The following is a 223,255-nucleotide window of genomic DNA, read 5'->3' as shown; positions in this document are numbered from 1 at the left end:
CATGGCCCTGTTCGACCTCCCCCTCGATGAGCTCCGCGGCTACCGCAGTGTCTCCGCCGAGCCCGAGGGCTTCGACGCCTTCTGGGCCAAGACCCTCCACCAGGCGCGCGAACACGAGCTGGGCGCCCGCTTCGAACCGGTCGAGACGCAGCTGAGGAACGTCGAGGTGTTCGACGTGACGTTCGCCGGTTTCGGCGGCCACCCCGTCAAGGGGTGGCTGACCCTGCCGGCCGGGACAGAGGCGCCGATCGCCACGGTCGTCGAATTCGTGGGGTACGGCGGCGGACGGGGTCTGCCGCACACGCATCTGCTGTGGGCGTCGGCGGGCTACGCGCACTTCGTGATGGACACCCGCGGGCAGGCGAGCGCCTGGGGTGGGGGCGACACCCCGGACCCGGTGGGCAGCGCGCCCGCGTACCCCGGCTTCATGACCCGTGGGATCGAGGACCCGGAGAGCTACTACTACCGGCGGGTGTACACGGACGCTGTCCGCGCCGTGGAGGCGGCCCGTGCCCACCCGCTGACCGACGCGGACCGCACGGCCGTCGTCGGCGCGAGCCAGGGCGGCGGCCTCAGCATCGCCGTGGGCGGTCTGGTCCCCGATCTCGCGGCGGTCGCGCCGGACGTGCCGTTCCTGTGCGACTTCCCGCGCGGGACGACGCTCACGGACCGCGACCCGTACCGGGAGATCGGCCACTACCTGAAGACGCACCGCGGGCGCACCGAGCGGGTGATGCGCACGCTGTCGTACTTCGACGGGGTGCACTTCGCCGCGCGCGGCCGGGCGCCCGCGCTGTTCTCGGCGGGCCTGGAGGACCAGACCTGCCCGCCCTCGACCGTCTTCGCCGCCTTCAACGCGTGGGCGCACGAGGACAAGACGATCGAGGTGTACGACTTCAACGACCATGAGGGCGGTGGCCCGTACCAGGAGGCGGTCAAGCTGAGCTGGCTGCCCGCGTATCTCTGAAAGGCCGTCAGAACGCCTTCGGAACAGAGGTGTTCAGCCCGCCGAGCCCCGCGGTACGACCGTGGCCAGGACGGCGGGCAGGGGGTACCAGTCCGCGGAGACGACGCTGGCGTGCTGCCGGGCAAGCAAGTTGACGCGGTCCAGGGCCTGGGCCGGGGTGGGGTTGGTGCCGTCGATCGCCGGGGCCACGTTCTGGGCGTCGGTCATGACGACCAGGTAGTGCCGGTCGTCGTACCAGGCGGGGTCGATCGTGCCGTTGGTGTAGGTGGCGGCGTCGCCGTCGAAGATGACGAACCAGGGGCGGATCGTCGTGTCCGCGTAGCGCGTGCGCGGGTCGCCCGCCGCCGCGCCGTGCACAGCGGGGAAGGCCGAGGCCTCCCGCAGGCGTCCGGCGGCGGCCAGGTCGCGCAGATGCGTGGCGTACTCGCGGTCCGTCCACAGCGAGTCCGCGGGGTTGCCCTCCTCGACGGTGCCGGGAATCAGCTCGACGACGAACTTTCCGGCCAGCGAGGCGCGCGCGGGCCAGCCGTCGGCGCGTACGGCCGAGTCCAGGTCGGTGTGGGAGCCGACGACGTCGGCGGGGCGCAGCAGGGCGTCGCCGAGCTTCGAGGTGAGCAGGGCGTCCAACTGGGCGGGGCCACGGCCGAGGTTGGCCGCGAATCCGTCCTTCATCTCGACCTTCAGCTGGATCGGCCGGTGGCCCGGGTGGGCGTCGTGCCAGGCCTTGAGGTCGGCGAGGCAGCCGCCGAGGTCACGGTTGCGCGACTTGGTGCGCAGCTCGGCCGCGTTGGCCGCGTTCGCGCAGTTGTTGTCGTTGCCGAGGGGGTTGCTGTGCGAGACGCGCCAGGAGGCGCCGAACACATTGGTCCACACGTCGAGTTCGAGCATGCCCGCGCCGGAGTCCAACGCGTCGGCGAAGTACGGGTACTTGGCCTTCTCGTAGGCGTTGTGGACGCCCACCCAAGTGCCGGCCGAGTAGCTCGGGTCCGCGGCGGTCGCCCGGGGGCCCGTGGCGACCGCGAGCACTCCCGCCGTCGCCACCGCCAGTCCGGTACGCGCCAACGCCGTCATATGTCTGTGCATGTCCCCTGCCTCCTGCGCCCTCGGCGGTCAACCGACGTGCAGCGTAGGGGCGTTGGGTGACATGCGGAAGATCGTGCGGTGAAGCGACGGAGCACGGACGTGTTCCAAGGCTTCCCTCCGGACGGATGGGTTCCCGCGGGTTCCCTCCAGTCCGACCAGTCGGTACGTTCGGGTCGGCCGGCGCGCCGCCCGCGCTCCGGTGTCCCGACGGACGACGGAGGTCCCATGTCCGCACACGCGCCGCACGTTCAAGGCCACTGCGACACACGCTTCTCGGCGGTCCGGATGGCCTTCGAGGAGAACTTCCGCGACCGCCAGGAGCTCGGCGCCGCGGTGACCGTCGTGCACGACGGCGAGCCGGTGGTGGACCTGTGGGGCGGCTGGGCCGACGCGGCCCGCACGCGGCCCTGGGAGCGCGAGACGCTGGTGAACGTGTGGTCGACGTCGAAGGGACCGACGGCGCTCTGCGCGCACATCCTGGCCGACCGTGGGCTCCTGGACTTCGACGCCCCGGTCGCCGCGTACTGGCCGGAGTTCGCGGCGGCGGGCAAGGAGTCGGTCCTGGTGCGGCATCTGCTGTCGCACCGGGCGGGTCTGTCCGGGCTGCGCGAGCCGCACACCCTGGCGCAGCTCTGCGACTGGGAGCTGACCGTCGGGCGGCTCGCCGCGCAGGAGCCGTGGTGGGAGCCGGGGAGCCGGTCCGGCTATCACGCGCTGACGTACGGTTTCCTGGTCGGCGAGGTGGTGCGCCGCGTCTCGGGGCTGCTGCCGGGCGCGTTCCTGGAGCGGGAGGTGACCGGGCCGCTCGGCATCGACTTCACGATCGGGCTGCCGGAGAAGGAGGCGGTCCGGGCGGCCGAGCTGGTGCATCCGCCGGCCTCGACGACCGGCGAACGGGCAGCGGTGTTCGCCCAGTTGACGCCCGCGGCCCTGGCCGCGCTCACCAATCCGCTCGTCGGCGCCGCCGAGGCCAACACCGCGCAGTGGCGGGCCGCGGAGATCCCGGCCGCGAACGGCCACGGCACGGCACGCGCGATCGCCGCCCTGTACGGGATCTTCGCGCGGCACGGGAGGCACGGCTCTCAGCAGGTGCTCTCCCCCGGGGCCGCCGAGCGGGTGCGCGAGGGACAGGGCCGCTGCCGTGACCTGGTGCTGGGCGCCGGCTTCGCGCACGAGACGGAGATCGGGCTCGGATTGTGGCTCAGCGGACCCAACGGCTCGTACGGGCCCAACCCGATGGCTTTCGGACATGACGGTTTCGGTGGCTCCTGCGGCCTCGCCGACCCGGAGGCGGGTGTCTCCCTCGGATACGTCATGAACCGCATGGGCCCGCACATCGCCGACGACCCAAGGAAGACGGCACTCGTCGACGCCCTGTACAGCGCGCTCTGAACAGAGTCGCGCCGCAGGACGGGCGCGGGCTGAAATCGGCCGAACTCCGCGGCAGCTCTTCCCTAGTGGTTTAGACCAATGTTAGATGTGGTCGCGCAATGAGCCCGCACGGCTACGCCTTGTCACCAACAGGAGGCGCGGACATGGCCCGCACCACCCCCGCACCCGAACACGAGCCCCGCTACTGGCACATCGCCACCCAACTGCTGGGCGAACTCAAGGAAGGGATCATTCCGCCCGGCGCGCGCCTGCCGGGCGAACGGCAGCTGGCCGCACGCTTCGACGTGAGCCGCGAGACCGTCCGCCAGGCGCTGCAGATGCTGCGCCGCAGCGGCCTGGTCGCCACGGACAAGCGCGGCAGCCACGCGACACTGCCCGGGACCGCGGCCGAGCACATCCCCTCGCTCGACTTCCCCGTCGGGGCGCACACCACCGAGCCCTGTGCCATGCACCGGACCAGCGTGACCTGGGAGACTCCCCCGCCCGAGCACGCCGAGGCGCTCGGGCTCTCCCCCCAGCGGCCGACACTGGTCCACCGCTACGAGTCGGCCACGGCGGACGGGACCGGGCTGCGTACGGCCGTGACGTCCTTCTCCGCCGTCGCCGTGGCCGAGGTCGAGGAGCTGGCCCGCTATCGCGACCGGGCCGACGGCGAGGCCTCGGCCCAGCTGGGGCGTGCGTACGACTGGATGCGCAAGGCCGGACTGACCCTGCACCACCGGGACTCCATCACCCAGCTCCCCCGCTCGGTGCGGGTGACCCGGCAGGTGCGCGACCAGTACGACCGGCCGCTGGAGATCACGGACCTCGTGGTGGACGCCCAACAGGATGCCCTGGTCTACGAGTTCACGCTGCCTGCGGCGGTGTAGCCGTGCTTACGTGGTCACGCGACCGACGGCCGGGGCGGGCATCAGGAGCCGACCGCAACCCCGGAGGCGGTGTCCGTGCCGTCCGGGGGCCGGCGATCCAGGACGACGCGGGCCTGGCGGGCGACGGCGAGCAGTCGGCCGTCGGCCGACCACACGGCGCTGTCGTCCACCGCCCACCCGCTCCCGGCCTGCTCGGTACGCATCCGCACCAGGGCCCAGCCGTCCGGCACGCCGTTCGCGAGCGCGTCGGTGAAGTGGACGGTCAGCTCGGCGGTCGGCACGGGGAGCGGTGTACGCAGGCACGCGTAGAGGGCGGGCGGGAGGATGTCGGTGAGGGTCACGACGGTGGCGGCGTCCAGGGCACGGTCGTCCAGGCACCGTACCCAGGCGACGAGTTCGGCCCTCGCCCCGCCGGCGAGCGGCAGGTCCTCCGTTGCCGGCCGTATCTCCACCTGCTTGCCGAAGGGCGCCAATCCGACCGGCATGTCGAGCAGTTGGCAGTCCTCCGGGTCCGGGACGGCGGGGGCCGGGAGTCCGTCGTACGCCGGTCCGGTGCGGGCCGGGCCGAAGACCGCCGAGCCGGCGAGGGCCGGCCTCCCGTCCTGGTGGCCGCTGAACGCGACGGTCGAGGCGCGGCGGCCGGTCCTGGCCGCGGTCACGGCGAGGTGCAGCGGCCGGGCGTCCACCGGGGCCAGGAAATGGGTGGTCAGGGCACGGACCGGGTGGTCTCCACCGGCGATCAGGTCGCGTACGGCAGTGAGGGTCACCGCGGCGGTGTGCCCTCCGTGCGCACCCTCCCACGACCACCACAGGGGGTCGATCCGGGTCACGGTGTCCCTCTTGGCGGGCGTGCCGCCGGGTGAAGCCCTCATCGCCGTCCTCGCTCTATGGGTCTTGGAGAGAGTCGTTGATCTGCATAGTTTGAAAAGTAGACTCACCATAACCGGGCGAGTTGGAAAAGCAAACCCTTAAAAGATGATGGCAGGCCGGTAAAAGATGATGGCAGGCCGGCGAGCGTTACGGCGAATGTGACGGTGAGCCGTCCGAGGACGGGTTGAAGTACGGACTGGGCGGCCCCCGGGGTGGACGGGCCCGGGGGCGAACAAGCGCTTGCGCATGCCCCGTTCAGGCGGGTGCCGCGCCGCCCTCCCGTGTGGCGACGACCAGCCGGCAGCGCGGACTGCCGTCGCGCCTGCGCCCGAATTCGGGCAGTTCCCGCAGTTCCACGGTGAACCCGGCCCGTCGCAGCTCCCGCCGCACGTCACCGAGGCGGAAGGCGCGGTAGTACATGACGAACGGCGGCCGCCACACGGCGTTGCGCACCCGCATCGCCGTGTCGAAGGCCAATAGGGCCCAGTACCAGGGGGAACTCGGCGGCGCCGGGGCCACGACCGGGAAAGCGAAGCGTCCGCCGGGCCGCAGCACGGAGTGGACCTGTCCGAAGAGGCCCGGAAGTTCCCGCGGCAGGAAGTGCCCGAACGCGCCGAAGCTCACCACCACGTCGAAGACGGACCCGAACGGCAGGGCACGCGCGTCGCCACGCACCCACGAGACACGCGGCACCTGGGTCTCACCCAGCCGCGGCCCGCCGGACGTTGCCCCGACGCGCCCCCGCCCCACCGTCAGCATTCCCGCGCTGATGTCGACCCCGGTGACGCTCTGCGTGCACAGCTCCCGCAGCACCTCCATGCCCGCGCCGGTGCCGCAGCACAGGTCGAGCCCGTGGCCGAAGGGTCCGACCGGGCCCAGTGCCCGCGCCACCGCGTCGAGGATCGCGTCCGGTGTGCGGAACGGGGTGTGGTCGAACTTCGGCGCCAGCAGGTCGTAGCCGTGCTCGACGGACGACAGCGCCTGAACGGCCAGTTCGCGGAGGGTGGGTCCGTGCGGAGTGAACATCATGGGCAGCTTACGGGCACGGAGCGCACCGCCGCCGTGGGCCGCCCGGCTCCCGGTCCGGGCGCCGGGCACGGAGCGCACCGCCGCCGTGGGCCGCCCCGCGGGGCCGGCTCCCGGTCCGGGCGAGAGGCACGGAGCGCACCGCCGCCGTGAGCCGCCCCGCGTGGCCGGCTCCCGGTCCGGGCGAGAGGCACGGCCGACGGGAAGCCGGCCCCGCGATCACCAGTACGCCGTCCTCCCGGTCCCCAGGCCGAGCCCACACGCGGGTGGCCTAAGGTCGCGTGCATGACTTCGTTCCGTCCCGCCCCGGGCTGGCTGGCCGACGCCATCTTCTACCAGATCTATCCGCAGTCCTTCGCCGACTCGAACGGCGACGGCATCGGCGACTTCAACGGGATCGCCGAGCGCCTCGACCACCTCGCGTGGCTGGGCGTCAACACCGTCTGGCTGAACCCCTGCTTCGTCTCCCCGTTCCGCGATGCCGGGTACGACGTCGCGGACTATCTGCATGTCGCCCCCCGCTACGGCTCCCAGGACGATCTCGCCGAACTCGTCGCGCAGGCGGGCCGTCGCGGCATCCGCGTCCTGCTGGACCTCGTCGCCGGTCACACCTCCGACCAGCACCCCTGGTTCACCGCCGCCGTGAACGACCCGGACGACGACCGCTACATCTGGGCACCCGAGGGCCGTCCCGAGGGCTTCGTCAGCTCGCCCGGCAGCCGTCCGGGCGCGTATCTGCCGAACTTCTTCGACTCCCAGCCCGCGCTCAACTTCGGTTACGCACGGACGAATCCGGCCGAGCCGTGGCGCCGGCCGGTCGACGCCCCGGGTCCGCGCGCCAACCGCGCGGCCCTGCGCTCGGTCATGGACCATTGGCTGAGTCTCGGCCTGGCCGGTTTCCGCGTCGACATGGCGGCGTCGCTCGTCAAGGACGACCCCGACCGGACCGAAACGGCGGGCATCTGGACGGAGTTGCGCCACTGGCTGGACGGCGCGCACCCGGGCGCCGTACTGCTCTCCGAGTGGGGCGACCCCGAGGTGTCCGTCCCGGCGGGCTTCCACACGGACTTCTTCCTCCAGTTCGGCGGGACCACGGACGGTCTGCCGCTGCGCTCGCTGTGGAGCAACGGCGAGGGCACGGTCAATGACACCTGGGATCCCCTCGACTGCTTCTTCGACGCGAGCGGCAAGGGCTCCCCTCGCCCCTTCGTGGAGGCCTGGCAGCGTGCCTCCGAGGCCCTCGGCAGCACCGGGTTCATCTCCCTGCCGACCGCCAACCACGACTTCTCCCGCCTCAACTGCGGTCCCCGTACCGCCGATCAGCTCCCCGTGGCCTTCGCCTTCCAGCTGACCTGGCCGACGCTCCCGGCGATCTACTACGGCGACGAGATCGGCATGCGGTACCTCCCGGGCCTGCCCGACAAGGAGGGCAGTGTCCTCGGCCCCCGCTACAACCGCGCGGGCTCGCGCACCCCGATGCAGTGGGACGACGGACCGAACGCCGGTTTCTCCACCGCCCCCGCCGACCACCTCTACCTGCCGGTCGACCCGTCCCCGGACCGCCCGACCGTGGCCGCCCAACACGCCGACGACACCTCGCTCCTGCATCTCGTACGCCGTCTGATCGCGCTCCGCACCAGCTCGCCGGAACTCGGCTCCGCCGGCTCGGTGGAGGTGCTCCACGCCGGATACCCGCTGGTGTACATCCGGGGCGGGCGCTATCTGGTCGTCGTCAACCCGCAGCAGAACCAGGTGAGTTACGCGTACGACGACACGCGCGACGCCCGGGCCCTGGAGACGTCCGGCGTACGCATCGCGAGGGGAACGATCACGGCGGACGGATTCGCGTACGGGATCTTCGACCTCGGCGCCCGGTGATCGCGGGCCCCACGAGGCCGTGAAGCTCCCGGACGCCGCCGAAAGCGGGTCGTTGCGGCCTGCGCAGCAGGAACAGTGCACCGGCCGCCCCCGCACTCAACCCCCGAGGCGGAGACCGGCCAGCCAAGCCTCCGGGACGACGGGCGGGTCGGTCCGCGGCACGTCCAACGCGCGGGTCGCGTCGGACGCGGCGGCGACCGGCTGCCTGCGGCGCGCCGGCAACAGCGCGAGCGCCTTCCTGATGCCGGAAGTGCTGCGGACGGTGACGGTGACGGTCATGGGGATCTCCGGTGTCGCGGGGCGGGCGCTCGCACCCCGTGGTGTGTCACCCCGGGGCAGGTCGCCCCATGGATGGCGCACCCATGGATGGCGGCACCCATGGATGGCGGCACCCATGGATGGCGTCACCCGTGGATGGCGTCACCCCACCGACGAACCGCACCTACGCGGATCGACACTCCGCGAGCCGTTTCTCCAGGAACCGGCGTTCCGCCTCGTTCTCCACCAGCTCCAGCGCCCTGCCGTACGCCTCCGCCGCCTCCCCCATGCGTCCCGTCCGGCGCAGCAGGTCGGCGCGGGTGGCGGGCAGCAGGTGGTATCCCTCAAGCTCGCCCGCCTCCTCCAGCTCGGCGACGAGCGCCAGGCCGGTCTCCGGGTCCTCCGCCATGCCCACGGCCACGGCACGGTTCAGCCGCACCACGGCGGACGGTACGAAACGGGCCAACTCGCCGTACAGGGCCGCGATGTCGGCCCAGTCGGTGTCCTGCGCCGTGGCGGCTGTGGTGTGACAGGCCGCGATGGCCGCCTGGATCTGGTACGGGCCGGGGCGACCGCGCCGCAGGGCGGTTTCGAGCAGGGTCGCGCCCTCGTCGACCGCGGCCCGGTCCCAGGCGGTGCGGTCCTGGTCCTCCAGCGTCACCAGCTCGCCCGCCGCGTCGACGCGCGTGCCGCGCCGGGCGTCGTGCAGCAGCAGAAGGGCCAGCAGGCCCAGCACCTCGGGCTCGTCGGGCATGAGCCGGGCGAGCACGCGGGCGAGGCGGACGGCCTCGGCGCACAGGTTCGTGCGCAGCAGATCGGCGCCGGACGTGGCGGCGTACCCCTCGTTGAAGAGGAGGTAGACCACGCCGAGCACGCCCGTGGTGCGCTCGGGCAGCAGATGCGCGGGCGGTACGCGATACGGGATGCCCGCGTTGCGGATCTTCCGTTTGGCCCGCACGAGACGCTGCGCCATCGTCGCCTCGGGGACGAGGAAGGCGCGGGCGATCTCGGGGGTGGTCAGGCCCGCGAGCGTACGGAGCGTCAGCGCCACCCGGGCTTCGATGGGCAGCGCGGGATGGCAGCAGGTGAAGATCAGCCGCAGCCGGTCGTCGTGCACACCGGAGTCGTCCTCCGGGCCGGGCCCCTCGTGCCGCGCCAGCACGGCAACCTCCCGCAGCTTCTGCGCCCCCACCGCCTCCCGGCGCAGTACGTCCAGGGCACGGTGGCGGGCGGTCGTGGTCAGCCAGGCGCCGGGGCGGCGCGGCACGCCGTCGCGCCGCCACCGGTCCAGTGCCTGGGTGAAGGCGTCCTGCGCGCACTCCTCGGCGAGGTCCCAGTCGCCGGTCACCCGGATCAGGGTGGCGACGACTTGACCCCATTCCTCGCGGAAGGCGGCCGCGACCGCCTCCTCGACGTCGTTCACTCCCAGACCGGCCGCACCTCCACCGAACCGCCGCCCAGCGCGGCGGGGTGTCGCGAGGCGAGCGCGATGGCCTCGTCGAGGTCCGCGACCTCGATGAAGTCGATCCCCGCGACATACTCCTTGGACTCCACGAACGGCCCGTCGCTCAGCAGCACTTCATCGCCCTGCACGCGGACGGTGGTGGCGTCGGTGGACGGCCGCAGCCGCGCACCACCCGTCACGATGCCGCCGCGGCGGACCTCTTCGACGTACGAGGTGAAGCGGGGGTCCTCGGCGATCTCCTCGGGGCTGAGCTCCTCGCCGCCGACCGGTGTGCAGATGAACAGCGCGTACTTCATGACGGGTCCTCCTCGACTCCGGCGTCGAACGGAACGGACGTGTGCTGGTGGACGATCTTCCACCGGTCGCCGGCGGCGCGGTAACCGGTGGTCGACCGCACCACGGTGTCCAGCGGCTCCCCGTCGGTGAGCGTGCCACGCACGCGGACGAGGGCGTGACTGAACGCGACGCTCTCGTCGACCCGGACCCGGAATTCGAGCACCTCCCGGTCCACGGGTCCCGTCAGGGTCGACAGCCACCACTCGTGGGCGGTGCGCAGGGCGTCGGTCCCGCTCTGCGGCAGGCCGCTCATGGGGTGGAACACCTCGGCGTCGGCCGCGTAGCAGGCGATCAGCCGGTCGACGTCGCGTTCCCGGTGGGCGGCCGTGAGCTCGGCGTCGATCCGGCGGATCTCCCCCTCGGCGTCCTCGTCCTCCCAGAACGCGCGCACCTCCATGGCACCGATGGCGGCCACGGGATGCTCGGCGGCGACCTTCACGGCCTCCTCCAGGCTGTCGCAGTCGAGGATGTCGTACCCGGCGACGTACTCCTTGGTCTCCGCGAACGGCCCGTCCGTGCGCAGCACTTCACCGCCGCGGACCCGTACGGTGACCGCCTCGGCGGGGAGCTGGAGCCGGTGGCCGTGCAGCCGCACACCGCGCTGGGCGCCGTGCTCCTCGACCCAGGGTTCGACGGGTGCCATGCCGGAGGCGTCGGCCGTGTCGTCGCCGCAGACCAGCAGCATGTACTTCATGGTTCCTCCAGGTGCTCATGAGGTCCTGACACCCCACCGACGAACGGGCCGGCGCCGAATCGACACCCTTCCACTTTCTCCCGGCGAACGTCCCGCCGCCTGCGCCCCGGCGGATCCCGGGACACGGCGTGGCCAAGGGGGAATACGGCACCACACGGCTGCGTTGACGGGTACACCGGGTCAGGTTCGTGACACGCCGAACGCGCCCCGTACTCGGCCACGGAACGCGGCGTCCCCGCCGCGATACCCTGTGCTACAGTGCGATCAGCACTTGTGTACGCCCCGTCTTGGGCGCCGGTGCTGAATTCCTTTCATTTCGCTGCGTCGCCCGTCCGATCCGGACCTGCGCACCAGCTTCTCCGCACCACCTCTCGAGCACGGCCATGGACGGTTCCCTCCGTCCGCCGTACGCGAGGTGCTGTCTCCTCGCCGCGTGGAGGCGTGAGCACGCCGCCTCACCGGCCATCCCCCTCCCTCTCATGGCCTCACGACCTCATGAAAACGTCCTCGAAAGGACCTCCCATGACCACCACACTCGAACACCCCCCTGTACAGCGGCAGCTGCCGGCCCACGCCTCCGGTGTCCTCGACATCGCGCACAACGGGCAGGGGTACCTGCGCGACGCGGGCTGCCTGCCCACACCGGCCGACGTCCAGGTCTCCGCCGCGCTGATCCGCCGTCACGGCCTGCGCAAGGGCGACCTCGTCGAAGGCGTCCGCGGCGGGCCCCGCGCTCCGCTCACCGAAGTGGAGCGGATCAACGGCCGGGCTCCCGAAGAGCTGCGCCGGCGCCGCCACTTCCGCGATCTCACCCCGCTGCACCCGCGCGAGCCGCTCCGGCTCGAACACCCGGCGAGCGGTCTGGCCGGACGCCTCGTCGACCTGGTCGCCCCCGTCGGCAAGGGTCAGCGCGGTCTGATCGTGGCCCCGCCCAAGACCGGCAAGACGGTACTGCTCCAGCAGCTCGCCGCGGCCGTCGCGGGCAATCACCCCGAGGCGCATCTGATGGTGCTGCTGCTCGACGAACGGCCCGAAGAGGTGACCGACATGCGGCGCTCCGTGCGCGGCGAGGTCTTCGCCTCGACCTTCGACAAGACGCCCCAGCAGCACATCGCGCTCGCCGAACTCGTCGTGGAGCGCGCCAAGCGGCTCGTCGAGATGGGCCAGGACGTCGTCATCCTCCTGGACTCCCTCACCCGGCTGTGCCGGGCGCACAACAACGCGGCCGCCGCCGGTGGCCGCACCCTCAGCGGCGGCGTCGACGCGGCCGCGCTGCAAGGCCCCAAGCGCCTCTTCGGCGCCGCGCGCCTGGCCGAGGAGGGCGGCTCACTCACCATCCTCGCCACCGCTCTGGTGGAGACCGGCTCCCGCGCCGACGACTTCTTCTTCGAGGAGCTCAAGGGCACCGGCAACATGGAACTGCGACTGGACCGGACGCTCGCGTCCAGGCGTGTCTTCCCGGCCGTCGACATCATCCCGTCCGGCACCCGCCGCGAGGAACTCCTGCTGCCCGCCGCCGAGTTGACCGCCATACGCGGTCTGCGGCGCGCCCTGCAGACGCGGGACGGCCAGGCGAACCTCGAAACCCTTCTGGAGCGGTTGCGGGCCACCCCGAACAACGCGGTCTTCCTGCGCCAGGTCCAGCCCACGCTCCCCGCCGCCTGACGTCCCGCGTGCGGCATCCGGGTGCTGCATTCCGCCGCGCGGCCCGGGCAGCCCGCTGTACGGCGCACGCGTTCCTACGTTTGCGGTATGACCATCGGATTCTCATCCCGCGCCGCTGTCTCGTGCTCCGTCGCCTGCGCGGTCGGCGCCCTGGCCCTCGCCCCGAACCCGGCCCTCGCCGACACCGGAACAGGCCCGGGCACGCCGGGACCCACGGCCTCGCGGCCACTCACGCTGTACGGCCCAGGAACACAGGTGCGGCCACGGGCCGGTGCACCGGCGGTCCCCGACGTCTCCGCGCTGTCCTGGGTGGTGGCGGACGCCGGGACCGGTGAGGTGCTCGCCGCCCGGGACGCCCACCGCCCGCTGCCGCCCGCGAGCACCCTCAAGACCCTGTTCGCCCTCACCGTGCTGCCCGCACTGCCCGGCAGCGTCAAGCACACCGTCACGGAGCAGGAGCTGGAGGGGATCGGCGACGGCAGCAGCCGCGTCGGCGTCACCGAGGGCCACACGTATCGCGTCGACGACCTGTGGCGCGGTGTCTTCCTGAACTCCGGAAACGACGCCGTGCACGTCCTGGCCGCGATGAACGGCGGCTGGCGGGCCACCGCCGCCCGGATGCAGACCAAGGCCCGCTCCCTCGGCGCGCTGGACACCCACGTCGTCTCTCCCGACGGCTACGACACCCCCGGCCAGGTCTCCTCCGCGTACGACCTGGCCGTCTTCGGACGGGCGGGGCTGCGCAACCCGGACTTCGCCCGCTACTGCGCCACCGCCGAGGCGACCTTCCCCGGGGACGGCTGGGCGTACGAGATCCAGAACACCAACCGGCTGCTGACGGGCGCGGACGGCGTCGACCCGTACCCGGGCCTGATCGGGGTCAAGAACGGCTACACCAGCGGCGCGGGCAACACGCTCGTGGCCGCCGCCCGCCGTGGCGCACGCACCCTCGTCGTCACGGTGATGAACCCTCAGGCGGGCGGCGCGTTCACCGTGTACGAGGAGGCGCGCGAGCTGCTCGACTGGGGCTTCGCGGCCGCCGGCCGGGTCTCCCCGGTCGGCTCGCTCCTGCCCCCGCGGACCGTAGCCGCCGACGCGCTCCCGTCCGCCGGGACCGCGGCACACACCGGGCCCGCCTCGCTGTCCGCCGTCTCCGGTGACCAGGGCGGCGCCGGCTGGCCGGAGACGGGCGTGATCGTCGGCGCGGCCGGCGTGGGCGCCGGGGCGGTGGCACTCGCCCTGCGGCTCAAGAACGGCCGTATCACGCGGTCCTGACCCACCGGCAGCCAGATCAGCAGGCCGAGGGTGATCCACACGTAGGTGTTGCTGCCGAGGAATCCGCCGATGCCGGACGCGTCGTCGACCCACAGCCACACCACGCTGCTGCACAGGACCGCGTACAGCGCGCCCGCGGTCCGCAGCAGCCGCCGCCGCACCAGTACGGCGAGGGACGGCAGCAGCCAGACGAGGTGGTGCACCCAGGTGACCGGGCTGACCAGGCAGGCGGCGAGTCCGGTCAGCGCGAACGCGGCCGGCCAGTCCCCGGCGGCGACGGCCCGGCGTACCCGCCCTGCCCAGACGCACAGCACCAGGCCGGCGGCCAGCTCCCAGGCCGTCCGGCTCGGGTCCCCCGGGGCCGCGAGGCGGGCCAGCACGCCCTGCACCGACTGGTTGGAGACGTAGGCGAGACGGCCCACGCGAGTGGTGTCCCAGAGCGCGTCCGTCCAGTAGAAGCGCGAGTCGTCCGGCGCCGCCCAGGCAGCGACGGCGGTGGCCGCCAGGGCGACCGCGGTCGCCACCCCGGCCGCGCGGCGGCGGCCGGCCAGCAGCAGGAGGCCGATGAACAGCGCGGGCGTCAGCTTGACGGCCGCGGCGAGGCCGATCCCGACACCGGCCCAGCGGCCACGGCCGGTGGCGAGCAGCCAACCGTCGCCGAGGACCAGGGCGAGCAGCAGCAGGTTCACCTGGCCGAAGCTGAGGGTGTCGCGGACCGGTTCGAGCAGGGCCAGCAGACAGCACGCCAGAGCCCAGGCGAACCAGCGGTGACGGCGGAGTTCCGCACCGGCCAGGAGCCACAGCACGACCGCTGCCGCCGCGAGGTTGAGCAGCAGTCCCACGGCGATCGCGGTCCGCAGCCCGACCAGCGCCATCGGCAGCATGCTGACGGCGGCGAACGGCGGATAGGTGAAGCCGTACGTCGTCCCCGGCACCCGGTAGTCGTAGATCCGTCCGCCGTGGTGGACCCACAGGTCGACGGTCCCGTAGTAGACGCGCAGGTCGAACCAGTTGCGCAGCAGCGGCACGGTGGCGGTGAACGCCCCGACGGCGAGGGCGAGTCCGAGGATCAGGGTCAGCCGTCCGCGGTCGGTTCCGGGCAGGCTCACGCGGTCCGCCCGAGTGCGGGCGCCTGCGCGGCCTGGTGGGCCTGCCACAGTACGACCATCGCGAGCACTCCCCCGGACACGGCGAGGACGACCTGTTCGACGTCCGGTGGGCCGCCCCCGGGCAGCACGCCGAGCGCGAGCACCGCGCTGACGGCCGCGACCCGCCGGCGCACCGGGCCTGCGGGCGCCGCCGCGGCGATGAGGAACAGCCCCCACAGCGCGTACCAGGGCCTGATCGCCGGACCGAGCACGGCCACGGCCGCCAGGCTCAGCCCCAGCGCGTACAAAGGTCCCGGCCTCAGCCGCAGCCAGATGAAGAGGACCACGAGCGCGGTGGCCGCCAGCCCGGCCGCGTGCCACAGCGTCGGCGCGAGGGGCGCGAGACCGCTGCCCAGGTTCCGCAGCAGCGTGCCGGTGCCGCGACCGAGCACGCTGGTGGGCGACCAGTTGTGCGGGGACACCGGTGTCTTCAGGGCGCCGATCCAGCCGTATCCCGTGCCGGTCAGCGCCGTGGCCGCGACGGTGGTCGCGAGCGCGACCGCCGCGGTCGTCAGAGCCGCTTTCGCGGTGCCGTGGTGTCCGCGCAGCGCGACGATCGCCGGCAGTCCGAGGACAGCGGGTGCCTTGACGAGGGCGGCGAGCGTGACGAGGACGGCGGCCAGGACGGGCCACCGGCCGCACGCGGCCACCAGACCGACGCCGAGCAGGCCCAGCATGAGGGCGTCGTTGTGCGCCCCCGCCACCAGGTGCAGCAGCACAAGGGGGTTGAGGGCGCCGAGCCACAGGGCCGCTGCCGGGTCGGCGCCGCTGTGCCGGGCCAGCCGGGGCAGCGCCGCAGCCATCAGGGCCACCCCCAGCAGCGCCACCAGACGCAGACCGAGCAGCCCGGCGGGTATCTCGCCGTGGGTCAGGGCCGACAGCGCGGACGCCACGGCGAGGAAGACCGGGCCGTACGGTGTCGCGGTGTGCCGCCAGACCGGTGCCACCTCGTCGGCGAGCGGTCCGCCGAGCTGCGCGGGCCCGTGCGTGTACACGTCCATGTGGGCGTCGACCATGGCGCCCTGGGCGAGGTAGCTGTAGACGTCCCGGCTGAAGAGCGGCGGTGCGAGCAGCAGCGGCGCGGCCCAGACGGCGAGGACGGTCACCAGGGCGCGTGGAGTCGGCGGCTCGGGCCGGCGCAGGACGGTGCCCAGCAGCGCCCACGCGGCGATCAGCAGGACGACGCCGAAGTACACGCCGACCAGGCCGAGCGCGGCCTGCCCGGAGTCGGGCGCGACCAGGTCCCGGACCGACAGCGCGCCGGCCGTCTCACCGCCCGCCGCGAGGAAGGCGGTACCGGCCAGACCGAGCGTCCGGCAGCGGTGGAGATCGACGGGGAAAGCCATGGCCAGCACCCGGGAAGCGTGTCAACGTCGGGTGGCCGGAAGGCGACGCACCGCCCTCCGGGCGGGGGCACGCGTATGACAGCCAGTGATCGATGCGCGGGCCGGCGGTGTCCGGCTCGCCGCGACCCCCTGGGGGTGAGGGCCCGTTGGCCGGGCGTTCAGAACACCGACACACCCGTCAGCGTGGTGAACCGGTCCAGCGCCGCCACGCCCGCCACCGAGTTGCCGCGCTCGTCGAGGCCGGGGCTCCACACGCACAGCGTGCAGCGGCCGGGTACGACCGCGATGATGCCGCCGCCGACACCGCTCTTGCCGGGCAGCCCGACGCGGTACGCGAACTCGCCCGCGGCGTCGTACGTCCCGCAGGTCAGCATGACCGCGTTGACCTGCTTGGCCTGACTCTGGCTGAGCAGCCGGGAACCGTCGGCCCGCAGGCCGTGCCGGGCCAGGAAGCCGGTGGCGAGCGCGAGATCGGCGCAGGACGCTTCGATCGAGCACTGCCGGAAGTACTGGTCCAGCAGCACCGGCACCGGGTTGTCGATGTTGCCGTACGACGCCATGAAATGGCCGAGGGCGGCGTTGCGGTCGCCGTGCAGGGCCTCCGAGGCGGCGACGTCCTTGTCGAAGGTGAGGTCCCCGTTGCCGCTCTCGGCGCGCAGGAACTCCAGCAGGCTGCCCGCCGCGTCGCCGGTCTGCGTCTGCAGCCGGTCGGTGACGACGAGCGCGCCCGCGTTGATGAACGGGTTGCGCGGGATGCCGTTCTCGTACTCCAGCTGCACCAGGGAGTTGAAGGGGTTGCCCGAGGGCTCGCGGCCGACGTGTTCCCACAGTTCGTCGCCCTCGCGGGCCAGGTCGAGGGCCAGAGTGAAGACCTTGGTGATGGACTGGGTGGAGAACGGCTGCCGCCAGTCCCCCACCCCGTACACCGTGCCGTCGAGCTCCGCGACGGCCATCCCGAAGCGGCGCGGGTCACAGGCGGCCAGCGCCGGGATGTAGTCGGCGGGCCGCCCGCTTCCGGGGGTGCGCTCGATCTCGCCGGCGATGCGCTCCAGGACCGGCTGGAAGGTGGGGGACGACAGAGACGCGGACATGATCACCATTGTGCAGCCCGGACGGGCCGTGCGCCCCTCCGCGCCGGGACCGCAGGACGGGGACACGACTCCCCCGCCACGGGGCGACGACCCCGGCGGGCAACTGCCAACCCCAGGACGCCTTGCAGGCCTTGCCGCTCGCCTTGGCCGCTCGCCTTGGCCGGTCGCCTTGGCCGCTCGCCTGGGGCTCAGCAGTCCGCGGAGTGCATGAGCGGGTCCAGGGCGCGGACCGGCCGGATGCTCCCCACCACCGCGCCGCCACCGAGCAGCGGCGCGCCGGCGAACTCGGCGAGGGCCGCCGGGTCGACGCCGGCGCGCGCCAGGGCCGCCGCGGTCACCGGGACGCGCGCCCGGTCCGCCCCGTCGGCGATCTTCACGGCGACGGCCCGGCCGTCCGGCAGCGCCGCGACCTGCACGCCTTCGAAGCCGTCCTTGGTGAGCAGCCCGGGCACGGCCCGCATCAGCGCGGCGGCGTCGCGGCCCGAGCCGGACGCCATCTCGGCGTGCTCGCGCATCGCGTCGGCCACCCGCGCCTCGGGAGTGCCCGGCGGGGCGGTGACGATACGGACCGCGGCGCGCGCGAGACCGTGCAGGGAGACGGCGAAGAGGGGCGCGCCGCAGCCGTCGACGGTCACCCGGGCGACCGCCTGCCCGGTGAGATCCTCGACGATCTCCGCGATGGCCTGCTGGAGGGGGTGCGCCGGGTCGAGGTAGTCGTCGAGGGACCAGTCGTTCAGGCGGGCGGTCATCAGCATGGCCGCGTGCTTGCCCGAGCAGTTCTGGGCGAGCCGGGAGGGCAGCCGTGCCTCACGCACCCAGCGCTCCCGTACGACCGGGTCGAAGGGCAGGTCGGCGACGTTGCGCAGATCGTCCTCCGTGAGGCCGGCGAGCTCCAGGATCCGCCGGGTGCCGGCCAGATGCCGTTCCTCGCCGGAGTGACTGGCCGCGGCGAGCGACAGCAGTTCGCCGTCCAGGGGCAGCCCGGCCCGGAGCATCGCGACGGCCTGTACGGGCTTGAGCGCGGAGCGCGGGAAGAAGGCCGCCTCGATGTCACCGAGTTGCAGCTCCACGCTCCCGTCGGCGGCCAGCACCACCACGGACCCGTAGTGGATGCCCTCGGTCAGACCGCCTCGCACGAGGTGGGCCACCGGCGCGTGCAGGGGTTCACGGACCACGGGGGCCGCCGCCACCGAACCGGCGTACGTCACCGGGCCGCCGTACGTGATCGACTGGTTCACGCGTCCACTCCGTCGCGTATCGCGGTGCCCGGGACACGTACCGAAAACCGGCCGAGGAGGGGGGTTGTGGGGGCGAGGGGCGCGCCCTCGCACAGGAACTGCTCGCTCATGCCTGGGATCCGCCTTTCGCGGTTGGGTCCGTGCGCTCGGAGCGCAGGATGGAGGTGAGGGTGGTCTCGACGCGGTCGAGGTGATGCGACATGGCAGCCACCGCGTCCTGCTCGGATCCGTCGACGAGCGCCTCGACGATCGCGCGGTGCTCCCGGTTGGACTGCTCGCGGCGGCCGCCGAGTTCGTTCAGGAAGGCCGACTGGCGGGCGAGGGCGTCCCGGATCTCCTCGATGACCCGGCGGAAGACCGGGTTCTGGGAGGCCTCGGCGACGGCGATGTGGAAGACCGTGTCCATCGCGACCCAGGCGGTGGTGTCGGTCTCCCGTTCCATCCGGTCCAGGAGATGGACGAGGTGGTCGAGGTTCTCCGGGGTCCGGCGCACCGCCGCGTATCCGGCGACCGGGATCTCGACATGGCGGCGCACCTCGAGGAGGTCGCCGGCCGCGTAGTCGCCGAAGGTGGGTTCGTCGACGGCGTCGGCCACCACGAACGTGCCCTTGCCGGTACGGGACACCGTCAGGCCCATCACCTGCAGAGCCCGCAGCGCCTCGCGCAGCACCGGCCGGCTCACCTCCAGACGGCGGCAGAGCTCGGCCTCGGAGGGCAGCTTGTCGCCGACGGCGTACTCGCCGCGCTCGATGGCCGCGCGGAGGTGGGTGAGCACCGCTTCCATGGCGCTGACGCGCCGCGGCACCGCGCCACTTGTCTGGCTGTCTGACAGGTTCACCTTGGCGATACTCCGGGGAACACGACGGAGCTGTCAAACGGCGGACACACGGGAGCCGGTGTCCCGACGGACACCGGCTCCTCGCGGCGCGGGCCCGCAGGCCCGGTTCAGCTCACAGCACGCCCGCGCCGAGCAGGCCGAACAGCGCCACTCCGATGATGATCCGGTAGATCACGAAGGCGTTGAAGGAGTGCTTGGCGACGAACTTCAGCAGCCAGGCGATGGACCCGTACGCGACGACGAAGGAGACGAGGGTGCCGACCGCGAGCGGAGCGGCGCCGACGCCCGTGCCCAGGGCGTCCTTGAGCTCGTACAGGCCGGCGCCGGTCAGGGCCGGGATGCCGAGGAAGAAGGAGAGCCGGGTGGCCGCGACCCGGTCCAGGTCGAGGATGAGCGCGGTCGACATCGTGGCGCCGGAACGCGAGAAGCCCGGGAAGAGCAGGGCGAGGATCTGCGAGCTGCCGACCAGCATCGCGTCCTTGAAGGACGTGTCGTCCTCGCCGCGCTTGTGCCGGCCCATCTGGTCGGCCGCCCACATCACACCGCTGCCGATGATCAGCGAGGCCGCCACCACCCACAGCGAGGCGAGCGGCCCTTCGATGAGCGGCTTGGCGGCGAGGCCCACGATCACGATCGGGATGGTCGCGTAGATGACCCACCAGGCGAACTTGTAGTCGTGGTTCTGGCGCTGCTCGCGGTCGCGCAGTCCGCGCCCCCAGGCCGAGACGATCCGCACGATGTCCTTGAAGAAGTACACGAGCACGGCGGCGATCGCGCCGACCTGGATGACCGCCGAGAACCCGACGACCGCGTTGTCGTCGACGGGGATCCCCATCAGACCTTCGGTGATCTTGAGGTGGCCGGTCGAGGAGACGGGGAGGAATTCGGTCACGCCCTCGACGGCTCCGAGGACGACGGCCTGACCGACGTTGATGACGCTCATGGGATCCAGTTCTTCTCAGGGAGGCAGTGCGGCGGGCACAGTCTTACTACACGGACATGGCCGTCCATGGCCAAACGCGGGGCAGCCCGGGCCCTAGGCCCAGCAGGCCTCGGCGACCGCCACCCCGGCGAACGCGGCGCCCAGTCCCGCCACCACGCTCGCGACGACGTTGGCGGCCGCGTAGACCCGGGCGCCGTCCTCGGCCAGCCGCAGGGTCTCGTAGGAGAAGGTCGAGTACGTGGTCAGCGCCCCGCACAGGCCGGTGCCCAGCAACAGCTGGAGGTGCGAGGCGGCGGCGCCCGCGGCGGCCGCGCCGGTCAGCAGGCCGAGGATCAGACAGCCCACGACGTTCACGACGAAGGTGCCCCAGGGGAAGACCGAATCATGCCTGACCTGCACCGCGCGGTCCGTCAGATAGCGCAGCGGGGCACCGACCGCGGCACCCGCGACGACGAGCAGCCAGTTCACAACGAGCTCTTACCTTCCCGGTCCGTTTCGCCGGACTCATCCCCTCGTCCCGCGTACCGGATGACCTCGCACTCGTCGAGGATCACCAGGCCTTCGGTGACGAGCTCGTCGAGCTGCGGCAGGAAGGCGCGTACGCGGTCCTCGGTGTCCACGATCACGACGGCGACCGGCAGGTCCTCGCTCAGCGAGAGCAGCCGGGAGGTGTGGATCAGCGAGGAGGCGCCGTACCCCTCGATCCCGCGGAAGACGCTCGCTCCGGCGAGGCCGGCGGCCAGGGCACGGTGCACGATCTCCGTGTAGAGCGGCTTGCGGTGCCAGGTGTCGTCCTCGCCGATGAGGATCGTCACGCGCAGGGCGTCGCCGGTCAGCCTTGTCATCGCCGCCTCCGTACCAGGGTCCGCCGGGTCGCCGTCGCCGCGAGCCATACCGCCGCGAGCGCCGCGCACAGGGTCGCGGCGAGGTAGGCGAGCGCCGTCCTGGGACGGCCCGCCCCGACAAGTCGCTGGATGTCGACGGCGTACGTGGAGAAGGTGGTGAAGCCGCCGAGCACCCCGGTGCCGAAGAACGGGCGCACCAGCCGGTGGGCCAGCCACCCGTCCGTGATCACGACCATGAAGACGCCGATCACCGCGCAGCCGACGACGTTGACCCCGAAGGTGGTCCAGGGGAAGCCATCGGCGCGCGAGGGCCACAGGAGCGATGCCCCGTACCGGGCGGTGGCGCCGAGTGCGCCGCCGAGCGCGACCGCGGCGACGGCCGGGCCCTGGCCGTGCCACGCGTGCGGCCGCCGGGCCGGTGCCCGTGCCGGGGCGCCCGGACCCGTGGGCTCGTCCACCCTCTCGGGCTGCGGGACTGTCATGTGCGTGCATCTCCGGCAAGATCGCGACCGGTTCACAGCGTAACGCCGGGGGTCCTCGCCGCGCACTCGGTCAGCGGGCGGCGGCGGGCGCCCGGGCGTCCGCACGGCCTGGGCGACCTCGGGACGATGCGTCGGCACCCTGGCCGTAGGGCGGACGATGCGTCCGTGCCCCGGCCGTGGGCGCCGTCACCAGCCCTTCTCGAACAGCTGCTTGACCTCGGCGATGCGGTATTCGTCGCGACGGTAGACCGTGCACCCTGCGGCGCGCCCGGCGCGCAGCAGGCCCATTCTCGCGAGCAGTTCGAGATGTGCGCTCGCCGCCGGCACGCTCAGCCCGAGCGCGGTCGCGACGGTGGCCGCGCTGACGCCCTCCGTGGCGAGGTCGGCACAGCTCTGCGGAGGGAAGTGAGCGACGGGATCCTTCAGCCGCTCCAGGATGTCCAGGCGTGTCCCGCCGACCGGCAACTTCAGCATCTCGTCCCCCTCGGTTTCCGCACCGAACGCGACTGCCCAAGGACCCGGCCGCTCGGCAGCCGGGCCGTCACACGGGTTCAGCGGTGACTGAACCACGACATGGCCGGAAGGGCCCTGTCGTCATAGCCGAACAGCGCCTGTTCTCCCAGCCGTTGGCGGAGGCGCAGTCCGCCGGGTCCCAGCCGGTGCCTGCGCCCGCCGTCCAGGTGGCCCCCAGTGGAAGACACCGATCCCGCGGCCGTTCGGCACGGCTTCGACGATGTTCCTCACGTCCCGGAGCCGGGCGGACTGCCCGGCCGACGAGGCCGCGTACCCGGCGACCAGCTCACCGGTTGTGTCGATGATGTTGGTCAGGGAGCCCTCGGTGGCCGGACGGGACGGGTGGGCCGTCTCTGCCACGAGGACTGGTGTGCCGTGACGGGACGCCGCGTCGTCCAGGGTGGTCTGGAAGCCGGCGAACGAGCCGTGCCAGTCACCGTAGTACGACTGGCCGATCGCGTCGAAGGTCACACCGTGCGCCACCGCGTTGTCGAGCCATCAACGGATGCCCACGAGGTCGCCACCCTGCGCCGGGCGCAGCGCCACGACGGTCGACGGGGAGACCGTCTTCGCCGCGCCGTAACCGGTGAATGCGGCGCTCCCGCGTCACGCGAGCCCGGGCCCTCCCGGCCGGCGGCGACCGGACCGCGACCGAAAGGCGCCCGAAAGGCGCCCGGACCGCGACCGGTCAGGATCGGAGAAGCCATGCGGCATCCCCCCGGCCTAACGTGAAGGGGCCGGCGAGAACCCGTCGGCGCGAGACCCGTTCACTCGCATCAACGCCCAGCACCGAGGAGTCGCCATGACCGCCGGCCTGAAGACCATCATCTACCCCGTCAAGGACATCGCCCGGGCAAAGGCCCTGTTCACCGCCTTGCTGGGCATCGAGCCCTATGCGGATGAGGCGTACTACGTCGGCTTCAAGGACGCCGGACAGGACGTCGGCCTGGACCCCAACGGCCACGCCAAGGGGATGACGGGCCCGGTCCCCTACTGGCACGTCTCCGACATCAAGAGCACTCTCGCGGGGCTCCTCGCCGCCGGCGCGGAGCCGCTGCAGGAGGTCCAGGACGTCGGCGGCGGCAGGCTGATCGCCTCGGTCAAGGATGCCGACGGCAACCTCATCGGGATCCTCCAGGACGCGCCTTCGGAGTAGGTGCGCGCACCGAGGCTCGGCGCGGCTTCGCGGGCGCGTCCGCAGGTGCCGCTCCGGGACCGGCGAGATGCATGCACCCGCACTAGTTGCACCCTCAATGATTGGCCTGATCTCTGTTACCGTGCATATATGGCAGCCAAGACCAGCGGAGCCCGGCTCGAAGAGCAGTGGCGGGACATCCTGTCGGTGCACGCGCGCACGATGTGCGAGATCGACCGTGCCCTGCATCCGCACGGCCTCGGCGCCAGCGACTTCGAGGTACTGGACATCCTCGCCGCGGGCAACGCCGCGGCCGCGGTCGAGCAGTGCCGGGTGCAGAACATCGCCGACCGGGTCCACCTGAGCCAGAGCGCCCTGTCGCGCCTCATCGGGCGACTGGAGAAGGAGGGCCTGGTCGAGCGCACGCTCTGCCAGGAGGACCGGCGCGGAGTGTGGGTCGCCCTCACCGCCAAGGGCCGCGACCTGCACGCCGAGGTGCTCCCGCTGCAGCGGGATGTGCTGGCCCGCATGCTGAAGGGCTGACGCTTCGCGGGACGTTCGCGGTGGGCCACGGCTCGGAGATCCACAGTACGGACAGGCGCGGTGTGCCACGGCTCGAAGATCCACAGTACGGACAGGCGCGGTGTGCCACGGCTCGAAGATCCGCAGGGCACCGCGGTGCGGACAGCCGCGATGTGTCACGCACGGGCCGGCCGGCGCCGGCCAGTGCCGACCTGACAGCACACCTAGACCGCGAACTCCGCGCCGTCCGGAAGGACTTCCACCCCTGTCCCGGTCACCTGGGCGCGGGCCGGTGAGTCCGGGTCCAGCAGCGGGTTGGTGTTGTTCAGGTGGGTGTAGATCCGCCGTGGGCCGGGATGGCGGGCCAGGGCGGCGAGGCTGCCGTGCGGTCCAGAGACGGGCAGGTGGCCCATGGCGGACTGCCCGTGCGGTGACCTGACCGCCGTGCCCATCTCGTCGGGCGTATGGAACGTGCCGTCGAGCAGCGCACAGTCCGCCGTGGCGAGAAGCCCGTCGAGCACGGGCGTCCAGGCCGCCACACAGGGCGCGTAGACGAGCACTCCGCCGGTGGCGAGATCCTCGACGCGGTACGCCGTCACCCATCGGTCGTCCGCGGCCGGTGGTGCGGTAGCGGCGGTAGCGGCGGTAGCGGCGGTAGCGGCGGTAGCGGCGGTAGCGGCGGTAGCGGCAACGTACTTCGGAACCTTCGCCCCGAGGGGATGGGCGCTGACCGCCAGGCCCCCGGAGAGCACGAGGCCGCCCTCGGCCAGGCTGTCGGCCCAGTCCCAGCAGGCGTAGCGGTCGAGCATGGCGCGCAGCGGGGCCAGCGTCTCCAGGACCGGCGGCGCCGCATGGATCCGCAGGCCCGGGCCGCCGCGCAGGATCGTCAGGCCCATGACGTGGTCGGCCTCGGCATCGGTCAGCAGCACACCCCGGACGGGGGTCTCCCTGGGGCCGGGTCCGGGCGCGAGCGCCTCCGTGGTGACCAGCTGCGTTCGGATGTCGGGTGAGGCGTTGAGCAGCCACCAGTCGCGGGAGTTCCCGCTGACGGCGACGCACTCCTGCGTGCGCGCGGGCAGTTTGCCGGCGCGGGCCGCGGCGCAGAGCGCGCAGACGCAGTTCCACTGAGGGAAGCCGCCGCCCGCGGCCGTACCCAGCAGGACGACTCTCACGGCAACCCCACCCTCCACGTCGGACGCACCGAAGGTGATGTTCCCCTCGGGGCGGGCTCGACTACGTGGTGGCAGGGGGCAGTTCCGGACGACCTTCGCCGGGTCTGCGGTCGGCAGGCCGCCGGGGCGGGACCGGGGTCGTCGGAAAGTCGCGCGGACCGGTCCACAGCGCCGGCACGGCGTCCCCGCGGCGGCACAACGCGTACCCGATGGCCTCGTAGTTGACCCGCCAGCCATGGAAGTGCGGCCATGCCTGGCGCGTGGCCCGTTCCGCGGGGAAGCCCGAGGCCACAACCATCGCCACCGCCGCGTCGAACTCGGTGTAGGTCAGCCGGATCGGTCCGTCCGGGTCCGGGTCCGGGTCGAAGTCGAGGCGCAGCGCCCTGGCGATGTCGCGCAGGGCGGTGAAGCCGGCGCGCAGCACCAGGCGCGCGTCGGGCGGGGCGCTCCGCGGGGCGAGGGCCAGCTGCATGGCGGCGGCGTCCATGACGGCGAGCAGGCCGACGATCCAGCTGCGGTACGGACGCGGTGAACGGAACGTCAGCAGGATCGGGTACGCGGAGTGGCTCTCGCCGAGGTCCGAGGCGAGCCGCTCCCAGGCGCGGTACAGCGCAGGCAGCGCGGTCTCGGCGTCGACCAGCCACTGCCTGGCCAGGATCTCCGGCCCCCAGGCGGGTTCACCGGCGCGCGACTGGAGCAGGGTCACCTCCAGCTCGCGGCGGTTGTAGGCCGCGTACAGCGTGGGCAGATACGCGATCTGCAGGGCGATCACCACCGGGCCCGTGACCGCCGCCATGAAGTCCACGACGGACAGGTGCAGTCGGTCGCCGCTGGCGAAACCAAGGGTGAACAGGCTCGAACCGGCCTCGCGCAGGGAGTTGGTCCACGTCAGCGCCGAAATGGCGTGCAGCAGCAGGCCGAATCCGAGCAGGGCACCGCCCAGCCAGGTGGCCAGCATGCCGCTCAGCATCAGCGGGGCCAGCCAGGTCTGCGCGCGGTCCTGGGCGTCGTAACCGCCGCGCCACGCGAACAGCCGCAGCAGCCGGCGCAGCACCCGCCACCAGCTGTTGACCAGCCTGGAGTACAGGCCGCGGGGCACCACCAGGGTGCGCAGGATGCTGCCGAGGATCAGCGCCTGGAGCAGTCCGCCGGCCACGCCGGAGATCCATTTCATGCGGGTCATTGTCACCGCCGGCCGGCGGTCACCCGCGGGGCCTCGCCGCCGCTGCGGCGCTCCCCGCACCGGCCGAGGCCGCGCGTCCCACCTCACGCAGAAGCCGTACGCCCGCACACGCGGCCCGTGCGGCCCGTCCCGGCGCGACCACCGGCCGGCCGTCGGCGCGAACCACAAGCGGGACCCCTGACCCCGAGGACCTGTCCGGCGCCGCGAGCCGGCGCCTCGTTCAGCGCAGCAGGTCCCGTACGGCGTCGAAGGCGGCCTCCACGGTGGCCGGATCCGCGCCCGGGCGGGCCAGCGCGCTCATGGGGATCGGGGTGACCGCCGGCAGCCCGCCGTACGGGGTGAGCCCGTCGGGGGCCGCGCCGACCGCGGCGAGCAGGGCCACTCCCTGTCCGGTGCGGGCGATGTCGAGGACGCCCGCCAGATACCCGGCGTCACCCACGACCGTGGACGCCACCCCGTTCGCGGCGAGCGTGGCGATGGCCCGGCGGCGGATCGCGCACGGGTCCTCGATGGCGACCAGCGGCACCGGAGCGGGGGCGGCGGGCGGCGCCCAGCCGGGTGTGGCGTGCCAGGTCAGCGGCAGCCCGCCGACCGGGGTCCCCTCGGTCGCGGCCGCCTCGGTGACGTAGACCGCGACGTCGACACTGCCGCGCTCGACCGCCTCGACGAGCCGCGCCGAGCGGTCGATGCGGAAACGCACCCGGCAGCCGGGGCGTACCTCCTGCACGGCCGCGGTGAGCCGGGGCAGGAACTGGTCGGCGGCGTGTTCGGTGGAGCCGACGGTCACGATGTCGCCGTCCACGTCCAGCAGGGCCCGTACCGCCTCGTCGTGGACGGCGAGGATCCGGCGGGCCTGTTCCACGAGCAGACGTCCGTCGGGGGTGAACCGGGTGCTCCGGCCATCCCGTTCCACGATCGCGCGCCCGAGGGTCTTCTCCAGTCTGCGGACGTGCTGGCTCACCGCGGACTGGCTCAGGGTGAGGGCGCGGGCCGCGCGATGGAAGCCGCCGCAGTCGGCTATCGCGGTCAGGCTGCGCAGGGCCACGATGTCGAGGACAGGTTGGGGCATACGGCGACCGTAGCAAGACCCTGAGCTGGCATCGATCACGATCCCTGATCGATTTCGATGCAGAATCGTCGTTGGACGCCGTCCGCCGTGGCCGGTCATGATGAACGCATGCTGCACACGACCGCATTCGCTGCCTTTCTGACGCAGCGCCGAGTCATCGACTTCGGCGTGGCGAGCAGCGCGCGCTGTCGTTGACCTGCTGATCCGGTCCGCCCCTCCGCCCGAGGCCCGAGCGGTCCCGGTGGCGCCGAGTGGCCGGCCGGGCCCTTGCCGGCGCACATGACGCGTGCCCTCCGCGCACCCCACATGTGACCGCCACACCTCTCTCCTCTCGCCCGGACCGCGCTTCGGCCGCCGACCCACCGTGTGACGACGGTTCCGACCCGCAGGCCCGCACCCCCGCATGCCCGCCCCCCCGCATGGGAGTCGCCCCCTCATGTCCGCATCCCCGTCCTCCCCGTCCGCCCCTCCCACTCTCCACTCGTGGAACGAACCCGACGGCCTTGCCGCGCGCGGCACGCTGATCGTGCTGGCCGGGCGGGGGGAATACGGTGGCGTGTACGAACGGTTCGGCCGCCGGCTCGCCTTCGACGCCTACCGCGTACGGGCCCTCGGCGACCCGACCGCCGACCCCGCCGTCCTCGACCGGGCGGCCAAGCTCCTCGCGGACGAGTCGCTGCCCGGCCCCAAGGTGGTCGTCGGCTCGGACACGGGGGCGCTGTACGCCGCCCGTCTGGCCGCCGAACAGCCGACGGGCATCGACGCACTGATCCTCGCCGGACTGCCCACCTCCCCCTGGACGTCCGGGAGTTGGGAGGAGGAGCGGGCCGCGCGAACCGCCTGCCCCACCCACCAGGGCCGGCTCACCGACGACCCGCACTTCCGGCGCGGCGCGCTGGACGAACCCGCCGATCCACCGGAGCTCCGCCTCGATCTCGTCCGCGTCCCGGTCCTCGCGCTGCACGGCGCGGACGACACCATCAGCCCGCTCGACCGGGCACTGAGCTCGTACGAAGGGTTCCCCGAGGTGCGGACGGTGACCTTCAACGGCGGCCGCCACGACGTACTGAACGACGCGCTGCACCGTACGGCCGCTGCCACGGTGGTCCTCTTCCTGGAACGGCTGCGTCTCTCCGCCGACCTGCCGGTCATCGCCGAGGGCCTGGCATGAGCGCGCGCGTGACGACGACGGCCGCCGAGCTCGGCAGCCTGCTGCGGTCCGCGGCACCGCCGGTGGTGCTCGACGTGCGCTGGGCGCTGGGTGACCCGCACGGCCGTGACCACTACGCGGCCGGGCACATCCCGGGTGCGGTGTACGTCGACCTGGACACCGAACTGGCCGCGCCGGCCGACCGCGAGGGCGGCCGCCATCCGCTGCCGGACCTCGCCGATCTGCAGGACGCGGCCCGGCGATGGGGCGTGCGGGCGGGGCGGGCGGTCGTGGTGTACGACGACTCGGGGAACACGGCCGCCGCCCGCGCCTGGTGGCTGCTGCGCCACGCCGGTGTGCCCGAAGTGACGCTCATGGACGGCGCGTTGGGTGCCTGGCGGGCGGCCGGGCTGCCGCTGGAGTCCGGCGCGCCCGCCGATCCGCCGGCCGGTGACGTCGTCCTGCGTCCGGGCGGGCTGCCGGTCACGGACGCGGACGGAGCCGCCGAACTGGCCGCGAGCGGGCTGCTGTTGGACGCCAGGGCCGCCGAGCGGTACCGCGGCGAGGTGGAGCCGGTCGACCCGCGCGCGGGCCACATCCCGGGCGCGGTCTCCGCGCCGACCGGCGAGAACCTCGCGGCGGACGGGACCTTCCTCCCGCCCGACGTGCTGCGCAAGAGGTTCGAAGGCAAGGGCGCGAGTGAGGCCGGCCGGATCGGTGTCTACTGCGGCTCCGGCGTCACCGCCGCCCACCAGATCGCCGCACTGGCCCTCGCCGGGTACGAGGCAGTCCTCTTCCCCGGCTCCTGGTCCGCATGGTCCGCCGACCCCGCACGCCCCGCCGCGACCGGCCCGCTGCCGTCCTGAGGCGACGCGAGAGGAACCCCCATCATGACGACAGAACCGATCGGCGCGACCGCCACGGCGCCGCCGGACGACGGCGGCACGACACCCCGGGCCGACGTCCCCCTCACGAAGACCGCTCCGGCGCCCCGCGTCACCATCCGGGGCACCACCCGGGCCACCCGCCGCTGCACACTCCCCCGCTCCGTCCGCCGCACGGCCGGCCCCGTCGGCCTCGTCCTCCTGTGGTTCCTGACCTCGGCCACCGGGGTGCTCCCCGAGTCCGTGCTCGCCTCCCCCATGGACGTCGTACGCCAAGCCGTCGACCTCACACGGGACGGTGAACTCCCCGGCGCCATCGCCGCGTCGGGGCGCCGGGCCGCCACCGGGTTCCTCATCGGGGCGTCGGTCGCGCTGACCCTGTCCCTGCTGGCCGGGCTGTTCCGGCTCGGCGAGGACATCATCGACTCCTCGATGGGCATGTTCCGGGCGATTCCGTGGGTGGGTCTGATCCCCCTGTTCATCGTCTGGTTCGGCATCGAGGAGACGCCGAAGATCGCGCTGGTCGCCGTCGGCGTGACCTATCCGCTGTACTTCAACATCTACGGCGGCATCCGCTCCACGGACGCCCAACTCATCGAAGCCGCACGGATGATGGGGCTCGGCCGACTGGGCCTGATCCGCTATGTGATCCTGCCGAGCGCGCTGCCCGGGGCCCTGGTGGGCCTGCGGTACGCACTGTCCACCGCCTGGCTCGCCCTCGTCTTCGCCGAGCAGATCAACGCGGACGCCGGGCTCGGCTATCTGATGAGCAACGCCCAGCAGTACTTCCGCACGGACGTCATCGTGCTCTGCCTCGCCGTGTACGCCCTGCTCGGTCTGGCCTGCGACTTCGCCGTACGGATCCTCTCGCGTCGCCTGCTGACCTGGCGGGCCTCCTTCGAAGGCGAGGCCTGAGCATGAGTCCCACCACTCTGGCGAACAGTGTCGAGATCCGTGGGCTCTCCCGCGCCTTCGACGGCCACACCGTTCTGCACGACCTCGATCTCGACATCCGCAAGGGCGAGTTCGTGGCCCTCCTCGGCCACAGCGGCTGCGGCAAGTCGACGCTGCTGCGGATCCTCGCGGGGCTCGACGACGAGATCGGCGGCGAGGTCACCGTGCCGGCGCGGCGCAGCGCCGCGTTCCAGTCGCCCCGGCTGCTGCCCTGGCTCAAGGTGTGGCGCAATGTCGTCCTCGGGCTGCCGGGCCGCCCCGACCGGGCGCTCGCCCGGCGGGCCCTGGACGAGGTCGGCATTGCGGAGCGGGCCACCGTCTGGCCGAAGACGCTCTCCGGCGGCCAGGCGCAGCGGGTGTCGCTGGCCCGCGCCCTCGTCCGGGAGCCCGAACTGCTGCTGCTCGACGAGCCGTTCGGCGCCCTGGACGCGCTGACCCGGGGCAGGGTGCAGCAGCTGGTCGCCGAGCTGTGGCAGCGGCACGGCTGCGCGATCCTCCTGGTCACGCATGACGTGGAGGAGGCGCTGCTGCTCGCCGACCGCGTGCTGGTGATGGACGAGGGCCGCATCGCCCACGACCTCACCGTCGGTCTGCCCCGGCCCCGTGATCTGACCGCACCCGAATTCGTCAGCCTGCGCGCCCGCCTCCTGGGCTGGCTCGGCGTCACCTCCACCCTGGAAGGGAACCCCTCGTGATACGCAGACTCGCAGCGGCCACGCTGAGCCTGGCCGCCGTGCTGGCGCTGACCGGCTGCGGCGCCGACTCCGCCGCCGACACGGCGGGCGGCCGGGACGGGGTGACCCTCACCATCGGCGACCAGGCCAAGACGCTGCAGACCATCGTCGCCGCCTCCGACGCCCTCAAGGGTGCCAAGTACAAGGTGAAATGGGCCGAGTTCGAGGGTGCGGCCCCGCTCTACCAGGCCGTGCAGGCGGGCGCCGCCGACACCGCGTACTCCGCCGACCTGCCCGCCCTCCAGGCCCTCAGCGGCGGGGTGAAGTTCAAGAACGTGGCCGCGCTCAAGAACGACGGACATCACACGGCGATCATCGTCCGCAAGGACTCCTCGGTGAGGAGCGTCAAGGATCTCAAGGGCAAGAAGGTCGTGGTGTCCTCCGCCAAGGGCAGCATCGCCGAGTACCTGCTCGCCAACGTCCTTCAGCAGAACGGCCTCAAGTACTCCGACGTGAAGGTGCAGTACCTGCTTCCCACGGACGCGCAGGAAGGTCGAGGTCTGGGCGACCTTCGGGGTCTATCAGGCCGTGGGTCTGCAACAGGGCGGACGGCTCCTGGTCGACGGTGCGAACGGACGCATCAGCGGGTACGGCTTCATCGGCGCCTCCGAGAAGGCGCTCGCGAACCCGGCGAAGAAGACCGCGCTCGGCGACTTCCTCGAGCGGCTCGGCACGGCCCTGAAGTGGACCGACACGCATCAGGACGCGTACGCCGACGCCATCGAGAAGCGCAACGGCGCCGACCCCGCAGTCGCCAAAACCCTTGCCTCGGCGGCCTACAGCCGCCTCCTGCCGATCACCTCCGAGGTGAACACGAAGGTGCAGGGCGTGGCCGATCTGATGCACGGCATCGGCGTACTCGAACCGAATGTCGACGTGGCGAAGTCCGCCGACACGTCCGTCCTCAAGTGACCTGAGAAAGCCAGGAGACCGCCATGCCCGTCGAGTTCATCAGTGCCGTGCACACCGCCGCCGGATCGTCCGGCCCGGCGGCCAGTGCCCGCACCGGCTTCGACCCCGACTACGTACGCCGCTACGCCCGCGCCCTGGACGACGGCGGCTTCGACCACACGCTGGTCGCGTACCACTCGGCGTCCCCCGACGCCCTTCAGCTCGCCCAGTTCGTCGCCACGCACACCGAGCGCATCCGCCCGATCCTGGCGCACCGGCCGGGCGTCATCTTCCCGACCCACGCGGCCCGCGCCTTCGCGACGCTCGACCGGATCAGCAACGGCCGGCTGGCCGTGCACATCATCTCCGGGGGCAGCGACGAGGAGCAGCGGCGGGAGGGCGACTACCTCAACAAGGCCGAGCGCTACGAGCGTTCGGACGAGTACATCCAGATCCTGCGGAAGGTGTGGGCGGCGGACGGGCCGGTCTCGCACGAGGGCCCGCACTACCGGTTCGAGGGGTACCACTCCGACGTACGGCCGGTGAACGGTCTGGTCCCTGTCTCGGTGGGCGGGTCCTCGCAGGACGCGTACCGGGTGGGCGGGCAGCAGGGCGACATCTTCGGGCTGTGGGGTGAGCCGCTGAAGGAGACGGCCGAGCAGATCGCCGCGGTCAACGCGGTCGCGGACGCGGCCGGGCGACCGCACCCCCGCATCTGGGTGTCGTTCCGGCCGATCATCGCGCCCACCGAGGAACTGGCCTGGGAGAAGGCCCACCGCACCCTCGGCGCGCTGAAGGACCAGGTGGCGAGCACCGGGCAGCTGCGCCACTACCGGACGACCGGGCGCCCGGCCAACGTCGGCTCGCAGCGGCTCCTCGACATCGCCGAACGCGGCGAGGTCCACGACCGCTGCCTGTGGACGGCCCCGGCGGTCGCCACGAACGCCGCGGGTGCGTCGACCGCACTGGTCGGCACCCCGGAGACCGTCGCGGCGGCACTCCTCGACTACGTCGACATCGGCTGCGACCTGCTGTCGATCCGCGGCTACGACCCGCTCAACGACGCCATCGACTACGCCCGTCACGTCCTGCCGCTGGTCCGTCAGGAACTCGCCCACCGCGCCGCGACCACCCAGGCCGCCTGACCCCCTCACCTCTCATGGAGATTCCGTGTTGCGTCACACCCTGCGCTCGACCGCCGCCGCCCTGGCCCTTCTGCTGCCGTTCGCGGCGGCCTGCGGGACCGAGGCGAAGGCCGAATCCTCGTCCGGTCTGTCCTCCGTGACCCTGAAGGTCGGCGCCACCGGCTGGAAACAGGAGGAGGCCGTCCTGAAGTTCGCCCACCTCGACGACACCCCGTACCAGGTCAAGTGGAGCCAGTTCCAAGGCGGTGACCAGCAGCTCCAGGCCATCCGGGCGGGCGCTCTCGATCTCGCGTCCTCCAGCGAGATCCCGCCCGTCTTCGCGGCGGCCGACGGCAAGCCCAACTTCAAGGTCGTCGCCGTCTACCAGGGTTCGACACTCAATCAGGAGGTCGTCGTCCCCAAGGGCTCCGAGGTGACCGGCATCGCCGGCCTGAAGGGCAAGAAGGTCGGCTACGTCCAGAACACCACCGCCCACTACTTCCTGTACGAGCTGCTGAAGCAGGCGGGCCTGAAGTGGTCCGACATCGATGCCAAGCCGCTGCTGCCCAACGACGGACTGGCCGCCCTGAACGGCGGCAGCATCGACGCCTTCGCCTCGTACGGCACCTCGATCATCACCGCCCACCAGCAGGGCGCCGTCACGATCGGCTCCGGCAAGGACATCCTGTCCGGCAACTTCCTCTGGTCGGCGCGCGACAGCGTCCTGGACAGCCCCGGCCGGACGGCGGCCGCGGCCGATCTGATCGCCCGGATCAGCAAGGCGTACGCGTACGTCCGTGACGGCCACGAGAGCGCGTTCGCCAAGGTGATCTCGGAGGCCACCCACCAGCCCCTGGCCCAGGCGGAGAAGGACCTGCGCGACGGACAGGCACAGCGCCCCACGAAGGCCAGGACGGTCGACGACGACGCCATCGCCTCGCAGCAGAAGGTCGCCGACGCCTTTACCCGACTCGGCGCGCTCACGAAGCACCTGGACGTCAAGTCCTTCTGGAGCCGCAAGCTGAACTCCGATCTGGGGAAGGACCTGTGACCGCCGAGCTCCGGCTTGACGAGAGTGCCGTGGCCTCCGGCGTCATCGCGCGCCTCGCCGAACTGGCCCCCGAGTACGACCGGTCGGCCGCCTTTCCCGCCGACTCCCTGCGAGCCGTCCACGAGGCGGGACTGCTCACCGCCACCATCGGCGAGCAATACGGCGGCGGGGGCGCCGGCGTCGCGGGCACCGCACGCATCCTGCACACCCTCGGGCAGGGCGACCCCTCCGTCGCGCTGATCACGGCGATGACGCTCAACACACACGCCCGGCAGGCAGTCCGGCCGCACTGGCCCGACGAGGTGTACGCGCGTGTGCTCAAGGAGTCCGTGGAGCGGCCCGTTCTCATCAACCACGCGCGCGTGGAGCCCGATCTGGGCTCCCCGGCGCGTGGCGGGCTGCCCGCCACGCTCGCCCGGCGCACCGCCGACGGCTGGTCGCTGAGCGGCCGGAAGCGGTTCGTCACCGGGGCCGACGGGCTCGACTGGTTCCTGGTGTGGGCCACCACCGACGAGCCGGAGCCCCGCGTCGGCACCTTCCTGGTCCCGGGCCACTCCCCCGGCATCCGGATCACCGACCGCTGGGACCAGCTGGGACTGCGTGCCAGCGGCAGCCACGACGTGGCCTTCCACGACGTGGAGATACCGTACGAACACGTCGTCGGCCTGGGCCCGCACGGGCCGGCCTCCGAGCAGGACAACCGGGCGAGCGCCGCCCTCCATCTCCCGCTCGCCGCCCTCTACTTGGGCGTGGCACGGGCGGCGCAGGCCTTCTTCCACACCTTCGCGCGCACCCGCGTGCCCGCCAACCTCGGTCATCCGGTGGCCCGTACGGAACGCTTCCGGCGGACCGCGGGGGAGATCGAGGTGCTGCTCGCCGGCGCCGAACAGCTGGTGTTCGGCGGTGCCGCCCGGGTCGACGCGGACGACTCGTCGTACACGCCCGAACAGGCCCTCGGCGCCCGGGTCCTGGCCGACCGGCACGGTGTACGGGCCGTGGAGCTGGCCGTACGGCTGCTCGGCAACCCGGGCCTGGCCCGTGGCAATCCCCTGGAGCGGCACTTCCGCGACATCCAGTGCGCGCCGGTGCACGCACCCCAGGAGGACATCTCCCTGCTCGCGATCGGAACGAAGGCGCTGAACCCGTGACCGCACCCGCCACCACCGCGTCCGCCCAGCTGCTGGGCCTGCTCGCCCGTGATCTCGCGCCCGACCGGCTGACCACGGACCCGGCCGTGCTGGCCGCGCACGCCACCGACCGCTCCAGGACGCGTCCTGAGGGCAGCCCGCTCGCCGTGGTTCACGCCCGGCGGGCCGAGGACGTGACCGTCACCCTCCGCCATGCGCACGCGCTGCGGGTTCCGGTCGTCCCGCGCGGTGCGGGCACGGGCCTGTCGGGCGGGGCGACGGCGGGTGAGGGAGCGCTCGTCCTCGACCTGTCCGGGATGAACCGCATCCTCGAACTGTCCGCGGACGATCAGCTGGCGGTCGTCGAACCCGGTGTGATCACCGCCGAGTTGGACCGGGCGGCCGGCACGCACGGTCTGCGCTACGCCCCCGATCCGGCGAGCGCCGCGATCTCCACGATCGGCGGGAACATCGCGACCAACGCGGGTGGCCTGCGCTGCGCGAAGTACGGCGTCACCCGGGACAGTGTGCTGGGTCTTGAGGCGGTGCTCGCGGACGGCACGGTCGTGCGCACCGGCCGCCGTACGGTCAAGGGGGTCACCGGTTACGACCTCACCGCCCTGCTCACCGGCTCCGAGGGCACCCTCGCCGTCATCACCTCGGCGACCCTGCGGCTGCGGCCGATCCCGGTGGCGACGGCCACGCTGGCGGCGTACTTCACCTCGTTCGAGGCGGCCGCGGAGGCGTCGTACGCGATCGGGCGGGCGGGGGTCGAGCCGGCGCTCGCGGAGCTGGTGGACGGTCCGGTGCTGCACGCCATCGACCCGGCGCTGCGGGAGCGCGGCGCGGCTCTCCTGCTGGTGCAGTGCGACGGCGCGGGGGCGGTCACGGAGGCGGAGACGGTCGCCCGGCTGCTGGCACCGCTCGCCACGACCGTCGAGACCACCGCGGACCCGGTGGAGGCGGAGTCCCTGCTCGCCGCCCGGCGCCTCGCGCTGCCCGCGCTGGAACGGCTGGGCCGGCCGCTCATCGAGGACATCGCGGTGCCGCGTTCCCGGCTCGCGGAGGCGGTCCGGAGCATTCGCGCCATTTCCCTGCGGCATAACGTGCCGGTCTTCACCATCGCGCACGCGGCCGACGGGAACCTCCACCCGATCATCGTCGTCGACCCGGCGCTGCCCGGCCTCCCGGACGCGGCCTGGGAGGCGGCGGGCGAGATCTTCGCGCTGGCGCTGCGGCTCGGCGGCACCCTCACGGGGGAACACGGCGTCGGGGTGCTGAAGCGGCAATGGGTGGCGGACGAACTGGGGCCCGCGGCCCACGCGTTGCAGCGCCGGCTCAAGGACGCGTTCGATCCACTGGGGATCCTGAACCCCGGCAAGAGCCTCTAGGGGGGTGGCCCACGTGGGGCGGCCCCGATCCGGAACCGCGGCTGCGTTTTCCGGACAGGGGCCGCGTTCATCAGTGCGACGAGGACGCGACCGCGTCCTATTTTGTTGATCACGGCGGTCAACGGGCCGTCGCAGGGGGATGAGCGGAGTCGGCGCCGTTCATCCCCTGCGTTCTCCGGCCGCGGACGGGTGAGCGGGGCTGGGGCCTCCTGGGCCCGGCCGCTCCCCTCCGCCGTGGCGGCCGGGCCCGACGGCACGCGGCGGTTACGCCTGCGGCCGGGCCAGCAGGGTGCGGACGCCTTCGGAGGTGAGCGTCAGACCGTGCGGTGAGCTGGCGTCGATGGTGAGCGACAGCTCGCCGGTGGGCCACTGGGAGGCCAGCGCCCCGAGCGGCACCAGCCGGTAGCGCGAGACGAAGGGCAGCAGCCCGGCCATCTCCAGTTCCGAGGTGAAGACCGGGACGACCTGCTCCCCGCCCGGCTGGTCCAGGACGGGCAGCGCGACGGCCGTGGGGTCGGCGGTGTCCTCCTCCGCGGCGTCGTCGGGCACGGGGACGAGCACATCGCTGTCGGCCAGCGTGTCCAGCGCCACCACGTCCTCGGTGTTCTGCGCGAGCGTGTTGAGCGCCTCCTGAGCAGGCGTCGCCGGCACTGGGGTGCCGTTCCCGTTCAGGGGCGCGGTGTGGTCGTTCGAGGGTGTGTCCATGGCTGATTCCCAGGTAGTGCGGACGGGCCGTCCGGGACAAGATCCGTCCCGGGCGCAACCCTCGTCGCGTACCCGGACCCGGCCGGGCCATTCATGCCCGCACCCGCCGCTGACCACGACCGCCGCCCACCGGCCCGTCGGACGCCCCGTGTCACCCGGCGGCGCTCTCGTCCGCCGATGCCCTCACCCGTCGCGATCCGCACCACGCGGGTGCGGTGCCGTCGGCTGCAACCGCGGCTGCCCGTCGTCGTGCTGGGCCAGCAGTGAGAGGAGGTCACCCACGGTCAGCCCGGACTCGGCGGGGTGCCGCAGGATGGTGCCCGCTTCGATGCGGTACTGATTGGAGCGTCCTTGCCGGGTATGGGTGAGATACCCGTCCTGCTCCAGATCGGAAATGATCTTCTGGACCGCGCGCTCGGTGAGCCTGCACCGGGCAGCGATGTCGCGGATACGAGTCTCGTGATCGGCGGCGATCGCGGCCAGCACGCGGGCGTGGTTGGTGAGGAACGTCCATCCGGTGTGTGTCTCAGGTACTGCGCCCATGGGCTCAGCATACGACGTGGCATTCACGCATACAAAAGGGTGAAAGAAATTTCATGTATCACTTGACGTAGGAAGCGGGAGTGACTGAGCCTGGTCGGGCCGGGACAGGCTGGATGTCCAAGGAGCGGCTGCCATGTCCGAACGTATGGTTTTCTCGCAGGTCAGGAACGGGGACGAGCCCTGCGCTGCGTCGACGATCCCGTCCACGAGACGTCGGCCGCTGTCGTTGCAGGCCGAGTCGTACCCGGCCGGTGACCGCGTGCTCGTGGTGGTGTCGGGCGACATCGACCTGGACACCGACCAGGTGCTCCTGCGTGCCCTGCGCGACGCCCTGGCCCGCTCCGTCAGTGGCGTCGACCTGGATCTGAGCGGCGTCGACTTCTGCGACTGTTCCGGTCTCAACATCCTGTTGTGCATGCGCCGGCGCGCGCTGGAGGAGGGCCGGACCATCGCCGTACGGGCCGTGAGCGCCCCGGTCGACCGGCTGCTCACGGTCACCGGGACACGGTCACTGTTCGCCGGCGCGGACGACGCCGGCGCGGAGAGCCCCGATCCGGGTCCTGGCCCGGCGGACAGCACGGCGTGGGAGGACCCCCTGCCCGACGACGCCGAGCACGATCTGCGCGTCGAACTCGTTCAACTGCGCCGGGCGATGCGGACGCGGCCGGCCATCGACCTGGCGCGCGGCGTCCTGATGGCCTCGTTCGGTCTGAGCCCCGAGGACGCCTGGCACGTCCTGGTCACGCTGTCCCAGCGCACCAACACGAAACTGCACCACGTGGCCCAGGCTCTGGTGGACACCGTCCGCGGCGAACCGCTGGACGAACCGGTGCAGCGGCAGCTGGCCGCAGCGGTCGCCCGCCACAGGACACCTCCGCCGACGCCCCCGCCGGCCTCCTCCGCACAGGCCTGAGCTCTCCGCGCCTCGCGGCGGCGGAGAGCTCAACGGGGCTGCCCTGCCGAACCCCGTACGGTTCGGGTCCCCACCCTCGCCCGGCCCATGCGGCCGGGTCCGGACAGCGGCTCAGGTGCTGCCGGGGCCGCCACTGCCGAAGGAGCCGCTGGATCCGGATTCCCACCGGGGGCGCGGCTGGTCCTCGGCGGTCTTGCTGCCGGCGGCGTGCATGTTGTTCGGCCTCAGCCGCTCGCCCTCCTGGCCGGCCTGGGGAACCTCGTCCGGCTCCCGCGCCTCCCGGGTCTCGTAGACCGCGCCCGACTGCGGCAGCGTGGGCTGCTCGGCCGGCGTGGGCGGTCCCGGCTCCCGGCGCCGCACCTTGATGCCGAACCTGACGGCCCAAATCAGCGCACCGGCGATAATGAGGCCGCCGACAAAGGCGATAATCACGCCCACCGCCGCGCCCGACGCAGCCAATTCGTATCCTGTCGCATTCATGGCTGCCGGGTACCCCGCAGAAAACAAGTAATCCCTCCCGTTTCACCGCGGAAGCGGCCTCCGGTTTCCCGGCCGTCCGCCCGGTCCGCGCCGCGTTCGCGGGCCCGTTCCCTGCGCGTTCGTGGCCCCGCCCCTAGGCGTTCGCGGGCCCGTTCCCTGCCGCGTTGCGCCTGGGTGGGCGTCCGCGAGCTGCTCGCCGCCACCTGCGACCAGCCCTTTCTTCCGGACCAGGGTGCGCCGAATTGCGCACGCCGCGAAGTCCGCGCAAAATCCCCGCCCGGGGCCGCCCTTTCCGGCCTCAAAGCCTTCCGGCACCGCACCCCAAGGCCTTCCGGAAGTGAATGGGCCGCTCACCACGAAACGGCACGACTCGACAGGATGATCCGTATGGCGGCAGGCTGGAACCATGCCTGCGGTGCCGATCGTCGTGCACCGGCCGCTCGCCACCGGCGGCCGCCCTGTGGTCGTACGCAGCGAGATAGCCGGCCTCGCGCACTCCGACCAGGACGTCGTGGACTTCATCCGGCGGGCCGGTCTGGCGTTCGGCGAGGACGTCCTCGACGACCCGGTGTGGGTGGAGTGGAGGGGCGGCCGTGCGCATGAGTACGGGGCCGGCTGAGCGACAGCGCCCGGACCGCGGGGCTCGGAACCGCGGCCAGCCTCGTCGCGGTGGGGCGGTTCGATCGCCGGTACGGCGGCTACACCTCGGTGAGGTCCCGCCGTTCGGCTGCGGAACGGCGGCTACGGCCGGTCGAGATCCCGCCGTTCGACCGCGGAACGGCGGCTACGCGTCGTCGAGATCCCGCCATTCGACTGCGGAACGGCGGCTACGCCCGGTCGAGATCCCGCCGTTCGACCGCGGAACGGCGGCTACGCGTCGTCGAGATCCCGCCGTTCGAGCGGCCGGGTCGCGGGGCCCTGGACGATGTGGCCGTCCGGGTCGAAGCGGGAGCCATGACAGGGGCACTCCCAGGTCCGCTCCGCCCGGTTGAAGGCGACCAGACAGCCCAGGTGCGTACAGCGCGCGGAGACGGCGTGCAGCTCTCCGCTGTCGTCGCGGTGGACGGCACAGCGATGTCCGCCGACCCGGACCACCGCGCCGTCTCCGGGAGCGATGTCGTCCACGGAACCGGCCGGCACCGACGGCAGCCGGTCGCCGACGAAGTGCCGGGCGACGTGGGCCTGGTGCTTGAGGAAGGCCGGCGCCTCACGCACGGCGCTGAGCACCCGCCGCGGGTCGTACAGCTCGCTCCACGGCGACTTCTCCCCGGCGATCAGGGTCGACAGGAGCCGGCCCGCCATGATTCCGCCGCTGAGCCCCCAGCCGCCGAAGCCCGTCGCCACGTAGGCGTGACGGCTCCCCGGATGCAGCGGCCCGATGAGCGGCACGGAGTCGGTGGAGTCGTTGTCCTGCGTGGCCCAGCGGTGCGTGAAGGTGAGCTCACCGAAGTGGTCGGTGGCCCAGCCGGCGAGCCGTCCGAACCTCTCCTCCACATCGGCGGTGCCCGGTGCGAAGTGCTCGCCGGTGACGATCAGCAGCCGCTGTCCGTCCGTGAGCGGGGCGGTGCGCAGCGAACGGGTGCGCTGCTCGGTCGTGATGAACATGCCGTGCGGGTCCTGAGCTGCCGGAATCGGTGCGGCCAGGACGAGTTCGCGGCGCGGGGAGAGCCGGGTGAAGAGAAGCGCCCGGTCGAAGATCGGGTAGTGCGTGGCGACGACGACGTCCTTGGCGGTCACCGTCGCCCCCGACTCGGTCTCCAGACGGCAGGGCTCGCCCTCCTTCAGACCGACGACCCGGGTGTTCTCGTGGATCTGGGCACCGCGGCCGCGCAGGTCGTCGGCGAGCGCCAGCAGGTATTTGCGCGGATGGAACTGCACCTGCTCCGTGACGCGGACCGCGCCCGCGACGGGGAACGGCAGCCCTGTCTCGGTCACGTACTCGGCGGGCAGCCCGGCCTCACGGGCGGCCTCGGCCTCCGCCTTCAGCTCCGCGACGCCCTCGGGCTCCTGGGCGAAGGTGTAGGCCGCCGTGTCCTCCCAGTCGCAGTCGATGCCCAGCTCGTCCACGACGGCGGCGGCGTGCCGGATCGCCTCCGTCTGGGAGCGCGCGTACAGCTTGGCGGCCTCGCCTCCGCGGGTACGCCGCAGACGTGCGTAGATCAGGGTGTGCAGGGCGCTGAGCTTGGCGGTGGTGTGCCCGGTGACACCGGCGGCGATCCGGTCGGCTTCCAGCACCGCCACGCTACGGCCGCCGCGGGCCAGTTCCCAGGCGGTGCTCAAGCCCGCGATGCCGGCGCCGATCACGGCGACGTCCACCGTGATGTCGGCGTCCAGCGTCGGCTGAGGCTCTCCCGGCGGCGCCGTCTCGATCCAGTACGACCTCTGCTCACCCGTGTCCATGTTCATGGGCCCCGAGTTCCCCGGCCGGGTCCACCGAAGCGCCCCGGCACCCGGAAGGGTCAGCGGGCGGCGGACATGGCGCTCGGCGGGGTGACGGTGGGGGTCGAACCGGGGCCGGCTCGGCGGACGGGGGGCTCAGCGCTCGGCGGGCTGCCCGGCATGCGGTGGGGCGGAGGCCGCCGGGGTGAAGGCGGCTTCGGGATCCGCGATGCGCAGGAGGGCGGCCAGGAGCCTTCTGGTGTTCAGGAGGAGGCCTCCGACCAGGGGCATGAGCGTGCGGTGCTCGGCACAGACGGCGGTCAGGCGGCGGTGCGCCGCGGAGGCGCGGGCCAGCGCGCTCCGTCGTTCCGACGCCGGTTCGTGCCGGCCGTCCGCAGACGTCCCGACCCCCGGCGTCGCATGCTCCGGCGTCACGCGCCCGGCCGATCCCCCGCTCGCCCCATCCACCGTCCGGCGCCCGTGTTCGACGGGCCCGCGCGCGTGAGACCTGTCCGCCTCGGGCCGGCACGCGTCGCCCGCCGCCCGGAGCAGCGCGGCCAGGGCGTCCGTTGCGTCGGAGGGCAGTTCGAGGTGCCGGGGCGCCTCGGCCAGCGTCCGCACGGTCGTCGCGATGTGCTCGGTGACCTGGTCCCAGGCGAAGTCCCACGCGACAGCGGGTGGCGTGGGCGCCGAGCGGCGCAGCCGGCGGCCGGGATTCGCCCGGTAGCTCTCGTCCGACCAGCGGCGCGCCTCTCGCAGGTCGGTCACCACGTCCGTGAGCCGCTGGGCCCTGTCGTGCCAGCCGTGCCCCTGCTCCTCGCGATGTCCGGCCGCCAGCCCGTCGGCGACGTCGTGCAACAACTCGGCCGATGCGTCCGGGAGTTGAGCACGCAACTGGCTCACCCGACGGGCATGGACCGGCGGGAGGACGAGGGCGTTGACACCGATGCCGATGACGGCGCCGAGCAGGGTCTCCAGGAACCGGTGGGCGATGTCGGCGCCGCTGTAGGAGCCGTAGGCGAGGACGAACAGCGCGGCGGTCGGCGCGGACAGACCATGGGTGCCGAAGCGGGCGTAGTTGCCGAGCAGCACGGTGAGCGGCAGGGCCAGCGCCATCGCGGCCATCTCGTTGTGGGTCAGCACGCCCGCCGCGGCGGCGAGCAGCGTGCCCACGACGACCACGACGAACTGCTGCAGCGCGGACAGCAGAGAGCGGTAGACGGTGCTCTGTACGAGAAAGAGCGCCGTCCAGGGTGCCATCAGCGCCATCGGTGCGTGCCACCACCAGCCGGCCACCGCCCAGGCGAGCAGCGCCGCTCCCGCCGCCTTGAGGGACTGCACCGCGGTGTCGCGCTCGGGTCCCGGCACGGTGACGGCACGGCGGACCGAGCCCCAGACCGCCCCGGCTTCCCAGGCCAGTGCGCGCAGCACGGCGCGTGCATCCGTCCTCGACGTCCGTCCCACCGCGGTCCCGCGTTCTCCCGTCATCACCTTTGTGGAACCCTCTTGCCCCTCGTCATCACCTTCGTGGAACCTCTTGCCCCTCTTGCCGCTCTTGCCTTCTTGGATTTCCCTCCCGGGACCTCGGGTCCCGGGAGGCCGCGATCCGGACAGGTATCACCCCGGCCGGGCGGTCGTCGCGTCTGTGCGGGTCAGTCGTCGCCCCGGACGATGTTCCACTCCGGCTCGGTCAGGGCCTGCCGGGCGTCTCCGTCGGCCGTCGCTGGGACGCAGGTGCGAACGGCGCTCGCGCGTCGGCGGCGCGCCTTCGACCAGCCCGTCTCCGGGCGACGCAAAGTGATCTCTTTTCTGACGTCCGCGGTCACGGCGTTTCATCTTCTTTCTGGATCCGGTCCGCTACGGGATCCGGCTCGCTGTCGTCTGCTGCGGCATTCAGGTACGGGGCCCGAGTCCCCTGCTCCCCTGCCCCGAAACCGAACGGGTGTGCCGGGTGAAGCGATCACCGCCGGCGCGGCACCACGGCGTACGTCCGTTTCGCCCGGGTCCATGGGGTACTCGGCCGCCACACCGCAAAGACGCCCTACGTGTCCGAAAGGATCACCCTGCTCCTGGGCGAGCACCGTGCGCGGGGGCGGTTCCGGAGCGGGTCCCGATCGTGGCACCCGGTGAGACCAGAACGGCAGTGCGACCAACGATGAACAGCAACAGAACCCTCCCGAGCAACGTTCTTTCCAGTCAGTCGGTCTTCGGCGCACCGTGCTGGGTCAGCCTCACCGCGCGGGACCTACGGGTGACCCAGGACTTCTACCGGGCCGTTCTGGGCTGGCAGTGGCGTTCGGTCAAGCTGGGTGACCAGTTCAAGGTCGCGCACGTGGACGGCGTACCGGTCGCGGGGGTGGCCGCGGTCGCCTCCATGTGGCAGATCGCCTCCGCCTGGACTCCGTATTTCGCGGTGGCCAGCGCGGACGAGGCCGTGGCCCGCGTCCAGGAACGCGGCGGTACGACGGCTGTGGGGCCGATCTCCTTCCCGCCCGGCCGGGCCGCCCTGCTCGCCGACCGCGACGGCGCGGTCTTCGGCATCTGGGAGGGGAAGCTCGTCACCGGCTGGGAGGACTGGCGGCAGGCGGCCCCCGCGTTCGTACGACTGCACACGCGCAACGCCTTCGACGCCGCGATCTTCTACGGCGAGGTCCTGGACTGGGCGTCCGAACGCGCCGGCTGCTGCGAGGTCCACTACGAAGAGAACGAGGTCGTCCTGCGCAGCGGGGGCGATGTCGTGGCCCGGATCCACTCCGGCGTGCTGGAGGCGGCCCCCGACCCCACGCTCCGGCCCCACTGGCAGATCCATTTCGCCGTCTCCGACGTGGAGGCCTGCGCCCGGGCCGCCCGCGCCCACGGCGGCGCCGCCGTGCAGGGCGGCCTGGGATCCTCCGAGGCGATCATCTCCGATCCCGACGGCGCGCGCTTCACGGTGACGGCCATCCCCTGAGACCGGGCTGAGCGACAGGGCGGGCACCGGCCTGGTGAGCCGGTGCCCGCCTTCGCGATTCAGGAAGCGCCGCGCCTGCCGGACGGTGACGCGACCGATCGGGGTGGCGCCGGGGCGGAACACGTCCGCCCCGGCGCAGTCCGCTACGGCGCGTCCGCGAACGTCCACACGGCATGGGCCCCCGGGCCGACGACGAGGGTCGAGCGGCCGATCCGCTCCTCGTGGCGGCTCACGGACCGGTTGAGGGAGAGCTCGATCTGCCGCAGGCCGACCTGGTCGCTCGCGACGGCGTCGAAACGGATCGTGGTGCCGCCCCGCTGCGCCACGACGCCCCCGCCCGCCACGGGCAGGACGACGAATCCGCCGGACCGCAGCAGAGGGACGGTGGCGGCGAGGTCGCGCGCGGTGACCGCGAGGCGGATGGACCTCACGTCGCGCATCAGATGACTGCTGTAGTCGTCGGAGAGGTAGCGCTCGCGGCCGACGTCACCGGGGTACCCGGCGGGCTCGGTCTTGCCGCGCGGGTCGGCGAAGTACTCCGGCCGGTACTCCATACCCCAGGCTCCGAAGGAGTCGTACTGCTCGGTGGTGAGCACGGCGTCGAACCACGGGACCGGGACGCCGTCGCCGAAGTCGCGTGTCTGCTGGAAGTCGACCGGGTTGGCGACCCCTTGGTCGCGCAACCGCTGGATCACCGTGTCCAGGTCACCGGCGCGTTCCACCGAGAGTCCCATCCCCGTGGAGCCGAAGGCGGCGTCCTGGCCGGGCAGATCGCCCACCCCGAACAGTTCGAGATAGGTCTCGCGACCATAGAGATATCGACCCGTCCAGGTCGTGCCGCCGGAACCGGTCGTGGTGCGGACCTGGAAGTTGGCGAACTCCCGCAGATAGCCGGAGTGCTCGATGGCGTCGGCGGTCTCCCGGTCGAGGACTCCGTAGGCGTGGTTGTAGAAGAGCAACTGCCGGCTGGGCAGCGGTGGAGCGTCGTCGGCCGTCGCCGCACTCGCACCGCCTTCGATCGCCCCGGTGAGGGCGGCCGTGAGGGCCACCGTCACAACCATGATCATCCGCAACATTCGGCGCAGAAGCATGCGGGCGATCGTAGGCCGCAGACAATCGCGTCCGCTGTCGATTCAAATGAGCTGGAAGCGTCGCATCGCATGAGGTGTGAGCGCCGCATCGCACGAGGTGGAAGCGCCGCATCGCGTGAGGTGTGAGCGCCGCATCGCACGAGGTGGAAGCGCCGCAGCGATTCGGCCGGCGCCTTCCCGCGCAGACATGGGCGCTGCACGCACACTCTGCCCCCGAAGTATGTTGTTCCACCACATGTGCGCCTGACCAGGGTGTTCCTACCGTGTGCCGACACGTACACGTTCCGTGTGCCCGCGCGGACACGTCCCGTGGGCCGACCCGTACACGTCCCCACCGACCTCCTGGAAGTGGTCCACATGGCCTCCGCAGCCTCCGCTCCCCCAACGCCCGCCCGTCTCAAGCGCATTGTCGCGGCGAGCCTCATCGGTACCACGATCGAGTGGTACGACTTCTTCCTCTACGGCTCGGCCGCCGCGCTCGTCTTCAACAAGCTGTTCTTTCCGGGCTCCGACCCGCTCGTCGGCACGCTGCTGTCCTTTCTGACCTACGCGGTGGGATTCGCGGCCCGTCCGCTGGGCGCCCTCGTCTTCGGGCACTACGGCGACCGGCTCGGCCGCAAGAAGCTGCTGGTCCTGAGCCTGCTGTTGATGGGAGGAGCGACGTTCGCGATCGGCCTGCTGCCCACGCACGCGACCGTCGGCTCGGCGGCACCCGTCCTGCTGACCACTCTGCGCCTGGTGCAGGGCTTCGCGCTCGGCGGCGAGTGGGGCGGTGCCGTCCTGCTGGTGTCCGAGCACGGGGACGCCAAGCGGCGCGGGTTCTGGGCGTCGTGGCCGCAGACGGGGGCGCCGGCCGGACAGCTCCTGGCCACCGGGGTGCTCTCGCTGCTGACCGCCACCCTGTCGGACGCCGCCTTCACCTCCTGGGGCTGGCGCGTCCCGTTCCTGCTCTCCGGCGTGCTCGTGATCGTCGGTTTGTGGATACGTCTTTCTGTCGATGAATCCCCGGTCTTCAAGCAGGCGTTGGCCCAGGCCGAGGCCCGCAGGACGGTGCGGGAGACGACCGCCTCGACGGCGCCCGAGGCCGAGGAGATGCCCCTGGTCTCCGTACTGCGCCACCACTGGCGGGACGTGCTCGTCGCGATGGGCGCCCGCATGGCCGAGAACATCAGCTACTACGTGATCACCGCGTTCATCCTCGTGTACGCCACCACGTCCGCGGGTGTCTCCAAGCAGACGGCACTCAACGCCGTACTCATCGCGTCCGCCGTGCACTTCGCCGTCATCCCGGCCTGGGGCGCGCTCTCGGACCGCGTCGGCCGCCGGCCCGTCTATCTCCTGGGAGCGGCCGGGGTGGGCCTGTGGATGTTCCCCTTCTTCCGGCTCATCGACACCGGCGGGTTCGGGAACCTCATCCTCGCGGTGACCGTCGGTCTGGTGCTGCACGGGGCGATGTACGCGCCCCAGGCCGCCTTCTTCTCCGAGATGTTCGCGACGCGGATGCGCTACTCGGGTGCCTCCATCGGCGCCCAGTTCGCCTCCGTGGCGGCCGGCGCGCCCGCCCCGCTCATCGCCACCGCCCTGCTGGCCGACTACGACAGCTCGGCGCCGATCGCCCTGTACGTGATCGGGGCGGCCGTGGTGACACTGATCGCGGTGGGGGTCGCGAGGGAGACCCGGCACCGGGATCTGGCCGACGTGGAGGCGTCCCCCGCCGCCTCCGGTTCCGGCTCCGAGCCCGGCTCCGGCTCCGAGCCCGCGGACGCTCCGACCGCGGACGCGCGCCCTGTCTGATCCCGGGCCTGTGCGCCACCTGATCGCGGGGGTATGTATCGCTGATCACGGGGGTGTGTACCGCCTGATCACGGGCGTGCGTGCCGCAACAGGCGGTCCGCACGCCCCGCCCCGCCCCGGTCCATCCCGGAGCGGTACGTCGTGAACCGGCCCTCGTACGCGCCGTCGCGCGGTCGCCCGGGGGGTGGGGGGTGGGGGCAACTACGGCGTGCCGGACGACAACCGGTGCAGCCGCAGGGCGAGTTGGATCTCCAGCGCCCGGCCGGGGCTCTGCCAGTCCTCCCCCAGCAGCCGCCCCACCCGCTCCAGCCGCTGCGCGACCGTGTTCACGTGCACGTGCAACTCGTCCTTCGTGCGCGCCGGGCTCATACCGGATGCGAAGTACGCGTCGACCGTGCGCAGGAGGTCGGTGCCGCGCCGCTCGTCGTACGCCACCACCTCCCCGATGGTGCGCTCGACGAAGGCGGCGATGTCACGGTCGCCGGCCAACAGCAGCCCCAGGAAGCCGAAGTCCTCGGCGGCGGCGCCGTCCCCGGCGCGGCCGAGCAGGCGCAGGGCTTCGAGGCAGCGCTGCGCCTCGACGTACGCCGATGCCACGGCGTCGGGACGGGACGCGAGGTTCTCGACGGGAGCGGAGGCGCCGACGGTCACCGCCTCGTGGACGGCCGTGCCCAGATGCCCGGCGGTCCGGCGGGCCAGGTGCGTCGCGGTGTCTCCGGCGGCGAGGGGCAGCAGCAGGACCGTGCCGCCGTCACGGGCGGCGGCCAGTCCCTGCCGGGTGCCGGCCAGATGGGACGCCGCGGACCACAGACGTCTGCGGGCGGCGGCCTCCTGGTCGGCGTCGGCCGCCTCGCCGTCGAGACGGGCGGCGAGCACCACGTGTGTGGCGTCAAGGTCGGCGCCCAGCAGGCCGGCGCGCTCGCGCAGCAGGCGCGGGTCGCGGTCCCTGGCGTCGAGCAGATCGTCCAACAGCTCGCCCCGCACCCGCTGTTCGGCCTCCGCGGCCGAGCGTCTGGCGAGCAACAGCAGCGAGGTGACCATCGCAGCCCGCTCCAGGGTGCGCTGATCGACGGGGTCGAGGCAGGGGTGACCGCGCAGCACCAGCGCACCGAGCAGCTCGCCGCCGGCCGCCACGGCGGCGACCCAGTCGTCGCCGTGCCGCACGGCATGACCCTCGGACTGGGATGCCTTCAAGGCCGCGTCGGGGGTGGCGGCCGCCTCGGCGAACTCCACTGTGCCGGCGAGGACTTCGGATACCGCCGCGGCCACGTCGTGGACGCCGCCGCCGCGCAGCACGAGCTCGGCGAGCCGGTCGTGGACGTCCGAGGCGCGCTCGATCACCGCGCTGCGGTCCTGGATGATCTCGTTGGCCCGGCCCAGGCGGTCGAGCGCGGAGCGGGTCTCGGTGAGCAGGTTCGCGGTGTCGATGGCGGCCGCTGCGAGAGCGGCGAAAGAGCCGAGAAGGGCGATCTGTTCCCGCTCGAAGACCCGCGCGCGACGGTCGGCGGCGAACAGCACCCCGATGACCTGGGGCCCGATCATGAGCGGCACGCCCAGAATCGCGACCAGGCCCTCGTCCCGTACACCCGAGTCGATGGCGTGGGTGTGCTGGAAACGGTCGTCCTTGAAGTAGTCGTCGGTGACATAGGGACGGGCGGTCTGCGCGACGAGCCCGCCCAGCCCCTCCCCCATACCGAGCCGCAGCTGCTGGAAGCGCGCGGCGACCGAGCCCTCGGTGACCCGCATATGGGTGTCGCCCCTGGCCGGGTCGTTCAGACTGAGATAGGCGACGTCGGTGCCCAGCAGGGACCGGGCGCGCTGGACGATCGCCTGCAGTACGGCGTCGAGGTCACGCAGTCCCGCCAGGTCGTGCGCGGTCTCGAAGAGCGCGGACAGCTCCGCCTCGCGGCGCCTTCGCCCCTCCATCTCCGAGCGCACGCGCAGCGCCAGCGCCTTCGCCTCTTCGAGCGCGGCGACGCGCTCGGCCGGCCGCCCTTCGGCCCGGGCGAGCAGGACGGGCTGCTCATACGCGTCGGCGGACGCGCCTCTGGCCAGCAGCTCCAGGAACGGCGCCTCGGCGCCGTCGGTGAAGCGCTCGGCGGACTGCGCTTGATCGCGGGACATGCTCACAGGATTACCTGTCGGCGGGCCGGCACCGCCAGCCCTGTGGACAACTCGGGATCGGGCGGCCGCCGGCCCTGTGGACAACGTGCGAGCCGGTCCATCAGTGGGCGGTCCAGCCGCCGTCCAGCGCCAGCGATGTACCGGTGACGAAGGACGCCTGCGGGCTGCACAGATAGGCCACCGCCTCGGCGACCTCCGCCGGTTCGATGAGCCGCTTGACCGCACTGTCCCGGAGCATGATCTCGGCCAGCACGCGTTCCTCGGGGATGCCGTGCGCCCGGGCCTGGTCGGCGAGCTGCTTCTCGACCAGGGGGGTGCGCACATAGGCGGGGTTCACACAGTTCGAGGTGACTCCATGGGGCGCGCCCTCCAGGGCAGCGGTCTTGGACAGCCCCTCGAGACCGTGTTTCGCGGCCACATACGCCGACTTGAACGCCGAGGCTCGCAGCCCATGGACGGAGGACACATTGACGATGCGGCCCCACCCCTGTCCGTACATGTGCGGCAAGGCTCCGCGGATGAGCCGGAACGGCGCCTCGAGCATCACGGTCAGCACGGTGTGGAAGACGTCGGGCGGGAACTCCTGCAAGGGACGCACCAGTTGCAGGCCCGCGTTGTTGACGAGGACGTCGGTGCCCGCGGCGGCGAGCTCCGCGGCGTCCAGGTCGGTCAGGTCGAGGACGTGCGCCTCGACCGTGCCGGCCAGTCCCTGCGCTTCCTCGCCGAGGGTGTCCAGGCCCGCGGCGTCCCGGTCCACCGCTCGCACCTTGGCTCCGGCGGCGGCGAGCCGCAGCGCGCAGCTGCGGCCGATGCCGCCTGCCGCGCCGGTGACGAGAGCCGTACGGCCGCCGAGGTCGGGCGAGGTCGCGTGGAGGCCCGGGAGAGGGCTGGACACGGTCATGGTGTGACCCTAGGCAGCGCTCAGGCGCCAACCCATGTGGTCACACCACACACTTCCCGCTCAGGACGTGGGCTTGAACCATGTGGGTTCATCGGCCAGCGCCTGCTTGATCCGGAACAGGCTGTGCTCGCTGAGCTTGGGCAACGCGTCCAGCTCGAACCAGCCGACCTGGAGCGACTCGTCGTCATTGACGCGCGCCTCACCGCCGACGGCCCGGCAGCGGAACGTGATGTCCATGAACTGGCAGATGTCGCCGTTGTTGTAGGCCACCTGCTTCCCGGCTTCGACCAAGACGACCCGTTCGACCTCGCAGTGCACGGCCGTCTCCTCGTACACCTCGCGCACGGCGCAGTCCGCGGGCTGCTCGCCCGGATCCGGAATGCCCGAGATCAACGCCCACCGGTGGTTGTCCGAACGCTGTCCCAGCAGCACTCTGCCGCCGCCGTCGAGGACGACGGCGCTCACGCCGGGAAGCCAGAGGAGCTGGTGACCCGCGGAGGCCCGGATCGTGCGGATGAAGTCAGGAGTGGCCATGCACCGACCCTAACGGCCCGGCCTCGTCACGCCCTTGGAACCGGCCTCGTTGCGCCGGTGGACCCGGAAACGCCGTCCTTCCTAGACCGCGCTGCCCCGACGCCCGCGGACCGCCGAGGTGACCGCCCAGCCGAGCCCGCCCGCCGCGCACAGCACCAGGACCATCTCCGGGAGGATTCCGAGGCGCGTGGCAGGCGTCTCGGAGGAGCGCAGCGGCACCTTCTGCACGAGCGAGTCCGCGACGAACATCCCGGTGCGCTGCGTGATCTTCCCGTCCGGCATGATCACGGCGCTGACACCGCTGGTCACCGGCACCGTGACGGTACGGCTGTGCTCCACGGCGCGGACCCGGGACATGGCCAGCTGCTGGTACGTCATCTCGCTGCGGTCGAAGGTCGCGTTGTTGCTCGGCACCGAGATCATCTGCGCGCCGTCGGTGACGGTGTCGCGCACGGCCCAGTCGAAGGCGGCCTCGTAGCACGTGGCCAGACCCACTTTGGTGCCGTCCAGGGTGAACACGCCCGCCTTGGTGCCGCGGCTGAAGTCCTGGCGCACCATCGACGTCCAGTTCTTGTTGATCGCCCCGAGCAGCGAGCGCAGCGGAAGGTACTCGCCGAACGGCTGGACCTGCCGCTTGTCGTACGTGTCGACGGGGCCCTTGGCCGGGTCCCACAGGATCTGCTCGTTGTAGAGCTTGCCGTCGCGCTCCACGACGCCGCCCACGGAGATCGGGGCGCCGATGGCGTTGGCCGCCTCGTCGATCACGGCGCGCGCGTCGGCATTGGCGAACGGGTCGATGTCGGAGGAGTTCTCCGGCCACAGCACGAAGTCGGGCTGTGGGACCTTGCCGGCCTTGACCTCGGCGGCCAGCCGCTCGGTCTCCCGCACGTGGTGGTCGAGCACGGCCCGCCGCTGGGCGTTGAACTCGAGCCCGGCGCGCGGCACATTGCCCTGGATCACCGCGACGGTCGCCGTACCGTCCTCGGCCTTGTCGCTGACCAGAGAGCGCGCGGCGAGCGCCCCCACCACGGGGACCGCCACGCTCAGCAGCGCGACCGCGGCGGCCGTGCGGCGTACGACGGCGCCGCCCCGCCTGTCGAGCACGAGACGCACGACCTCGTACAGCCCGAAGCCGCACAGCACCACCGCGAAGCCGAGCACCGGGGTACCGCCCACCGCGGCGAGCTGAAGGAAGGCGCCGTCGGCCTGGCCGAAGGCGACCTTGCCCCAGGGGAAGCCGCCGAAGGGCACACGCGCGCGTGCGGCCTCGCCCGCCGTCCAGACCGCGGCCGCCCACAGGGGCCACGCGGGGAGCCGGGACACCGCCGCGACGCCCAGGCCGACGAGAGCGATGTACACCGCTTCCACGGCGACGAGTGCCAGCCAGGGGCCGGAGCCGACCTCCACGCCGGTCCACACCAGCAGGGGCAGCAGGAAACCGAGGCCGAAGAGATAGCCGTGCCCGAGGGCCGTCTTCCAGGTCCGGCCGCGCAGGGTCCAGCCGAAGACCGCGAAGGCGGGCAGCGCCAGCCACCACAGGGTGCGGGGCGGGAAACTGACGTAGAGCAGCACGCCGGAGAGCGCCGCCACGGCGGCCGGGACAAGACGCCGCACCCATCTGGCACCGCGGGAGACGGGCAGGGCCTGGGGTTCGAGCTGTTCCGGCTCGTCTACGGAGGTTGCGGTCGCGGTCACGCGGCGAGTCTACGGCGCGTGGTCCGACCCCCGACAGCACGGTCCGTCCGCTCCAGCGGGGCGGCGCCCACCCCTTTGCTGCATCGTTTCTGCGCAACTCATCCACAAATCGACGCATCACCCGTTACGGTGTGCCGAGCCTCTGACGTGCGGCCGGATGCGGCAGCGACGATCAGGGGCTCATGGGCTCATCACAGGTCGGGGGGCGGTCGGGGTGGGTTCCACGGGAACGGCGTCCGCGGCCGATGCGGCGGCCGCGGGTGACAGACGCAGCGTCTCCGACGCCACAGGCATGTTCGTGCTCGGGACATGTGCCGCGTGGGCCCTGATCACCGCGGCCGCGCACGGCGGCCGTCCCGAGGGGCTGCTGCTGGCCGTGCTCGCCGTCGCCGCCGGCTACGCGTCGGGGCGCATCTGCGGAGCGCTGCTGCCGGTCGCGGCCCCCGGCGTGGGCGCGGTCGCCGGACTCGGCCTGGCGCTCGCCGCCCCGCACGCCACCATGGGCCCGCAACTCCTCTCACCGCTCGGGCACACCGGAGCCACCGCCGCACTGCTCACGTTGTCGACAGGCGCCGCGTGCTGCGCGGCCTGGGCGGCGCGACCCTCGGGGCTGCGGCTGGCCCTGTGGCTGCTGGCCGTCGGCACGACCGTCGTCGCGGCGGTCCTGGGCTCGACGACCGGACTGCTCTCGTGCGCCGGGGTGCTCCTGTGCTCGCTCGCCGCCGGCCGGATGCGACGACGCGCCCTGGGGCTTGCGGGGCTCGCGCTCACGGCGGCGCTGCTGACGGGCGCGACCTGGGCGATCGCCGAGGACGTACTGCCGGACGGGCTGACCGTCTCGCTGGAGGGTCAGCTCACCGAGCACCGGATCCTGCTGTGGCGCGACGCACTGGGCATGGTCCGCCAGGACCCCGCACTCGGTGCCGGACCGGGCCGCTTCGGCGAGCTGAGCCGGACCGCCGCGATGTCACTGCCGTCCGACGACAAACCGCACTCCGCCGCGTTCCAGCAGGCGGCCGAGCAGGGCGTGGCCGGCGTCGCCCTGCTGGCGGCCGCGTTCTGCTGGATCCTGTACGCGCTGTGGCGCACTCCGCGTCCGGCCTCGGTCGCGCTGACGGCGGGCGCCGCCCTGACGGCGCTGGCCGCCATCGCGTCGGTCGGCAACGCCCTGAGCTTCACCACGGTGACGGCGGGGGCAGGCCTGCTGGCGGGCGTCGCCACGGCGCGGCCCCTGCTCCACATCAACCACGAGGTGACCACGGACGAGGCACTCCGCGGGCAGTCATGACGGCGCGAGGACGCCACGGACGAGGCACTCCGCAGGGAGCCATCACGCAGGGCGCCCACACACGTAGCGACTCCCCTGGGAGCCATCACACGAGGACGCCACACGTAGCACCTCACCTGGGAGCCATGACGTAGGACGCCAGGGACAACGCAGCTCCCCAGCGAGCCATGACGCGAGGCGGGTTCAACCGGGTGGGACCGGTCAGCGCGGTTGGGCGCTCAGTGTGCGGCGGGCGCGCCCGGACGCAGGCGCTCGCGGATGATCCGTACCGCCGCCTCCGCGTTGTCGACCGTGATCGTGAACGTGTGACCGTCCCCGAGGCGCAGCACCAGGCCCTCGCCGCGCCGGACGATGACGGCGGTGCCCAGCTCGGGCCGCCAGCGATAACCCCAGCCGCCCCAGTGGCGCGGGGTGACCTGGGGGTCGAAGTCGGCGCCGACGACATGGGAGAGCGGGATACGACGGCGGGGCAGGCCGATGTGCCCGCAGCGCACTTCGAGGGAGTCCTTGTCGACCTTGACGGCCACATGCAGGAACGCGAGTGTGCCGAAAAGGATCAGCAGGCCGGCGGCAATGCATCCGACGACGGACATGATGAGCGGGGCGTTGTCGGACGTCCAGGCGGAGTCGACGGCCAGCTCGATACCGAGCGCCAGGCACGCGGCCCCACCGAGGGCGGGCAGCCACTGGACGCGGTTGGTGGCGCGGCCCGTCCAGACCTCGGGGTGGGAGGCGTTCTCGCCGTGGGGGTGGTCCCTCATGCCTATGAGACTACTCAGGTTTCGGAACGCGGGTACCGGGTCGCACAGTGTCACTGCTCCGGGTGGACGGCAGGCGCACCGGGAGACGCGGGCGGTCACGCAGGGTCACCTGGCGGGGCTGACCGCCTGCAGGAGCATGCCTTCCTCGTAGGCCAGCGCGGGTGCGGGCAACCCGGACTCCTGTCCTCCGAGCAGCACCGTGAGGGAGCCGCCGGCCGGTGCCTCCGGAGCCGGGAGTTCACCGATACGGCGCAGCGCCTGGGCGGCCACCGCACCCGCCGACCCATGCAGGACGAGCGGCGGACGGCCCGGCTGCTGCACGGCCTCGCGGATGCGCTCGGCGACCAGCTCGTAATGGGTGCAGCCCAGGACAACGGCCCTTACATCGTCGGGCGTGCGCGCGGCGGCCGCGGCGATCGCGGCGTCGATGGCCGCCTGGTCGGCGTGCTCCACGGCGTCGGCGAGGCCGGGGCAGGGCACCTCGGTGACGGTCGCTCCGTCGGCGAACTCACGGATGAGGCCCCGCTGGTAGGGGCTGCCGGTGGTGGCCGGTGTGGCCCAGATCGCGAAGGGGCCGCCCCCGGCTGCGGCGGGCTTGATGGCGGGAACCGTGCCGATCACCGGCACGCCGGGCTCCAGGCGGGCGCGCAGCGCGGGCAGGGCGTGCACGGAGGCGGTGTTGCAGGCGACGATCAGCGCGTCGGGTCCGTACCGCGCGGCCGCCTCGGCGATGGCGAGAGAGCGTGCTGTCACGTCCTCGGGCGTGCGCGGTCCCCAGGGCACGCTCGCGGGGTCCGAGGAGAGGATGAGATCGGCGTCGGGCCGCAGTCTGCGTACGGCGGCGGTCGCGGCGAGCAGGCCGATTCCGGAGTCCATGAGCGCGATCTTCACCCGGTCACCATAGACGATCGGCCCCTGGGGGCCGCAGGGGTGGGGCAGACTGCGGCGGGTGAGCGCCGTTGTGTGGATCGCTGTCGGATCGCTGGCCGCCTGGCTGTGGCTGCTGCTCGGCCAGGGCTTCTTCTGGCGTACGGACGTGCGGTTGCCGTCGCGCCGGGACCCGGACGACTGGCCGTCCGTCTGCGTGGTCGTACCGGCCCGGGACGAGGCGTCCGTCCTGTCCGAGAGTCTGCCGTCGCTGCTGGCCCAGGACTATCCGGGGCGGGCCGAGGTCTTCCTGGTGGACGACGGCAGTACGGACGGCACGGGTGAACTGGCCCGTGAGCTGGCGCGCCGGCACGGGGGCCTGCCGCTCACGGTCGGCTCCCCCGGTGAGCCGCCCACCGGGTGGACGGGCAAGCTGTGGGCCGTACGGCACGGAATCGGTCTGGCACGCACGCGTGGCCCCGAGTATCTGCTCCTGACGGACGCCGACATCGCGCACGCGCCCGACAGCCTGCGGGAGTTGGTGGCGGCGGCGCGCACCGGTGGCTTCGACCTGGTCTCCCAGATGGCGCGGCTGCGCGTGGAGAGCGTGTGGGAGCGGCTGGTCGTACCCGCCTTTGTCTACTTCTTCGCCCAGCTGTACCCCTTCCGCCGCATCGGTGTGCGGGGGTCGCGGACGGCGGCAGCGGCGGGCGGCTGCGTGCTGCTGCGCGCGGACGCCGCCGAGCGGGCGCTGATCCCGGACGCGATCCGGCACGCCGTCATCGACGACGTGGCCCTCGCGCGGGCGGTCAAGGGCAGTGGGGGTCACATCTGGCTGGGGCTCGCCGAGCGTGTGGACAGCGTGCGTCCGTATCCGCGGCTGCACGACCTGTGGCGCATGGTCTCCCGCAGTGCGTACGCCCAGCTGCGGCACAATCCGCTGCTGCTTCTCGGCACCGTCCTGGGTCTGGCTCTGGTCTATCTGGTGCCGCCCGTCGCCCTCCTGGCGGGCCTGGCCGCGGGCGATGCGGCCCTCGCGACGGCCGGTGGCCTCGCCTGGCTGGTGATGACGGCGACGTATCTGCCGATGCTGCGCTACTACCGCCTGGCGCTGTGGCTCGCTCCGCTGCTGCCGGTCACCGCGTTTCTGTATCTCCTCATGACGGTCGATTCCGCGGTGCAGCACTACAGGGGACGCGGTGCGGCCTGGAAGGGCCGCACCTACGCGCGCCCGGACACCGCGGTCCTCGACGAGCGTTGACCGTTCATTTCCTGCCGGGGGTCCAGTTCATGCCCCAGCCGTAGGCGTAGTCGACGGTGCGCTGCGGGCTGACACCGCGCTCGGGGATCAGATAGCGGGCTTCGCGCTGGACGACGAGGTCGCCGCCGTTGTTCGTGATGAGCGCGAGGGCGCAGACCGTCGAGGGCACCGTGCACTCGTCGAGCGAGAAGTCGATCGGCGCGCCGTTCAACGGCTGGAGGGTGACCGTGGCGTGCAGGTCGGCGAAGGAGCGCGCGCCTTCGTAGATGGTCACGAAGATGAGGATGCGCCGGAAGCTCTGCTTGTGGTCGAGATTCACGGAGAGGTTCTCGCCGCTCGCCGTCGCGCCGGTTCGGTCGTCGCCGTCGAGATGGATGTACGGCGGCTGGTGCAGCGATCCGAAGGCGTTGCCGAGCGCCTGGACCACTCCTTTGCGGCCGTCGGACAGCTCGTACAGGGCGCACAGGTCGAGGTCGAGGTCCGCGTGCATGGCGACGGCCCGGCCGCGCTTGCTGCCCCACCCCGAGAACTGCTTGCGCACCTCCCAGTTGAGGTTCACCCGCATGGCACCGCCGGTGCCGCCCTGCTTGCTCAGCGAGACCGACGGGGACTCCTTGGTGAGCGTGACCTTGGTGAGGCGGACGGGGGCCGGCGGTGCCGCAGGAGGAGCGGGAGGAGCGGGAGGGGCGGGAGGGGGAGCCATCCCGGGCGGCGGCACGGTCACGGGCGGCGCCGCCGGGGGCGGACCGGCGACGCGGGTGCCGGGCCCGGGCGGGGGTCCGGCGGGCGACGCCGTCCGCTGCGGCTCGTCCACCGTGATCCCGTAGTCCGTGGCCAGTCCTGCGAGCCCGCTGCTGTAGCCCTGCCCGACGGCACGGAACTTCCAGGCGCCCTGACGGCGGTAGAACTCCCCGAGGACGAAGGCGGTCTCGACGGTCGCGGCGCTGTCGAAGCGGGCGATCTCGGTGCCCTGCGCGTCGAGCACGCGAATGTACAGCCCCGGTACCTGGCCGAACGTACCGCCGTCGGCGGAGGCGGCCAGCACGATGGTCTCGATCGTGGGCTCCACGCGCGCGAGGTCGGCGATCAGGGTGTCGGTCACCTGGCCGCCGCTGTCCCGCTTGCCCTCGTGGCGCACCGCGCCGGAGGAGTGGGCCGGCTGGTTGTAGAAGACGAAGTCGCCGTCCGAGCGCACCTTGCCGGAGACCAGCAGCAGCGCCGACGCGTCGGCGTCGGGAACGCCAGGCCCGGAACGCCAGCCGACTTCGACGCGCAAGGCGGCAGTCGGCACAGGAACATTCGACCCCTTAGGCATTGACATGTACGCCCCCATAACCGTCTTCGCACCGAGCCATGCCTCGGGCAGCTCCAGTGATCCGCCGGGCACGCCGGATCCCTTTCCGCCAAACCTATTACTCCAGGCCACGAACGCCCATGATCGGGAGCGGAAGATCGGCGGCCAACCGACGGTAACCCGCCAGGAACTCGGCCTTTACACGATCTGAACGCCATCCGGTGCCCTTTTTTGCCGAGTTCGCTCGCATTGGGGATCCCACGTCACTGCCGACACGGAAAACAACCCTCTTATCGGTCTCCCCAACCAGCACATCGTGGGCTTAACTTATGTGCCATGACCTCCCCCCGCTCCACCTATGGCGGCGGTTACTACTCCGCGCCGTCCTTCCCGGACACCCCGATCTACGACTCCCTCGTCGCCGAACGGGGCACCCCTCAGATCGCCCCGATCCGGGTCCCCTCCGCGTACGACACGGGCAGCCATCTGCCCGCCCTGCCGTCGGCTCTCCCCGCGCTGCCGGCCGGACCGTCCCAGCACGCCCCCGTCTACGGCTATCCGCAGGCGCAGCAGCCCGCCCCGCTCCAGCAGGCTCCCGCCGCCTACATCCCGCAGCAGCCGGCGGGCCCCCGTGGCTACCCGGGCCCCCAGGCCCAGCAGCCCCGCCCGATGTCGACCGGAACGGGCTACGAGGCGATGCGCCCCGCCGCTCCGCGTCCCGGCCCGGCTCCTTATCAGGACCCGTACAACAACGGCCAGCAGTACCGCGGCTACTGACGCGTCCTGATCCTGCGGAGCGGAGGCTGTCGGTGCCTGCTGGCACCATTGCCTCATGTCGAACCCAGCGCTGCACGCCATTCATGTCCACCCGGTCAAAGCACTGCGGGCCCTCGCGCCCTGCGAAGCCGTGGTGGAGCCTTGGGGGCTGGCCGGCGACCGGCGCTGGGCAGTGATCGACGAGGCGGGCAAGGTCGTCACCCAACGCCAGTACGCGCGCCTCGCATTGGCCGCCGCCGAGCCGTTGCCCGGCGGCGGCATTCGGCTGTCCGGACCCGGCGCCGACCCGCTGACCGTCGAGGTGCCCGAGCCCGGCCCCACGACCACCGTGAAATGGGCAAGCCACAAGTTCGAGACGGTGCCCGCCGACGCGTCCGCGGGCACGTGGTTCAGCTCGTTCCTCGGCAAAGAGCTCGGCGGTAAGCAGCTGGGCCTCGTCCATCTCGACGCCCCGGCCATCCGGCGCCCCATCGACGACGCGCCGCACTCGTTCCCGGGCGAGACCGTCAGCCTCGCCGACGGGTATCCCCTGCTGCTCACCACGCGCGCGTCACTGGACGCCCTCAATTCCCTGGTCGCACAAGGCGATCATGCCGACGAGGGTCCGCTGCCCATGAATCGCTTCCGGCCGAATGTCGTCCTCGACGGCACGGCCGCCTGGGACGAGGACGACTGGGCGCGCATCGCGATCGGCGAAGTCACCTTCCGGGTCGCCAAGATGTGCGGGCGCTGCGTCGTGACGACCACGGACCAGGGCACCGCCGAGCGCGGCAAGGAACCGCTGCGCACCCTCGCCCGCCACCGCCGCTTCGGCGACCAGCTCGTCTTCGGGCAGAACCTGGTCCCGGAGTCCGTGGGCACGGTCAGGATCGGCGATCCGGTCAAGATCCTGGAATAGTTGCGCCAAATTCTGGTCGCCATGGCAAAGATCCGCGTCCGAGGCGTGTGTACGGGGAACCCGGTTAGCGAGTACGGCCGTTCACACGGCGTGAGCAGTTTCCGCGCCGGAACGAAAGATCGTCGGGTGATTTCCCTCTCTCTTCTCCCGGCTCACGCGTGGACGGCTGCCGGCCGGGTTATCACGGAGGCGGAAGGGGGTGCGGACGGTGCGAGCTATCGGCGGACTCTGGCGCTGGCGACACAATCCACTGCGCCGGACGACGGATCTGGTCGAGGCCTGGATGGCGCTGGCCGCCATCGTGCTGATCCTTGTTGCCGTCCCCCTGGTGGGCGTCGTCGTGGGCAGCGCCGCGCACAGCGCACTGCAGGAGTCCGTGCGTGATCAGCTCCACGCCGGCCACGAGGTGACGGCCACCGTGATCAGAAAACTGGACCGCTCCCCCCTCGACCCCGACCCGGAGACCTCTTCGGCCCGCGACACGCACCATCGCGTCCTGGCGAACTGGACCGCGCCGGACGGCACCGCGCAGCGCGGCTCGGTCCTGGCCGGCCTCAAGAACCCGCATCCCGGCGACCACTTCGCCCTCTGGACCGACCGGCACGGCCGTATGCTCAACCGCCCGCTGGACGCCGCCACCGCGACAACGCACGCCGTGCTGGCCGGACTCGGCGCGGCCGCCGCGGCCGTGGGACTCGTGGAGGGCGCCAGGCGGCTCGTCGTCTGGCGCATGGTCCGCCGCCGGTACGCCCGTTGGGACCAGGCGTGGGAGAAGGCCGGTCCGGACTGGGGCAGGACCGGCACCGGCAGCTGACGGCCTTTCCGCTCCGGTCAACCCGCCGCCCCCGCGCACGCTACGGTGGACCGGCCGAACTGTTCGGCACCTTCGTGAGAGGTCGTCCTCGGTCTTCGGCAAGATCGGTCCTCGACAAGATCGGATCCCCGTCCGCGAGGTCGGATCTGCGAGATGATGCGGTCGACCACTCAGGACCCGCGTACGACTAGGTGGGGGCACAGCAGCGCCATGGCACAGGGCACGGTCCAGGTGACGCACACCGGCACGTCGCGGTGGCGGCGCCGTACAGGTGAGTACGCATCGCTCGCCGCCGCTCTGGAGGCCGCGGGCGAAGGCGACGTCCTCACGGTCGCCCCCGGCACCTACCGGGAGAACCTCGTCGTCCAGCGGGCAGTGACGCTGCGCGGCCCGGAGGGCTCGCCCGGCTCGGTGCGCATCGCGCCGATCGACGGGGTGCCGCTCACCGTCTGCGCCTCGGCGGTGGTCCAGGACCTGCACGTGGAGGGCCAGGACGCGGCCGCCCCCGCAGTGCTCGTCGAGGAGGGCACACCGGAACTGCTGGACCTGCGGATCGTCACGCGGTCCGCGGCCGGGATCGAAGTGCGCGGCGGCGCCCGCCCGACGGTCCGGCGGTGCACGGTCGACAATCCCGCCGGCGTCGGCATCGCCGTACTCGACGGCGGCGGTGGGGTGTTCGAGGAGTGCGAGGTCGTCGCGGCCGGCCAGTCGGGAGTCGTCGTACGCGGGGGTGCCCATCCGCGCCTTGAGCGCTGCCGGGTGCACCATGCCTCGGGCGCGGGCCTGTCGGCGACCGGGGAGAACTCGTCCCTGGAGGCGGTCGGTTGCGAGGTGTACGAGGTCAAGGGCTCGGGCGTACAGGTCACCGGGCGGGCCACGGCGCATCTCACCGACTGCGATGTGCACCGGACGACCGCGGACGGCATCACGCTCGACACGGACGCCGTCCTCACCCTCGCCGACTGCCGCATCCACGACATCCCCGAGAACGCGGTCGACCTCCGTTCGCGCTCGGTGCTCACGCTGACGCGCACCACGGTGCGCCAGTTCGGCCGCAACGGCCTGTCCGTGTGGGACCCGGGCACGCGCGTGGACGCCAATCAGTGCGAGATCTTCGACAGTACGGGCGACTATCCCGCGGTGTGGGTCAGCGACGGCGCCACCGTCGTCCTCGACTCGTGCCGGGTGCACGACGTGCCGGACGCCCTCTTCGTCCTCGACCGCGGCTCCCGGGCGGACGTCGTCGACAGCGACCTGTCGCAGGTGCGCAACACGGCCGTGTCGGTCAGCGACGGCGCCACCGCGCAGCTCGACGACTGCCGGATCCGGGACGCGGCGACGGGCGTCTGGTTCCGCGACCACGGCAGCGGCGGCACCCTGTCCGGCTGCACCGTGGACGGCACCCAGACCGGCGTGATCGTCACCAAGGGCGCGGACCCCACCCTCGAGCGCTGCACGGTGGACTCACCCGCGGAGGCGGGCTTCTACGTGTCCGCCGGTGGCCGGGGCAGCTTCCACAACTGCCGGGTCACGGGCAGCGGTGGCTACGGGTTCCATGTGATCGACGGCTGCCGTACGACGCTGAAGAAGTGCCGCACGGAGCGGTGCGCGCGGGGTGGGTACGAGTTCGCGGAGGGTGGCCCGGGCACGTCGGGCGGAGGCCCGTTGGTCGAGGACTGCACGAGCGACGAGAGTGCGGGCCTGCGGTCCCCGGCGCACGAGACGGCCGTGGAAACCGCGGGCCGGCCCGGTCTTCTCGGTGCCATCCCGGGCCAGCGCACCACCGAGCAGCAGCCGCTCGCCGCACCGGCCGAGGGCCCGGAGCAGCCCGCCCGCCCGTCGAAGGCCGTCCTCGGTGAACTCGACACGCTGGTGGGCCTGGAGAGCGTCAAGCGCGAGGTCCGCGCGCTCACCGACATGATCGAAGTGGGCCGCCGCCGGCAGGAGGCGGGCCTCAAGGCGGCCTCCGCCCGGCGCCATCTGGTCTTCACCGGCTCCCCGGGCACCGGCAAGACGACCGTCGCCCGGCTGTACGGCGAGATCCTGGCCTCGCTCGGCGTGCTGGAGAAGGGCCACCTCGTCGAGGTCTCGCGCGTGGACCTGGTGGGCGAGCACATCGGCTCCACCGCGATCCGCACCCAGGAGGCCTTCGACCGGGCGCGCGGCGGTGTGCTGTTCATCGACGAGGCGTACGCGCTGTCGCCGGAGGACTCGGGACGCGACTTCGGGCGCGAGGCGATCGACACGCTGGTGAAGCTGATGGAGGATCACCGCGAGGCCGTCGTAGTGATCGTCGCGGGCTATACGGCCGAGATGGAGCGGTTCCTTTCGGTCAACCCGGGTGTGGCGTCCCGTTTCTCACGGACCATCACCTTCAGCGATTACGACCCCGATGAACTGCTGCGGATCGTGGAACAGCAGGCCGAGGAGCACGAGTACCGGCTGGCGCCGGGCGCGCCCGAGGCACTGCTGAAGTACTTCACGGCGATCCCGAAGGGACCGGCGTTCGGCAACGGCCGCACGGCACGGCAGACCTTCGAGGCGATGGTGGAGCGGCACGCCGGGCGGGTCGCCCAGCTCGACGAGCCGAGCAAGGACGATCTGACCCTGCTCTACCCGGAGGACCTGCCCGAGCCGTCCTGAGGGTCATCGGCCTGCCCCGCGTGCGGGGGCGCTGCGGCCTCCCGCCCCCGCGGTGCCGGCACCTCCGGTCTGAGCCGCGCGAGCAGCCACTCCCGCTCCTGCGCGAACGCCGGATCCGCCTGGTAGTCGCTGTGTCCGAGGATCGGCGCGGGCAGCGGGTGCTGCTCGGTGCGGCCGTAGGCGAGCGGGTCCTTCAGGGGCGCGCGGTCGACCTGGGGGCCACAGTCCCCGGGCAGCCGCATCGGGCCGCCGATGGGGTCCGTGCGGCGGTACAGATTGCGCCAGCAGGCGACCTCGCGGTGCAGGGAGGTGAGGGCGGCGGGACCGAAGTGGGCCGGGAACCACCGCCCGTACAGGCGCTCCAGCGGCGAGCCGTAGGTGAGCAGGGCGACGCGCTTGCGGACCGAGGGCTTCAGCTGCCAGGCCGCCGCGGCCGCGAGCACACTGCCCTGGGAGTGCCCGGAGATGACGAGCCGGCCGCCGGTGGCGCGGGTCCAGGTCGCCATGCGCCAGGTGAGGTCGGGGACGGCCCGCTCGGCGTAGCACGGGGGCGCGAAGGGGTGGGCGGCGCGGGGCCAGAACGTGCCGACGTCCCAGAGGATGCCGATGGTGCGCCGCGCGGCGGCGTCCTTGTAAGCACGGCGGCCCCAGGTGACGAACAGTATGAAGCCGAGTCCGATCAGCCAGGACCCGAGCGCCTGCGCGGTCTGGGCGGCGCCCTCGACGAAGGCGTACGAGCCCTCCGCGGCCTCCCCCGGTGCCTTGTCGGTGGTCGCGGCGCCCACCAGGGCCATCGCGCCGAGGAACAGCGTCGCCGCGGACGTGATGCCCACGATCCGGGGCGCTCGGTCGGTCAGGGAGGCACGCGCGCGGGTGCCCGCGATACGGCGGGAGCGTGCCGTGTCCTTGGGCTCGCCCCGGTAGTCGAACTCGACCGATTCCATCTCGGCGCGCCGCAGCCGCCGGGTGCGCCAGGCCAGCCGGCCGACCAGGACGAGGACGACGAGCAGCACGGGCGGGATGACGGACGCCTGCCAGGTCAGCAGCACCGGCGGACTCACCAGCGCGTCCCTGGTGCCGTCCAGCCAGTCGGCGACGCGCTGGGCCACGCCTCCGGACATCACGCCGCCCAGCGCGCAGGCCAGCATCGCGACGGCGGGTCCGGCCAGACCGCGCATCGCGGTACGGGTGTCGGGGTGCGTGCGGTACAGGGCGTGGGCGACCACGGTGAGGGCGATGACGAGCAGGCCCTGGACGAGAGCGAGGGCGCCGAACGTCGTGTCGCCCGGCAGCCGCCCCGTCGACTGCCAGCCGGCCCGCGACCACCCCGCGTACACCATCGTGAGGACGAGCAGGAGGATCGAGCCGACGGGCAGCCGGCGGATGAGGTGCTCGTCCAGCTGCCGGTCGAGGCGGTGCTCGCTGCGGCCCCTCCGGCAGACCACCCAGACCACGACGAGGGCGCCGGCCACCAGAGTCACCTCCAGAAGCCGTCCCAGGAGGTCCAGCAGGTCGGACCCGCCGGGCCGCCGGTCGTAGCGGGCCGCCGAGGTGCCGACCGCCGCCGCGACGGTCAGGAACCCCGCCGCGGTGTGCGCGGCGCGCAGCCGGGCCACCAGCCGGCGCCCGTACCAGAACCCGGGCCGCCCGAGACCGGTGCGCCCGGTCTCCTCGTCGGGCTCGGCGCGGCGGGACATGGGCTGCTGGGACTCGTACGCGCTCCAGGTGCGGTGGGACAGGTACCAGAGCAGGCCCGTGACGGCGGCCGGTACCAGGCCCGCGAGGGCAAGGCGGCGGCCCGGCAGGCTCCACCACCCGTCGTCGGAGACGGCCGGCGAGAGGAAACCGAGCCAGGAGTGGTCCTCGGCGCACCCGCGCGTGCCCGCGCACTGCCAGGCGGTCAGGTCGAGAGCCACCTCGCAGGCGGCGGCGACCAGGAGCACGGTCAGTGTGAGGCCGGTGAGCCGCACCAGCAGCCCGTACAGCCTTACCGTCCGCTTCCGGCCGCGTGCCATGGGGCGCATCCAGTGGGCGAGGTTGACCACCATGAACGGCAGCAGCAACAGCCACAGAGCCCGGGCGCTGTTGCCGGAGGTGAGGTTGCACCAGACGTAGGCCTCGCGGACGGGCTGAGCCTGATGGCCGGCGGGGTGTGCGTCGGCATCGGCGTCGTCGATGCGGCGGTAGACGGCCGCTGTCTCGTCGCCGGTGATCCGCACCGTGCGCGGGTCGTCGAGCATGTCCTGGGGTGTGGTGCCGCCGACGCCGTGGACCAGGAGTTCGAGGGCGGTCTCGGCCACCGCGGGCCGCGGTAAGGAGCCGGCGTGCTCCCCCGTCGGGGTCTGGAGGGAGTCGCCGCGCTCCCCTGACGACGCATGTTCCCGTGGACGCTCCACTGTTCTGCACATCCCCCGTGCTACGCGCTGGCGTGTGTCATGTGCAGGCTCAGGATCTCCGCTCGGGAGGCGGCTCACACCTGTGGCCACGGAATCTCCCCCATACGTGTGACATCAACCGATGCGGCCTGTGTGCGGGCAGTGGCGCAGCTGTCGCACGGCCGTGCAAGGATGGGTCGTCCTGCGGACCTCCGAGGGGGAGAATGTCCTTGTGGGAGCGGGTTCGGACGGCGGGTCGGACGTGCTGAGGCGAAAGGAACCGGAGCGGACGTGAGCGAGAATCAGAACCTCCTCGCGGAGCAGCGGCGCGCCCTGATCCTCGATGAGGTGCGGCGCCGCGGCGGGGTCCGGGTCAACGAACTGACCCGGAAGCTCGGCGTCTCCGACATGACGGTCCGCCGCGACCTCGACGCCCTCTCCCGGCAGGGCGTGGTCGAGAAGGTGCACGGCGGCGCGGTCCCGGTGGTCGAGGCGAGTACGCACGAGCCGGGCTTCGAGGCCAAGTCGGGGCTTGAGCTGTCCGCCAAGGAGGACATCGCGCGGGCCGCGGCCGAGCTGGTCGCGCCGGGCACGGCGATCGCGCTCTCCGGCGGTACGACGACGTACGCGCTCGCTCATCAGCTGCTCGACGTGCCGGACCTGACCGTGGTCACCAACTCGGTGCGGGTCGCCGACGTATTCCACTCCGCGCAGCGCGTCGCGGGCCAGCGCCAGGGCGCGGCCACGGTGGTCCTGACGGGCGGGGTGCGCACCCCCTCCGACTCGCTGGTGGGTCCGGTGGCCGACCAGGCGATCGCGGCGCTCCACTTCGACGTGCTGTTCCTCGGTGTGCACGGAATATCGGTCGAGGCGGGTCTGTCGACGCCGAACCTGGCGGAGGCCGAGACCAACCGGCGTCTTGTGCAGTCCGCGCGGCGAGTCATCGTGGTCGCCGACCACACCAAGTGGGGCACGGTCGGCCTGAGTTCGTTCGCCGCACTGGATCAGGTCGACACGCTGGTCACCGACGCCGGGCTGCCCACCGAGGCGCGTACGGAGATCTCGGAGCATCTGACGCGCCTGGTGGTGGCGGGCGAGCCCGCGGACGCTACAGACATCTGACGGACCGCCAGCTATGGTGACGCTGCCCGCGCCGCCCGACGGCGCGGTGCGGCACCGGTCACCGTTCGGTTCCGCCCGGGATCCGTCCCGCAAGGGGGTTTCGTCCATGGCACGCCGTCTGCGCCCAGTCGGACTCGACTTCGCCGAGACCGCTCCGCTGCGCCTGGTGTTCGCACGCGAGATGGCCGCACCTCCCGAGGCCGTGTTCCGCGCGCTGGCGGAGGACGTGCCCGGCTGGACGGAGTGGTTCTCGGCGGTCAGATTCGCCCGGCCCACCGCGGACGGCACGGGGCGCGAGATCCGGCTCAAGGGCGGCACGCGCTTCCAGGAGACCGTCCTCGCGGCCGACGCACCCGAGGTGTACGCGTACCGGGTCGACGTGACGAACGCTCCCGGGGCGCACGCGCTCCTGGAGGAGTGGCGGCTGACGCCCGACGGCACGGGCACGCGCGTGCAGTGGACCTTCGCCGCCGACGGGGGCGCGCCCTTCCGGCTCGCCCTGACCCTGGGACGGGCGGGGCTCGGCCGGGCCTTCCGCGGCGCGGTCACGGCCCTGGACCGGCGCCTGGCGGCGACGCACGCCTGAACCGGGTTCTCCAACCCGGTACGCGGTCAGGTGGCCGGCCGCGTCATTTCACTCCGGCCAGACGCCGGTCCGCAGCAGTGACTCGATCGCCGCCGTGTAGGGCGCGATGTCCAGGCCCTGCTCGGCCAGCCACGCGTCCGAGTAGTACTTGTCGAGATAGCGGTCCCCGGGGTCGCACAGCAGCGTCACCACGCTCCCCGTCCGCCCCTCCGCCACCATCTCGGCCACGATCTTCAGCGCGCTCCACAGGCCGGTGCCGGTCGAACCGCCCGCCTTGCGGCCGATCCCCCGCTCCAGGGCCCGTACGGCGGCCACGCTGGCGGCGTCCGGGACCTTCATCATCCGGTCGATGGCACCGGGCACGAAGCTGGGCTCCATGCGCGGGCGGCCGATGCCCTCGATGCGCGAGCCGCAGTCGGTCGTGACGGCCGGATCGCCGGTCGTCCATCCCTCGAAGAAGCACGAGTTCTCCGGGTCGGCGACACAGATGCGGGTGTCGTGCTGCATGTAGTGCACGTACCGCGCGATGGTCGCCGAGGTGCCGCCGGTGCCGGCCGTGGCGACCACCCACACCGGCTCGGGGAAGCGCTCCAACTCCAGCTGGCGGAAGATGGATTCGGCGATGTTGTTGTTTCCGCGCCAGTCCGTGGCCCGCTCGGCGTAGGTGAACTGGTCCATGTAGTGGCCGCCGGTCTCCACCGCGAGGGCGGCGGACTCCTCGTACATCCTGCGGGGGTCGTCCACGAAATGACATCGGCCGCCGTGGAACTCGATCAGCCGGCACTTCTCGGCGCTTGTCGTACGCGGCATGACCGCGATGAACGGCACGCCGATGAGCTTCGCGAAGTAGGCCTCGGAGACGGCCGTCGAGCCGCTGGACGCCTCGATGACGGGGCGACCGGGCCGGATCCAGCCGTTGCAGAGACCGTAGAGGAACAGGGAACGGGCCAGCCGGTGCTTGAGGCTGCCGGTCGGGTGCGTCGACTCGTCCTTCAGGTACAGGTCGATGCCCCACTGTTCGGGCAGCGGGAAGCGCAAGAGATGTGTGTCGGCCGAACGGTTGGCGTCGGCCTGGACCTTGCGTACCGCTTCTTTGAGCCAGCTGCGGTAGTCCGCGTCGGTGTGGTCGACGTCGAGTGTCTGGCCGGTTCGGGTCTCTTGGGGCGTGCTCACGGCGGGGCTCCTCACACATCGCGCCGACGCCGGTTCGCAGGGTCGGACACCTCGATCATAAGCACCTTCCGCACGCTTCTCACCTGCATAAACACTCCTTTGAGCAGCCCAAAGGCACCCCTGGGGGAGAGCTCGGGCGGCCCTGGGGGCGCATCCCGGCGAGTGCTCCCGCCGCCCCCGGGAGCTATCTCATGCGCACTGGTGCTCGACGCCGGGTGCGGGCAGACTGCACCGCACGGGCAGGGGTCCGAAGTGGGGATGTTTCACTGGATCGCGGCCCCTGCGGGACCATGACGGAGCGACAGCCGCAACGCACAAGGGGGCGGGGCACCATGGCGGAGCCGGAGTTCACGGCCACGGGCGTGCAGATCGGAAAAAGGCTGCGCTCGCTCACCCGGGCCGGACAGGTCCGGATCAGCGATGGCAGGCTGGAGTTGCTCACCAGTTACGGCAGCGAGATCGACAGCGCGCCGGTCCAGGCGGTGCGTGCGTCGAAGCCCTGGTTCGCCCATGACGACCAGGCGTCGGCCGACGTCAACGGCACCCGTTATCTGCTCACCCTCGGAGAGCACGACCCCGCGCCGGGAAAGCCGGGGCCGCCCTCGGCGCGCCGGTTCATCGAGGCGGTGGACAAGGCGGCGGGCCGCACCGGCTGAATGCGCCGCGAGTTGCAGGACCGCACCCCCTGAGTCACGCTGTTCTCACATCACTCTGGGTTTACCGGCGATAACGCTGCGAACCAGCCCGCCGGCCACTACAGCAGGCGGTCGTTTCACGCAGCCACCCGCTGGATCCGATCTCCGTCTTCTTCCGGACCTCAATTCGGGGAGTCGCAGCCGTGATCAGCCAGCCAAGCAGGCATTGCACGGTGGAGCTCCAAGCCCTGCCGTCGCGGATCGGCCAGGTCCGCAGAATCGTATCTGCGCAGTTGCGCTACTGGCATCTGGACCCCTTGATAGACCGGGCAGCGCTCGGTGTGACCGAACTCCTGACCAACGTTCACCGGCACGCCGAGCCCGACAAGACGTGCACCGTGGAGATCGAGCTCCTGCTCGACCGGCTCACGGTCTCGGTGCACGACAACGACCCGCGTCTGCCCGTGGTGGAGAAGGCGGAACCCTTCGCCACCTGCGGACGCGGCCTGGCCATGGTCGCCGCGATGAGCGAGAGCTGGGGCGTGCGGCCGAACGGAGAGTCGGGCAAGGTCGTGTGGTTCACCCTTCCGGCGTCCTCCGCGGCACTCGCTCCGCCGACCCGTCCGCCCTACGGCACCTCCCGCGAGGCACCCGCCCGCAGGTTCGGGGCCGATGGGCGCAGGCCCGAACACGCTCCCGCCCGGTCCGCCGTTGTCGGCTGACCGGGCGGTGACCTCCGCCGCATGCGGACGGGTCAGTCGGTGGCGATGGCGCGCAGCACGTCCAGGCGTGCCGCCCGCCGGGCCGGGCGCAGCCCCGCGAGTGCGCCGGCCGCGAGTCCCACCAGCACCACTACAAGGAGCTGTACGGGCGGTACCGCGAAGGCGAAGGCGCTGTCGGAAACGCCGTCCGAAGCCTTCACCAGGACCCAGCCGAGGAAGCCGCCGAGCACGAGCCCGCCCGTCGTGCCGAAGGCGGCGACCAGGACCGACTCCCAGCGGACCATGGCGCGCAGCTGCGCCCTGGTCTGCCCGACGGCCCGCAGCAGGCCGAGTTCACGGGTGCGCTCGTGCAGGGCGAGGGTCAGGGTGTTGGCGATGCCGAGGAGCGCGATGAGCACCGCGAGCGCGAGCAGCGCGTAGACCAGGGTCAGCATCATGTCGATGCCGGCGGCCGAGGACTGCGCGTACTCGTCGCGGGTCTGCACCTCGGGATTGCCGTAGGCCGCCGCCACCTTCCGCACCGCCTCCTTGCCCTCGGCCGCACTCACGCCGTCCTTGAAGGAGACGGCGATCAGGGTGTCAGAGTCCTGGGTGCGATGCGGCGCCCAGACGGCGCGAGTGATGACGTAGTCCCCGGCGAGTTCCGACTGACCGTAGACCGCGCGGACGGTGAAGGTCTCCTTCTTGCCGTCGGTGAAGGCGAGCCGCGCTTTGTCGCCGGTCGTCAGGCCCTGCTTGTCGGCCTCCTTCGGGGTGATGGCGATGCCGTCGGTGCCGAGGGAGTCCATCGAGCCGCGCACCTGGCCGAGGTCGAAGGCCTTGGCGAGGCCGGCCGGGTCCGTGACGGTCAGCGCGCGTCCCCTGCCGTCGACTTCGGCGACTCCGCGGCCGAGGCCGACGGCGTTCTCGACGGTGGACTGGCGGGCGATCGCGGGGGCCAGCGCGGGGCTGAGTCCGCTGCCGCCCGCGCCGAACGACGGGGTGCTGACGGCGACGTCGCCCGCGAAGGACCGGGAGACCGTCTGGTCCATGGTGGCCTTCAGGGAGGCGCCGAACACCGTGAACAGCGAGACGACGGCGACTCCGATCATCAGCGCGCTCGCGGTGGCGGCGGTCCGCTTGGGGCTGCGCAGCGCGTTGCGCCGGGCGAGGCCCCCGGTGACACCGCGCAACCTGTCGAGCGGGACGCCGATGACCCGTACGGCCGTGCTCGACGCGACGGGTCCAAGGACCACGAAGGCGGCCAGGGCCAGGACCGCACCGATTCCGGCGAGCCACAGGGACGGCGAGGCCAGGACGCCGACGAGCGTCAGCCCGACGGCCAGGGCGGCGAGGCCGGAGCCGATGACGGCACGGGCGCGGGAGGCTCCGGACTGGTCGACTGCCGTCTCGCGCAGGGCGGCCAGCGGTGCGATGCGTCCGGCGCGTACGGCGGGCAGCAGCGCGGAGCCGAGGCAGACGAGGATGCCCACCGCGAGCGGCAGCGCCATGGACAGGGCGCTGATCACCAAGTTGCCGTCGGGGAAGGGGAATCCGATGGCCGGGAAGAGCGCCTGCAGTCCGGCGGCGACACCGATCCCGCCCGCCAGGCCCGCCGCCGAGGCCGCGACGGCGACGACGCTCGCCTCGGCCAGCGTAGCGACGGTGATCTGCCGGCGTGAGGCGCCGAGCGCGCGCAGCAGAGCGTTCTCGCGGGTGCGCTGGGCGACGACGATCGCGAAGGTGTTGTGGATCGAGAAGGTCGCGACGAGCAGCGCGATGCCGGAGAAGACGAGGAGGAAGGTGGTGAAGAGCGTCAGGAACTGGCTGGAGATCATGTCGGTGTTCTCCTGCGCCGACTCCTGGCCGGTGATCGCCTCAACTCCCTTGGGCAGTACGGATGCCAGCCGGTCGACGAGCTCCTGCTGACCGATGCCGGGCCCGGCCCGCACCTGGATGCTCGCGGCCTCGCCCGGCTTGGCGGTCAGGTACTTCTCGGCGTCGGCCCGCGTCATCCCGGTGAAGGTCACCTGGGCCATGCCGTCCTCGCCGCCGAAGGTCGCGAGGCCCACGATCGTCACCTTGACGGGGTCGGGCGTGCGCAGGGTCGTGGTGTCCCCGATCCTCAGGTCGCCCTTCTCCGCGGCACCCCGGTTGACGACCACTTCACCGCTCTTCGACGGAGCGCGGCCGTCGGCGAGGCGGTACGCGTTGAGCTCCGGGTCGTCGATCCAGTTGCCGGCGAGGGTGGGCGGGCCCTGGCCGCCGATCGGCTTGCCGTTCGCGCCGACGAGCTGCCCGGCGCCCTGGATGCTGGGCACGGCGGCCGCGACACCGGGCGTCTTCTCGATGGCCGTCACCAGATCCGTGGCCACCGGCTGCCGTACGCCCTGGCTCTCCCCGGGCGTGGTGATGGTGTCGGCGCTGCGCACGACGGCGCCGGTGCCGCCGGCCGCGTTGCCGAACATCGTGTCGAAGCCCGCGCGCAGGGTGTCGCCCATGACGAGCGTGCCCGCCAGGAAGGCGACACCGAGGAAGACCGCGAGGAACGTACCCGCGAAGCGCCGTTTGTGGGCGCGCAGGGACGCCACGCTGATGCGGACGGAGGCGTTCATGACGGTGCTCCCTTGCCCTGGGGGCCACCGGCGCCGGCCATGCGGTCGAGGTCGCGTCCGCGGTCCGCGCGGGCACCCGACTCGGCGCCGTCGAAGGCCTTCATACGGTCCAGGACCTTGTCCGCCGTCGGAGCCTCCATCCGGTCGACCAGGCGTCCGTCGGCGAGGAAGACCACCTCGTCGGCGTGTGCGGCCGCGACCGGGTCGTGCGTGACCATGACGACCGTGCGGTCCATCCGGCGCACCGCCCGGCCGAGCAGGTTCAGCACCTCCTCGCCGGAGCGCGAGTCGAGGTTGCCCGTCGGTTCGTCGGCGAAGACCACGTCCGGCCGGCCGGCGAACGCCCTTGCCACGGCGACGCGTTGCTGCTGGCCCCCGGAGAGTTCCGCCGGACGGTGGTACAGCCGGTCGCGCAGCCCGACGACGTCGATGAGCGCCTCGATCCACTCACGGGACGAGTCGTCGGCCCGGCCGCCGGCGAGGTCCCTCGGCAGTGTGATGTTCTCGGCGACGGTCAGTGTCGGGACCAGGTTGAAGGCCTGGAACACGAAGCCGATGCGGTCGCGGCGCAGCAGGGTGAGGCGGCGGTCGTCGAGCGTGCTCAGTTCGGTGCCGCCGATGTACGCGGCCCCGGAGCTGAGGGTGTCCAGGCCTGCCGCGCAGTGCATCAGGGTGGATTTGCCGGAGCCCGAGGGCCCCATGATCGCGGTGAAGCGTCCGGTGGGAAACCCGACGCTCACCCCGTCCAGGGCCCGCACGGCCGTGTCGCCGGAGCCGGACACCTTGACGGCGTCGGCGACCCGCGCGGCATGACGGGTGGCGGTCGCGGTGGTGCCGCCGAGTCCGGTGTTCACGCCGGTCCTCCCTTGCCCGTGCGCCCGAACTGCTCGTCCAGGACGGAGAGCCGCCGCCAGTACTCGTCCTCGTCGATCTCGCCGGAGGCGAAGCGCCGGCCGAGGACGGCGAGCGGCGAGTCGCCTGTGGGGCGGTTGTCGCCGTCCATGGCGCGCCACGGTCCGCGGCGGCCACGCCAGACGGTGCGGCGCAGCACCGTCACGACGCCGATCACGACGACCGCCCAGATCAGCGGGAAGAACAGGATCCACGGGCCGGGCCCGCCGTCCCAGTTCGCCAGGGTCTGCATCTCGACTCATCTCCTCGGTGCGTTTCCTTCGTGATGGGTCGAGCCTCGCTCCGGGAGGGGGTCCGGGTCGTCGTACGGCCAGCGGCAGTACGGGTACCTCCCCGGGAGTACGCGGGGCCTCCCCGGCTGCTCTCCGGCGCGCCGCCCCGCCTGCCTCGACGGCTGTACCTACTGGTATGTACAGTCGGATCATGAGCACGAGCACCGCGGACCGGCTGGTCGAGTCCACCCGCGAGCTGCTGTGGGAGCGCGGCTATGTGGGCACCAGCCCCAAGGCGATCCAGCGGCACGCGGGCGCCGGGCAGGGCAGCATGTACCACCACTTCACGGGCAAGCCCGAGCTGGCGCTGGCCGCGATCCGCCGGACCGCCGAGGAGCTGTGGGCTACTGCCGAGGGCGTACTGAACTCCCCCGGGACGCCGTACGAGCGCATCGCGGCCTATCTGCTGCGTGAGCGCGATGTGCTGCGCGGCTGTCCGGTCGGGCGGCTGACGATGGACCCGGACGTGATCGCGAGCGAGGAGCTGCGCGCCCCCGTCGACGAGATGCTCGACCGGCTGCGGGAGCGTCTGGCCGGAATAGTCGAAGAGGGCCAGGAACAAGGGCAGTTCGCGCCTTCGCTGGACGCGGAGGAGATCGCCGCGACCATCGTCGCGACCGTCCAGGGCGGCTATGTCCTGGCCCGCGCGTCCGGCTCACCCGCCGCCTTCGACACCGGGGTCCGCGGGCTGCTCGCGCTGCTCGCCCCGCTCCGCTGAGGGAGTTCACGCCATGCACGTGCGCATGCACATCACGAGGAAGCGTGCGGACACCGGGCGGGGGCCGGCCCAGCACGTCACGGGCGCGGCACGGATACCGGGTGGGGACCAGACGAGCACTTCACGGGCGCGGTACGGCTTTACGAGCCGGCCGCTCCCGCCCCACCTGCCCTCCCGGAGGCAACGATGCAGGCCATGCAGTACGAGCTGACCTTCCCCGCGGACTACGACATGGACATCATCCGCGGCCGGGTGTCCCGGATCGGACACCTCCTCGACCACTGGGACGGGCTCGGCTTCAAGACGTATCTGATGCGTGAGCGCGGAGTCGACGGCTCGCCGGTCAACCAGTACGGGCCCTTCTACCTGTGGAACACCTCCGAAGGCATGAACTCCTTTCTCTGGGGCGGCGGTTTCCAGGGGATCGTCAACGACTTCGGCCGGCCCCCGGTGCTGAACTGGACGGGCCTCTCGTACGAGGAGGGAGGGGCCGCCGGTCACCGGGCCAGGGTCGCGGTGCGCCGGCGGCAGTCCGTCGCCGAGGGAGCGCAGCTGTCCGAGGTGATGGAGGAAGCGGTGCACGAGACCGAGGTGCTCGCCGCGGCGGACGGCGCGGTCTGCGCGGCCGCCGCGGTCGACACGCACAACTGGGAGCTGGTGCACTTCTCGCTCTGGGACCATGACGCGCCGGAGGCGCCGGGCGAGGTGTTCCAGGTGCTGCACATGTCGCAGCCAGGGCGCGACCGGCTGCCGCGGGGGCGGCAGTGGTGAGCACGGTCCGCACGGTCCTGGGGGACATACCCCCCGACCGCCTGGGGGTGTGCGACGCGCACGACCACGTCTTCTTCAGCAGTCCCCGGCTGCCCGGGGAGGAACTGTGCGACGCGGCGGCGGCGCGGGCCGAGCTGGCCGCGTTCCGGGAGCAGGGCGGCAGCGGCGTGGTGCAGTGGACGCCGTACGGGCTGGGCCGGCGGGTCGCGGATCTGCCGCTGCTCTCCCGTGACACCGGGGTGCACATCGTCGCCGCGACCGGGCTGCATCAAGCGGCGCACTACTCGCCGGAGTTGCTCACCGAGCTGCGCGGCAGGCTGGCCGAGGTGTTCGTCTCCGAACTGACGCGGGGTGTCGGCACGTCGGGCGTCAGGGCGGGTCTGATCAAGGTCGCCGGCGGGTTCCACGCCCTCGACGCGCATGCCCGCTGGACGATGACCGCGGCGGCCGAGGCCCACCACGCCACCGGTGCCCCCATCGCCGTCCACCTGGAGCTGGGCACGGGCGCGCTCGACGTACTCGACCTGCTGTGCGGCGAGTCGGGGGTCCCGCCGCACCGCGTCATCCTCGGCCACCTCAACCGCTCACCGGACGCGGTGGTGCAGCGCCAGGCCGCCGAGTCGGGCGCCTACCTCGCCTTCGACGGCCCCTCGCGCGCGAACCACGCCACGGACTGGCGGATGCCGGACGGCGTGCGGGCCCTCGCCGACGCCGGTTTCGGCCATCGGCTGCTCCTGGGAGGTGACACGACGACCGCGGCGGCCCGCTCGGTCAACGGCGGCCCGGGGATGCCGTATCTGCTGCGCCGGATCAGGCCCCGGCTCGAACTCGCCCTGGGGAAGCCCCTGGTGGACCGGATCCTCACCGAGAATCCTGGGCGGGCCTTCTCGGTGGAGTGGGCCTAGGCCTCGGCGAGTGCCGTCAGCGGGTCGTCGAGCACCGGCTGCCACGCCAGCTCGGCCGCTCCGACCAGGCTGTTGTGGTCCAGCGTGCAGGCGAGGATCGGGACGCCGCCGCTCTGTCCCCACAGGCTGCGGTCGGCGACGACGGCGCGGAGGCGGTCCGGGTCGGCGTCGAGCAGGGTGCGGTGCAGCCCGCCGAGGATGATGCGGTCGGGGTTGAGGATGTTGACCAGCCCGGCGAGGCCGAGGCCGAGCCGGTCGATGAGGGCCTCGGTGGCCGTGCGGACGGCCGGGTCCGCGTACTGGCCGCCGATCAGGTCGTTGGCCTGCTGGAGCAGCGACACCTCGGGCCCCGGGGCGAGACCGGCCGCGTCGAGGAACGCCAGTGGGTCCGCCTCGACGTCCAGGCAGCCCCGGCTGCCGCAGTGGCACGGGCGGCCCTCGGGGTTGACGGTGAGGTGGCCGACTTCGAGCGCGAGGCCCGAACTGCCCGTGTGCAGGCGCCCGTCGAGCACCAGCGCACCGCCCACGCCACGGTGCCCGGTGGCCACGCAGAGCAGATCACGGGCGCCTCGGCCGGCGCCGTGGCGGTGCTCGGCGAGCGCGGCGAGGTTGACGTCGTTGGCCGCGAAGGCCGGCCGGCGGATCCCGGCGGCCCGTACGCGCTCGGCGAAGATCTCCCGGACGGGCGCGCCGGCGGGCCAGGCGAGGTGGAGCGGGTTGAGGGCCAGGCCCTCGGGTTCGGCGACCGCCGAGGGCACGGCGAGTCCGGCGCCCACGCAACGCCGTCCGGTCGCCGCGAGCAGTTCGGCTCCGGCCTCGACCACCGAGCCGAGCACCTTCGCCGGGTCGGCGTCGACCGTCTCGCAGCCGGGCGCGGTCGCGACGATACGGCCGCCGAGCCCGACCAGCGCCGCGCGGAACCCGTCGGCGTGCACCTGCGCGGCCAGCACGACGGGACCGTCCTCGGCGACCTCCAGCCGGTGCGAGGGGCGCCCCTGGGAGCCCGCGGCCGCGCCGGGCCGCGCGTCCACCCGGATCAGCCCGAGTGCCTCCAGCTCCGCGGCGACCGCACCGGCCGTCGCCCGGGTGACCCCCAGCTCGGCGGTGAGCACGGCCCGGGTCGGCGCACGTCCCGTGTGCACGAGCTCCAGGGCGGGGCCGAGCGCACCACGCCCCCGGTCCAGCCGCGTCCGGGTGTTCCCTTCCCCCGCCGACCGGGGGCCCGCCTTGCCGTTCATGAGGGCGAGTCTCCCATGATCCGGTCGGCGGGCGGTCCGTCCGTGCCGTCTACAAGCCACTCACTCGCAGGGTGATGTTCAGCCTGCCGGTGAGCCCCAACTCGGGCGGCGCCGTGCCCGGGTGCACCCGCGGCACCCCGTGGTAGGCCGGGCGGGACGGCCCGCCGAACACGAACAGGTCCCCGCTGCGCAGCTCGACGTCCGTGTACGGGCGGCCCCGCGACTCGGTGTTCCCGAACCGGAAGACGCAGGTGTCGCCGAGGCTCAGCGACACCACCGGGGCGGGCGACTTCTCGTCGCTGTCGCGGTGCATGCCCATCCGGGCGCCGGCGTCGTAGAAGTTGATCAGTGCGATGTCGTACGCGTCGGCCGCGACGGCCTCGGGGCCGAGCGCGTCCGTCACCGCGCCGCGGCCGAGGTCGGCCAGCCAGCCGGGGAAGGGCTTCACCGGCGACCCGTCGCCGTCGACCACGGTGCGCGCGTACCCGTACGGATACCAGTGCCGGCCCAGGCAGACCTGGCGGGAGGTCATGGTGCCGCCGCCGGGTGTGCGGACCGTGCGCAGGCCGGCGGGCGGCCTGGACCAGGCGCGGCAGGCCTCCAGGAGCTGCCGCTGGGCCCCGGCGTCGAGCCAGTCCGGCACGTGGACCGCGCTCGGCGCGACCTCCGTCCGCTCGCGCGGAAACAGCTCGCTGTCCATGGCATCCATCATCACGCATCGGCCGACAGCCGCCCCGGGCGCTGCGGCTCGTCCGCACGCAGGCCACCGGGAGGGGCCCTGAGCTGCGGCTCGGCTAGCCTTGACCCACGATGAACGACCGTATGGCCACACCCTGGGGCGAGCACGCGCTGGCCCGTTTCCCCGAGGACCCCCGCGACCGGCTGCGCGCCTGGGACGCGTCCGACGCCTATCTGCTGCGGCACCTCGCGGCGAGCGACACTCCGCCGAACGGCACGGTCGTGGTGGTCGGCGACCGGTGGGGCTCCCTGGTCACGGCACTGTCGGCACACCGGCCGGTGCAGATCACCGACTCCTACCTGGCACGCGAGGCGACCCGGGCGAACCTGCGGCGCAACGGCGTGGAGGAGAGCGCCGTGCGTCTCCTCACCACCCAGGACCCGCCTCCCGAGCGGATCGACGTGCTGCTGGTGCGCGTCCCCAAGAGCCTCGCGCTGCTGGAGGACCAGCTGCACCGGCTCGCCCCCGCCGTGCACGAGGGGACGCTCGTCGTGGGCACCGGAATGGTCAAGGAGATCCACACCTCGACGCTGAGGCTGTTCGAGCGGATCATCGGCCCGACCCGCACCTCGCTCGCCGAGCAGAAGGCCCGGCTGATCTTCTGCACCCCGGACCCGGACCTCAAGCGGGGCACCAATCCGTGGCCGTACCGCTATGAACTCCCGGACGACATCGGCCCGTTGTCGGGCCGGACCGTCGTCAATCACGCGGGCGTCTTCTGCGCCGACCGTCTCGACATCGGCACCCGGTTCCTGCTCCGGCACATGCCGGACAGCCGGGACGCCGAGCGGATCGTGGACCTGGGATGCGGCAACGGAGTCGTCGGTACGGCGGCCGCGCTGGCCGCTCCCGGGGCCGAGGTGCTGTTCGTGGACGAGTCCTACCAGGCGGTGGCCTCCGCGGAGGCGACCTACGGGGCGAACGCGAAGGGCCGGGCGCGGTTTCTCGTCGGCGACGGCCTGAGCGGCGTACCGGAGTCGAGCGTCGACACCGTACTCAACAACCCGCCCTTCCATTCCCATCAGGCGACGACGGACGCCACCGCCTGGCGGATGTTCGCGGGAGCTCGGCGCGCCCTGCGCCCCGGCGGGGAACTGTGGGTGATCGGCAACCGGCACCTCGGCTACCACCTCAAGCTGCGCCGCCTCTTCGGCAACAGTGAACTGGTCGCGAGCGACGCGAAATTCGTGCTCCTCAAGGCCGTCAGGAAGTAGTCCCGCGCAGGGCGCGCGGGGAGGCCCCGGGTTCCCTGCGGCACGAGTTCTTCTTCGAGCGACTGGTGGAGAACGGCGGCGCCTGAGCACCGTGGCGCCGGTGGCGTCGACCGTGGGCGCCGGGGTGCCCACGCGGGCGGCGGCGTCCGGGACCGGCCGCCGGCCGCACCGGTTCAGCCCCGCAGGACGCCGATGAGACGAGCGACCGTCCGCACCATCGCCTCCCGTCCCACGCTGAGGTACTTGCGTGAGTCCACGGCCTCGGGGTGGGCGGCGAGGAACTCGCGGATGGCGCCCGTCATCGCGATGTTCAGCGCGGTACCGACGTTGACCTTGGCGATGCCGCCCGCGACGGCCGCCTTCAGTTCGTCGTCCGGCACTCCGGAGGAGCCGTGCAGGACGAGCGGCACGTCCAGGGCCGTGGTCAGACGCTTGAGCAGCTCGTGGTCGAGAGCGGCGGTACGGGTGGTCATCGCGTGCGAGCTGCCGATCGCGACGGCAAGACCGTCCACGCCCGAGTCGGCGACGAAGGCGCGGGCCTCGGCGGGATCGGTACGGGCACCGGGCGCGTGCGCGTCGAGCGCCGGTTCGCCCCCCTTCCCGCCGACCTGCCCCAACTCGGCCTCGATCCACAGGCCTTGGGCATGCGCCCAGTCGGCGGCCGAGCGGGTGGCGGCGAGATTCTCCTCGTACGGGAGCCGTGCCGCGTCGTACATCACGGAGCTGAACCCGGCCCCGGCCGCCTGCCGCAGCAGATCGTCGCTCTGGACGTGGTCGAGATGGAGCGCGACGGGCACCGCGGCACGCTCGGCGGCGGCGGCCGCGGCGCGGGCCAGCGGCAGCAGCCGTCCGTAGCGGAACTTCACCGCGTTCTCGCTGACTTGGAGGACGACGGCCGAGTGCACCGACTCCGCGCCGGCGATCACGGCCTCGACGTGCTCCAGGGTGATGATGTTGAACGCGGCCACGGCCGACCGTGCCTCGACGGCCGCGGCGACGAGCTCACCGGTTGCTGCGAGTGGCACAACTGCTCCTTTTCAGCGGGTGGTCGAGCCGGGTCAGTGAGCCGGTGTGCCGCTGAGGATCACCGAACGGGTGAGATGGCGCGGCTGGTCCGGGTTCAGCCCGCGGGCCGCTGCGACGGCGACCGCGAGCCGCTGGGCGCGGACGAGTTCGGCGAGCGGGTCGAGCGTGCCGGCCACCCACAACGCGCCGGTGGCCCGCACCTGTCCGGCCAGTCCCTCGGGCGCCTCGCCGAGCATCCAGGTGGCGGTGGAGCGGGTGGAGATGCTGATGGGCCCGTGCCGGTACTCCATCGCCGGATAGGCCTCGGTCCAGGCCAGCGAGGCCTCACGCATCTTGAGCCCGGCCTCGTTGGCCAGGCCGACGGTCCAGCCGCGGCCGAGGAAGGTGAACTGCGTGCAGTCGACGAGCCCTTCGGGCAGCGGGGTCTCCAGCGCGGTGCGCGCGTCGGCGACGACGGCGTCGGTGTGCAGGCCGAGGTGGGCGCGGAGCAGGGTGAGCGCGGTCGTCGCGAACCGGGTCTGCACGACGGACCGTTCGTCCGCGAAGCCGAGCACGACGATGTCGTCCGCCGACTCCATGACGGGGGTGTGCGGATCCGCGGTGACAGCAGTCGTGCGGGTACGCCCCCGGAGCCGGCCGAGCAGTTCGAGCACCTCGGTGGTGGTGCCCGAGCGGGTGAGGGCGACCACGCGGTCGTACGTGCGTCCGTGCGGGAACTCGGAGGCGGCGAAGGCGTCCGTCTCCCCCTGCCCGGACTGTTCGCGCAGCGCGGCGGCGGACTGCGCCATGAAGAGCGACGTACCGCACCCCACGATCGCGACCCGCTCCCCCGGCGCGGGCAGCGCGGCACCGTGCGCCGTGGCCTGCTCCGCGGCCCGGGCCCAGCACTCGGGCTGGCTGCTCAGCTCGTTCTCGACATGTGTCATGCGTACCCTTCCCGCCGATGCTTGTTCTTGCAAGATATCGCGAGCTTTCGAGCACAATCAAGCAAACTGCGGAAGTGTGCAGGTGCGCTAGGGTCGCGGAAGATCGAGGAACGGAGTGTGCGGATGTCGCGCGACGCCCGCTGGAAGGCGCTGCTGGAACTGCTCGTGGAGCGGGGCAGGCTGGATGTCGAGGAGGCCGCGACCGAACTGGCGGTGTCGGCCGCGACGATCCGGCGCGACTTCGACCAGCTCGCCGAGCAGCAGATGCTCGTCCGCACCCGCGGCGGAGCGGTCGTCCACGGCGTGTCGTACGAGCTGCCGCTGCGCTACAAGACCGCTCGCCACGCTTCCGAGAAGCAGCGCATCGCCAAGGCGGTGGCGGAGCTCATCGCGCCCGGCGAGGCGGTGGGCCTGACCGGCGGCACGACCACCACGGAGGTGGCCCGCGCCCTGGCCGTACGCCCCGACCTCGCGTCCGGCTCCCCCGCGCTGACCGTGGTGACGAACGCGCTCAACATCGCGAACGAGCTCGCCGTACGGCCCCAGTTCAAGATCGTGGTGACCGGCGGGGTGGCCCGTCCGCAGTCGTACGAGCTGATCGGCCCGCTCGCGGACGGGGTGCTGGGGCAGATCACCATCGATGTGGCCGTGCTCGGCGTCGTCGCCTTCGATGCCACGCACGGGGCTGCGGCGCACGACGAGGCGGAGGCCGCGATCAACCGCCTGCTCTGCGAGCGCGCCGAGCGCGTCATCGTGGCCGCCGACTCCAGCAAGCTGGGCCAGCGCGCGTTCGCCCGCATCTGCTCCGCCGAGTCGATCGGCACCCTCGTCACGGACGCGGCGGTCGACGAGGACACGGTGCGCCGCTTCGAGGAGGCGGGGGTGGAGGTCGTGGCGGTCTGAGCAGGGGCCGGCACGGGGACCCGGGTTACGGGACCTGCCCCCGGCCGGACACGGCACATCGCCGAACAACCCACCCGGCCGGGCCACCGCCGCCCCCAGCCCGCCGCACCACACGCGGTATCCCCACACCCCCTCCCTTGTATGCACCCCGGCCCGCCTCTACCCTGACTTTGTGCCGCTAATAAACAAACTCCCCGTGCACAGCGTCGTGCCGGGCAACGACCTGGCCCGGCTCCGGCTCGCCCTCACCGTCTTCTTCGCCCTCGACGGATTCGTCTTCGCGGGATGGGTCGTGCGGATTCCGGCCATCAAGGAGCAGACCGGCGCGTCGGCCAGCGCGCTCGGGCTCGCGTTGCTCGGAGTCTCCGCCGGCGCGGTGATCACGATGATGCTCACCGGCCGGCTGTGCCGTCGCTTCGGCAGCCATCCCGTGACCGTCGTCTGCGCCGTCCTGCTGGCCCTGAGCGTCGCGCTGCCTCCGCTCACGCACTCGGCGCCGGCGCTGGGCGCCGTTCTCCTGGTCTTCGGGGCCGCGTACGGCTGCATCAATGTCGCCATGAACAGTGCCGCCGTCGATCTCGTGGCCGCCCTGGGGCGCCCGGTGATGCCCAGCTTCCACGCGGCGTTCAGTCTGGGCGGCATGCTCGGCGCCGGACTCGGCGGACTGGTCGCCGGCCACGTCTCCCCGACCCGCCATCTGCTCGGCCTCACCGTGATCGCACTGCTCGTGACCGCCGTCGCGGGGCGCACACTGCTGCGCCAGGAGCCCCCGGCGCCGCCGGACCGCCCGGGCCACCAGGAGCGCGCCCCGGGCCGGCTCGACGGCCGTACACGCGGACTGGTCGTGGTCTTCGGCCTGATCGCGCTCTGCACCGCGTACGGCGAAGGAGCGCTCGCCGACTGGGGAGCACTGCACCTGGAGCAGGACCTCGAAGCGCACCCGGGGGTCGCGGCCGCGGGTTACTCGTGCTTCGCGCTCGCCATGACGATCGGGCGGCTCAGCGGTACAACGCTGCTCGAACGGCTGGGCCGGACCCGGACTCTGGTCGCGGGCGGTACGACGGCCGCGCTCGGCATGCTGCTCGGCGCGCTCGCGCCCTCCGTCTGGGCGGCCCTGCTCGGCTTCGCCGTCACGGGTCTCGGTCTCGCCAACATCTTCCCGGTCGCCGTCGAACGGGCCGGCGCGCTCGCCGGCCCGACCGGGGTCGCGGCCGCCTCCACCCTCGGCTACGGAGGGATGCTGCTCGGGCCGCCGGCGATCGGGTTCATGGCGGACTGGTACTCGCTGCCGACGGCACTGACGAGTGTCGCGGTGCTGGCGGCGGTGGCCGCCATGATCGGCTTCGCGACCCGCCGCGCGGCGGTGAGCTGACGGCGAAACCCGCTGTCGGGCGTGCGGGCGGCCGCTATCCGCCCGGGCCCGCACGCCCACTCCCCCCGGACGCCGTAACCCCTCTGCCCCTCCACCTCACTCCATCCGGCACACTCGCCGCATGGAGATTGCGCAGTTCCTGGAAACGCTGGGCAGAGAGGGTCCGTTGCTGGCCGCGGCCGCCGAGGAGGCGGGAAGCGACGCCGAGGTGCCGACCTGTCCCGGCTGGCAGGTGCGGGACCTCGTGCGGCACACGGGCATGGTGCATCGCTGGGCGACCGCGTTCGTGAGCGAGGGGTACACCTCGTATCACCCGGACGAGGGCCTTCCGGATCTGGACGGCGACGAGCTCCTGGCCTGGTTCCGCGAGGGCCACCGCCGACTGGTCGACACGCTCACGACGGCTCCGCCCGATGTGCAGTGCTGGAGCTTCCTGCCGGCACCGTCCCCGCTGGCCTTCTGGGCGCGGCGGCAGGCGCACGAGACGACCGTGCACCGGGTGGACGCCGAGTCGGCGCTCGGCGGGACACCGAGCTCGATCGCCACGGACGTCGCGCTGGACGGGATCGACGAGTTGCTGCGCGGCTTCCATGTCCGCGCGAGGAGCAGGGTCCGCTCGCAGACGCCCCGCGTGCTGCGCGTTCGCGCCACCGACACGGACACATACGGGGGCGGCGACGGCGCGGCGGCACCGGCCCCGGGCGCCGTATGGACCGTACGGCTGTCGTCGGAGCCGCTCTTGAGCGAGCGGGGCGAGAGCGGGGAGGCCGACTGCGAGCTGACCGGCCCGGCCGCACAGTTGTATCTGGCGCTGTGGAACCGTCGGCCGTTCCCGAACGTGACGGGCGATGCCGAACTGGCCGTCCTGTGGCGGGAGAAGTCAGCCGTCACCTGGAACTGACGGAATCGTCGGCGGCCGACTCTGGCTGCCCCGCCGTCACCGCGCCGGCCGCCGCCGATCCGGGACCGGGCCGGGGCGACCGCCGCCGATCCGGGACCAGGCCGGGGCGACCGCGGCCAGTGCGGGTCACGCCGGATCGGCCGCCAGCATCCGCGTAAGTACCGCGCGCTGCACCGGCAGCACCTCGCCGTGCAGCGCGCGCCCCTTCGGTGTGAGGCACACACGGACGCCCCGCCGGTCCTCCTCGCACATCCCGCGCAGCACGAGACCGTCCTTCTCCAGACGGCCGATCAGCCGGGACAGCGCGCTCTGGCTCAGATGCACGCGCTCGGCGATCTCCTGTACGCGGTACGAGGCGCCGCCGTCCGACGCGGCGCCCTCGGTCAGGACATCCAGCACCTCGAAGTCACTGGCGCCCAGGCCGTGTCGGTGCAGCTCTCGGTCGAGCTCGCACAGGGTGCGCGCATGCACCGCGAGGATGTCGCGCCATTGGTCCACGAGCACCTGCTCGGCCTTCTCCGCCGCCATGGGCGCACCGTAGCAAAGAATCGACTTTGTTGCATCAGAATTAAATGCATTTGCATTGGATGTGCACGCATGTAGTCTCGTCGCCATGACCTCTCCGCTCACCCACCCCACGACGCAAGGGCGCTGGACCCCCCGGCTGTGGGGCACCCTGCTCGTGCTCTGCGCCGCGATGTTCCTGGACGCCCTGGACGTGTCGATGGTCGGCGTCGCCCTGCCGTCCATCGGCTCCGAACTCGACCTCTCCACCTCGACGCTCCAATGGATCGTCAGCGGCTACATCCTGGGATACGGCGGACTGCTCCTCCTCGGCGGACGCACCGCCGACCTGCTGGGCCGCCGCCAGGTCTTCCTGGTGGCCCTCGGCGTCTTCGCGCTCGCCTCGCTGCTCGGCGGCCTCGTCGACTCCGGCCCTCTGCTGATCGCCAGCCGCTTCATCAAGGGCCTGAGCGCCGCGTTCACCGCGCCGGCCGGCCTGTCGATCATCACCACGACCTTCGCCGAGGGCCCGCTGCGCAACCGCGCCCTCTCGATCTACACCACCTGCGCGGCCACCGGCTTCTCCATGGGCCTCGTGCTGTCCGGCCTGCTCACCGAGGCCAGCTGGCGGCTGACCATGCTGCTGCCCGCACCCATCGCGGTCATCGCCCTGCTGGCGGGTCTGAAGCTCATCCCGCGCAGCGAGCGCGAGAAGGACCACCGCGGGTACGACATCCCGGGCGCCATCATCGGCACCGCCTCGATGCTGCTGCTCGTCTTCACGGTCGTCCAGGCGCCCGAAGTCGGCTGGGGTTCGGCCCGCACGCTGCTCTCGTTCGTCGCCGTCGCCGTACTGCTCGCGGTGTTCGTGGGCATCGAGCGGCGCAGCCCGAGCCCGCTGATCCGGCTCGGCGTACTGCGCTCCGGCAGCCAGATCCGGGCCCAGCTCGGCGCCATGGCCTTCTTCGGCTCGTACGTCGGATTCCAGTTCATGGTGACCCTGTACATGCAGTCACTGCTCGGCTGGTCGGCGCTGCACACCGCGCTCGCCTTCCTGCCCGCCGGCGCACTGGTCGCGCTGTCCTCCACCAAGGTGGGCGCGATCGTCGACCGCTACGGGACCCCGCGGCTCATCGCGGCCGGCTTCGCGCTGATGGTCGTCGGGTACGCGCTCTTCCTCCGTGTCGACCTCGACCCCGTCTACGCGGCGGTCATCCTGCCGACGATGCTGCTCATCGGCGCGGCCTGCGCCCTGGTCTTCCCCTCGCTCAACATCCAGGCCACGAACGGCGTGGAGGACCACGAGCAGGGCATGGTCTCCGGTCTGCTCAACACATCGGTCCAGGTCGGCGGCGCCATCTTCCTGGCCGTCGTGACGGCGGTCGTGACCGCGAACTCCTCCGAGAGCTCCTCCCCGCAGGACGTCCTCGACAGCTACCGCTCCGGTCTCGTCGTGGTGACGGGCATCGCCCTGGTGGGCCTGCTGATCACGCTCACCGGACTGCGGACGCGACGTACCCGGCCCGCGCAGGAGAGCATCCTCGTCGCCCGCTCCGTGCAGCAGGAGACGGAGGAGGCGAAAGTGGCGGTCGCCGAGTGACCCCCCGCTCCAACCCAGCACGCCCGGCGGGCAGTTCCTTGCCTGCCGGGCGTACGCCTGTTTGACTCGGTGCATGGGGAGACGTACGCAGGCGCAGCGGGACGCGATGACGGTGGAGATCGGGTACGCGCTGTTCAGCGCGGCGTTCGGGGCGGCCGTCGTACTCGGCGCCGTAGGTGGCCCCGCCCTGCTCTTCGATCTCCCGCGCTACGTCGAAAAGGCGCTGCTCGCATCAGGCGTTCTGCTGGCGACCGCGCTCTTCGCCGTACGCGTGGTCAGCGTGCTGGTCCGCTTCGACCGCACGGCCGGCACTCAGCCCAGCCAGCCCGGCCGCACCAACCCCGACTCATAGGCCCGCACCACCAGTTGGGCCCGGTCGCGGGCACCGAGCTTCACCATCGTGCGGCTGACATGGGTCTTCGCCGTCAAGGGGCTGACGACCAGGCGGCGAGCGATCTCGTCGTTGGACAGGCCGATGCCGACCAGCGCCATCACCTCCCTCTCCCGGTCGGTGAGTTCGGCGAGCGACTCGACCGCCGCGGGCTCCTTGGAGCGGGCCGCGAACTCTGCGATCAGCCGGCGCGTGACCCCCGGTGAGAGCAGCGCGTCCCCGTCGACCACCGCCCGTACCGCGCGCAGCAGTTCCTCCGGCTCGGTGTCCTTGACCAGGAATCCGGAGGCTCCGCAGCGGATCGCCTCGAAGACGTACTCGTCCAGCTCGAAGGTGGTGAGCATGACCACCTTGACGTCCTTCAGATCCGGTTCGGCGGTGATGCGCCGGGTGGCGGCGAGACCGTCGAGACGCGGCATGCGGATGTCCATCAGGACGACATCGGGCCGCAGTTCACGCACCTTGCCCAGCGCCTCCTCACCGTCGGCGGCCTCCCCGGCCACCTCGATGTCCGGCTGTGCGTCGAGCAGCGCCCTGAAACCTGCCCTCACCAGCGACTGGTCGTCGGCCAGCAGTACGCGGATCACCGGTCCTCCTTGAGCTTCAGTGGCAGTACCGCCAGCACGCGGAAACCGCCGTCGGCGCGCGGGCCCGCCTCGATCGTGCCACCCAGGGCGGCGGCCCGTTCCCGCATCCCGGCGAGCCCGTTGCCGCTGCCGCCGGCGTCCTCTCCGGTCGCGGGGCCGTCGTCGTCGATCCACAGCCGCAGCGCGCCCGCCGCCTGACCGACCTGCACGCGCGCGTGCCGCGACCCTGAGTGCCGTACGACGTTGGTCAGTGCCTCCTGGACGATGCGGAACGCCGCGAGGTCGGTCCCGGGCAGGAGGTCCGGCGCCTCACCCACGACCTCGACTCTCAGCCCGGCGCTCGCCGCCTGGTCGACCAGTTCGGGGAGCCGGTCCAGGCCCGGCGCCGGGGCGCGCGGGGCTTCGCCGGGCGCGCGCAGGGTGTCGAGTACCTGACGCACCTCTCCCAGCGCCTCCTTGCTGGCCGCCTTGATGGTGGTGAGCGCCGTTCGCGCCTGCTCCGGATCGGAGTCCAGGAGGGCGAGACCGACGCCCGCCTGGACGTTGATCACCGAGATGCTGTGCGCGAGGACGTCGTGCAGCTCCCGGGCGATCCGCAGCCGTTCCTCGTCGGCACGCCGACGGGCCGCCTGCGCGCGCTCGGCACGGTCCCTGGCCCACTGCTCGCGGCGTACCCGGACCAGCTCCGACACCGCCATGATCGCCACCACCCAGGTCGCGACCACCACTTCCTGCCCCCAGTCGGCGGGACCGTCTCCCGACGGCGGCAGCCAGCGGTAGAGCCAGTGCGAGATGACCATATGACCGGCCCACAGCATCCCGACCGCGATCCAGGCCACCCTGCGATGCCCGGCGACGACGGCACTGAAGCAGCCCACGGCCACGGTGAAGAACACCGGCCCGTACGCATATCCGGCGCCCAGATAGAGCATCGCCGCCGCCGCCGTGACGAACACGACGAACACCGGATACCGCCGCCGCCACAGCAGCACGCCCGAGCCCACGAGCAACAGCACCCGGGCGAAGGGGTCCAGCATCGCCCGGTCCCCCTCCTGCGCCTGGGCCGCGAACTGGGAACCGATGAGCACGAACGCGGTGAGCACGAGCGTGGAGGGCCACGGCCAGCGGGCGCCGCGCTCCTGGTCGTCCTGTCGGTTCCACCACCCCGGCGGCCCGTGCCGCCACCACTCGGGGCCTCCCCACGCCGGGGACCTGCGGGTGCGCTGCTCTTCCATGACCGTCACGCTAGACGCCGGGGGCCACGCACGGCGTCAGCCGGGCGAGGTGATCACGTGTACTCCCCCGGGAGTACCGCGGGGCTGACCGGCGGACCCTGCGGCCCGGCCGGCCGCAGCGACGCGGGGCGGGTCGAGACCGGCGGGTACGACCGAATCGCGCCCGCGAACCGCGCCCGCCCACCAGATCTCACCTCAGGCTTCGGGCCCGCCCCCGGACGACTTCCGCCGGCCCGCGCCCGTGGTGCCACCGGGCTGAGGGAACACCAGGCCCACGCCGTGGGCGAGTTGAGCCGCCGCATGCCGGAAGAAGGGCTCGCGGTCCTCCACGACCCGGTTGAACTGACCGAACAGCTCGAAGCCGATCAGCCCGTACAGCTGCGCCCACGCGGCCACGAGCGCCGTGACCACCTCGGCCGGAAGATCGGGCGCGAGGTCGGCGGCCATCCGCCGCGCCTCGTCCTTGAGTTCCGCGGGCAACGGTGGTCGCGCCACCCCGTTGCCCTGGTACGCGTCCCTGACGATGCCGATGAGGACCAGCCCGACCCGGGCCGCGGCCGGAACGGTCGTCTCCGGCGCGGTGTACCCGGGCACGGGCGAACCGTAGATCAGCGCGTACTCATGCGGATGCTCCAGCGCCCACTGGCGCGCCGCCCCGCACACCGCGACCCAGCGCGCCTGCGGTCCCGAGCCCGCGGCCTCGGCGTGCGCCGCCTCCGCCGCCTCGCCCAGGGAGTTGTAGGCGTCGATGATGAGCGCGGTCAGCAGATCGTCACGGCTGGGGAAGTAGCGGTACAGCGCGGAGGAGACCATGCCGAGCTCGCGGGCCACCGCCCGCAGGGAGAGTCTGGCGGCGCCCTCGTCGGCGAGCTGTCGGCGCGCCTCGTCCTTGATGGCGGCGGTGACTTCGATCCTGGCCCGGGCCCGTGCCCCTCGTGCGGTGGTCATGCGGGGCAGTGTCCCACGTATTCAGAGCAGTGCACACAAACGAGAGCGCCGCTCTTGTTATGAAGCGCCGCTCCACATCGAGAGCGGTGTACGCATTAGAGAGCGCCGCTCACAAAAGAGAGCACTGCTCTTGCTTTGGATCACTGATCTCGTACAGACTGTTCTCAAGCGAGAGCAGTGCTCTCCCAAATCCTGGAGGACGCCATGTCGTCGTCGGCCCACTACATGAAGCCCAAGCCCTTCGACAAGGCGCTGAACGGCCTCGTCGGCTGGCTCGCGCGCCACGGCGTCAGCCTCCTCGGCAGCGCCGAGCTCTCCGTCCTCGGCCGCAAGAGCGGCGAGTGGCGGAAGGTGCCGGTCAACCCCCTGCCGTACGAGGGCGGCCCCTACCTCATCTCCGCGCGCGGCCACTCCGAGTGGGTACGCAACCTGCGCGCCGCCGGGGGCGGGCGGCTCCAGGTCGGGCGCAGGACGCAGGAGTTCACCGCCGTCGAGCTGCCCGACGCGGAGAAGCCGGTGGTCCTGCGGACCTACCTCAAGAAGTGGGGCTGGGAGGTGGGGCGCTTCTTCGGCGACGTCACGGCGGACTCCAGCGACGCGGAGCTGCTCGCCGCCGCGCCCAAGCACCCGGTGTTCCGGATCACCGTCAAGCCGTGATGTCTCGACCCGGGGTCGGCCAGGCCCGCGCGGTCAGCCAATCGCGGTCCCGCCGGCCGCAGTCCCGACGACCGCGCGGCCGTCCCAGCAGGGAGCCGCCGGGCCGAGCCACGGGCTGCCTGGCGCCGCCAAGGCAGGGCAGGTCACCCTGCCCGGGTCCCCGGCCGGGGACCCCAGCCCCGGCCCGGCCCGGCCCGGCGAGCCTGAAGCCAGGCGACGATCAGCCCGCCGTCTGACGGTCGAGCGCCGTCAGCACACGGCCGGCCATCGGGTGGTTACGGACCACGTCGCCGAGTGACGTGGCGCCCCGGGTGATGCCCGCGAACGCCTTCCAGGCGGGCCGGAAGCTGCTGAGCGCGGCGTGGAAGACGCCGGGACGGCGCTCGAAGGCGATGAGCAGCCGTTTGCCGACGCTCATCTCGACCCCGAGCCCGGCCTTGATCGCGAAGGCGTAGTTGAGGGCCTGCCGGCGCGTGTCCACGGCGTCGTGGGCCTCGGCGATCCGCACCGCCCACTCCCCCGCGAGCCGGCCCGAACGCAGCGCGAACGAGATGCCCTCACGAGTCCACGGCTCCAAGAGGCCCGCGGCGTCGCCGCACACGAGCACCCGCCCGCGCGACAGCGGCGAATCGTCGGCACGGCAGCGCGTCAGATGCCCCGACGAGATGCTCGGTTCGAAGCCGGCCAGCCCGAGGCGGGCGATGAAGTCCTCCAAGTACCGCTTGGTGGCAGCGCCTTCACCGCGCGCGGAGATCACCCCGACCGTCAGCGTGTCGCCCTTGGGGAACACCCAGCCGTAACTGCCGGGCAGGGGCCCCCAGTCGAGGAGGATCCGGCCCTTCCAGTCCTCGGCCACGGTCTCGGGCACCGGGATCTCCACCTCCAGGCCGAGATCGACCTGGTCGAGTTTCACGCCGACATGCGCTCCTATCCGGCTGGCGCTGCCGTCCGCGCCGACGACCGAGCGCGCGAGCACGGTCTCGCCGTTCTGCAGGACGACGGCGACGGTGCGCCGGTCCGGGACGGCGGAGCCGTGCTGTTCGACGCGCGAGACCGTGACGCCCGTACGGATCTCGGCGCCCGCCTTCTGGGCGTGCTCGACGAGCTGCTGGTCGAACTCGGGGCGGTTGATCAGCCCGAACAGCATCTGCTTGGAGCGCCGGGTACGGGTGAATTTCCCGTCCAGCGAGAAGGTGACCGCGTGCACCCGGTCCCGGAAAGGCAGCTCGAACCCGGGCGGCAGAGCGTCACGCGAGGGACCGATGATGCCGCCGCCGCAGGTTTTGTAGCGGGGCAACTCCGCTTTCTCCAGCAGCAGGACACTGCGTCCCGCGACCGCTGCCGCGTAGGCGGCCGAGGCGCCCGCGGGTCCCGCGCCGACCACGACGACGTCCCATACCCGCTGCGCGTCATCCGCCGAAGAGTTCTCGCTGCTCACGATGGTCTACTGCTCCCGATCCAGCCGTCTGCCGCACCTTCTCCCCGCATCCTACGGCGGAGATCGCCAGGGACCGCTGTGGGAGGATCGGCAGCGTATGCGCCCTGCACACCAGTACGCGCGTACACACCACAGAGGTACAGCAGAACAACGCCCACAAGCCGACAACCGGTGCATCTCGTGCCCCGGTGGACGCCGTACACCCTCATACGCGTACACAGATATACAACGTCGCACCCACAAGGAGCGTGCCCATGTCGTCGAATCCGGTCGCCGAGACCGTTGCCTCGCTGATGCCCAGGGCGAAGGCGGAGCTCACCGAGCTGGTGGCCTTCAAGTCGGTGGCGGACTTCGATCAATTCCCCAGGAGCGAGAGCGAGGGCGCGGCGAACTGGGTCGCGGACGCGCTGCGCGCCGAGGGGTTCCAGGATGTGGCGCTGCTCGACACTCCTGACGGTACGCAGTCGGTGTACGGCTTCCTGCCCGGCCCGGAGGGCGCCAAGACCGTTCTGCTGTACGCGCACTACGACGTGCAGCCCCCGCTGGACGAGGCCGCGTGGGCGACGCCGCCCTTCGAGCTGACGGAGCGCGACGGCCGCTGGTACGGACGTGGCAGTGCCGACTGCAAGGGCGGCGTGATCATGCACCTGCTGGCGCTTCGCGCGCTGCGGGCGAACGGCGGCGTTCCCGTGCACGTCAAGGTGATCGCCGAGGGCTCTGAGGAGCAGGGCACGGGCGGCCTCGAGCGGTACGCCGAGGAACACCCGGAGCTGCTGACCGCCGACACCATCGTCATCGGCGACGCGGGCAACTTCCGCGTGGGCCTGCCGACGGTCACCTCGACGCTCCGGGGCATGACCCTCGTCCGCGTGCAGGTCGACACGCTGGAAGGGAACCTGCACTCCGGGCAGTTCGGCGGTGCGGCACCGGACGCGCTCGGCGCGCTGATCCGTGTCCTGGACTCGCTGCGCGCGGAGGACGGCTCGACGACGGTCGACGGGCTGACCAGTGACACGCGGTGGGACGGGCTGCGCTACGACGAGGAGACGTTCCGCAAGGACGCCAAGGTGCTCGACGGTGTGCAGCTGATCGGTTCCGGCTCGGTCGCCGACCGCATCTGGGCGCGTCCGGCCGTCACCGTGCTGGGCATCGACTGCCCGCCGGTGGTCGGCGCGACGCCGTCCGTGCAGGCGGGCGCCCGGGCGCTGGTGAGCCTGCGCGTACCGCCGGGCGTTGACGCCGCCGAGGCGACGAAGCTGTTGCAGGCGCACCTTGAGGCGCACACGCCGTGGGGCGCGCGCGTGCGGACGGAGCAGATCGGCCAGGGCCAGGCGTTCCGCGCCGACACCTCCAGCCCGGCGTACGCAGCGATGGCCGAGGCCATGACGGTCGCGTACCCGGGCGAGGAGATGCAGTACGCCGGACAGGGCGGCTCCATCCCGCTGTGCAACACCCTCGCCTCGCTGTACCCGCAGGCCGAGATCCTGCTGATCGGGCTCAGCGAGCCGGAGGCGCAGATCCACGCCGTGAACGAGAGCGTGTCTCCCGAGGAACTGGAGCGGCTGTCCGTGGCGGAGGCGCTGTTCCTGCGCAACTACGCGGCGAGCTGACCGCGCCGGGCGGCGTGGACTGACGTCGGCGCCCGTGCGCCCACAGGAGAGGGTCCCCGCCACCGGCGGGGGCCCTCTTCGCGTTCGGTCAGGTACGCGGGCCGGGGTCCCCGTCAGACACGCGCACTCAGGCCAGGGTCCCCGTCAGCCGACCGGCACCCCGGCCTCCAGGTAGAGCGCGGCCTCTCGCTCGCGGGCCCGCAGCGCCCAGCGGAGCCTTTCGTAGCGCACGGGCGGCAGCAGCCCGGCTGCCTCCTGTTCGGTGACGAAGCGCCAGTCGCGCAGTTCGGGCCCGGGGAGCAGCAGCCGCTGGGTGTCAGTGGCGTCGAGGCGGCCGCCGTCGAAGAGGAGTCGCAGGCCGCCGTAGCCCGGCGGTGCGGGCGGTTCCCAGTCGACCACGAGCAGTCGGGGTACGTCGTCGAGCGTGAGGCCGGTCTCCTCGGCGACCTCGCGCATGCCCGCCCGCGCGGGGGCCTCGCCGGGTTCGACGACACCTCCCGGGAACTCCCAGCCAGGCTTGTAGGTCGGGTCGACGAGCAGCACGCGGTCCTGTTCGTCGAAGAGGAGCACCCCTGCGGCCACGGTCTCGGCGGTGGGTTCCGGGGTCTGGACGATGTCGGAGACGGGTGCGTCACCGGTGCGTACGGCCTCGGTGATGCGCAGGGCGGCTTCGTACGGGGCGAGCGCGCTGGTGTCCACGGGGTGGGCGTCGGCGGTGAGCCAGGTGGCGAGCGCGGCGCGGTAGGGCTCGATGTGGTCGTAGGACCACTGGCGCACGCGCATCTCACCGTCGGGCAGCTCCGGGGGCACCTCGCGCCCGGCTATTCGTTCGCGCAGGATCGTTTCCGCCGGGGCGAGGAGCACATGGCGTACCGGGATCCGGCGTGCGGCGAGGCCGCCGAAGATCTCGTCACGGTACTCCTGCCGCAGCAGGGTCATCGGAACCACCAGGACACCGCCGAGGTCGGCGAGCATGGCGGCGGCGGTGTCGACCACGAGACGTCGCCAGATCGGCAGGTCCTGGAAGTCGCCGACCTCGGCGAGGCGCTTGGGCGGCAGCAGGTGCGTGAGTGTGCCGCCGATGACCTCGGGGTCGAAGAGCGCGCTGTTCGGGATCAGTTCGATCAGTTCCCGTGCGGTGGTCGTCTTCCCCGCACCGAACGCACCGTTGATCCAGACGATCACGGTTCCCCCTCTTCTGTTGGCCCCCTGAGGCTTGCCCGCTCCACCCTGCCACGGAAACCAGGCGCTGATGAGGGGGCTTTCCGAGGCCCGGCATGCCGCGGCGCCGGCCCCCTGCACGGGGTACCGGCGCCGCCGATCGAGCCTGTCAGCCGTTCTGCCCCAGGGCGTTGTCGTCGAGCGCCAGGCTGTCGCTGCTGACGATCGTGTGGTCGAGGCTGCTGAGCGTGTCGTCGACGCTCAGGTCGTCGAGGGCGTCCCCGCCGAGGGCGTGGGAGGGGGTGACGGCCGCGACGACGAATCCGGCGGCGAGGGAGGCAACGGCGAGCATGGTTCGCTTCTTCATGCCCGGTTCAACTACGAAGGCGCGCAGGAGTCACGGGTGCCCGCGCCTGCTACCCCTTCGTCGACCCCAGCGTGAGCCCCGCGATGAAGTGCCGTTGCAGCAGCATGAACACGATGATGGTCGGCAGGGCGACGAGGACCGAGCCCGCGGCCAGCAGGTTGTAGTCGGTGAAGAACTGGCCCCGGAGGTTGTTGAGGGACGAGGTGACGGGGAGCTTGTCGGGGTCGGAGATGAAGATCAGGGCCCAGAGGAAGTCGTTGTAGATCCAGGTGAACTCGAGGGTGCCGAGGGCCGCGAGGGCGGGGCGGCACAAGGGGAGCGTGATGCGCCAGAACTGGGTCCACACCCCGGCGCCGTCGACGATCGCGGCCTCCATGATCTCCTGCGGCAGCGTCCGCATGAAATGGGCGAGCACGAAGACGCAGAAGCCCAGCTGGAAGCCGATGTTGACGATGATGACGGCCCAGTAGGAGTCGTACATCGTCATCGAGTCGGACATCCACCAGGGCAACGGGATCCTGTTGAACAGGACGTACAGCGGGGTGACGATCACCTGCTGGGGCAGCAGGTTGCCGGCCGTGAAGAACATCAGGATCACCAGGCCGCCGCGCAGCTTCAGCCGGGAGACCGCGAAGGCGACGAACGAGGCGAGGAAGAGGGTGATGATCACGCCGGGTACGGCGATGAGCAGCGTGTTGGTGAAGTACTTGCCCATGCCGGACTCGGTGTAGGCCCGGCGGTAGTACTCGAAGGACAGGTGCTTGGGGAAGGAGAAGTAGCCGTTCTGCGCCGTCTCCTCGTACGGCCTGAGTGAGGCGTAGACGGCGAGCAGGAGCGGTGCGAGGAAGGCCAGCGAGACGCCCATCAGGAAGATGTGGACCCCGAAGCGGCCGGGGCGCGGCCGGCGCCGGGGCGCGGGCGGGTCCGCGGGGGCCGGGGCCGGACGGGTGGGCGCGGTGGCTCGGAAGTCGGCGGTCATCGGTCGCGCGCACCTCGCAGCTCTTGGACCAGGAACGTCACGATGAATCCCAGGGAGACGGTGAGCAGGACGACCGCGATGGCGGAGCCGAATCCGATGCGGCTGGCTTCTCCGATGATGTTGTCCGTGATCAGCACGGAGAGCAGTTCCAGGCCGTTGCGGCCCTTGTTGACCGCGTAGACGATGTCGAAGGCGCGCAGCGCCTCGATGACGGTGATGACGCCGACGATGACGTTGACCGGGCGCAGGGTCGGGAAGACGACGCGGAAGAAGGTCTGCCGGGCGTTGGCACCGTCGATCGCGGCCGCTTCCTTCAACTGCGGGTCCACGGACTTGAGTCCGGCCAGGTAGAGGATCATGACGTAGCCCGTGTGCCGCCAGCTCGCCGCGATCATCATCATCCAGATGTTGAGGTCGGAGTCGCCGAGCCAGTCGATCGGGTTGTTGCGGTTGCCGAGCATCGTGTTGAGCGCGCCCTGGTCCGTGCCGAGGACCAGCTGGGCGATGAAGCCGACGATGGCGAGCGAGAGCACCACCGGCAGATAGATGACGGACTGGTAGAAGCGGCTGAAGCGCACCCCGCGGTCGATGAGGACGGCGAGGAACAGTCCGAAGGGGGTCGCGATCAGCCCGAGGAAGAGCAGCCACATGACGTTGTGGCGGACCGCGGGCCAGAACGCCGGATAGTTGTCGACCAGGTTCTTGTAGTTCTCGCCGCCGGCCCAGTGGACGTCGCCGACGCCGTCCCAGGAGGTGAAGGAGAGCCCGATGGAGGCCAGTGTCGGACCCCAGATGATGACGATGTCGAGCAGGACGGGTATGCCGAGGAGCACGCCGAGGACGACGACGTCACGACGGGTGAACCGCCGCAGCCGCCGTCCTCGGGCGCGCCGTGGGATGTTGAGCGCCACGGAACGTCTTCCTCCGGTGATCAGCCGACGGGCGACGAGAAGATGGTCTTCTTCTGTCGTTCGATGCTGTTGCAGAGACCGTCGACGTCCTTCGGGTTGCCGATGAAGTCCTGGATCGCCTTGATCATCACGGTCGAGGCGAAGTCGGGACGGGTGTCGCGGTCCATGAACTGCGAGATCTGCTTCGCGCCGGAGACGAGCTCGGCCGACTTCTTCTGCAGGGCGGTGTACTTGGCGGTGTCGGCGCCGTCGTTGACCGCCACGTTGTTGGGGTCGAGGGCGAGATAGGTGTCCTCGGCCTCGGGCTTGCCGAGCCACTTCAGGAGGGCTTTGGCGCCGTCGAGGTTCTTGGACTTCTTGGCGACCAGGAAGCCGTCGATGGGCGCCTCCACGGCGTCCTGCCCGTACTGCGGGTCGACTTCGGGGAAGGCGAAGAAGTCGATGTCGTCGCGTTCGTTCTCCGGGAACTGGGTGCCCGGGTGCGGCATGCCGAAGACCGCCATGCCGGTCTTGCGCTGCTGGAGGCTCTGCCCGGCCTCCTCCCAGGTCCGGCCGAGGGCGCCCTTCTGGTAGTACGGCATGAGCTCACGCCAGGTGTCGAAGACGTTCTTGACCTTGGTGTCGGTCCACGCCTTCTCACCGGCCATCAGCGACTTGTGGAAGTCGTATCCGTTGAGCCGCATGTTGATGTAGTCGAAGGTGCCCATCGCGGGCCAGCCGTCCTTGTCGGAGAAGGCGACCGGGGTGCCGTCCTTGGACATCTTCTTGGCGAGCGCGATGAAGTCGTCCCATGTCTTGGGCTGTTCGTACCCCTGGTCCTGGAAGAGGCTCTTCCGGTGGAATACCGCCCACGGATAGTAGTAATAGGGCACGAAGTACTGCTTGCCCGCGTGGGTGGACTGCTCTTTCAGCGCGTCCGAGAAACCGCTGAAGCCGCTCCACACATCACTGATCTCGTGCAGGAGGCCCTTCTCCGCGAAATACTGCATACGGTATCCGGCGAACCACATGAAGACGTCGTCCGGTGAACCCTGCAGATAGCGGTTGATGTTCTCCTGGAAGTCGTTGTGGTCCTTGGTGTTGACCTTGACGGTCTTGCCCGACTTCTTCTCGTACGCCGTGAAGGCCGCAGCGAATGCCTTCTTGGGGACCGCGTCCGAGGCGTTGGACCCCACCGAGACTTCGTTCTTGTTTCCACCGGGTCCGTCACCGCAGGCCGTCAGCAGCGCCGGAAGCGTGACCGCACCAGCCCCAATAGCCGCACCACGCAAGAGATTTCGCCGGGACATCCGATGTCCTGCCCCAACTTCGGGCACGACGAGCCCTGTGAACGATGACTGTGCCATGTCCCCCTCCTCGGGGTGCCACCCAACACAACCGAACGCGAGGCTCGGATTTCACTCCCAAGTGAGAGTGCCGTCAAGGGTTCGGACGAGACATCGAACAACCGTTACCACTTCTCTTCCAACAGACTCCGACAGGTCCTACCGTAAACGCGCACAGCTGATGCACAGTTGATGTGCGCATGAAGTCATCCCACCTTTAGCGTGTTCGGAGGAACGTCACGATGCGTCACCCCCACACCCGGACAGCACGCCGAAGAGTCGTCGGAGCGCTGACCGCAGGCCTGTTGTGTACAACCGCTCTCGCGGCGCCGGCCCTTGCCTCTCCCGCCCACGAGTCCACGTCGCGGGCGCCGGCCGACGGCCTCGCCCTCACCCCGCCCATGGGCTTCAACAACTGGAACTCCACCGGATGCCGGGCGGAGTTCAACGAGGAGATGGTCAAGGGAATAGCCGACATCTTCGTCGAGAAAGGCCTCAAGGACGCCGGATACCGGTACGTCAACCTGGACGACTGCTGGGCCCTGCCCTCCCGCGACGCGAACGGCAAGTTGGTGCCCGACCCCGGCCGATTCCCGGGCGGAATAAAGGCGGTTGCCGACTATGTGCACTCCAAAGGGCTCAAGCTCGGCATCTACACCAGCGCGGGCACGAAGACCTGCAACGAAGCCGGCTTCCCCGGCGCGCTGGGCCACGAGTACAGCGACGCCCAGCAGTTCGCGGACTGGGGTGTGGACTACCTCAAGTACGACAACTGCAACAACCAGGGCGTGGACGCGAAACTCCGCTACAACACGATGCGTGACGCGCTGAAGGCCACCGGGCGCCCCATCGTCTACAGCCTCTGCGAGTGGGGCGAGAACAAACCCTGGGAATGGGCGTCGGACGTCGGACATCTGTGGCGTACGACCGGGGACATCAGCGACAGCTGGAGCTCGATGCTGTCGATCCTCAAGCAGAACCTGCCCCTCGCGCAGTACGCCGGTCCCGGGCACTGGAACGACCCGGACATGCTGGAGGTCGGCAACGGCGGCATGACCGCGACGGAGTACCGCTCGCACTTCTCCATGTGGTCGGTCATGGCGGCGCCGCTGCTCATCGGCTCGGACCTGCGCAAGGCGTCCGACGCGACCTTCGACATCCTCGACAACAAGGAAGTCATCGCGGTCGACCAGGACCCGCTCGGCAACCAGGGCACGGTGCTCTCCTCCGAGGGTGGCCGCTGGGTCGTCACCAAGCAGCTGAAGGACGGCAGCCGGGCGGTCGCCCTCTTCAACGAGACGGGCAGCCCGCAGCGCATCGCCACCACGGCGCAGGCGGTGGGACTGCCGAAGGCGCACGCCTACACGCTGCGCGATCTGTGGCAGCACCGGAGCTACAACACCGCAGGACCGATCGCGGCGACCGTCCCGGCACACGGCACCGTCCTGGTACGGGTCTCCACCGACACCAAGTGGGCCAGGAACCCGTCCGCGGTCGAACTCGGCCTGACCGCCAGTCCATTGCTCGAGGCGGGCCGGACGGTAGCCCTCACCTCCACGGTCACCGACCTCGGCCGTACGCCCGCACACCACGTCTCCGTGAAGCTGAGCGGACCGCGGGGCTGGCGGGTGACGGCGGCCTCACCGACCACCGCGCGCGTGCTGACGACCGGCCGTTCACTGCGAACGCAATGGAAGGTCGCCGTACCGGAAGGCACCAAGGCGGGCACCTACGACCTGACCCTGAAGGCGACGTACCGCTCGCCGGCCGGTGTGCGTGCCGAGATCGAGGTGCCCCTGGCGACGACCGTCGTCGTCGCTCCGCCCTCGGGTGTCTCCTCCCTCGGTGACCTGCCGTGGATGTCGACGACGAACGGCTGGGGTCCGGTCGAGCGCAACACCAGCAACGGTGAGAGCGACTCGGGCGACGGTCATCCGATCACTATCAACGGTGCCGTCTACGCCAAGGGGATCGGGGCGCACGCCCAGAGCACGGTCGAGATCGACGCCGGCAAGGGCTGCGAGAGGGTCACCGCGGACGTGGGCGTCGACGACGAGGAAGGCGCCGACGGCACCGTCGCCTTCGAGATCTGGGCGGACGGCGCCAAGGTCGCCTCGTCCGGGACGCTGACCAACGCGATGCCGGCGCAGCCGATCTCGGCCGACGTCACGGGCGCCGGGGTGGTCCGCCTCGTGGTCACCGATGCCGGGGACGGTGTCACCTCGGACCACGGCGACTGGGCGGACGCCGAGATCAGCTGCTGACGCCCGGCGCGGGGCCGGGAGCCGCCGGCCTCAGCCACCCACCCCCGCGGCGGTCGCGCTCGGCCTGCTGAGCGCGGCCGCCGCGGCGCCGACCAGACCGGCGTCCGTGCCCATCTGCGCGGGCGTCACGGTCAGGCGCTGCACGAACGAGAGCGTCGCGTAGTCGCTCAGGGCCTTGCGCAGCGGGGTGAACAGGACGTCACCCGCCTTGCCCACTCCCCCGCCGATGACGGCGATGTCGATCTCGACGAGGGTCGCCGTCGCGGCGATTCCCGCCGCCAGGGCCTGGGCGGCCCGCTCGAAGGACGCCAGCGCCACCGCGTCGCCGGCGCGGGCGGCGGCGGCCACCGCGGCGGCCGAGGTGTCACCGTCGGGGCCGGGCAGCCAGCCGCCCTCCAGCGCGCGTCGGGCGATGTTGGGGCCGCTCGCGATGCGCTCCACGCAGCCGCGGGAGCCGCACGGGCAAAGGTCGCCGTCGAGGTCCACGCTGATGTGCCCGATGTGGCCCGCGTTGCCGGTCGGGCCGGGGTGCAGCTGTCCGTTCAGGACCAGGCCGCCGCCGACACCGGTGGACACGACCATGCAGAGGGCGTTGGCGTGGCCGCGAGCGGCGCCCTGCCAGTGCTCGGCCGCCGTGATGGCCACGCCGTCGCCGATGAGCTCGACGGGCAGCCCCGCCGCGGCGGAACGAACCCGCTCCACCAGCGGATAGCCGCGCCAGCCGGGGACGTTCACCGGGCTCACGGTGCCCGCGGAGGCGTCCACCGGGCCCGCGCTGCCGATGCCCACCGCGTGCGCCCTGCTCCACAGCGGGGAGACCGTCAGTTCGCCGAGCACGGCCTCCACGGCCCCCATCACGGTGTCGCCGTCCTCCTGCGCGGGCGTCGCGCGCTGCGCGCGCAGGAGGATCCGGCCGCGGCCGTCCACCAGCGCCCCGGCGATCTTGGTGCCGCCGATGTCGAGCGCGGCCACGAGGTCGGTGTGCATCAGAGTCAGATCTCCCGCTGCTGTGTCGTCCCGGGCCCTGACATGGAGCGGCTGCCGCCGCGGGTCCGGGTCCCCGGCCGAAAACCTGGCAGGACATCGCGCCCCTGGGGGAAGGCGCAGGCCGGAGATTGCGGTGGACAGTCTCTCCCGCATCTGACAACGTTGTCCAGGCTCTATGCTCGACGCCACATCCTCATACAACCCCATGGACCGACGCATCCCCGTGGACGACAGGACAGGACAGTACATCGTGGCCGAGACCGCCCGCCGATCCGAGACCCGCTACGGCAATCGTCCCACCATGAAGGACGTGGCGGCGCGTGCCGGCGTAGGCCTCAAGACGGTCTCGCGCGTGGTGAACGGCGAACCGGGGGTCACCCCGGACACCGAGCGCCGCGTCCAGGAGGCGATCGACGCGCTGGGCTTCCGCCGCAACGACAGCGCGCGGGTGCTGCGCAAGGGCCGGACCGCGAGCATCGGTCTCGTCCTGGAGGATCTCGCCGACCCCTTCTACGGCCCGCTGAGCCGCGCGGTCGAGGAAGTGGCCCGCGCCCACGGCGCCCTGCTCATCAACGGCTCCAGCGCCGAGGACCCGGACCGTGAGCAGGAGCTGGTCCTCGCCCTGTGCGCGCGCCGCGTGGACGGACTCGTCGTCATCCCGGCCGGTGACGACCACCGCTATCTGGAGCCGGAGATAAAGGCCGGCGTCGCCACGGTCTTCGTGGACCGCCCGGCCGGCCGGATCGACGCCGACGTCGTGCTGTCGGACAGCTTCGGCGGGGCCCGTGACGGGGTCGCCCATCTCATCGCCCACGGCCACCGCCGGATCGGCTTCATCGGCGACATGCCCCGCATCCACACCGCCGCCGAGCGACTGCGCGGCTACCGGGCGGCCATGGAGGACGCGGGCATACCGGTCGAGGACGCGTGGATGTCCCTGGGCGTCACGGATCCCGTACGGGTGCGCCGCGCGGCCGAGGACATGCTGTCCGGGCCCTCCCCCGTCACCGCGATCTTCGCGGGCAACAACCGTGTGACCGTCACGGTGGTCCGCGTCCTCGCCGAGCGCGGCCGCCCGGTCGCCCTGGTCGGCTTCGACGACATCGAACTGGCGGATCTCCTCCAGCCCGGTGTGACGGTCGTGGCCCAGGACGCCGCCGCGCTCGGCCGTACGGCCGCCGAGCGCCTCTTCCGTCAGCTGGACGGCACCCTCATCACCCCGGAGCGGATCGAGCTCCCGACCCGGCTGATCACACGCGGCTCCGGCGAGCTGCCGCCCGCGGACTGACCGGCCCGCGGGGCCTCAGCAGACCGGGAGCCCCGGGAGCGGTGCGTCGTTGTCGCCGCCCTTGAGATAGACGTCGCTGACGTAGACGTCGGTGTGGCCGCTGTCGTCGTCGGTCTTCGCCCACCACACGTTGGTCCACTCGCCGTAGGTCTCGCGGCGGCCCAGGTTCTGCTGGCAGTAGAAGTAGTTGGTGCCCGCGTTGAGGACGCCGGCCTCGGTGCCGGACGCCGTGTACGACTTGGCGGTGCGCCAGACCTGGCAGTTGTACTTGCCGCCGCCGACGGAGGTGCAGACCGCTGCGGGGGTGGAGTCCCCACCCGAGCTGCCGCCGGACGTACCGCCGCCGCCCGAAGTGCCCGAACCGCCCGAGCTGCCGGAACCGCCGCCCGTGGTACCGCCGTTGGCGGACTTCGACGGCGCGCCGGACGTCCCGGACGCGGGCTTGTCCTTCCCCGCCTGCTTGTCGTCCGGGGACGTGTCCTTCCCCTCGGCCTTGTCGGCCTGCTTCGTCGGCTCGCCGTCGTGCGACAGGTCGACCGATCCGCGGCTGGCGCCCGCGGAGGGAGCCTCGTCGCCGCCGGCGGACGACGCGGGCCGCGCGGCCGCCGTGGAGTCGCCGTCCGAGCCGTTCATGACCGCGACCGTGACACCGGTCGCGGCCAGGACGACCGCGACGGCCACGGCGGCGAGGAGAACACGGCCCTTCCGCCGGCGGGGTACTGCCGAGCCGCTGGGCGCGGCCGTCACGACGGGCTCCGCGGGCCCGAAGCCGGGCGGCACGGGTACGGCGGCGGGCTCTGCCGGTCCGAATCCCGGCGGGACCGCAGGGACGCTCAGCTCCGTGGTCTCGCGCGGCCGGGGATCCGGTTTCCGCAGCCCGGCCGTGACGGAGTCGGTGTCCGGCTCCTGCGCGACCGACTCCAGGAGCTCACGCGCCCGGCCCGCGTCCGGCCGGGACTCGGGCTGCTTGTGCATCAGCTGTTGCAGGACGGGACCCAGCGGCCCGGCTCTGCGGGGCTCGGGCAGCGGCTCGACGACGATCGCGGTGAGCGTGGACCAGGTCGACGTACGGCGGAAGGGGGAGGCTCCCTCCACCGCGGCGTAGAGCGTGGCGCCCAGCGCCCAGATGTCCGACGCGGGCCCCGGGTCGTTGCCCTGGGCCCGCTCGGGCGCCAAGTAGTCGAGGGAGCCGACCAGTTCGCCACTGCGGGTCAGATGGGTGGTCGAGCCGTCACCCGGGTCCTCCATCGCGGCTATGCCGAAGTCGGTGAGGACGACACGGCCCGACCGGTCGAGCAGGATGTTGCCCGGCTTCACGTCGCGGTGCAGCACTCCGGCGCGGTGGGCGGCGGCCAGCGCGTCCATCACCTTGGCGCCGATGGCGGCCGCCTCGCGCGCGTCGAGGGTGCCCTGCTCGCGCAGGACGTCGTCCAGGGAGGGGCCGTCGACCAGCTCCATGACGATCAGCGGGCGCCCGTCGACCTCGGCCACGTCGTGCACCGCGACGACTCCCGGGTGGCGCACCCGGGCCGCCGCACGGGCCTCGCGCTGCATCCGCAGCCCCAGATCGGCCAGTTCGGGCCCGGCGGCGTCGGTGAAGGTGCGCAGCTCCTTGACCGCCACCTCGCGCCCGAGGACCTCGTCGACGGCCCTCCAGACGACACCCATGCCGCCGCGGCCGAGCCGGCCCACGACGCGATAGCGGCCGGCCAGGAGTCGGCCTGTCCCGTCCGCCTGTTGGTTCTCCCCCGAAGACACGACCGCCCCGATCTGTGAGCCACCTTGCGTGGCCCCCAGATTAAGGGGCGGATGTGACCCGCGGGACCGCCGGGAACCTCTGTGACGCGGTCGCTACGCAAGCGCGCCACAGTTGTCCGGAAACCGCGGGCCGAGTCGGCCGGTCACGCGGTTCTGCGCGTCCGCGGGGCCGCTACGAGCCGGAGATGGTCAGGTCTCCCCGCCTCGGCGCCGAGAAGCCCTCCAGGTCGGCGCGGGTCAGTCCGGTCACCCGGGCGACCTCGGCGATGTCGAGGGCACCGCAGTCCAGGCCGCGCAGCAGATATCCGCTCAGCGCCTTGGCGGTGGCGGGTTCGTCCATGACGTCGCCGCCGGCGTGGTTGGCGTACCGGGCGAGCCGGGCCGCGGCCTGCTCGAAACCCTCGCGGTAGAAGGCGAACACGGCCGCGTACCGGGTCGGGATGTGGCCGGGGTGCATGTCCCAGCCCTGGTAGTAGGCGCGGGCCAGGGCCCGGCGGGTCAGGCCGTAGTGCAACCGCCAGGCGTCGTGGACCTTCTCGGTGGGGCCGACCGGCAGGACGTTGGTGGAGCCGTCCGAGACGCGTACGCCGGTGCCCGCGGCCGCGACCTGCATGATCGCCTTGGCGTGGTCGGCGGCCGGGTGGTCGCTGGCCTGATAGGCGGCGCTGACGCCGAGACAGGCGCTGTAGTCGAAGGTGCCGTAGTGCAGACCGGTGGCCCGGCCCTCGGCGACCTGGATCATGCGGGCGACGGTCGCCGTGCCGTCGGTGGCGAGGATGGACTGGCTGGTCTCGATCTGGATCTCGAAGCCGATCCGGCCCGGCTCGAGCCCGCGCGCCTTCTCGAACTCCTCCAGCAGCCGGACCATCGCCGTGACCTGCTCGGCGTACGTCACCTTCGGCAGCGTCAGGACGAGCCCGTCGGGCAGACCGCCGGCCTCCATCAGACCGGTGAGGAAGATGTCGAGGGTGCGGATGCCGCGGTCGCGGACCGGCGCCTCCAGGCACTTCATCCGGATCCCCATGTACGGGGCCGCCGTGCCGTTCTCGTACGCCGCGGCGATCAGCCGGGCCGCACGTGCGGCCGTCTCGTCCTCCTCGGCGCCGGAGCCGGGGCTGTAGCCGTCCTCGAAGTCGACGCGCAGGTCTTCGATGGGCTCGCGCTCCAGTTTGGCCCGCACGCGGCGGTACACGGGCTCGGCGAGGTCGTCGGTGAGGCCGAGGACGGCGGCGAAGGAGGCGGCGTCCGGAGCGTGTGCGTCGAGGGCGGCGAGGGCCTGGTCGCCCCAGGTGCGGATGGTGTCGGCGGCGAACACGTCTCCCGGGACGTACACCGTGTGGACGGGCTGCCGGGTGCCCGGGTCTCCCGGGAAGCGGCGCTCCAGCTCCGCGTCGACCGGGGCGAGGGAGGCGCTGATCTCCTCGCTGACGGCTCCCGCGAGGCTCGTCGCCACCTTCTCCTGCTGGCCCTGACCCATCCCACGTCCTCCTGTTTTCCGCTTCACGGAATCAACAATCCGTATAGCGAAGTTAATAGGCGGCCTCGACCTGCGTCAATGGTCCCCCGAAACCAGCCGGGGCCGCGCGGTGATGATCACCACGCGGCCCCGGCGGACGGCAGAACCGGGTCCACACGGACCCCGGTCTCCCCTGGAGAAGGTCAGCCCTTGCGGGTCTTGATCTCCTCGGTGAGCTGCGGGACGACCTCGAAGAGGTCGCCGACCACGCCGTAGTCGACCAGGTCGAAGATCGGGGCCTCGGCGTCCTTGTTGATGGCCACGATGGTCTTCGACGTCTGCATACCGGCGCGGTGCTGGATCGCGCCGGAGATGCCGGAGGCGATGTACAGCTGCGGGGACACGGACTTGCCGGTCTGGCCGACCTGGTTGGAGTGCGGGTACCAGCCGGCGTCGACCGCGGCGCGCGAGGCGCCCACGGCGGCACCGAGCGAGTCGGCGAGCGACTCGATGACCGAGAAGTTCTCGGCGCCGTTGACGCCGCGGCCGCCGGAGACCACGATCGCGGCCTCGGTCAGCTCGGGCCGGCCGGTCGACTCGCGCGGGGTGCGCGAGGTGACCTTGGTGCCCTTGGCCTGCTCGGAGAAGGAGACCGTGAGGGTCTCGACGGAGCCCGCGGCCGGGGCGGCCTCCACGGCGGCCGAGTTCGGCTTGACCGTGATGACCGGGGTGCCCTTGGAGACACGCGACTTGGTGGTGTAGGAAGCGGCGAACGCGGACTGCGTGGCCACCGGACCCTCGTCACCGGCCTCGATGTCGGTGGCGTCGGTGAGGATGCCGCCGCCGATGCGGATCGCGAGACGGGCCGCGATCTCCTTGGCCTCGGCCGAGGACGGGAGCAGTACGGCGGCCGGGGAGACGGCCTCGAAGGCGGCCTGGAGGGCGTCCACCTTCGGTACGACCAGGTAGTCGGCGAACTCGGGGGCGTCGGCCGTGAGGACCTTGACCGCCCCGTGCTCGGCGAGCGCGGCGGCGGTGTTTTCGGCACCGGCACCGAGGGCGACGGCGACGGGCTCGCCGAGACGTCGGGCGAGCGTCAGCAGCTCCAGGGTGGGCTTGCGGACGGCGCCGTCCACGTGGTCGACGTAGACGAGAACTTCAGCCATGGGACTTCTTCTCTCCTGCTTACGAAGTATGAGGGGGCGGTGGGGGCTCGGCGTGCCGAACCTCGGGCGGTCTGGCGGGCCTTGGGCGCCGCGCCGGTCCGGGAGACGGCCCCGGACCCTCGGCAGCTAGATGAACTTCTGGCCCGCGAGGAACTCAGCCAGCTGCTTGCCGCCCTCGCCCTCGTCCTTGACGATCGTGCCGGCGGTGCGCGCCGGACGCTCGGTGGCGGAGTCGACCTTGGTCCAGGCGCCCGCGAGACCGACCTCGCCCGCCTCGATCTCCAGGTCCTCCAGGTCCCAGGCCTCCACCGGCTTCTTCTTGGCGGCCATGATGCCCTTGAACGACGGGTAACGCGCCTCGCCCGACTGGTCGGTGACCGACACGACGGCCGGCAGCGAGGCCTCCAGCTGCTCGGAGGCGGAGTCGCCGTCGCGACGGCCCTTGACGACACCGTCCTCGACGGAGACCTCGGAGAGCAGCGTGACCTGCGGAACGCCCAGCCGCTCGGCCAGCAGCGCCGGGACGACACCGGCGGTGCCGTCGGTGGACGCCATACCGGAGATGACCAGGTCGTAGCCGGCCTTCTCGATCGCCTTGGCGAGCACCAGCGACGTGCCGATGGCGTCGGTGCCGTGCAGGTCGTCGTCCTCGACGTGGATGGCCTTGTCGGCGCCCATGGACAGGGCCTTGCGCAGCGCGTCCTTGGCGTCCTCGGGGCCGACGGTCAGCACGGTGATCTCGGCGTCATCGGCCTCGTCGGCGATCTGCAGCGCCTGCTCGACCGCGTATTCGTCGAGCTCCGAGAGCAGACCGTCCACGTCGTCACGGTCGACGGTCAGGTCATCGGCGAAGTGCCGATCGCCAGTGGCGTCGGGCACGTACTTCACAGTGACAACGATCCTCAAGCTCACGCCGGCTCTCCTACTGCATCGTCATTTCTGGGCTGCCTTCTTTCAGGCAGCATAGGCGCCTGAAGCGGCCGATCCCGGTCGGGGCGACCCACGCCCCGAACGAAATATTACTCGTCAGTACACCTATCGGATGCCCACTGAGCAAGCGCTTTGAACTGTGACCTTGGCAACGCTGCGTAGTCGACCGAGCGAGTCAGTCCCGCAGGCCGTTGAAGCGCCCCTGGTGGTACAGCAGCGGGCTGCCGGCTCCGGAGGGGTCGCCGAGCGAGACCTCGGCCAGGACGATGCGGTGATCCCCGGCGGGCACGCGCGCGACGACACGGCACACCAGCCAGGCGAGCACGTCGTCCAGGACCGGGACCCCCTCGGGACCCTCGCGCCAGCGCGTGGGTTCACCGAAACGGTCGGCGCCGCTCCGGGCGAAGGTGCCGGCCAGTTCCTGCTGGTGTTCGCCGAGTATGTGCACGCCGACATGGTCCGCCTCCGACACGGCCGGCCAGCTGGAGGCGCCGGTACCGATGCCGAAGGAGATGAGCGGGGGCTCGGCGGACACCGACGCGAGCGAGGTGGCGGTGAAGCCCACGGGGCCGCGCTCGCTCTGCGCGGTGATGACGGCGACCCCCGCCGCATGCCGCCGGAAGACGGAGCGCAGGAGGTCGGGAGAGGCGAGCCGGGGCGTACCGAGGCCGGGTGTGGCCGTCATGGAGTTGTCCTTCTTCGGGAGGCGACGGTCGGGTCCGTGGGTGCTCAACGGCCCGGACAGCGCGCACTCGCGGTGCGGGCCAGGTCCACGTGGACGCGCTCGAAGAGAAGGAGTTCCGGGGGCATACGGTCAGGCTGACGATAGGTGGCGGGTGCAGTCAAGTACGGACCGGTATCTGGGAGATGCCTCACCAAGGGCGCCATGGGTCAGACGGCCTCCCCCAGCGCGGCGATGACATCCGCCCTGCGCGGCTGTCCGGTCGCGCGCCGCACGATCTTCCCCTCGGCGTCGAGCACGAGCACCGTCGGTGTCTTCAGGATTCCGAGGTCCCGTACGAGGTCCAGGTGGTCCTCGGCGTCGATCTCGACATGGGACACCCCCGGGACCATGCCGGCCACTTCGGCGAGCACCCGGCGGGTCGCCCGGCAGGGTGCGCAGAACGCGCTCGAGAACTGGACGAGCGTGGCCCGTTCCCCGATTTCCTCGCCCAACTCCGCCGCGCCGAGCCGCTTTCCGCCGTCCCTCCCGCGCACCCGCACTCTCCCGCTCCGCCGCTGATGCAGCACTCCGTAGGCGCTCGCCAGTGCGAGCACCACCATGCACACCACAAGTCCGGTCATCACAGCCTCAAGCATTCACGAGACCGCAAAGATTCCCGCCGCCACGAATCCCGTCCGGTGCGGAATGCTTGATTCATGGACATCGATGTGAGGGGGCCGCGATTCGGTGCGGCCGTGACGACCGTCGTACTGGCGGTCGTGCTGGTCACCGGCAGCCCGTGGGTACTGGCCTGGCAGACGCTCGCCTTCGCGCTGGGCGCGGCGGGCGGCGTCGGGCGCTCCCCGTACGGCTGGCTGTTCCGCACGGTCGTACGACCCCGGATCGGGCCGCCGACGGAGTTCGAACCCCCGGAGCCGCCGCGCTTCGCGCAGGTGGTCGGGCTGCTCTTCGCGGTCGTCGGACTGATCGGATTCACCGCGGGCCCGGAGTGGCTGGGTCTCGCGGCGACCGCGGCCGCGCTGGCCGCGGCGTTTCTCAATGCCGCCTTCGGGTACTGCCTCGGGTGTGAGATGTACCTGCTCGTCCGCCGAGTGACGGTGCGCGCAGAGTAAAGGGAGGGGAAAACCCCGAGGTGGATCACGTGCCGACGTGACGAGGATCTCGCCGTTCACAGGAACCAGGACTGGCCCCCCGTCCGTTCTTGGGGCACGATCTGCGCATCGCCGTAAACCTACGGCTGCGTAACTTCCGCCGGGAAGCCCTTCCCAGGCAGAGAGAAGGGTCCACCCCGTCCATGGCAGAGCTTGTCTACCGTCCCGTCATCGGTTTCGCCCGCACCTTGTTCAAGGCCTGGGACCTCAAGATCGACTGCCAGGGGTCGGAGAACATTCCGCGCGCGGGCGGCGCCGTGCTGGTCAGCAACCACATCAGCTATCTGGACTTCGTCTTCGACGGCCTGGCGGCCCTGCCGCAGAAGCGCCTGGTGCGCTTCATGGCGAAGGAGTCGGTGTTCCGGCACAAGATCTCCGGTCCACTGATGCGCGGCATGAAGCACATCCCCGTGGACCGCAAGCAGGGTGAGACGGCGTACGCGCACGCCCTGGACTCGCTGCGGTCCGGCGAGGTCATCGGGGTCTTCCCCGAGGCCACCATCTCGCAGTCGTTCACGCTGAAGAGCTTCAAGTCGGGTGCCGCGCGCCTGGCCCAGGAGGCGGGCGTCCCGCTGATTCCGGTGGCGCTGTGGGGCACCCAGCGGCTGTGGACCAAGGGCCACCCGCGCAACTTCAAGCGCAGCCACATCCCGGTCACCATCCGCATCGGCGAGCCGGTCGAGGCCCCCAAGGACCAGTACGCGGGCGCGATCACCCGGCGGCTGCGCGAGCGCGTGCAGGAGCTGCTCGACGCCGCGCAGCGCGCCTATCCGGTCCGCCCCAAGGGCGCGGACGACACCTGGTGGATGCCCGCCCACCTCGGAGGCACGGCACCGACCCCCGAAGAGGTGCGTGCTTCCGAGGCGCGCTGAATCGTCACGCCGGGGCGTGCACCACGATGTGCGCCCCGGGGCTGAACTTCTCCAGGAGTTCGGCGAGTTCGGCGCCCGCGGCCGTGACCTCGGGCACGGGCATCGGCGCCAGGCTCTCCAGGAGGAAGACCGCGGAGGCCGACTCCTCGGTGAGCCGGGTCCGCGGCCCCTGGCGCCAGTTCCACCGCCGGCAGGTCACGCCGGCGTCGTCGCGCCACACCACCTCGCCCGCGTCCGGCTGCTCGACCACCTCGCCGCCGCCCACGACGGTCACGAAGTCCTCGTCTCCCGTGGCCCGCACCAGCGACATCCCGCCCTGGATGCGGTCGGTGTCCTCACCGCCCACCGGGATCAGGTGCGCGACGCTGATCGCGTTGTAGACGTCGACGAGCACGTTGATCCGGGGCAGCCCGGCCTCCGACAGGGCCCTCTTGGCCAGCGCCTCCGCCGAGTTGCGCGTCCGCGACGGCTTGGAGCCGAACGCCGTGTACATCGCGCGCCAGGCCGCCATGTGCGGGTCCTCGTGCGGAGGACGGCCGTCCAGTCGTACGGCCAGCCGGCGTGCCGCGTCGTCCAGCAGCGCCGACGTCTCCTCCGTACTGGGCCCATTCACGAGGCCCTGCGCCTCGACGGCCAGGTGGGTGAAGCCCGGCGCGAGGGCGCGCACCTCGTCGGACACGGTGAGCCTGAGAGTCATCGTCTGCCTTGCGTCAGAGTGCGGTGGGAAGCGCCTTCCACAGGGACGGGCGGTCCGGTGCCGCTCGGAGCACCCGCAGCACGTCCGGATGCGGTGCAGCATAGAGTACTGGATAGTCCAGCTCATTGGACTCCGGATCCGGGACCCAGGCCAGCCGCTCGCCGGCGAGGGAGAACTGGGCGTCCACACCCGCCTTGTTCCCCCGGCAGTCCTGGCGGTGCCACGCGCCGTTGAACCGCACGGCGACCAGACCGTGCACGGCGTGCCCGCTCCCGTCGTCGTGCAGCAGGCGCTGATAGCAGAACGCCGTGGGGATGTCCTCGGCCCGCAGCAGTGCGGCCAGCGCGTGTGCCTTGGCGTGACAGATGCCCGTACGCAGCTCCAGGACGTCGGAGGCGCGCCAGGTGACGCGCGGATCCCCGGAGTCGGCGGAGTGCGGAATGGTGTCGCGCACGAACTCATAGGCCGCCCGCGCATAGGCATACGAGTCCGCCACCCCCTCGGCCAGGCGCGCGGCCGTCTGCCGCACCCGCGGATGATGATGGTCGACGACCTCGTCGGCCGCCAAATAGGCGGACAGGTCAGGGGTTTCCTGGGTCAGTTCCATGGCAGCAGAGCATAGGAATGCGGCCGGTCGACAGTCAATGACTTTTCGATCGGCCGCATACCTATGCATTCATCCGGGCTCCCCCGGGAAACGAGTGATCCTGTTGTCGCTAGCGCGCCATTTCTTCCTTGAGCGCGGCCAGGAACCCGTCCACGTCGTCCTCCGTCGTGTCGAAGGCGCACATCCAGCGGACGTCACCCGCCGCCTCGTCCCAGAAGTAGAAGCGGTAGCGCTTCTGCAGCCGCTCGCTCACATCGTGCGGAAGGCGCGCGAAGACGGCGTTGGCCTGCACCGGGTGGAGGATCTCCACGCCGTGCACCGCCCGGACCCCCTCGGCGAGCCGCTGGGCCATCTCGTTGGCGTGGCGGGCGTTGCGCAGCCACAGGTCCTTGGCGAGCAGCGCCTCCAACTGCACCGAGACGAAGCGCATCTTGGAGGCGAGCTGCATGGACAGCTTGCGCAGGTGCTTCATGTGGCTGACGGCGTCCTGGTTGAGGACGACCACCGCCTCGCCGAACAGCGCGCCGTTCTTCGTCCCGCCCAGCGACAGGATGTCGACCCCGACCGCGTTGGTGAACGTCCGCATCGGGACGTCCAGGGCGGCGGCCGCGTTGGCTATCCGGGCGCCGTCGAGGTGCACCTTCATGCCGTGCGCGTGGGCGTGCTCGCAGATCGCGCGGATCTCGTCGGGCGTGTAGAGAGTGCCGAGCTCGGTGTTCTGGGCGATCGAGACGACCTGCGGCATCGCACGGTGCTCGTCGTCCCAGCCGAACGCCTGCCGGTCGATCAGCTCGGGCGTGAGCTTGCCGTCGGGCGTGGGCACGGTGAGCAGCTTGAGTCCGCCCATGCGCTCGGGGGCGCCACCCTCGTCCACGTTGATGTGCGCGCTCTCCGCGCAGATCACCGCGCCCCAGCGGTCGGTGACGGCCTGGAGCGCCACCACGTTCGCCCCGGTGCCGTTGAAGACCGGGAAGGCCTCGGCGGTGGCACCGAAGTGACTGCGGATGATCCGCTGGAGGCCCGCCGTGTAGTCGTCCTCGCCGTACGCGACCTGGTGCCCGCCGTTGGCCAGGGCCAGGGCGGCGAGCACCTCGGGGTGGGCCCCCGCGTAGTTGTCGCTGGCGAAGCCGCGGACGTCCGGGTCGTGATGACGCCGGGCGTCGGTCTTCGGAGGGTTCACGGCTTCTCGGTCAGCCACAGACGGTTTCCGTTCACTTCACCGGCGGGCTTGTCCCAGACGCCGGCGATGGCCTCGGCCAGCTCCGTGACATCCGTGAAGCCCGCGAACTTCGCGTTGGGGCGCTCGGCGCGCATCGCGTCGTGCACCAGTGCCTTGACCACCAGGATCGCAGCCGCGGCACGGGGACCGTCCTCGCCCCCCGCCTTGCGGAAGGCGTCGGCCATGGCCAGCGTCCACGCCTCGGCCGCGGCCTTCGACGCCGCGTAGGCGGCGTTGCCCGCGGTGGGCTTGGCGGTACCGGCCGCGCTGGTCAGCAGGTAACGGCCGCGGTCGCTGCGCTGGAGGGCGTCGAAGAAGGCGAGGGAGGTGTGCTGGACGGTGCGGATCAGCAGCTTCTCCAGAAGCTCCCAGTCGGCGAGATCGGTCCCCGCGAAGGAGGAGCTGCCGCGCCAGCCGCCCACCAGGTGGACCAGGCCGTCGACGCGTCCGAAGTCCTTCTCGATACGACCGGCCCAGTCGCGGGTCGCCTGCAGGTCGAGCAGGTCGACGGTGTCGCCCACGACCGTGGCACCGCCGTGCGCGTAGCGCGCCGCGTCCACGGCCTCGGCGAGCCGCTGCGGGTCCGCGTCCGAGCCGACGACGACCGCGCCGGCCTCGGCCAGCCGCATCAGCGTGGCCCGGCCGGCCGGGCCGCCGGCCCCGGCCACCGCGATCACCGCGCCGCTCAGTGCTCCGTTGCCGTTCCCGTTGGCCATGGCCTTCGCCTCCTGAGCGTCCTCGGCATTCCCGGCGCGGGCGCTCACGCGGCGATCCGCTCGGCGTTCTCCGCGGTGATGCCCTTGGTGGAGGCGATCACGTTCTTCAGCTTCTTGGCGAGCGCCTCGTAGAACATGCTCAGCGGAAACTCGTCCGGAAGCACGTCGTCCACGAGCTTGCGCGGCGGCTGGGACAGGTCCAGGGCGTCCGGGCCCTTGGCCCAGCGGGAGCCCGGGTGCGGGGCGAGGTACTGCGAGACCAGGTCGTAGGCGGCGAACCAGTGGACCAGCTTCGGGCGGTCGATGCCGGCGCGGTAGAGGTCCTCGATCTCGCCGCACAGCTGGTTGGTGACCTCGGGAGCGCGCTGCCAGTCGATGTGCAGCTTGTTGTCGGTCCAGCGGACGACGTCGTGCTTGTGCAGGTAGGCGAAGAGCAGCTGACCGCCGAGGCCGTCGTAGTTGCGGACCCGCTCGCCGGAGACCGGGAAGCGGAACATCCGGTCGAACAGGACGGCGTACTGCACGTCACGGGCCTGCGGGACGCCGTCGTCCTGCAGCTTCACGGCCTCCTTGAAGGCGGTGAGGTCGCAGCGCAGCTCCTCCAGGCCGTACATCCAGAACGGCTGGCGCTGCTTGATCATGAAGGGGTCGAACGGCAGGTCGCCATGGCTGTGGGTGCGGTCGTGGACCATGTCCCACAGCACGAAGGCCTCTTCGCAGCGCTTCTGGTCGCCGACCATGTCCTGGATGTCGGCGGGCAGTTCGAGACCGAGGAGGTCGACGGCGGCCTCGGTGACGCGGCGGAAGCGGGCGGCCTCCCGGTCGCAGAAGATGCCGCCCCAGCTGAAGCGCTCGGGAGCCTCGCGCACGGCGATGGTCTCCGGGAAAAGGACCGCGGAGTTGGTGTCGTAGCCCGCGGTGAAGTCCTCGAAGGTGATGCCGCAGAACAGCGGGTTGTCGTAGCGGGTGCGCTCCAGCTCGGCCAGCCAGTCCGGCCAGACCATGCGCAGCACGACCGCTTCGAGGTTGCGGTCCGGGTTGCCGTTCTGCGTGTACATCGGGAAGACGACCAGGTGCTGCAGGCCGTCCTCGCGGTGCGCGGCGGGCTGGAAGGCCAGCAGCGAGTCGAGGAAGTCGGGGACCTCGAAACCGCCGTCGGACCAGCGGCGCAGGTCCTTCACGAGCGCCGCGTGGTACTCGGCGTCGTGCGGCACCAGCGGGGACAGCTGCTCCACGGCGTCTATGACCCGGCGTACGGCCAGCTCGGCGTCGGAGGCGTCCGGCGCACCCTCGCCCTCGAAGTCGATGGAGCCGTCCTTGGCCTGCCACGGCCGGATCTCTTCCACGGCATCCTTGAGCACGGGCCAAGCCGGGTGCTCCACCACCCTGACCAGGGGAGGAATCCGCTCCTCCGTACCCACCTGCTCAAGAATTTCCGTCATGACCCACCCTCCACAGGAGAAACTCGCGTATGGACACCGTAAGCATGCGAGGTTCCTTCCCACAAGTGCGGGTCCGGCGAATTATCCTGCGTGACCCCCACCTTCACCGCTCTTTTTCCTGCCGGATACCGTAGATGCGATCACATCCGCTATATGCCGCTGAGCGTCGCGAGTGTCCGCGAGGAGCTCCGGGAAGCCGTAGAAGCCGTGGAACATGGCCGGATAGTGACCCTCGGTGACCTCGACGCCCGCTGTGCGCAGCTGTGCGGCGTAGGCGCGCCCCTCGGCACAGAGGGGATCGAAACCGGCGGTGACGACGTGGGCGGGCGGCAGCCCGCACAGTTCGGCCAGCGCGGGCGACGCGTGGGGGTGCGCGCGGTCGCCGTCGGACCCGAAGTACTGCTCGGCGAACCACCGGCCGTGGGCCGCGGTCAGAAAGAGCCCGAGGCCGTCGTCGAACGCCTTCTCGCGCCGCGCGTCGGTCGCGGGGTAGACCAGCACCTGGTGCGCGAGTGCGGGGCCGCCCCGGTCACGGGCGATCAGCGCGGCGACGGTCGCCAGGTTGCCGCCCGCGCTGTCACCGGCGACGACCAGCGCGCCCGGGTCCCCGCCGAGCTCGTCCAGATGGTCCGCCGCCCAGCACAGGGCGGCGTACGCGTCCTCGACAGCCGCGGGGAAACGCGCCTCGGGCGCGAGCCGGTAGTCGACGGAGACCACCGCAGCGGCGGCGTCCCGGCACAGCCCGCGCGCGATGGGGTCGTGGCTGTCCAGGCCGCCGATCGTCCATCCGCCGCCGTGGAAGAAGACGACGGTCGGACGGGGCCCGGGTTTCTCCGGCCGCCTGGGTGCCCCGTCGCTCCGTGGCTCCTCGCGGGCGCTCCCCGGTTCCGGCAGGTAGATCCGTACGGGGATCTCCGGCGCCCCGGGCGGGCCCGGTACGACGCGGTCCGCCACGGAACCGACGGCCGGGGGTTCGAAGGGCCAGGCGGGTGCCGCGGCCAGGACGCGACGGGCCTCGGCCGCGTCGGTGACGGTGCCGCCGAGATCCGGGAAGTGGACCTTGATGGCGTCGACGAGGGCACGGACTTCGGGGGCGGGCTCGGCGGTCATCGCGTCACCTCTCGGCGGGCTCGTGAACTGCTCTACCGGGTACGTCATATGACTAGCCGTCAGGAGAGGGAGGGGCAAGGGGACACCGGCGGCGGGTCAACCCGCGCGGGACTCGCCCACCCCAGGGTGATCCGCCCGGGCTCCAGGGGCAGGTCCGCCTGGCGCCGGGGCCCATTCAACGGCGTACGACCGGGTACATCACGCGGCAGGGCCATTAGGCTGCGGCCCTGCCGCGTGGACGCCCCGTCGGACTCCACGCCGGAGCCGAGCCGCCGTCGACGGAAGCGAGTTGAACCTTGAACTTCCTCACCATCGGTCATCGCGGAGTGATGGGTATCGCACCCGAGAACACTCTCCGTTCCTTCATCGCCGCCCAGCAGGCGGGCCTCGACCTGATCGAACTCGATCTGCATCTGAGCAAGGACGGCGCCCTCGTCGTCATGCATGACGCCGACGTGGACCGTACGACCGACGGCTCGGGACCGATCGCCGAGAAGACTCTCGCCGAGCTGCGCACCCTGGACGCGGGGCACGGCGAGCGCGTTCCCGTCTTCGAGGAGGTGCTGGACGCCGTCAGGGCTCCGCTGCAGGCGGAGATCAAGGACGTGGCGGCGGCCCGGGCGCTGGCCGAGGTCATGCACCGCCGGGACCTCGTGGCACGGGTAGAGGTCCTCTCGTTCCACGACGAGGCGCTCGCTGAGATCGCACGCCTCGTCCCCGGCGTACGCACCGCCCTCGTCGCCAGCCGCTATGGCATCGATGTCGTGGACCGCGCCACCGCCGTCGGTGCCACGACGCTCGTCCTGAACATCCGCCGGCTGACCCTGGAGGTCGTCGAGTACGCGCGCAAGGCGGACCTGAGGATCATCGGCTGGGTGGTGAACACGCAGGACCAGTTGCGGCTGGTGCGCGCCCTGGAGCTGGACGGTGCGACCACCGACTACCCCGAGATCAAGCGCACCGGCCGTTTCACCGCGTAGGGATCAGACGAGCGGCTTGACCAGCAGCTCGAACTGCAGGTCGTCGCGCTGCGGAATGCCGAAGCTCTCGTCGCCGTACGGGAAGGGCGTCATCTTTCCCGTACGGCGGTAGCCGCGGCGCTCGTACCAGGCGATGAGGTCGTCGCGCACGGAGATCACGGTCATGTGCATCTCCATGACGCCCCAGGTCTCGCGCGCGTGCCGCTCCGCCTCCGCGATGATCACCTTGCCGAGCCCCGCGCCCTGGAGCGCCGGGCTGACCGCGAACATCCCGAAGTAGGCGTGGTCACCGCGGTGTTCGAGCTGGCAGCAGGCGATGACGGAACCGTCCCGCTCCACGGTCAGCAGCCGGCTCTCGGGCGACTTGATGACCGCGAGCACGCCGTCGGGGTCGGTCCGCTGCCCTTCGAGGATGTCCGCCTCCGTCGTCCAGCCGGTCCGGCTGGTGTCCCCGCGGTAGGCCGACTCGATCAGCGCGACGAGGGCGTCGACGTCGGCGTCGGTGGCGTCGCGGAAGGTCAGTCCGTCGGGAGCGGTGTCCATGGAGCGGTTCTCCGATTCTGTGGCGCGGTTCGGCACCGACGAGAGTAACCCTGTCCTACGCTTCGGGTGCATGGTGCATGTACTGAGCAGCCGAACCCTTCTGCGTCCCACCGACCCCGAGCGTTCCCGCACGTTCTACGGTGACCAGCTGGGCCTCGCCGTCCATCGCGAGTTCGGTACGGGTCCCGAACGCGGCACCGTGTACTTCCTGGGCGGTGGCTTCCTGGAGGTCGCGGGCCGCGCCGACACCCCGCCCTCCCCCACCCTCAGGCTGTGGCTCCAGGTGGCGGACGCGGCCGCGGCGCACGACGAGCTGACAGCCGCCGGCGTGGAGATCCGGCGCCCGCCGGTGAAGGAGCCCTGGGGCCTGATCGAGATGTGGATCGCGGACCCGGACGGGACCGAGATCGTGCTCGTCGAGATCCCGGCCGACCATCCGCTGCGGTACCGGCCGGGGATCTGAGGGGTACCGGTGGTCGCGGCCGGGCCTGCGGGCATAGCGTGATCGCGGGGGTTCCTCGCCCGGAAGGTGACGTCATGAAACTCGACAGGCCGGTGACCGGCGGGCCCTGCTGGACCGAGCTCGGGACCAGCGATCCGGAGGCGGCCAAGGGGTTCTACGCGGCGTTGTTCGGCTGGCGCCTCGAGACGGACCCGCGCCAGGAGGCGGGCGGCTACACCGTCGCGCACCTCGGCGACGCGGCGGTCGCGGCGATCTCCCCGCTCTACCAGCAGTCGCAGCCGGTCGCGTGGAACGTGTCGTTCGCGGTGACCGACGCCGACGTCGCCGCGGAGACCGTCGGCACGGCGGGCGGCACGGTCGTCGTCGGACCGCTGGACGTGTTCGACGTGGGCCGTTTCGCCGTGGCCTTCGACCCGGGCGGCGCCGCGTTCCAGCTGTGGCAGGCCCGTACGTTCCCGGGGGCCGGGCTGTTCAACGCGCCCGGCTCGCTCGGCTGGGTGGAACTGCTGACCCGCGCCCCCGAGCAGGTCGCCGGCTTCTACACGACCGTCTTCGGCTGGACTCTGAGCGCCTCCGAGGAGTACCCGCAGTGGGGCATCGAGGGCGCCGACTTCGGGGGCCTGCTGGCGATGGACGACAAGTTCCCGCCCGAGGTGCCCTCGCACTGGCTCCCGTACTTCGCCGTCGAGGACGTGGACATCACGGCGGAGGCCGCCGTCGCGGCGGGCGGCAGTCTGCTGATGGAGCCCACCTCCGTGCCGGACGGCCCGCGGATCGCCGTACTGAAGGATCCGCAGGGAGCGGTCTTCGGCATCCATGTGGCGGGTGAGGAGGGATAGGGCGTACGGGATCCGGTGCCGGATCGGCTGCGCGGCACCCGATGGGCCCTCAGACGCGGGGTGCGCCCAGCCGGCCCTCGAGCTGTCCGAGCAACTCGCCGAGCAGAACAGCGAGTTCGTCCCGGCGGGCGGGATCGATCCCGGACAGGGCCGCCGTCTCGAAGGAGAGCTGTTCGGGGAGGATGCCGTCGACGAGGTCGCGGCCCTCTTCGGTGAGCCGGACGTGCGCCACCCGGCGGTCGCGGGTGTCCCCACGGCGCTCGATCAGGCCCCGCTCGCTCAGCTGCTTGAGGCGCTTGGTGACGGCGGCTCCGGAGGAGAACGTCTCGCGGGCGATGTCACTGGGGGTCAGCTCGTGACCGGTGCGCCGCAGCGTGCCGAGGACGTCGAACTCGGGCCGGGTGAGTCCGGCGCGGCGCAGCGGGGCGTCCTCGGCCTGCTGGAGGAGGGCCGCGCTGCGGTTGATGCGGCCGATGATCTCCATGGGACCGGTGTCGATGCCGGGATGCACCGTCTGCCACTGACGCACCACGACGGCCATGGTGTCCACGGGCGCGGCCCCTCCGCTCCCGGAGTCCGCGGGCCCCGCCACCGGATGCCCAGAGGCGGCCCCGGGGTCCGGTGACCCGGCCGTGTCGCCCCCGGTCGCCGCCCGCCCGTTCGCTGCCGTCATGCCTGTGCGTCCTCCAAGAAGTGCCGTCCCCGCCGTCGTACCACCGCCGCGAGCGTACGGTGTCCGGCCTGCTCAGCCATCATCACCCGCTCCGGGGGCAGGGCGCGCTGCCACCACTCGCCGGCAGCCGCGTCGGCGGTGGCGCGCAGCTCGACGACGGCTGCGGCGAGACCCCGGCGGGCGGACTCCAGGGCCCCGGGCGCGGGACTCCGCGCGGCCAGGACGCCCGCGGCGCGCTCGCGGGCCCGCTCGACGCTGTCGAGGGCCTCCTCTACACGGTCGCCGGCGCGCCGATTGGTCACCGCGACCGCCGCGAGAAACCCCACCAGCGCCCCGACGAGTGTGTCGAGCACCCGGTCGGCCATGAGCTCGGCGGTCCGCTGGTGGTGTGTGAACTCGGTGATGAGCAGCGCCATCGGAGTCACGCAGACGCTGCCGAGCCAGTAGTTACGGCCGATCAGCGCCTCGGCGCCGAAGGTGAGGGCGAGGCAGCACAGGACGAGGGACGCCTGGCCCAGGTGGGCGAGCGGCACGACAGCCGCGAAGACCAGCACGCCGATCAGATTGCCGACGACGCGCTGCACTCCTCTGCTCCAGGTCAGGCTGACGTTGGCCTGATAGAGCGAGGCCGCAGTGACCAGCGCCCAGTACGGCCGGCCGATACCGAGGGCGAGCGAGACGTATCCGGCGAGGGCGCAGCCGACGGCGGTACGCAGCGCGAACGGGGCCAGCGGGCCGAGGCGGGTACGCAACGGCCGTGCGGGGACGTCGAGTTCGGCCTCCACGCCGAGCAGTTCGCCGGCGTCCGGATCGTCCGCGGGTGGATCGTCCGCGGGTGGATCGTCCGCGGGTGGAATCGGCCCGCCGCCGCGCAGGTCCCGTGCCCAGGCCCGCAGCCGCTCCGGCTCGGCGTCGGCGGGCGCCGCGAGCGCGACCTCGGCGCGGACCACGAGCCGTTCCAGAGCGCGGCGGGGCGCGGACCGGGCGCCGGTGGAGAGCAGTGCCTGCCAGGACACGTGCACGGCCGCGGCCCCGGCGGCCCGGGCCCCGGCGTGCTCGGCGCCGGTGCCGCGCGCCTGGGCGAACGCGGCGGCGGCGCCGAGTGCGTGCGCGGTGGCGCGCCGCTCGGGTCCGTGCGGCCGTACGAGTCCGGGCGCCATGCCGACCGTCCAGGCCCAGGCGCCCGCGACGGCGGCCGCCGCCAGATGCCCGGGGACCTGACCGAGGCTCTGCGGCGCGAACAGGGACGCGGAGCTGATGAAGGTCAGGACCACATGGCCGGGCGGTCCGACGCGGGTGGCGTCGCAGAGCGTCTTCTGTACGGCGGCCAGCAGGGCGCCGACGGTGACCAGCACGACGGCGTCCGTGGTGAACGACGCGGTGACCAGGGCGACGGCCAGCCCGCCGAGCATGCCGAGCACCACGCCGGCCAGCACCCGGGCCCGGGCGGCGTAGGGACGGTTGTGGGCGTAGAGCGCGCAGAGGGATCCGGCCATCGTGTACATCGCGAGATCGAGGCGGCCGAGCGCGAGCAGCGTGAGGTTCGGCGGAGCGACCGCGACGACGACGCTCGACGCGGGCTTGAACCAGATGTCGGAGGGCCTGCCGACCTTCAGCACCCCGGCGAGCGGGAGCCGGCGGGAGGGCGGGGAGGCGGGGGAATCTCGGCGCATGAATAAAGATTACCAGGTGTTTTACTCGTAAAAGATAGCCTCTCACCTGCGGTTCGCTCCTGCACGCTCCCCCGTGTACACCCTTGCGCTCGCTTGCGCACCGGCCGGGCGGGGCATGCCCTGACCGACTGTCCGACACCGTCGAACGGGGAGGTGCGCGGTGCACGGACCGGCTTCGCCCGGCTGGCTGCTCGTGGCGCTCTGCGCGGCTACCGGGGCCTACTGTCTGCTGCGCATGCGCAGCCCGGTCGAGGAACAGCGGCGCGCCGCCGGCGGTGAGGCGCTCATGGGCTTCGGGATGGCAGCGATGGCCGTACCCGCGGCGGTGGCGGCACCGCCGCGCTGGACCTGGCTGGCCTACGCGGCTCTCTTCGGCGCCGCGGCCCTGCGAGCCCTGTGGGCTGCCCGGACCAGCCCGCATCACCTGCACCATCTGGTGGGGGCCTCGGCGATGGCCTACATGGCCGCGGTGATGGCCGCCTCCCCCGGCCACCAGGAACACGGGGGCACCGGCGTGCCGTTGGTGACCGGAGCCCTGTTGCTGTACTTCGCGGGGTACGTCCTGTGGTCCGGGGCCGGACTGCTGCCGGTGGCGGCGGTGGCCGGCCGGCAGGGGGGCGCGCCCGGCTGGGGCGACCGGCCCGAAGTGGCCCGGGCGTGCCGGCTGTCGATGGGGATCGCCATGGTCGCGATGCTGCTCACGCTCTGAGACCGGCAGAGCTCCGTGCCCCGGGCCGCTCCGCGCCGCGAGGCACGTCTCGCTGATCCGTTGTGCGAACTGTAGAAAACCGTCGCGGGGGCTGTACGAACCGGCGGGCTCCAGTGGACGAACCCGTGGTGTACGTCACTTGCCGCGGCAGGCCGTATCCCCGGCGCGGCCCCGCTCATAGGCTTCGCCCCATGATGGTCCCCGCGGCACTGCTGCTGCTCGGCGCCTTGGCCGCCCTCGTCGCCCCGCGGCTGCTCGCCCGGGCCGACTGGCCGGACCGCGAACCGGTGGTGGCCCTGTGGGTGTGGCAGTGCGTGGTGGCGTCGGTCCTGCTGTGCTGCGTGCTGTCGATGACGCTGAGCGCGGCCGGTGCGTGGATGGCCGTGCGCGGCCATGTGTTCGCCCCCGCGCCGCACTCCGTCGTGAACGCCTACGCGCTGAGCAGCAGCCCCTGGGCCGCCGCGACCGCCGTGGCCCTCGCGTGCGGCGGGGCCTGGACCGCGGCGATGCTGGCCCGCGAGATCGTACGGGCCCGGGCGCGCCGTCGCAGGCACCGCACCGAACTCCTCGTACGGGCCCCGCTGTTGCCCGGCGAGGAGCCCGGCAGCGACCGTCTGGTGGTCCTGGAGGGAGAGCGTCCCGATGCCTGGTGGCTGCCGGGGGCCGCTCCCCAACTCGTCATCACCACGTCCGCGTTGCGCCGCCTCGAAGGCCGCCGACTGGATGCCGTCCTCGCCCACGAACAGGGTCACGCCCAGGCGCGGCACGACTGGCTGCTGCACTGTTCGGCCGCGCTGGCCAACGGATTCCCGCAGGTGCCGGTGTTCGCCGCGTTCCGCGACGAGATGCACCGGCTGGTCGAACTGGCCGCCGACGACATGGCGTCCCGCCGCTTCGGCCGGCTCACCATCGCCCTCGCCCTGGTCGAACTGAACGAGGACCGGGGCGTGTTCGGCCCCTGCCCGACGCCGCAGGCCCATGTCCCGCAGCGCGTCGACCGCCTCCTCACCCCGCCGGGCCGGCTCACGGCGGCGCGCCGGCTGCGGCTGACGGCGGCCGGGACGCTGGTGCCGGTGATCCCGCTGCTGGTGGCGTTCGTCCCGGGCCTGCGGGCCCTCGGCTGACGGACCCGGCCTCTCCCGGCCCGCTGGAGGCATAGAACCTCGTAAGTCGGCGAGGATCGCGGTATGCACCCGCCGCCCGTCGACCCACCGTCCCGCACGCCGGCCCCGCGGACCGCCGTCCTGGTCGCACTGCCCCTCGCCGTGGCCTCCCTGCTGCTCCTGCTGCTGGTCGCGTTCTCCTGGCACCCCCTCCTCTCGCTCGACGGGGACATCGCACGCACCACACATCGCTGGGCGGTCGGCGAACCCGGCGCCACCCACGCCTTCCGCATCCTGACGGACTGGGTCTGGGATCCGCTGACGATGCGGATCGTGTGCGCGGCCGCCGCCCTGTGGCTGGTGTGGAGACACTCCGCCTGGCGGTCCGCCCTCTGGCTGGCGGCCACCTGCGCGGTGGGCACCCTGCTGCAGCAGGGCCTCAAGGCGGCGGTCGACCGCCGGCGCCCCGTCTGGCCCGACCCCGTGGACTCCGCCCACTACGCCGCCTTCCCCTCGGGCCACGCCCTGACGGCCACCCTGGTGTGCGCGCTGCTGCTCTGGCTGCTCCACCGGTACGGCGCCGGCCGGCTCCTGTGGTGGACCGCCGTGACCGCTGCCGCCGTCTCCGTCCTGGGTGTCGGCCTCACGCGCGTCTGGCTGGGCGTCCACTGGCCCTCGGACGTCCTGGGCGGCTGGCTCCTGGGTGCCCTGGTGGCGGCGCTCGCGGTGGCCTCGTACGAGCGGTGGGGCGCGCGGAGACTCCCCTGACCTGTGCCGCCGGGGTGGGCGGCCGTGCGCGCCGGGCGCTCTTGACCCGTGCGGCCGGCTCGCCAAGGATCACCTTCCATGGCCATCAAGGGTGTGCTCTTCGACTTCTCCGGGACCCTCTTCCGTATCGAATCCAGCGAATCGTGGCTGAGGGCCGTACTGACGGCGGCCGGTCTCCCTCTGCCCGAGACCGAGTTGCTCAGCGCGGCCGAGGAACTGGAGGCGGTGGGCGCACTGCCCGGCGGAGCCGCTCCGAGCCGGCCCCTGCCGCCCGGCGTCGCCGAGCTGTGGGACATCCGGGACCGCAGCGCCGAGCTGCACCGGGCCACGTACACCGGGCTGTCCCGCCAGGTGACACTGCCCGACCCGGGACTGCACGACGCGCTGTACGACCGGCACAGCACACCGGACGCCTGGCGCCCGTACCCCGACGCGCTGGAGGTGCTCGAGGCGCTGTGCGAACGCGGAATCGCGGTGGCAGTGGTGAGCAACATCGGGTGGGATCTGCGGCCGGTCTTCCGCGGGCACGGACTCGACGGCTGTGTCGGGACGTACGTGCTGTCCTACGAGCACGGCATCCAGAAGCCGGATCCGCGGCTGTTCGCGACGGCCTGCGAGGCGCTCGGGGTCGCTCCGCAGGACACGCTGATGGTCGGGGACGACCGCCGGGCGGACGGCGGTGCCGCGGCACTGGGCTGCGGAGTGCATTTCGTGGACCATCTGCCGGTGGCGCAGCGGCCGGACGGGCTTCGCCCGGTGCTGGACCTGGCCGGCTGACGCAGGCCCGGCGTCTCAGCTCTGATAGCCCTCGACTCAGCTCCGATAGCCCTCGACTCAGCTCCGATAGCCCTCGACTCAGCTCTGATAGCCCTCGACCTGGGACGACGGACGGACCCGGGCGTCGTCCGGATTCTCGCCGAACTCGGTCTTCGCACGGCGCTGGCGCAGCAGGTCCCAGCACTGGTCGAGGTCGCGCTCCAGCTGTCCGAGCCGTTCCTGTTCCGTGGTGCTGTCGATCTGCCCGGACGCCACGGCCTCGCGCAGCCGTCGCTCGTCGTCCACCATCGCCGTGATCCTGGCCAGGATCTGTTCTTGATCCATGTCCGTACGCCTCCTTGGGACTGCTGCCCACTTTAGAGACGGTTCGGCGGCGCTGCGACAGCTGTGGACGGGCACGGACGGTGCCGGCGGTATCCGCCGCGGCAGGGGGCAGAGCCCCCGCACGTCTGCCCTGGACGATCCCCCGCGTCGCCCAGGGCGGACGGCAGCCCGGAGGAGACCCACTTGGGGTCTGGACCGGACGCGTTGAGTATAGTTGGCTGGCAGCCAGTCAACGCAGGAGTTACAGCATGTCCCCGCGAAGCGCCTCGGTCAATGAAGAGTTGCGGCGGCGTTCCCGGGAACGGCTTCTGCAGGCGGCTGCCGAGCTGGTCCGCGAGCGCGGATTCGAGGCCACGACGCTCGGCGACATCGCGGACCGGGCGGGCTCGGCGCGCGGTCTGGTGTCGTACTACTTCCCCGGCAAGAGACAGCTGCTGCAGTCGGCCGTGCACCGGCTGATGCACCGCACGCTGGAAGAGGCGCTGGAGCGCGAACCGCACACCGACGACGGCCGGGAGCGGATGGCCCGCGCAATCGACGCGATTCTCGGCCTCACCCAGGACCACCCGGTCCTGATGCGCCAGCACATGGCCGGGATCCTGCACGCGGAGGGTTTCGTCCAGTGCCCGGAGCAGCAGCGGCTCGCGGAGCTGTTGCGGGAGACTGTCGCCCGGCACGGCTCGCCCGACGCGGCCACCGACTATCCGATGCTGCGGGCGCTGCTCATGGGCGCGGTGTACTCGGCGCTGGTGCCCGGCGTGCCGATGCCGGTGCCGGTGCTGCGGGCCGAGCTCTTCAAGCGCTACCGGCTGGATCCGGCGATGGGCACCCCGCCGGACGCCGAGGCGCCCGGCGGGATGTTCGACCCGGATCTGTCCCGCTTCTTCGCGGCCGGGGGCCGCGAGGCCGATCCGCCGCCCGACCGGACCGTGGAGTCCGACCGGGCGTGACGGGCCTGCGGGTCGGGCCGGTGGCAGCGGCCCCGTGGCACGAAGGGTTCCGGTCGGCCGACGTGGATCCGGCCGGTCGAAGCGGTCCGGTCAGTCGGTAGTCCGGTCAGTCGACGCAGTCCGGTCAGTCGAAGTAGTCCGGCTGCGTCTGGACGTTGAGCTCCCGCAGGTGGATCCGCTTCGCCGGGTCGGTGCGCCGGTCGCTGAGCTTCAGCACGTCGAAGCCCTTCACCAGGTCGTTCGAGTAGATGTAGCCGTTGTAGTAGTACGCCGACCAGGAGCCGCCACCCGTGAGCTTGTCGGTGGTCAGCGGGCCGCGCTCGAAGTAGGCGATCTCCTTCGGCTTCGCCGAGTCCGTGAAGTCCCAGACCGAGACACCGCCCTGGTACCAGGCCTGGACCATGATGTCCTTGCCCTCGACCGGGATCAGCGAGCCGTTGTGGGCGACGCAGTTCTCGGTGTCCGCCTGGTAGCGGGGGATCTTGTAGTAGCTCTTGAAGACGAGCTTGCGCTGGTCGCCCCTGCCGACGATGTCGTAGATGCCGTCGGCACCGCGGTTGGGTCCGACGGCCGCGTTGCAGGTGGCCGCACCGCCGCCGCCCAGCTCATCGGTGAACACGATCTTGTTGGCCTTCTGGTTGAAGGTCGCCGAGTGCCAGAACGCGAAGTTCACGTTGTCCTCGACCTGGTCGATGACCTTCGGGTTCTCCGGGTCCTTGATGGAGAACAGGATGCCGTCGCCCATGCAGGCGCCCGCCGCGAGGTCCTTGGAGGGCAGCACGGTGATGTCGTGGCAGCCGGTGGTCTTGGAGACGCCCGGGTTGGTGGGTCCGCCCGGGTTGCCGCCGCCGTCGGGTCCCTCACCGGGGAACAGGACGGGGAAGTTCACCACGGCCGCCTTCTCGGGGGCCTTGCGCGGGACCTTGATGACCGAGATGCCGTCGTGCGGCGGCTGGCAGTCGGGGAACGTGGCGCTCGGCGAGTACGAGGACACGTAGACGTAGACGTTCTTGCGTTCCGGCACCAGCGTGTGGGTGTGCGAACCGCAGGCGGTCTCGACGGCGGCGACGTACTTCGGGTTCGTCTTGTCGCTGATGTCGAAGACCTTCATGCCCTCCCACGAGGACTTCTCGGTCGCGGGCTGGGTCGTGCTGCTGCACGAGTTGTCGCTGCGCGAGGAGTCGGTGGAGAGGAAGAGCAGGTCACCCGAGACGGAGACGTCGTTCTGCGAGCCGGGGCAGAGCACCTGCGCGACGGTCTCGGGCGCCTTGGGGTTGCTGATGTCGAAGATGCGGAAGCCGTCGTAGTTGCCGGCGAACGCGTAGTGGCCCTGGAAGGCCAGGTCCGAATTGGTGCCGAGGAGTGCTTCCTTGGGGATGTTGGCCAGGTGCGTGATGTTGTCGGAGTGGACGATCTCGTCCTGACCGGGTATCTCGCCGGCCGTGATCGCCGCCCGGACCTCGGCGGCCTCGCTCTTGGAGACCTGTTCCTGTGCGGCGGGGCCGTCCCCGGGGTCGGGGGTCGCGGCCGCCGGGCCGGCCGTGAGCAGCGCGGCCAGGAGCCCGGCCGCGGCCGCGGCAACTCCCAGGCGTCTGTGCCGCGTTCGGGGGTTGTTCAACAGGGTCACTGCGTCCTCCCTAGTCGCCGTCCGCGTTCGAACGGTTCACGGACCTCCGAAGTATCGTCTTCATCATGCACAGATCAACAGACGGCAACGGACTCGTAATGAAAGACTTTGATCACTCGCGTACGGAAGAGTGCTAGGACGGTCCTCGACACCAAGAGGCGTCCCTCAACCCGTGGGCCACAGGAGGCCGTTGTGCTCGTTCGCCGTACGTTCCGCGCATCCCTGGTCACGGCGTCCCTGGCGGCCGCCGTGCTCGCACTCGGCGCGTGCGACTCCGGTTCGCCCGACGCGGACGCCAAGTCCCCGGCGGGCAGCGGTCCTTCAGTGATCGCGCCCGGCAAACCCGGAGAGGCCGCGGAAACGCTCTCCGCCCAGGACGCCCGGAAGCAGCGGCCCGACGACTCCCCCAATTCGGCCGACTTCACGTACGCGCGGATGATGATCGAGCACCACACCCAGGCGGTCGGGATGACGCAACTCGTCCCGAAACGGGCCGAGTCGAGTGCCGTGCGGCGGCTCGCCGAACGGATCGCGGCCGCGCAGGGGCCGGAGATCAAGGTGATGGAGAGCTGGCTCGAAACGCACGGCGGGCCGACGGAAAGCGCGGAACACCAGCACGACACGATGCCCGGCATGGCGACCGAGGCGCAGCTGAAGAAGTTGCGCGCCGCCAAGGGGAAGGCGTTCGACGAGCTCTTCCTGAAGCTGATGATCACGCATCACGACGGGGCGATCACGATGGCCACCGACGTGAAGTCCCAGGGCAACAACGTCCAGATCGAGGAGATGGCGGACGACGTGATCGCCCAGCAGACCACCGAGATCGGCCGGATGCGCGCCATGTCCTGACACCGCCTGCGGCCCGACCGCCTTCAGGTCGTCCGGGCCGTGAGCACCGCCCGTACGGACCCCGGCGATCGACCGGCCGACCCCAACGGGCCTGTTCGGCGCCGTACATGACGCAAAGCCAGAAAAACGGCCCGCCCCCGGCGATCGCCGGGCGGCCTCAATGAGCCCGCTCAGCGCCGCACATGACGTGGGGTCAGGAATCCCGCGTCGCGCGCTCCGGCGATCAGTCTGAGCGCGCGCCGGCGGCTGTGGCCGGTGGCCCGCATCACCGCGAACACGGGATCCGCGCCCTCCTCCTGCGCCGCGCGGTACTCCTCCGCGACGAGGCGCCGCCCCTCCGTGCCGCGCGGCCAGGCGGGGCGGGCGCGGCGCGGTGGCACGTGCGGGCCCTCGCCGGACCCCGCGGACCCCGGCCCGGCACCGCACGCATCGGAGAGCGGCCCCTCGATCCACTCGGCGAGCACCGCCAGATCGTCGAGGGACAGCGGCGGCCGTGCCTGTACGTCCTCGACCGAGACGCCCGCCCCGGACACCACGGCCAGCACGTCGACCCGGGCCCCGTCACCGAATCCGAGCCTCACGTTGAACCACGACGTGGCGATCCCGTGCTCCCGCACTTCCCACGCGGGCCACACGGACACCGCACCATCCGGCCGATCACGATCAGAAAGATTAAGAAAGGATGCTTCCAGCACATACACAACGTAACCGCATGATCACATTCAATACACAACGGCACGCATGCCGGGCGCGGGCGCCGCACTCCGTCGGCCCAGGGCCGCCCCGCCCCCGCGCCCCCTCCCCGAGTGCTCCGTACGGTGCGATGCTGGAGCCACCAGCGATCTCCTCGGACCGTCCGGACGTCGAGAAGGAGTTCCGCCGTGCTGAATGTCGCCGTCGTCGGCTCGGGGCCCAGCGGGGTCTATACCGCGCAGAGCCTCGTCCAGCAGAGCGTGCTGCCCGACGTCAGAGTGGATGTGCTCGACCGGCTGCCGTGCCCGTACGGCCTGGTGCGCTACGGCGTGGCGCCGGACCACGAGAAGATCAAGTCACTGCAGAACAATCTGCGCGCCGTCCTGGAGGACGAGCGGGTGCGCTTCCTCGGCGGTGTCCAGGTCGGACCCGGCGGACTGCCGGCGACCCGGCTGCGGGAGCTGTACCACGCGGTCGTCTACTGCGTGGGCGCCGCCACCGACCGCCACCTCGGCATCCCCGGCGAGGAGCTGCCCGGCAGCTGGTCGGCCACCGAGTTCGTGTCCTGGTACAGCGCGCACCCGGACTCCACCTCCGACGGCTTCGTGGTCGGCGCCCGCTCGGCCGTCGTCATCGGCGTGGGGAACGTGGCCGTCGACGTGACCCGCATCCTCGCCCGCGGCGCCGGCGAGCTCAGCACCACCGACATGCCCGAGGCGGCGCTCGCCGCGCTCGCCGCGAGCGAGGTCGCGGAGATCCACATGGTCGGGCGGCGCGGCCCTTCGCAGGCCCGGTTCACCACCAAGGAGTTGCGCGAGCTGGGCGCGCTGCCGGATGTCGACGTGGTCGTGGACCCGCAGGAGCTGGCCCTCGATCCCGAATACGCCGACCCGTCGGCCCTGCCGGCCGCCCAGCGCCGCAACGTGGAGGTCCTGCGGGCGTGGGCCGCCGCACCGCCCTCGGGCAGCCGCCGCCGGATCCGGCTGCGCTTCTTCCTGCGCCCGGCCGAACTGCTCGCAGACCGGCCCGGCGGGAGCGCCCACGTCGGCGCGGTGCGCTTCGAGCGGACGGTGCCCGACGGACACGGCGGGGTCAGCGGTACGGGCCGGTACGAGGACATCGAGGCCCAACTGGTGCTGCGCTCGGTCGGCTATCGAGGAGTGCCGCTGGAGGGACTGCCGTTCGACGCGGAGCGTGGCACGGTGCCGCATCTCGCGGGCCGGGTCCTGCGGGACGGCGTCGTCTCCCCGGGCGAGTACGTCGCCGGCTGGATCAAACGAGGACCGACCGGGGTCATCGGCACCAACCGGCCGTGCGCGAAGGAGACAGTGACCTCGCTGCTCGCGGACGCGCCCCTGCTCGTACGGCGTGACGTCGCCGACGACCCGCTCGCGGCGCTGCGGGCCGCCGGGGTCACACCCGTCGAGTGGGCGGGCTGGCAGGCGATCGAGCGGGCCGAAGCGGAGCTGGGCGCCTCGCTGGGACGGGGTGTGGTGAAGCTCCCCGACTGGGCGTCCTTGCTGGCCGCGGCGCGGGCGGCGGCTTCGTAGAGGCGGCCCGGGAATTCCCGGCTGCCTCGGAACGGACCGGCCCTAGCAGACTCGGGTTCGCTCCTGTGGGCAGGACACACACCGGCAACAATCCGGAAATCAACAAACTGTTCAAGCCCCTTACGGTCTCGTGCTGTCCGGACTTCTCGCGCCCTCCGGACGCTCCCCGCTCGCCCGCCGCCCCTGGAGTGCCCATGGCCACGACCGCACCCGCGCATCCCGTCGACGAGGTCCCACCCGTACGCCGGCTGGCCGCCTTCGGTCTGCAGCACGTGCTCGCGATGTACGCGGGAGCGGTGGCGGTTCCGCTGATCGTGGGCGGGGCGATGAAGCTGTCGCCCGCCGATCTGGCGTATCTCATCACCGCGGACCTGCTGGTGTGCGGGATCGCGACGCTGATCCAGTGCGTGGGTTTCTGGCGTTTCGGTGTCCGGCTGCCGATCATGCAGGGCTGCACCTTCGCGGCCGTCTCACCGATGGTGCTCATCGGGACGACGGGCGGCGGACTGCCGGCGATCTACGGATCGGTGATCGTCGCGGGCCTCGCGATCGTCTTGCTGGCACCCGTCTTCGGGAAGCTGCTGCGCTTCTTCCCGCCGCTGGTCACCGGCACGGTGATCCTGATCATCGGCGTCTCGCTGCTGCCGGTGGCGGGCAACTGGGCGGCCGGCGGCCAGGGTTCGCCGGAATTCGGTGAACCGAAGAATCTGGCGCTCGCGGGCTTCGTCCTGGCCGTGGTGCTGGGCGTGCAGCGGTTCGCGCCGGCCTTCCTGAGCCGTATCGCCGTGCTGATCGGCATCGCCGTGGGCCTCGCGGTCGCGGCCCCGTTCGGCTTCACGGACTTCGGCGGGGTCGGGGACGCCGGCTGGGTCGGGATCAGCACGCCCTTCCACTTCGGGGCGCCGTCCTTCCATGCCTCGGCGATCATCTCGATGCTGGTCGTGGCGCTGGTGACGATGACCGAGACGACCGGCGACTTCATCGCGGTCGGCGAGATGACCGACCGGCCGATCCAGCCGCGCTCACTCGCGGACGGTCTGCGCGCCGACGGACTCTCGACAGTCCTCGGCGGTGTGTTCAACACCTTCCCCTACACGGCGTTCGCGCAGAACGTGGGCCTCGTCGGCATGACCCGCGTCCGCAGCCGCTGGGTGGTCGCCGCCGCGGGAGGCATCCTCGTACTGCTCGGCCTGCTGCCGAAGCTGGGTGCGGTGGTCGCGGCGATACCGGCGCCGGTGCTCGGCGGGGCGGGCCTGGTGATGTTCGGGACGGTCGCCGCGAGCGGGCTGCGCACCCTGTCCGAGGTCGACTTCAAGGGCAACGACAATCTGACCGTCGTGGCGGTCTCGGTCGCCGTCGGCATGCTGCCGGTGGGGGTGCCGACGGTCTACGAGAAGTTCCCGGACTGGTTCCAGACGGTGATGAACAGCGGGATCAGCGCGGGCTGCCTGACGGCGATCGTGCTGAACCTGCTCTTCAACCACCTGTCGGGCAGGGCGGGTTCAGCGGCGGACGGCGAGACCCCGGGGGCTGCGGGTCTCGCGGACGCCGAGACCCCACGGGCCGCGAAAGTCGCGGACGCCGAAGCCCCGTAGGCGAGTTCAGCCGTCGCCGAGCCGGTCGGCCTGCCGGGCGGCCCCGGCGAGAACACTGCCGAGGAGGCCGGGGAACAGCGCGTCCAGGTCGTCCTTGCGCAGGCCGTTCATCTTGGCCGTGCCCCGGTAGATCTGCCGGATCACCCCGCTCTCGCGCAGCACCCGGAAGTGGTGCGTGGTCGTGGACTTGGTGACGGGCAGGTCGAAGTGCGAACAGGAGAGCTCGTCGCCGTCGGCGGCGAGCTCTCGCACGACCTGCAGACGCATCGGGTCGGACAGCGCGTGCAGCACGCTCTCCAGGCGGATCTCCTCACTCGCGGGGTGCGGAAGATCCCGGCTGCTGCTGCCGGTGGGGGCGGCGGTCGTCACGGCGGCTCCAGTTCCTCGGGGCGGGCTTCCGGTCCGGCGACGTCTCCGGAGGGGCCCACCGCCGCCATTGTACGAGACCTATCGTAGTTTGACACTTCCCGTACTACGATGCTTATCGTACGACTCGACACCGGCCCCCCGATGAATGGAGTCCGCCGTGAGCGCGCTCTTCGAGCCCTGCACCCTGCGCGATCTGACCATCCCGAACCGGGTGTGGATGCCCCCGATGTGCCAGTACTCGGCCGCGCCCGAGGGGCCCTCGGTGGGAGCCCCGCACGACTGGCACTTCGCGCACTACGCGGCCCGCGCCGCCGGCGGCACGGGCCTGATCATCGTCGAGGCGACCGCCGTCTCCCCCGAGGGCCGCATCAGCCCGTACGACCTCGGCATCTGGAACGACACCCAGGTCGAGGCGTTCCGCCGGATCACCCGGTTCCTCAAGGCGCAGGGGACGGTGCCGGCCATCCAGCTCGCGCACAGCGGACGCAAGGCCTCCACCGACCGCCCCTGGAAGGGCGGCGCGCCGGTCGGTCCGGAGGCGTACGGCTGGCAGGGGCTCGCGCCGAGCGCGGTGGCGTTCGACGAGCGGCACCCGGTGCCCAGCGAACTGACGGTCGCTCAGATCCAGGAGATCGTCGGCCAGTTCGTGGCCGCGGCCCGCCGGGCGCTGGACGCCGGCTTCGAGATCGCCGAACTGCACGGCGCGCACGGCTACCTCATCAACGAGTTCCTCTCGCCGCACTCGAACCGTCGCACCGACGCATACGGCGGCTCCTACGAGAACCGCACGCGCTTCGCGCTCGAAGTCGTCGACGCCGTACGCGAGGTGTGGCCCGACGACAAGCCGCTCTTCTTCCGCATCTCCGCCACCGACTGGCTGGAGGAGGACGGCTGGAGCGCCGACGACACCGTCCGCTTCGCCGCGGAGCTGCACGAGCACGGGATCGACCTCCTCGACGTCTCGTCCGGCGGCAACGCGTCCGGCGTACGCATCCCGGTCGGTCCGGGCTACCAGGTCCCCTTCGCCGCGCGGGTGAAGGCCGAGACACGGATGCCCGTCGCGGCCGTCGGCCTCATCACCGATGTCGAACAGGCCGAGAAGATCGTCGCCAACGACGAGGCCGACGCCGTGCTGCTGGGCCGCGAACTCCTGCGCAACCCCTCCTTCGCGCGCCTCGCGGCCCGTGACCTCGGTGGGGACGTGCACGTGCCGGACCAGTACCACCGCTCGGTCTGACACCTCCGCCGTCCCACCACCGGGCGCTCCCTCCCCCGCGGCACGTGGCGCCCACAGCCTGCGGCACCTCCCCGAAGGACCGGACGCGGCTCATTTCGGCTGATCCCCGCCGTCGAGCCGCCTTTCCCCGAGGTGACTGTCAGTGCTGTGGTGCACACTCACGATCAATTGCCGAACAGCCGGGGAGGAACGCCGTGTTCACGGGGATCGACGAGGTCGACTGGGCTTCGATGAGGCACGCCTACGGAAGCGCCGAGGACGTGCCCGAGCTGCTCCGTGGGCTGGCGTCGCCCCGTGCCGAGGAGCGGGAGCGAGCGCTCGACGGGATGTACGGAGCGGTGCACCACCAGGGCGATGTCTACGACTCGACGCTCGCCTGCATCCCGTTCCTGTTCGCGCTGATCGCCCGCGGGGACCTCAAGGACCGGGCCGAGGTGGTGGAGTTACTGGTCAGCATCGGCGGCGGGGACCAGGAGCCGGCGGCCTCGCCCGGCGAGCGGGAAGGCGCCGACCCGGACGACAGGCCCGTCCACGGCAATTACGCGATGGCCCGTACGGCGGTGAGGGCCGGCGCCGCGGTCTTCGCCGCGCTCGTCGAGGACGGTGACCCGGAGGTGCGGCGGGCCGTTCCGACGGCCCTGGTGCGCTTTGCCGACGATCCGGCCCGCGTGCTCGGGCTGCTGCGGGGGCGGATCGGGGAAGAGGCGGACGCCAGGGTCAGGCCCGCCCTCACCGAGGGCCTCGGGCTCTTCGCGCGCCTGTATCCCGGCATCGCCTCCCCCGCCGTGGCCTGCCTGGCCGAGCTCAGTACCTCCGCCGACGATCCGGGCCTGCGGCTGGCCGCGCTCGGCCAGCTCGCGGGCTGCGCGCCCGAGCGGCTTCCGGCCGACCTGGTGCCGACGGTCATCGCCCTCCTGCGCTCCAGATCGGAGCGGCTCCGGGCTCCGGACGAGCCGGAACGGCCCCACACCGACACACTCATCGGTCATCTACGACGGCTGCGGCCAGCCGACGAGGAGGGTTCCCAACTGCTGCGGACGCTGCACAACGGGCTCGGCGGCCGGGTCGGTGACCGGATCGCCCTGCTGAGCGGGCAGTTGACCAGTCCGGGGACCGCCGACCGGTGCAACGCCGTGTGGATGTCCGCCGGGCTGTTCCGCGAGTGGCGCGCGTCCTACGCGGAACCGGTCGCGCTGATCGGCGAGCAACTCGGCGCGGACGACGAGCGGTTGCGCGATGCCGCCGTCTCCGTCCTGGAGGACCTGTTCACGCTGGCGGCTCCCGCGGCCGACCAGCTGGCGGCGCTCGTCCAGACCCGGCCCGAGTACCGGGTCCGGCACTGGGAGCACGGGGCACCGGCCCTCGGAGGCGCACTCAAGGCGCTGGCCAGAACGAGGGATCCGCGGGCGATCCCGGTCCTGGCACAACTGCTGGAACAACCCGCCGTGCCGAAGGACCTCGGATACGTGATCGCCGACATGGGCCCGGGCGCCGCCTTCCTGGCTCCGCTGCTGCGGGCACGGCTCGCCGAAGTACCCCTCGGCTCCCCCGACCTCTACGACCGTGCCGCCCCGCTCCTCCTGGCGCTGGCGACGCTGGAGGACGGCGCCGCCCTGCCTGCGGTGCTGCGGCTGACGCACGGCATGCCGGACGATCCGCGGACGCGGGGCCCGCTCCTGGAGGCCGTCGCCCGGACCCTGGGTGCCCTCGGGTCCCCCGAGGCGATACCGGCGCTGCGCGAGCTGCTGGACTCCGAGTGCGCGGTGACCGCCGCCGCGGCGCTCTGGTCGGTGGAGGGGGACGCCGAGGCCGTACTGCCGCTGCTGGGGCGCGAGCTGGCCGTCGGCCGGCCGCACCGGAGGTGTGCCGCCGAGGCGCTCGGCCGCCTCGGACCCGGCGCACGCTCGGCGCTGCCCGGGCTGCGCCGGCTGCTCGACTCCGACGACGTGTGGGAGCGGACCGCGGGAGCGTGCGCGGTGTGGCGGATCACCGGGGAGCCCGATCCGGTGCTCCCGGTGTTCCGCGCCGCCTGGAAGCAGCGTGTGCACACGCGCGGCACCATCGCCGGCTGCCTCACCGAGTCCGGCCCGGCGCCGGCCCCCGCCCACGATCTGCTCCGCACCGAGCTCGCCCAGCCGCGCCGCCACCTGGCCCGTGCCGGCGGATTCAGCGGCCACGACATCGTCGAGGACGAGCGACTGCTGAGGGCGTGCCGGGAGGGGCTGGCGGGGGTGTAGTCGCGGGGGCCCCGGAGGCGGGCTGGTGCGGGGCGGTTTGGTTCCGGACAGGGGTGGCGATTTGGTTCCGGATACGGGTGCGGGACACCGAGCGGGCGTGGGAGCACGCACAGGCATGGGAGCACGCACAGGCGTGGCAGCACGCACAGGCGTGGCAGCACGCACAGGCGTGGCAGCACGCACAGGCGTGGGAACACGCACAGGCGTGGGAACACGCACAGGCGTGGGAACACGCACAGGCGTGGGAGCACCCACCCGCAGGCGTGGCGAGACGGCCGAGGTGACCCGGCGCTCGCCCTCGGAGCCCCGGTCGTCCTGGAGCCCCCGTTCCTCGCCGGAGGCGCCCGCGTCTCAGCCCGTCGTGCTGCCCCACCGTGGGCCGAACCGCTGCCACTCCTCGTCCCAGTGCGCCATGCGCCGGCGCTCCAGGCGCCCGCGGACGAGGCGGCCGCCGACGAAGGGGATGCTCGCCGCGCTCACCCCGACGAGGAATCCGACCAGGGAGGCCCGCAGCCGCGCCTGGGACTCGGTGGCGGGCTTGGTCACCAGCCGGCCGGCGGCGTCCGTCCACACGGTGACCGGGGTGCCCGCCGCACTGCCGGGCTTCACCCGTGCCTGACCTGCGTGCGCCGAGCCGTCCGTCGCCGTCCAGCGCACCGGGGCCCACACCTGGCCCGCACCGGAGGCGGCCGGGCCGGGCGACCGCGACGCGTCCTCGCTGAGCAGCGCCTGGATGGGATGCCACTCGGCACGCTCCCTGGCCAGGCCGTTGTCGACGGACTGCGCCGCCGCCAGGCCCGCCAGTACCCCGCAGAGCACGGTGAGGGTCCAGGCGACCAGCACGACCCAGGCCTCCAGCGCGTCGACCGGGCGCCGCAGCGGATTGCGCCGCCATCGCCACAGCCACACCTTCGGACCACGGAATGCCGCCATCGAGGCATCCTCCTCACGGACTCAGGGACATGCCAGACCGCCCTCCCATACGGGAGCCGTCTCCTCGCTGCTCATACCGGTGCTCCAACTCGTCGGAGTCATGCGTCACGTTGACCGGAAAGCTGCGGAAGGAGAACTCGCCTCCGCGATTCCGGGGCGCCGGCGGGGAAGGTCGGCCCGATAGCGACGTCACCGCTGTGACCTGCGGTGATGCCGTGTCCAGAGGTGACTGTCAGTGCAGGGGTGCAGACTGGCCGGTGCTGGGACAACGACGTCGCGGAGGTGGTCGGCATGGCCGGCGTACTGCTCACTGTAGGCACTCGAAAAGGGCTCTTCATCGGCCGCCGCCGGGGCGGCACCTGGGAGTTCGACCAGAGTCCCTACTTCAACGCGCAGGCGGTGTACTCGGTCGCCATCGACACCCGTGGCCCCACGCCCCGGCTGCTGGCCGGCGGGGACAGCGCGCACTGGGGCCCGTCCGTCTTCCACTCCGACGACCTGGGCCGCACCTGGACCGAGCCGGCCCGGCCGGCCGTCAAGTTCCCCAAGGACACCGGGGCTTCGCTGGAGCGGGTGTGGCAGCTGCACCCGGCGGCCGCGGAGCCGGACGTGGTCTACGCGGGCACGGAACCGGCCGCGCTGTACCGCTCCGAGGACCGCGGTGAGACCTTCGAGCTCGTCCGCCCGCTCTGGGAGCACCCCACCCGGTCGAAGTGGGTGCCGGGCGGCGGCGGTGAGGGGCTGCACACCGTCCTCACCGACGAGCGCGACCCGGCGGCCGTGACGGTGGCCGTCTCCACGGCCGGGGTGTTCCGCACCACCGACGGCGGCGCGACCTGGACGCCCTCCAACTCCGGTGTCTCCGCGGTGTTCCTGCCGGATCCGAACCCCGAGTTCGGCCAGTGCGTGCACAAGATCGCCCGGGACGCGTCGAGTCCGGACCGGCTGTATCTGCAGAACCACTGGGGGGTCTACAGAAGCGACGACGCGGGCGGCCACTGGACGGACATCGGCGCGGGACTGCCGTCCACCTTCGGCTTCGCGGCCGCCGGGCATCCGCACCGCCGGGACACCGCCTACGTCTTCCCGATCAACGCCGACGCGGACCGCGTCCCGGCCGACCGCCGATGCCGGGTCTTCCGTACGGCGGACGCGGGCAAGAGCTGGGAGCCGCTCTCCGCCGGCCTGCCGACGGAGGACCACTACGGCACGGTGCTGCGCGACGCCCTGTGCACGGACGACGCGGACCCGGCAGGCATCTACTTCGGCAACCGCAATGGAGAGGTGTTCGGGTCGGCCGACGACGGCGACAGCTGGCGGCAGTTGGCCTCCCATCTGCCGGACGTCCTGTGTGTGCGGGCGGCGGTGGTGGATTGAGGGGCCGGCCGACGGGATTGAGCCGACGGCCGGGCCCACGGGCACGAGCCGGCCGGGCGGCGCTGCTGTGACGGGGCAGCGAGGCTCACCCACCCCCATGGCGCGAGGACCGCGGACCGCCGCCTCCCGGTCCTCACGCGCCAAGCCGCCGTCCGTTCCGGCCACCGACCGGTCAACTCCGGTCCGCCCAGGGCCACCGGTTGATCGTCGATGGCCGTACGGCAGTAGGGTGACGCCCGTGGCACCACGACCGTTGCATGAGATCGTCGAAGCCGGCTGGGCGAAGGCCCTGGAACCCGTGGCCGGGAAGATCGCCGAGATGGGCGACTTCCTGCGCGCGGAGATCGCCGCGGGACGCACCTATCTTCCTGCCGGGCCGAATGTCCTGCGCGCCTTTCAGCAGCCCTTCGACGAGGTGCGCGTCCTCATCGTCGGGCAGGACCCGTATCCGACCCCGGGCCATGCGGTGGGCCTGTCCTTCTCGGTCGCGCCCGAGGTACGGCCGCTGCCCGGCAGCCTGATCAACATCTACCGCGAGCTCACCACCGACCTGGAGCTCCCCCAGCCGTCCAACGGCGATCTGACGCCCTGGACACAGCAGGGCGTGCTGCTGCTCAACAGGGCACTGACCACGGCCCCGCGCAGTCCGGCCGCCCACCGCGGCAAGGGCTGGGAAGAGGTCACCGAACAGGCGATACGAGCGCTGGCCGGGCGCGGCCGTCCGCTGGTGTCCATCCTGTGGGGCCGTGACGCCCGCAATCTGCGTCCGCTCCTCGGCGATCTTCCGTCGATCGAGTCCTCGCACCCCTCGCCGATGTCGGCCGACCGCGGCTTCTTCGGCTCCCGGCCCTTCAGCCGTGCCAACGACCTGCTGACCAGGCAGGGAGCACAGCCGGTGGACTGGCGACTGCCATGACGCACCCCAGCCCCGCGCCCGGTGTCCTCGCCGTGGACTCGGGGGGCTCGGGGCTGCGCGTCGTACTCGGTCTCGCGGATGGCACCGGCGCGGTCCGCTCTGGGCCGGTGGCGTCCGAGGAGCCGGTGCGCACGGGCCCGCGCGGCATCGACGCCGGTCATCTGCTCGGACAACTGCTGCCGATGGCCCGGACGTTGATAAGCGAGGCCGGGATAGAGGACCTGGGGGCCATCGCCATCGGAGCCGCCGGCCTCGCCACCCTGGGCGACGGGCTGCGCGCCGAACTGCCGTCGGCCCTGAAGCGTGAACTGGGCGTACGGCGGCTGGTGCTGGCCGCCGACGCGGTCACCGCGTACACGGGCGCGCTCGGCCGGCGGCCTGGCGCGGTGATCGCCGCGGGCACGGGCCTGATCGCGATCGGCACGGACCTGACGAGCTGGCGCCGGGCCGACGGCTGGGGACATCTGCTCGGCGACTGCGGCGGCGGAGCCTGGATCGGGCGCGCCGGACTGGAGGCGGCGATCAGGGCCTTCGACGGGCGACGGGGCGGTTCACCGGCGCTTCTGGTGCGCGCGGAGCGGATGTTCGGCCCCGTACCGGGCCTGCCCGGCAAGTTGTACGCGCGCGCGGACCGGCCCGCCGTGCTGGCCTCCTTCGCGCCCGAGGTCGCGGCCTCAGCCGGAAGCGACCCGGTGGCGGCGGACGTCCTGCGGGCGGCCGCGCGCCACATGGCCGAGTCGGCCGCCGCGGTCTGCCCGTCCGGCGAAGGCGCCCAAGTCGCGCTCACCGGAGGTCTGTTCAAGATGGGCGACCCCCTGCTCGTACCGCTGCGCGAGGAGCTGGCGGAGCAACTGCCGCACGCCCGGCAGGTACCGGCCGCGGGCGACCCCCTGCACGGCGCCCTGCTCATCGCCACCGACCTGGCGAACGACGAACTCACGCTCCCCCGTGACGAGCGGCTGCTCTTCGTGGCGACCGAGTGACCGAATCTTCGTGGTGACCGAGTGACCGAAAATTCTCAGGGCCCGACATAGCGCCTGGAAAGACGCATTGGTCCGCCCTTGCGGCTGTGCGAGGTCGCCGGTTCGCCACGGGAGTTGACACCCACCCCAGGAGTGTCAAGTCATCCCGTAGCGATCATTTCCGTTCTGGACGTAACTCATCAGACAAAACCGGACGGATACCGCTCACCTGCACCCTCCCCGAACAGGGGAGCCCAGGAAGCCAGTAACATGCGACGCCATGAGCTCCCCCACTGGGCCCGCGTCCGGCCTGCCAGTACGAATGCCGCGACCTCGCCAGCCCGGGCGGCACCGCCGTCCCGAGCCGCTGGCGGCTCCCGAGGGCGCGCCCGCGCTCGTCCTCGCGCTGCCGGGCACACCCAGTGCCGCCACGCGCAGCCTCGCCGAGGAGGTCGTGAGCATCGCCCGCTCCGAGCTCCCCGGCCTCGACGCCCGTATCGGGTACCTCGACGGGGACGACGCCGAGTTCCCGACCCTGCAGTCCGTGCTGTCCCGCGCCGCCGAGGAGCGTGTCGCCCGCTTCGAGCAGGCCCGCGCCGCCGGTGCGGACGTGACCGAGCCCGACGGCCCCGTCGCCGTCGTGGTGCCGCTGCTCGCCGGCCCGGACAACGCGCTGCTGCGCCGGATCCGCCAGGCGGTCATGGACAGCCGCATCGCGGCCGATCTGACCGATGTACTCGGCCCGCACCCCCTGCTCGCCGAGGCGCTGCACGTGCGCCTCTCCGAGGCCGGCCTGGCGCGTGCCGACCGCGCCCGGCTGTTCACCGTGGCCACCGCGGCGGACGGCATCATCCTCGCCTCCGTGGGCGGCGAGGAGGCCGTCCAGGCGGCCGGGATCACCGGCATGCTGCTCGCCGCACGGCTCGCCGTGCCGGTGATGGCGGCGGCGCTCGACGAGGAGGGCGCGATCGCGGCCACCGCGGAGCAGCTGCGCGGCTCGGGTTCCCAGCAACTGGCCCTCGCGCCGTATCTGATCGGTCCGGAGCTCGACCCGGGGCTGCTCGACGCGGCCGCCAAGGAGGCCGGCTGCTCCGCCGCCGAGGCGCTCGGCCCGTACCCGGCGATCGGCAAGCTCGCGCTGGCCAAGTACACGACGGCGCTGGGCATCGCCCCGCAGCAGCAACAGGGCGCTCCGGTTCGCTAGTCGCACCAGTAACGCCGGAAGGGCCCGTTCCGAGCTGGAACGGGCCCTTCGCCGTGCGTGGGCGGCCTGCGCAGGGCACCCGGGCCGCGGGTCAGCCGAAGATCACGCAGGACGCCGCCGGCACGTCGAGCGAGCCGCCCTTGCGCAGCATGCCGGTGGCCGGGTCGACCGCGAACCAGGTCACGTCCCCGGAGCGCTCGTTGGCGACGTACAGATGGCGTCCGGAGGGATGCAGGGCGATGGCGCGCGGCCAGCTGCCGCCGCACGGCACCGTCGCAACCAGCCGCAGCTCCTCCCCGTCGAGGGCCAGCACCGAGAGGACGTCCTGACCCCGGACGGCCGTCCAGACGAAGCGGCCGTCGGGCGAGACCACGATGCCCGACGGGAAGGCGTCGCCGCCCGGTGAGCCCGGCAGCACCGGAGTCTCGCCGAAGGGCCGCAGTGCCCCGTCCGCGGCGTCCCAGCGGCAGACGGTGACGGTCGGCGCGAGCTCGTTCAGCACGTACGCGTGCTCGCCGCGCGGGTGGAAGGCGAGGTGGCGGGGTCCGGAGCCGGGCCGCAGCGCGATCTCGCGGTGCAGCGCGAAGGCACCGCCGTTCAGCGCGTACACCCGCACGGAATCCGTGCCGAGGTCCACGCTGACCGCCCACCGGCCGCGCGGGTCGGGCTGCACCTGGTGGGCGTGCGGACTCTGCTGGCGCGGGGAGTGCGGCCCGGACCCCGTGTGCGTGAACACGTCGGACGGGGCGTCGGCGAGGCTGCCGTCGGCGCGGAGGGGTACGGCGCTGACGCTGCCCGAACCGTAGTTGGCGGTCAGGACGTGTCCGTCGAACAGGCTGAGGTGCGTGGGCCCGCTGCCGCCGACCGGCACGGGCGGCCCGGCGAGCTCCGGCTTGGCACCGGTCACGCGGTACGCGGCCACCGCGCCCTCGGCCGTCTCGCTGACGGCGTAGAGCACGTCACCGTCGGAGGACAGCGCGAGGTACGACGGGTCGGGGACGCCGTCCGAGGCGCTCAGGACCGTGAGCGTGCCGCTGTCCTCGTCGACGGCCGCGGTGAGGACACCGAGGCCGCCCGCCGCCGTGAACGAGCCTATGAACGCCCGTGGTTGCCGCCTGCCGCCGTCCGTCACTGCCGTCCCCTCTCGGTTCTGCGCTGCTCGGGGCGACGGTAGCAGTCGTGGATCAGCGGTCTAGACCAAGGTGTCGTCCGGGTGGCCTGCCGCCCGGGCTTGGGCCTCCGGGTGGTGGACGTACGCCGGGTGCCGTTCGATCTCCTCGTAGGTGCGGTGGAACACCGGTGTCGCACTCCCCGAGATCGGCGGCACGATCCAGGACCACTCGGCGCCGACTTGGCGGCCCTTGCGCTCTTCTCGGCCGAGGTGGGTGAGGAACCGCTGCGACTCGGTGTGGTGGTCGGTGACCGTGACGCCGGCCCGGTCGAACGAGTACAGGACGGAGCGGTTGAGTTCGACGAGCGCGCGGTCCTTCCACAGCGAGCGGTCGGTGCGGGTGTCCAGGCCCAAGTGGTCCGCGACGAGCGGCAGGAGGTCGTAGCGATCGGCGTCGGCGAGATTGCGGGCGCCGATCTCGGTGCCCATGTACCAGCCGTTGAAGGGCGCGGCGGGGTAGCAGATGCCGCCGATCTCCAGGCACATGTTGGACAGCGCGGGCACCGCGTGCCAGCGCAGTCCGAGCGCGCGCCACCACGGGTATTCGGGGTGCGCCAGCTCGACCTCCAGCACCGCGTCCTGCGGCAGCGCGAACCAGCGGGGCCGGTCGCCGGCCGCCTGGATGACCAACGGCAGGACGTCGAAGGGCGTTCCGGGGCCGCCGGGCCAGCCGAGGCGCCGGGCGAGCGCGGTGAGGCCGGCGTTGCGCGGATCGCCGGTCACCCCGCCGCCGGGACGGCCGTAACCGGCGTACCGGACGAGCTGTTCGTTCCAGATCCGCGGGCCGGGGCGGCCCGGCTCGTCGGGCGCGAAGACCGTGATGAGCGCCCGGATCCGGCCGTCCCGCGTCGCCTCCCGCAGATGGTCGGCCGACGCGTCGGCGACGTCCCGCGGGTCCCGCACGTCCCTGCGGTCCCGCACGGTCAGCGAGCGCCAGTAGAGCCGTCCGATGCACCGGTTGGCGTTCCGCCAGGCGACCCTGGCGCCGTGGACGAGCTCCGCCGTGGTGTGCCGGTAGGTCCCGGTCTCCGCGATCTCCGCGCGTACGGCGGCGATCCGGCGGGCCGGATCGCCGAGCCGTTCCTCTGCGTGCCGCAGGGTCAGGAACTCGGTGGCCTCACGGAGGAGTTCGCGGGAAGCCGGCGGCAACGGATCGGCGCGGGGCGCCGGTTGCGCGGCTCGCGCTTCGGTCACCTGCGGGCCGCCGATGAGGAGCCGGCCCTGAAGGCCGGTGACCCGTCCCGCGCCGGCGCGGTCCGCGGCCCACGACTCCAGGCACGAGACGACGCCGGTCCGGTCGTACGGCGGCTCAGGACCGGCGGCGTCGGCCGGAACGCGGTCCAGCCAGCCGCCCGGTCCCTCGGCCCGCGACGGCGGGAACTCCGCGCTCCCGCCACAGTCCGCGGACCCTCGGCGTCCGCGTGGGAAGTTCCGCATGGCGCACCCCCAAAACGGCTCGCCCGCGGGCCGCTCCCGCACGGTCCACGGGGTGCGTGCGTTGATAGCCGCGGGGTTACCCCTCCTGGACCCTGATCCACCCTCCAGGTGGCCCGTGCATGTGTCTCGTGCCGGAGCCGCCGTCCGTCAGGCCCCGGCGAGCCGGGAGCCCCGCAGCGGTGCGGCGAGGGCTCCGAGCGCGTGCTCCAGGCCGTGCAGATGGGCGAGTGCCTGCTCGGCGCCCGGGTGGTGGCCGGGCGCCGCGGCGTGGGCCGGCAGGGCCGGTTCCGGCACGGCTCCGACGAGCGTTTCGACGGCGGTCTCGACGCGCCCGCACGCGGCGGTGAGGCGCGCGTCGTGCGAGGCGTCGGGATCGGCGGCGAGGGCCGCGAGCCCCCGTGCCTCCCGGGCGCAGTCGTCGAGCAGCGCGAGGATCTGACGGGCCCGCGCCTTGCGCGCCCGGTGCGGGTTGAGCGGGTGGACCAGGGGCGCGAGGGCCATGCGCACGCGGCCCAGCAGCGCTTCGAGCTCCGCCACGCGCGGCGCGGGGTCGGCTCCGGCGTCTCCGGCGAGGCGTCGTGCCGCCGCCGCGGTGCAGCCGTGGACCGCGCGGAGGGCCCGTTCCACCCAGCGGTCGGTCACCGCGTGCGTGGTGACCGGCAGGATCAGCGCGACGGCGAGGGCCGCGCCGAGCGCGCCGACGCCGGTCTCCGCGAACCGAAGGGCGAGCAGCCCGGGATGCAGCACGCCGAGCAGCCCGTACAGCAGCCCCGCCATGACGGTGACGAAGAACATCATCCAGCTGTACGAGGGCGCCGCCGTGTAGAAGATGCCGAAGACGCAGACGGCGACCAGGGCGGCGGTGGGCACCGGGGCACCGTGCAGAGGGACGGCGACCAGCAGGCCGGCGACGATGCCGGCGACCGTTCCGACGACGCGCCGGAAGCCGCGTACCAGCGTCTCGCCGCGCGAAGCGGTGTTCACGAAGATCCACCAGGCGGTGCCCACGGCCCAGTACCAGCGGTCGTGGGAGAGGACCGGGCCCGCGGCGACCGCGAACGCGCAGGCGGCGGTCGCCTGGAAGGCCTGGCGGGTGGCGGGCCGGTCGAGACCGCGCCCGTCCAGCGGGGCGGGTGCGGCGGGCAACGGGGTGCGCCGCTCGATACACCACGCGCCGAACCGCACCACCGAGCAGGCGGCGAGGGCCAGCCCCACCGCCGCGTACAGCTGTGGCAGCTGACCGGGCACGGCGTGCAGGAACTGGGTGGTGAAGAACATCATGAACGCGAAGATCCCGAGCGCGTGGCCGCGCGGTCCCCAGCGGCGGGCGTACACCCCGCAGAAGATCACCGCGAGCCAGGTCGCGTCGCGCAGGGCCGGGGCCCCGTGCAGCGCCGTGGCCACCGCCAGGACAGGGGAGCCGACGACGGGCAGCAGCACGGTGGTGACCGCTTGGCCGCGTACGGTCGAATCACCCACCGTGAACAGCGCGAGGAGTGCCGCGAGACCGCCGGTGACCGAGGCAGGCAGCGACAGTCCGGCCAGTTCCGACGCGGTCACCGCGAGGCTGATGCCGAGCACCGCACGCAGCGAGATCCGCAGCCGGACCAGTCCGGGATCCGGAGCCGTGAACATCTTCTTCACCGTCGGCAGCCCGCCCCCTTTTCTCGTGAACTTTCCAGTGAACGCACCGTCAGGACATGGGAATGGCGCCGCGGGCACGGATCCGGCTTCATTGCCGTCCTGCGCTGCGCGACGCCATCAATACAGACAAGGTAAGCATCAGGAGGGCACTGGCTCAACTCGGCCACCATCTGCTGGACCATTGGTACAGTCATCCGTGATCACCCGTGACAGCAGGGAGGCCAACGGACCATGGCCGTGGACGAGCTCGACACCCGTATCCTGCGGCTGCTCCTGGAGCAGCCGCGCACCAGCGTGCGGGAGTACGCGCGCCTGCTGGGCGTCGCCCGCGGCACGCTCCAGGCCCGCCTGGACCGGCTGGAGCGCGACGGGGTCATCACCGGCACCGCCCCTTCGCTGTCGCCCGCCGCGCTCGGCCATCCCGTCCTCGCCTTCGTCCACATCGAGGTGACCCAGGGCAATCTCGTCGACGTGGGGGACGCGCTGGCGGCCGTGCCGGAGATCGTGGAGGCGTTCTCCATCACGGGCGGCGGCGATCTGCTGACCCGGGTCGTGGCCCGCGACAACGCCCATCTGGAGGACGTCATCCAGTCCCTGATCAGCCTGCCGGGCGTGGTCCGCACCCGGACCGAAGTGGTGCTGCGCGAACGCGTTCCGCACCGGCTGCTGCCCCTCGTGGAGTCGATGGGCCGCGCCGCGAAGGGCTGATCGTTGGCATCCTGGAAGCCATGAGCTCTCTCGGCGGCACGGCGGTCATCTTCGATCTCGACGGCACGCTCGTGGACAGCGAGCCGAACTACTTCGAGGCAGGACGAAGGACACTCGCCGAGCACGGCGTCATGGACTTCACCTGGGCGGACCACGAGCGGTACGTGGGTATCAGCACCCTGGAGACGCTCGCGCTCTGGAAGGAGCGGTACGGTCTCTCCGCCCCGCTCGACGCGCTGCTCGCGGACACCAACAGCCGCTATCTGGCGCTGGCCCGGGCCGCCACGCAGGTCTACCCGGAGATGCGGAAGTTCGTGGAGCTGCTGGCCGGTGAGGGGGTCCCGCTGGCCGTCGCCTCCGGTTCCTCACCGGAGGCCATCGAGGCGATCCTGGCCGGTACGGGCCTGGCCGAGTGGCTCACCACCACCGTCTCCGCCGACGAGGTCGCCCACGGCAAGCCCGCCCCCGACGTCTTCCTGGAGGCCGCGCGCCGGCTGGGGGCGCCACCGGCCGACTGTGTCGTCCTGGAGGACGCCGCTCCGGGCGCCGCCGCCGCGCACGCGGCCGGGATGCGCTGCATCGCGATCCCGTACGTGGCCGCCCAGGCGGACGACCCGGCGTTCGCGACGGCCGGGCTGCTGCTGCGCGGCGGCCAGACCGAGTTCACGGCACGTGGCGCGTACGACTGGCTGGTGCGGTCGGCACGGTCGTCGCCCTTCTCGGACGACTAGGGCCTGGCTCGACGGCCGGGTTCGTACCGGCGCTACGCGCGGCGGGGCACGGCTGGCATCTCTGCCGTACCGGCGCTACGCGCGGCGGCCGGGCACGGCTGCCTGCTCTCCCGTACCGCCGCCCGGCACGGCGGCCGGGTTGGCCTGCGCCGGCGGGGCACGGCTGGCTGCGCTGCCGTACCGGCGCTACGCGCGGCGGCCGGGCTTGCCGCGCTTGCCGCCCTTGGCGGCGCCTTTCGAGCCGCCTCGGTTGCCCGTGCCCTTGCCCGCCGCGGGCTTGCGCCGTGCGTCGCCCTTGGGGGGCTGCTTGCGCTTCGGCTGGGCCGGGGCGGGGGCCGGGGCGGCGCGCCCGCGGGTGCTGTTGACGGTCCGCCCGCGGACGATGCCGATGAAGTCCTCGACCAGGTCGGTGGTCCGCTCCTCGGGCCACGACAGGGCGATGCGGGACTCGGGGGCGTCCGAGACCGGGCGGTAGGTCAGGTCCTTGCGGTGGTGCAGCCGGGCGAGCGACTGCGGGAGGACGAGGAGCCCCACGCCCGCCGCGACCAGTTCCACCGCGTCCTCCGTCGTGGCGGGGCGTTCGATCGCGGGCCGCCCCGGCAGGCTCTCCCATACGAGGACGTCGTCGAGGGGATGGAGCACGATGTCGTCGACGAGGTCCTCGGCGGTCACCTCGTCGACCGCCGCCACGACATGGTCCTTCGGGACCAGGACCACCGTCGTCTCGGTGTAGAGCGGGATCGCGCTGAGGTCCGCGCCGTCGACCGGCAGCCGGACGAACCCGGCGTCCGCGGCACCGCCCCGCAGCACCCCGCAGGCCTCCGCGGGCGACACCGCGACGAGGGTCAGCGGAACGTCGGGCAGCCGCTCGTTCCAGATCCGCACCCATTTGGCGGGCGTCACTCCCGGGACATACGCGAGCCGGAACGAGGGGGATGCTTCCGAGCCTGTCACCTGGCCAGGCTACCGGGCGTGGTCAGCGGTAGCTCACATGGTCGATACCCTTGAGACCATGACGTCGCACCAGAGCACCCAGACGATGAAGCCCGCGACCGCGGCGAAGAAGCTGGGTGTGTACCTCCAGGCCACGCCCGCCGAGTTCCAGGAGGGTGTCGTCTCCCGCACCGAGCTCAGCGCGCTGCAGACCGATCCGCCCGAGTGGCTGCTGGAGCTGCGCCGCAGCGGCCCGCACCCCCGCCCGGTGGTCGCGGCCAGGCTGGGCGTCTCCATCGCCGGGCTCGCCCGCGGCGGAGTCACCGAGGCCCTCACCACCGAGCAGATCGAGGCGCTCAAGGCGGAGAACCCCGCGTGGCTGCGGCGGGAGCGTGCCACCCAGGCCGAGGTCCGCAAGGAAACGGTCCGCATCAAGGAGAAGAAGGCGGAGCGCGACGACCGGTCCGACGGCGAACGCTCCTGACCTCCTTTCCTCCGCCGAGCCCCCCGGTTCAGGCCGCCTCGTGTCTCACCGCCGGGTCGCCTGTCCCCGGCTTCCCCGCGTCCCGGTGAATGGGCGTCCGCGTGTCCGTCAGCGGCGCGCCCGTCCCGCCCTGCCGGGCCGCCACGATCTCCGCGGCGATGGACAGCGCGGTCTCCTCCGGCGTACGAGCGCCCAGGTCGAGGCCGATCGGTGAGCGCAGCCGGGCCAGTTCGCGCTCGCTGAGGCCGACGTCGCGCAGCCTGCGGTCGCGGTCCTCGTGCGTACGGCGGGAGCCCATGGCCCCGACGAACGCCACCGGAAGCCGCAGAGCCGTCTCCAGCAGTGGTACGTCGAACTTGGCGTCGTGGGTGAGCACGCACAGCACCGTCCGGTCGTCGGTCTCGGTCTGCCGGAGATAGCGGTGCGGCCAGTCGACCACGATCTCGTCCGCCTCGGGGAAGCGGGCCCGCGTGGCGAAGACGCGCCGGGCGTCGCACACGGTCACCCGGTAGCCGAGGAACTTGCCCACGCGGACGAGCGCGGTGGCGAAGTCGACGGCCCCGAAGACGATCATGCGGGGCGGCGGCACGCTCGACTCGACCAGCAGCGTCAGACCGCCCGGGCAGTGCGCTCCGCTCTCCGAGAGGTCGAGCGTGCCGGTGCGGCCCACGGCCAGCATCGCCCGTGCCTCGGCCACGGCGGTCCGGTCCAGCTCGGGAGCCCCGCCGAAGCCGCCTCGGTGCGATCCGTCGGCGTGGACGAGCAGGAGCCTGCCGAGCATCCCGGCCGGTCCCCGGGCCACGCGGACCACGGCGGTGGCCTCCCCGCGCGAGGCGGCCGACAGGGCCGCCGTGAACCGGGCCCTGTCCGGCGCGTCCGCCCTGACGGGGGTGACCAGGACGTCGATGACTCCGCCGCAGGTCAGTCCCACGGCGAAGGCGTCCTCGTCGTTGTAGCCGAACCGTTCGAGCACTGCCGCGCCGTCCTGGAGGGCCTGGACGCACAGGTCGTACACCGCGCCTTCCACGCAACCGCCGGAGACCGACCCGACGGCCCTGCCCTCGCTGTCGACGGCGAGGGCGGCGCCGGGGCCGCGCGGCGCGCTGCCGCCGACGGCCACGACCGTGGCGACGGCGAAGTCCCGGCCCTCCTCGGCCCACCGGTTCAGCTCGTCGGCGATGTCAAGCATCCCCGTCCCTTCCCGCCGCTGCCTGGGCGAGCAGGACGCGGTCGGGCCGGATCGGCAGGTCGCGGTGGCGTACGCCGGTCGCGTGCCAGACCGCGTTGGCGATGGCGGCCGCCGCTCCCACGACGCCGATCTCGCCGATGCCCTTGATCCCGACGGGGTCGTCCGGGTCCGGGTCGTCGACCCAGTCCGCCTCGATGGGCGGTACGTCGGCGTGCGCGGCGAAGTGATAGCCCGCCAGGTCGGCACCGACATGGCCGCCCGAGGCCTGGTCCCTGACCGCCTCCTCGTGCAGCGCCATCGACAGGCCCCACACCATTCCGCCGATGAACTGGCCGCGTGCGGTCAGCGGGTTGACGATCCGGCCGGCGGCGAAGATGCCGAGCATGCGCCGTACGCGTATCTCGCCGGTGGTGTCGTCGACGGCGACCTCGGCGAACTGCGCCCCGAAGGCGTGGCGTTCCTTCTGCGACAGCGCGCCGACGGCCGCCGAGGTGTCCGACCGTGCGGTGATCCCTTCGGCCGGAATGCCGCCCCCCAGGGCCAGTTGGGCTCGCAGCTCGATCGCCGCGGCCCTGATCGCCCAGGCCCAGGAGCGGGTGCCCATCGAACCGCCGGCGATCATCGCCTGCCCGAAGTCGCTGTCCGCGATCCGCATCCGGATGCGCTTCGGCTCGGCCTCCAGCGCGTCCGCGGCGATCAGGGTCAGCGCGGTCCGCGCCCCGGTCCCGATGTCCGCCGCGGTGATCCGCACGGTGAAGGTGCCGTCCGCCTCGGCCGTCACGGCCGCCGTGGACGGCGCGGACAGGGTGGGGAAGGCGGCCGCGGCCGTACCGGTCCCGAGCAGCCAGCGGCCCTCGCGGCGGACGCCCGGACGCGGGTCGCGGTCCGCCCAGCCGAACCTGCGCGAGCCCTCATGGAAGCAGTCGAGGAGACGGCGGCTGCTGAACGGCAGCCCTGACACGGGCCCGACGTCAGGTTCGTTGCGGGCGCGCAGCGCGATCGGGTCGATCCCGCACTTCGCGGCGAGTTCGTCGAGCGCGGACTCCAGCGCGAACGACCCCGGCGCCTCGCCCGGGGCGCGCATCCAGCTCGGCGTCGGCACGTCGAGCCGTACGACACGGTTGACGGTGTGATGTGCCGTGGCGTCGTACATCGCGTGCTCGAAGTCGGCGCTCCGCTCGACGAATTCGTGCACGGTCGAGGTGAGGGAGTCCGACTGGTGATCGACGGCGCGCAGCCGCCCGTCGGCGTCGGCGCCGAGCCTGACCCGCTGGGCCGTGGGGCTGCGGTAGCCGACGAGCGAGAACATCTGACGGCGGGTCAGCACGACCCGGACGGGGCGGTGGAGGACGGTCGTCGCCATCGCCGCGAGCACCGCGTGCGGGCGGGTCGCCTTGGATCCGAAGCCGCCGCCCACGTGTTCGGAGCGCACCCGCACCGAATCGGCGTCGAGCGAGAACAGCTTGGCGAGTTCGTCGGCGACGAACCTGCTGCCCTGGTTGGAGTCGACGACCTCGAGCCGGCCGTTGTCCCAGCGCGCCATCGCGGCGTGCGGTTCCATCGGGCTGTGGTGTTCTTCCGGTGTGGTGTATTGCGCGTCCACGACCACGGCGGAGGCGGCGAGTTCGGTCTCCACGTCCCCTTTCCCGGTCTCGGAACCCTCCGGTGTGTAACTGCCGGAATGCCCGGCGAAGAAGGCGACGTCGTGGGTCTGCTCGTCGTACTCGACGACGAGCGCCTCGGCGGCCTCCCTCGCCTGTTCGGAGGTCTCGGCCACCACCAGCGCCACCGGCCAGCCGACGTACGGCACCCGGTCGTGCTGGAAGAGCTGGAGGACCGGGTCGGGTATGCCGAACACGCTCGTGTACGCCGTTTCGAGGCGGGGGGCGTTGCCGTGGTGCAGGACGGCGAGGACGCCCGGCATCGCCAGGACGGGGGCGGACTCGACCGAGCGGACGCGTCCGCGGGCCACGGAGGACAACACCAGCCAGCCGTGGGCCAGTTCGGCGAAGGGGATCTCTCCCGCGTAGCGGGCCGCTCCGGTGACCTTGTCCCGGCCCTCCAGGCGGGAGTGGGCGGTGCCGACCGCACCGGTCACCGCCGTGGTTCCGGTCGTCGTGGTCATCGGGCGGCCTCCTCGGTGAGTTCGGTCAGCACGGCCACGACGAGGTTGCGCGTCAGCGGCACCTTGTAGCCGTTGTGGGGCAGTACCTCGGCGTCCGCCAGCTCGGCGTCCGCGGCGGCGGCGAACGCCTCGGCGCTCGCCGGGCCCCCGGTGAGCAGCCGTTCGGCCTGCCGGGCACGCCACGGCCGGGACGCGACCGCCCCGAAGGCGAGGCGCACTTCGCGTACGACGCCGTCCTGGACGTCGAGGGCGGCGGCGATCGAGCCGATCGCGAACGCGTAGGAGGCGCGCTCCCGCACCTTCCGGTAGCGCGAGAGGGCGGCCACCGGAGCCGGCGGCAGCGTGACGCCGGTGATCAGTGCACCGGCCGGCAGCGTCGTCTCCAGATGGGGTGTGTCACCCACGGGGCGGTAGAGCTCCGTGAGCGGCAACTCCCCCGGCCCGTCGGCGGTTTCGTACCCGACGACGGCGTCAAAGGCGGCGAGGGCCACCGCCATGTCCGAGGGGTGGGTGGCCACACAGTGTCCGGAGGCGCCGAGGATCGCGTGGTTGTGGTGCTCACCCTCGATGGCGGGGCAACCGCTGCCGGGAGCCCGCTTGTTGCAGGGTTTGGTGAGGTCGGTGAAGTAGCCGCAGCGGGTGCGCTGGAGCAGGTTCCCGCCGACGGTGGCCATGTTGCGCAGCTGTCCCGAGGCGCCCGCCAGGACGGCTTGGGACAACGCCGGGTAGCGGCGGCGCACTTCGGGATGAGCGGCGAGGTCGCTGTTGGTGACGGTCGCTCCGATGCGCAGACCGCCGTCCCGGGCCGACTCGATCCGGTCGAGGGGGAGTTCGCGTACGTCGATGAGCCGGGCGGGCCGCTCCACACCCGTCTTCATCAGGTCGACGAGGTTGGTGCCCCCGCCCAGGAAGCGCGCGTCGGGGTCGGCGCCGAGCAGGGCGACCGCCCCGGAGACGTCGAAGACACGCTCGTAGCCGAATTCCCTCATGCCGCCGCCTCCGTACCGGCGGTCCGCGCCTGGGAGGTGTCGGTTCCGGCCTGCGCGGCCTGCGCCACGGCCTGGACGATCGACACGTAGGCGCCGCAGCGGCAGAGGTTGCCGCTCATCCGCTCCCGGATCTCCTCGGGGGTGAGCGGTGGCGGGCCCGCTTCCGGACGCACGTCGGCGGTGACCGCGCTCGGCCAGCCCGCCGCGTGCTCCTCGATCACCGCGAGGGCCGAGCAGATCTGCCCCGGGGTGCAATAGCCGCACTGGTAGCCGTCGAGGTCGAGGAAGGCCTGCTGCACCGGGTGCAGTCGCTCCCCGTCCGACACGCCTTCGATGGTGGTGATCGTCCGGCCCTCGGCGGCCACCGCGAGCTGGAGACAGGAGACGGCCCGGCGCCCGTCGAGCAGCACCGTACAGGCACCGCACTGGCCCTGGTCGCAGCCCTTCTTGGTGCCGGTCAGATCGAGGTGTTCGCGCAGTGCGTCGAGCAGGGTGGTGCGGTGGTCGACGGGCAGCGTGTGTTTCTCGCCGTTGATGTTCAGGGTGATGGCGCTGGACGTCGATGGGGCCATGATCAGCCTTCTTTCGCGTATCTGAGGCGCGTCGAGCGAGACGCTCCCGGCGGGCGGGCCGGGAGCAAGAGGATGGTGCTGTGCGCGGGGAGCAGGACCCACGGAGTCCGCGGCGCGGGGAGCCGCAGGCGGCGATCGATATCGGGCGCCGCCTCCGCGACCCGCGGTGAACAGCACCCAGGGCCCCCGTGACGGCCATACTGGCTGGATCTGCCGTATGGTGAAGCTAAGCGGACAACTGTCCGGTACTCCAGAAACCTAACGGACAGTTGTCCGCTTAGCAAGGGCGGCCTCCGCGTGATTCCGGAAGGAGGAGGAGTGCAGCCGAAGAAGGACGCACCCCTGCGCTCGGACGCGCAACGGAATCGCGAGCGCATCCTCGAGGTGGCACTGGCGGAGCTGACGCGCGCGTCGGACACCCCGCTGAGCGCGATCGCCAAGAAGGCGGGGGTCGGCCAGGGCACCTTCTACCGCAACTTCCCGAGCCGCGAGGCCCTCGTACTGGAGGTCTACCGGTACGAGGTGCAGCAGGTCGCCGACACCGCGACCCAGTTGCTCGCCTGCCGCCCGCCGGACCGGGCCCTGCGGGAGTGGATGGACCGGCTCGCCCAGTACGCCATGGCCAAGGCGGGCCTGGCGGACGCGATGCGGCAGGCCACCAGCTCGCGCGGCAGCCTGGCCAAGCTGGGACACGGCCCGGTGACGTCGGCCGTCACGCTCCTGCTGAAGGCGAACGAGGACGCGGGCACGATCCGCCCGGGCCTCACCCCGGACGACTTCGTGCTCGCCATCGCCGGGCTCTGGCAGATCGACCCGCACAGCGACTGGCAGCCGCGCGTCGCCCGGCTCCTGGACCTCGTGATGGACGGCCTCCGGGCGGGAGCGCCGGGGCGGTGACCGGCGGGGCCGCCGCGTCTCGTGCCGGCCCGGAATTGGCCCGGCGGGGCCTCGCGATGTGTCAGCGACGGGTCAGGACCGCGTGCGTGGCAGCCGGTGAGCTGACCAGCTCGGTGACCCGGTAGCCCTGGATACCGTCGGCCACGTTGTCGAGCAGCCGCTCGCCCCGGCCGACGAGCAGCGGTACGACGGCCAGGTGCAGTTCGTCGACCAGGCCGGCGCGCAGATACTGCTGCACGGTGGCCGGTCCCCCGCCGATGCGCACGTCCCGGCCGCCGGCCGCCTCGAAAGCCCGCTCCAGGACCTTCTCGACGGGTTCATCGGTGAAGTGGAAGGTGGTGCCGCCCTCCATGGTCAGTGACGGCCGCAGGTGGTGCGTGTGGACGAACACGTCGTGGTGGTAGGGCGGATTGGCGCCCCACCAGCCCTTCCAGGACTCGTCCTGCCAGGGCCCGCGCTGGGGCCCGAACATGTGCCGGCCCATGATCGTGGCGCCGATGTTCTCCTCGCTGCGTTCGACCCGGTCGACATCGATCCCCGTCCTGCCGTCGGCGCGGTCCCGCATCGCGGCGAACATCCAGGCGTGCAGGCCGTCGATCCCGTCACCGAAGGGCGCGTCCAGGCGCTGGTCGGTGCCGGCGGCGAAGCCGTCGAGGGAGACGGTCAGGTTGTGTGCGCGCAGCTTGGGCATGGGGTGCTCCTCGGCTCGTTGCTCCTGCTCTCACCCCTGCGTCGAACGGGGAGCGGCAGGATCGACGGCCGTCCCGGGCAATTCTGGGAATCTCTCGGTCCAGTGTCCGCCGACGGCCGCGACGATGCTCTTCGAGCCCTGCTCAGCTTCCCTCGCGGAAGCAGCCGAGCTGGCGTTCGAGGCTGCTGCGCAAGTGTTCCCGCATGGCCTGTGCGGCCCGGTCGGAGTTGCGCCGCAGAAGGGCACGCAGGATGCGCTCGTGCTCCGCGACCGTCGCCGGGCCCGCGCCGGCGATGGCGCTGAAGCGGAAGATGTGGAGATGGGCATGGAGACGCTCGACGGCGTCCGCGAGCAGGCCGCGCCCCGACGCCGTGGCGAGCGCGTCGTGGAACTGCTGGTCGAGGGCGGCGAACCGGCCGTACACCGCGTAGCTCTCGCCCTCTTCCGGCTCGCCCCTCATCTCCTCCATGAGCTCTTCCATCCGGTCCAGTTGGGCCTCGGTGGCCCGCTCGGCCGCCAGCGCCGCGGCGTGCGGTTCGAGCAGCAGCCGCATCTCGAAGAGCTCCTCGATTCCCTCGACCGTGAGGAGATCGGTGGCGCGATAACCGGCGAGGGACCGCTTGGTGACCAGCCCGTCCGCCTCCAGCCGGGCGAGCGCCTCACGTACCGGCGTCGGTGACACCTCAAGGACACGCGCGAGGGCCTCGATGCCCACGCGGGCGCCGGGCTTGATCTGGTGGTCCATCACCATCGCCTTGATGGCCTCGTACACGCTGTCGGCCAGGACCTGGCGCTGCGGGAGGACGCGGGGCGGCGGGATGTCGCCGGGGGCCGCGTCCGGCACTCCGTCGTGAGGCTTCTCCGACAGCATGCTGCCTCCCCTTGAGCCATCCGGACGATCGGCTCCACGAATCGTATAGGTTTCCCGCACTCGTTCCGCTACGGCTCATGGCTTCATGTGCCCGCCCCCACCTGCGAGTTGTCGCCCGAGGGCTGCGGTGCGTCGGCTGCCGCGTGGATGAGGCGGATGACCTGACCGCTCATCCGCTCGTAGTCGTGCTCGTTCCCGACCTCGCCACGGATCCGGTGGTCCGCCATGACGACGATGCGGTCGGCCAGCGTCACCATCTCGCCGAGGTCGCTGCTGATCAGCAGGATGGGCAGACCGTCGCGGGCGAGCTCCCAGATCAGTTCGTGGAAGGCGTGCTTGGTGCGGACGTCGACGCCGACGGTCGGTTCGTCGACGACGAGCAGCCGGGTCTTGGCCGCCAGCCACTTGGCGAGGCTCACCTTCTGCTGATTTCCGCCGGACAGGTCACCGGCGTTCTGTTCCAGGGAGGCGATACGGATGCCGAGCCGCGCCACGAGATCGTCGGCGACCTCTCTCTCCTGCTGGTCGGAGACGTATCCGAGGGCCCGCGCCAGTCGCTTCCACACCGTGACGGTGATGTTCCGCAGGATCGGCTGCTCGAGGAAGACGCCTTCCTCCTTGCGGTTCTCGGTCAGATAGCCGATGCCGTACTCGTGCAGTGCCTGCCGCGGTGAGGAGATCCGCACGGTCTCGCCGTGCACACGGACCTGGCCGGCCGTGACGCGGTCGAGGCCAAGACCGAGGACGGCCTTGACCAGTTCGCTGCGGCCGGCGCCGACGAGGCCGTACAGCCCGACGATTTCCCCGGGTCGCACGTCGAGAGCGATGTCGCGGTGTCCGGCTGAGGTGGCCACGCCGGTGAGGGAGAGCGCGGGCTCGGCGGACGCGTCCACCGTCCGCGGGGAGAGTGCGGTCGCCGCATGGCTGCGGCCCACCATCAGACTCACGATCTCGTCGTGCGTGTGCTCGGCGAGCGGGGCCGACTCCAGCACGGAGTGACCGTCGCGCAGCACGGTGACGGTGTCGCAGACCGCGAAGACCTCCTCCAGCTTGTGGCTGACGAAGACGACGCAGGTACCCCGGTCCGTCAGCCGCCGGATCACGTCGAAGAGCCGGTCGGCCTCCTGCGGCGAGAGCGAGGCGGTCGGCTCGTCCAGCAGGAGGACCCGGCTGTCGGTGTGCAGCGCCTTGGCGATCTCGACCAACTGCTGCTGGGCGACGGAGAGTTCACTGACCGGGGTGTGCGGGTTCAGGTCGAGCCCGACGTCCCGGAGGCAGCGCTCCACCGGGCCGGTCATGGCCGCGCGGTCGATGAGGCCACGGCGTGACGGCGGCTTCTGGAGCGTGATGTTCTCCGCCACGGAGAACGCGGGAATCAGATTGCGCTCCTGGTGCACCACGCCGATGCCGGCGCGCGTCGCGTCCAGCGGGTTGCGCAGGTGCGCCTCGGTGCCGCTGAGCAGCAGCCGGCCGCCGTCCGGGGCGTGGACGCCGGTGAGGACCTTGATCAGCGTCGACTTGCCGGCACCGTTCTCACCGAGCAGCGCGTGCACGGTCCCCGCCGTCAGCCGCAGCGCCACCCCGTCCAGGGCGCGTACGCCGGGAAAGACCTTGACGATGTCCTCGCACTCGAGCAGTACGTCGTTCACTGGGCTCCCCCTGTGCTCGGGAGGGTGTTGGCGGGTGCCGCCCGGGTGCCGGGGGGCGTGGGCGGTTTCCCGTCGCCGGTCCGGGTCGCGGTGCCGAGGTGGGTCTGGTGGAGGCGGCCACCGACCACCGTGGCGAGCACGACGACGCCGATGAGGAAGTTGACCCAGCTGGGGTCGAGCGAGAACTCGGCGCGTGCACTGTCGATGAGCCGCATGACGAACGCGGCCAGCACGGTCCCGAGGACCGCCACCGACCCACCCGTCAGGGCCACTCCGCCGATGATGGGAGCCGCGAAGCTGGGCAGCAGCCAGTCGCCGCCGACACTGCGGTTGACCCCGGGCAGCGAGGCGGTGGCGATCAGCGCGGCCACCCCGATGAGCAGGCCGGACAGGGTGTGCGCGAGGACGATCTGGCGGTCGGTGGAAATGCCCGACAGCCGCGCGGCCAGCGGGTTGCCGCCCGCCGCGAGGAGCCGCCTTCCGGCGAGGCCCCGGTGCATGAACAGGGCGAGGGCCGCGGCCACGGCCAGCGCCGTGACGAAGACGAGCGGGACGTTGAGGGGAGCGGCCGTGCCCAGGTCGCGCAGGGTGGCGGAGTAGCCGTCGACGGTGCGCGTCCCGGCGAGCCGGTACTGCGCCCCGAGCAGGATCGTCATGGTGCCCAGCGTGACGATGAAGCCGTTGATGCGGGTGACCACGATGAACAGACCGGTGAGCGCGCCGATCGCCGTGGCGGCCAGCACCCCGATCGCCACGGCCAGGCCCGCCGGCAGGCCGGCGTCGGCCATCAGGACGCCCATGGCGCAGGCGGTGAATCCGCCGAGCGCGCCGACCGCGAGATTGAGCTGTCCGACGCACAGGGCGACCATCTGGGCCAGGCCGATGAGGATCGGGGTGGCCAGGTACTGCAGGAACGTCCGGACCGAGTTGCCCTCGAAGAACGAGCCGCCCGACGCCACCCCCAGACCGATGTACCCGGCCACGACGACGCCGAGCAGGGTGACGGAGGTGGAGCGGGCGAAGCGGCGCAGCGCGGGGAGGGCATCAGCCGCCCAGGAACGGGGAGTTGTGGGGGGCGTCATGTCGAGCGCACCACCTTCCGGTAGCTGACGATGTGGCGCACCCGGTCGGCGGACAGGGCCAGCAGCAGGACGCAGCCGAGATAGATGTTGAGGCTCTCCAGACCGACGCCGAGCAGATCGAGGCCCTTGCGGATGACACCGACCAGCGAGGTGCCCAGCAGGGCGCCGATGACCGAGACGACGCCACCGGTGAGCAGGGTGCCGCCGAGGACGGCTCCGAGGAACGACGGGAGCATGAAGTCGTCGCCGATGGAGGCACGGAACGTGCCCGTGCTGACGGCGGCCATGAATCCGGCGAGCGCGGCCAGCAGCCCCGACAGCATGTGCGCCGTGATGACGCGGCGCGCGGTGGGGATGCCGGACAGCTCCGCGGCGGCCGGGTTGGCGCCGGTCAGCAGGAGTTCCCTGCCGGTACGGGTGTAGCGGTAGAGGAAGCCGAGCCCGAGCAGGGCCAGGACCGTGAACTGGGCCAGTTGCGGGATCGCCGGGGAGCCGCAGACGGGGCCGACGCAGATGTCGGCGAGCGAGTACTGGCGCAACTCCGCCACCCCGCCCGGCGTACGGGTGAAGGCCGCGTTCTCCGTGAGCGAGGAGTACAGCAGCGAGACGAGCCCGAGGAGCGCGAAGTCCATGGCGAGGGTGACGACGAAGGAACTCACCTGGGTACGGGCGATGATCCATCCGCTCAGCGCACCGATCAGCGCACCCGCCAGCAGACAGACCAACAGGCCCACGGCGAGCGGGAGTCCGAACCGGTCGTAGCCGAGGCCGGCGAAGAGCGCACCGAAGGAGGCCATCCGGCCCACGGCCAGGTTCATGTGCCCGACGGACAGGACGACCATCTGGGCCAGGGCCACGACGGTCAGCGTCGAGATGTCGCGCAGCAGCGGGAAGAGGACGAGTCGCGCGTCGAAGAAGGCCGGGCGCAGCACGCCGAAGACGATGACGAGGGCGACGACGAGGGCGAACAGGCCCAGTTGCTGCGGGGCCAGCGGACGCCGGCGCGGGGCACGGCGCTGTGGCGCGGGTGGCTGCTCGGTCTCCGCCGGGGGCGGTGAGGTCGTGGTCACGCCACCCTCCGGTCGTCGATCGCGTCGTGGTCCCAGTCGATGCCGATGCCCGGCTCGTCCGGGGCGACGGCGTGTCCGTCGCGCACCGTCAGTTCGGTGCGGGTGACGGCCCTCAGCTGCGGGATGTGTTCGACATAGCTGCCGTTGGGGACCGCGGCCGCCAGGCTGACATGCAGTTCCATCAGGAAGTGCGGGCAGACCATGACGTTGTACGCCTCCGCCAGGTGGGCGACCTTCAGCCAGGGGGTGATGCCGCCGACGCGGGCCGCGTCGACCTGCACCACGGAGGCGGCCCCTGCCTCCAGGTACTGGCGGAACTGCCCCAGCGAGTAGAGGGTCTCCCCCACGGCGATCGGCACATTGGTCGCGCGGGCCAGCCGTGCGTGGCCGCTCACGTCGTCCGCCGGCATCGGTTCCTCGAACCAGAACGGCCCGTGGGGTTCGAGCGCCGCGGCCAGTCGCACCGCCGAGGACAGCGTCTGGGACTGGTTGGCGTCCGTCATGATGTGCAGCGCGGGCCCGACCGCCTCGCGTACCGCGCGCAGCCTTTCCACGTCCTCGGCCGGGTGCGGCTTGCCCACCTTGATCTTGACGCCCGCCCACCCGGAGTCGCGGGCCGCGAGGGCCGACTTCACCAGGTCGTCGGTGCTCAGATGCAGCCAGCCGCCTTCGGTGTCGTACAGCGGTATCTCCTGGCGATGGCCGCCCGCCAGCCGCCACAGCGGCTCGTCCGCGCGCTTGCACCTCAGGTCCCACAGGGCGGTGTCGACCGCGGCGAGGGCGAGCGAGGTGACGGCTCCGACGGCGGTCGACCGCGTCAGGGCGAACAGCCGCTGCCACAGCGCCTCGACGTTGCGCGCGTCCTGTCGGGCCAGGGCGGGCAGCAGATGGTCGCGCAGCAGTGCCAGCACGGAGGAGCCGCCGGTGCCGATCGTGTAGCTGTATCCGATGCCGACCAGGCCGTCGTCGGTGGTGAGGTCGACGAAGATCGTCTCCTGCTTGATGAACGCCTGGACCGCGTCGGTGCGGTTCTGCTCCACCGCGATATCGGCCAGCCTGGCCGTGGCGGTCGTGATGATGGTCATGACGGTGTCCGCTTCTCCGTGGTCATGAGCCCCGGTCAAGGGCGTGGGCGGCACGCCGGCAGCGCGCCGGTGGCGAGGGCCTGGTCAGCCGCAGTTGAGGATTTTGTCGGCGAACTGCGTCTTGAGGCCGGCGGTCTTGCGCTGCCTCTCCTTGTCGTAGTCGGCGACATTCGCCTTGGTGACCACGAAGGACCCGGAGTCCACGACCGCGCCCGGGCTGCGCATCACGCACTGCTTGCTCTGCAGCAGGGCGAGTGCCCAAGTGCCCACGTCCGCCTGGCCGGTCGGGTTCTGTACGACGGTGGCGCTGACGGAGCCGTTGCGGATCGAGCTGATGATCTTGGCGTCGTCGTCGATGGCCACGACCTTCGCCGACGATCGGGAGCGCTTGACCCCGTCGGCGGCGGCGACCGCGGGGTTGTAGGCCGTGGTGACGATGCCCTGGATCTCCTTGCCCTTGGCGGCCAGCAGGTCGGACACCGCTTTCTGCGCGGTCTGCAGGTCCTTGTCGATGTCGGTGACCGTCTGCAGGAGTTTCACCTTGCCCTTGGTCTCCTTCACCGCTTTGGCCACGCCTCTGATCCGCAACTGGGTGTTGGCGTCCACGTTGTTGCCGGTCAGGTGGACCAGGGTGCCCTTGCCGCCCATGGCGTCGATGGCCGCGCGGGTGGCGCGGTAGGCCGCGAGTTCGACGTTGGTGGACAGGCAGAAGTCGGCCTTGTTCACCTTGCCGGCCGGGCACGAGCCCAGGGAGGCCACCGCGAATCCCTGCGACGTGAGGTCGGAGAAGGTGCTGTTGATGTCGGTCGGCGAGACACCGAAGACGCCGAAGGCGTTGTAGCCGCGCGCGGCGAGTGTGGACAGCAGGTTGTTCTGCTTCTGCTGATCCCATTCGGCGGTCTCGTCGAACGTCTCTCCCCCGAGGCCGTATTCGCTCTTCGCCGTCGCTCCCGCCGCCTTCCACGGCTGGAAGTACGGGTGGGCGCCGCCCGGGACGAGGGCGACCTTGACGCCGGAACCGTCGGCGAGCTCGGCCGTCCCGTTCCCCGTGCCCTGCCCGGGAGCCGCCTTCCCGCCGGCCGGCTCCCCTGAGTTCTTCAAGGTGCATGCGGTCAGGCCACCGGTGAGCACCACCACGGCGAGAGCACTGGACAAGAGGGGCCTGATCCGGACGTACGGCGCCACAACTCCCCCTAAATTCAATAGGATATTTGCGAGGAGATGCTGCGCCAGGCACCGTCCCGCGTCAAGACATCTGACAGGACTGGGAGCCGGAGGGGGCATGGAGGTGCCGTTATGCGACGTCCTGAGCTTGTTCGTCCCTGGGGCGGCCATCCCGGCGTAAGCGGCGGGAAGCTCACTTCCGGGTCAAGGTCCCGAAAATCCCATAGGAAATCCCGTCGCGGTCAACCAGCCTGCCGCAGGGGCGCGCCGGCCCGGTGGAGACTGGTGAGGGCCTGCCGGTAGGACTCGACCAGGCCGGTCTGGAGGTAGAGCACCCCGAGCTCCTCGCAGTAGCGGTGCACGATGAGCTGGGCACGGCGGAGGTTGGGCGAGGGCATGCTCGGGAACAGGTGGTGCTCGATCTGGTAGTTCAGCCCGCCCAGGGCGGTGTCGACGAGCCGCCCGCCGCGGACGTTGCGCGAGGTGAGGACCTGTCGCCGCAGGAAGTCGGGGCGGTCGGTGCCGGTGAAGGTGGGCATGCCCTTGTGGTTGGGCGCGAAGATCGAGCCCAGGTACACCCCGAAAAGGCACTGGTGCACGACGAGGAAGAGCACGGCCTTGCCGGGCGGCAGGACGGTGAACAGGGCTGCCAGGTAGAGCGCGAAGTGCCCGAACAGCAGGGCACCCTCCGTACGGCGCTGCTTGAGGGAGCGGTCGGCCAGCGCGCGCACCCCGGCGACGTGGAGGTTGAAGCCCTCCAGGGTCAGCATCGGGAAGAACAGGAAGGCCTGGAGCCTGCCGATCACCCGGGCCGGGCCGGTGGCCTTGCGGGCCTGAGCCTGGGTCCAGACGAAGATGTCGGGCACGACATCGGGGTCGAGGTCCTCGTGGTTGGGGTTGGCGTGGTGGCGTGAGTGCTTGTCCTGCCACCACCCGTACCCCATGCCGATGCCCAGGTTCCCGGCGATCCGGCCGGTCACGGCGCTGGCTCGGCTGCGGCGGAACACCTGCCGGTGCCCCACGTCGTGGGCGACGAGTGCCACCTGCCCGAACACGACCGCCAGGAAAGCGGCCAGGGCCAGGGTCCACCAGCTGTCGCCCACCAGCAGGAACGCTCCCCAGCCGCCGACGTACAGGACGAGGATGAGTGACATCCGCACCGCGTAGTAGACGGGCCTGCGGCCCATCAGCCCGGAGTCCTTGATCAGTTTGGACAGCCGCGCGAAGTCGCTGCCCCCGGTCGGGTGCGGGAGCGGTGCCTGGACGCCGGCGCCCGGCCCCCTGCCCGGGATGTCTGTCTGTTTCTGGTCCAGCATGGATGTCAGTCCTCGTCTGTACGGGGTGGAGCGGGGCGGCGTCGCCGGTGCCTGGGTCAGGCACGGCCTGGATTCATGGGTGGGGTGTCCGCCTCGGGCGGGTGCGGGCGGGCGCGGCGCGGAGCCGCGCAGGTCGTGGCCTCAGCGGCCGTCGGGTGGCGCGGGAACCAGCCTCGGTACGGGGGTCGCGGCCGGGCGGCCGGGAACCAGCCGCGGCATGCCGTTCCACGCCGGGAAACGGCGCAGAACCTCGCGCAGCGGGGGTGCGGTGTTCAGGTCCAGCTCACCGGCCATGACCGGTTCGACCCGCTCCTGAGCGTCAGGACCGGGGAACGGTCTGCGGGAGATGTCCATGGCGCCTCACTCGAGGAACGGCCCGACACCGCAGCGAAAACGCCCGGGATCAAGGGGAGACCACACGCCGAAATGCGGGCCTGTCACCGGGCGGAACCGGACGGCGGCCACCCTCGTCGTCCGGGGCTGCCGTCCCGCAGACGGTGTGATGCGCCTGCCTCACTGCTGTGCTCATAACGCCGGGGTCTGGGGGCGCGTTGCCTCAGCCTACGCCCTACGCCTGTCGGCCCAGCCTGTGCGAGCGCGGTACGGCTGCCGAGCGAAGGTATCCGCACCACGGCCGGCGAGCGGACGCGAACGGGGCGGGCGGCGGTCCAGGGGGACCGCGGGCCGGGCATGCAACGGCCCCGGGGCTCCTCTCGGAGTCCCGGGGCCGCGATGCTCAGAGCGGTGGGATCAGACGGACGGGCCGCCGAAGGGGGCACCGGTTCCGTAGTAGGTGCCCAGCTCGTCGTGGTAGCCCGAGTCACCCAGGTGCTTGTCCCGGTCGAACTCGGGGGCGTCCTTGATCTGACCCTTGGTGCGGTCGACGAAGATCTTCTTCTCGTCCGGGTCGATGCTGACGACCGTGCTCGCCGGGAGCAGGACCTCCTTGCCGAAGATCCACACACCGGTGTCCACCACCAGGTAGGCGTCACCGACCTCGTCGGAGTGCTTGTCGACCTTGCCGATGGCACCGTCCGTGGCCTCGACCTTGTAACCCGTCAGGTCGGTACCCGTCAGACGACCGGCGGTCGACTTGTAACTCCACACATGCTCAGTCACGCGAAAACAACTCCTCCGGTAAACAGAGGGCAGCAGGGGTTCCCGCTGATCCTCTTTTTCCGTACTTCTTGCGCGGCGGTTTCTGTTTCCCCGCCGCCTTCCGATTGCCCCGTATCCGGCGTCTCACTCCCCCATGCCGCAGAAACCGGGATGGCCGCCGATCTGTGGAGGCAACCAGTTCCCTTGCTGCGTCACGGAGACCACCCCGGCTCCCTTCCGACTACCCCCGATATCCGGTTCAACCCGACATGGGGGATTCCATCGGAGCCCGGGCGGCACGACGGTGGTCCGCCACCCCTGAGAGGCCGGCGGACCACCGTCACACACCATGTGAGCTGCGCCTTGGACAGGCGGCTACCAGCGATACCAGCGGCCGCTGCCCCCCTTCGGACGGGCGACGAAGCCGATCAGCCACACGACCAGAACGATGATCGCGATCCACCACAGGATTTTCACCGCGAAACCCGCACCGAAGAGAATCAGCGCCAGCAGAAGAACGAGAAGCAGGGGAACCATGATTATCAACCTCCGAACCACCGTGTGCCCTGCATTCACCGGCCACACGTGCGAATTTACAATCCGCCCGCTTACGAACAGGGAAACGGGGTCGGCCCCGCGGTCGGCTGACAACGGATTCAATCCCGGCACAGGGGTACCCCTGACGCATGAACGCCACAGACAAGACCCCGCTGCGCGCCGTCGCGCTCGTGTGCACCCTGTCGCCCTCGCCCGCCTCGTCCAGTTCTCAGCTGCTGGCCGAGCAGACCATGGCGGCGCTCGGCGAGCACGGCGTCACCGGCAAGGTGATCCGGATCGCCGACCACGACGTACGCCCCGGGGTGCAGACCGACATGGGCGACGGTGACGCATGGCCGGAGATCCGGGACACGATCATGGATGCCGACATCCTGATCCTGTCCACCCCGATCTGGCTGGGCCACCCGTCCAGCGTCGCCCAGCGGGTCATGGAGCGCCTCAACGCCGAGATCTCCGAGACCGACGACGAGGGCCGGATGCTCACGTACGGCAAGGTCGCGGCGGTGTGCGTGGTGGGGAACGAGGACGGCGCCCACAAGGTGAGCGCCGACCTGTTCCAGGGGCTCAACGACGTCGGTTTCTCCCTCCCGCCCAACGCCGTCACGTACCGGGTCGGCGAGGCCATGCAGGGCACCGACTTCCAGGACCTCGACAAGACTCCCGACGCCACCGCCGCCACGACGGCCACCCTGGCGGCCAACTCCGCCCATCTGGCACGCCGGTTGAAGTCGGCCTCGTATCCGGCCGGCTGATCCCGGCGGGCGGAACCCCGACCGCCGCGGCTCGGGTCAGGCGGCCGCGGGCTCCGGCCGGGTGTCGAGGTCGGGTTGTTCGCTGAGGTTCACTCCGGGGCGGCCGCCGCGCAGGACCAGCCCCGCGAGCAGACAGGACAGCAGCGCGGCACCGGCGCAGACCACGAAGCCGATCGAGTAGCCGTGGCCGAGTGCGTGCAGGGCGAGCGGTCCCGCGGCCCCGGGTGGCGACTGGGGCGGCACCGAGTTGACGGCGAGCGGTCCGCCGGTCGCTGCGACCTGCCCGGCCGCGGCCTTGATCCCCTCCGGCAGTTGTGAGGCGGCCAGGGAATGGCTGAAACCGCTCGCGGCACGGCTGAGCGCGACCGCGCCGATGATGGCGGGCCCCAGGGTGAACCCGAGGTCGCGCAGTTGGCTGGTGGTCGCGCTGGCCATGCCGGCGAAGCGCACGGGCACGGTGTTCACCGCGGTCGCGGTGATCGACGAGACGGCCAGGGTGAAGCCCATGCCGACCAGGACCAGCGGCACGACCAGCGAGGGCAGTGCCGTATCCGTGATCGGCAGCCGGGCGAGGAGCAGATCTCCGGCCGCTATCAGCAGGAAGCCGATGCTCAGCAGCCAGCGTGCGGCGACCCGGGCGAGCAGTGCGGCTGTGATGGGCGCCAGCACCATCGTCGGCCCGTTGGTGAGCAGGAAGGCCACCGACGTGCGCAGCGGGCTCTGGTGCTGGATGGGGCCGAGCCGCATGCTGAGTGCGTAACAGGTGCCGATGAAGCTGAACATGCCGACCACCGCGACCACCGAGGAGAGCGCGAAGGCGCGGTTTTTGAACAGGTCGAGTTGCAACAGCGGGGCGCGGGAGCGCAGTTCGGCCACGATGAACAGCGCGAGGAAGACGGCCGCGACGACGAACCCCGTGATGACGGCGGCGGAGTCCCAGCCGTCGGACGGCCCCTGGATCACCGCGTACAGCAGGGCGAAGAGGCCGATCGCGATGGTGAGCTGCCCCTTCAGGTCGAGTGAACGGCCCTTCGGCGCGCTCGAGTCGTGCGCGAGGAAGCCCACCGCCGCGCTGACCACCCCGATCAGGGCGACGATGACGAGGGCCCAGCGCCACGAGCCGTAGTTGGCGGTGATGCCGCCGAGGAGCGGTGCCACGAACCCACCGCCCGCCAGGCTGGCCGACCAGGCGGCGATCGCGGTGGCGCGCTGGCTGTTGGTGCGGGTGCCGACGGCGATCATCGCGAGGGAGCTGGGGAAGATCGCGGCGGCTCCGACACCGGCCAGTGCCTGGCCCGCCCACAGGAAGTGGACGCTGCCGGCGGTGGCCGAGGCGGCCTCACCGACGGCCATCAGCAACGCGCCCCCGATCAGGAGGCGCTTGCGTCCGAACAGGTCACCGAAGACCCCGAAGGTCAGCTCCAGGACCGCGACGGGCAGCAGTGTCGCGTCGGATATCCAGGTCAGCTGCGAACCGGTGGTGTGCAGGTCGGTCTGGAAGAGGCCGTTGAGGGTGGCGGGGATCGCGAGGCCGGTCTGCGCGAGGCAGACGGCGAGGCAGCCGGCGATCAGCGTGGCAAGGGGCAGATTTCTCCCGGCTACGGGTGGGCTCGTGGTGTCGGTCATGCCGCATCCAATGGGTTGTTGGGAGGGCTGAGGGTGCTGTTCCTGCGGTCGGCGCAGGAAGCCGTCAAAGGGCCGGCTCGAATGGGAGTTGTCCCGCGCTGTTCCTGCGGTCGGCGCAGGAAACCGTCAAGAGGCCGGCTCGATGGGGACGTTGCCGCGGAAGACTCCGTCGGGGTCCAGCCGGCGCTTGATGCTGCGCAACCGGGCGTAGGTGCGGGGCGGATAGACGCTGCGGACGCGGTCGGGCTCGGTGTCGATGAAGTTGATGTATCCGGCGTCGGAGCCGACGCAGTCCATCGCCGCGTAGGTCTCGCGGGCCCAGTCGATGTGGGTGCCGGTGTCGGCCGGGTCGGTCCATGCGGCGACGACGTTGAGGATGTAGGCGGCGTCGCGGTGGGCGAAGGCGGTGGCGTCCGCGGGCACCCTGCTCGCCGCTCCGCCGAGCCGGAGGACCTCGATCTGCGAGTGCTGTCCGGGCAGTCGCCGGCCGGCCTCCAGCAGGGCCTTGACCGCGGTCTCGTCGACGCGGCCGAGGTAGCGGGACTTGTTGTAGTTGCGGCGCCCGTGCGGATGCAGGTCGTCCTGCATCGACTGCACGGCCACGTACGGCATCCGCTCCACCGAACTCACCACGGGCGCCCCTTCGTTGACGAGCAGACCCATCGGATCGTGCCCGGCTTCCAGGTTGCCGGACCACACCGCGTTCACCATGACGGCCGGACGGCCGACGATCTCCTGCGGCACTCCGGGCACGGGCGGAGCCGCGCAGATGATGCAGATGGCGGTGAGTTCGTCCGGCGCCGCCTCCATGACGGAGACGTAGTGCGCCAGCGCGTCGGGCAGCTTGTCGAGCGGGTGGACGGCCTGTCCCAGGAGTACGTCGGTGAGGGGATGGGTGGCCAGGGTGAACTCGGTGACGACCCCGAAGTTCCCGCCCCCGCCGCGCAGCGCCCACAGCAGGTCCGCGTCCGCCTCCTCGCCCGCGTGGACGACCGTACCGTCGGCCGTGACCACCTCCGCGCCGATGATGTTGTCGCAGGTCAGTCCGTAGTTACGGAAGGTCCAGCCGAAGCCGCCGCCGAGGGCGAGGCCGCCGAGACCGGTGTGCGAGACCACTCCCGCGGGCACCACCCGGCCGAGGGAGGCGGCCTTCGTGTCCACATCGCCCAGCAGGCAGCCGCCGCCCGCGCGCAGGCTCGTCCCGTCGGCGTCGACCACGACCGACCGCATCCGGGACAGGTCGACGACGACCCCCTCGTCGCACACGGACAGACCGGCGACCTGGTGTCCGCCGCCCCGTACGGAGAGGGTCAGCCCTTCCGCCCTGGCCGCCCGGACGACCGCGGACACGTCGGCGGTCGACGCGCAGTAGGCGATCAGGGCGGGACGCTTGTCGACGGTGGCGTTCCAGATGCGGCGCGCCTGCTCGTAGTCCGGGTCCGCGGGCAGTACGACCGACCCCGCGAACTCGCCGTCCAACGAGGCGAGAATCCTGCCGACGCGCTGAGATGTTTCCATACGGTGCGTACGCTCCTGTTCCTGTGACTCCCCGAGGGACTCTCTGGCATGAGCTGCTGGGCAGGGCTTCCGGTCCGGCCGCCCCCGGCGCGTCAGCGGCCCCGCGCCGGTACGTTCTGCAGTGCCTCGCGGTCCACCCGCTTGCGGGTGGTGACCACGACCAGTCCGGACAGCAGTCCCACGGCCACGGCGACCGGCCCCCAGGGGGCGCCACTGGTGACGTCGAGCCAGTGGTCGACGCTGAGGTCACCGGGTCCGCAGAGGCCGATCGCGACGACGCCGGCCAGGATCATCAGCTCGAACTCGAAGCCGTGCTTCTTGCCGTCGAGTCCGTTGCGCAGATGGATCGCCGTGACGTTGGTGAGGACTCCGGTGAGCATGGCCGTGCCCAGGACGCTCAGCGCACCCGTCCCCAGCAGGACGGCGCCGCAGGTCTCGGTGGCGCCGGCGACCAGGGCCATCAGCCGCGGTGGCCGGAATCCCTGGGCGGCGAAGAACTTCTCGGCGCGGTCGAGCCCTCCGCCGTCCCACCAGCCGAAGAGCTTCTGTGTCCCGTGGAACCCCATGATCACGAGGATGGCCAGGCGCAGGACGAGCAGGCCGAACGAGGCGGCGGTGCCCATCAGTTGTCCGACGGGGCCGGTGCCGTCCCGAACCGCGGCAGCACCTCGTCCAGGAACAGATCGAGCGAGCGGCCGGACTCCTCGGCCGTCATGAAGCCGAAGTTGAACAGCAGCGACATGTGCCGGACTCCGGCGTCGGCGAAAGCGTTGATCTGCTCGGTCACCGTCGCGGGACTGCCGACGATCATCGCGCGCTGGAGGAACTCGTCCGGGTTCTGCGGGGACACCCCGACGACGCTCTTCAGATGGGCGCTGTCCTTGATGTCCCCGGTCATGGTGAAGTTCTTCTTCTGGTGGGCGCCCATCTCCTCCATACGGGCCCGTGCGAAGGCGACGGCTTCCTCGTCGGTCTCGCGGACGATCACCTGCTTCTGCACGAGACTCCAGTCCAGGCGCTCCTCGATGCAGGCCTGGTCGTGCCCCGCCTCGGCGAGCGCTTCCGCGTACAGCTTGAACCGGGGACCGATGACGTCCGCGGTCTCGCGCGCGGTGAACAGGTACCAGCCCTTGCGGCCGGTCCATACGACGCCCTCGTCGTTCTGGGTCGCCCGCGCGAACTTCGGGCGGGACGCGTGATAGGCGGCCGGCATGATCCGGGTGCGCAGCGAACCCTGCTCGAAGGCGGTCGACCACTCGTACGGCGGGTCGTCGGGCTTCTTGTCCAGCGCGCGCTCCATGACCTCCAGGTTGTGCATCATCTGCTCGTGCCGTACGGAGGGGTCGCGCCCCAGGCCGGCGTACTCGACGGGGGACCCGCCGGCCGCGAAACCGACGATGAGGTTGCCGCGGGTGATGATGTCGAGCAGGTTGCAGCTCTGGGCCAGACGCATCGGGTTGTGCAGCGTCGGCACGGCGACCGCCAGCAGGAACATCGTGTCGTCGGGCACCTGGGAACTCAGGTGGGACGCCAGCATGAAGTTGTTCCCGTAGGTGTTGTAGCCCGAGAAGTGGTGTTCGGTGAGCGCGATGCCCTGGACGCCGGCCCGGGTGGCGCGGACGGCCTGGTCGATCGTCGTACGGATGATCGGGACGTCCTCCTCCGCTCCACGGGTCTGCGGGTTCAGGTAGATCGAGAACCGCATGGCAGGGACTCCTTCTGCAGCTTTTAAAGCGGTTGCAGAGAGTGGTACCACGCACCCCATGGAGGGTCAATGCTTGGCGCAAGACCCTGTGCGACTGGCATATAACCTCAACTCCCCCTGCCGGCCACCGAATCCAGCCGAGTGGTTGACAGCGGAACTTGCGCTTCGCCATCATCGTGCAACCGGTTGAAAAGCCAGGTTGGAAAAGCACTACCGGCGACACACGACGGCGCGAGCCCGAGGAGCCATGCGATGGCGGACATCGTCTTCATCAACTGTTTCGAGGTCCCCGTGGGGCGGGAGGACGCGTTCCTCGCCCTGTGGTCGGAGATCGACGACTACATGTGCGAGAAACCCGGGTTCCGATGGCGCAAGCTGCACCGCTCCCTGGACTCGACGACCCGCCTGCGGTACGTGAACGTCGCCGGCTGGGATTCGGCCGAGCAGTTCGACGCCGCCCACGACGAGGAGTTCCGCCGGATGCAAGCGCAGCCGGGGTGGCTGGAGTTCCCCGCGCTGCCCGCCCTGTACACCGTCGAGAAGGAGACCCACGCGGCCTCCCCCGCCCACTCCGTTCTCTGACATGACTTTCGGCCTTCCCGAGGCCTCGGGCCAGGTGATCGCCGCCCGGGACGTCGACCCCGTCACCGTGCCGGGACACGCGTTCCGGATCATCACCGACGGCTCCGGGACCGGCGGCGCCTTCAGCCTGACCGAGGCGGAGAGCCCGAAGGGCGCCACGGTCGGCTGCCACGCCCATGACGGGGCCGTGGAGTGCTTCTACGTGCTGGACGGCCGCTACCGGCTCACGGTGAGCGGCGGCACCCACGAGCTCGGCGCGGGCGGGTTCCTGCTCGTGCCGCGCGGTGCGCCCCATCAGTTCGAGGTGGCCGAAGGGCCGGCGCGTGCGCTGGTCCTGTTCGCGCCGGCGGGCTTCGAGGAGGTCTTCCGGCGGATGCCCGAGATCTTCGGCACCCAGGGGGAACCCGGCCCGCTCTGGGAGCACGTCAACTCCCGTGCCCGTACCCGCTTGTTGGAGTCGACGGGCCCGGGACCCGCCGCACTCGTACGGGCCCGGACCGGAGCTGGTTCCGACCCGTCGGGCGCACCCGTGACCCTGGCGGATGCCACCGCCACCAGGACGAGCCTGCGCATCGTGCTGCGTGACGGTGACACCGCCGGCGCGACCTGGACACCCGGGCCGTCCGCGACCGCGGTCTACGTCCTCGCCGGGCGCTACCGCTTCGACCTGCCCGAGACCGGGCCCGCCGTCGGCGAAGGCGAATACCTGGCACTCGCCCACACACCGGACGCGCGTGCGGTGGCCCTCACCGACGGGGGCCGCGCCCTCGTCCTGGAACTCGGCACCTGACACGCACCGACGGGGCCGCGCAACCCGTCCTGGAGCCCGGCACCCGACACGAGAGGAACCTCCGTGGCACTCCCCATCCTCGAGCAGGCACTGCGCGACCCCACCCTCACACAGCAGGAACGCTCCAACATCCAACTGGTGCTCCGGTTCCGGGCGTTGCCCTTCCGGGACCGCGCCGCCTACACCGTCGAGGGCTTCCGGCCGGCGCGCATGGGCATGGCCAACCTGGCCGACATCAAGACCGGCGACGGGCCGAACTACACCGCGGACTCGATCCCCGACCGCGAGGACGAGATCCTCGACATCATCGCCCACGGCGACCGGGTCTGGGCGACCTGGCTCATCCGGGGCACGCACAGCGGATCCCTCTACGGAATCCCGCCGACCGGCCGCAAGGTCGAGGTCCTCGAAGTCGGCCAGTGGCGGATCCGTGACGGTCTGATCGCCGAGGCGTGGTTCTTCGTCGACGAACTCGCGCTCGTCCGCCAGCTGGGGATCTGGCCGCGGACGGGCACCACCGAGAAGGAGCACTGAGATGCCCACCGCCTTCGATCCCGTCGACCTCGGCGGCCGACGCCTGCCCAACCGCATCGTGATGGCCCCGATGAGCCGAAGCCGGGCCTACGGACCCGAGGCCTGCCCTGGCCCGTCGACCGCCGAGTACTACCGGCAGCGCGCCTCGGCCGGTCTGATCGTCTCCGAGGGGATCCAGCCGTCGGCGGTGGCGCGCGGCTATCCCGCGACGCCCGGCCTCTACTCCCTCGAGCAGGTACGCGCCTGGCGTCCCGTCACCGAAGCGGTGCACGCGGCCGGCGGCACTCTCTTCGCGCAGCTCATGCACGCGGGCCGGATCGGCCATCCGAGCCTGCTGCCGGACGGCCTGTCACCCGTCGCCCCGTCGGCGATCGCCGCGAACGCGCAGGTGTTCACGCCCCAGGGTCCCAAGCCCTGCGTGCAGCCCCGCGAGCTCGGCGAGGAGGAGATCACCGCGACGATCGCGGACTTCGCCGCCGCGGCCCGCAACGCCATGTCGGCCGGGTTCGACGGCGTCGAACTGCACGGCGCCAACGGCTTCCTGATCCACCAGTTCCTCTCCCCTCACGCGAACAGCCGCACCGACGGCTGGGGCGGCTCCGCCGCGAACCGCATCCGCTTCGCGATCGAGGTGACCAAGGCCGTGGCCGGCGCCATCGGGGCCGACCGGGTGGGGGTCCAGCTCTCCCCCGGCAACCCGTACAACGACATGGTGGAGGACGACTGCTCCGGCACGTACGGCCCCCTGGTCACCGCTCTCGACAGATTCGGGCTCGCCTATCTCGCCCTCGCGGAGGGGCCCGACCGCGGACTGACCAGGGAGCTGCGCCGGCTGTGGTCGGGGGTGTTCGTCCTCAACCCGTTCACCGCTCCCCGGACGACGGGGCCCGGGGAGCTGGAACTCGTCGAGGACGGCACCGCCGACATGCTCTCCTTCGGCGCGCTGTTCCTGGCCAACCCCGACCTGCCGCGCCGGCTGGAACAGGGCGGACCGTTCAACACCGCCGATCCGTCGACGTATTACGGCGGCGACGACCGCGGGTACACCGACTATCCGTTCCTGGACGACGACTCGCGGCCGGCGCCCACCGCCTCGGAAGGTGCCGCCCGGGGCCGCCCGACGGACTAGGGTCCCGGGGGCCCGGGTCTCTGGGTCTCGGGGTCTGGGGGCCCCTGGCTCTCAGGGTCCCTGGTTCTCAGGGTCCGCACAGGCAACACATAGAATCCGTCCACCGCAATCGCACGTCAGAGGTGTGGGAGACAATGGCTGACCGGTCCACCATTCGGGATGTGGCGCGGGTTGCCGGAGTGTCCGTCTCCACCGTCTCCCGGGTCTTCACCTCCCCCGAGCTCTTCCGCGAGGAGACCCGGCTGAAGGTGTACGCCGCGGCCGAGCAGTTGCGTTACGCCCCCAGCAAGGCGGCCACGGCGCTGACCACCGGCAGGACCGGGAACATCGGCCTCGTCGTGCCCAACCTCGCCAACCCGCTCTTCCCCGAGATGGTCAAGGCCGCCCAGCATCAGGCGAGACGGCACAATCTGGCGGCCCTGCTGGGTGACAGCGACGACGACGCGGACGACGAGGAGAAGCTGATCCACGCCCTGTCCAAGGACGTGGACGGGCTGCTCCTCTTCTCGTCGCTCCTGCGGGACGAGCAGATCGGCTCCGCCGGCGGTCTGCGCCCCACTGTCTTCGTGAACCGCCGTGTCGAGGGCTATCCGTGCGTCCTCGTCGACGCCCTGCAGGGCATGCGGCTGCTCACCCAGTACCTGAGCAACCTCGGCCACACCGGCGCTCTCTACCTCGCGGGGCCGACGAACTCATGGGCGGCCAAGGACCGGCAGAACGCGCTGGTCACGGCCGGCGAGGAGACGGGCTTGCAGATAGAGGTCACCGCCCCGCACCGTCCGACGTTCGAGTCCGGCACCCTGGCCGCCGAGCAGCTGGTGCGCGCGCCGCTGCCGTCGGCCGTCGTGTGCTTCAACGACGTGATGGCGCTGGGCCTGACCGCCCGGCTGCTCGAGTTCGGCGTCCAGGTTCCGGAGCAGGTCAGTGTGGTGGGCTGGGGCGGAACCCAGCTGGCCAGTTACACCACGCCCGCCGTCACCACCCTCGCCGTGCCCCTGAGCAGGCTGGGCAGTGTGGCCGTCGACCAGTTGCTCCTCGCACGGAACAGCGAGACGGAAGGGGAAGCGGTCCCGGTCAGCCTGGAGGTCACCCTCTCGGCCCGCGCGACCACTAGCCGCGCGCGGACCCGCTGACCGGAGCCGCGGTCGACTCCCGTACCACCAGATCCACCGGCAGCAGGACCCTCTTGGCCACCGGTGCCGGGTCCGCGGAGCCGCTGGGCCGGTCCAGCTGTTCGAGCAGCAGCCGGGCTGCCTCCGCGCCCAGCTCCGGATGCGGTACGTGCACGGTGGTCAGCGGCGGCTGGAACTCGTCGGCGAACAGCATGTCGTTGAATCCGACGAGCGAGACGTCCTGGGGGCAGCGGAGCCCCCGCTCGCGCAGAACGTGCAGTGCGCCGAGCGCGATCAGGTCGTTGCCGGCGACGATCGCGGTGGTGCCGGGGTACTGGTCGAGGAGCTCGCGGGCCGCCCACTCGCCCGCCGGCACCGTGTACGCCTCGCTCACGACGACCGGTGCCTGCGCGGGGGCGACCCCGGCGGCCTCGGTGGCGTGGCGGAACGCGCGGGCGCGGATCTCCCCCGTGGACAGCCGCTGCGGTCCCGCCAGATGCGCCAGGGCCCGGTGTCCCTGGGCCAGCAGGTGCTCGACCGCGAGCGTCACGCCGGCGGCGTCGTCCCCGGCGACCAGCGGGAACATCGTCCGGTCCGTGCCGCGGCTGAGCAGCACGATCGGCACGCCCGCCTTGTGGGCCTCGTCGAGGAGGGGATGTTCTCGCTGCGCGGTGGCGACGATGAAGCCGTCGACCTGGCGTCCGCGCAGCGCCTCGAACTGGGTGCGCTCCTTGGTCCGGTCGTTGTCGGTGTTGGCCAGCAGCGCGGTGTAGCCCCGGCGGGTCAGGGCCTCCTCTATTCCGCGCACCATCGGCGGGAACAGCGGGTTGGTGAGGTCGGGCAGCAGGACGCCGACCGTGAACGAGCGGTTGGTCCGCAGGCTCCGGGCGGCGCTGTTGGGGGTGAACCCCAGCTGCTCAGCCGCCGCCCTGACCCGCTGGGCCGTCGCCGCGTTGACCCGGCCACTCGTGGCGGGGTTCAGGGCTCGGGACGCGGTTGCCATGTGCACACCAGCGAGGTGGGCCACATCGGACATGGTCGGGCGCTTGTTCACCCCGGAAGTGTAGGGATCCCCGCCCGTCGACCGCAATCGATCGCCGCAACGCCTGCCTCGCCCTTACAGGGCAGCCCTTGACAGCCACACCTCGGCGGAGCGAGCATTGTGGCAATCGATTGCACAACAAGGATCCCGGCTCGGCGCACCTACGGAGTAGCCGCCCCCGCAATCGAATGCACGGACGCCTTCCGTCACCGAGCCGTCTCCTCCGGAAGTAAGGAACGAGAGATGACGTACGTCGCCAAGGACCCGCCCCGCATCGGCTGGATCGGCACCGGCCGCATGGGCTTCCAGCTGGCCGCGCGTCTCCTGGACGCGGGCTACGACGTCGCCGTGCAGAACCGCACCCGCGCCAAGGCCGAGCCGCTGGCCGCGCGCGGGGCGACGGTCGTCGACCGGCCGCAGGACCTGGCGGACCGCGATGTGGTGTTCGTGATGGTGTCGGCGTCGGCGGACCTCGAATCCGTGACCACCGGAGACGGTGGTGTGCTGACCGACCCGGACGCGGCGCCCGGCGTGCTGGTGGACAGCTCCACCGTGTCCGCCCAGGTCTCCGCCCAGGTGCGCGCCGAGGCCGCCAAGCGCGGCACGGCACTGCTCGCCGCCCCGGTCAGCGGGAATCCGAAGGTGATCGCGGCCGGACAGCTGACCATCGCGGCTTCGGGCCCGCGCGATGTCTTCGACGGGGTCGAGCCGCTGCTCAGCACCCTGGGCCGCGGGGTGACCTACGTCGGGGACGACGAGGTGGCCCGGCTGGTCAAGATCGCGCACAACGTCTTCCTCGGCGTCGTCACCCAGTCCCTCGCCGAGATCACGCTGCTCGCGGAGAAGGGCGGCGTCAGCCGGGCCGCGTTCCTGGCCTTCCTCAACGACTCGGTGATGGGCTCGGTCTTCACCCGGTACAAGTCCCCCGCGCTGGTCAATCTGGACTTCAAGCCGACGTTCACCATGCCCCTGCTGCGCAAGGACTTCGATCTGGGCCTGGCCGAGGCCCGCGCTCTCGAGGTGCCGATGCCGCTGGCCTCGGCCACCGCGCAGCTCGTGGCCGGCGCGATCGGCGCGGGCCACACCGACGAGGACTTCGCCACCCTCATCCTGGAGCAGGCCAGGCGGTCCGGAATGGTCCTCGAATCCGAGAACGAGGACGTGGACGACGGCCTGACGGTCACCTCGTGAGTACGCGCCCGATACCGGCGTACGGCCACAGCGCGGTCGACTACGAACAGCGCGTGGACTACGACCGTCTGCGCGCCGACCGGTTGCGCCGTGCCCGCGCGGCGCTGGACTCCAGCGAGTGCGGGGCCTTCCTGCTCTTCGACTTCTACAACATCCGCTATACGACGCAGACGTGGATCGGCGGAGCGCTCGGCGACAAGATGAGCCGCTACGCCCTGCTGACCCGCGACGGTGGCGAGCCCGTCCTGTGGGACTTCGGTTCCGCGGCCCGCCACCACCAGCTGTACGCGCCCTGGCTGCGCCCCGAGAACTCGCGCGCCGGCATGCTCGGACTGCGCGGGGCCATCGCCCCCGAGGCCGGTCTGATGCGCTCGGCGGTCCGTGAGATCAAGGGCATGCTGGAGGACGCGGGCGTCGCCGGGCTGCCGGTCGGTGTGGACATCGTCGAGCCGCCGTTCCTCTTCGAGATGCAGCGCCAGGGTCTCCAGGTCGTGGACGCACAGCAGTTGATGCTCGACGCCCGCCAGATCAAGTCCCAGGACGAGATCGCGCTCCTGTCGATGGCCGCCGCCATGGTCGACGGCGTCTACCAGGACATCGTCGAGGCACTCAAGCCCGGCGTCCGGGAGAACGAGATCGTCGCGCTCGCCAACAAGCGGCTGTACGAGATGGGTTCGGACCAGGTCGAGGCCATCAACGCGGTGTCGGGCGAGCGCTGCAACCCGCATCCGCACAACTTCTCGGACCGCATCATCCGCCCCGGGGACCAGGCCTTCTTCGACATCATCCAGTCGTACAACGGCTATCGGACGTGCTACTACCGCACCTTCGGCGTCGGCAGCTCGACGTCCTCCCAGCGCGATGCCTACACACAGGCGCGCGCGTGGATGGACGCTGCGATCGCCGTGGTCAAGCCGGGGGTCGGCACGGACCAGGTCGCAAGGGTGTGGCCGGCCGCGACGGAGTTCGGCTTCCCCAGTGAAATGGCCGCCTTCGGGCTGCAGTTCGGGCACGGCCTGGGTCTGGGCCTGCACGAACGGCCGATCATCAGCCGGCTCAACAGCCTGGAGAACCCCGTCGAGATCCAGGAAGGCATGGTCTTCGCGCTGGAGACGTACTGCCCGGCCTCGGACGGCTTCTCCGCCGCGCGCATCGAGGAAGAGGTCGTGGTCACCGCCGACGGGCCCCAGGTGCTCACGAGGTTCCCGGCGCAGGAGCTCTTCGTCGCGAACCCGTACTGAGGAGGAGAAGCAATGGAAGCGACCACCGGCCTCGCCCTGTACCGGATGCAGGTCGAGCTGCGGTACTTCGAGCAACGCGCCTACGACCTGTTCCTGCAGAGTCTGGTCAAGGGGACCAGCCATCTCTCCCTCGGCCAGGAGGCCATCGCGGCGGCGTTCGGCGTCGCGATGCGCGCGGACGACTACACCTTCGCCACCTACCGGGGCCATGCCCACACCCTGGCCCGCGGGGTCCCCATGGGCCCGGTCCTCGCCGAACTGCTCGGCCGCAGCAACGGACTGATGGCCGGCAAGGGCGGCTCGATGCACCTCACCAGCGTCGAGCACGGCGTGATGGGCTCGTACGCGATCATCGGCGCCCATCTGCCGATAGCCTGCGGGGCCGCCTGGAGCGCCCAGTACCAGGAGACCGGGCAGGTCGCCGTGGTGTTCTTCGGCGACGGCACGACCAACATCGGGGCCTTCCACGAGGCGCTCAACTTCGCCGTGATCTGGCAGCTCCCCGTGGTGTTCGTCTGCGAGAACAACCTGTGGATGGAGTACACCCGCACCACCAGCATCACCGCGGTGAAGCAGCCGGCAGCGGATCGCGCCGGCGCCTACGGACTCGAACCGGTCCTGATCGACGGCAACGACGCCGACGTCGTGCACGAGGCGGCCGTGGCGGCGCTGGAGAAGGCGCGGAGCGGCGGCGGACCGACGCTGATCGAGGCGCTGACGTACCGGCATGGCGGCCACTCCCGGGCGGATCCGGCGAAGTACCGGCCGCAGGAGGAGGTCGATGCCTGGCTGGCCAGGGACCCGGTGCCGATGTACCGGGAGCGGCTGATCTCCGCCGGCGTCGACAGCGCCGTACTGGACGCGATCGAGGCGGAGGCGCAGGCGGCGGTGGACAAGGCCGCGGAGGAGGCGAAGGCCGGCGAAGTGCCGGGCCCCGAGCTGCTGTTCAAGGACGTATGGGCGGACGGAGGATCGTCGTGGCGCAACTGACCTACCGCGAGGCCGTGGCGCGGGGCATCGCACAGGAGATGCGGCGGGACCGCAACGTCCTGTTCCTGGGTGAGGACGTGGCCGAGGCCGGCGGCGTCTTCAAGAGCACGGTCGGACTCCTGGAGGAGTTCGGGCCGGTGCGCGTGCGGGACACCCCGATCAGTGAACAGGCCATCCTGGGTGCGGCCATGGGCGCCGCGATGACCGGTCTGCGGCCGATCGCCGAGATCATGTTCAGCGACTTCTTCGCGGTCTGCTGGGACATGGTCGTCAACGAGATAGCCAAGAGCCGGTACATGACCAACGGCCAGGTCTCCTTCCCACTCGTGATCCGCGCCGGGAACGGCGGCGGGCTGCGGTTCGGCGCGCAGCATTCGCAGACCGTCGAGAACTGGGCCATGGCCGTGCCGGGACTGAAGGTCGTGGTGCCGTCCTGCGCCGTGGACGTCGTCGGCCTGCTGGCCGCCGCGGTCCGCGACCCCGACCCGGTCATCTTCCTGGAGCAGAAGGCGCTCTACCCGGTGCGCGGCGAGGTGCCGGACGGGGAGATCGTCGACTCGCTCGGCACCGCCAAGGTGCTGCGGCGGGGCGGGGACGCCACCCTGGTCGCGCTCGGCACGATGGTGCCGCGCAGCCTGGAGGCGGCCGAGCGGCTCGCGGACGCCGGTATCGACTGCACGGTGGTCGACGTCCGCTCCCTGGTGCCCCTCGACACCCGGACGATCCTGCGCGAGATCTCGGCGACCGGACGGCTGTTCACCGTCGAGGAGAACCCCAGGCTGTGCGGCTGGGGAGCCGAGCTGGTGTCCATCGTGGTCGAGGAGCACTTCTTCGACCTGGACGCGCCTCCCCTGCGCATCACCACCCCGCACATCCCCCTGCCCGCCGCCGATGCGCTGGAGGACCTGGCGATCCCCTCGGTCGACCGCATCACCGAGACCGTCCAGAAGGCGATGAACCAGTGACCTCACCCCAACTGACGCAGAGCCCCGCGCGGCTGAAGACCGAGACCGTGCGCACCGACCTGTTCATCGGGGGCCGGTGGCGGCCGTCGGGCGACGGCTCCCGCATCGAGGTCGTGGACCCCGCGACCGGCGAGAAGATCGCCGACACCGCCGACGCGACTCCCGAGGACGCGCTCCTCGCCGTCGACGCGGCCGCGGCCGCGCTCCCCGCCTGGTCCGCCACCGCGCCCCGCGCGCGGGCCGAACTCCTCAGCCGGGTCTTCCAGTTGATGACGGCGCGGGCGGAGGAGATCGCCGAGCTGATCGTGCTGGAGAACGGCAAGACCCTGACCGACGCCCGGGCCGAGGTCGCGTACGCCGCAGAGTTCTTCCGCTGGTACGCGGAGGAGGCCGTACGCGGTATCGGCAGCGTGCAGACGGCGCCGTCCGGCAGCAACAAGATCCTGGTGCTGCGCCAGCCGGTCGGCGTGTCCGTACTGGTCACGCCATGGAACTTCCCCGCCGCCATGGCCACCCGGAAGATCGGCCCGGCGCTCGCGGCCGGCTGCACGGTGGTGCTCAAGCCCGCGAGCGACACACCGCTGACGGCCCTGGCGATCGCCGGTCTCTTCGAGGAGGCCGGGCTGCCGGACGGCGTGGTGAACGTACTGCCGTCCCGCCGCTCCGGGGCCGTCGTCTCGGCCATGCTGGATGACCCCCGCGTACGCAAGCTGTCCTTCACCGGCTCCACGGAGGTCGGCCGCACGCTGCTCGCGGCCGCGTCCGGATCGGTGGTCAACTGCTCGATGGAGCTCGGCGGGAACGCTCCGTTCCTGGTCTTCGCCGACGCCGACCTGGACCGGGCCGTGGCCGAGGCGATGATCGCCAAGATGCGCAACGGCGGCGAGGCCTGCACGGCAGCCAACCGCTTCTACGTCCAGGCGCCGGTGGCCGCCGAGTTCACGCGCCGGCTGGCGGCGGCCATGGAGGCCCTGACCGTCGGGCCCGGTCTGGAGGCGGGCGTTCAGCTCGGTCCGCTCGTCAACGCGCAGAGCCGCGACAAGGTCGCCCAGCTGGTCGCGGACACCGTACGCGCCGGTGCGTCGCTCGTGACGGGCGGTGAGCCGCTCGACCGGCCCGGCTACTACTACCCGCCGACCGTCCTGGCCGACGTGCCCCCGGACGCCCCGGTCCTGCACGAGGAGATCTTCGGTCCCGTCGCCCCGGTCGTCAGCTTCACCACCGAGGACGAGGCGGTCCGCCTGGCCAATGCCACCGAGTACGGGCTGGTGTCGTACGTCTGCACCACGGATCTGGCGCGCGGTCTGCGGGTGGCCGAGCAACTGGACTGCGGCATGGTCGGGTTGAACCGCGGGGTGGTCTCCGATCCGGCCGCTCCGTTCGGCGGCACGAAGCAGAGCGGTATCGGCCGCGAAGGCGGTCATGAGGGACTTCTCGAGTTCACCGAGTCCAAGTACGTCGCCCTGTCGTGGTGACCGCGGCCGGAAGGAGCACACCGCGATGGATGTGACCATGCCCCAGCTCGGCGAGACGGTGGCCGAGGCGACCGTGACCCGCTGGCTGCGCGAGACCGGCGACCGCGTGACCGAGGGGGAACCGCTCTTCGAGGTGTCCACCGACAAGGTGGACACCGAGATCCCGGCCCTCGTCACCGGAACGCTCGGCGAGATCCTCGTCGAGGAGCAGGAGACCGTGCCCGTGGGGGCGCGGCTGGCGGTGATCACCGCGGACGATTCCGGCGAGGTGCCGGCGAGCGGCTCGGACGGCTCCGGTGACGCGTCGGTGAGCGGCACGAACGGCTCCGGTGACGCTTCAGTGCGTAGCACCAACGCCTCCAGTGACGCGTCCGTGAGCGGCACGAACGGCTCCGGGAAGGTGGCGGCCGCGGGATCTGGCGGAGGGGCGGTCGCCGCGCCCCGCGACACCCCCCGGCACGGGACGCTGACCCCGCTGGTCCGCCGTCTGCTCGCCGAGCACGAGTTGTCGGCCGACCAGGTGACTGGGACCGGCCCGCACGGCCGGATCACGCGCACCGATGTCCTCGCCGCGGCGGCCGCCACCACACCGGACCGGCCGCCCGCCGGGGCTGCCGCTGCCGCCGGACCCCGGCCCCAGAGCCCGGCTCCCGTGGAGAGCGCCGGGCCGCCACCGCGGAGCGAGACCCTGACCGTTCCCTTCACCACGATCCGCCGACGTACAGCCGAGCACATGGTGCGCTCCAAGGCGACGTCGCCGCACACCTTGATGGCCATCGAGGCCGACTTCCACGCCGTGGACCGGGCGCGCCGGGCGGCTGCGGCGTCGTGGCGGGAGACGGAGGGCTTCGGGCTGACCTATCTGCCGTTCGTCGCCAGGGCGGTGGTGGACGCGCTGGTCGCGTACCCCCACCTGAACGCCAGTGTGGGCGACGACGCCCTGTTGGTGCACCGCCGCATCGGCCTCGGCATCGCGGTGGACCTGGACGCCGAGGGACTGCTCGTCCCCGTCGTCAAGGACGCCCGGGACAAGCGGCTGGGGGCCGTCGCCCGGGAGATCTCGGGCCTCGCCGGCCGGGCCCGGGCGCACCGGCTGGGTCCGGACGACTTCGCGGGCGGCACCTTCACGATCAGCAATCCGGGCCCCTACGGCACGCTTCTCACGGCACCGATCATCAACCAGCCGCAGGTGGCGATCCTGGCCACCGACGCCGTACGGCCGCGACCGGTGGCCGTCCCCGCCTCGGACGGGTCCTACGCCGTGGTCGTGCACCCGGTCGGCAACCTGGCCCTGACCTTCGACCACCGGGCGGTGGACGGTGGGTACGCCGGCCGGTTCCTGGCGCACCTCAAGGAGAGCATCGAGACCCGGGACTGGACGACCGAACTCTGACGGGTCCGGCGCCGGGCGACTGCCCGGCGCCGGAGCGCTGCGGTCAGCCGAGGAAGCTCAGCCGGACCTGCCGGTCGGGGTTGTCCTTGTTGGTGTCGACGAGGCACACCGACTGCCATGTCCCCAGCTCCAGCCGTCCGCCGACGACGGGCAGGGTGGCGTGGGGCGGGACGATGGCCGGCAGGACGTGGTCCCGCCCGTGGCCGGGGCTGCCGTGGCGGTGCTGCCAGCGGTCGTCGGCCGGGAGCAGGGTGTGCAGGGCGGCGAGGAGGTCGTCGTCGCTGCCGGCGCCGGTCTCGATGATCGCGACACCCGCGGTCGCGTGCGGGACGAAGACGTTCAGGAGCCCGTCGCGGCCGCCGGCCACCTCTCTGAGGAAGGCCTCGCAGTCGCGAGTGAGATCGACGACGGTCTCCGTCGAGCCGGAGGCGACGTTCAGGACGCGGGTGGTGAAGGCATCGGGCATGCCCCAATCCTCACCCATACGCCTGGTTCCACACCTGATCGGCCGCCCGACGGCTGATACGAGGGGTCCACTCCGCGAGACGCCATTGACCGTACGCGGACCATCTGGCTACTTTCTGCCGCATGTTGCGTTCAGCCATGCTCACCACGCGCGGTCACATCGACCTGCTGCGGGTGGCCTCCGCCGCGTGTCGCCGCGGCTGCTGACGCCCTTCTTCCGCTCTTCCTCGCGCCTGCGCGCTGCCCTGCCCGCACGTCCGGACTCACGCTGATCACCGGCTGATCCCCTGACGCGGCGGCGCCGAGGCGTACTTCTCTCCGGTCGCTCTCCCTCCTCGTGGAGCACTCATGAGCATCAGCCATGCCCCGCCGGGCTCACCCGATTCCGATATTTCGGATATATCCAAGAACAGCGCCGCGTCCGAGCCGGTGTCGCCGTCGCTCGAACCCATCGTCCCCGCCTCCACCCGGCGCACCCGCGTGCCCCGCTGGGTGCGCCGCACCTCCGGCCCGCTCCTGCTGCTCGCCCTGTGGCAACTCCTCAGCAGCACAGGCGTGTTGACCGCCGACGTGCTCGCCTCGCCCGGCACCATCGCGCGGGTCGGCGGCGATCTCATCAGCGACGGGTCACTGCCGCACGCGATGGGCGTCTCGCTCCAGCGCGTGGCGGTCGGCCTGCTGTTCGGCACGGTCGTGGGCACCGGACTCGCCCTGGTCTCCGGGCTGTTCCGCGTCGGCGAGGACCTCGTCGACGCCAGCGTCCAGATGCTGCGGACCGTGCCGTTCGTCGGCCTGATCCCGCTGTTCATCATCTGGTTCGGCATCGGCGAGGCACCCAAGATCGCGATCATCACGCTCGGTGTGTCCTTCCCGCTCTACCTCAACGTCTACGCCGGTATCCGCGGTGTCGACTCCCAGCTGATCGAGGCCGGAGAGTCCCTCGGTCTGTCCCGCTGGGGCCTGGTGCGCCATGTCGTCCTGCCGGGCGCGCTGCCCGGCGCCATGACCGGCCTGCGCTACTCGCTGGGCATCGCCTGGCTGGCGCTCGTCTTCGCGGAGCAGATCAACGCGGACGCCGGTATCGGCTTCCTGATGGTCCAGGCGCGTGACTTCCTGCGGACCGACGTGATCGTGGTCTGCCTGACCGTCTACGCCTTCCTCGGCCTGCTCGCCGACTTCATCGTCCGCTCCCTCGAAAGGCTGTTGCTGCAATGGCGACCGACGTTCACCGGCCGGTGAGTACCGAGAAGGCCACGCCGGCAGCCGGTTCGGCGGTGCGCGTGGCAGGTCTGACCCGTTCCTTCGACGGCCGTGCCGTCATCGACAACCTCCAACTGGACGTCGCACCGGGCGAGTTCGTGGCCCTGCTCGGCCGCAGCGGCTGCGGCAAGTCCACCCTGCTGCGCGTCCTGGCCGGGCTCGACCGGGACATCGCGGGCACCGTTCTCGTGCCCCGGCGCAAGGCCGTCGCGTTCCAGGCACCACGGCTGATGCCGTGGAAGAAGGTGTGGCGCAATGTGCTGCTCGGCCTGCCCGGCAAGCCGCAGCGCGCCGTCGCCGAACAGGCTCTGGCCGAGGTCGGTCTCACCCACCGCTCGGACGCCTGGCCCAAGACGCTCTCCGGCGGCGAGGCCCAACGCGCCTCACTGGCACGGGCTTTGGTCCGCGAACCCGATCTGCTGCTGCTCGACGAGCCGTTCGGCGCGCTCGACGCCCTCACGCGCATCAAGGCACAGCGGCTCGTGGGCCGGCTGTGGCAGCGCCGCGGCTGCGCCGTGCTACTGGTCACGCACGACGTCGAGGAAGCGGTGCTGCTCGCCGACCGTGTCCTGGTGATGGACGACGGCGTCATCGCGTACGAGACCCGGATCGATCTGGACCGCCCGCGCGACATCACCGACCCCCGGTTCGCCGAGCTGCGCGCCGGGCTGCTGGAGCGGCTGGGCGTGGACACGGCCGCCGAAGCCGCCTGACCCCACCGCAGTACACCACAACTCGCCTTCTGTGCAAGCGAGTTGTCTTCACCCTCAGTTGAACCAACCGAACGGACTCACCATGCGACGACGTCTCGCCCCCGCCGCTCTGCTCCCCCTGGCCCTGCTGCTCGCCGCCTGCGGCGGGAACTCGGCGGCCGACACCTCGACGGGCGGCGGGACCGACGGCAAGGGTTCTCTCACGCTCAACGTCGGGGACCAGAAGGGCGGTTCCGAGGCGGTGCTGCGGGCCGCCGGGGAACTCAAGGACCTCGACTACAAGATCAATTGGTCCACGTTCACCTCCGGCCCACCGCTGCTCGAGGCCGTCAACGCCAAGGCCGTGGACATCGGCGGCGTCGGCAACACCCCGCCGGTCTTCGCGGCCGGCGCGAACTCGAAGATCAGCGTGGTGGCCGCCTGGCACGGCACCTCCAAGGGCGAGGCCATCCTCGTGCCCGAGAACTCGTCGCTGAAGAAACCCGAGGAGCTCAAGGGCAAGTCGATCGCCGTGGCGCAGGGTTCGTCCGCGCACTACCAGCTCATCGCCTCGCTCAAGGAGGCCGGACTGAAGCTGAGCGACGTCAAGGTGAAGTATCTGCAGCCGGCCGACGCGCTGGCCGCGTTCACCGGCGGCAAGGTGGACGCGTGGGCGGTCTGGGACCCGTACACCTCGCAGGTCCTGGAGGCCAAGAAGGGCCGGATCCTGGCGGACGGCGACGGCGTGGTCAACGGACTCAGCTTCCAGGTGGCGGCGCCCGACGCGCTGAAGGACAAGAAGAAGACCGCGGCCATCAAGGACTATCTGGAGCGGCTGCGGCGCGCCCAGGACTGGGTCTACGACCACCCCGACGCCTGGGCGAAGGTGTGGGCGAAGGACACCGGACTGCCGTACGAGGTGGCGCTGGCCTCGGTGAAGCGCACCAACGCCTCCCGCGTCCCGGTGGCCGTCGACAAGCCGCTGATCGCCTCCGAGCAGGAGATCGCGGACACCTTCACGGGTCTGAAGCTGATTCCGCGCAAGGTCGACTTCGCCGGCTTCGTGGACAGCCGCTTCAACGGTGACCTGCCGGCGTCCACCACCGCGCCCCGCGTCTACAAGGAGTCCTGACCATGACGGTGCGCCTGCACTGGTTCCTGCCGACCGGCGGCGACGGTCGCACTCTCGTGGACCGGCACGCCTACGCCTCCAACACGGCCGGGGCCAAGCGCCCGGTCAGCGGGATCCGGCCGCCCGACATCGAGTATCTGGCCCAGATCGCCAAGGCCGCCGAGCAGTTGGGCTTCGAGGCGGTGCTCACCCCGACCGGCACCTGGTGCGAGGACGCCTGGCTGACGACGGTGGCACTGGCCCAGCACACCGAGCGGCTGAAGTTCCTGGTGGCGTTCCGGCCGGGGGTCATCTCACCGACGCTCGCGGCCCAGATGGCGGCCACGTATCAGCGGATCACGCGGGGGCGGCTGCTCCTGAACGTCGTCACCGGCGGCGACTCCACGGAACAGCGCCGCTTCGGCGACCATCTCGACCACGACCGGCGCTACAGCCGTACGGACGAGTTCCTCTCCGTCGTGCGCGGGGTGTGGAGCGGGCAGCCCTACGACTTCGACGGGACCCACTATCAGGTCGAGGGCGGGCTGACCGCGCTGCCGCCGGACCCGCTGCCGGAGATCTTCTTCGGCGGCTCGTCGGCGGCCGCCGGTCCCGTGGCCGCGCGGCACGCCGATGTGTATCTGACCTGGGGCGAACCGCCCACCCAGGTCAAGGAGAAGATCGACTGGATCCGCTCGCTGGCCGAGCGCGAGGGGCGCACGGTCCGTTTCGGGATCCGGCTGCACACCATCTCCCGGGACTCGTCGGCCGAGGCCTGGTCGACGGCGGACCGGCTGCTCGGCGACCTGGACGCGGACACGATCGCGGCCGCCCAGGCCGCGCTCGGGCGCAGCGAGTCGGTGGGCCAGCAGCGCATGCTGGCGCTGCACGGCGGTTCCCGCGACGAGCTGGAGATCTCGCCGAACCTGTGGGCGGGCGTGGGGCTGGTGCGGGGTGGCGCCGGTACCGCCCTGGTGGGCAGTCACGCCGAGGTCGCCGACCGGATCGAGGAGTACCACGCGCTGGGCATCGAGCACTTCGTGCTCTCCGGCTATCCGCACCTGGAGGAGGCGTACTGGTTCGGGGAGGGTGTCATCCCGGATCTGGCCGCTCGCGGGCTGCTGCCCGGCGCCCCGGCGGGAGGTGGCGCGCCGCTGCTCGTCGCGAGCGGCCGCTGAGGAACCGCTCCGGGAAGATCCCGGACCCCGGTCCGGTTAGCAGAAGCGTGAACAACACCGGGGCAGGGACGCGCGAGGTCGATGTGGTCGTCACAGGCGCTGGGCAGGCCGGCCTGTCCAGCGCCTTTCACCTGCGGCGCACCGGTTTCGAGCCGGAGCGGGACTTCGTGGTGCTGGATCACGCGCCGCGCCCGGGCGGTGCCTGGCAGTTCCGCTGGCCGTCGCTGACGTACGGCAAGGTCCACGGGATGCACTCCCTGCCGGGCATGGAGCTGACGGACGCCGACCCGGCACGGCCGTCCGCCGAGGTCGTCGCGGAGTACTTCACCGCGTACGAGCGGACCTTCGATCTGCGGGTACGGCGGCCGGTGGACGTGCGCGCGGTCCGCGCGGGCGAGGGCGGCCGGCTGCTCGTCGAGACCTCCGAGGGGACGTGGTCGACGCGGGCGCTGATCAATGCCACGGGCACGTGGGACCGGCCGTTCTGGCCGCGCTGTCCGGGCCAGGAGACGTTCCGGGGGCGGCAGCTGCACACGGCGCAGTACCCCGGCCCTGAGAAGTTCGCCGGCTCGCGGGTGGTCGTCGTGGGCGGTGGCGCCTCCGGCACCCAGCACCTGATGGAGATCGCGCCGTACGCCGCCGCGGCCACCTGGGTGACGCGCAGGCCGCCCGTGTTCCGGGAGGGGCCCTTCAACGAGGAGTTCGGACGGGCCGCCGTGGCGCTCGTCGAGGAACGGGTACGCCGGGGCCTGCCGCCGCAGAGCGTCGTCTCGGTGACCGGGCTGCCGTTGACCGACGCGATCCGCCGGGCACAGGAGGACGGCGTGCTGGACCGGCTGCCGATGTTCGACCGGATCACTCCGGACGGCGTCGCCTGGGACGACGGGCGTCACGTGGACGCCGACGTCATCCTGTGGGCGACCGGCTTCCGTGCGGCGATCGACCATCTGGCGCCGCTGCGGCTGCGCGAGCCGGGCGGCGGCATCCGCGTCGAGGGGACCCGCTCGGTCGCCGACCCGCGGATCCATCTCGTCGGCTACGGGCCTTCGGCCAGCACCATCGGCGCCAACCGGGCCGGGCGCGCGGCGGTGCGGGACATCAGGCGGCTGCTGGCGGGGGCACCGGTCGCCGCGTGACGCCCCTCGGCGGGTGGGGCTGGGGCGCGCCGACGCCCATGGGACGTACGGCGCGCCGGCCCGCGGCCTGGAACGCCTGGCCTGGCCTGGCCTGGCCTCGCTCGGTCTAGCCAGGCCTGGTCTGGCTTGGTCCGGCTCAGTGCGAAGGCGACGCGCTCTTCCGGTTCCGGTTGAACTCGGCGACGTTCTTCTGATGCTCCTCGTAACTGGCCGTGAAGCGGGTGTCGCCCGGCTTGACGGTGACGAAGTACAGCCAGTCGCCCGGGGTCGGGTTGATCGCCGCGCGCATGGCCTCTTCACCGGGGTTGGCGATCGGTGTGGGCGGCAGGCCCATGCGCTGGTAGGAGTTGTAGGGGTTGTCGAGCCTGGTGTCCTTGGCGCTGGTGTCCAGCGTGCTGCGGTTCAGCGCGTAGTTGATGGTGGAGTCCATCTGCAGCGGCATACCGCGTTCCAGCCGGTTGAAGACGACCCGGGCCACCTTCCCCATGTCCGCCTTCGTGGCCGCCTCGGCCTGGACGATGCTCGCGATCGTGACCGCCTGGTAGACGTTCATCGCGTTGCGCTGCGCCCCGGCGGTGACCTGGCCTCCGTTGAACTTCTTGTTCGCGGTGGTGACCATGAACGACAGCAACGACTCCGGGGAGGTCTTGGCGTCCAGCGGATACGTCGCGGGGAAGAGGTAGCCCTCCGGGTTGCCCTCCGCGTCCCCGGGCAGCTTCAGATTGGCCTTGCTCAGGGACTTCTTGGTGGTACCGGCGGGCACGCGCAGGGCCTTGTCCACCGCTTCGTAGACCTGGCCCGCTCGCCAGCCCTCGGGGATCACCAGGGACTTCGGGCGCGCGTCCCCGTCCTCCATGATCAGCAGCGGCACCGCCACGGCGGTGGCGGCGACGACGGCTCCGGTCGCGATGAGGGCGGCCCGGCCCCGGCGCGTCAGTCGAATCGTGCTCCGTGGCGGAGTGTTCATCTGCATGCGGGCACGGTAACCCGCTAATGCCTACAAAGCCGACATATCTTCATCTTGTCGGCTCCAGTTGGGCGTCTCGGCGCACGAGGGCGGCGTAACGGCCGTCCTGCTCCAACAGCTCCTCGTGTGTGCCCCGCTCGGCCGCACTGCCGGAGTCCAGGACCACGATCTGGTCGGCCCCCCGAATGGTGGACAGCCGGTGGGCGATGGTGAGCGTCGTCCGGTTGGCCGACAGCGCGTCGATGGCCTCCTGGACTGCCCGTTCCGTACGGGTGTCCAGAGCGCTGGTCGCCTCGTCGAGAATGAGCACGGGCGGGTCGCGCAGGATCGTGCGGGCGATGGCGAGGCGCTGCTTCTCGCCACCGGAGAACCGGTGCCCGCGCTCGCCCACGACGGTGTCGTACCCGTCGGGCAGCGAGGCGATGTGGTCGTGGATCTGGGCCGCGCGGGCCGCCGCGTGCAGTTCCTCGTCGGTGGCGTCCGGCTTGGCGAACCGCAGGTTCTCGGCGACGGAGGCGTGGAAGAGGTACGTCTCCTGGGAGACGACGCCCACCGCGCGCGCCAGCGTGTCGAAGTCCAGGTCGCGTACGTCGACCCCGTCGAGCGTGACGCGCCCGCCCGTGACGTCGTACAGCCGCGGCACCAGATAGCTGAGCGTGGACTTGCCGGAGCCGGTCGGGCCGACGACGGCGAGGCTGCCGCCCGCGGGGACGGTGATGTCGATGCCGTCGAGGATCGGGCCGCCCTTGTCGTCGTAGCGGAACTCGACGTCCTCGAACCGGATCTCGCCCTTGACCTGCTCCAGATGGACCGGGCTCGCCGGCTCCGTGATGTCGATGGGCAGGTCGAGGTACTCGAAGATGCGCTGGAAGAGGGCCAGCGAGGTCTGGATCTGGACGCCGGTGGACAGCAGGCTGACCGTCGGCCGGAACAGGCCCTGCTGGAGCGAGACGAAGGCGACCAGCGTGCCGATGGAGACCGTCGGGCCGCCGAGCTGGAAGGCGATGCCCGCGGTCCAGTAGATGACGGCGGGCATGGCGGACATGACGATGCTGATGACGGCCATGCGCCAGCGCCCGGCCATGTTCGACCTGACCTCGAGGTCGACCAGACCCTCGGACTCGTCCGCGAAGGACTTGGTGAGCGAGTCGGCGCGGCCCATCGTGCGGCCGAGCAGGATGCCGCTGACGGAGAGCGACTCGGTGACGGTGGCGGCCATGACGGCCATCTGCTTCTGGCGCTGCGTCGCGATCTTCTTGCGTTCGCGGCCGACTCGGCGGCTGATCCAGACGAAGACCGGGAGCAGGAGCAGTGAGACGGCGGTGAGCCGCCAGTCGAGGGCGACCATGGCGACGATCGTGGCGACGACGCTCGTGAGGTTCGAGACCAGCGAGGTCGCGGTGGAAGTCACGGTCGCCTGCATGCCGCCGATGTCGTTGGCGATGCGGGACTGGACCTCGCCGGTGCGGGTCCGGGTGAAGAAGGCGAGGGACATGCGCTGCAGCCGGCCGTAGACGGCGGTGCGCAGGTCGTGCATCACGCGCTGGCCGACGGTCGTCGAGATCAGGGTCTGCAGCACGCCGAAGATGCTGGTGACGACCGCGCTGAGGATCATGCCGAGCGCGAGCAGGCTCAGCAGGCCGGTGCGGCCCTGCGGGATCGCGACGTCCAGGATCTCCTTCAGCAGGAAGGGCGTGGCGACGGAGACGAGGGACGCGGCGCCGACCAGCAGGCCGACGACCGCGAGCCGGCCGCGATAGGGCCGGAAGAGCTTCAGGATGCGGCGGACCTGCCGCGGCTGGTCCGCATCGGCATCAGCGGGTGAGGGGGTCCAGGTGGGTCGATCGGGACGCATGGGCTCCTACGGGAGGTGAGACGGCTGGGACGTGACAAGGGCGGCGGCCAGGCCTCGCGGTGGCGGCGGCCGGGAGCCGGCGCCTTCCGGAGCTTAGCTCATTGTTACCTATACTCACAATGAACAAGGTCCTGATATTGTTCCCGCTATGACCACCCCCGATGCCGACGGGCTGCTCGCCGAGCAGTTGCTGCGGCTCACCCGTCGTGTGCACCGCATCCAGAAGCGCCATCTGGCCCAGCGCGAGCTGGGCATCACTCCCGCGCAGTCCCGGCTGCTGCGCACTCTGGCGCACTACAGCTCGCCGCCCCGCATGGCCGATCTCGCCGAGCGCCTCGAAGTGGTGCCGCGGGCCGTGACGACGCTGGTCGACGGCCTGGAGGCGAACGGCAAGGTCCGCCGGGCGCCCGATCCCACCAACCGCCGGGTGATCCGGATCGAGGTCACGGACGAGGGACGCAAGGCACTGCGCGAACTGCGCGGGGCGCGCCGGTCCGCGGCGGAGGAGATCCTCGCTCCCCTGACGGACGACCAGCGCGAGGTGCTGGGCGGGCTGCTGAACACGCTGATCGACGGCGTGCCGGAGCGAGGGCTCGGCTGCTGAGCCACCGTGGGGGCGGGTCGTGCCGGCCGTGGGGGCGGGTCGTACCGGCCGTGAGGGTACTCCTGACGACAAGGTGGCCGCCCGCCTGGTCCTCCCGATCCGCCTGAGCTGCTGGGGCCTCTGACGGGGTCAACCGGCCTCGGGCACACGCTCCTTGACCGGCTGAGCAGCGGCGTCGGCAGGCTGCTGTGGCGGCACGACGGCCCCGGCCGGCTGCTCGTCGGCGTCCGGTACCAAAGCCGGCTGCTCGTCGGCGTCCGGTACGAACGCGATCTCGCCGTCCAGCACCTTCTTCGCCCGCTCGGTGTCCAGGGCGCCTTCCCAGCGGGACACCGCGAAGACGGCGACGCAGTTGCCGAGCAGGTTGGTGGTGACACGCATCGAGTCCATGATGCGGTCGACGCCCAGCAGCAGGGCGACGGCGCCGGCGGGAATGACCCCGAGGGAGGAGGCGGTCGCGGACAGGGCGAGGAAGGCCGAACCCGGCACGCCCGCCATGCCCTTGCTGGTCAGCATGAGGACCAGCACCACGGTGATCTGCTGCCCCGGGCTGAGGTCCACCCCCACCGCCTGAGCGATGAAGAGCGTGCCGATGGAGAGATAGATCGAGGCACCGTCGAGGTTGAAGGAGTACCCGGTGGGCAGCACAAGACCGACCGCGTCGTCGCGGCAGCCCGCCTGGCGCAGCTTCTGCATCATGCGGGGCATGACGGTCTCGCTGGAGGCCGTGCCGAGCGCGAGCAGCAACTCCTCGCGGGTGTACCGGACGAACTTCCAGAGGCTGAGCCCGGTGACCGCCTTGAGAGCGACGGCGAGCAGCACGAGGAACAGCAGCGCCACCGCGTAGCACAGCACGATCAGCTTGCCGTACGTCTTGATCACGCCCAGGCCGTACTCCCCGACCAGGTGGACCATCGCGCCGAACACGGCGAGCGGTGCCAGCCGCATGATGAAGCCGACGATCGCGAAGACGACGTCCTGGACCTGCTCGACGGCGGGCAGCACCGCGGGCACCTTGGTGTGGCCGAGGTGGAGCAGCGCCGCGCCCACGAGACAGGCGAGGACGAGGACTTGGAGCAGCGAGTTCTCGGCGAAGGCGCCGACCGCGCTCTGGGGCAGGGCGTCCAGGATGAACTCGCCGGTCGAGGGCAGCGAGCCGCCGCCGGTCTTGCCGTCGACCGCGGAGGCGTCGAGCTTCGACGGGTCGACGTGCATCCCCGAGCCTGGGCCGACCACGTTGGCCGCGACCAGACCGATGAGCAGGGCCACGGTGGTCGCGGCCTCGAACCAGACGAGGGCCTTGATCCCGATCCGGCCGAACGCCTTCAGATCACCGGCCTTGGCGATGCCGACGACGACCACGCAGAACACCAGCGGTGAGATCACCGCCTTGATGAGACGCACGAAGCCGTCGCCGAGCGGCTGAACGGCCGTGGCCGTGTCGGGCCACAGCCGTCCGACGACGATTCCGAGCACGAGGGCGCAGGCGACCTGCGCGAACAGTGAGGTACGCAGCATGCGTGCGACGCGTCGCGGGGACGGTACAGACGGCGGCACGGGGGGACTCCTCCGACGGGACTTCTGATATGCGGAAATGCGCTTCCGCGTCGATCACTATCGGGAAGTCGTTGATCGCGCCGGAGACCTGCGTGTCACACCCCTGTTAATCATGGCGAGGGTGACGCGACACACGTCCTGGATCAGCAGCGGCTCCGGTCCTCGGTGAGCACGCCCTGCACGGTGGCCAGCTCCCGGTCGTAGCAACCGGCCGAGCCGTACAGCCGGTAACGCTCCTTCGTCGTCCCCACCGCGTGGCGCTGGTCGCGCGGCACGTTCGCCGTATACGTCGCGTCACCCGTGTAGGTGTCGTCGAACCGGGACCAGGAGGTACGCCGGCCGCCGCGCGACGCGTCCACCGACGCGCGGTCGCCGATGGTCAGGACGGTGCGCAGCCGGTCGTCGGCCCCGAGGGTGGTCGTGCCGTCCATGGCGTACGTGCGATGTGTGCGGGTCGTCGCGGCCGGTCCACGCCCGTCGACGGTGACCGACTCGTCGTCCGTCCAACCGGCCTCAAGACCGTCGGTGTTCTCCCCCTCGGTCCAGCGGTGCACGGAGGTGTTGGCCAGGTCGCGGCTGACGGTGGTCGTGACGCGGCCGTGCGAGGTGTCGAGGTATCCGGCGACGGTGAGCCGATGACCGCCCTCGGTGTCGAGACGGTACTCCGGTGAACCGGGCGTGTACGTCGAGGAGTTGGCCGGGTCGCCCGCCTTGATGCGGGTGACCGCGCCGGTGACGTGCGCACGCCCCGCGTCCTGCCAGACCAGGACGTTGACCGGTGTGCTCCAGCCGCTCTGCCCCTCGGGCACGCCGACGACGGAGACGTCGACCTGGTGCGGGCGGCCGTCGTTGAGGAGTCCCGCGAAGGGGGTCAGGTCGTACTCGATGGGCCTGACGTCGAAGGCGCGCGGGCCCGGGATCACGTACCAGAGGAAGGGGTTGGACCAGCCGCCGGTCCACACGGTCGGGAAAGGCGCGGCGATTCCTGCCAGTTGGCCGTCGACCTTGATCTGCACCTCGCGGTAGGGGCCGTTCGCCGCCTTGCACGAGTACGGTGCCGCGTCCGGGACCGTCAGGTACCAGAACTCCTCGCAGCCGCCGCCCGAGCCGGTGGCGTACACCTCGGCGACGATCCGCTCACTGTTGCGGGGCGTGGTGAGCGTGCCGTCCTGGAGGGTGAGGACACGGTCGGGGGGCGTGGTGGTCCGGTCGGACGTGCCCGAACTCGTGGCTGTGACCGGCTCGTTCGTCGCGTAGAAGGTCAGGACGACCTTCACGTCGATGACACCGGTGTAGGTCTCGTCGACCATGTTGCCGATGAGCATCTCGACGTCGCGGCTCTGCCGGAACGTGTCGCTGTAACGGGTCACGTCCTTCTCCACGGACCATCCGATGCCGTCGGGCGAGGGCTCCGGGGTCGACGTGCGGAGGACTTCGACCCCGCCGATGTGCAGATAGCCGAGCCGGTCGTACTGCCGCCCCTTGACCTTGCCGTCGAGCCGCAGGACCACCTTGCTCCAGCTGGTCCCGCAGCCGCTCGGCGGCGTGTACGTGCCCTGGTACGGCGTGTAGTCGCGGAACTGCGTCTCGGCGACAGTCACTTGGCAGGACTTGGTGGCGGGCTTCGCCAGGGGCGGGGCCGCGGTCAGCGGGTCGTGCCAGTCGGTGCCGAACTCGGCGGGCGGCTCGGCGGGCGTGCCACCGGCGGACGGCGCGGCGATCGTGGCACCGGCGGACGAACCCGTTCCGGGTGACGCGGCCGCGGGGGCCGGGCCTGCCCCGAGGAGGGTGCTCGCCGTGAGGATCATTCCGGTGAGCATGGACATGATGACCGGTCTTCTCATGTGCGGTGTTCTACGGGGGAGTCGGCCCCGTCCGCAATGAGTTCTCGGCAGTCGGACGTCGCCCGTGCCCTCCGGATCCCGACGTCGCGCGTATGCGGGGAGCCCTGGTGCGGTGCGCGTTGCGGGGTGCCCCCGATGCGGTGCTCCCCGTCGGTCGCGCCGACTACGCCTTGAGGTCCGCCTTGTCGCCCATGACCACCACCGGGTGCTGATCCGGGTCGAGCGTGCGCAACAGGTACTCCATGCCGGACTTGGACAGGCTCACACAGGCCGACGTACCGCTGCCGTGGTCCATGTGCAGCCAGATGCTGCCGCCCTTGGACTGGCCCTCGGGCCGGGTCGGGTCGTTCGGCGAGGTGCCCTTCACCCGGTTGTAGTCGATGGCGATGACGTAGTCGAAGTCGTGCCAGTGCGACTTGGCCCAGTAGTGCGGAGCCTGGAAGGACGCGGACTCGGTGTACGGAAGTCCGGCACCGGGATCGCCGAGCACCCCGCCCGCGTCGCTGAGCGTGAACACACCGACGGGGCTGCGCTTGTCGCCCTCGTGATGGTCGGTGGTCCAGCCCTTCTTGCCGTTGTGCCCTTCCCAGCTGCGGGTCTGGTCCCAGGTGGAGCCGTTCTTCGTGTACAGGACGATCCTGGAGTCGGCGGAGTCCTTGCCCTCCCCGTAGACCGCCACGACCTGGCGGGAGTTGGCCGGGATCTCCTTCCGCAGCCGGTCTCCGACGTCCGGGATGCGCTTCAGGTCGACGGTGGGCGCCTTCGCATGGGCGGCCTTGCCGCCGGACCCGCCGTCCCCCTTCGCCGCGCTGCCTCCGTCGGCGCCGCAGGCCGACAGGGACATCAGAAGAACTCCGCAGGCCGCCAGGGCGACCCCCGCGCGCATCGAACCGCTCGCACCGCCTGTTTGCATGCGGTCCATCGTCGCACCACGTTCCGGACGATCACGCCCGGGCCCCGGTTCCCGGCCATTAAGCGGCGGTTCCGGCCGACTCTCCGCCCCTGAGGCGATAAATCGTTTGCTTCCGACCACGCTCCGAGGCGAACCTTTCACGGTTTGTTGCCGGCGTTTCACGGCCGGTCCCCGCCTCACGATGTGTTGCCGGCGTCACGGCCGGTCCCCCGTCGGCCTCGTGGTCGGCACGCACCGTCCGCTCACGGGACGGGCGCGCCCGGCTCCCCGGCCGGTTGCCGTCGGGCCCCCGCGGCCCCCCGCCCCCTGACCCGAGCCACTGGGACGTCATGCAGATTCAAGACCTTCCGTTTCCCGACCCGGGCGTGCCGGACGCGCGCTCGGGTCCCCGATTCCTGTGGTGGCTCGGCCGGAATCAGCTCGGCGGACAGCTGAAGGCCCTCGCCTGGGGCCTGCTGCACTTCGTCGCCGTATCCGGACTGCCCTTCTGCGTCGGCCTCGCCGTAGAGGCCGTCGTCGACCACTCCGGGACCCGGCTCGCCCAGGCCGGAGGGCTCATGGCCCTGTGCGGCGCGGGCATCGCGCTCGGCGACATGATGCTGCACCGCGCAGCCGTCACCAACTGGATCATCGCGGCCGCACGCGTCCAGCAGTTGCTGGCCCGCAAGACGGCGCAGCTGGGCTCCGCGCTGACACGACGTGTCGCGGCCGGCGAAGTGGTCGCCGTCTCCACGGGCGACGTCGAGAAGATCGGCTGGTTCGTGGAAGCCCTGTCGCGGTTCGCCGCGGCCGCGCTGACCGTAGTCATGGTCTGCATCGGACTGGTCGTCTACCAGCCCGCTCTGGGGATCGTCGTCGCCGTGGGTGTGCCGGTCCTGGCGCTGGCCGTGCTGCCGCTGCTGCCGCGGGCCACCCGCCGCGCCGACATCCAGCGCGAGAAGGCGGGACACGCCACGGAGCTGGCCTCGGACACGGTCGCCGGTCTGCGTGTGCTGCGCGGCATCGGCGGTGAGGAACTCTTCCTCGACCGCTACCGCCGGGCCTCCCAGGAGGTCCGCCGGGCCGCGGTGCGCAGCGCCCGCATGTGGGCGTTGATCTCCGCGATCCAGACACTGCTGCCCGGTCTGCTGATGGTGGCGGTCATCTGGCACGGGGTGCACCTGGCCCGCGACGGCCGGATCACGGTCGGCGAACTGGTGACGGTGTACAGCGCGGTCATGCTGCTCGCCTATCCGCTGCGGCACTTCGAGGAGATCGCCATGGCGTACTCCTTCTCCCGCCCCTCCGCCAAGCGGGCCGCCCGCGTGCTCGCCCTGGAGCGGATCACCGACACCGCCGGGTCGCGGGACGCCGTCGTACCGACCGGCGATCTGTACGACCCGGCGACCGGACTCCTCGCGCCCCTCGGTCGCCTGACCGCGGTCGTGTGCGGCGATCCGGACGCGGCGGGCGTCCTGGCCGAACGGCTCGGGGGCCATGCGACGGCCGAGAAGGCCTCCGCCTCGGTCCTGCTCGGCGGAATCCCGCTGGACGAGCTGCCGCTCGGCTCCGCCCGCACGGCGGTCCTCGTCCAGGACAAGGACCCGGTACTGCTTTCCGGTTCACTGCGCGAGCTGCTCGACGTGCCCTCGTCGGGCGAGGTGAGCGCCGCCGAGGCGCTCGCCGCCGCACAGTGCGGCGACGTCCTGGACGCCCTCGCCCAGGGGTCACTGGACACCGAGGACCCCATGGACGCGCGGATCACCGAGCGCGGGCGCTCCCTGTCGGGCGGCCAGCGCCAGCGACTGGCGCTGGCCCGGTCCCTGATCACGGACCCCGAGGTGCTCGTCCTGGACGAACCGACCTCCGCCGTCGACTCGCACACCGAGGCACGGGTCGCCGACGGTGTCCGCTCCCTCCGGTCGGGCCGTACGACGGTCGTCCTCACCTCCTCGCCGCTCCTCCTGGACCAGGCGGACCGGGTCGTCCTCGTGGACGAGGGCGCGGTCGTGGCGGTCGGCGTGCACCGCGAGCTGGTGCACAGCGAGCCGCGGTACCGCGCCGTCGTCACCCGCGAGACCGACGACGAGGCCACCGGCGCCGGGCCCGCGAAGCCGCGCGAGACCGACTCCCCGCACGGAGGCGGTGCACTCGAAGAACGCGAGATCGACGCGCTGGAAGAACTGGAAGAACTGGAAGAAATCGAGGAGACCGCATGATCGGCCTGGCGCCACCGGCGTACGACCCGGCCGCCCCGACCACGGCGAACACCCTGCCCGTCGGCGCCCCCGCGACCGTCCGCGCCTACGTGACCGAACTGTTCCAACGGCACCGCAGGGCCTTCCTGCTGCTCGTCACCGTCAACACGGTCGCCGTCGTCGCCTCAATGGCCGGGCCCTATCTCCTGGGCTCGGCCATTGAGCGGGTCTCGGACAGCGCGCACGATCTCCACCTGGAGCGCACCGCCGCGCTGTTCGTCGCCGCCCTCGTCGTGCAATCGGTGTTCGTGCACCAGGTACGGCTGCGGGGCGCCATGCTCGGCGAGCGGATGCTGGCCGACCTGCGCGAGGACTTCCTCGTACGGTCCGTGGGACTGCCGCCCGGCGTCCTGGAGCGGGCCGGGACGGGCGACCTGCTGTCCCGCATCACCACGGACATCGACCGGCTCGCCAACGCGATGCGTGAGGCCGTGCCGCAACTGGCGATCGGAGTCGTGTGGGCGGCTCTGCTGCTCGGCGGTCTCGCCGTGACCGCGCCCCCGCTCGCCCCCGCCGTCCTGCTCGCCGTTCCGCTGCTGGTGGTCGGTTGCCGCTGGTACTTCAAACGGGCGCCCTCGGCCTACCGCTCGGAAGCCGCCGGTTACGCCGCCGTCGCCGCCGTCCTCGCGGAGACCGTGGACGCCGGACGCACCATCGAGGCCCATCGTCTCGGCGAGCGCCGCATCGACCTCTCCGACCGCCGCGTCAAGGAATGGACCGCCTGGGAGCGCTACACGCTCTGGCTGCGCTCCGTGCTCTTCCCTGTCATCAACCTCACGCATGTCACCGTCCTCTGCTCGGTCCTGATGATCGGCGGGATCTTCGCCCTCCAGGGCTGGATCGGCATCGGCCAGCTGACGACCGGCGCCCTCATCGCGCAGATGCTCGTCGACCCGGTGGGCCTGATCCTGCGCTGGTACGACGAGCTCCAGGTGGCCCAGGTGTCGCTGGCCCGCCTCGTCGGTGTGCGGGACATCGAGCCGGACGACGGCGATCCCGCGGTGACCCCCGACGGACGCGACGTCCACGCGGACCAGGTCCACTTCGGATACCGCGCCGGCGTCGACGTCCTGCGCAAGGTGTCCCTCGAAGTCGCGCCCGGCACCCGTCTGGCTCTGGTCGGTCCGTCCGGCGCGGGCAAGTCCACGCTGGGCCGGCTGCTCGCCGGGATCTACGCGCCCCGCAGCGGCCGGATCACCCTGGGCGGCGCCGAACTGTCCCGGATGCCCGCCGAACAGGTGCGCTCCCACGTGGCCCTGGTCAACCAGGAACACCACGTCTTCGTGGGCGCCCTGCGCGACAACCTCCTGCTCGCCCGAACCGGTGCCGCCGACGCCGAGCTGTGGGCCGCTCTCGGCGCGGTGGACGCAGACGGATGGGCACGGGCCCTCGACGACGGTCTGGACACGGAGGTCGGCTCGGGAGGCCTCGCGCTCACCCCGGCCCAGGCCCAGCAGATCGCGCTGGCCCGTCTGGTGCTCGCGGACCCGCACACCCTCGTCCTGGACGAGGCAACCTCGCTCCTCGACCCACGCGCGGCCCGCCACCTGGAACGCTCCCTTGCCCGGGTCCTCGACGGCCGCACCGTCGTCGCCATCGCCCACCGGCTGCACACCGCCCACGACGCCGACGTCATCGCCGTCGTGGAGAACGGCCGCATCAGCGAACTCGGCAGCCACGACCAGCTGGTCGCCGCCGACGGCGCGTACGCGGCGCTGTGGCGGTCCTGGCACGGGTGAGCGCACGCCGGTGCCGGTGCCGTCGTCGGTGCCGGGGCCGGTCCGGTGCCCGGCCCGGTCCGATGCCGATGCCGGGTGGGTGGCCTCCCCCGAGCGCGTGCCCTGGCCGCGTGCCAGGGCCCGTGCCGTTGCGCGGTGCCGAACGGGGGTGGAAGGCTGGAAACCGGCACCGACTCGGGGAACGCTCCTGAACCAGCCGGTTCGCGAGGGGCGCGGTCTGTGCCACGCGGTCTGTGCCACGCGCTCTCCGCAGCCGCCGTGGGACGCGACGGCACCGGATCCGCCCCCACCACCTGGAGGTACCCGTGAGCAGCGCCGACGGATGGGGAGACGACGTCTATCAGCCCGACGGCTCCGAGGTTCAGGACGACGCGGGGCTGCTCGACGCCGAGGACACCCTGGACGCCGACGGCGTCGACGATCCTCTGGACCGGGGCTGGTCACCGCCCGAGCGACCGTGGGCGGTGGAGCACACCGGGGTGACCGCGGCGGAGGGACAGCACGGCGAGACCCTCGACCAGCGCCTCGCGGAAGAGCTGCCGGACCTCGCGGCCCCCGACGGAGACGGCATCGGAGACTGTGAGGGCACCGACGGCGAACCGCTCGACGACGAGGTCGGTGCCGCCCGCTCCGGCCGTCTCGTCGCACCCGACGAGGGCGCGCACGAAGACGAGGAGAGCGGTCTGATCGCCACCGACGTGGGCATCGACGGCGCTGCGGCCTCGGCCGAAGAAGCCGCCATGCACATCGTCGACGAGGACACCCTTTCCGGCTGAGACCGCCCTCCCCCGCACCACCCACCTCAGGCAAGGAGCAGCCATGCAGCAGGACAAGCACCCCGAGTACCACGAGGTCGTCTTCCGCGACCGCGCCGCCGGCTACGCCTTCCTCACCCGGTCCACCGCGACCAGTGACCAGACCATCGAGTGGGACAACGGGGAGACCTACCCGGTCGTGGACGTGGAGATCTCCTCGGAGAGCCACCCCTTCTACACCGGCAAGGCCCGGACCGTGGACACGGAGGGCCGCGTCGCGGCGTTCGAACGGCGGTACGGGGCTGCGGGCTCCGGCACGGGTGACGCCGGCTGAAGCCGACGAGGCCCTCGTGACCGGGGTGGGCATCCCGGCCGGCGTGACCATCCTGACCTCGGTGATCAGTGTCGCGAGTGGGCCCGGGCGAGCGGGCCGTCCAGCCCGCCCGGGATCCGGCCCACCGGGCTGCCCGGGCTCGGTCAGATGAAGTTCAGTGCGGCCGCGCAGCCCACCCCGCCGAGCAGCATGAACACCGGCATCAGCACCTTCAGCTCGACCCAGCTGCCGGCCCGGAACCGCATCATCTTCGGCGGCCCGATCGGATACCAGCGCTTGCGGCCCAACGGGATGGGCCACAGGATCGGACAGCCGGAAACGGTCAGGGCGTCCCCGATGTCGTGCACCAGCGCGCCCAGGACGATCGGCAGACCCAGCCAGAGGTACTCCTGCCCCGGCTCGGTGAACAGCCAGTCCGAGCCGTTGCCCGGCTTGTCCAGCACCCCCGCGAGGATCCAGGCGCTGGTCGCGGCCAGCAACCAGACCAGAATGTCGCTGCTGGAGCCGCGGGCGGCCCGCCACAGCAGCCCCTCGATGGCAAGCACCATGTGGACGAAGAGGATGGCCAGGACCGTCCAGCGTCCTCCGGTGATCGCGGCGACCGAGGTGCCCGCGCCGATCACCACTGCCCAGAGCCAGGTGTGCGTCAGCGTGCGGTGACCACCGGACCGACGGGGGTCGCCCTGCTTCCGAGTCGATTTGTAGACGGCGTACGAGAGCTTGTCGACGATCTCGCACAGCCACCGGGAGAGTGGTCCGAAGGCCCGCGAGATGGTCGCCGCCTTGTGATCCAGATCCGGGGCGAGCGCGGCTCCCGCGCAGATCAGCGCACCGACCAGCAGGACGGGCCACGGCATGGTGTGTCCGGCCGCTGCCGCCGCCGCTCCGACTCCGAGCCAGGCCGCGGCCCCCGACAGTGAGTGTGCTGGTCCCATCATGGCCGTACCCCGCCCCATTCCTCTTGTGCCGCTGCCCAGTTGCCCTCGTGCACTGACGCTCCGTCGGCGCCACAGCGTAACGTTCGCGATCTTCGTACGGGCATCCGATTCCCTGATCACGTCCGATGACAGGCAAGATGGAGGGGTGACCCTTATCGATCAGCTGCCGAAGACCGCCGACCCGGACGCCCTCTACGAAGCCTTCGAGTCGTGGGCGGGGGAACGCGGCCTCACGCTCTATCCCCACCAGGAGGAGGCGCTGATCGAGGTGGTCTCGGGTGCGAATGTGATCGTTTCGACGCCCACCGGGTCCGGCAAGAGCATGATCGCCGCGGGCGCGCACTTCGCGGCGCTCGCCCGGGACGAGGTCACCTTCTACACGGCGCCGATCAAGGCCCTGGTCTCGGAGAAGTTCTTCGAGCTGTGCAAGATGTTCGGCACCGAGAACGTCGGCATGCTGACCGGCGACGCGTCCGTGAACGCCGACGCCCCCGTCATCTGCTGCACCGCGGAGGTGCTGGCCTCCATCGCGCTGCGCGACGGCAAGAACGCCGACGTCGGCCAGGTCGTGATGGACGAGTTCCACTTCTACGCGGAGGGGGACCGCGGCTGGGCCTGGCAGATCCCGATCCTTGAGCTGCCGCAGGCCCAGTTCATTCTGATGTCGGCGACGCTCGGTGACGTCGCGATGTTCGAGAAGGACCTCACCCGGCGCACCGGCCGCCCCACTGCGGTGGTCCGCTCGGCGACCCGGCCCGTGCCCCTCTCCTACGAATACGTGCTGACTCCGCTGACGGAGACGCTCACGGAACTGCTCGCCACGAAGCAGGCCCCCGTCTACATCGTCCACTTCACCCAGGCGCAGGCCGTCGAGCGGGCACAGGCGCTGATGAGCATCAACATGTGCACGCGGGAGGAGAAGGACCAGATCGCCGCGCTGATCGGCAACTTCCGCTTCACCACCAAGTTCGGCCAGAATCTCTCGCGTTACGTGCGGCACGGCATCGGTGTGCACCACGCCGGCATGCTGCCCAAGTACCGCCGCCTCGTGGAGAAACTGGCGCAGGCCGGCCTGTTGAAGGTCATCTGCGGCACGGACACGCTCGGCGTCGGCGTCAACGTCCCCATCCGCACGGTGCTGTTCACCGCTCTGGCGAAGTACGACGGCAACCGCGTACGGACCCTGCGCGCCCGGGAGTTCCACCAGATCGCGGGGCGCGCCGGCCGGGCCGGCTTCGACACGGCGGGGTTCGTGGTCGCGCAGGCGCCCGAGCACGTCATCGAGAACGAGAAGGCGCTCGCGAAGGCCGGCGACGATCCGAAGAAGCGCCGCAAGGTGGTGCGCAAGAAGGCGCCGGAGGGATTCGTCGGCTGGACGGACAGCACCTTCGAGAAGCTCATCACCTCCGATCCGGAGCCGCTCACCTCCCGCTTCCGCGTGACGCACACGATGCTGCTGTCCGTGATCGCCCGGCCCGGCAATGCCTTCGAGGCGATGCGGCACCTGCTGGAGGACAACCACGAGCCCCGCAAGCAGCAGCTGCGGCACATCCGGCGGGCGATCGCGATCTACCGCTCGCTTCTGGACGGCGGCATCGTCGAGAAGCTCGACAAGCCGGACGCCGAGGGCCGCATCGTGCGCCTCACCGTCGATCTGCAGCAGGACTTCGCGCTCAACCAGCCGCTGTCGACCTTCGCGCTCGCCGCGTTCGAGCTGTTGGACCCCGAGTCCCCGTCGTACGCGCTCGACATGGTGTCCGTCGTCGAGTCCACGCTCGACGACCCCCGGCAGATCCTCGCAGCGCAGCAGAACAAGGCGCGAGGCGAGGCCGTGGGCGCGATGAAGGCGGACGGCGTCGAGTACGAGGAGCGGATGGAGCGGCTCCAGGACGTGACGTACCCCAAGCCGCTGGAGGAGCTGCTCTTCCACGCCTACGACGTCTACCGCAAGAGCCACCCCTGGGTGGGTGACCATCCGCTGTCGCCGAAGTCCGTCATCCGTGACATGTACGAACGGGCGCTGACCTTCACCGAGTTCGTCTCCCACTACGAGCTGGCCCGCACCGAGGGCATCGTGCTGCGCTACCTCGCCGGCGCCTTCAAGGCTCTCGATCACACCGTCCCCGACGACCTCAAGTCCGACGACCTGCAGGACTTGATCGCCTGGCTCGGCGAGATGGTGCGCCAGGTCGACTCCAGCCTCCTCGACGAGTGGGAGCAGCTCGCCAACCCGGAGGAGATGACGGCCGAGGAGGCCCAGGAGAAGGCCGACCAGGTCAAGCCGGTCACCGCGAACAACCGCGCCTTCCGCGTCCTCGTCCGCAACGCCATGTTCCGCCGGGTCGAGCTCGCCGCCCTCGACCACATCAATGAACTGGGTGAACTGGACGCCGAGTCCGGCTGGGACGCCGACGCCTGGGGCGAGGCCATGGACAAGTACTGGGACGAGTACGAGGACCTCGGCACCGGTCCCGACGCCCGCGGGCCCAAGCTGCTGCTGATCACGGAGGAGCCCCAGAACGCCCTGTGGCGCGTCCGCCAGACCTTCGCCGACCCGAACGGCGACCATGACTGGGGGATCAGCGCGGAGGTCGACCTCACGGCCTCCGACGCGGAGGGCCGTGCCATCGTCCGCGTCACCGACGTCGGCCAGCTGTGAGCACAGGAGACACCGCACCATGACGAACCCAGCCGAGAGACTCGTCGATCTGCTCGACCTGGAGCAGATCGAGGTCAACATCTTCCGTGGCCGCAGCCCGCAGGAATCCCTGCAGCGCGTGTTCGGCGGCCAGGTGGCGGGGCAGGCGCTGGTCGCCGCCGGTCGCACCACGGAGGGCGACCGGCCCGTGCACTCGCTGCACGCGTACTTCCTGCGTCCGGGCCGGCCGGGCGTGCCGATCGTGTACCAGGTCGAACGGGTCCGCGACGGGCGGTCGTTCACCACGCGCCGGGTCACCGCCGTGCAGCAGGGCCGCACGATCTTCAATCTGACCGCCTCCTTTCACAAGCCTGAGGATGGGAGCTTCGAGCATCAGCTGCCGCCGGCCCGCGAGGTCCCGGACCCCGAGTCGCTGCCGACGGTGACCCAGGAGATCAAGGAGCACCTGGGCGCGCTGCCCGAGACTCTGGAACGCATGGCCCGGCGCCAGCCGTTCGACATCCGGTACGTGGACCGGCTGCGCTGGACTGCCGAGGAGATCGAGAACGCCGAACCGCGCAGCGCGGTGTGGATGCGCGCGGTCGGGCCGCTGGGGGACGATCCGCTCGTGCACACGTGTGCGCTGACGTACGCGAGCGACATGACCCTTCTGGACGCCGTGCGCATCCCCGTGGAACCGCTGTGGGGGCCGCGCGGTTTCGACATGGCCTCCCTGGATCACGCGATGTGGTTCCACCGGCCCTTCCGGGCCGACGAGTGGTTCCTGTACGACCAGGAGTCCCCGATCGCGACGGGCGGGCGCGGCCTGGCGCGCGGGCGCATCTACGACCAGGAGGGGCGCCTGCTCGTCTCCGTGGTTCAGGAAGGTCTGTTCCGCAAGCTCGGTACCTGACCCTGCATCGGGTTCGGCGCCTGCCGTCGGGTGGGGGCTCGGCTGTCGGCCGTCACTCGGCGCCGAAGGCGCGCCGCCCGCCGTCAGGCGTTTCTGCGGCGCAGCCACCCGAACAGGCCACGCGACCGCTGCGGCTTCTCGTTCAGGGGTGAATTCTCCGGGGCGGCCTCCTCGGGGAGAAAGCCAAGCCGCTGTGAGTCGTTCGGAACGGGGCGTGGAGTGGGACGAGGAGCGGGGCGGAGTTGCCGGGCCGTGGTGAGCGCCTGCGTCAAATCGGCCTTGAGCCAGCTGATTTCGTCGGGATCCTGCGCTGTCATGATCCTCGCGGCGACATCGGCGGCGGGTGACTCGGACACGGTGCGGGCCGCCTGATCGGGCCTGAGCCGGTTCAGATAGGCGCGTTCGTACGGATCCGGGACGAGCTCTGCCCTGTCCAGCGGATCGAGCAGTGACGCCACGATCGCGGCCTGCGCCCACGGGTCCTCGGTCTGCCGGAGCAGGAAACCCATGTGGCGTCCCCGCCAGTTGCGGGGGCGCAGGTCCAGCCCCGCACTCAGTTGGTCGCGCAGTACTTCGGGGGTGCGGCCGCTGAGCATCGCGGCGTTCTTCTCCGCGGCGGCGAACTGCCGTAGTTCTTCGGCGAGATAGAGCCAGACGACGGCTCGATACCGGTTGAGGTAGAACTTGACCGGAACCACCAGGCCGAGGCGGGCGAGGCGGGTGAACCTGGCGGTCGTCACTCCCATGAGGGCCGCGCCCTCCGTGGTACCCACCGCCTTGACGCGCTCCCGGAGAGCTTCCGCCGATCCGTCCTCGGAGCGCACCCGGTCGATCTCCGCCCGGGCGACTCGGCGTACTCCCCCTCCCCTGTCGTCGGGGACGGTGCGGATGCACCCGAGGTGGACGGCGAGCTCGAACTCGCCTCGTTTGAGACCCAGTTCCCTGGCGGCACGGCTCTGTGCCCATGACGGGGGCCGCTCGTCGGTGCCGGCAGGAACGGTGGTGGGCCTGGTGGACTGCGTGATGGTGGAACCGGACATGTTCTTCTCCCCCGTGCGGTGCTCGCGCCGGCATGCGCTCGCTTCGAGAAAAACCGTAGCCGGTTCGCCGGATCACGCGGGAAACCTGTGGATAACTCCGATCGCGATGGCGTATTCGCAGCTCAGAGGTCTATGGAAGGAGTGTGCTCCGGCTGCCGTGCGTCCACTTTGAGGTGTTCGCCGACCCGGTTCACGAGCAGGGTCATCTCGTAGGCGACCTGACCGATGTCGGCCTCGGCCGCGCTCAGTACGCACAGACAACTGCCGGCGCCGGCCGCGGTGACGAAGAGGACGGCGTCGTCGAACTCGATCATCGTCTGGCGCACCTGACCGGCGCCGAAGTGGTGCCCCGACCCCTTGGCCAGGCTGTGCAGACCGGACGCGACGGCAGCGAGATGCTCGGAATCCTCTCGCCGCAGCCCGGTGCTCGCGGCCGTCACCAGACCGTCGGTCGACAGCACCAGCGCGTGCCGGACATGTTCGACGCGCTCGGTCAGGTCGTCCAGCAGCCAGCCGAGTCCCGTGTTCTGAGCCATGGTCCGTTCTCTCCCCGTGTCGTCGTTCCTCCTGGCGGGAGGACTCGACCAGCCAGCCTTCCCCACAGCCGCCTTCCGGGCAAGCAGGATGGGAGGCATGGCACAGAAGATGACCGACGAGGAATGGCGGGCGTTCGTCTCGCACGGGACCCGCACCGGGAAGCTGTCGACCGTTCGCGCGGACGGAGCTCCGCACGTGGCTCCGATCTGGTTTCTGCTGGACGGTGACGACGTGGTGTTCAACACCGGGAAGGAAACCGTCAAAGGACGGAATCTGGCCCGGGACGGCCGGGTCGCGTTGTGCGTGGACGACGACCGTCCGCCCTTCGACTTCGTCGTGCTGCAGGGCCGGGCCCAGCTCTCGGAAGAGCCCGGCGAACTCCAGCACTGGGCAGCGCGGATCGGTGCGCGCTACATGGGCGAGGAGCGCGCGGAGGAGTTCGGACGGCGGAACGGTGTTCCCGGCGAACTGCTCGTCAGGGTGAGGATCGAGAAGGTTGTTGCGCGCTCCGGCATCTCCCATTGATCGATCCGTGATGTCGGGTCCGCGCGCTCTCCGATGACTGCCGGACCGGTCCCCGGAGACGCCGGGCCCCTCGCTCAGAGACCCCGAAGTCCCCCTCAGCCCACCGAGTCGAGCATCCGGGCGGTATGCATCCGCCCGGCGTACTCGACGAGCCGGATCAGCACCTCCTTCCCGGAGTCGCGGTCACGGGCGTCGCAGAGCACCACGGGCGTGCCCCGGTCGAGATCAAGAGCGCGTGACACGTCCTGAGCACCGTAATTGCGTGCGCTCGGGAAGCAGTTGACGGCCACCACGAAGGGGATGTGCCGGTGCTCGAAGTAGTCCACGGCGGGGAAGCAGTCCTCCAGTCGCCGGGTGTCCGCGAGGACGACGGCACCGAGGGCGCCCTGGGACAGCTCGTCCCAGAGGAACCAGAACCGGTCCTGCCCCGGCGTCCCGAAGAGGTAGAGCGACAGGCCGGACCTGATGGTGATGCGGCCGAAGTCCATGGCGACGGTCGTCGTGACCTTCTGGTCCACGCCATCGGTGTCGTCCACCGACTCGCCCATCTCGCTCAGCAGTTCCTCGGTGCGCAGCGGCTTGATCTCGCTGACCGCGCCCACCAGCGTGGTCTTGCCCACGCCGAATCCGCCGGCGACCAGGATCTTCAACGCCAGGGCGGCCGACTCGCCACCGGTTGCGTCGGAGTGCTCGGAGACCATCGATCACTTCTCTCAGGAGTGCCGGCAACGGTCGACGTCAGTACATGTGTGCGGCGTCAGCATCATGACAACTGCGGCCCCTCTGGGAGAGGTTGGATCATTATTGGGCCGATCCGACCGACTCGGACCTGTTTGGTGTCCGATGGGTGCCCAACTCTGCGCGGGGCAGGCCGGGGGTGGTTCCGATTCATGGTCTACAGCGCCCTCAATCCCTCGATGACCTCGCGCAGAATGCGTTCGTCGGGCAGTTGTGCAGGCGGAACGGGGCGGCTGACCGTGACGCAGCCCATCTCCAGCAGGTCACCGAGGAGCACCCTGACGACGCCCACCGGAAGGTCGGCTCCCGCGGCCAGTTCGGCGACCGACTGCGTTTCGAGTCGGCAGTGCTCGATCAGGGCGCGGTGTTCCGGGCCGAGCCCGGTGTCGTCGTCGGCGCCGGGCGCGCCGGTGTCGAGTGTGACCAGTGCGATCAGGTCGAAGCGCACTCCGGTGGGGCCGGGTTGGGTACGGCCGCCGGTCATCGCGTAGGGGCGGACAAGGGGTCCGGCCTCGCTGTCGTACCACTGGCTGCCCTCCTGCTCGGGGGCGCCTTTCGTGTCCTCGGTCATCTGCGTGGACCGCCCTCGGTCATCCGCCGGCGGGCGGTCGCGCGGCGACGCGCGGCGGCGTGTAGAGATGCTCGCCGACGCGCTTGACGAGCCGCGCCATCTCGTAGGCCACCAGGCCGATGTCGGCCGTGACGGCGGTGAGGAGGGCGAGACAGGAACCGTCGCCCGCTGCCGCCACGAACAGGTAGCCGTCGTCCATCTCGACCATGGTCTGACGGACGCCTCCGGCGCCGAAGTGACGGCCTGCCCCCTTGGCCAGGCTGTGGAAGCCCGAGGCGACGGCGGCAAGGTGCTCCGCGTCCTCGCGCCTGAGGTCGGTGGACGAACCGACCGCGAGTCCGTCGTTGGACAGCACCACCGCGTGCCGCACTTCGCTGACGCGCAACACCAGGTCGTCCAGCAGCCAGTCGAGTTCCCCCGACTGCTGGGCGGCTCTCATACTCGGGTCCTGGATCATGCGGGATCTCCTTCGCTGCTGTCACTGCCCGCTACGGGATCGGGGGTGGCGCCGAGGCCGGGCGACCTGCCGCCACCGCGTGCCCAGCCCGCGCGGTAGGCGGCCATCCGGTCCCGTACCTGTTCGGGGGTGCGTTCGTCGCCGCTCCGGCCTCCCGGCGCCTCCGGCGGATCCTCAGGCCGCAGTTCGCGCAGCTGCGGGGCCAGACTCGCCTGCCGTACCCGGCGCGGGAGGTCGTCGGTCCCCTCGGAGTCGTCCGGAGGCCGGTGCAGCCGCAAGGTGGTGACTCCTGGGATCGGGGTTTCGCGTGAGCCGTTGGCCGGGCTCTCCGCCGCCTGCACGGGCGGCACGAGAGCGGGTCGCTCACTCGGCGCATGGACGGAGTCCTGTACGGCCGCGGCCGGCACGCGCGCGTAGGCCCGTTCGGTGTCCCGTTCGCGCTCGGCGATCCGGGGTGAACGCTCCGCCGCGCCGCTCTGCAACAGGGCGGTGGGCAGCAGGACGACCGCGGTCGTCCCGCCGTAGGGCGAGGTGCGCAGGTGCACCTTGACGCCGTGCCGGGCTGCGAGCCTGCTGACAACGAAGAGCCCGAGGCGGTCACTGTCGAACAGGTCGAGCGCTTCGGACTGCTCGATGCGGCGGTTGGCCTCGGCGAGGGTCTCCTTGCCCATGCCGAGCCCGCGGTCCTCGACCTCCACCGCATAGCCGTTGCCGACCGGTTCGCCGGTGACCCGCACGCGGGTGTGGGGCGGTGAGAACTGGGCCGCGTTCTCGACGATTTCGGCGAGGAGGTGCGTGAGGTCGGCGACAGCGGTGCCCACGACGGACGTCTCCGGGAGCTGGCGTACCTCCACGCGCGCGTAGTCCTCGACTTCCGACACGGCGGCGCGGACCACGTTCGTCAGTGAGACAGGCATGCGCCAGGCCCGCCCCGGTGCGGCTCCGGAGAGGATGATCAGGCTCTCCGCGTGGCGCCGCATGCGTGTCGTGAGGTGATCCAGCCGGAAGAGGTCGCTCAGCTCATTGGGGTCGTCCGACCTGCGCTCCATGCTGTCGAGGAGGCTCAGTTGACGGTGGACGAGGATCTGGCTGCGCCGGGCGAGATTGACGAAGACTCCGGAGATCCCGCTGGCGAGTTCCGCGCGTTCGACCGCGGCGCGCAGGGCAGCGCGGTGCACGGTCCCCAGGGCTTCGGCGACCTGCCCGGTCTCGTCCTCGGCGGGAGGCCCGGGCGGGGCCTCCGCGCGGATGTCGATCTCCTCGCCCGCGCGCAGCCTGCGCATGGCGTACGGGAGTTTGCGGCGGGCGATCTCCAGAGCGACGTTGCGCAGACTCACGAGTTCGATGACGAGACCGCGACCGATGCGTACGGAGATCACGAGCGAGGCGGCGACAGCGGCGAGGCCGAGCAGCACCGCGGCGCCGGCCGGTGTGAGCAGGCCCCGGGTGAACGGGTCCGCACGGTCGGCGACCCCGCGGGCCGCGTCGGCACCGATCGTCCGCATGCCGTTCTGCACGCGCGCGTGTGCCGTTTTCCACGTCGCCTCCGGGGCGGCGTCGAGCGCCTTGCCGCCCGCCCGGGAGACCAGCACCTTGTCCTCGGCGGCGCGCACATCGGCGTACGCGCTCCCGTCGGCGAGGTCGCGCCATGCCGCGCGTTCGGATCCGCGGAGGTCCGCGACGGCGGAGTCCGTCAGCGTGCGGCGAGTGTCGACGGCGCCGGTGAACAGCCGCAGCCGTTCGCCGTCGAGGCCGCCCGCCAGGCGCGCGCTGGACAGCACCGCGTCCTCCTGGGCCAGCGCTTCCCCGGCTCGGGAGAACTCGAGCAGCACGCGCGCGTCGGACCCCAGGTCGGCGTCCTGGATGCCGGTCAGCGCACCGCCCACACCGAAGGCCGTCGCGATGGTCTTCGTGTACTGGCCGTACGTCTCGTCCCATCCGGTCCGGCGGTCGAGCAACGCGCTCCGCAGCGGCCCCAGGCCCTCGGCACCGGTGACGAAGGCGTCCAGCCGCCCCGCCACCCCGGCGGGCAGATCGGCGCCGTCGGCGACGGTGTTGTGGTCCCCCAGGCGCAGCTTCGCCACGGCTCGGTCGGTGCGTCCCGCCAGCTCCTTGAGGTGGCTCCGCTGCTCGGCGGCCGGATCGGTCGCGTACCGGACGGCGGCCGCGCGCTCGGCCTGGAGCGCGGCGACGGCGGCGTCGACCGGAGCGCGGACCGTCGAGTCCACGCTCTGCAACTGCCGTAGGCGCGCGACGTCCTGGGCCGTGCTCACGGTGGCGTACGCCCACAGCGCGAGCAGGGAGATGACGGGCACCATCAACAGGCACACGATCTTCGCCCGTACGGTGCGGGGACGCACGGTCCACCGCCCCGCGCGCGTGGGCGGCGCGGGCGGCGCCAGGCCGATGGGGTCGTCGGTGCCGGAGCGCTCGTCGGCCGGCGGGCCAGCATGTGCACGACGACCGCGTGCGGACGGCTGGGGCGCCGTCGCGGCGCCGGTCCTGGGGGTCCTACGGGGTGTACGCATGGCCTCCTCGCTCGGATGGTTCGGGGTGCGCCGGTCCGTACCGTGGTGACTCAGGACCGCCCCTAGGGGGCGACGCTCTCGACGGGCCGCTGGGCCGACGCGGAGGCCTCGCGCTCACCGGCCGTCGGCGACAGCGCGACGAACGCCGATGTCAGGAAGAGATAGGACCCGAGGCCGACGGCGAGGGGGAAGATGAACTGCATCACCGAGGCCCCGGGCAGGAACGCGCCGGACGGGGTGACCTGCACACTCACCGCGATCATTCCCGTGTAGTGCATGCTGCTCACCGCGCCGCCCATGACCAGGGAGGCCACTGCGACCGCGACCGGCGACTTGATGTTGAGCGCCGCCCACAGGGCCGCGGTCGCGGCGACCACGGCGATCACCACGGAGAGTCCGACGAGCATCGGGTCGTAGTGCACGGTGCCGTGCAGCCGCAGCGCCGCCATGCCCAGGTAGTGCATGCTCGCCACGCCGACACCGGTGGTGAGTCCCCCGAGGAAGAGCGCACGGCCCCGCTCACGGCCGTATCCGACGGCGAACACGCCCGCGCCGACGACGACCATCGCGACGAGGAGGCTGAGGATGGTCAGCGGCACGTTGTAGCGGATCTCCGTGCCGCTGACCCTGAAGCCGAGCATCGCCACGAAGTGCATCGTCCAAATGCCCGTGCCGATCGCGGAGGCCGCGGTGAGGAGCCAGTTCCGGCGTGAGCGGCCCGTGGCGCCCAGGGCGCGGACGGTGCAGCGCAGCCCGAGGGCGGCGCCTATGCAGGCCATCACATATGACAGCGCGGGGGTCAGCCAGCCGAAGGCGGCGTGGTCCAGGTGTCCCATGGCTCAGGGACGCTAGTCCCGGTAGGGGCGCGGAAAGGGAGCGCATTTCGAAAGCTGCTGGAATATGACGCAGCGATGTACCTGAACGATCGCGTCATGCTCGAACATGTGCACCCGGTCGTCCTTCGTGTCGGTGAGGGATCATGCGGAACATGAGCGACGACCACACACATGTCCAGGAGTTCTTCACCGCCCGAGCCGCGGACTGGGACGCCCGGTTTCCCGACGACGGTCCCGCCTACGCGGCCGCGGTCACCGAGCTCGGGCTGCGCGAGGGCGACCGGGTGCTCGACGCCGGCTGCGGCACCGGGCGGGCCCTGCCGCCGCTGCGTGCGGCCGTGGGCGCGGCCGGAGTCGTCATCGGCGCCGATCTGACCCCCGCCATGCTGGCAGCCGCCGTACGGGCCGGACGGGACCGCGCAGCGCAGCTGCTGCTGGCCGACGCGGCCCGGCTGCCGTTGCGCAGCGAGTCGCTCGACGCCGTGTTCGGAGCGGGCCTCATCGCGCATCTCCCGAACCCCGCCGAGAACCTGCGGGAGTTGGCGAGAGTGGTACGGCCCGGTGGGGTGCTGGCGCTCTTCCACCCCATCGGGCGTGCGGCGCTCGCGGCGCGCCAGGGCCGGCAGATCACGCCGGACGATCTGCGCGCGGAGGGCAACCTCCGGGCCCTGCTGACGGGTTCCGGCTGGCGCATGACGTCGTACGTCGACGAGGACGCCCGGTTCCTGGCACTCGCCGTACGTCCGGCCTGAGCACTCAGCTCTGCCCGGCGATCTGCGCCACGAACGCGTCCGGGTTGTCGAACATCACGCAGTGGCCCGCACGGGGCACGGTCACCACGCGTACACCGGCAGCCTCCAGGCCCTCCCGGCCCACGAGTTCGCCGCTCAGCGCGCCCTGGAGGAAGACACGGTCCACGCCTGTCATCCCTTCGAGCAGGTGGCGCATGGTGGGGCTCGTGCCCCGCACGAGCCCCTTCGCCGTCCGGTACAGAGCACGTGCGTCGGCGAGTCGCATGGTCGAGGCCCAGGTGGGCCCGACTCTTTCCAGCACGCGTGCGTGGCCGCCGTTTTCGACGTACTCGTCCTCGTCGTACGACGCGATGTTGCTGCTGCCCGCCGTGAGCGGTGGGTTGGGGTCGAGGTTCGCCTCCGTGAGCACCAGGCGTGAGACGAGGTCGGGCCTTCGGTGGGCCAGCACGATGGCGACGGCACCGCCCATGCTGTGGGCGACCAGTTCGGCCCCGCTGACCGCGGCCTCGTCCAGCGCGGCGGCCAGCGCGTCGGCGTGGTCCTCCAAGGTGTAGCCGAAGTCCGCGGGCCGGTCGCTGATGCCATGGCCCGGCAGGTCCACGAACAGAGTGCGACGGCCCGCCAGTTCGGGCCGCGCCGCGATGTGCGCGTGGTAGACGGCCGACGCGGCGCCCAGGCCGTGCACGAACACCCGCGCGGGTTCGGCGCCCGCTGTTTCCGTCCAGCGGATGCTGCTTCCTCCGCCGTCGAACTTCGCCTGCTTCATCCCACTCCCCCTTGCTCCCGTTCCGCGCTGTCACGCCTTCCGGGAGGATACATCGTCACCGATGTATTGAGTAAGCGATGTACACCGGAGGTGGGGCAGAATGCAGGCATGCTGGAGCTCGCGATCCTCGGTTTCCTGTACGACGCCCCACTGCACGGCTATGAGTTGCGCAAGCGCATCACGGCGTTGACGGGGCACGTCCGGCCCGTCGCCGAGAGCACGCTGTATCCCGCGATCAAGCGGCTGGAGAAAGCCGGCCTGCTGGCGCGAGCCACTCAACCCGGATCCGTGGCCGCCCCTCGACATGTCCTGACGCTCACCGAAGAGGGCCGGCGTGAACTGCGGGATCGGCTGGCCGAACCGGTACGGCGCGACATCACGGACGAGAACCGCTGGTTCACGGTCCTCGCCTTTCTCCGGCATCTGGACGACGCCGGGGCCCAGGCCACCGTGCTCCGGCGCAGGCTCGCCTTCCTGGAGGAGCCCGCGAGCTTCTTCTACGACGGTGACCGGCCGCTGCGCGCCGAGGAGCTGGACGACCCCTTCCGGCGCGGCATTCTCACCATCGCGCGGGCCACGAGCCGGGCCGAACTGGCCTGGCTTCGCGCGACGATCGACTCACTCGACGGTGGCTGATGTGCCAAGCCGACACCACGCCGTCCCCCGCCCTCTTCTGTCGGCGGGTCTCCAACTCTACGTTGAGTAGCAGCAGCTGGACGATGAGCGACGGTGATCGCACAGGGGGAAGGTGGTTCGATGTTCGGCATGTTCGGCAGACTCCACAAATTCTTGGGTCGGCGACCGGCCGAGCGGAGCACGGAGCAGCCACCCGAGGTACGGCGGCCGGTGAAGCGCGCACACAACCTGTTCGAGGCCGCGGCCGCTTATGTGTCGGCGTGCGCCGAGGACGATCAGGAGCAGATCGACGAGGCCTCGGACTGGGTCTCACCGGAAGCCTTGTCGTTCGGGGTGAGTGAGCTGGCATGCCGCGCGGTCATAGCCCTCGCCCGGGAACGTGACGAGTCGCCCCAGACCGTGGCACGGGAGCTCCTCGGACTGCCGGCCGCCTGATTCGGGGCGGGCGCGCAGGATGCCCGGCGCCGATCGGCGGAAATGCGGAGGCCCGGGCCTCTCGGGGGCGTCGGGGACCCGCGCGGTCGATTCGCCCCTTTCCAGCCGGACAACTGCAGCTCCGCCTGTGCTTCACCCTCGTGACAAGCGCCTCGCTGTCGCATTAAGGTGCGCCGACGGATGAACCAATGGGGAGGCTGGGATGGCCGGGACGGGCGAGGACGCCGTCGCCGCCGAGGACGATGACGCGCTCTATGTGCTCACAGCGGTGCTGCTGACGCCGGCACAGTTCCCCAGCGTCCTGGGCGACGACTATCCGGAGGCCTGCGCGGCGCTCGACCTCCCTCCGCTGGCCGACGGCTACGGCCTCGTGCTCGGCCAGGACGGCGAGGGAGCACGGTGGACGGTCGTCGTCGACGACGTCTCGCTGGTCGCGGTGGCCATCGCGTCGTGGGACTGCGGCATCGAGTACGACTTGTCGCCCGGTGAACGCACGGTCGTCGCCGCGTTGCCCGGCTGGCCGCTGGCCCTGGCCGTCGCGGCTCCCGGCGTGCCCGCCCCGCACGATCCCTCGCCCGAGATCGCGGAACGGCCGCCGCTGTCCCCGCCGGACACCAGCACCTGGGGTCCGGCCCAACGGCGCCTGGGGGCCGACGAGATCGCCCTCCAGTGGGCGATCTGGCGCGAGCAGATCCCCGAAGACCACTTCATCAGCCCGGACAGCGACACACCGGCCGAGGACGCGCCGAAGACGGAGCCCCAGAACGACGGGGAGGGCGGCGCGGACACCGCGGAGGGCGGCAGCGGAGACACCCAATCCAGCAGCGGCATCCGTCGAGCGCTCGCCGAAGCCCGCTCCTACGTGGAGACTCCACCGCCCCTGGGCAGGGTCCGGTCGTCCTTCGCTCCGGGCGACGCCCGGACCCTGCGTGCCGACGGTCCCGGCTGGTCCATGGTGGCCCGGACGGACGACATCGCGTTCGTGCTGCTCGACGAGGAGCCCGGGGAAGTCCTGCCGATCGGCCGCGGCACCGAACTGCCGGGGCTTCTGGAGGCCCTGGACAAGATGGCGGTACGTCCGGTCTGAGCCTCGCGGCAGCTCGGGAGGCTCCTCCGGAATGGCCGTGGACGCGCCTCGAAGGACGCGGTCGCGCGCGTGGCCCGCCAGAACATGGCCCCGGTCGAGCGCAAGCCCGGTGGCGGACACCTCCAGGCGCGGATACCCGCCTCCGTTCAGGTGGGCCGTCAGTCGCCCGAACGGCAGCGACTTCGTCGAAAGTCGGTGTCATGAGCCCCCACGCCTGAGCCCCGTTCCGTGTGGTCCCCGCCTATGGTCGGCGGCCGGACGGGATCGCAGCATGAGGCAGCCCCTTCGCGATGCGTGCCAGCCCTCCCGACCGACTGCGGCCGATCCTGCCCTGCTACCGCTCCGCGTTCCGTGCGCTGACCGCCTGGGTCGAGCGGGACGTACGGCCGCCCGCGGACCATGCCGTCGGCAGGCCCGCGAGCGGCGATGTCGTCAACTCCTGCGATCTGGAGACGACCACGTCGAGTCGACAGCGCTCAGCGGCCGAGCTCCTTGCGGGTGACACGGCGCAGCCTGCGCCGCTGCGAGCGGTCCAGCGTCAGATACGCCGCGGTCGGCAGGCCCAGCACGATCAGGAAGGCGATCCACCAGGGCACGCCCACCGCGGGCAACAGGATCAGCAGGACGATCCCGATCGCTGCACCACCTGCGACGATCTTCGCTCTCTTCGACATGGGTGTCGCCTCCTTCGCGGCTATCGCCGCTCTCTGTCCTGAAAACGGATCGGCGCCTCGCGCGGTTCCAGGCAATGACCCTGAGACGCCCCTGAGACGTGACCCTGACTCCACCCTGAGCGCCGTCCCGCCTATTCGCCCCTCAGCGGGCTCCCGACCTCGTGGAGGTGGCCCAGGGCCTGCCGATAGGAGTCGATGAGACCGGTCTCCGCGTAAGGGATACCCAACTCCCGGCAGTGTGCGCGCACCAGAGGCTGGGCGAGCCGGAGATGGGGGCGGGGCATGCTCGGGAACAGATGATGCTCGATCTGGTAGTTGAGGCCGCCGAGGAACCAGTCGGTCAGCACGCTGCCGCGGATGTTGCGCGAGGTGAGGACCTGACGGCGCAGATGACCCCAGCGTTCGCCGTCCGGGTCGGGCATCTCCATGCCCTTGTGGTTGGGCGCGAAAGCGAGCCCGAGGTGGAGGCCGAACAGCGCCTGGTGGAGGGCGGCGAAGACGAGGGCCTTGCCGAGGGACATGGTGGTGAGCAACAGGGCGGTGTAGGAGACGACATGGGTGACCAGCAGCAGAGCTTCCACCGCCCGCTCTCGCGGAGGCTGCCGGCGCAGGTCCTGGAATCCGTGGACCTTCAGGGCGACGCCTTCGAGAAGGGTCAGCGGGAAGAAGAGCCACGCCTGGTTGCGGGTGAGCCAGCGCCGGAAACCGGACCGCTTTCCTGCCTGCGCGGCGGTGAACACCAGGACGTCGGCGACGACGTCCGGATCCTTGTCGATGTGGTTCGGGTTCGCGTGGTGCCTGGAGTGTTTGTCGTTCCACCAGGAGTAGCTCATGCCGAGGAGCAGATTGCCGTGGACCAGCCCGATCAGCCGGCTGACGGCCCTGTCGCCGCTGATCTGGGAGTGACCGGCGTCGTGCCCTATGAAGGCCGTGCGGGCCGACAGCACGGCGAGCACGGGGGCAAGGAGGAGGGTCCACCAGGAGTTGCCGATGAGGACGACACCCGTGACGACACTTCCCAGCGCCAAGGCGTTCACGGCCATGCCCAGGGCGTACCAGCCGTATCGACGCTCCAGTAGGTCCTGCCGTCGAACGGTGCGCAGGAGGGGTGTGAAGTCGCTTCCGGCGGACTGCCCGGCTGTCGCCCCCGGAGGGTGCTTCTCCAGGGCTGGGGCGATCTGGGGCATGGCGGGTCTCCGGTCTCTCAGGGACGGCCTGACCTCATGAAACGTACGGATCAGAGGCCCTCTTGGACCATGGCGCCACCACCCGTGTGGGTGCGGGGGCCAGCACCGGACCGCGCAGGGGGGTTTCCTCCACCCCCGCCATGAGGTGACCCGGTTCACCGCTTCCGCATTCCATCGAGTGGCTGAGTGTGCTGTACTCTCGACTGCTCGGCACCAGTAGTCAAATTTGAGGAATACGTTATCGCTGTGCAGAGGATTCCCGCGGCCACCCCCGCCGAGATCTCCGAACTGGCTCGTTGCTGCGCCGTGTTCGTGCCCGCCGATCCTGCCCGTACCGGGTACGTCGCCTTCTGGCGCCCCGACGGCGGGGCGCCGCCCTCCGTGGCGGCCGGGTCCACCGAAGACCTGAGAGTCGTCCAGCCCTCCGACGAGGGCGTCGAGCCGGCCACGGTGCCCGCCGTCCTGCTGCCCGTACGTGCCGCCCTGCCGGTCCTCACGCGTGCGCGTGCCGCCGGGCAGGTCCACAGGGCGACCGCGTTCTGGGGGTCGGCCGCCGTCCTCGCCCTCCAGTTCGCCGCACGAGGGCTGCTGTTGCCCGGGTTGTCGGAGAACGATCACGACGCCTGGCGCGCGGGCCCTCTGCGCGCGGAGGACCTGCATCGTGTCCGCGAGCTGGCCGCCGCGATGCCCCCGGACGCGCACGCGGTGCCGTTGGACGAGACCGCGCCGCTGCGCCTGCCGGTCCCGGAGCGGCTGCTGCGTGCCTTTCTCGATGCCGTCGCCGACGCCCTGCCTCGCTCCCCCGCCGCCGTGCTCGCCGCCGGCGGCCCCGCCTACGCCGTTCCGGAGCCGCAGCACGTGCCGGAACAGCGCGTCTGGGCCGCGGATGTGGCCGCCGGACACGATGCCGGTGTACGGATCTCCCTGCGTATCGAGGTGCCCGGGCTCGCGTCGGCCGTGTCCGAGGAGACGCCACTGCCCTTCCGCGCCGTGCTCCAGGTGCACAGCCTGAGCGATCCGGCGCTGGTAGCGGACGCCACCGTGGTGTGGGCCGGGGCCCAGGCGTTCGGCCCGCGCGCGCGGATGGACACCCTTCTCGCCCTGCGCCGCGCGGCCCGGGCCTGGGCCGCGCTGACCCCGCTGCTCTCGGCGGCCGTTCCGGACTCCGTGGAGCTCGCCGACGAGGAGGTCACCGAACTGCTCGGTGCAGGCGCCCGGATGCTCGCAGGTGCCGGAGTCGACGTGCACTGGCCCAGGGAGCTGGTGCGCGAGCTGACCGCCCACGCTGTCGTCGGGCCGCCCGACGAAGAGCAGGACCCGCGCCGGGACGCGTCCGGCACTCCGTCGTTCCTGTCGGCCGATGCCCTGCTCGCCTTCAACTGGCGGTTCGCGCTGGGTGATCAGCAGCTGACCCGGCAGGAGCTGGACCGGCTGGCCGAGGCGAACCGGCCCGTGGTGCGGCTGCGCGATCAGTGGATTCTGGTCGACCCGCAGGAGGTCCGCCGTGCCCGCGCGCAGCAGGACCGCAAGATCACACCCGTCGACGCGCTCAGCGCCGCTCTGACGGGCTCCGCCGAGGTCGACGGCCACAGGGTCGACGTACGGCCCACGGGGTGGCTGGCGGCACTGCGGGAGCGGCTGGCGGACCCTGAGGGCCAGGACCCCGTCGGGCAGCCCGCCGCGCTCGCCGCCACGCTGCGCGATTACCAGCTGCGGGGACTCAACTGGCTGGTCCGGATGACCTCGCTGGGCCTCGGAGGCTGCCTGGCCGATGACATGGGGCTGGGCAAGACCATCACCCTGATCGCCCTGCATCTGCACCGGCAGACCGACGAGTCGGCGGCGGGACCCACGCTCGTCGTCTGTCCGACCTCGCTGATGGGCAACTGGCAGCGCGAGATCGAGCGGTTCGCGCCCGGCGTCCCGGTGCGCCGTTTCCACGGCTCCCGGCGGAGCGTCGACGCCCTGGCCGACGGGGAGTTCGTCCTCACCACGTACGGCACGATGCGGCTCGAGGCGCCCCGGCTGGCCGAGGTTCCGTGGGGCATGGTGGTCGCCGACGAGGCGCAGCACGTGAAGAACCCCTACTCGGCGACGGCACGCGCGTTGCGCACCATCGGCGCACGCGCACGCGTGGCGCTCACCGGGACCCCGGTGGAGAACAACCTCTCGGAGCTGTGGGCGATCCTGGACTGGACGACTCCGGGGCTGCTCGGCAGGCTGGGCACCTTTCGCACGCGGTACGCGCAGCCCGTGGAGGGCGGCCAGGACCCCGCGGCTGCGGAGCGACTGGCCCGGCTCGTACGGCCGTTCCTGCTGCGGCGCCGCAAGTCGGACCCGGGCATCGCGCCGGAACTGCCGCCCAAGACCGAGACCGACCGGGCCGTGTCGCTCACCAAGGAACAGGCGGGCCTCTACGAAGCAGTGGTGCGGGAGACGCTGGCGGAGATCTCCGGCGCCGACAGCATGGTCCGCCGCGGCCTGATCGTGAAGCTGCTGACAGCGCTTAAGCAGATCTGCAACCACCCGGCGCAGTTCCTCAAGGAGGACCGACCGCGGATCGAGGGGCGGTCAGGAAAGCTCGAACTGCTGGATGAACTCCTGGACACCATCCTCTCCGAGGGGGCGAGCGTTCTGGTCTTCACGCAGTACGTGCAGATGGCCCGGCTCATCGAGCGGCACCTCACGGCGCGCGGCGTGTCGTCGCAGTTCCTGCACGGCGGTACGCCGGTCCGCGAGCGCGAGGCGATGGTGCAGCGCTTCCAGGACGGCGAAAAGCCGGTCTTCCTGCTGTCGTTGAAGGCCGCCGGCACGGGCCTGAACCTGACTCGGGCCGAGCATGTCGTGCACTTCGACCGCTGGTGGAACCCGGCCGTCGAGGCGCAGGCCACCGACCGCGCGTACCGCATCGGCCAGACCCAGCCCGTGCAGGTGCACCGGCTGATCGCCGAGGGGACCATCGAGGACCGCATCGCCGAGATGCTGGTCCGCAAGCGCAAAGTGGCCGACGCGGTGCTCGGTTCCGGCGAGTCGGCACTCACGGAACTGACGGATGGCGAACTGGCCGATCTGGTGGAGCTGCGAGGGGGCGCACGATGAGGGATCAGAGCGACGAGCGTACGTTCGAGGCGCTGCCGCCGGCAGAGGGGCGGGCCTTCGCCCGGACCTGGTGGGGACAGGCCTGGTTGAAGGCCTTGGAGGACGCTGCGCTGGACTCGCAGCAGGTGAAGGCGGGCCGCAGACTCGCGCGGGCCGGAGCCGTGGGAGCAGTGTCGGTGCGCCCGGGCCGCATCACCGCCGTCGTCCAGGACCGCGACGGCACTCTGCATCGCGCCGACGTCCTGTTGCAGGAGTTGTCCGACGAGCAGTGGGACCGTTTCCTGGACGTGGCCGTCGAGCGCGCGGGGCACATCGCGGCGCTGCTCGACCGCGAGATGCCCCCGCACCTGGTGGAGGACGCCGCGGCCTCCGGCGTCGAGCTCCTGCCGGGTCTCGGTGATCTGGAGCCGGAGTGCGACTGCGGCGCGTGGGACCACTGCGGACACACCGCCGCCCTTTGCTACCAGACGGCACGGCTGGTCGACGAGGATCCCTTCGTGCTGCTGTTGATGCGGGGACGCGGCGAACACGCCGTGCTGGACGCACTCCAGACGCGCAGCGCCCCCGCGCCCTCGGAGTCTTCGCCGCACGAGGATTCCGAGCAGGGCGTCGATGCCGCCGAGGCGTACGCGGCCGGGGACATCCTGCCGTCGCTGCCCGCCCTCCCCGCGCTGCCCGAGCGGCCCGGATCGCCGCAGGCCCTGGACACGGAGGCAGCGCCCGCGCCCGGCGTGGAGCCCGCCGCGCTGGAGTTCCTGGCCGCGCAGACCGCGGTCGATGCCCTGCGGCTGCTTGCGGAGGCGCTCAGGCCTGGGCACGAACAGCAAGCCCCTGATGCGGAGTTGACGCTCACACAGGATGCCGTGCGGCTGGCGGCCGGTGACCCGGAGCGGGTGGTCGCCGAC

At 71.6% G+C, this 223,255-nt stretch carries 212 protein-coding genes and 4 pseudogenes (1 of these 216 cut by a window edge); 101 read left to right on the top strand and 115 right to left on the bottom strand.

Translation table 11 applies throughout. The annotated features are described in order from the left end of the window. Window position 1 precedes the first annotated feature (1 nt). The gene (locus ACFVYF_RS14175) at window positions 2–967 is read left to right on the top strand and encodes an acetylxylan esterase (RefSeq protein ID WP_389455460.1); all 966 of its coding nucleotides are present in this window, start codon (window positions 2–4) and stop codon (window positions 965–967) included. A gap of 33 nt (window positions 968–1,000) precedes the next feature. Here the strand turns inward: ACFVYF_RS14175 and ACFVYF_RS14170 are convergent, their stop codons facing one another. Then, entirely contained in the window at window positions 1,001–2,050 is a 1,050-nt protein-coding gene (locus ACFVYF_RS14170; RefSeq protein ID WP_389455459.1) for a phosphatidylinositol-specific phospholipase C domain-containing protein, read from the bottom strand. 225 nt (window positions 2,051–2,275) lie between these two features. Here ACFVYF_RS14170 and ACFVYF_RS14165 point away from each other — a divergent pair, with 225 nt between their 5' ends. Then, on the top strand, window positions 2,276–3,442 hold the full coding sequence (locus ACFVYF_RS14165; protein ID WP_389455458.1) for a serine hydrolase domain-containing protein: 1,167 nt from the start codon (window positions 2,276–2,278) through the stop codon (window positions 3,440–3,442). 143 nt (window positions 3,443–3,585) lie between these two features. Continuing rightward, window positions 3,586–4,311, top strand: a complete 726-nt coding sequence (locus ACFVYF_RS14160) for a GntR family transcriptional regulator (protein ID WP_389455457.1) — start codon at window positions 3,586–3,588, stop codon at window positions 4,309–4,311. A 41-nt stretch (window positions 4,312–4,352) separates the two neighbouring features. On the opposite strand, the gene ACFVYF_RS14155 is transcribed toward ACFVYF_RS14160, so the two are convergent. Continuing rightward, window positions 4,353–5,183 carry an acyl-CoA thioesterase gene (locus ACFVYF_RS14155; protein ID WP_389455456.1) on the bottom strand — a complete coding sequence of 277 codons (831 nt, stop codon included), beginning with the start codon at window positions 5,181–5,183 and terminating at the stop codon, window positions 4,353–4,355. A 253-nt stretch (window positions 5,184–5,436) separates the two neighbouring features. Next, complete coding sequence (locus ACFVYF_RS14150) at window positions 5,437–6,207, bottom strand: class I SAM-dependent methyltransferase (RefSeq protein ID WP_389455455.1); 771 nt, start codon at window positions 6,205–6,207, stop codon at window positions 5,437–5,439. A 285-nt stretch (window positions 6,208–6,492) separates the two neighbouring features. Here ACFVYF_RS14150 and ACFVYF_RS14145 point away from each other — a divergent pair, with 285 nt between their 5' ends. Continuing rightward, window positions 6,493–8,085 carry an alpha-amylase family glycosyl hydrolase gene (locus ACFVYF_RS14145; RefSeq protein WP_389455454.1) on the top strand — a complete coding sequence of 531 codons (1,593 nt, stop codon included), beginning with the start codon at window positions 6,493–6,495 and terminating at the stop codon, window positions 8,083–8,085. Between the two features lie 96 nt (window positions 8,086–8,181). Here ACFVYF_RS14145 and ACFVYF_RS14140 read toward each other — a convergent pair whose 3' ends face one another. The 4 genes from ACFVYF_RS14140 to ACFVYF_RS14125 all read right to left on the bottom strand — a co-directional run bounded on the left by ACFVYF_RS14140 (window position 8,182) and on the right by ACFVYF_RS14125 (window position 10,838). Then, on the bottom strand, window positions 8,182–8,364 hold the full coding sequence (locus ACFVYF_RS14140) for a hypothetical protein (protein WP_389455453.1): 183 nt from the start codon (window positions 8,362–8,364) through the stop codon (window positions 8,182–8,184). A gap of 163 nt (window positions 8,365–8,527) precedes the next feature. Continuing rightward, complete coding sequence (locus ACFVYF_RS14135) at window positions 8,528–9,772, bottom strand: RNA polymerase sigma factor (RefSeq protein ID WP_389455491.1); 1,245 nt, start codon at window positions 9,770–9,772, stop codon at window positions 8,528–8,530. Then, window positions 9,763–10,104, bottom strand: coding sequence for a YciI family protein (locus tag ACFVYF_RS14130; RefSeq protein ID WP_389455452.1), 342 nt, complete (start codon window positions 10,102–10,104; stop codon window positions 9,763–9,765). Before ACFVYF_RS14130 ends, ACFVYF_RS14135 begins: the two co-directional genes overlap by 10 nt. Beyond that, complete coding sequence (locus ACFVYF_RS14125; RefSeq protein WP_389455451.1) at window positions 10,101–10,838, bottom strand: nuclear transport factor 2 family protein; 738 nt, start codon at window positions 10,836–10,838, stop codon at window positions 10,101–10,103. The genes ACFVYF_RS14130 and ACFVYF_RS14125 overlap by 4 nt, the downstream gene beginning before the upstream one ends. Before the next feature lie 522 nt (window positions 10,839–11,360). Here ACFVYF_RS14125 and rho point away from each other — a divergent pair. Both rho and ACFVYF_RS14115 read left to right on the top strand, forming a co-directional pair. Next, a complete protein-coding gene (rho, locus tag ACFVYF_RS14120; protein ID WP_389455450.1) occupies window positions 11,361–12,503 on the top strand; it encodes a transcription termination factor Rho in 1,143 nt (380 codons plus the stop codon). A gap of 87 nt (window positions 12,504–12,590) precedes the next feature. Beyond that, a pseudogene (locus ACFVYF_RS14115) lies at window positions 12,591–13,415 on the top strand (D-alanyl-D-alanine carboxypeptidase family protein); the annotation flags it as partial. 59 nt (window positions 13,416–13,474) lie between these two features. Here the strand turns inward: ACFVYF_RS14115 and ACFVYF_RS14110 are convergent. The 11 genes and pseudogenes from ACFVYF_RS14110 to ACFVYF_RS14060 form a co-directional block, all read right to left on the bottom strand. Continuing rightward, a complete protein-coding gene (locus tag ACFVYF_RS14110) occupies window positions 13,475–14,887 on the bottom strand; it encodes a glycosyltransferase 87 family protein (RefSeq protein ID WP_389455449.1) in 1,413 nt (470 codons plus the stop codon). Next, window positions 14,884–16,272, bottom strand: coding sequence for a polyprenol phosphomannose-dependent alpha 1,6 mannosyltransferase MptB (mptB, locus tag ACFVYF_RS14105; RefSeq protein WP_389455448.1), 1,389 nt, complete (start codon window positions 16,270–16,272; stop codon window positions 14,884–14,886). Before mptB ends, ACFVYF_RS14110 begins: the two co-directional genes overlap by 4 nt. Before the next feature lie 158 nt (window positions 16,273–16,430). Beyond that, complete coding sequence (locus ACFVYF_RS14100; RefSeq protein ID WP_389455447.1) at window positions 16,431–17,372, bottom strand: glutaminase; 942 nt, start codon at window positions 17,370–17,372, stop codon at window positions 16,431–16,433. Window positions 17,373–17,551: 179 nt separating this feature from the next. Further along, window positions 17,552–18,601: an asparaginase gene (locus ACFVYF_RS14095; RefSeq protein WP_389455446.1), complete on the bottom strand. Its 1,050-nt coding sequence runs from the start codon at window positions 18,599–18,601 to the stop codon at window positions 17,552–17,554. A gap of 106 nt (window positions 18,602–18,707) precedes the next feature. After that, window positions 18,708–19,439: a FadR/GntR family transcriptional regulator gene (locus ACFVYF_RS14090; RefSeq protein WP_389455445.1), complete on the bottom strand. Its 732-nt coding sequence runs from the start codon at window positions 19,437–19,439 to the stop codon at window positions 18,708–18,710. Window positions 19,440–19,551: 112 nt separating this feature from the next. After that, a complete protein-coding gene (locus ACFVYF_RS14085; protein ID WP_389455444.1) occupies window positions 19,552–20,382 on the bottom strand; it encodes an undecaprenyl-diphosphate phosphatase in 831 nt (276 codons plus the stop codon). Between the two features lie 93 nt (window positions 20,383–20,475). Next, window positions 20,476–20,850 (bottom strand): fluoride efflux transporter CrcB, encoded by a 375-nt coding sequence (gene crcB / locus ACFVYF_RS14080; RefSeq protein WP_389455443.1) that lies wholly within the window; start codon window positions 20,848–20,850, stop codon window positions 20,476–20,478. After that, window positions 20,847–21,227 (bottom strand): DUF190 domain-containing protein, encoded by a 381-nt coding sequence (locus tag ACFVYF_RS14075; RefSeq protein ID WP_389455442.1) that lies wholly within the window; start codon window positions 21,225–21,227, stop codon window positions 20,847–20,849. Before ACFVYF_RS14075 ends, crcB (ACFVYF_RS14080) begins: the two co-directional genes overlap by 4 nt. Then, a complete protein-coding gene (gene crcB / locus ACFVYF_RS14070; protein ID WP_389455441.1) occupies window positions 21,224–21,709 on the bottom strand; it encodes a fluoride efflux transporter CrcB in 486 nt (161 codons plus the stop codon). Before crcB (ACFVYF_RS14070) ends, ACFVYF_RS14075 begins: the two co-directional genes overlap by 4 nt. Before the next feature lie 186 nt (window positions 21,710–21,895). Then, the gene (locus ACFVYF_RS14065) at window positions 21,896–22,183 is read right to left on the bottom strand and encodes an ArsR family transcriptional regulator (RefSeq protein WP_389455440.1); all 288 of its coding nucleotides are present in this window, start codon (window positions 22,181–22,183) and stop codon (window positions 21,896–21,898) included. A 77-nt stretch (window positions 22,184–22,260) separates the two neighbouring features. Then, window positions 22,261–22,810 (bottom strand): annotated as a pseudogene (locus ACFVYF_RS14060) (glycosyl hydrolase 53 family protein); the annotation flags it as partial. A 214-nt stretch (window positions 22,811–23,024) separates the two neighbouring features. On the opposite strand from ACFVYF_RS14060, the gene ACFVYF_RS14055 reads away from it, so the two are divergent. Together ACFVYF_RS14055 and ACFVYF_RS14050 are read left to right on the top strand one after the other, a co-directional pair. Beyond that, window positions 23,025–23,378, top strand: coding sequence for a VOC family protein (locus ACFVYF_RS14055; protein ID WP_389455439.1), 354 nt, complete (start codon window positions 23,025–23,027; stop codon window positions 23,376–23,378). Between the two features lie 129 nt (window positions 23,379–23,507). Further along, a complete protein-coding gene (locus tag ACFVYF_RS14050; protein ID WP_389455438.1) occupies window positions 23,508–23,900 on the top strand; it encodes a MarR family winged helix-turn-helix transcriptional regulator in 393 nt (130 codons plus the stop codon). Window positions 23,901–24,103: 203 nt separating this feature from the next. On the opposite strand, the gene pqqB is transcribed toward ACFVYF_RS14050, so the two are convergent. The 3 genes from pqqB to ACFVYF_RS14035 all read right to left on the bottom strand — a co-directional run bounded on the left by pqqB (window position 24,104) and on the right by ACFVYF_RS14035 (window position 27,303). After that, window positions 24,104–25,051, bottom strand: coding sequence for a pyrroloquinoline quinone biosynthesis protein PqqB (gene pqqB / locus ACFVYF_RS14045; RefSeq protein ID WP_389455437.1), 948 nt, complete (start codon window positions 25,049–25,051; stop codon window positions 24,104–24,106). A gap of 61 nt (window positions 25,052–25,112) precedes the next feature. Further along, window positions 25,113–26,225, bottom strand: coding sequence for a hypothetical protein (locus ACFVYF_RS14040; protein ID WP_389455436.1), 1,113 nt, complete (start codon window positions 26,223–26,225; stop codon window positions 25,113–25,115). A 229-nt stretch (window positions 26,226–26,454) separates the two neighbouring features. Continuing rightward, entirely contained in the window at window positions 26,455–27,303 is an 849-nt protein-coding gene (locus tag ACFVYF_RS14035) for a LysR family transcriptional regulator (protein WP_389455435.1), read from the bottom strand. 436 nt (window positions 27,304–27,739) lie between these two features. Between ACFVYF_RS14035 and ACFVYF_RS14030 the strand changes: the two genes are divergently transcribed. The 10 genes and pseudogenes from ACFVYF_RS14030 to ACFVYF_RS13985 all read left to right on the top strand — a co-directional run bounded on the left by ACFVYF_RS14030 (window position 27,740) and on the right by ACFVYF_RS13985 (window position 36,609). Next, window positions 27,740–28,474 (top strand): alpha/beta hydrolase, encoded by a 735-nt coding sequence (locus ACFVYF_RS14030; RefSeq protein ID WP_389455434.1) that lies wholly within the window; start codon window positions 27,740–27,742, stop codon window positions 28,472–28,474. Next, on the top strand, window positions 28,471–29,319 hold the full coding sequence (locus ACFVYF_RS14025; RefSeq protein WP_389455433.1) for a sulfurtransferase: 849 nt from the start codon (window positions 28,471–28,473) through the stop codon (window positions 29,317–29,319). The genes ACFVYF_RS14030 and ACFVYF_RS14025 overlap by 4 nt, the downstream gene beginning before the upstream one ends. A 24-nt stretch (window positions 29,320–29,343) precedes the next feature. Further along, the gene (locus ACFVYF_RS14020; RefSeq protein WP_389455432.1) at window positions 29,344–30,252 is read left to right on the top strand and encodes an ABC transporter permease; all 909 of its coding nucleotides are present in this window, start codon (window positions 29,344–29,346) and stop codon (window positions 30,250–30,252) included. Window positions 30,253–30,254: 2 nt separating this feature from the next. Further along, window positions 30,255–30,986, top strand: a complete 732-nt coding sequence (locus tag ACFVYF_RS14015; RefSeq protein ID WP_389455431.1) for an ABC transporter ATP-binding protein — start codon at window positions 30,255–30,257, stop codon at window positions 30,984–30,986. Beyond that, window positions 30,983–31,450: pseudogene (locus ACFVYF_RS14010) on the top strand (PhnD/SsuA/transferrin family substrate-binding protein); the annotation flags it as partial. The gene ACFVYF_RS14015 and the pseudogene ACFVYF_RS14010, both read left to right, overlap by 4 nt. A gap of 103 nt (window positions 31,451–31,553) precedes the next feature. After that, a complete protein-coding gene (locus tag ACFVYF_RS14005) occupies window positions 31,554–31,937 on the top strand; it encodes a hypothetical protein (RefSeq protein ID WP_389455496.1) in 384 nt (127 codons plus the stop codon). A gap of 23 nt (window positions 31,938–31,960) precedes the next feature. Next, window positions 31,961–33,061, top strand: coding sequence for an LLM class flavin-dependent oxidoreductase (locus tag ACFVYF_RS14000; RefSeq protein WP_389455430.1), 1,101 nt, complete (start codon window positions 31,961–31,963; stop codon window positions 33,059–33,061). A gap of 25 nt (window positions 33,062–33,086) precedes the next feature. Beyond that, window positions 33,087–34,091: an ABC transporter substrate-binding protein gene (locus ACFVYF_RS13995; RefSeq protein ID WP_389455429.1), complete on the top strand. Its 1,005-nt coding sequence runs from the start codon at window positions 33,087–33,089 to the stop codon at window positions 34,089–34,091. Next, window positions 34,088–35,239 carry an acyl-CoA dehydrogenase family protein gene (locus ACFVYF_RS13990; RefSeq protein ID WP_389455428.1) on the top strand — a complete coding sequence of 384 codons (1,152 nt, stop codon included), beginning with the start codon at window positions 34,088–34,090 and terminating at the stop codon, window positions 35,237–35,239. The genes ACFVYF_RS13995 and ACFVYF_RS13990 overlap by 4 nt, the downstream gene beginning before the upstream one ends. Next, window positions 35,236–36,609: an FAD-binding oxidoreductase gene (locus ACFVYF_RS13985; RefSeq protein ID WP_389455427.1), complete on the top strand. Its 1,374-nt coding sequence runs from the start codon at window positions 35,236–35,238 to the stop codon at window positions 36,607–36,609. The genes ACFVYF_RS13990 and ACFVYF_RS13985 overlap by 4 nt, the downstream gene beginning before the upstream one ends. Window positions 36,610–36,873: 264 nt before the next feature. On the opposite strand, the gene ACFVYF_RS13980 is transcribed toward ACFVYF_RS13985, so the two are convergent. After that, window positions 36,874–37,314, bottom strand: coding sequence for an SseB family protein (locus tag ACFVYF_RS13980; protein ID WP_389455426.1), 441 nt, complete (start codon window positions 37,312–37,314; stop codon window positions 36,874–36,876). Window positions 37,315–37,497: 183 nt separating this feature from the next. Next, window positions 37,498–37,857, bottom strand: coding sequence for a helix-turn-helix transcriptional regulator (locus ACFVYF_RS13975; protein ID WP_389455425.1), 360 nt, complete (start codon window positions 37,855–37,857; stop codon window positions 37,498–37,500). A 133-nt stretch (window positions 37,858–37,990) separates the two neighbouring features. On the opposite strand from ACFVYF_RS13975, the gene ACFVYF_RS13970 reads away from it, so the two are divergent. Next, entirely contained in the window at window positions 37,991–38,770 is a 780-nt protein-coding gene (locus ACFVYF_RS13970; RefSeq protein ID WP_389455424.1) for an ANTAR domain-containing protein, read from the top strand. A gap of 111 nt (window positions 38,771–38,881) precedes the next feature. On the opposite strand, the gene ACFVYF_RS13965 is transcribed toward ACFVYF_RS13970, so the two are convergent. Further along, complete coding sequence (locus tag ACFVYF_RS13965; protein WP_389455423.1) at window positions 38,882–39,250, bottom strand: DUF6479 family protein; 369 nt, start codon at window positions 39,248–39,250, stop codon at window positions 38,882–38,884. Between the two features lie 406 nt (window positions 39,251–39,656). On the opposite strand from ACFVYF_RS13965, the gene ACFVYF_RS13960 reads away from it, so the two are divergent. Then, a complete protein-coding gene (locus ACFVYF_RS13960) occupies window positions 39,657–39,869 on the top strand; it encodes a hypothetical protein (RefSeq protein WP_389455422.1) in 213 nt (70 codons plus the stop codon). 251 nt (window positions 39,870–40,120) lie between these two features. Here ACFVYF_RS13960 and ACFVYF_RS13955 read toward each other — a convergent pair whose 3' ends face one another. Both ACFVYF_RS13955 and ACFVYF_RS13950 read right to left on the bottom strand, forming a co-directional pair. Beyond that, window positions 40,121–41,656 carry an FAD-dependent oxidoreductase gene (locus tag ACFVYF_RS13955; RefSeq protein ID WP_389455421.1) on the bottom strand — a complete coding sequence of 512 codons (1,536 nt, stop codon included), beginning with the start codon at window positions 41,654–41,656 and terminating at the stop codon, window positions 40,121–40,123. A 129-nt stretch (window positions 41,657–41,785) separates the two neighbouring features. Next, window positions 41,786–43,060, bottom strand: a complete 1,275-nt coding sequence (locus ACFVYF_RS13950; RefSeq protein WP_389455420.1) for an aromatic acid exporter family protein — start codon at window positions 43,058–43,060, stop codon at window positions 41,786–41,788. A gap of 724 nt (window positions 43,061–43,784) precedes the next feature. On the opposite strand from ACFVYF_RS13950, the gene ACFVYF_RS13945 reads away from it, so the two are divergent. Further along, window positions 43,785–44,579, top strand: a complete 795-nt coding sequence (locus ACFVYF_RS13945) for a VOC family protein (RefSeq protein WP_389455419.1) — start codon at window positions 43,785–43,787, stop codon at window positions 44,577–44,579. A 143-nt stretch (window positions 44,580–44,722) separates the two neighbouring features. Here the strand turns inward: ACFVYF_RS13945 and ACFVYF_RS13940 are convergent, their stop codons facing one another. After that, window positions 44,723–45,640 (bottom strand): DUF5829 family protein, encoded by a 918-nt coding sequence (locus ACFVYF_RS13940; RefSeq protein ID WP_389455490.1) that lies wholly within the window; start codon window positions 45,638–45,640, stop codon window positions 44,723–44,725. A 387-nt stretch (window positions 45,641–46,027) separates the two neighbouring features. On the opposite strand from ACFVYF_RS13940, the gene ACFVYF_RS13935 reads away from it, so the two are divergent. Then, window positions 46,028–47,464, top strand: a complete 1,437-nt coding sequence (locus ACFVYF_RS13935; protein WP_389455418.1) for an MFS transporter — start codon at window positions 46,028–46,030, stop codon at window positions 47,462–47,464. Between the two features lie 201 nt (window positions 47,465–47,665). Here ACFVYF_RS13935 and ACFVYF_RS13930 read toward each other — a convergent pair whose 3' ends face one another. The 4 genes from ACFVYF_RS13930 to lnt form a co-directional block, all read right to left on the bottom strand. Beyond that, window positions 47,666–49,588 (bottom strand): helix-turn-helix domain-containing protein, encoded by a 1,923-nt coding sequence (locus tag ACFVYF_RS13930; RefSeq protein ID WP_389455417.1) that lies wholly within the window; start codon window positions 49,586–49,588, stop codon window positions 47,666–47,668. Between the two features lie 100 nt (window positions 49,589–49,688). After that, window positions 49,689–50,489, bottom strand: a complete 801-nt coding sequence (locus ACFVYF_RS13925) for a 3-hydroxybutyrate dehydrogenase (protein WP_389455416.1) — start codon at window positions 50,487–50,489, stop codon at window positions 49,689–49,691. 60 nt (window positions 50,490–50,549) lie between these two features. Next, window positions 50,550–51,023: an NUDIX domain-containing protein gene (locus tag ACFVYF_RS13920; protein WP_389455415.1), complete on the bottom strand. Its 474-nt coding sequence runs from the start codon at window positions 51,021–51,023 to the stop codon at window positions 50,550–50,552. A gap of 81 nt (window positions 51,024–51,104) precedes the next feature. Next, window positions 51,105–52,718, bottom strand: coding sequence for an apolipoprotein N-acyltransferase (gene lnt, locus ACFVYF_RS13915; RefSeq protein WP_389455414.1), 1,614 nt, complete (start codon window positions 52,716–52,718; stop codon window positions 51,105–51,107). Window positions 52,719–53,010: 292 nt separating this feature from the next. Between lnt and ACFVYF_RS13910 the strand changes: the two genes are divergently transcribed. Continuing rightward, window positions 53,011–54,006 (top strand): O-antigen ligase family protein, encoded by a 996-nt coding sequence (locus tag ACFVYF_RS13910; RefSeq protein ID WP_389455489.1) that lies wholly within the window; start codon window positions 53,011–53,013, stop codon window positions 54,004–54,006. A 218-nt stretch (window positions 54,007–54,224) separates the two neighbouring features. Here the strand turns inward: ACFVYF_RS13910 and ACFVYF_RS13905 are convergent, their stop codons facing one another. Both ACFVYF_RS13905 and ACFVYF_RS13900 read right to left on the bottom strand, forming a co-directional pair. After that, the gene (locus tag ACFVYF_RS13905; RefSeq protein WP_389455413.1) at window positions 54,225–54,767 is read right to left on the bottom strand and encodes a hypothetical protein; all 543 of its coding nucleotides are present in this window, start codon (window positions 54,765–54,767) and stop codon (window positions 54,225–54,227) included. A gap of 105 nt (window positions 54,768–54,872) precedes the next feature. Further along, window positions 54,873–55,658: a glutamate racemase gene (locus ACFVYF_RS13900; RefSeq protein ID WP_389455412.1), complete on the bottom strand. Its 786-nt coding sequence runs from the start codon at window positions 55,656–55,658 to the stop codon at window positions 54,873–54,875. 58 nt (window positions 55,659–55,716) lie between these two features. Between ACFVYF_RS13900 and ACFVYF_RS13895 the strand changes: the two genes are divergently transcribed. Continuing rightward, the gene (locus ACFVYF_RS13895) at window positions 55,717–56,895 is read left to right on the top strand and encodes a glycosyltransferase (protein ID WP_389455411.1); all 1,179 of its coding nucleotides are present in this window, start codon (window positions 55,717–55,719) and stop codon (window positions 56,893–56,895) included. A 4-nt stretch (window positions 56,896–56,899) separates the two neighbouring features. Here ACFVYF_RS13895 and ACFVYF_RS13890 read toward each other — a convergent pair whose 3' ends face one another. After that, entirely contained in the window at window positions 56,900–58,210 is a 1,311-nt protein-coding gene (locus ACFVYF_RS13890) for a TerD family protein (protein ID WP_389455488.1), read from the bottom strand. Between the two features lie 315 nt (window positions 58,211–58,525). On the opposite strand from ACFVYF_RS13890, the gene ACFVYF_RS13885 reads away from it, so the two are divergent. The 4 genes from ACFVYF_RS13885 (at window position 58,526) to ACFVYF_RS13870 (ending at window position 63,321) form a co-directional block, all read left to right on the top strand. Then, window positions 58,526–58,966 (top strand): DUF6643 family protein, encoded by a 441-nt coding sequence (locus tag ACFVYF_RS13885; protein ID WP_389455410.1) that lies wholly within the window; start codon window positions 58,526–58,528, stop codon window positions 58,964–58,966. Window positions 58,967–59,021: 55 nt separating this feature from the next. Then, on the top strand, window positions 59,022–59,864 hold the full coding sequence (locus ACFVYF_RS13880; RefSeq protein ID WP_389455409.1) for an MOSC domain-containing protein: 843 nt from the start codon (window positions 59,022–59,024) through the stop codon (window positions 59,862–59,864). Window positions 59,865–60,072: 208 nt separating this feature from the next. After that, window positions 60,073–60,678, top strand: a complete 606-nt coding sequence (locus ACFVYF_RS13875; RefSeq protein ID WP_389455408.1) for a hypothetical protein — start codon at window positions 60,073–60,075, stop codon at window positions 60,676–60,678. A gap of 210 nt (window positions 60,679–60,888) precedes the next feature. Further along, window positions 60,889–63,321 (top strand): right-handed parallel beta-helix repeat-containing protein, encoded by a 2,433-nt coding sequence (locus ACFVYF_RS13870; protein WP_389455406.1) that lies wholly within the window; start codon window positions 60,889–60,891, stop codon window positions 63,319–63,321. On the opposite strand, the gene ACFVYF_RS13865 is transcribed toward ACFVYF_RS13870, so the two are convergent. Continuing rightward, the gene (locus tag ACFVYF_RS13865; protein ID WP_389455487.1) at window positions 63,291–65,561 is read right to left on the bottom strand and encodes a hypothetical protein; all 2,271 of its coding nucleotides are present in this window, start codon (window positions 65,559–65,561) and stop codon (window positions 63,291–63,293) included. The genes ACFVYF_RS13870 and ACFVYF_RS13865 overlap by 31 nt on opposite strands. A gap of 426 nt (window positions 65,562–65,987) precedes the next feature. Here ACFVYF_RS13865 and ACFVYF_RS13860 point away from each other — a divergent pair, with 426 nt between their 5' ends. Together ACFVYF_RS13860 and ACFVYF_RS13855 are read left to right on the top strand one after the other, a co-directional pair. Beyond that, window positions 65,988–66,818, top strand: coding sequence for a DeoR/GlpR family DNA-binding transcription regulator (locus tag ACFVYF_RS13860; RefSeq protein ID WP_389455404.1), 831 nt, complete (start codon window positions 65,988–65,990; stop codon window positions 66,816–66,818). A gap of 106 nt (window positions 66,819–66,924) precedes the next feature. Further along, complete coding sequence (locus ACFVYF_RS13855; protein ID WP_389455402.1) at window positions 66,925–67,404, top strand: SRPBCC family protein; 480 nt, start codon at window positions 66,925–66,927, stop codon at window positions 67,402–67,404. Window positions 67,405–67,452: 48 nt separating this feature from the next. On the opposite strand, the gene ACFVYF_RS13850 is transcribed toward ACFVYF_RS13855, so the two are convergent. Further along, window positions 67,453–68,577 carry a PLP-dependent cysteine synthase family protein gene (locus tag ACFVYF_RS13850; protein ID WP_389455400.1) on the bottom strand — a complete coding sequence of 375 codons (1,125 nt, stop codon included), beginning with the start codon at window positions 68,575–68,577 and terminating at the stop codon, window positions 67,453–67,455. A 332-nt stretch (window positions 68,578–68,909) separates the two neighbouring features. On the opposite strand from ACFVYF_RS13850, the gene ACFVYF_RS13845 reads away from it, so the two are divergent. Both ACFVYF_RS13845 and ACFVYF_RS13840 read left to right on the top strand, forming a co-directional pair. Further along, the gene (locus ACFVYF_RS13845) at window positions 68,910–69,233 is read left to right on the top strand and encodes a hypothetical protein (protein WP_389455399.1); all 324 of its coding nucleotides are present in this window, start codon (window positions 68,910–68,912) and stop codon (window positions 69,231–69,233) included. Window positions 69,234–69,415: 182 nt separating this feature from the next. After that, the gene (locus ACFVYF_RS13840) at window positions 69,416–69,934 is read left to right on the top strand and encodes an ATP-binding protein (RefSeq protein WP_389455397.1); all 519 of its coding nucleotides are present in this window, start codon (window positions 69,416–69,418) and stop codon (window positions 69,932–69,934) included. Window positions 69,935–69,966: 32 nt separating this feature from the next. Here ACFVYF_RS13840 and ACFVYF_RS13835 read toward each other — a convergent pair whose 3' ends face one another. Genes ACFVYF_RS13835 through ACFVYF_RS13825 form a run of 3 tightly spaced genes read right to left on the bottom strand, consistent with a single transcriptional unit; the run spans window position 69,967 to window position 73,672 of the window. Beyond that, window positions 69,967–72,528, bottom strand: coding sequence for an FtsX-like permease family protein (locus tag ACFVYF_RS13835; RefSeq protein ID WP_389455395.1), 2,562 nt, complete (start codon window positions 72,526–72,528; stop codon window positions 69,967–69,969). Beyond that, window positions 72,525–73,382: an ABC transporter ATP-binding protein gene (locus tag ACFVYF_RS13830; protein ID WP_389455393.1), complete on the bottom strand. Its 858-nt coding sequence runs from the start codon at window positions 73,380–73,382 to the stop codon at window positions 72,525–72,527. The genes ACFVYF_RS13835 and ACFVYF_RS13830 overlap by 4 nt, the downstream gene beginning before the upstream one ends. Next, window positions 73,379–73,672 carry an SHOCT domain-containing protein gene (locus ACFVYF_RS13825; protein ID WP_389455391.1) on the bottom strand — a complete coding sequence of 98 codons (294 nt, stop codon included), beginning with the start codon at window positions 73,670–73,672 and terminating at the stop codon, window positions 73,379–73,381. Before ACFVYF_RS13825 ends, ACFVYF_RS13830 begins: the two co-directional genes overlap by 4 nt. Before the next feature lie 176 nt (window positions 73,673–73,848). On the opposite strand from ACFVYF_RS13825, the gene ACFVYF_RS13820 reads away from it, so the two are divergent. From ACFVYF_RS13820 to ACFVYF_RS13810, 3 genes are all read left to right on the top strand, one after another. Continuing rightward, window positions 73,849–74,430, top strand: a complete 582-nt coding sequence (locus tag ACFVYF_RS13820) for a TetR/AcrR family transcriptional regulator (protein ID WP_389455389.1) — start codon at window positions 73,849–73,851, stop codon at window positions 74,428–74,430. Window positions 74,431–74,616: 186 nt separating this feature from the next. Next, the gene (locus ACFVYF_RS13815) at window positions 74,617–75,201 is read left to right on the top strand and encodes a DUF4865 family protein (protein WP_389455387.1); all 585 of its coding nucleotides are present in this window, start codon (window positions 74,617–74,619) and stop codon (window positions 75,199–75,201) included. Continuing rightward, complete coding sequence (locus ACFVYF_RS13810) at window positions 75,198–76,106, top strand: phosphotriesterase (protein WP_389455385.1); 909 nt, start codon at window positions 75,198–75,200, stop codon at window positions 76,104–76,106. The genes ACFVYF_RS13815 and ACFVYF_RS13810 overlap by 4 nt, the downstream gene beginning before the upstream one ends. Here the strand turns inward: ACFVYF_RS13810 and ACFVYF_RS13805 are convergent. Together ACFVYF_RS13805 and ACFVYF_RS13800 are read right to left on the bottom strand one after the other, a co-directional pair. Then, window positions 76,103–77,344 carry an ROK family protein gene (locus tag ACFVYF_RS13805; protein ID WP_389455383.1) on the bottom strand — a complete coding sequence of 414 codons (1,242 nt, stop codon included), beginning with the start codon at window positions 77,342–77,344 and terminating at the stop codon, window positions 76,103–76,105. The two genes, ACFVYF_RS13810 and ACFVYF_RS13805, sit on opposite strands and share 4 nt — an antisense overlap. A gap of 49 nt (window positions 77,345–77,393) precedes the next feature. Beyond that, the gene (locus ACFVYF_RS13800) at window positions 77,394–78,044 is read right to left on the bottom strand and encodes an alpha-ketoglutarate-dependent dioxygenase AlkB family protein (RefSeq protein WP_389455381.1); all 651 of its coding nucleotides are present in this window, start codon (window positions 78,042–78,044) and stop codon (window positions 77,394–77,396) included. Between the two features lie 110 nt (window positions 78,045–78,154). On the opposite strand from ACFVYF_RS13800, the gene ACFVYF_RS13795 reads away from it, so the two are divergent. Further along, window positions 78,155–79,297, top strand: a complete 1,143-nt coding sequence (locus ACFVYF_RS13795) for a methyltransferase (RefSeq protein WP_389455379.1) — start codon at window positions 78,155–78,157, stop codon at window positions 79,295–79,297. 173 nt (window positions 79,298–79,470) lie between these two features. On the opposite strand, the gene ACFVYF_RS13790 is transcribed toward ACFVYF_RS13795, so the two are convergent. Next, complete coding sequence (locus ACFVYF_RS13790) at window positions 79,471–80,322, bottom strand: ketose-bisphosphate aldolase (protein WP_389455377.1); 852 nt, start codon at window positions 80,320–80,322, stop codon at window positions 79,471–79,473. 33 nt (window positions 80,323–80,355) lie between these two features. Then, window positions 80,356–81,249, bottom strand: coding sequence for an SIS domain-containing protein (locus ACFVYF_RS13785; RefSeq protein WP_389455375.1), 894 nt, complete (start codon window positions 81,247–81,249; stop codon window positions 80,356–80,358). 123 nt (window positions 81,250–81,372) lie between these two features. Between ACFVYF_RS13785 and ACFVYF_RS13780 the strand changes: the two genes are divergently transcribed. From ACFVYF_RS13780 to ACFVYF_RS13770, 3 genes are all read left to right on the top strand, one after another. Further along, entirely contained in the window at window positions 81,373–82,152 is a 780-nt protein-coding gene (locus ACFVYF_RS13780) for a DeoR/GlpR family DNA-binding transcription regulator (RefSeq protein ID WP_383275376.1), read from the top strand. A gap of 208 nt (window positions 82,153–82,360) precedes the next feature. Further along, complete coding sequence (locus ACFVYF_RS13775; protein ID WP_389455486.1) at window positions 82,361–83,524, top strand: MFS transporter; 1,164 nt, start codon at window positions 82,361–82,363, stop codon at window positions 83,522–83,524. A gap of 121 nt (window positions 83,525–83,645) precedes the next feature. Continuing rightward, a complete protein-coding gene (locus ACFVYF_RS13770) occupies window positions 83,646–84,425 on the top strand; it encodes a maleylpyruvate isomerase family mycothiol-dependent enzyme (protein ID WP_389455373.1) in 780 nt (259 codons plus the stop codon). A 126-nt stretch (window positions 84,426–84,551) separates the two neighbouring features. On the opposite strand, the gene ACFVYF_RS13765 is transcribed toward ACFVYF_RS13770, so the two are convergent. Continuing rightward, a complete protein-coding gene (locus ACFVYF_RS13765; protein WP_389455371.1) occupies window positions 84,552–84,953 on the bottom strand; it encodes a MarR family winged helix-turn-helix transcriptional regulator in 402 nt (133 codons plus the stop codon). A gap of 85 nt (window positions 84,954–85,038) precedes the next feature. On the opposite strand from ACFVYF_RS13765, the gene ACFVYF_RS13760 reads away from it, so the two are divergent. Then, on the top strand, window positions 85,039–86,529 hold the full coding sequence (locus ACFVYF_RS13760) for an MFS transporter (protein ID WP_389455369.1): 1,491 nt from the start codon (window positions 85,039–85,041) through the stop codon (window positions 86,527–86,529). Between the two features lie 73 nt (window positions 86,530–86,602). Then, on the top strand, window positions 86,603–86,881 hold the full coding sequence (locus ACFVYF_RS13755; RefSeq protein ID WP_389455367.1) for a DUF6332 family protein: 279 nt from the start codon (window positions 86,603–86,605) through the stop codon (window positions 86,879–86,881). Here ACFVYF_RS13755 and ACFVYF_RS13750 read toward each other — a convergent pair. The 3 genes from ACFVYF_RS13750 to ACFVYF_RS13740 form a co-directional block, all read right to left on the bottom strand. Next, window positions 86,842–87,507, bottom strand: coding sequence for a response regulator (locus tag ACFVYF_RS13750; protein WP_389455365.1), 666 nt, complete (start codon window positions 87,505–87,507; stop codon window positions 86,842–86,844). The genes ACFVYF_RS13755 and ACFVYF_RS13750 overlap by 40 nt on opposite strands. Further along, entirely contained in the window at window positions 87,504–88,742 is a 1,239-nt protein-coding gene (locus tag ACFVYF_RS13745; RefSeq protein WP_389455363.1) for a sensor histidine kinase, read from the bottom strand. Before ACFVYF_RS13745 ends, ACFVYF_RS13750 begins: the two co-directional genes overlap by 4 nt. Window positions 88,743–88,937: 195 nt before the next feature. Then, a complete protein-coding gene (locus ACFVYF_RS13740) occupies window positions 88,938–89,690 on the bottom strand; it encodes a TetR/AcrR family transcriptional regulator (protein WP_389455361.1) in 753 nt (250 codons plus the stop codon). Window positions 89,691–89,894: 204 nt separating this feature from the next. On the opposite strand from ACFVYF_RS13740, the gene ACFVYF_RS13735 reads away from it, so the two are divergent. Beyond that, window positions 89,895–90,347, top strand: coding sequence for a nitroreductase family deazaflavin-dependent oxidoreductase (locus ACFVYF_RS13735; RefSeq protein ID WP_389455485.1), 453 nt, complete (start codon window positions 89,895–89,897; stop codon window positions 90,345–90,347). 220 nt (window positions 90,348–90,567) lie between these two features. Here the strand turns inward: ACFVYF_RS13735 and ACFVYF_RS13730 are convergent, their stop codons facing one another. Further along, window positions 90,568–91,785, bottom strand: coding sequence for a geranylgeranyl reductase family protein (locus ACFVYF_RS13730; RefSeq protein ID WP_389455359.1), 1,218 nt, complete (start codon window positions 91,783–91,785; stop codon window positions 90,568–90,570). A 254-nt stretch (window positions 91,786–92,039) separates the two neighbouring features. Here ACFVYF_RS13730 and ACFVYF_RS13725 point away from each other — a divergent pair, with 254 nt between their 5' ends. Further along, window positions 92,040–93,395, top strand: coding sequence for a dipeptidase (locus ACFVYF_RS13725; protein WP_389455357.1), 1,356 nt, complete (start codon window positions 92,040–92,042; stop codon window positions 93,393–93,395). Window positions 93,396–93,539: 144 nt separating this feature from the next. Here ACFVYF_RS13725 and ACFVYF_RS13720 read toward each other — a convergent pair whose 3' ends face one another. The 5 genes from ACFVYF_RS13720 to ACFVYF_RS13700 all read right to left on the bottom strand — a co-directional run bounded on the left by ACFVYF_RS13720 (window position 93,540) and on the right by ACFVYF_RS13700 (window position 98,102). After that, entirely contained in the window at window positions 93,540–94,580 is a 1,041-nt protein-coding gene (locus ACFVYF_RS13720; protein ID WP_389455355.1) for an NUDIX domain-containing protein, read from the bottom strand. 145 nt (window positions 94,581–94,725) lie between these two features. Next, on the bottom strand, window positions 94,726–94,923 hold the full coding sequence (locus ACFVYF_RS13715) for a hypothetical protein (RefSeq protein ID WP_389455353.1): 198 nt from the start codon (window positions 94,921–94,923) through the stop codon (window positions 94,726–94,728). 49 nt (window positions 94,924–94,972) lie between these two features. Beyond that, on the bottom strand, window positions 94,973–95,902 hold the full coding sequence (locus ACFVYF_RS13710; protein ID WP_389455351.1) for a carbohydrate ABC transporter permease: 930 nt from the start codon (window positions 95,900–95,902) through the stop codon (window positions 94,973–94,975). Next, window positions 95,899–96,813, bottom strand: coding sequence for a carbohydrate ABC transporter permease (locus ACFVYF_RS13705; protein ID WP_389455349.1), 915 nt, complete (start codon window positions 96,811–96,813; stop codon window positions 95,899–95,901). Before ACFVYF_RS13705 ends, ACFVYF_RS13710 begins: the two co-directional genes overlap by 4 nt. A gap of 20 nt (window positions 96,814–96,833) precedes the next feature. Continuing rightward, entirely contained in the window at window positions 96,834–98,102 is a 1,269-nt protein-coding gene (locus ACFVYF_RS13700; RefSeq protein ID WP_389455347.1) for an ABC transporter substrate-binding protein, read from the bottom strand. A gap of 278 nt (window positions 98,103–98,380) precedes the next feature. Here ACFVYF_RS13700 and ACFVYF_RS13695 point away from each other — a divergent pair, with 278 nt between their 5' ends. Then, window positions 98,381–100,402, top strand: coding sequence for an NPCBM/NEW2 domain-containing protein (locus ACFVYF_RS13695; protein ID WP_389455345.1), 2,022 nt, complete (start codon window positions 98,381–98,383; stop codon window positions 100,400–100,402). A gap of 30 nt (window positions 100,403–100,432) precedes the next feature. On the opposite strand, the gene ACFVYF_RS13690 is transcribed toward ACFVYF_RS13695, so the two are convergent. Continuing rightward, a complete protein-coding gene (locus tag ACFVYF_RS13690) occupies window positions 100,433–101,389 on the bottom strand; it encodes an ROK family protein (protein WP_389455343.1) in 957 nt (318 codons plus the stop codon). Window positions 101,390–101,594: 205 nt separating this feature from the next. Here ACFVYF_RS13690 and ACFVYF_RS13685 point away from each other — a divergent pair, with 205 nt between their 5' ends. Next, complete coding sequence (locus ACFVYF_RS13685; RefSeq protein ID WP_389455341.1) at window positions 101,595–102,677, top strand: LacI family DNA-binding transcriptional regulator; 1,083 nt, start codon at window positions 101,595–101,597, stop codon at window positions 102,675–102,677. Window positions 102,678–102,692: 15 nt separating this feature from the next. Here the strand turns inward: ACFVYF_RS13685 and ACFVYF_RS13680 are convergent, their stop codons facing one another. The 6 genes from ACFVYF_RS13680 to ACFVYF_RS13655 form a co-directional block, all read right to left on the bottom strand. Next, the gene (locus ACFVYF_RS13680) at window positions 102,693–104,435 is read right to left on the bottom strand and encodes a serine/threonine-protein kinase (protein WP_389455339.1); all 1,743 of its coding nucleotides are present in this window, start codon (window positions 104,433–104,435) and stop codon (window positions 102,693–102,695) included. 172 nt (window positions 104,436–104,607) lie between these two features. Further along, complete coding sequence (locus ACFVYF_RS13675; RefSeq protein ID WP_389455337.1) at window positions 104,608–105,912, bottom strand: DUF6986 family protein; 1,305 nt, start codon at window positions 105,910–105,912, stop codon at window positions 104,608–104,610. 182 nt (window positions 105,913–106,094) lie between these two features. Next, window positions 106,095–107,057: an electron transfer flavoprotein subunit alpha/FixB family protein gene (locus ACFVYF_RS13670; protein WP_389455335.1), complete on the bottom strand. Its 963-nt coding sequence runs from the start codon at window positions 107,055–107,057 to the stop codon at window positions 106,095–106,097. 126 nt (window positions 107,058–107,183) lie between these two features. Next, window positions 107,184–107,969, bottom strand: a complete 786-nt coding sequence (locus ACFVYF_RS13665; RefSeq protein WP_389455333.1) for an electron transfer flavoprotein subunit beta/FixA family protein — start codon at window positions 107,967–107,969, stop codon at window positions 107,184–107,186. A gap of 193 nt (window positions 107,970–108,162) precedes the next feature. Next, a complete protein-coding gene (locus tag ACFVYF_RS13660; RefSeq protein WP_389455331.1) occupies window positions 108,163–108,672 on the bottom strand; it encodes a flavin reductase family protein in 510 nt (169 codons plus the stop codon). A gap of 206 nt (window positions 108,673–108,878) precedes the next feature. Further along, a complete protein-coding gene (locus tag ACFVYF_RS13655) occupies window positions 108,879–109,292 on the bottom strand; it encodes a TlpA family protein disulfide reductase (RefSeq protein ID WP_389455484.1) in 414 nt (137 codons plus the stop codon). A gap of 75 nt (window positions 109,293–109,367) precedes the next feature. Here ACFVYF_RS13655 and ACFVYF_RS13650 point away from each other — a divergent pair, with 75 nt between their 5' ends. Further along, the gene (locus tag ACFVYF_RS13650) at window positions 109,368–109,784 is read left to right on the top strand and encodes a DUF4395 domain-containing protein (protein WP_389455329.1); all 417 of its coding nucleotides are present in this window, start codon (window positions 109,368–109,370) and stop codon (window positions 109,782–109,784) included. A 182-nt stretch (window positions 109,785–109,966) separates the two neighbouring features. Further along, window positions 109,967–110,695 carry a lysophospholipid acyltransferase family protein gene (locus ACFVYF_RS13645; RefSeq protein ID WP_389455327.1) on the top strand — a complete coding sequence of 243 codons (729 nt, stop codon included), beginning with the start codon at window positions 109,967–109,969 and terminating at the stop codon, window positions 110,693–110,695. A gap of 4 nt (window positions 110,696–110,699) precedes the next feature. On the opposite strand, the gene ACFVYF_RS13640 is transcribed toward ACFVYF_RS13645, so the two are convergent. The 6 genes from ACFVYF_RS13640 to ACFVYF_RS13615 all read right to left on the bottom strand — a co-directional run bounded on the left by ACFVYF_RS13640 (window position 110,700) and on the right by ACFVYF_RS13615 (window position 116,486). After that, window positions 110,700–111,392: a B3/4 domain-containing protein gene (locus ACFVYF_RS13640; protein ID WP_389455325.1), complete on the bottom strand. Its 693-nt coding sequence runs from the start codon at window positions 111,390–111,392 to the stop codon at window positions 110,700–110,702. A 13-nt stretch (window positions 111,393–111,405) separates the two neighbouring features. Further along, the gene (locus ACFVYF_RS13635; RefSeq protein WP_389455323.1) at window positions 111,406–111,999 is read right to left on the bottom strand and encodes a transglutaminase domain-containing protein; all 594 of its coding nucleotides are present in this window, start codon (window positions 111,997–111,999) and stop codon (window positions 111,406–111,408) included. Window positions 112,000–112,108: 109 nt separating this feature from the next. Next, on the bottom strand, window positions 112,109–113,179 hold the full coding sequence (locus tag ACFVYF_RS13630; protein ID WP_389455321.1) for a threonine aldolase family protein: 1,071 nt from the start codon (window positions 113,177–113,179) through the stop codon (window positions 112,109–112,111). After that, window positions 113,176–113,934 carry an SDR family NAD(P)-dependent oxidoreductase gene (locus tag ACFVYF_RS13625; protein WP_389455483.1) on the bottom strand — a complete coding sequence of 253 codons (759 nt, stop codon included), beginning with the start codon at window positions 113,932–113,934 and terminating at the stop codon, window positions 113,176–113,178. The genes ACFVYF_RS13630 and ACFVYF_RS13625 overlap by 4 nt, the downstream gene beginning before the upstream one ends. 44 nt (window positions 113,935–113,978) lie before the next feature. Beyond that, entirely contained in the window at window positions 113,979–115,376 is a 1,398-nt protein-coding gene (locus ACFVYF_RS13620; protein ID WP_389455319.1) for a DUF6421 family protein, read from the bottom strand. 81 nt (window positions 115,377–115,457) lie between these two features. Beyond that, window positions 115,458–116,486 carry an alpha/beta hydrolase fold domain-containing protein gene (locus tag ACFVYF_RS13615; protein WP_389455317.1) on the bottom strand — a complete coding sequence of 343 codons (1,029 nt, stop codon included), beginning with the start codon at window positions 116,484–116,486 and terminating at the stop codon, window positions 115,458–115,460. A 296-nt stretch (window positions 116,487–116,782) separates the two neighbouring features. On the opposite strand from ACFVYF_RS13615, the gene ACFVYF_RS13610 reads away from it, so the two are divergent. Then, on the top strand, window positions 116,783–117,466 hold the full coding sequence (locus tag ACFVYF_RS13610) for a glycerophosphodiester phosphodiesterase (protein ID WP_389455315.1): 684 nt from the start codon (window positions 116,783–116,785) through the stop codon (window positions 117,464–117,466). 3 nt (window positions 117,467–117,469) lie between these two features. Here ACFVYF_RS13610 and ACFVYF_RS13605 read toward each other — a convergent pair whose 3' ends face one another. Further along, complete coding sequence (locus ACFVYF_RS13605; protein WP_389455313.1) at window positions 117,470–118,009, bottom strand: GNAT family N-acetyltransferase; 540 nt, start codon at window positions 118,007–118,009, stop codon at window positions 117,470–117,472. A 70-nt stretch (window positions 118,010–118,079) separates the two neighbouring features. On the opposite strand from ACFVYF_RS13605, the gene ACFVYF_RS13600 reads away from it, so the two are divergent. Continuing rightward, window positions 118,080–118,472: a VOC family protein gene (locus ACFVYF_RS13600; RefSeq protein WP_389455311.1), complete on the top strand. Its 393-nt coding sequence runs from the start codon at window positions 118,080–118,082 to the stop codon at window positions 118,470–118,472. 74 nt (window positions 118,473–118,546) lie between these two features. After that, window positions 118,547–119,311 carry a VOC family protein gene (locus ACFVYF_RS13595; RefSeq protein ID WP_389455309.1) on the top strand — a complete coding sequence of 255 codons (765 nt, stop codon included), beginning with the start codon at window positions 118,547–118,549 and terminating at the stop codon, window positions 119,309–119,311. A gap of 49 nt (window positions 119,312–119,360) precedes the next feature. Here ACFVYF_RS13595 and ACFVYF_RS13590 read toward each other — a convergent pair whose 3' ends face one another. Together ACFVYF_RS13590 and ACFVYF_RS13585 are read right to left on the bottom strand one after the other, a co-directional pair. Beyond that, window positions 119,361–119,984, bottom strand: coding sequence for a MarR family winged helix-turn-helix transcriptional regulator (locus tag ACFVYF_RS13590; RefSeq protein ID WP_389455307.1), 624 nt, complete (start codon window positions 119,982–119,984; stop codon window positions 119,361–119,363). Continuing rightward, a complete protein-coding gene (locus tag ACFVYF_RS13585) occupies window positions 119,981–121,657 on the bottom strand; it encodes an FUSC family protein (protein ID WP_389455305.1) in 1,677 nt (558 codons plus the stop codon). Before ACFVYF_RS13585 ends, ACFVYF_RS13590 begins: the two co-directional genes overlap by 4 nt. Before the next feature lie 160 nt (window positions 121,658–121,817). Between ACFVYF_RS13585 and ACFVYF_RS13580 the strand changes: the two genes are divergently transcribed. The 4 genes from ACFVYF_RS13580 (at window position 121,818) to ACFVYF_RS13565 (ending at window position 125,014) form a co-directional block, all read left to right on the top strand. After that, a complete protein-coding gene (locus ACFVYF_RS13580; RefSeq protein WP_389455303.1) occupies window positions 121,818–122,366 on the top strand; it encodes a DUF5134 domain-containing protein in 549 nt (182 codons plus the stop codon). A 191-nt stretch (window positions 122,367–122,557) separates the two neighbouring features. Continuing rightward, window positions 122,558–123,490 (top strand): M56 family metallopeptidase, encoded by a 933-nt coding sequence (locus tag ACFVYF_RS13575; RefSeq protein ID WP_389455301.1) that lies wholly within the window; start codon window positions 122,558–122,560, stop codon window positions 123,488–123,490. Between the two features lie 63 nt (window positions 123,491–123,553). Next, entirely contained in the window at window positions 123,554–124,237 is a 684-nt protein-coding gene (locus tag ACFVYF_RS13570; RefSeq protein WP_389455299.1) for a phosphatase PAP2 family protein, read from the top strand. A gap of 78 nt (window positions 124,238–124,315) precedes the next feature. Continuing rightward, a complete protein-coding gene (locus tag ACFVYF_RS13565; protein WP_389455297.1) occupies window positions 124,316–125,014 on the top strand; it encodes an HAD family hydrolase in 699 nt (232 codons plus the stop codon). Between the two features lie 78 nt (window positions 125,015–125,092). On the opposite strand, the gene ACFVYF_RS13560 is transcribed toward ACFVYF_RS13565, so the two are convergent. Then, window positions 125,093–125,338, bottom strand: a complete 246-nt coding sequence (locus tag ACFVYF_RS13560; protein WP_389455295.1) for a DUF2630 family protein — start codon at window positions 125,336–125,338, stop codon at window positions 125,093–125,095. Window positions 125,339–125,586: 248 nt separating this feature from the next. On the opposite strand from ACFVYF_RS13560, the gene ACFVYF_RS13555 reads away from it, so the two are divergent. Beyond that, on the top strand, window positions 125,587–126,288 hold the full coding sequence (locus tag ACFVYF_RS13555; RefSeq protein ID WP_389455293.1) for a TetR/AcrR family transcriptional regulator: 702 nt from the start codon (window positions 125,587–125,589) through the stop codon (window positions 126,286–126,288). 124 nt (window positions 126,289–126,412) lie between these two features. Here ACFVYF_RS13555 and ACFVYF_RS13550 read toward each other — a convergent pair whose 3' ends face one another. Next, window positions 126,413–127,915 carry an LVIVD repeat-containing protein gene (locus tag ACFVYF_RS13550; protein WP_389455291.1) on the bottom strand — a complete coding sequence of 501 codons (1,503 nt, stop codon included), beginning with the start codon at window positions 127,913–127,915 and terminating at the stop codon, window positions 126,413–126,415. Between the two features lie 192 nt (window positions 127,916–128,107). On the opposite strand from ACFVYF_RS13550, the gene ACFVYF_RS13545 reads away from it, so the two are divergent. Continuing rightward, entirely contained in the window at window positions 128,108–128,764 is a 657-nt protein-coding gene (locus tag ACFVYF_RS13545; RefSeq protein ID WP_389455289.1) for a DUF305 domain-containing protein, read from the top strand. Window positions 128,765–128,934: 170 nt separating this feature from the next. Here ACFVYF_RS13545 and ACFVYF_RS13540 read toward each other — a convergent pair whose 3' ends face one another. Beyond that, window positions 128,935–129,405, bottom strand: coding sequence for a DUF6214 family protein (locus ACFVYF_RS13540; RefSeq protein WP_389455287.1), 471 nt, complete (start codon window positions 129,403–129,405; stop codon window positions 128,935–128,937). 240 nt (window positions 129,406–129,645) lie between these two features. Between ACFVYF_RS13540 and ACFVYF_RS13535 the strand changes: the two genes are divergently transcribed. Together ACFVYF_RS13535 and ACFVYF_RS13530 are read left to right on the top strand one after the other, a co-directional pair. Further along, window positions 129,646–131,007 carry an FAD-dependent oxidoreductase gene (locus ACFVYF_RS13535; RefSeq protein ID WP_389455285.1) on the top strand — a complete coding sequence of 454 codons (1,362 nt, stop codon included), beginning with the start codon at window positions 129,646–129,648 and terminating at the stop codon, window positions 131,005–131,007. A 194-nt stretch (window positions 131,008–131,201) separates the two neighbouring features. After that, entirely contained in the window at window positions 131,202–132,602 is a 1,401-nt protein-coding gene (locus ACFVYF_RS13530) for a nucleobase:cation symporter-2 family protein (protein ID WP_389455283.1), read from the top strand. A gap of 6 nt (window positions 132,603–132,608) precedes the next feature. Here ACFVYF_RS13530 and ACFVYF_RS13525 read toward each other — a convergent pair whose 3' ends face one another. Further along, window positions 132,609–132,971: an ArsR/SmtB family transcription factor gene (locus ACFVYF_RS13525; RefSeq protein WP_389455281.1), complete on the bottom strand. Its 363-nt coding sequence runs from the start codon at window positions 132,969–132,971 to the stop codon at window positions 132,609–132,611. 157 nt (window positions 132,972–133,128) lie between these two features. Between ACFVYF_RS13525 and ACFVYF_RS13520 the strand changes: the two genes are divergently transcribed. Both ACFVYF_RS13520 and ACFVYF_RS13515 read left to right on the top strand, forming a co-directional pair. Further along, window positions 133,129–134,208 carry an NADH:flavin oxidoreductase/NADH oxidase gene (locus ACFVYF_RS13520; RefSeq protein WP_389455279.1) on the top strand — a complete coding sequence of 360 codons (1,080 nt, stop codon included), beginning with the start codon at window positions 133,129–133,131 and terminating at the stop codon, window positions 134,206–134,208. Between the two features lie 194 nt (window positions 134,209–134,402). Beyond that, window positions 134,403–136,445 carry a HEAT repeat domain-containing protein gene (locus ACFVYF_RS13515; protein ID WP_389455277.1) on the top strand — a complete coding sequence of 681 codons (2,043 nt, stop codon included), beginning with the start codon at window positions 134,403–134,405 and terminating at the stop codon, window positions 136,443–136,445. A 351-nt stretch (window positions 136,446–136,796) separates the two neighbouring features. On the opposite strand, the gene ACFVYF_RS13510 is transcribed toward ACFVYF_RS13515, so the two are convergent. Further along, a complete protein-coding gene (locus ACFVYF_RS13510; RefSeq protein ID WP_389455275.1) occupies window positions 136,797–137,378 on the bottom strand; it encodes a hypothetical protein in 582 nt (193 codons plus the stop codon). Window positions 137,379–137,669: 291 nt separating this feature from the next. Here ACFVYF_RS13510 and ACFVYF_RS13505 point away from each other — a divergent pair, with 291 nt between their 5' ends. The 4 genes from ACFVYF_RS13505 to ACFVYF_RS13490 all read left to right on the top strand — a co-directional run bounded on the left by ACFVYF_RS13505 (window position 137,670) and on the right by ACFVYF_RS13490 (window position 141,837). Continuing rightward, entirely contained in the window at window positions 137,670–138,755 is a 1,086-nt protein-coding gene (locus tag ACFVYF_RS13505) for a WD40/YVTN/BNR-like repeat-containing protein (protein ID WP_389455482.1), read from the top strand. A gap of 238 nt (window positions 138,756–138,993) precedes the next feature. After that, entirely contained in the window at window positions 138,994–139,671 is a 678-nt protein-coding gene (locus ACFVYF_RS13500; protein WP_389455273.1) for a uracil-DNA glycosylase, read from the top strand. Continuing rightward, complete coding sequence (locus ACFVYF_RS13495) at window positions 139,668–140,654, top strand: N-acetylglucosamine kinase (RefSeq protein ID WP_389455271.1); 987 nt, start codon at window positions 139,668–139,670, stop codon at window positions 140,652–140,654. The genes ACFVYF_RS13500 and ACFVYF_RS13495 overlap by 4 nt, the downstream gene beginning before the upstream one ends. Window positions 140,655–140,913: 259 nt before the next feature. Further along, entirely contained in the window at window positions 140,914–141,837 is a 924-nt protein-coding gene (locus tag ACFVYF_RS13490; RefSeq protein ID WP_389455269.1) for a sirohydrochlorin chelatase, read from the top strand. 91 nt (window positions 141,838–141,928) lie between these two features. Here ACFVYF_RS13490 and ACFVYF_RS13485 read toward each other — a convergent pair whose 3' ends face one another. The 3 genes from ACFVYF_RS13485 to ACFVYF_RS13475 all read right to left on the bottom strand — a co-directional run bounded on the left by ACFVYF_RS13485 (window position 141,929) and on the right by ACFVYF_RS13475 (window position 146,080). Continuing rightward, entirely contained in the window at window positions 141,929–142,969 is a 1,041-nt protein-coding gene (locus ACFVYF_RS13485; protein ID WP_389455267.1) for a lactonase family protein, read from the bottom strand. 60 nt (window positions 142,970–143,029) lie between these two features. Then, window positions 143,030–144,445, bottom strand: a complete 1,416-nt coding sequence (locus ACFVYF_RS13480) for a nitric oxide synthase oxygenase (RefSeq protein WP_389455265.1) — start codon at window positions 144,443–144,445, stop codon at window positions 143,030–143,032. Between the two features lie 147 nt (window positions 144,446–144,592). Then, window positions 144,593–146,080, bottom strand: coding sequence for an FUSC family protein (locus ACFVYF_RS13475; protein WP_389455263.1), 1,488 nt, complete (start codon window positions 146,078–146,080; stop codon window positions 144,593–144,595). A 240-nt stretch (window positions 146,081–146,320) separates the two neighbouring features. On the opposite strand from ACFVYF_RS13475, the gene ACFVYF_RS13470 reads away from it, so the two are divergent. Further along, a complete protein-coding gene (locus ACFVYF_RS13470; RefSeq protein ID WP_389455261.1) occupies window positions 146,321–146,797 on the top strand; it encodes an Lrp/AsnC family transcriptional regulator in 477 nt (158 codons plus the stop codon). Window positions 146,798–146,817: 20 nt separating this feature from the next. Beyond that, on the top strand, window positions 146,818–147,528 hold the full coding sequence (locus ACFVYF_RS13465) for an HAD family hydrolase (protein ID WP_389455259.1): 711 nt from the start codon (window positions 146,818–146,820) through the stop codon (window positions 147,526–147,528). Between the two features lie 186 nt (window positions 147,529–147,714). Here the strand turns inward: ACFVYF_RS13465 and ACFVYF_RS13460 are convergent, their stop codons facing one another. Further along, window positions 147,715–148,482, bottom strand: coding sequence for a LysR family substrate-binding domain-containing protein (locus tag ACFVYF_RS13460; protein WP_389455257.1), 768 nt, complete (start codon window positions 148,480–148,482; stop codon window positions 147,715–147,717). Window positions 148,483–148,540: 58 nt separating this feature from the next. Here ACFVYF_RS13460 and ACFVYF_RS13455 point away from each other — a divergent pair, with 58 nt between their 5' ends. Beyond that, the gene (locus ACFVYF_RS13455) at window positions 148,541–148,945 is read left to right on the top strand and encodes a DUF5997 family protein (RefSeq protein ID WP_389455255.1); all 405 of its coding nucleotides are present in this window, start codon (window positions 148,541–148,543) and stop codon (window positions 148,943–148,945) included. Window positions 148,946–148,973: 28 nt separating this feature from the next. Here ACFVYF_RS13455 and ACFVYF_RS13450 read toward each other — a convergent pair whose 3' ends face one another. From ACFVYF_RS13450 to ACFVYF_RS13435, 4 genes are read right to left on the bottom strand one after another with little or no spacing between them, the layout of a single operon-like run. Beyond that, window positions 148,974–150,134: an XdhC family protein gene (locus ACFVYF_RS13450; RefSeq protein WP_389455253.1), complete on the bottom strand. Its 1,161-nt coding sequence runs from the start codon at window positions 150,132–150,134 to the stop codon at window positions 148,974–148,976. After that, a complete protein-coding gene (locus ACFVYF_RS13445; RefSeq protein WP_389455251.1) occupies window positions 150,127–152,259 on the bottom strand; it encodes a xanthine dehydrogenase family protein molybdopterin-binding subunit in 2,133 nt (710 codons plus the stop codon). The genes ACFVYF_RS13450 and ACFVYF_RS13445 overlap by 8 nt, the downstream gene beginning before the upstream one ends. Beyond that, entirely contained in the window at window positions 152,256–153,248 is a 993-nt protein-coding gene (locus tag ACFVYF_RS13440; RefSeq protein ID WP_389455249.1) for an FAD binding domain-containing protein, read from the bottom strand. The genes ACFVYF_RS13445 and ACFVYF_RS13440 overlap by 4 nt, the downstream gene beginning before the upstream one ends. Further along, complete coding sequence (locus ACFVYF_RS13435) at window positions 153,245–153,820, bottom strand: 2Fe-2S iron-sulfur cluster-binding protein (protein ID WP_389455247.1); 576 nt, start codon at window positions 153,818–153,820, stop codon at window positions 153,245–153,247. Before ACFVYF_RS13435 ends, ACFVYF_RS13440 begins: the two co-directional genes overlap by 4 nt. A gap of 318 nt (window positions 153,821–154,138) precedes the next feature. Here ACFVYF_RS13435 and ACFVYF_RS13430 point away from each other — a divergent pair, with 318 nt between their 5' ends. Then, the gene (locus ACFVYF_RS13430; protein WP_389455245.1) at window positions 154,139–154,717 is read left to right on the top strand and encodes a TetR/AcrR family transcriptional regulator; all 579 of its coding nucleotides are present in this window, start codon (window positions 154,139–154,141) and stop codon (window positions 154,715–154,717) included. Between the two features lie 61 nt (window positions 154,718–154,778). Here the strand turns inward: ACFVYF_RS13430 and ACFVYF_RS13425 are convergent, their stop codons facing one another. The 11 genes from ACFVYF_RS13425 to ACFVYF_RS13375 all read right to left on the bottom strand — a co-directional run bounded on the left by ACFVYF_RS13425 (window position 154,779) and on the right by ACFVYF_RS13375 (window position 165,280). Continuing rightward, entirely contained in the window at window positions 154,779–155,408 is a 630-nt protein-coding gene (locus ACFVYF_RS13425; protein WP_389455243.1) for a dihydrofolate reductase family protein, read from the bottom strand. A 142-nt stretch (window positions 155,409–155,550) separates the two neighbouring features. Further along, window positions 155,551–156,279, bottom strand: coding sequence for a GntR family transcriptional regulator (locus ACFVYF_RS13420; protein ID WP_389455241.1), 729 nt, complete (start codon window positions 156,277–156,279; stop codon window positions 155,551–155,553). Between the two features lie 83 nt (window positions 156,280–156,362). Next, window positions 156,363–157,928, bottom strand: a complete 1,566-nt coding sequence (locus ACFVYF_RS13415) for a sugar ABC transporter ATP-binding protein (RefSeq protein ID WP_389455239.1) — start codon at window positions 157,926–157,928, stop codon at window positions 156,363–156,365. After that, window positions 157,925–159,010, bottom strand: a complete 1,086-nt coding sequence (locus ACFVYF_RS13410; protein ID WP_389455237.1) for an ABC transporter permease — start codon at window positions 159,008–159,010, stop codon at window positions 157,925–157,927. Before ACFVYF_RS13410 ends, ACFVYF_RS13415 begins: the two co-directional genes overlap by 4 nt. After that, complete coding sequence (locus ACFVYF_RS13405; protein WP_389455235.1) at window positions 159,007–160,080, bottom strand: ABC transporter permease; 1,074 nt, start codon at window positions 160,078–160,080, stop codon at window positions 159,007–159,009. The genes ACFVYF_RS13410 and ACFVYF_RS13405 overlap by 4 nt, the downstream gene beginning before the upstream one ends. Further along, a complete protein-coding gene (locus ACFVYF_RS13400) occupies window positions 160,077–161,165 on the bottom strand; it encodes a mandelate racemase/muconate lactonizing enzyme family protein (protein WP_389455233.1) in 1,089 nt (362 codons plus the stop codon). The genes ACFVYF_RS13405 and ACFVYF_RS13400 overlap by 4 nt, the downstream gene beginning before the upstream one ends. 84 nt (window positions 161,166–161,249) lie before the next feature. After that, window positions 161,250–162,320, bottom strand: a complete 1,071-nt coding sequence (locus ACFVYF_RS13395; RefSeq protein ID WP_389455231.1) for a sugar ABC transporter substrate-binding protein — start codon at window positions 162,318–162,320, stop codon at window positions 161,250–161,252. A gap of 251 nt (window positions 162,321–162,571) precedes the next feature. Then, entirely contained in the window at window positions 162,572–163,645 is a 1,074-nt protein-coding gene (locus tag ACFVYF_RS13390) for a fatty acid desaturase family protein (RefSeq protein ID WP_389455229.1), read from the bottom strand. Window positions 163,646–163,786: 141 nt separating this feature from the next. Then, window positions 163,787–163,999, bottom strand: a complete 213-nt coding sequence (locus ACFVYF_RS13385) for a hypothetical protein (protein WP_389455227.1) — start codon at window positions 163,997–163,999, stop codon at window positions 163,787–163,789. A gap of 396 nt (window positions 164,000–164,395) precedes the next feature. Next, complete coding sequence (locus ACFVYF_RS13380) at window positions 164,396–164,764, bottom strand: PRC-barrel domain containing protein (protein WP_389455225.1); 369 nt, start codon at window positions 164,762–164,764, stop codon at window positions 164,396–164,398. 354 nt (window positions 164,765–165,118) lie between these two features. Beyond that, complete coding sequence (locus ACFVYF_RS13375; RefSeq protein ID WP_389455223.1) at window positions 165,119–165,280, bottom strand: hydrophobic protein; 162 nt, start codon at window positions 165,278–165,280, stop codon at window positions 165,119–165,121. A 149-nt stretch (window positions 165,281–165,429) separates the two neighbouring features. Here ACFVYF_RS13375 and ACFVYF_RS13370 point away from each other — a divergent pair, with 149 nt between their 5' ends. Continuing rightward, window positions 165,430–166,053: a flavodoxin family protein gene (locus ACFVYF_RS13370; protein WP_389455221.1), complete on the top strand. Its 624-nt coding sequence runs from the start codon at window positions 165,430–165,432 to the stop codon at window positions 166,051–166,053. Between the two features lie 36 nt (window positions 166,054–166,089). Here ACFVYF_RS13370 and ACFVYF_RS13365 read toward each other — a convergent pair whose 3' ends face one another. The 4 genes from ACFVYF_RS13365 to ACFVYF_RS13350 all read right to left on the bottom strand — a co-directional run bounded on the left by ACFVYF_RS13365 (window position 166,090) and on the right by ACFVYF_RS13350 (window position 170,902). Next, the gene (locus ACFVYF_RS13365; protein ID WP_389455219.1) at window positions 166,090–167,679 is read right to left on the bottom strand and encodes an MFS transporter; all 1,590 of its coding nucleotides are present in this window, start codon (window positions 167,677–167,679) and stop codon (window positions 166,090–166,092) included. 126 nt (window positions 167,680–167,805) lie between these two features. After that, window positions 167,806–169,197: an FAD-binding oxidoreductase gene (locus tag ACFVYF_RS13360; protein ID WP_389455217.1), complete on the bottom strand. Its 1,392-nt coding sequence runs from the start codon at window positions 169,195–169,197 to the stop codon at window positions 167,806–167,808. A gap of 92 nt (window positions 169,198–169,289) precedes the next feature. Further along, entirely contained in the window at window positions 169,290–169,820 is a 531-nt protein-coding gene (locus tag ACFVYF_RS13355; RefSeq protein WP_389455215.1) for a DoxX family protein, read from the bottom strand. Continuing rightward, a complete protein-coding gene (locus ACFVYF_RS13350; RefSeq protein WP_389455213.1) occupies window positions 169,820–170,902 on the bottom strand; it encodes an LLM class flavin-dependent oxidoreductase in 1,083 nt (360 codons plus the stop codon). The genes ACFVYF_RS13355 and ACFVYF_RS13350 overlap by 1 nt, the downstream gene beginning before the upstream one ends. A 252-nt stretch (window positions 170,903–171,154) precedes the next feature. Between ACFVYF_RS13350 and ACFVYF_RS13345 the strand changes: the two genes are divergently transcribed. The 5 genes from ACFVYF_RS13345 (at window position 171,155) to ACFVYF_RS13325 (ending at window position 175,070) form a co-directional block, all read left to right on the top strand. After that, window positions 171,155–171,484: an antibiotic biosynthesis monooxygenase family protein gene (locus tag ACFVYF_RS13345; protein ID WP_389455211.1), complete on the top strand. Its 330-nt coding sequence runs from the start codon at window positions 171,155–171,157 to the stop codon at window positions 171,482–171,484. 1 nt (window position 171,485) lies between these two features. Next, the gene (locus ACFVYF_RS13340; RefSeq protein ID WP_389455209.1) at window positions 171,486–172,274 is read left to right on the top strand and encodes a cupin domain-containing protein; all 789 of its coding nucleotides are present in this window, start codon (window positions 171,486–171,488) and stop codon (window positions 172,272–172,274) included. A gap of 63 nt (window positions 172,275–172,337) precedes the next feature. Then, window positions 172,338–172,808, top strand: a complete 471-nt coding sequence (locus tag ACFVYF_RS13335) for an ester cyclase (RefSeq protein WP_389455207.1) — start codon at window positions 172,338–172,340, stop codon at window positions 172,806–172,808. 1 nt (window position 172,809) lies between these two features. Beyond that, window positions 172,810–173,937, top strand: coding sequence for an alkene reductase (locus ACFVYF_RS13330; protein WP_389455205.1), 1,128 nt, complete (start codon window positions 172,810–172,812; stop codon window positions 173,935–173,937). Between the two features lie 134 nt (window positions 173,938–174,071). After that, window positions 174,072–175,070 carry a LacI family DNA-binding transcriptional regulator gene (locus ACFVYF_RS13325; RefSeq protein WP_389455203.1) on the top strand — a complete coding sequence of 333 codons (999 nt, stop codon included), beginning with the start codon at window positions 174,072–174,074 and terminating at the stop codon, window positions 175,068–175,070. Here the strand turns inward: ACFVYF_RS13325 and ACFVYF_RS13320 are convergent. Then, window positions 175,048–176,103, bottom strand: coding sequence for a LacI family DNA-binding transcriptional regulator (locus ACFVYF_RS13320; RefSeq protein ID WP_389455201.1), 1,056 nt, complete (start codon window positions 176,101–176,103; stop codon window positions 175,048–175,050). The two genes, ACFVYF_RS13325 and ACFVYF_RS13320, sit on opposite strands and share 23 nt — an antisense overlap. Before the next feature lie 231 nt (window positions 176,104–176,334). Between ACFVYF_RS13320 and ACFVYF_RS13315 the strand changes: the two genes are divergently transcribed. Genes ACFVYF_RS13315 through ACFVYF_RS13290 form a run of 6 tightly spaced genes read left to right on the top strand, consistent with a single transcriptional unit; the run spans window position 176,335 to window position 183,346 of the window. Then, window positions 176,335–177,282, top strand: coding sequence for an NAD(P)-dependent oxidoreductase (locus ACFVYF_RS13315; protein WP_389455199.1), 948 nt, complete (start codon window positions 176,335–176,337; stop codon window positions 177,280–177,282). Next, window positions 177,279–178,523 (top strand): M24 family metallopeptidase, encoded by a 1,245-nt coding sequence (locus ACFVYF_RS13310; protein ID WP_389455197.1) that lies wholly within the window; start codon window positions 177,279–177,281, stop codon window positions 178,521–178,523. The genes ACFVYF_RS13315 and ACFVYF_RS13310 overlap by 4 nt, the downstream gene beginning before the upstream one ends. A gap of 12 nt (window positions 178,524–178,535) precedes the next feature. Continuing rightward, a complete protein-coding gene (locus ACFVYF_RS13305; protein WP_389455195.1) occupies window positions 178,536–179,513 on the top strand; it encodes a thiamine pyrophosphate-dependent dehydrogenase E1 component subunit alpha in 978 nt (325 codons plus the stop codon). Continuing rightward, window positions 179,501–180,478, top strand: a complete 978-nt coding sequence (locus ACFVYF_RS13300) for an alpha-ketoacid dehydrogenase subunit beta (protein WP_389455193.1) — start codon at window positions 179,501–179,503, stop codon at window positions 180,476–180,478. The genes ACFVYF_RS13305 and ACFVYF_RS13300 overlap by 13 nt, the downstream gene beginning before the upstream one ends. Beyond that, entirely contained in the window at window positions 180,475–181,953 is a 1,479-nt protein-coding gene (locus ACFVYF_RS13295; protein ID WP_389455191.1) for an NAD-dependent succinate-semialdehyde dehydrogenase, read from the top strand. The genes ACFVYF_RS13300 and ACFVYF_RS13295 overlap by 4 nt, the downstream gene beginning before the upstream one ends. Before the next feature lie 25 nt (window positions 181,954–181,978). Continuing rightward, window positions 181,979–183,346: a dihydrolipoamide acetyltransferase family protein gene (locus ACFVYF_RS13290; RefSeq protein WP_389455189.1), complete on the top strand. Its 1,368-nt coding sequence runs from the start codon at window positions 181,979–181,981 to the stop codon at window positions 183,344–183,346. Between the two features lie 43 nt (window positions 183,347–183,389). Here ACFVYF_RS13290 and ACFVYF_RS13285 read toward each other — a convergent pair whose 3' ends face one another. After that, window positions 183,390–183,812: a secondary thiamine-phosphate synthase enzyme YjbQ gene (locus tag ACFVYF_RS13285; RefSeq protein WP_389455187.1), complete on the bottom strand. Its 423-nt coding sequence runs from the start codon at window positions 183,810–183,812 to the stop codon at window positions 183,390–183,392. A gap of 122 nt (window positions 183,813–183,934) precedes the next feature. Here ACFVYF_RS13285 and ACFVYF_RS13280 point away from each other — a divergent pair, with 122 nt between their 5' ends. The 6 genes from ACFVYF_RS13280 to ACFVYF_RS13255 all read left to right on the top strand — a co-directional run bounded on the left by ACFVYF_RS13280 (window position 183,935) and on the right by ACFVYF_RS13255 (window position 189,188). Beyond that, complete coding sequence (locus tag ACFVYF_RS13280; protein ID WP_351276907.1) at window positions 183,935–184,018, top strand: putative leader peptide; 84 nt, start codon at window positions 183,935–183,937, stop codon at window positions 184,016–184,018. A gap of 141 nt (window positions 184,019–184,159) precedes the next feature. After that, window positions 184,160–185,050 carry an ABC transporter permease gene (locus ACFVYF_RS13275; RefSeq protein WP_389455185.1) on the top strand — a complete coding sequence of 297 codons (891 nt, stop codon included), beginning with the start codon at window positions 184,160–184,162 and terminating at the stop codon, window positions 185,048–185,050. Then, window positions 185,023–185,784 (top strand): ABC transporter ATP-binding protein, encoded by a 762-nt coding sequence (locus tag ACFVYF_RS13270; RefSeq protein WP_389455183.1) that lies wholly within the window; start codon window positions 185,023–185,025, stop codon window positions 185,782–185,784. Before ACFVYF_RS13275 ends, ACFVYF_RS13270 begins: the two co-directional genes overlap by 28 nt. An 82-nt stretch (window positions 185,785–185,866) precedes the next feature. After that, a complete protein-coding gene (locus tag ACFVYF_RS13265; protein ID WP_389455181.1) occupies window positions 185,867–186,895 on the top strand; it encodes an ABC transporter substrate-binding protein in 1,029 nt (342 codons plus the stop codon). 2 nt (window positions 186,896–186,897) lie between these two features. Beyond that, complete coding sequence (locus ACFVYF_RS13260; RefSeq protein WP_389455177.1) at window positions 186,898–188,052, top strand: LLM class flavin-dependent oxidoreductase; 1,155 nt, start codon at window positions 186,898–186,900, stop codon at window positions 188,050–188,052. 47 nt (window positions 188,053–188,099) lie between these two features. Next, window positions 188,100–189,188, top strand: a complete 1,089-nt coding sequence (locus tag ACFVYF_RS13255; protein WP_389455175.1) for an NAD(P)-binding domain-containing protein — start codon at window positions 188,100–188,102, stop codon at window positions 189,186–189,188. Between the two features lie 136 nt (window positions 189,189–189,324). Here ACFVYF_RS13255 and mltG read toward each other — a convergent pair whose 3' ends face one another. Then, the gene (gene mltG, locus ACFVYF_RS13250; RefSeq protein ID WP_389455173.1) at window positions 189,325–190,161 is read right to left on the bottom strand and encodes an endolytic transglycosylase MltG; all 837 of its coding nucleotides are present in this window, start codon (window positions 190,159–190,161) and stop codon (window positions 189,325–189,327) included. 43 nt (window positions 190,162–190,204) lie between these two features. Next, window positions 190,205–192,010, bottom strand: a complete 1,806-nt coding sequence (locus ACFVYF_RS13245) for an ABC transporter ATP-binding protein (protein ID WP_389455171.1) — start codon at window positions 192,008–192,010, stop codon at window positions 190,205–190,207. A gap of 148 nt (window positions 192,011–192,158) precedes the next feature. Between ACFVYF_RS13245 and ACFVYF_RS13240 the strand changes: the two genes are divergently transcribed. Continuing rightward, a complete protein-coding gene (locus ACFVYF_RS13240; RefSeq protein WP_389455169.1) occupies window positions 192,159–192,614 on the top strand; it encodes a MarR family winged helix-turn-helix transcriptional regulator in 456 nt (151 codons plus the stop codon). 129 nt (window positions 192,615–192,743) lie between these two features. Here the strand turns inward: ACFVYF_RS13240 and ACFVYF_RS13235 are convergent, their stop codons facing one another. From ACFVYF_RS13235 to ACFVYF_RS13225, 3 genes are all read right to left on the bottom strand, one after another. Beyond that, window positions 192,744–194,171, bottom strand: a complete 1,428-nt coding sequence (locus ACFVYF_RS13235) for a cation:dicarboxylate symporter family transporter (protein ID WP_389455167.1) — start codon at window positions 194,169–194,171, stop codon at window positions 192,744–192,746. Window positions 194,172–194,314: 143 nt separating this feature from the next. Beyond that, entirely contained in the window at window positions 194,315–196,015 is a 1,701-nt protein-coding gene (locus tag ACFVYF_RS13230; protein ID WP_389455165.1) for a peptide-N4-asparagine amidase, read from the bottom strand. A gap of 163 nt (window positions 196,016–196,178) precedes the next feature. Continuing rightward, window positions 196,179–196,928: a hypothetical protein gene (locus ACFVYF_RS13225; RefSeq protein ID WP_389455163.1), complete on the bottom strand. Its 750-nt coding sequence runs from the start codon at window positions 196,926–196,928 to the stop codon at window positions 196,179–196,181. Window positions 196,929–197,257: 329 nt separating this feature from the next. Here ACFVYF_RS13225 and ACFVYF_RS13220 point away from each other — a divergent pair, with 329 nt between their 5' ends. The 4 genes from ACFVYF_RS13220 (at window position 197,258) to ACFVYF_RS13205 (ending at window position 201,993) form a co-directional block, all read left to right on the top strand. After that, the gene (locus tag ACFVYF_RS13220) at window positions 197,258–199,126 is read left to right on the top strand and encodes an ABC transporter transmembrane domain-containing protein (RefSeq protein WP_389455161.1); all 1,869 of its coding nucleotides are present in this window, start codon (window positions 197,258–197,260) and stop codon (window positions 199,124–199,126) included. Continuing rightward, complete coding sequence (locus ACFVYF_RS13215; RefSeq protein ID WP_389455159.1) at window positions 199,123–200,904, top strand: ABC transporter ATP-binding protein; 1,782 nt, start codon at window positions 199,123–199,125, stop codon at window positions 200,902–200,904. Before ACFVYF_RS13220 ends, ACFVYF_RS13215 begins: the two co-directional genes overlap by 4 nt. Window positions 200,905–201,209: 305 nt before the next feature. Further along, window positions 201,210–201,680 carry a DUF5709 domain-containing protein gene (locus tag ACFVYF_RS13210; RefSeq protein WP_389455157.1) on the top strand — a complete coding sequence of 157 codons (471 nt, stop codon included), beginning with the start codon at window positions 201,210–201,212 and terminating at the stop codon, window positions 201,678–201,680. A gap of 43 nt (window positions 201,681–201,723) precedes the next feature. Then, window positions 201,724–201,993: a type B 50S ribosomal protein L31 gene (locus tag ACFVYF_RS13205; RefSeq protein WP_389455155.1), complete on the top strand. Its 270-nt coding sequence runs from the start codon at window positions 201,724–201,726 to the stop codon at window positions 201,991–201,993. Window positions 201,994–202,136: 143 nt separating this feature from the next. On the opposite strand, the gene ACFVYF_RS13200 is transcribed toward ACFVYF_RS13205, so the two are convergent. Next, window positions 202,137–202,931 carry a metal-dependent hydrolase gene (locus tag ACFVYF_RS13200; protein WP_389455153.1) on the bottom strand — a complete coding sequence of 265 codons (795 nt, stop codon included), beginning with the start codon at window positions 202,929–202,931 and terminating at the stop codon, window positions 202,137–202,139. Window positions 202,932–203,076: 145 nt separating this feature from the next. Between ACFVYF_RS13200 and ACFVYF_RS13195 the strand changes: the two genes are divergently transcribed. Both ACFVYF_RS13195 and ACFVYF_RS13190 read left to right on the top strand, forming a co-directional pair. Continuing rightward, on the top strand, window positions 203,077–205,590 hold the full coding sequence (locus ACFVYF_RS13195; RefSeq protein WP_389455151.1) for a DEAD/DEAH box helicase: 2,514 nt from the start codon (window positions 203,077–203,079) through the stop codon (window positions 205,588–205,590). A gap of 19 nt (window positions 205,591–205,609) precedes the next feature. Further along, window positions 205,610–206,482: an acyl-CoA thioesterase gene (locus tag ACFVYF_RS13190; protein WP_389455150.1), complete on the top strand. Its 873-nt coding sequence runs from the start codon at window positions 205,610–205,612 to the stop codon at window positions 206,480–206,482. Window positions 206,483–206,565: 83 nt separating this feature from the next. On the opposite strand, the gene ACFVYF_RS13185 is transcribed toward ACFVYF_RS13190, so the two are convergent. Together ACFVYF_RS13185 and ACFVYF_RS13180 are read right to left on the bottom strand one after the other, a co-directional pair. Further along, on the bottom strand, window positions 206,566–207,522 hold the full coding sequence (locus tag ACFVYF_RS13185; RefSeq protein WP_389455148.1) for a DUF6397 family protein: 957 nt from the start codon (window positions 207,520–207,522) through the stop codon (window positions 206,566–206,568). Window positions 207,523–207,644: 122 nt separating this feature from the next. Next, entirely contained in the window at window positions 207,645–208,058 is a 414-nt protein-coding gene (locus ACFVYF_RS13180; protein WP_389455147.1) for a roadblock/LC7 domain-containing protein, read from the bottom strand. Window positions 208,059–208,155: 97 nt separating this feature from the next. Between ACFVYF_RS13180 and ACFVYF_RS13175 the strand changes: the two genes are divergently transcribed. Beyond that, the gene (locus ACFVYF_RS13175) at window positions 208,156–208,584 is read left to right on the top strand and encodes a PPOX class F420-dependent oxidoreductase (RefSeq protein WP_389455146.1); all 429 of its coding nucleotides are present in this window, start codon (window positions 208,156–208,158) and stop codon (window positions 208,582–208,584) included. A 95-nt stretch (window positions 208,585–208,679) separates the two neighbouring features. On the opposite strand, the gene ACFVYF_RS13170 is transcribed toward ACFVYF_RS13175, so the two are convergent. From ACFVYF_RS13170 to ACFVYF_RS13150, 5 genes are all read right to left on the bottom strand, one after another. Next, window positions 208,680–209,285 carry an ATP/GTP-binding protein gene (locus ACFVYF_RS13170; RefSeq protein WP_383275792.1) on the bottom strand — a complete coding sequence of 202 codons (606 nt, stop codon included), beginning with the start codon at window positions 209,283–209,285 and terminating at the stop codon, window positions 208,680–208,682. Window positions 209,286–209,479: 194 nt separating this feature from the next. Beyond that, the gene (locus ACFVYF_RS13165) at window positions 209,480–209,893 is read right to left on the bottom strand and encodes a DUF742 domain-containing protein (RefSeq protein WP_389455144.1); all 414 of its coding nucleotides are present in this window, start codon (window positions 209,891–209,893) and stop codon (window positions 209,480–209,482) included. 19 nt (window positions 209,894–209,912) lie between these two features. Beyond that, window positions 209,913–210,350, bottom strand: coding sequence for a roadblock/LC7 domain-containing protein (locus tag ACFVYF_RS13160; protein ID WP_389455142.1), 438 nt, complete (start codon window positions 210,348–210,350; stop codon window positions 209,913–209,915). Then, on the bottom strand, window positions 210,347–212,878 hold the full coding sequence (locus ACFVYF_RS13155) for a nitrate- and nitrite sensing domain-containing protein (protein WP_389455140.1): 2,532 nt from the start codon (window positions 212,876–212,878) through the stop codon (window positions 210,347–210,349). Before ACFVYF_RS13155 ends, ACFVYF_RS13160 begins: the two co-directional genes overlap by 4 nt. A 62-nt stretch (window positions 212,879–212,940) precedes the next feature. Next, window positions 212,941–213,714, bottom strand: coding sequence for an MHYT domain-containing protein (locus ACFVYF_RS13150; protein WP_389455138.1), 774 nt, complete (start codon window positions 213,712–213,714; stop codon window positions 212,941–212,943). 152 nt (window positions 213,715–213,866) lie between these two features. On the opposite strand from ACFVYF_RS13150, the gene ACFVYF_RS13145 reads away from it, so the two are divergent. Next, window positions 213,867–214,466 (top strand): class I SAM-dependent methyltransferase, encoded by a 600-nt coding sequence (locus ACFVYF_RS13145; protein ID WP_389455136.1) that lies wholly within the window; start codon window positions 213,867–213,869, stop codon window positions 214,464–214,466. Between the two features lie 4 nt (window positions 214,467–214,470). On the opposite strand, the gene ACFVYF_RS13140 is transcribed toward ACFVYF_RS13145, so the two are convergent. Next, on the bottom strand, window positions 214,471–215,232 hold the full coding sequence (locus tag ACFVYF_RS13140) for an alpha/beta fold hydrolase (RefSeq protein WP_389455134.1): 762 nt from the start codon (window positions 215,230–215,232) through the stop codon (window positions 214,471–214,473). A gap of 108 nt (window positions 215,233–215,340) precedes the next feature. On the opposite strand from ACFVYF_RS13140, the gene ACFVYF_RS13135 reads away from it, so the two are divergent. From ACFVYF_RS13135 to ACFVYF_RS13120, 4 genes and pseudogenes are all read left to right on the top strand, one after another. Further along, entirely contained in the window at window positions 215,341–215,868 is a 528-nt protein-coding gene (locus ACFVYF_RS13135) for a PadR family transcriptional regulator (protein ID WP_389455132.1), read from the top strand. A gap of 129 nt (window positions 215,869–215,997) precedes the next feature. After that, window positions 215,998–216,303, top strand: coding sequence for a hypothetical protein (locus ACFVYF_RS13130; protein WP_389455481.1), 306 nt, complete (start codon window positions 215,998–216,000; stop codon window positions 216,301–216,303). Between the two features lie 202 nt (window positions 216,304–216,505). Continuing rightward, window positions 216,506–217,390: a hypothetical protein gene (locus ACFVYF_RS13125; protein ID WP_389455130.1), complete on the top strand. Its 885-nt coding sequence runs from the start codon at window positions 216,506–216,508 to the stop codon at window positions 217,388–217,390. 305 nt (window positions 217,391–217,695) lie between these two features. Further along, window positions 217,696–217,842, top strand: a pseudogene (locus tag ACFVYF_RS13120) (tannase/feruloyl esterase family alpha/beta hydrolase); the annotation flags it as partial. Between the two features lie 24 nt (window positions 217,843–217,866). Here ACFVYF_RS13120 and ACFVYF_RS13115 read toward each other — a convergent pair. Further along, window positions 217,867–218,064, bottom strand: a complete 198-nt coding sequence (locus tag ACFVYF_RS13115; RefSeq protein WP_389455128.1) for a hypothetical protein — start codon at window positions 218,062–218,064, stop codon at window positions 217,867–217,869. Window positions 218,065–218,195: 131 nt separating this feature from the next. Next, complete coding sequence (locus tag ACFVYF_RS13110; protein WP_389455126.1) at window positions 218,196–219,251, bottom strand: fatty acid desaturase family protein; 1,056 nt, start codon at window positions 219,249–219,251, stop codon at window positions 218,196–218,198. A gap of 246 nt (window positions 219,252–219,497) precedes the next feature. Between ACFVYF_RS13110 and ACFVYF_RS13105 the strand changes: the two genes are divergently transcribed. Both ACFVYF_RS13105 and ACFVYF_RS13100 read left to right on the top strand, forming a co-directional pair. Beyond that, window positions 219,498–222,350 (top strand): DEAD/DEAH box helicase, encoded by a 2,853-nt coding sequence (locus tag ACFVYF_RS13105; protein ID WP_389455124.1) that lies wholly within the window; start codon window positions 219,498–219,500, stop codon window positions 222,348–222,350. Then, window positions 222,347–223,255 carry the 5' portion of an SWF or SNF family helicase gene (locus ACFVYF_RS13100; RefSeq protein ID WP_389455122.1) on the top strand. Its footprint extends 351 nt past the window's final position, so the window shows 909 of its 1,260 coding nt (coding positions 1–909); the start codon lies at window positions 222,347–222,349; the stop codon falls past the right edge of the window. Before ACFVYF_RS13105 ends, ACFVYF_RS13100 begins: the two co-directional genes overlap by 4 nt.

It is taken from the genome of Streptomyces sp. NPDC058274 (genome assembly GCF_042881375.1).
In the GTDB taxonomy this organism is placed as follows: Bacteria; Actinomycetota; Actinomycetes; order Streptomycetales; family Streptomycetaceae; genus Streptomyces.
The sequence above is the reverse complement of the archived record's forward strand: the minus strand, read 5'-3'. Positions and strand labels throughout refer to the sequence as shown.

Excerpts from the sequence above, each read along its gene's own strand:
- ACFVYF_RS14035 (WP_389455435.1), bottom strand. The coding sequence starts at position 27,303 with ATGCCCCAACCTGTCCTCGACATCGTGGCCCTGCGCAGCCTGACCGCG.
- ACFVYF_RS14055 (WP_389455439.1), top strand. The coding sequence starts at position 23,025 with ATGACCGCCGGCCTGAAGACCATCATCTACCCCGTCAAGGACATCGCC.
- ACFVYF_RS13200 (WP_389455153.1), bottom strand. The coding sequence starts at position 202,931 with ATGATGGGACCAGCACACTCACTGTCGGGGGCCGCGGCCTGGCTCGGA.
- ACFVYF_RS13865 (WP_389455487.1), bottom strand. The coding sequence starts at position 65,561 with ATGCTCGACGACCCGCGCACGGTGCGGATCACCGGCGACGAGACAGCG.
- ACFVYF_RS13150 (WP_389455138.1), bottom strand. The coding sequence starts at position 213,714 with ATGGGACACCTGGACCACGCCGCCTTCGGCTGGCTGACCCCCGCGCTG.
- ACFVYF_RS14140 (WP_389455453.1), bottom strand. The coding sequence starts at position 8,364 with ATGACCGTCACCGTCACCGTCCGCAGCACTTCCGGCATCAGGAAGGCG.
- ACFVYF_RS13805 (WP_389455383.1), bottom strand. The coding sequence starts at position 77,344 with ATGAACGGCAAGGCGGGCCCCCGGTCGGCGGGGGAAGGGAACACCCGG.
- ACFVYF_RS13425 (WP_389455243.1), bottom strand. The coding sequence starts at position 155,408 with ATGCCCAAGCTGCGCGCACACAACCTGACCGTCTCCCTCGACGGCTTC.
- ACFVYF_RS13220 (WP_389455161.1), top strand. The coding sequence starts at position 197,258 with ATGCAGATTCAAGACCTTCCGTTTCCCGACCCGGGCGTGCCGGACGCG.
- ACFVYF_RS13685 (WP_389455341.1), top strand. The coding sequence starts at position 101,595 with ATGGACCGACGCATCCCCGTGGACGACAGGACAGGACAGTACATCGTG.
- ACFVYF_RS13180 (WP_389455147.1), bottom strand. The coding sequence starts at position 208,058 with ATGGCTCAGAACACGGGACTCGGCTGGCTGCTGGACGACCTGACCGAG.
- ACFVYF_RS13345 (WP_389455211.1), top strand. The coding sequence starts at position 171,155 with ATGGCGGACATCGTCTTCATCAACTGTTTCGAGGTCCCCGTGGGGCGG.
- ACFVYF_RS13795 (WP_389455379.1), top strand. The coding sequence starts at position 78,155 with ATGAACGACCGTATGGCCACACCCTGGGGCGAGCACGCGCTGGCCCGT.
- ACFVYF_RS13835 (WP_389455395.1), bottom strand. The coding sequence starts at position 72,528 with ATGAACGCCTCCGTCCGCATCAGCGTGGCGTCCCTGCGCGCCCACAAA.
- ACFVYF_RS13215 (WP_389455159.1), top strand. The coding sequence starts at position 199,123 with ATGATCGGCCTGGCGCCACCGGCGTACGACCCGGCCGCCCCGACCACG.
- ACFVYF_RS13605 (WP_389455313.1), bottom strand. The coding sequence starts at position 118,009 with ATGGACACCGCTCCCGACGGACTGACCTTCCGCGACGCCACCGACGCC.
- ACFVYF_RS13110 (WP_389455126.1), bottom strand. The coding sequence starts at position 219,251 with ATGCCCCAGATCGCCCCAGCCCTGGAGAAGCACCCTCCGGGGGCGACA.
- ACFVYF_RS13625 (WP_389455483.1), bottom strand. The coding sequence starts at position 113,934 with ATGGCCAACGGGAACGGCAACGGAGCACTGAGCGGCGCGGTGATCGCG.
- ACFVYF_RS13815 (WP_389455387.1), top strand. The coding sequence starts at position 74,617 with ATGCAGGCCATGCAGTACGAGCTGACCTTCCCCGCGGACTACGACATG.
- ACFVYF_RS13330 (WP_389455205.1), top strand. The coding sequence starts at position 172,810 with ATGCCCACCGCCTTCGATCCCGTCGACCTCGGCGGCCGACGCCTGCCC.
- ACFVYF_RS13700 (WP_389455347.1), bottom strand. The coding sequence starts at position 98,102 with ATGTCCCGGCGAAATCTCTTGCGTGGTGCGGCTATTGGGGCTGGTGCG.
- ACFVYF_RS13445 (WP_389455251.1), bottom strand. The coding sequence starts at position 152,259 with ATGACCACGACGACCGGAACCACGGCGGTGACCGGTGCGGTCGGCACC.
- ACFVYF_RS13115 (WP_389455128.1), bottom strand. The coding sequence starts at position 218,064 with ATGTCGAAGAGAGCGAAGATCGTCGCAGGTGGTGCAGCGATCGGGATC.
- ACFVYF_RS13970 (WP_389455424.1), top strand. The coding sequence starts at position 37,991 with ATGTCCGAACGTATGGTTTTCTCGCAGGTCAGGAACGGGGACGAGCCC.
- ACFVYF_RS13240 (WP_389455169.1), top strand. The coding sequence starts at position 192,159 with ATGACCACCCCCGATGCCGACGGGCTGCTCGCCGAGCAGTTGCTGCGG.
- ACFVYF_RS13280 (WP_351276907.1), top strand. The coding sequence starts at position 183,935 with ATGTTGCGTTCAGCCATGCTCACCACGCGCGGTCACATCGACCTGCTG.
- ACFVYF_RS13920 (WP_389455415.1), bottom strand. The coding sequence starts at position 51,023 with ATGGCCACTCCTGACTTCATCCGCACGATCCGGGCCTCCGCGGGTCAC.
- ACFVYF_RS13910 (WP_389455489.1), top strand. The coding sequence starts at position 53,011 with ATGTTCGTGCTCGGGACATGTGCCGCGTGGGCCCTGATCACCGCGGCC.
- ACFVYF_RS13495 (WP_389455271.1), top strand. The coding sequence starts at position 139,668 with ATGACGCACCCCAGCCCCGCGCCCGGTGTCCTCGCCGTGGACTCGGGG.
- ACFVYF_RS13350 (WP_389455213.1), bottom strand. The coding sequence starts at position 170,902 with ATGCGGTTCTCGATCTACCTGAACCCGCAGACCCGTGGAGCGGAGGAG.
- ACFVYF_RS13670 (WP_389455335.1), bottom strand. The coding sequence starts at position 107,057 with ATGGCTGAAGTTCTCGTCTACGTCGACCACGTGGACGGCGCCGTCCGC.
- ACFVYF_RS14175 (WP_389455460.1), top strand. The coding sequence starts at position 2 with ATGGCCCTGTTCGACCTCCCCCTCGATGAGCTCCGCGGCTACCGCAGT.
- ACFVYF_RS13325 (WP_389455203.1), top strand. The coding sequence starts at position 174,072 with ATGGCTGACCGGTCCACCATTCGGGATGTGGCGCGGGTTGCCGGAGTG.
- ACFVYF_RS13360 (WP_389455217.1), bottom strand. The coding sequence starts at position 169,197 with ATGGAAACATCTCAGCGCGTCGGCAGGATTCTCGCCTCGTTGGACGGC.
- ACFVYF_RS13450 (WP_389455253.1), bottom strand. The coding sequence starts at position 150,134 with ATGCTTGACATCGCCGACGAGCTGAACCGGTGGGCCGAGGAGGGCCGG.
- ACFVYF_RS13770 (WP_389455373.1), top strand. The coding sequence starts at position 83,646 with ATGGAGATTGCGCAGTTCCTGGAAACGCTGGGCAGAGAGGGTCCGTTG.
- ACFVYF_RS13475 (WP_389455263.1), bottom strand. The coding sequence starts at position 146,080 with ATGTTCACGGCTCCGGATCCCGGACTGGTCCGGCTGCGGATCTCGCTG.
- ACFVYF_RS13765 (WP_389455371.1), bottom strand. The coding sequence starts at position 84,953 with ATGGCGGCGGAGAAGGCCGAGCAGGTGCTCGTGGACCAATGGCGCGAC.
- ACFVYF_RS13600 (WP_389455311.1), top strand. The coding sequence starts at position 118,080 with ATGGTGCATGTACTGAGCAGCCGAACCCTTCTGCGTCCCACCGACCCC.
- ACFVYF_RS13955 (WP_389455421.1), bottom strand. The coding sequence starts at position 41,656 with ATGAACATGGACACGGGTGAGCAGAGGTCGTACTGGATCGAGACGGCG.
- ACFVYF_RS13270 (WP_389455183.1), top strand. The coding sequence starts at position 185,023 with ATGGCGACCGACGTTCACCGGCCGGTGAGTACCGAGAAGGCCACGCCG.
- ACFVYF_RS13390 (WP_389455229.1), bottom strand. The coding sequence starts at position 163,645 with ATGCTGGACCAGAAACAGACAGACATCCCGGGCAGGGGGCCGGGCGCC.
- ACFVYF_RS13355 (WP_389455215.1), bottom strand. The coding sequence starts at position 169,820 with ATGGGCACCGCCGCCTCGTTCGGCCTGCTCGTCCTGCGCCTGGCCATC.
- ACFVYF_RS13410 (WP_389455237.1), bottom strand. The coding sequence starts at position 159,010 with ATGACGCCCCCCACAACTCCCCGTTCCTGGGCGGCTGATGCCCTCCCC.
- ACFVYF_RS13935 (WP_389455418.1), top strand. The coding sequence starts at position 46,028 with ATGGCCTCCGCAGCCTCCGCTCCCCCAACGCCCGCCCGTCTCAAGCGC.
- ACFVYF_RS13675 (WP_389455337.1), bottom strand. The coding sequence starts at position 105,912 with ATGGGTCAGGGCCAGCAGGAGAAGGTGGCGACGAGCCTCGCGGGAGCC.
- ACFVYF_RS13930 (WP_389455417.1), bottom strand. The coding sequence starts at position 49,588 with ATGTCCCGCGATCAAGCGCAGTCCGCCGAGCGCTTCACCGACGGCGCC.
- ACFVYF_RS13575 (WP_389455301.1), top strand. The coding sequence starts at position 122,558 with ATGATGGTCCCCGCGGCACTGCTGCTGCTCGGCGCCTTGGCCGCCCTC.
- ACFVYF_RS13595 (WP_389455309.1), top strand. The coding sequence starts at position 118,547 with ATGAAACTCGACAGGCCGGTGACCGGCGGGCCCTGCTGGACCGAGCTC.
- ACFVYF_RS13965 (WP_389455423.1), bottom strand. The coding sequence starts at position 39,250 with ATGAATGCGACAGGATACGAATTGGCTGCGTCGGGCGCGGCGGTGGGC.
- ACFVYF_RS14170 (WP_389455459.1), bottom strand. The coding sequence starts at position 2,050 with ATGCACAGACATATGACGGCGTTGGCGCGTACCGGACTGGCGGTGGCG.
- ACFVYF_RS13980 (WP_389455426.1), bottom strand. The coding sequence starts at position 37,314 with ATGGACACACCCTCGAACGACCACACCGCGCCCCTGAACGGGAACGGC.
- ACFVYF_RS13590 (WP_389455307.1), bottom strand. The coding sequence starts at position 119,984 with ATGACGGCAGCGAACGGGCGGGCGGCGACCGGGGGCGACACGGCCGGG.
- ACFVYF_RS13800 (WP_389455381.1), bottom strand. The coding sequence starts at position 78,044 with ATGGACAGCGAGCTGTTTCCGCGCGAGCGGACGGAGGTCGCGCCGAGC.
- ACFVYF_RS14125 (WP_389455451.1), bottom strand. The coding sequence starts at position 10,838 with ATGAAGTACATGCTGCTGGTCTGCGGCGACGACACGGCCGACGCCTCC.
- ACFVYF_RS13385 (WP_389455227.1), bottom strand. The coding sequence starts at position 163,999 with ATGGACATCTCCCGCAGACCGTTCCCCGGTCCTGACGCTCAGGAGCGG.
- ACFVYF_RS13340 (WP_389455209.1), top strand. The coding sequence starts at position 171,486 with ATGACTTTCGGCCTTCCCGAGGCCTCGGGCCAGGTGATCGCCGCCCGG.
- ACFVYF_RS13740 (WP_389455361.1), bottom strand. The coding sequence starts at position 89,690 with ATGACCACCGCACGAGGGGCACGGGCCCGGGCCAGGATCGAAGTCACC.
- ACFVYF_RS13375 (WP_389455223.1), bottom strand. The coding sequence starts at position 165,280 with ATGGTTCCCCTGCTTCTCGTTCTTCTGCTGGCGCTGATTCTCTTCGGT.
- ACFVYF_RS13530 (WP_389455283.1), top strand. The coding sequence starts at position 131,202 with ATGGCCACGACCGCACCCGCGCATCCCGTCGACGAGGTCCCACCCGTA.
- ACFVYF_RS14155 (WP_389455456.1), bottom strand. The coding sequence starts at position 5,183 with ATGAGGGCTTCACCCGGCGGCACGCCCGCCAAGAGGGACACCGTGACC.
- ACFVYF_RS13555 (WP_389455293.1), top strand. The coding sequence starts at position 125,587 with ATGTCCCCGCGAAGCGCCTCGGTCAATGAAGAGTTGCGGCGGCGTTCC.
- ACFVYF_RS13275 (WP_389455185.1), top strand. The coding sequence starts at position 184,160 with ATGAGCATCAGCCATGCCCCGCCGGGCTCACCCGATTCCGATATTTCG.
- ACFVYF_RS13655 (WP_389455484.1), bottom strand. The coding sequence starts at position 109,292 with ATGACCGGACTTGTGGTGTGCATGGTGGTGCTCGCACTGGCGAGCGCC.
- ACFVYF_RS14065 (WP_389455440.1), bottom strand. The coding sequence starts at position 22,183 with ATGCTGAAGTTGCCGGTCGGCGGGACACGCCTGGACATCCTGGAGCGG.
- ACFVYF_RS13170 (WP_383275792.1), bottom strand. The coding sequence starts at position 209,285 with ATGGTCTCCGAGCACTCCGACGCAACCGGTGGCGAGTCGGCCGCCCTG.
- ACFVYF_RS13565 (WP_389455297.1), top strand. The coding sequence starts at position 124,316 with ATGGCCATCAAGGGTGTGCTCTTCGACTTCTCCGGGACCCTCTTCCGT.
- ACFVYF_RS13785 (WP_389455375.1), bottom strand. The coding sequence starts at position 81,249 with ATGACACATGTCGAGAACGAGCTGAGCAGCCAGCCCGAGTGCTGGGCC.
- ACFVYF_RS14030 (WP_389455434.1), top strand. The coding sequence starts at position 27,740 with ATGTCCGCATCCCCGTCCTCCCCGTCCGCCCCTCCCACTCTCCACTCG.
- ACFVYF_RS13290 (WP_389455189.1), top strand. The coding sequence starts at position 181,979 with ATGGATGTGACCATGCCCCAGCTCGGCGAGACGGTGGCCGAGGCGACC.
- ACFVYF_RS13225 (WP_389455163.1), bottom strand. The coding sequence starts at position 196,928 with ATGCAAACAGGCGGTGCGAGCGGTTCGATGCGCGCGGGGGTCGCCCTG.
- ACFVYF_RS13205 (WP_389455155.1), top strand. The coding sequence starts at position 201,724 with ATGCAGCAGGACAAGCACCCCGAGTACCACGAGGTCGTCTTCCGCGAC.
- ACFVYF_RS13870 (WP_389455406.1), top strand. The coding sequence starts at position 60,889 with ATGGCACAGGGCACGGTCCAGGTGACGCACACCGGCACGTCGCGGTGG.
- ACFVYF_RS13710 (WP_389455351.1), bottom strand. The coding sequence starts at position 95,902 with ATGACCGCCGACTTCCGAGCCACCGCGCCCACCCGTCCGGCCCCGGCC.
- ACFVYF_RS13905 (WP_389455413.1), bottom strand. The coding sequence starts at position 54,767 with ATGAGGGACCACCCCCACGGCGAGAACGCCTCCCACCCCGAGGTCTGG.
- ACFVYF_RS13140 (WP_389455134.1), bottom strand. The coding sequence starts at position 215,232 with ATGAAGCAGGCGAAGTTCGACGGCGGAGGAAGCAGCATCCGCTGGACG.
- ACFVYF_RS13440 (WP_389455249.1), bottom strand. The coding sequence starts at position 153,248 with ATGAGGGAATTCGGCTACGAGCGTGTCTTCGACGTCTCCGGGGCGGTC.
- ACFVYF_RS14075 (WP_389455442.1), bottom strand. The coding sequence starts at position 21,227 with ATGACAAGGCTGACCGGCGACGCCCTGCGCGTGACGATCCTCATCGGC.
- ACFVYF_RS13660 (WP_389455331.1), bottom strand. The coding sequence starts at position 108,672 with ATGACGGCCACACCCGGCCTCGGTACGCCCCGGCTCGCCTCTCCCGAC.
- ACFVYF_RS13145 (WP_389455136.1), top strand. The coding sequence starts at position 213,867 with ATGAGCGACGACCACACACATGTCCAGGAGTTCTTCACCGCCCGAGCC.
- ACFVYF_RS14025 (WP_389455433.1), top strand. The coding sequence starts at position 28,471 with ATGAGCGCGCGCGTGACGACGACGGCCGCCGAGCTCGGCAGCCTGCTG.
- ACFVYF_RS13975 (WP_389455425.1), bottom strand. The coding sequence starts at position 37,857 with ATGGGCGCAGTACCTGAGACACACACCGGATGGACGTTCCTCACCAAC.
- ACFVYF_RS13715 (WP_389455353.1), bottom strand. The coding sequence starts at position 94,923 with ATGAAGAAGCGAACCATGCTCGCCGTTGCCTCCCTCGCCGCCGGATTC.
- ACFVYF_RS13125 (WP_389455130.1), top strand. The coding sequence starts at position 216,506 with ATGGCCGGGACGGGCGAGGACGCCGTCGCCGCCGAGGACGATGACGCG.
- ACFVYF_RS13245 (WP_389455171.1), bottom strand. The coding sequence starts at position 192,010 with ATGCGTCCCGATCGACCCACCTGGACCCCCTCACCCGCTGATGCCGAT.
- ACFVYF_RS13825 (WP_389455391.1), bottom strand. The coding sequence starts at position 73,672 with ATGCAGACCCTGGCGAACTGGGACGGCGGGCCCGGCCCGTGGATCCTG.
- ACFVYF_RS14165 (WP_389455458.1), top strand. The coding sequence starts at position 2,276 with ATGTCCGCACACGCGCCGCACGTTCAAGGCCACTGCGACACACGCTTC.
- ACFVYF_RS13845 (WP_389455399.1), top strand. The coding sequence starts at position 68,910 with ATGGCGGAGCCGGAGTTCACGGCCACGGGCGTGCAGATCGGAAAAAGG.
- ACFVYF_RS13925 (WP_389455416.1), bottom strand. The coding sequence starts at position 50,489 with ATGACCGTGTCCAGCCCTCTCCCGGGCCTCCACGCGACCTCGCCCGAC.
- ACFVYF_RS13285 (WP_389455187.1), bottom strand. The coding sequence starts at position 183,812 with ATGCCCGATGCCTTCACCACCCGCGTCCTGAACGTCGCCTCCGGCTCG.
- ACFVYF_RS13365 (WP_389455219.1), bottom strand. The coding sequence starts at position 167,679 with ATGACCGACACCACGAGCCCACCCGTAGCCGGGAGAAATCTGCCCCTT.
- ACFVYF_RS13510 (WP_389455275.1), bottom strand. The coding sequence starts at position 137,378 with ATGGCGGCATTCCGTGGTCCGAAGGTGTGGCTGTGGCGATGGCGGCGC.
- ACFVYF_RS13175 (WP_389455146.1), top strand. The coding sequence starts at position 208,156 with ATGGCACAGAAGATGACCGACGAGGAATGGCGGGCGTTCGTCTCGCAC.
- ACFVYF_RS13165 (WP_389455144.1), bottom strand. The coding sequence starts at position 209,893 with ATGACCGAGGACACGAAAGGCGCCCCCGAGCAGGAGGGCAGCCAGTGG.
- ACFVYF_RS13745 (WP_389455363.1), bottom strand. The coding sequence starts at position 88,742 with ATGGAAGAGCAGCGCACCCGCAGGTCCCCGGCGTGGGGAGGCCCCGAG.
- ACFVYF_RS13940 (WP_389455490.1), bottom strand. The coding sequence starts at position 45,640 with ATGGTTGTGACGGTGGCCCTCACGGCCGCCCTCACCGGGGCGATCGAA.
- ACFVYF_RS13420 (WP_389455241.1), bottom strand. The coding sequence starts at position 156,279 with ATGCTGTCGGAGAAGCCTCACGACGGAGTGCCGGACGCGGCCCCCGGC.
- ACFVYF_RS13650 (WP_389455329.1), top strand. The coding sequence starts at position 109,368 with ATGGACATCGATGTGAGGGGGCCGCGATTCGGTGCGGCCGTGACGACC.
- ACFVYF_RS13265 (WP_389455181.1), top strand. The coding sequence starts at position 185,867 with ATGCGACGACGTCTCGCCCCCGCCGCTCTGCTCCCCCTGGCCCTGCTG.
- ACFVYF_RS13585 (WP_389455305.1), bottom strand. The coding sequence starts at position 121,657 with ATGCGCCGAGATTCCCCCGCCTCCCCGCCCTCCCGCCGGCTCCCGCTC.
- mltG (WP_389455173.1), bottom strand. The coding sequence starts at position 190,161 with ATGCAGATGAACACTCCGCCACGGAGCACGATTCGACTGACGCGCCGG.
- ACFVYF_RS13305 (WP_389455195.1), top strand. The coding sequence starts at position 178,536 with ATGGAAGCGACCACCGGCCTCGCCCTGTACCGGATGCAGGTCGAGCTG.
- ACFVYF_RS13780 (WP_383275376.1), top strand. The coding sequence starts at position 81,373 with ATGTCGCGCGACGCCCGCTGGAAGGCGCTGCTGGAACTGCTCGTGGAG.
- ACFVYF_RS13560 (WP_389455295.1), bottom strand. The coding sequence starts at position 125,338 with ATGGATCAAGAACAGATCCTGGCCAGGATCACGGCGATGGTGGACGAC.
- ACFVYF_RS13185 (WP_389455148.1), bottom strand. The coding sequence starts at position 207,522 with ATGTCCGGTTCCACCATCACGCAGTCCACCAGGCCCACCACCGTTCCT.
- ACFVYF_RS14150 (WP_389455455.1), bottom strand. The coding sequence starts at position 6,207 with ATGTTCACTCCGCACGGACCCACCCTCCGCGAACTGGCCGTTCAGGCG.
- ACFVYF_RS13570 (WP_389455299.1), top strand. The coding sequence starts at position 123,554 with ATGCACCCGCCGCCCGTCGACCCACCGTCCCGCACGCCGGCCCCGCGG.
- ACFVYF_RS13645 (WP_389455327.1), top strand. The coding sequence starts at position 109,967 with ATGGCAGAGCTTGTCTACCGTCCCGTCATCGGTTTCGCCCGCACCTTG.
- ACFVYF_RS13690 (WP_389455343.1), bottom strand. The coding sequence starts at position 101,389 with ATGCACACCGACCTCGTGGCCGCGCTCGACATCGGCGGCACCAAGATC.
- ACFVYF_RS13135 (WP_389455132.1), top strand. The coding sequence starts at position 215,341 with ATGCTGGAGCTCGCGATCCTCGGTTTCCTGTACGACGCCCCACTGCAC.
- ACFVYF_RS13490 (WP_389455269.1), top strand. The coding sequence starts at position 140,914 with ATGAGCTCCCCCACTGGGCCCGCGTCCGGCCTGCCAGTACGAATGCCG.
- ACFVYF_RS13615 (WP_389455317.1), bottom strand. The coding sequence starts at position 116,486 with ATGACCGCCGAGCCCGCCCCCGAAGTCCGTGCCCTCGTCGACGCCATC.
- ACFVYF_RS13880 (WP_389455409.1), top strand. The coding sequence starts at position 59,022 with ATGTCGAACCCAGCGCTGCACGCCATTCATGTCCACCCGGTCAAAGCA.
- crcB (WP_389455441.1), bottom strand. The coding sequence starts at position 21,709 with ATGACAGTCCCGCAGCCCGAGAGGGTGGACGAGCCCACGGGTCCGGGC.
- ACFVYF_RS13435 (WP_389455247.1), bottom strand. The coding sequence starts at position 153,820 with ATGGCCCCATCGACGTCCAGCGCCATCACCCTGAACATCAACGGCGAG.
- mptB (WP_389455448.1), bottom strand. The coding sequence starts at position 16,272 with ATGGCTTTCCCCGTCGATCTCCACCGCTGCCGGACGCTCGGTCTGGCC.
- ACFVYF_RS13635 (WP_389455323.1), bottom strand. The coding sequence starts at position 111,999 with ATGGAACTGACCCAGGAAACCCCTGACCTGTCCGCCTATTTGGCGGCC.
- ACFVYF_RS13960 (WP_389455422.1), top strand. The coding sequence starts at position 39,657 with ATGCCTGCGGTGCCGATCGTCGTGCACCGGCCGCTCGCCACCGGCGGC.
- ACFVYF_RS14020 (WP_389455432.1), top strand. The coding sequence starts at position 29,344 with ATGACGACAGAACCGATCGGCGCGACCGCCACGGCGCCGCCGGACGAC.
- ACFVYF_RS14100 (WP_389455447.1), bottom strand. The coding sequence starts at position 17,372 with ATGGTGATCATGTCCGCGTCTCTGTCGTCCCCCACCTTCCAGCCGGTC.
- ACFVYF_RS14085 (WP_389455444.1), bottom strand. The coding sequence starts at position 20,382 with ATGAGCGTCATCAACGTCGGTCAGGCCGTCGTCCTCGGAGCCGTCGAG.
- ACFVYF_RS13470 (WP_389455261.1), top strand. The coding sequence starts at position 146,321 with ATGGCCGTGGACGAGCTCGACACCCGTATCCTGCGGCTGCTCCTGGAG.
- ACFVYF_RS14145 (WP_389455454.1), top strand. The coding sequence starts at position 6,493 with ATGACTTCGTTCCGTCCCGCCCCGGGCTGGCTGGCCGACGCCATCTTC.
- ACFVYF_RS14050 (WP_389455438.1), top strand. The coding sequence starts at position 23,508 with ATGGCAGCCAAGACCAGCGGAGCCCGGCTCGAAGAGCAGTGGCGGGAC.
- ACFVYF_RS13725 (WP_389455357.1), top strand. The coding sequence starts at position 92,040 with ATGTCGTCGAATCCGGTCGCCGAGACCGTTGCCTCGCTGATGCCCAGG.
- ACFVYF_RS13855 (WP_389455402.1), top strand. The coding sequence starts at position 66,925 with ATGGCACGCCGTCTGCGCCCAGTCGGACTCGACTTCGCCGAGACCGCT.
- ACFVYF_RS13155 (WP_389455140.1), bottom strand. The coding sequence starts at position 212,878 with ATGCGTACACCCCGTAGGACCCCCAGGACCGGCGCCGCGACGGCGCCC.
- ACFVYF_RS13455 (WP_389455255.1), top strand. The coding sequence starts at position 148,541 with ATGACGTCGCACCAGAGCACCCAGACGATGAAGCCCGCGACCGCGGCG.
- ACFVYF_RS13190 (WP_389455150.1), top strand. The coding sequence starts at position 205,610 with ATGACGAACCCAGCCGAGAGACTCGTCGATCTGCTCGACCTGGAGCAG.
- ACFVYF_RS13695 (WP_389455345.1), top strand. The coding sequence starts at position 98,381 with ATGCGTCACCCCCACACCCGGACAGCACGCCGAAGAGTCGTCGGAGCG.
- ACFVYF_RS13130 (WP_389455481.1), top strand. The coding sequence starts at position 215,998 with ATGTTCGGCAGACTCCACAAATTCTTGGGTCGGCGACCGGCCGAGCGG.
- ACFVYF_RS13890 (WP_389455488.1), bottom strand. The coding sequence starts at position 58,210 with ATGCCTAAGGGGTCGAATGTTCCTGTGCCGACTGCCGCCTTGCGCGTC.
- ACFVYF_RS13315 (WP_389455199.1), top strand. The coding sequence starts at position 176,335 with ATGACGTACGTCGCCAAGGACCCGCCCCGCATCGGCTGGATCGGCACC.
- ACFVYF_RS13260 (WP_389455177.1), top strand. The coding sequence starts at position 186,898 with ATGACGGTGCGCCTGCACTGGTTCCTGCCGACCGGCGGCGACGGTCGC.
- ACFVYF_RS13820 (WP_389455389.1), top strand. The coding sequence starts at position 73,849 with ATGTACAGTCGGATCATGAGCACGAGCACCGCGGACCGGCTGGTCGAG.
- ACFVYF_RS13735 (WP_389455485.1), top strand. The coding sequence starts at position 89,895 with ATGTCGTCGTCGGCCCACTACATGAAGCCCAAGCCCTTCGACAAGGCG.
- ACFVYF_RS13370 (WP_389455221.1), top strand. The coding sequence starts at position 165,430 with ATGAACGCCACAGACAAGACCCCGCTGCGCGCCGTCGCGCTCGTGTGC.
- ACFVYF_RS14130 (WP_389455452.1), bottom strand. The coding sequence starts at position 10,104 with ATGAAGTACGCGCTGTTCATCTGCACACCGGTCGGCGGCGAGGAGCTC.
- ACFVYF_RS13480 (WP_389455265.1), bottom strand. The coding sequence starts at position 144,445 with ATGCGGAACTTCCCACGCGGACGCCGAGGGTCCGCGGACTGTGGCGGG.
- ACFVYF_RS13230 (WP_389455165.1), bottom strand. The coding sequence starts at position 196,015 with ATGAGAAGACCGGTCATCATGTCCATGCTCACCGGAATGATCCTCACG.
- ACFVYF_RS13945 (WP_389455419.1), top strand. The coding sequence starts at position 43,785 with ATGAACAGCAACAGAACCCTCCCGAGCAACGTTCTTTCCAGTCAGTCG.
- ACFVYF_RS13400 (WP_389455233.1), bottom strand. The coding sequence starts at position 161,165 with ATGACCATCATCACGACCGCCACGGCCAGGCTGGCCGATATCGCGGTG.
- ACFVYF_RS13620 (WP_389455319.1), bottom strand. The coding sequence starts at position 115,376 with ATGACGGAAATTCTTGAGCAGGTGGGTACGGAGGAGCGGATTCCTCCC.
- ACFVYF_RS14040 (WP_389455436.1), bottom strand. The coding sequence starts at position 26,225 with ATGAAATGGATCTCCGGCGTGGCCGGCGGACTGCTCCAGGCGCTGATC.
- ACFVYF_RS13885 (WP_389455410.1), top strand. The coding sequence starts at position 58,526 with ATGACCTCCCCCCGCTCCACCTATGGCGGCGGTTACTACTCCGCGCCG.
- ACFVYF_RS13760 (WP_389455369.1), top strand. The coding sequence starts at position 85,039 with ATGACCTCTCCGCTCACCCACCCCACGACGCAAGGGCGCTGGACCCCC.
- ACFVYF_RS13640 (WP_389455325.1), bottom strand. The coding sequence starts at position 111,392 with ATGACTCTCAGGCTCACCGTGTCCGACGAGGTGCGCGCCCTCGCGCCG.
- ACFVYF_RS13160 (WP_389455142.1), bottom strand. The coding sequence starts at position 210,350 with ATGATCCAGGACCCGAGTATGAGAGCCGCCCAGCAGTCGGGGGAACTC.
- ACFVYF_RS14015 (WP_389455431.1), top strand. The coding sequence starts at position 30,255 with ATGAGTCCCACCACTCTGGCGAACAGTGTCGAGATCCGTGGGCTCTCC.
- rho (WP_389455450.1), top strand. The coding sequence starts at position 11,361 with ATGACCACCACACTCGAACACCCCCCTGTACAGCGGCAGCTGCCGGCC.
- ACFVYF_RS14160 (WP_389455457.1), top strand. The coding sequence starts at position 3,586 with ATGGCCCGCACCACCCCCGCACCCGAACACGAGCCCCGCTACTGGCAC.
- ACFVYF_RS13755 (WP_389455367.1), top strand. The coding sequence starts at position 86,603 with ATGGGGAGACGTACGCAGGCGCAGCGGGACGCGATGACGGTGGAGATC.
- ACFVYF_RS13465 (WP_389455259.1), top strand. The coding sequence starts at position 146,818 with ATGAGCTCTCTCGGCGGCACGGCGGTCATCTTCGATCTCGACGGCACG.
- ACFVYF_RS14000 (WP_389455430.1), top strand. The coding sequence starts at position 31,961 with ATGCCCGTCGAGTTCATCAGTGCCGTGCACACCGCCGCCGGATCGTCC.
- ACFVYF_RS13505 (WP_389455482.1), top strand. The coding sequence starts at position 137,670 with ATGGCCGGCGTACTGCTCACTGTAGGCACTCGAAAAGGGCTCTTCATC.